200 protein-coding genes, 7 tRNA genes and 1 other RNA gene (2 of these 208 only partly in view) are annotated in these 230686 nt (G+C 62.8%); 87 read left to right on the top strand and 121 right to left on the bottom strand.

The features are described from left to right. Positions 1 to 2756 carry the 5' portion of a phosphoribosylformylglycinamidine synthase gene (gene purL, locus P3T25_RS08830; RefSeq protein WP_429357906.1) on the bottom strand. The gene continues 1324 nt to the left of window position 1, outside the view, so the window shows 2756 of its 4080 coding nt (coding positions 1–2756); it begins with the start codon at positions 2754 to 2756; the stop codon falls past the left edge of the window. A gap of 280 nt (positions 2757 to 3036) precedes the next feature. Between purL and P3T25_RS08825 the strand changes: the two genes are divergently transcribed. From P3T25_RS08825 to pgi, 3 genes are all read left to right on the top strand, one after another. After that, on the top strand, positions 3037 to 4335 hold the full coding sequence (locus tag P3T25_RS08825; RefSeq protein WP_429357905.1) for an FAD-dependent oxidoreductase: 1299 nt from the start codon (positions 3037 to 3039) through the stop codon (positions 4333 to 4335). An 84-nt stretch (positions 4336 to 4419) separates the two neighbouring features. Next, positions 4420 to 6045, top strand: a complete 1626-nt coding sequence (locus P3T25_RS08820) for an NAD(P)H-hydrate dehydratase (protein ID WP_429357904.1) — start codon at positions 4420 to 4422, stop codon at positions 6043 to 6045. A gap of 328 nt (positions 6046 to 6373) precedes the next feature. Continuing rightward, positions 6374 to 7996: a glucose-6-phosphate isomerase gene (gene pgi, locus P3T25_RS08815; protein WP_429357903.1), complete on the top strand. Its 1623-nt coding sequence runs from the start codon at positions 6374 to 6376 to the stop codon at positions 7994 to 7996. Positions 7997 to 8153: 157 nt separating this feature from the next. On the opposite strand, the gene P3T25_RS08810 is transcribed toward pgi, so the two are convergent. Then, positions 8154 to 8840 carry an ABC transporter ATP-binding protein gene (locus P3T25_RS08810; RefSeq protein WP_154559238.1) on the bottom strand — a complete coding sequence of 229 codons (687 nt, stop codon included), beginning with the start codon at positions 8838 to 8840 and terminating at the stop codon, positions 8154 to 8156. On the opposite strand from P3T25_RS08810, the gene P3T25_RS08805 reads away from it, so the two are divergent. Both P3T25_RS08805 and P3T25_RS08800 read left to right on the top strand, forming a co-directional pair. Beyond that, entirely contained in the window at positions 8839 to 9534 is a 696-nt protein-coding gene (locus P3T25_RS08805) for an arylesterase (RefSeq protein WP_154559237.1), read from the top strand. The genes P3T25_RS08810 and P3T25_RS08805 overlap by 2 nt on opposite strands. Positions 9535 to 9650: 116 nt before the next feature. After that, positions 9651 to 9992 carry a hypothetical protein gene (locus tag P3T25_RS08800; RefSeq protein ID WP_168435613.1) on the top strand — a complete coding sequence of 114 codons (342 nt, stop codon included), beginning with the start codon at positions 9651 to 9653 and terminating at the stop codon, positions 9990 to 9992. 136 nt (positions 9993 to 10128) lie between these two features. Here the strand turns inward: P3T25_RS08800 and P3T25_RS08795 are convergent, their stop codons facing one another. The 8 genes from P3T25_RS08795 to tig form a co-directional block, all read right to left on the bottom strand. Then, positions 10129 to 12066: a SurA N-terminal domain-containing protein gene (locus P3T25_RS08795; RefSeq protein WP_429357902.1), complete on the bottom strand. Its 1938-nt coding sequence runs from the start codon at positions 12064 to 12066 to the stop codon at positions 10129 to 10131. An 87-nt stretch (positions 12067 to 12153) separates the two neighbouring features. Continuing rightward, positions 12154 to 12230: transfer RNA gene (locus P3T25_RS08790), tRNA-Asp, on the bottom strand. Positions 12231 to 12276: 46 nt separating this feature from the next. After that, positions 12277 to 12352, bottom strand: a tRNA-Val gene (locus P3T25_RS08785). A gap of 144 nt (positions 12353 to 12496) precedes the next feature. Next, positions 12497 to 12859 (bottom strand): HU family DNA-binding protein, encoded by a 363-nt coding sequence (locus P3T25_RS08780; protein WP_266257862.1) that lies wholly within the window; start codon positions 12857 to 12859, stop codon positions 12497 to 12499. A 252-nt stretch (positions 12860 to 13111) separates the two neighbouring features. Continuing rightward, positions 13112 to 15538, bottom strand: a complete 2427-nt coding sequence (gene lon, locus P3T25_RS08775) for an endopeptidase La (protein WP_429357901.1) — start codon at positions 15536 to 15538, stop codon at positions 13112 to 13114. A gap of 202 nt (positions 15539 to 15740) precedes the next feature. After that, positions 15741 to 17012, bottom strand: coding sequence for an ATP-dependent Clp protease ATP-binding subunit ClpX (gene clpX, locus P3T25_RS08770; protein ID WP_007182009.1), 1272 nt, complete (start codon positions 17010 to 17012; stop codon positions 15741 to 15743). A gap of 197 nt (positions 17013 to 17209) precedes the next feature. Then, positions 17210 to 17863 (bottom strand): ATP-dependent Clp endopeptidase proteolytic subunit ClpP, encoded by a 654-nt coding sequence (gene clpP / locus P3T25_RS08765; RefSeq protein ID WP_007182010.1) that lies wholly within the window; start codon positions 17861 to 17863, stop codon positions 17210 to 17212. Between the two features lie 206 nt (positions 17864 to 18069). Then, entirely contained in the window at positions 18070 to 19416 is a 1347-nt protein-coding gene (gene tig, locus P3T25_RS08760) for a trigger factor (protein ID WP_054039527.1), read from the bottom strand. Between the two features lie 566 nt (positions 19417 to 19982). Here tig and P3T25_RS08755 point away from each other — a divergent pair. Continuing rightward, the gene (locus P3T25_RS08755; RefSeq protein WP_171925723.1) at positions 19983 to 21128 is read left to right on the top strand and encodes a glycerate kinase; all 1146 of its coding nucleotides are present in this window, start codon (positions 19983 to 19985) and stop codon (positions 21126 to 21128) included. A gap of 63 nt (positions 21129 to 21191) precedes the next feature. Beyond that, positions 21192 to 21644, top strand: coding sequence for a MarR family winged helix-turn-helix transcriptional regulator (locus P3T25_RS08750; protein WP_154563151.1), 453 nt, complete (start codon positions 21192 to 21194; stop codon positions 21642 to 21644). A 162-nt stretch (positions 21645 to 21806) separates the two neighbouring features. On the opposite strand, the gene P3T25_RS08745 is transcribed toward P3T25_RS08750, so the two are convergent. After that, on the bottom strand, positions 21807 to 23330 hold the full coding sequence (locus P3T25_RS08745; RefSeq protein WP_429357900.1) for a DUF3999 domain-containing protein: 1524 nt from the start codon (positions 23328 to 23330) through the stop codon (positions 21807 to 21809). Then, a complete protein-coding gene (locus P3T25_RS08740; RefSeq protein WP_429357899.1) occupies positions 23327 to 26752 on the bottom strand; it encodes a DUF2339 domain-containing protein in 3426 nt (1141 codons plus the stop codon). Before P3T25_RS08740 ends, P3T25_RS08745 begins: the two co-directional genes overlap by 4 nt. A gap of 514 nt (positions 26753 to 27266) precedes the next feature. On the opposite strand from P3T25_RS08740, the gene P3T25_RS08735 reads away from it, so the two are divergent. Then, positions 27267 to 27560, top strand: coding sequence for a hypothetical protein (locus P3T25_RS08735; RefSeq protein ID WP_429357898.1), 294 nt, complete (start codon positions 27267 to 27269; stop codon positions 27558 to 27560). A 112-nt stretch (positions 27561 to 27672) separates the two neighbouring features. Here the strand turns inward: P3T25_RS08735 and P3T25_RS08730 are convergent. After that, a tRNA-Leu gene (locus tag P3T25_RS08730) sits at positions 27673 to 27759 on the bottom strand. A gap of 219 nt (positions 27760 to 27978) precedes the next feature. On the opposite strand from P3T25_RS08730, the gene P3T25_RS08725 reads away from it, so the two are divergent. Next, the gene (locus P3T25_RS08725; protein WP_168435810.1) at positions 27979 to 28803 is read left to right on the top strand and encodes a squalene/phytoene synthase family protein; all 825 of its coding nucleotides are present in this window, start codon (positions 27979 to 27981) and stop codon (positions 28801 to 28803) included. A 53-nt stretch (positions 28804 to 28856) separates the two neighbouring features. Here P3T25_RS08725 and P3T25_RS08720 read toward each other — a convergent pair whose 3' ends face one another. The 3 genes from P3T25_RS08720 to P3T25_RS08710 all read right to left on the bottom strand — a co-directional run bounded on the left by P3T25_RS08720 (position 28857) and on the right by P3T25_RS08710 (position 32357). Further along, positions 28857 to 30074: a DUF1501 domain-containing protein gene (locus tag P3T25_RS08720; protein WP_266238937.1), complete on the bottom strand. Its 1218-nt coding sequence runs from the start codon at positions 30072 to 30074 to the stop codon at positions 28857 to 28859. Between the two features lie 127 nt (positions 30075 to 30201). Then, positions 30202 to 31842, bottom strand: a complete 1641-nt coding sequence (locus tag P3T25_RS08715; RefSeq protein ID WP_429357897.1) for a DUF1800 domain-containing protein — start codon at positions 31840 to 31842, stop codon at positions 30202 to 30204. Between the two features lie 182 nt (positions 31843 to 32024). Next, positions 32025 to 32357, bottom strand: a complete 333-nt coding sequence (locus P3T25_RS08710; RefSeq protein ID WP_154563167.1) for a hypothetical protein — start codon at positions 32355 to 32357, stop codon at positions 32025 to 32027. Between the two features lie 229 nt (positions 32358 to 32586). Here P3T25_RS08710 and ompR point away from each other — a divergent pair, with 229 nt between their 5' ends. The 3 genes from ompR (at position 32587) to P3T25_RS08695 (ending at position 35599) form a co-directional block, all read left to right on the top strand. Continuing rightward, a complete protein-coding gene (ompR, locus tag P3T25_RS08705) occupies positions 32587 to 33321 on the top strand; it encodes a two-component system response regulator OmpR (RefSeq protein ID WP_006048917.1) in 735 nt (244 codons plus the stop codon). Positions 33322 to 33511: 190 nt separating this feature from the next. Further along, positions 33512 to 34861, top strand: a complete 1350-nt coding sequence (locus P3T25_RS08700; protein ID WP_054039512.1) for an ATP-binding protein — start codon at positions 33512 to 33514, stop codon at positions 34859 to 34861. 189 nt (positions 34862 to 35050) lie between these two features. Further along, the gene (locus P3T25_RS08695) at positions 35051 to 35599 is read left to right on the top strand and encodes a peroxiredoxin (RefSeq protein ID WP_154563139.1); all 549 of its coding nucleotides are present in this window, start codon (positions 35051 to 35053) and stop codon (positions 35597 to 35599) included. Between the two features lie 114 nt (positions 35600 to 35713). Here the strand turns inward: P3T25_RS08695 and ispF are convergent, their stop codons facing one another. Together ispF and ispD are read right to left on the bottom strand one after the other, a co-directional pair. Beyond that, positions 35714 to 36193, bottom strand: coding sequence for a 2-C-methyl-D-erythritol 2,4-cyclodiphosphate synthase (gene ispF / locus P3T25_RS08690; RefSeq protein WP_074285992.1), 480 nt, complete (start codon positions 36191 to 36193; stop codon positions 35714 to 35716). 46 nt (positions 36194 to 36239) lie between these two features. Next, positions 36240 to 36956: a 2-C-methyl-D-erythritol 4-phosphate cytidylyltransferase gene (gene ispD / locus P3T25_RS08685; protein WP_429357896.1), complete on the bottom strand. Its 717-nt coding sequence runs from the start codon at positions 36954 to 36956 to the stop codon at positions 36240 to 36242. A gap of 121 nt (positions 36957 to 37077) precedes the next feature. On the opposite strand from ispD, the gene mfd reads away from it, so the two are divergent. The 4 genes from mfd (at position 37078) to mscL (ending at position 43530) form a co-directional block, all read left to right on the top strand. Next, entirely contained in the window at positions 37078 to 40560 is a 3483-nt protein-coding gene (gene mfd / locus P3T25_RS08680) for a transcription-repair coupling factor (protein ID WP_200564528.1), read from the top strand. 92 nt (positions 40561 to 40652) lie between these two features. Next, positions 40653 to 41903 carry an acetylornithine deacetylase gene (gene argE / locus P3T25_RS08675; protein WP_429357895.1) on the top strand — a complete coding sequence of 417 codons (1251 nt, stop codon included), beginning with the start codon at positions 40653 to 40655 and terminating at the stop codon, positions 41901 to 41903. A 55-nt stretch (positions 41904 to 41958) separates the two neighbouring features. Continuing rightward, a complete protein-coding gene (locus P3T25_RS08670) occupies positions 41959 to 42993 on the top strand; it encodes a pyridoxal-phosphate dependent enzyme (RefSeq protein WP_154563131.1) in 1035 nt (344 codons plus the stop codon). Positions 42994 to 43080: 87 nt separating this feature from the next. Beyond that, positions 43081 to 43530: a large conductance mechanosensitive channel protein MscL gene (mscL, locus tag P3T25_RS08665; RefSeq protein ID WP_266257850.1), complete on the top strand. Its 450-nt coding sequence runs from the start codon at positions 43081 to 43083 to the stop codon at positions 43528 to 43530. Between the two features lie 166 nt (positions 43531 to 43696). On the opposite strand, the gene P3T25_RS08660 is transcribed toward mscL, so the two are convergent. From P3T25_RS08660 to P3T25_RS08650, 3 genes are all read right to left on the bottom strand, one after another. Continuing rightward, on the bottom strand, positions 43697 to 45688 hold the full coding sequence (locus tag P3T25_RS08660; protein ID WP_429357894.1) for a response regulator: 1992 nt from the start codon (positions 45686 to 45688) through the stop codon (positions 43697 to 43699). A gap of 79 nt (positions 45689 to 45767) precedes the next feature. Beyond that, positions 45768 to 46247, bottom strand: a complete 480-nt coding sequence (locus P3T25_RS08655; RefSeq protein WP_154563125.1) for a response regulator — start codon at positions 46245 to 46247, stop codon at positions 45768 to 45770. 78 nt (positions 46248 to 46325) lie between these two features. Then, positions 46326 to 47936 carry a sensor histidine kinase gene (locus P3T25_RS08650; RefSeq protein ID WP_154563123.1) on the bottom strand — a complete coding sequence of 537 codons (1611 nt, stop codon included), beginning with the start codon at positions 47934 to 47936 and terminating at the stop codon, positions 46326 to 46328. A 396-nt stretch (positions 47937 to 48332) separates the two neighbouring features. Here P3T25_RS08650 and P3T25_RS08645 point away from each other — a divergent pair, with 396 nt between their 5' ends. Beyond that, the gene (locus P3T25_RS08645) at positions 48333 to 48827 is read left to right on the top strand and encodes a hypothetical protein (protein WP_216752063.1); all 495 of its coding nucleotides are present in this window, start codon (positions 48333 to 48335) and stop codon (positions 48825 to 48827) included. Between the two features lie 109 nt (positions 48828 to 48936). Here P3T25_RS08645 and P3T25_RS08640 read toward each other — a convergent pair whose 3' ends face one another. Continuing rightward, entirely contained in the window at positions 48937 to 51408 is a 2472-nt protein-coding gene (locus tag P3T25_RS08640) for an AsmA family protein (RefSeq protein ID WP_429357893.1), read from the bottom strand. A 186-nt stretch (positions 51409 to 51594) separates the two neighbouring features. Here P3T25_RS08640 and P3T25_RS08635 point away from each other — a divergent pair, with 186 nt between their 5' ends. Beyond that, entirely contained in the window at positions 51595 to 52305 is a 711-nt protein-coding gene (locus tag P3T25_RS08635; protein WP_429357940.1) for an ABC transporter ATP-binding protein, read from the top strand. After that, complete coding sequence (locus tag P3T25_RS08630) at positions 52302 to 53108, top strand: ABC transporter permease (protein ID WP_429357892.1); 807 nt, start codon at positions 52302 to 52304, stop codon at positions 53106 to 53108. The genes P3T25_RS08635 and P3T25_RS08630 overlap by 4 nt, the downstream gene beginning before the upstream one ends. A 113-nt stretch (positions 53109 to 53221) precedes the next feature. Here P3T25_RS08630 and P3T25_RS08625 read toward each other — a convergent pair whose 3' ends face one another. Continuing rightward, entirely contained in the window at positions 53222 to 53785 is a 564-nt protein-coding gene (locus P3T25_RS08625) for a DUF6013 family protein (protein ID WP_154563117.1), read from the bottom strand. A gap of 300 nt (positions 53786 to 54085) precedes the next feature. Then, positions 54086 to 55102 carry a zinc-binding alcohol dehydrogenase family protein gene (locus P3T25_RS08620; RefSeq protein WP_429357891.1) on the bottom strand — a complete coding sequence of 339 codons (1017 nt, stop codon included), beginning with the start codon at positions 55100 to 55102 and terminating at the stop codon, positions 54086 to 54088. 162 nt (positions 55103 to 55264) lie between these two features. On the opposite strand from P3T25_RS08620, the gene P3T25_RS08615 reads away from it, so the two are divergent. Further along, positions 55265 to 56230, top strand: a complete 966-nt coding sequence (locus tag P3T25_RS08615) for a LysR family transcriptional regulator (protein ID WP_429357890.1) — start codon at positions 55265 to 55267, stop codon at positions 56228 to 56230. Between the two features lie 57 nt (positions 56231 to 56287). Here P3T25_RS08615 and P3T25_RS08610 read toward each other — a convergent pair whose 3' ends face one another. From P3T25_RS08610 to P3T25_RS08595, 4 genes are all read right to left on the bottom strand, one after another. Beyond that, positions 56288 to 56590 carry a hypothetical protein gene (locus P3T25_RS08610; RefSeq protein ID WP_266257842.1) on the bottom strand — a complete coding sequence of 101 codons (303 nt, stop codon included), beginning with the start codon at positions 56588 to 56590 and terminating at the stop codon, positions 56288 to 56290. Positions 56591 to 56634: 44 nt separating this feature from the next. Then, on the bottom strand, positions 56635 to 59640 hold the full coding sequence (ligD, locus tag P3T25_RS08605; RefSeq protein ID WP_429357889.1) for a DNA ligase D: 3006 nt from the start codon (positions 59638 to 59640) through the stop codon (positions 56635 to 56637). A 55-nt stretch (positions 59641 to 59695) separates the two neighbouring features. Further along, positions 59696 to 60694 carry a Ku protein gene (locus P3T25_RS08600; protein WP_266238935.1) on the bottom strand — a complete coding sequence of 333 codons (999 nt, stop codon included), beginning with the start codon at positions 60692 to 60694 and terminating at the stop codon, positions 59696 to 59698. A gap of 224 nt (positions 60695 to 60918) precedes the next feature. Next, positions 60919 to 62175, bottom strand: a complete 1257-nt coding sequence (locus P3T25_RS08595; RefSeq protein ID WP_429357888.1) for a cytochrome P450 — start codon at positions 62173 to 62175, stop codon at positions 60919 to 60921. 386 nt (positions 62176 to 62561) lie between these two features. On the opposite strand from P3T25_RS08595, the gene serB reads away from it, so the two are divergent. After that, positions 62562 to 63401, top strand: a complete 840-nt coding sequence (gene serB / locus P3T25_RS08590) for a phosphoserine phosphatase SerB (RefSeq protein WP_429357887.1) — start codon at positions 62562 to 62564, stop codon at positions 63399 to 63401. A 232-nt stretch (positions 63402 to 63633) separates the two neighbouring features. Here serB and P3T25_RS08585 read toward each other — a convergent pair whose 3' ends face one another. From P3T25_RS08585 to P3T25_RS08525, 13 genes are all read right to left on the bottom strand, one after another. Next, entirely contained in the window at positions 63634 to 64083 is a 450-nt protein-coding gene (locus tag P3T25_RS08585) for a hypothetical protein (protein ID WP_429357886.1), read from the bottom strand. A gap of 185 nt (positions 64084 to 64268) precedes the next feature. Continuing rightward, positions 64269 to 65453: a cystathionine beta-lyase gene (locus tag P3T25_RS08580; protein ID WP_154563101.1), complete on the bottom strand. Its 1185-nt coding sequence runs from the start codon at positions 65451 to 65453 to the stop codon at positions 64269 to 64271. Positions 65454 to 65467: 14 nt separating this feature from the next. Then, positions 65468 to 66142, bottom strand: a complete 675-nt coding sequence (locus tag P3T25_RS08575; protein ID WP_154563099.1) for a hypothetical protein — start codon at positions 66140 to 66142, stop codon at positions 65468 to 65470. Positions 66143 to 66251: 109 nt separating this feature from the next. Beyond that, positions 66252 to 67436 carry a beta-ketothiolase BktB gene (gene bktB / locus P3T25_RS08570; RefSeq protein WP_154563097.1) on the bottom strand — a complete coding sequence of 395 codons (1185 nt, stop codon included), beginning with the start codon at positions 67434 to 67436 and terminating at the stop codon, positions 66252 to 66254. Positions 67437 to 67511: 75 nt separating this feature from the next. Then, positions 67512 to 68507 carry a sugar kinase gene (locus P3T25_RS08565; RefSeq protein WP_429357885.1) on the bottom strand — a complete coding sequence of 332 codons (996 nt, stop codon included), beginning with the start codon at positions 68505 to 68507 and terminating at the stop codon, positions 67512 to 67514. A 3-nt stretch (positions 68508 to 68510) separates the two neighbouring features. Continuing rightward, positions 68511 to 69902 (bottom strand): 30S ribosomal protein S12 methylthiotransferase RimO, encoded by a 1392-nt coding sequence (gene rimO, locus P3T25_RS08560; RefSeq protein ID WP_429357884.1) that lies wholly within the window; start codon positions 69900 to 69902, stop codon positions 68511 to 68513. 117 nt (positions 69903 to 70019) lie between these two features. Beyond that, entirely contained in the window at positions 70020 to 71078 is a 1059-nt protein-coding gene (locus P3T25_RS08555) for a tRNA dihydrouridine synthase (RefSeq protein ID WP_429357883.1), read from the bottom strand. 386 nt (positions 71079 to 71464) lie between these two features. Next, the gene (gene phaR, locus P3T25_RS08550; RefSeq protein WP_266257832.1) at positions 71465 to 72082 is read right to left on the bottom strand and encodes a polyhydroxyalkanoate synthesis repressor PhaR; all 618 of its coding nucleotides are present in this window, start codon (positions 72080 to 72082) and stop codon (positions 71465 to 71467) included. 133 nt (positions 72083 to 72215) lie between these two features. Continuing rightward, positions 72216 to 72956, bottom strand: coding sequence for a 3-ketoacyl-ACP reductase (locus tag P3T25_RS08545; protein ID WP_054039485.1), 741 nt, complete (start codon positions 72954 to 72956; stop codon positions 72216 to 72218). A 229-nt stretch (positions 72957 to 73185) separates the two neighbouring features. Then, entirely contained in the window at positions 73186 to 74367 is a 1182-nt protein-coding gene (locus tag P3T25_RS08540; RefSeq protein ID WP_429357882.1) for an acetyl-CoA C-acetyltransferase, read from the bottom strand. 135 nt (positions 74368 to 74502) lie between these two features. Further along, complete coding sequence (gene phaC / locus P3T25_RS08535) at positions 74503 to 76317, bottom strand: class I poly(R)-hydroxyalkanoic acid synthase (RefSeq protein WP_429357881.1); 1815 nt, start codon at positions 76315 to 76317, stop codon at positions 74503 to 74505. Positions 76318 to 76938: 621 nt separating this feature from the next. Continuing rightward, positions 76939 to 77787, bottom strand: a complete 849-nt coding sequence (pgeF, locus tag P3T25_RS08530; protein WP_429357880.1) for a peptidoglycan editing factor PgeF — start codon at positions 77785 to 77787, stop codon at positions 76939 to 76941. After that, entirely contained in the window at positions 77784 to 79070 is a 1287-nt protein-coding gene (locus P3T25_RS08525) for an RluA family pseudouridine synthase (RefSeq protein ID WP_429357879.1), read from the bottom strand. The genes pgeF and P3T25_RS08525 overlap by 4 nt, the downstream gene beginning before the upstream one ends. 95 nt (positions 79071 to 79165) lie before the next feature. Between P3T25_RS08525 and P3T25_RS08520 the strand changes: the two genes are divergently transcribed. Beyond that, positions 79166 to 79969, top strand: coding sequence for an outer membrane protein assembly factor BamD (locus P3T25_RS08520; protein WP_166618237.1), 804 nt, complete (start codon positions 79166 to 79168; stop codon positions 79967 to 79969). Positions 79970 to 80078: 109 nt separating this feature from the next. On the opposite strand, the gene rlmD is transcribed toward P3T25_RS08520, so the two are convergent. The 6 genes from rlmD to surE form a co-directional block, all read right to left on the bottom strand. Beyond that, positions 80079 to 81497: a 23S rRNA (uracil(1939)-C(5))-methyltransferase RlmD gene (gene rlmD, locus P3T25_RS08515; RefSeq protein ID WP_429357878.1), complete on the bottom strand. Its 1419-nt coding sequence runs from the start codon at positions 81495 to 81497 to the stop codon at positions 80079 to 80081. Between the two features lie 201 nt (positions 81498 to 81698). Beyond that, positions 81699 to 82475 (bottom strand): 3'-5' exonuclease, encoded by a 777-nt coding sequence (locus tag P3T25_RS08510; protein WP_154563079.1) that lies wholly within the window; start codon positions 82473 to 82475, stop codon positions 81699 to 81701. Positions 82476 to 82479: 4 nt separating this feature from the next. Then, a complete protein-coding gene (gene rpoS, locus P3T25_RS08505) occupies positions 82480 to 83550 on the bottom strand; it encodes an RNA polymerase sigma factor RpoS (protein WP_054039479.1) in 1071 nt (356 codons plus the stop codon). 11 nt (positions 83551 to 83561) lie between these two features. Beyond that, the gene (locus P3T25_RS08500; protein ID WP_154563077.1) at positions 83562 to 84488 is read right to left on the bottom strand and encodes a peptidoglycan DD-metalloendopeptidase family protein; all 927 of its coding nucleotides are present in this window, start codon (positions 84486 to 84488) and stop codon (positions 83562 to 83564) included. Positions 84489 to 84493: 5 nt separating this feature from the next. Further along, entirely contained in the window at positions 84494 to 85597 is a 1104-nt protein-coding gene (locus tag P3T25_RS08495) for a protein-L-isoaspartate(D-aspartate) O-methyltransferase (protein WP_429357877.1), read from the bottom strand. Further along, complete coding sequence (gene surE / locus P3T25_RS08490; protein WP_266238930.1) at positions 85594 to 86352, bottom strand: 5'/3'-nucleotidase SurE; 759 nt, start codon at positions 86350 to 86352, stop codon at positions 85594 to 85596. Before surE ends, P3T25_RS08495 begins: the two co-directional genes overlap by 4 nt. Before the next feature lie 201 nt (positions 86353 to 86553). Between surE and P3T25_RS08485 the strand changes: the two genes are divergently transcribed. Further along, the gene (locus tag P3T25_RS08485; protein WP_154567868.1) at positions 86554 to 87528 is read left to right on the top strand and encodes an NADPH:quinone oxidoreductase family protein; all 975 of its coding nucleotides are present in this window, start codon (positions 86554 to 86556) and stop codon (positions 87526 to 87528) included. 99 nt (positions 87529 to 87627) lie between these two features. Here P3T25_RS08485 and P3T25_RS08480 read toward each other — a convergent pair whose 3' ends face one another. The 8 genes from P3T25_RS08480 to ffs form a co-directional block, all read right to left on the bottom strand. Beyond that, positions 87628 to 88452, bottom strand: coding sequence for an ABC transporter permease (locus P3T25_RS08480; RefSeq protein ID WP_093632649.1), 825 nt, complete (start codon positions 88450 to 88452; stop codon positions 87628 to 87630). 136 nt (positions 88453 to 88588) lie between these two features. Continuing rightward, positions 88589 to 89401 (bottom strand): ABC transporter ATP-binding protein, encoded by an 813-nt coding sequence (locus tag P3T25_RS08475; protein ID WP_429357876.1) that lies wholly within the window; start codon positions 89399 to 89401, stop codon positions 88589 to 88591. A gap of 105 nt (positions 89402 to 89506) precedes the next feature. Then, entirely contained in the window at positions 89507 to 90544 is a 1038-nt protein-coding gene (locus tag P3T25_RS08470; protein WP_429357875.1) for an ABC transporter substrate-binding protein, read from the bottom strand. Between the two features lie 47 nt (positions 90545 to 90591). Next, positions 90592 to 91830 carry a CaiB/BaiF CoA transferase family protein gene (locus tag P3T25_RS08465; protein ID WP_429357874.1) on the bottom strand — a complete coding sequence of 413 codons (1239 nt, stop codon included), beginning with the start codon at positions 91828 to 91830 and terminating at the stop codon, positions 90592 to 90594. Between the two features lie 122 nt (positions 91831 to 91952). Then, positions 91953 to 92549, bottom strand: a complete 597-nt coding sequence (gene recR, locus P3T25_RS08460) for a recombination mediator RecR (protein WP_063496327.1) — start codon at positions 92547 to 92549, stop codon at positions 91953 to 91955. 269 nt (positions 92550 to 92818) lie between these two features. After that, entirely contained in the window at positions 92819 to 93145 is a 327-nt protein-coding gene (locus tag P3T25_RS08455) for a YbaB/EbfC family nucleoid-associated protein (protein ID WP_007182071.1), read from the bottom strand. A 63-nt stretch (positions 93146 to 93208) separates the two neighbouring features. Next, the gene (gene dnaX, locus P3T25_RS08450; RefSeq protein ID WP_429357873.1) at positions 93209 to 95983 is read right to left on the bottom strand and encodes a DNA polymerase III subunit gamma/tau; all 2775 of its coding nucleotides are present in this window, start codon (positions 95981 to 95983) and stop codon (positions 93209 to 93211) included. Between the two features lie 206 nt (positions 95984 to 96189). Next, positions 96190 to 96288, bottom strand: an RNA gene (gene ffs / locus P3T25_RS08445) — signal recognition particle sRNA small type. Between the two features lie 444 nt (positions 96289 to 96732). On the opposite strand from ffs, the gene trxA reads away from it, so the two are divergent. The 8 genes from trxA to P3T25_RS08405 all read left to right on the top strand — a co-directional run bounded on the left by trxA (position 96733) and on the right by P3T25_RS08405 (position 105711). Next, positions 96733 to 97059, top strand: coding sequence for a thioredoxin TrxA (trxA, locus tag P3T25_RS08440; RefSeq protein ID WP_054039468.1), 327 nt, complete (start codon positions 96733 to 96735; stop codon positions 97057 to 97059). A gap of 236 nt (positions 97060 to 97295) precedes the next feature. After that, a complete protein-coding gene (gene rho / locus P3T25_RS08435; RefSeq protein ID WP_006048863.1) occupies positions 97296 to 98564 on the top strand; it encodes a transcription termination factor Rho in 1269 nt (422 codons plus the stop codon). A 208-nt stretch (positions 98565 to 98772) separates the two neighbouring features. Continuing rightward, positions 98773 to 99324, top strand: a complete 552-nt coding sequence (locus P3T25_RS08430) for a MerR family transcriptional regulator (RefSeq protein ID WP_429357872.1) — start codon at positions 98773 to 98775, stop codon at positions 99322 to 99324. Beyond that, positions 99321 to 100877 (top strand): MFS transporter, encoded by a 1557-nt coding sequence (locus tag P3T25_RS08425; protein ID WP_429357871.1) that lies wholly within the window; start codon positions 99321 to 99323, stop codon positions 100875 to 100877. Before P3T25_RS08430 ends, P3T25_RS08425 begins: the two co-directional genes overlap by 4 nt. 15 nt (positions 100878 to 100892) lie before the next feature. Further along, entirely contained in the window at positions 100893 to 101726 is an 834-nt protein-coding gene (locus tag P3T25_RS08420) for a zinc-dependent peptidase (protein ID WP_429357870.1), read from the top strand. Positions 101727 to 101987: 261 nt separating this feature from the next. After that, a complete protein-coding gene (locus P3T25_RS08415; RefSeq protein ID WP_154564764.1) occupies positions 101988 to 102254 on the top strand; it encodes a type B 50S ribosomal protein L31 in 267 nt (88 codons plus the stop codon). Between the two features lie 317 nt (positions 102255 to 102571). Then, positions 102572 to 104329, top strand: a complete 1758-nt coding sequence (locus tag P3T25_RS08410) for an ArnT family glycosyltransferase (protein WP_154564766.1) — start codon at positions 102572 to 102574, stop codon at positions 104327 to 104329. 2 nt (positions 104330 to 104331) lie between these two features. Next, entirely contained in the window at positions 104332 to 105711 is a 1380-nt protein-coding gene (locus P3T25_RS08405; protein ID WP_171929180.1) for an MATE family efflux transporter, read from the top strand. Positions 105712 to 105966: 255 nt separating this feature from the next. Here P3T25_RS08405 and P3T25_RS08400 read toward each other — a convergent pair whose 3' ends face one another. Beyond that, a complete protein-coding gene (locus P3T25_RS08400; RefSeq protein ID WP_154564770.1) occupies positions 105967 to 106395 on the bottom strand; it encodes a carboxymuconolactone decarboxylase family protein in 429 nt (142 codons plus the stop codon). Then, positions 106347 to 106856, bottom strand: coding sequence for a MerR family transcriptional regulator (locus P3T25_RS08395; protein WP_154564772.1), 510 nt, complete (start codon positions 106854 to 106856; stop codon positions 106347 to 106349). Before P3T25_RS08395 ends, P3T25_RS08400 begins: the two co-directional genes overlap by 49 nt. A gap of 303 nt (positions 106857 to 107159) precedes the next feature. Between P3T25_RS08395 and P3T25_RS08390 the strand changes: the two genes are divergently transcribed. Next, on the top strand, positions 107160 to 107756 hold the full coding sequence (locus P3T25_RS08390) for a ComEA family DNA-binding protein (protein ID WP_154564774.1): 597 nt from the start codon (positions 107160 to 107162) through the stop codon (positions 107754 to 107756). Beyond that, positions 107678 to 108361 (top strand): YidB family protein, encoded by a 684-nt coding sequence (locus P3T25_RS08385; protein WP_429357939.1) that lies wholly within the window; start codon positions 107678 to 107680, stop codon positions 108359 to 108361. Before P3T25_RS08390 ends, P3T25_RS08385 begins: the two co-directional genes overlap by 79 nt. Before the next feature lie 168 nt (positions 108362 to 108529). Here P3T25_RS08385 and clpB read toward each other — a convergent pair whose 3' ends face one another. Both clpB and P3T25_RS08375 read right to left on the bottom strand, forming a co-directional pair. Further along, the gene (gene clpB, locus P3T25_RS08380) at positions 108530 to 111127 is read right to left on the bottom strand and encodes an ATP-dependent chaperone ClpB (RefSeq protein ID WP_093632636.1); all 2598 of its coding nucleotides are present in this window, start codon (positions 111125 to 111127) and stop codon (positions 108530 to 108532) included. 119 nt (positions 111128 to 111246) lie between these two features. Beyond that, positions 111247 to 111744, bottom strand: a complete 498-nt coding sequence (locus P3T25_RS08375) for an RrF2 family transcriptional regulator (protein ID WP_154564778.1) — start codon at positions 111742 to 111744, stop codon at positions 111247 to 111249. Positions 111745 to 112048: 304 nt separating this feature from the next. Here P3T25_RS08375 and P3T25_RS08370 point away from each other — a divergent pair, with 304 nt between their 5' ends. Next, positions 112049 to 112606 (top strand): group III truncated hemoglobin, encoded by a 558-nt coding sequence (locus tag P3T25_RS08370; RefSeq protein ID WP_154564780.1) that lies wholly within the window; start codon positions 112049 to 112051, stop codon positions 112604 to 112606. Between the two features lie 134 nt (positions 112607 to 112740). Here P3T25_RS08370 and moaE read toward each other — a convergent pair whose 3' ends face one another. The 6 genes from moaE to P3T25_RS08340 all read right to left on the bottom strand — a co-directional run bounded on the left by moaE (position 112741) and on the right by P3T25_RS08340 (position 119379). After that, positions 112741 to 113217, bottom strand: coding sequence for a molybdopterin synthase catalytic subunit MoaE (gene moaE / locus P3T25_RS08365; RefSeq protein WP_054039446.1), 477 nt, complete (start codon positions 113215 to 113217; stop codon positions 112741 to 112743). A gap of 71 nt (positions 113218 to 113288) precedes the next feature. Beyond that, positions 113289 to 113546 carry a molybdopterin converting factor subunit 1 gene (gene moaD / locus P3T25_RS08360; RefSeq protein WP_154564782.1) on the bottom strand — a complete coding sequence of 86 codons (258 nt, stop codon included), beginning with the start codon at positions 113544 to 113546 and terminating at the stop codon, positions 113289 to 113291. Between the two features lie 25 nt (positions 113547 to 113571). Then, on the bottom strand, positions 113572 to 114804 hold the full coding sequence (locus P3T25_RS08355; protein ID WP_154564844.1) for a molybdopterin molybdotransferase MoeA: 1233 nt from the start codon (positions 114802 to 114804) through the stop codon (positions 113572 to 113574). A gap of 460 nt (positions 114805 to 115264) precedes the next feature. Next, on the bottom strand, positions 115265 to 116716 hold the full coding sequence (gene thrC, locus P3T25_RS08350; protein ID WP_154564784.1) for a threonine synthase: 1452 nt from the start codon (positions 116714 to 116716) through the stop codon (positions 115265 to 115267). 7 nt (positions 116717 to 116723) lie between these two features. Beyond that, positions 116724 to 118055, bottom strand: a complete 1332-nt coding sequence (locus P3T25_RS08345) for a homoserine dehydrogenase (protein ID WP_074284306.1) — start codon at positions 118053 to 118055, stop codon at positions 116724 to 116726. A gap of 76 nt (positions 118056 to 118131) precedes the next feature. Next, positions 118132 to 119379 carry a pyridoxal phosphate-dependent aminotransferase gene (locus P3T25_RS08340; RefSeq protein WP_168435878.1) on the bottom strand — a complete coding sequence of 416 codons (1248 nt, stop codon included), beginning with the start codon at positions 119377 to 119379 and terminating at the stop codon, positions 118132 to 118134. Between the two features lie 422 nt (positions 119380 to 119801). Here P3T25_RS08340 and P3T25_RS08335 point away from each other — a divergent pair, with 422 nt between their 5' ends. The 12 genes from P3T25_RS08335 (at position 119802) to P3T25_RS08280 (ending at position 133198) form a co-directional block, all read left to right on the top strand. Further along, positions 119802 to 120176 (top strand): Mth938-like domain-containing protein, encoded by a 375-nt coding sequence (locus P3T25_RS08335; protein WP_154564788.1) that lies wholly within the window; start codon positions 119802 to 119804, stop codon positions 120174 to 120176. A gap of 211 nt (positions 120177 to 120387) precedes the next feature. Then, a complete protein-coding gene (locus tag P3T25_RS08330) occupies positions 120388 to 122145 on the top strand; it encodes a glycosyltransferase family 39 protein (protein WP_171928705.1) in 1758 nt (585 codons plus the stop codon). A gap of 25 nt (positions 122146 to 122170) precedes the next feature. After that, positions 122171 to 122542 (top strand): SMR family transporter, encoded by a 372-nt coding sequence (locus tag P3T25_RS08325; protein WP_054034531.1) that lies wholly within the window; start codon positions 122171 to 122173, stop codon positions 122540 to 122542. A 259-nt stretch (positions 122543 to 122801) separates the two neighbouring features. Further along, positions 122802 to 123953 (top strand): DegT/DnrJ/EryC1/StrS family aminotransferase, encoded by a 1152-nt coding sequence (locus P3T25_RS08320; protein WP_429357869.1) that lies wholly within the window; start codon positions 122802 to 122804, stop codon positions 123951 to 123953. Positions 123954 to 123959: 6 nt separating this feature from the next. After that, positions 123960 to 125003 carry a glycosyltransferase gene (locus P3T25_RS08315; protein WP_154564794.1) on the top strand — a complete coding sequence of 348 codons (1044 nt, stop codon included), beginning with the start codon at positions 123960 to 123962 and terminating at the stop codon, positions 125001 to 125003. Beyond that, the gene (locus P3T25_RS08310) at positions 125000 to 125947 is read left to right on the top strand and encodes a formyltransferase (RefSeq protein WP_429357868.1); all 948 of its coding nucleotides are present in this window, start codon (positions 125000 to 125002) and stop codon (positions 125945 to 125947) included. Before P3T25_RS08315 ends, P3T25_RS08310 begins: the two co-directional genes overlap by 4 nt. Further along, positions 125944 to 126990, top strand: a complete 1047-nt coding sequence (locus P3T25_RS08305; protein WP_429357867.1) for a bifunctional UDP-4-keto-pentose/UDP-xylose synthase — start codon at positions 125944 to 125946, stop codon at positions 126988 to 126990. The genes P3T25_RS08310 and P3T25_RS08305 overlap by 4 nt, the downstream gene beginning before the upstream one ends. A 10-nt stretch (positions 126991 to 127000) precedes the next feature. Further along, on the top strand, positions 127001 to 127894 hold the full coding sequence (locus P3T25_RS08300; RefSeq protein ID WP_266238918.1) for a polysaccharide deacetylase family protein: 894 nt from the start codon (positions 127001 to 127003) through the stop codon (positions 127892 to 127894). A 156-nt stretch (positions 127895 to 128050) separates the two neighbouring features. After that, positions 128051 to 128512, top strand: coding sequence for a peroxiredoxin (locus P3T25_RS08295; protein ID WP_168435879.1), 462 nt, complete (start codon positions 128051 to 128053; stop codon positions 128510 to 128512). A 347-nt stretch (positions 128513 to 128859) separates the two neighbouring features. Continuing rightward, positions 128860 to 130749, top strand: a complete 1890-nt coding sequence (locus P3T25_RS08290; RefSeq protein ID WP_266238917.1) for a PhoH family protein — start codon at positions 128860 to 128862, stop codon at positions 130747 to 130749. A gap of 205 nt (positions 130750 to 130954) precedes the next feature. Then, entirely contained in the window at positions 130955 to 132235 is a 1281-nt protein-coding gene (locus P3T25_RS08285; protein ID WP_429357866.1) for an NlpC/P60 family protein, read from the top strand. Positions 132236 to 132391: 156 nt separating this feature from the next. Next, positions 132392 to 133198: an SDR family oxidoreductase gene (locus P3T25_RS08280; protein ID WP_154564806.1), complete on the top strand. Its 807-nt coding sequence runs from the start codon at positions 132392 to 132394 to the stop codon at positions 133196 to 133198. Between the two features lie 108 nt (positions 133199 to 133306). Here the strand turns inward: P3T25_RS08280 and P3T25_RS08275 are convergent, their stop codons facing one another. From P3T25_RS08275 to P3T25_RS08230, 10 genes are all read right to left on the bottom strand, one after another. Then, positions 133307 to 134317, bottom strand: coding sequence for an inorganic phosphate transporter (locus P3T25_RS08275; protein WP_154564808.1), 1011 nt, complete (start codon positions 134315 to 134317; stop codon positions 133307 to 133309). Continuing rightward, complete coding sequence (locus tag P3T25_RS08270) at positions 134317 to 134943, bottom strand: DUF47 domain-containing protein (protein WP_028196679.1); 627 nt, start codon at positions 134941 to 134943, stop codon at positions 134317 to 134319. Before P3T25_RS08270 ends, P3T25_RS08275 begins: the two co-directional genes overlap by 1 nt. Positions 134944 to 135071: 128 nt before the next feature. Continuing rightward, entirely contained in the window at positions 135072 to 136457 is a 1386-nt protein-coding gene (locus P3T25_RS08265; protein WP_063495982.1) for a replicative DNA helicase, read from the bottom strand. Positions 136458 to 136604: 147 nt separating this feature from the next. Next, complete coding sequence (gene rplI, locus P3T25_RS08260; RefSeq protein ID WP_266238914.1) at positions 136605 to 137057, bottom strand: 50S ribosomal protein L9; 453 nt, start codon at positions 137055 to 137057, stop codon at positions 136605 to 136607. 27 nt (positions 137058 to 137084) lie between these two features. Next, positions 137085 to 137360 (bottom strand): 30S ribosomal protein S18, encoded by a 276-nt coding sequence (gene rpsR / locus P3T25_RS08255; RefSeq protein WP_012432802.1) that lies wholly within the window; start codon positions 137358 to 137360, stop codon positions 137085 to 137087. Between the two features lie 2 nt (positions 137361 to 137362). After that, positions 137363 to 137662: a primosomal replication protein N gene (gene priB / locus P3T25_RS08250; RefSeq protein ID WP_028196682.1), complete on the bottom strand. Its 300-nt coding sequence runs from the start codon at positions 137660 to 137662 to the stop codon at positions 137363 to 137365. Positions 137663 to 137713: 51 nt separating this feature from the next. Beyond that, positions 137714 to 138088 carry a 30S ribosomal protein S6 gene (gene rpsF / locus P3T25_RS08245; RefSeq protein WP_006048823.1) on the bottom strand — a complete coding sequence of 125 codons (375 nt, stop codon included), beginning with the start codon at positions 138086 to 138088 and terminating at the stop codon, positions 137714 to 137716. A 235-nt stretch (positions 138089 to 138323) separates the two neighbouring features. Then, complete coding sequence (locus tag P3T25_RS08240; protein WP_429357865.1) at positions 138324 to 139265, bottom strand: anti-sigma factor family protein; 942 nt, start codon at positions 139263 to 139265, stop codon at positions 138324 to 138326. Next, positions 139255 to 139974, bottom strand: coding sequence for an RNA polymerase sigma factor (locus P3T25_RS08235; protein WP_233465010.1), 720 nt, complete (start codon positions 139972 to 139974; stop codon positions 139255 to 139257). The genes P3T25_RS08240 and P3T25_RS08235 overlap by 11 nt, the downstream gene beginning before the upstream one ends. A gap of 119 nt (positions 139975 to 140093) precedes the next feature. Further along, a complete protein-coding gene (locus P3T25_RS08230) occupies positions 140094 to 141008 on the bottom strand; it encodes a LysR family transcriptional regulator (RefSeq protein WP_154564816.1) in 915 nt (304 codons plus the stop codon). Between the two features lie 312 nt (positions 141009 to 141320). On the opposite strand from P3T25_RS08230, the gene gcl reads away from it, so the two are divergent. The 4 genes from gcl to P3T25_RS08210 all read left to right on the top strand — a co-directional run bounded on the left by gcl (position 141321) and on the right by P3T25_RS08210 (position 145922). Continuing rightward, positions 141321 to 143096: a glyoxylate carboligase gene (gene gcl / locus P3T25_RS08225; protein ID WP_154564818.1), complete on the top strand. Its 1776-nt coding sequence runs from the start codon at positions 141321 to 141323 to the stop codon at positions 143094 to 143096. Positions 143097 to 143206: 110 nt separating this feature from the next. After that, entirely contained in the window at positions 143207 to 144016 is an 810-nt protein-coding gene (gene hyi, locus P3T25_RS08220) for a hydroxypyruvate isomerase (protein ID WP_266243181.1), read from the top strand. A gap of 57 nt (positions 144017 to 144073) precedes the next feature. Beyond that, the gene (locus P3T25_RS08215; protein WP_054034569.1) at positions 144074 to 144982 is read left to right on the top strand and encodes a 2-hydroxy-3-oxopropionate reductase; all 909 of its coding nucleotides are present in this window, start codon (positions 144074 to 144076) and stop codon (positions 144980 to 144982) included. Between the two features lie 538 nt (positions 144983 to 145520). Further along, complete coding sequence (locus tag P3T25_RS08210; RefSeq protein ID WP_154564822.1) at positions 145521 to 145922, top strand: DUF3597 domain-containing protein; 402 nt, start codon at positions 145521 to 145523, stop codon at positions 145920 to 145922. Positions 145923 to 146080: 158 nt separating this feature from the next. Here the strand turns inward: P3T25_RS08210 and P3T25_RS08205 are convergent, their stop codons facing one another. The 6 genes from P3T25_RS08205 to P3T25_RS08180 all read right to left on the bottom strand — a co-directional run bounded on the left by P3T25_RS08205 (position 146081) and on the right by P3T25_RS08180 (position 152549). Next, positions 146081 to 147124 (bottom strand): asparaginase, encoded by a 1044-nt coding sequence (locus P3T25_RS08205; RefSeq protein WP_266243184.1) that lies wholly within the window; start codon positions 147122 to 147124, stop codon positions 146081 to 146083. A gap of 224 nt (positions 147125 to 147348) precedes the next feature. Next, complete coding sequence (locus P3T25_RS08200; protein ID WP_074284329.1) at positions 147349 to 148275, bottom strand: CysB family HTH-type transcriptional regulator; 927 nt, start codon at positions 148273 to 148275, stop codon at positions 147349 to 147351. 95 nt (positions 148276 to 148370) lie between these two features. Then, positions 148371 to 149429, bottom strand: a complete 1059-nt coding sequence (locus P3T25_RS08195; RefSeq protein ID WP_154564826.1) for a sulfate/molybdate ABC transporter ATP-binding protein — start codon at positions 149427 to 149429, stop codon at positions 148371 to 148373. Next, the gene (gene cysW / locus P3T25_RS08190) at positions 149429 to 150442 is read right to left on the bottom strand and encodes a sulfate ABC transporter permease subunit CysW (RefSeq protein WP_154564828.1); all 1014 of its coding nucleotides are present in this window, start codon (positions 150440 to 150442) and stop codon (positions 149429 to 149431) included. Before cysW ends, P3T25_RS08195 begins: the two co-directional genes overlap by 1 nt. Further along, on the bottom strand, positions 150439 to 151347 hold the full coding sequence (gene cysT, locus P3T25_RS08185) for a sulfate ABC transporter permease subunit CysT (RefSeq protein ID WP_266261919.1): 909 nt from the start codon (positions 151345 to 151347) through the stop codon (positions 150439 to 150441). Before cysT ends, cysW begins: the two co-directional genes overlap by 4 nt. A gap of 152 nt (positions 151348 to 151499) precedes the next feature. Beyond that, positions 151500 to 152549, bottom strand: coding sequence for a sulfate ABC transporter substrate-binding protein (locus P3T25_RS08180; protein ID WP_266243192.1), 1050 nt, complete (start codon positions 152547 to 152549; stop codon positions 151500 to 151502). A gap of 315 nt (positions 152550 to 152864) precedes the next feature. On the opposite strand from P3T25_RS08180, the gene lexA reads away from it, so the two are divergent. From lexA to P3T25_RS08165, 3 genes are all read left to right on the top strand, one after another. Continuing rightward, the gene (gene lexA, locus P3T25_RS08175) at positions 152865 to 153515 is read left to right on the top strand and encodes a transcriptional repressor LexA (protein ID WP_054034573.1); all 651 of its coding nucleotides are present in this window, start codon (positions 152865 to 152867) and stop codon (positions 153513 to 153515) included. Between the two features lie 58 nt (positions 153516 to 153573). After that, a complete protein-coding gene (locus tag P3T25_RS08170) occupies positions 153574 to 153918 on the top strand; it encodes a hypothetical protein (protein WP_154564834.1) in 345 nt (114 codons plus the stop codon). A gap of 163 nt (positions 153919 to 154081) precedes the next feature. Next, positions 154082 to 154723: a DUF2939 domain-containing protein gene (locus P3T25_RS08165; RefSeq protein ID WP_266243196.1), complete on the top strand. Its 642-nt coding sequence runs from the start codon at positions 154082 to 154084 to the stop codon at positions 154721 to 154723. 132 nt (positions 154724 to 154855) lie between these two features. On the opposite strand, the gene P3T25_RS08160 is transcribed toward P3T25_RS08165, so the two are convergent. After that, a complete protein-coding gene (locus P3T25_RS08160; RefSeq protein ID WP_054034575.1) occupies positions 154856 to 155323 on the bottom strand; it encodes a universal stress protein in 468 nt (155 codons plus the stop codon). 275 nt (positions 155324 to 155598) lie between these two features. Between P3T25_RS08160 and nodI the strand changes: the two genes are divergently transcribed. Beyond that, entirely contained in the window at positions 155599 to 156513 is a 915-nt protein-coding gene (gene nodI, locus P3T25_RS08155) for a nodulation factor ABC transporter ATP-binding protein NodI (protein ID WP_154564838.1), read from the top strand. A 65-nt stretch (positions 156514 to 156578) separates the two neighbouring features. Continuing rightward, positions 156579 to 157406, top strand: a complete 828-nt coding sequence (locus P3T25_RS08150) for an ABC transporter permease (RefSeq protein WP_154564840.1) — start codon at positions 156579 to 156581, stop codon at positions 157404 to 157406. A gap of 724 nt (positions 157407 to 158130) precedes the next feature. On the opposite strand, the gene P3T25_RS08145 is transcribed toward P3T25_RS08150, so the two are convergent. Both P3T25_RS08145 and P3T25_RS08140 read right to left on the bottom strand, forming a co-directional pair. Next, entirely contained in the window at positions 158131 to 158553 is a 423-nt protein-coding gene (locus tag P3T25_RS08145; protein WP_054034577.1) for a hypothetical protein, read from the bottom strand. Between the two features lie 192 nt (positions 158554 to 158745). Continuing rightward, complete coding sequence (locus P3T25_RS08140; protein ID WP_266238880.1) at positions 158746 to 159705, bottom strand: LysR family transcriptional regulator; 960 nt, start codon at positions 159703 to 159705, stop codon at positions 158746 to 158748. 202 nt (positions 159706 to 159907) lie between these two features. On the opposite strand from P3T25_RS08140, the gene P3T25_RS08135 reads away from it, so the two are divergent. Further along, positions 159908 to 161320: a M20 family metallopeptidase gene (locus P3T25_RS08135; protein WP_429357864.1), complete on the top strand. Its 1413-nt coding sequence runs from the start codon at positions 159908 to 159910 to the stop codon at positions 161318 to 161320. A gap of 72 nt (positions 161321 to 161392) precedes the next feature. Next, the gene (locus P3T25_RS08130; protein ID WP_429357863.1) at positions 161393 to 162676 is read left to right on the top strand and encodes an MFS transporter; all 1284 of its coding nucleotides are present in this window, start codon (positions 161393 to 161395) and stop codon (positions 162674 to 162676) included. A gap of 75 nt (positions 162677 to 162751) precedes the next feature. Here the strand turns inward: P3T25_RS08130 and P3T25_RS08125 are convergent, their stop codons facing one another. After that, positions 162752 to 163804, bottom strand: a complete 1053-nt coding sequence (locus P3T25_RS08125) for an NADP(H)-dependent aldo-keto reductase (RefSeq protein WP_266238883.1) — start codon at positions 163802 to 163804, stop codon at positions 162752 to 162754. Positions 163805 to 163941: 137 nt separating this feature from the next. On the opposite strand from P3T25_RS08125, the gene P3T25_RS08120 reads away from it, so the two are divergent. Beyond that, entirely contained in the window at positions 163942 to 164154 is a 213-nt protein-coding gene (locus P3T25_RS08120) for a DUF3820 family protein (RefSeq protein WP_006048800.1), read from the top strand. On the opposite strand, the gene P3T25_RS08115 is transcribed toward P3T25_RS08120, so the two are convergent. The 3 genes from P3T25_RS08115 to P3T25_RS08105 form a co-directional block, all read right to left on the bottom strand. After that, a complete protein-coding gene (locus P3T25_RS08115) occupies positions 164140 to 164799 on the bottom strand; it encodes a trimeric intracellular cation channel family protein (RefSeq protein ID WP_429357862.1) in 660 nt (219 codons plus the stop codon). The genes P3T25_RS08120 and P3T25_RS08115 overlap by 15 nt on opposite strands. 107 nt (positions 164800 to 164906) lie before the next feature. After that, the gene (cysC, locus tag P3T25_RS08110; RefSeq protein WP_266238885.1) at positions 164907 to 165482 is read right to left on the bottom strand and encodes an adenylyl-sulfate kinase; all 576 of its coding nucleotides are present in this window, start codon (positions 165480 to 165482) and stop codon (positions 164907 to 164909) included. Continuing rightward, positions 165479 to 167071 (bottom strand): sulfotransferase, encoded by a 1593-nt coding sequence (locus P3T25_RS08105; protein ID WP_429357861.1) that lies wholly within the window; start codon positions 167069 to 167071, stop codon positions 165479 to 165481. Before P3T25_RS08105 ends, cysC begins: the two co-directional genes overlap by 4 nt. Positions 167072 to 167421: 350 nt before the next feature. On the opposite strand from P3T25_RS08105, the gene P3T25_RS08100 reads away from it, so the two are divergent. Then, the gene (locus P3T25_RS08100; RefSeq protein WP_166618381.1) at positions 167422 to 167808 is read left to right on the top strand and encodes a hypothetical protein; all 387 of its coding nucleotides are present in this window, start codon (positions 167422 to 167424) and stop codon (positions 167806 to 167808) included. A gap of 131 nt (positions 167809 to 167939) precedes the next feature. On the opposite strand, the gene P3T25_RS08095 is transcribed toward P3T25_RS08100, so the two are convergent. Both P3T25_RS08095 and dusA read right to left on the bottom strand, forming a co-directional pair. Beyond that, positions 167940 to 168015 (bottom strand) — tRNA-His (locus P3T25_RS08095). A 102-nt stretch (positions 168016 to 168117) separates the two neighbouring features. Further along, the gene (dusA, locus tag P3T25_RS08090; RefSeq protein ID WP_154567506.1) at positions 168118 to 169119 is read right to left on the bottom strand and encodes a tRNA dihydrouridine(20/20a) synthase DusA; all 1002 of its coding nucleotides are present in this window, start codon (positions 169117 to 169119) and stop codon (positions 168118 to 168120) included. A gap of 349 nt (positions 169120 to 169468) precedes the next feature. Between dusA and P3T25_RS08085 the strand changes: the two genes are divergently transcribed. Next, positions 169469 to 169738, top strand: a complete 270-nt coding sequence (locus tag P3T25_RS08085) for a hypothetical protein (protein ID WP_120291432.1) — start codon at positions 169469 to 169471, stop codon at positions 169736 to 169738. A gap of 263 nt (positions 169739 to 170001) precedes the next feature. Here P3T25_RS08085 and P3T25_RS08080 read toward each other — a convergent pair whose 3' ends face one another. The 6 genes from P3T25_RS08080 to ssuD form a co-directional block, all read right to left on the bottom strand. Further along, the gene (locus P3T25_RS08080; RefSeq protein WP_154561321.1) at positions 170002 to 170244 is read right to left on the bottom strand and encodes a DUF6566 family protein; all 243 of its coding nucleotides are present in this window, start codon (positions 170242 to 170244) and stop codon (positions 170002 to 170004) included. Between the two features lie 107 nt (positions 170245 to 170351). Continuing rightward, positions 170352 to 170549 carry a hypothetical protein gene (locus P3T25_RS08075; protein ID WP_054034588.1) on the bottom strand — a complete coding sequence of 66 codons (198 nt, stop codon included), beginning with the start codon at positions 170547 to 170549 and terminating at the stop codon, positions 170352 to 170354. A gap of 222 nt (positions 170550 to 170771) precedes the next feature. Beyond that, positions 170772 to 170987 (bottom strand): TOBE domain-containing protein, encoded by a 216-nt coding sequence (locus P3T25_RS08070; protein WP_011488137.1) that lies wholly within the window; start codon positions 170985 to 170987, stop codon positions 170772 to 170774. Between the two features lie 47 nt (positions 170988 to 171034). Further along, positions 171035 to 172036, bottom strand: coding sequence for an ATP-binding cassette domain-containing protein (locus P3T25_RS08065; RefSeq protein ID WP_429357860.1), 1002 nt, complete (start codon positions 172034 to 172036; stop codon positions 171035 to 171037). After that, entirely contained in the window at positions 172033 to 172890 is an 858-nt protein-coding gene (gene ssuC / locus P3T25_RS08060; RefSeq protein WP_154561325.1) for an aliphatic sulfonate ABC transporter permease SsuC, read from the bottom strand. Before ssuC ends, P3T25_RS08065 begins: the two co-directional genes overlap by 4 nt. A gap of 56 nt (positions 172891 to 172946) precedes the next feature. Further along, a complete protein-coding gene (ssuD, locus tag P3T25_RS08055; protein WP_429357859.1) occupies positions 172947 to 174107 on the bottom strand; it encodes an FMNH2-dependent alkanesulfonate monooxygenase in 1161 nt (386 codons plus the stop codon). 521 nt (positions 174108 to 174628) lie between these two features. Here ssuD and P3T25_RS08050 point away from each other — a divergent pair. Continuing rightward, on the top strand, positions 174629 to 175054 hold the full coding sequence (locus tag P3T25_RS08050) for a hypothetical protein (RefSeq protein WP_154561329.1): 426 nt from the start codon (positions 174629 to 174631) through the stop codon (positions 175052 to 175054). Between the two features lie 19 nt (positions 175055 to 175073). Here P3T25_RS08050 and P3T25_RS08045 read toward each other — a convergent pair whose 3' ends face one another. Together P3T25_RS08045 and P3T25_RS08040 are read right to left on the bottom strand one after the other, a co-directional pair. Beyond that, positions 175074 to 176210, bottom strand: a complete 1137-nt coding sequence (locus tag P3T25_RS08045; RefSeq protein ID WP_429357858.1) for an enoyl-CoA hydratase/isomerase family protein — start codon at positions 176208 to 176210, stop codon at positions 175074 to 175076. Positions 176211 to 176256: 46 nt separating this feature from the next. Further along, positions 176257 to 177195 (bottom strand): TetR/AcrR family transcriptional regulator, encoded by a 939-nt coding sequence (locus tag P3T25_RS08040; RefSeq protein ID WP_429357857.1) that lies wholly within the window; start codon positions 177193 to 177195, stop codon positions 176257 to 176259. A 135-nt stretch (positions 177196 to 177330) separates the two neighbouring features. Between P3T25_RS08040 and P3T25_RS08035 the strand changes: the two genes are divergently transcribed. Beyond that, the gene (locus tag P3T25_RS08035; protein WP_429357856.1) at positions 177331 to 178341 is read left to right on the top strand and encodes an NAD-dependent epimerase/dehydratase family protein; all 1011 of its coding nucleotides are present in this window, start codon (positions 177331 to 177333) and stop codon (positions 178339 to 178341) included. 73 nt (positions 178342 to 178414) lie between these two features. Here the strand turns inward: P3T25_RS08035 and P3T25_RS08030 are convergent, their stop codons facing one another. Continuing rightward, positions 178415 to 178699, bottom strand: coding sequence for a DUF1488 domain-containing protein (locus P3T25_RS08030; protein WP_154561337.1), 285 nt, complete (start codon positions 178697 to 178699; stop codon positions 178415 to 178417). A 266-nt stretch (positions 178700 to 178965) separates the two neighbouring features. Between P3T25_RS08030 and P3T25_RS08025 the strand changes: the two genes are divergently transcribed. Both P3T25_RS08025 and P3T25_RS08020 read left to right on the top strand, forming a co-directional pair. Next, a complete protein-coding gene (locus P3T25_RS08025; protein WP_429357855.1) occupies positions 178966 to 179157 on the top strand; it encodes a hypothetical protein in 192 nt (63 codons plus the stop codon). A gap of 64 nt (positions 179158 to 179221) precedes the next feature. Beyond that, a complete protein-coding gene (locus tag P3T25_RS08020) occupies positions 179222 to 179605 on the top strand; it encodes a hypothetical protein (RefSeq protein ID WP_429357854.1) in 384 nt (127 codons plus the stop codon). A 25-nt stretch (positions 179606 to 179630) separates the two neighbouring features. Here P3T25_RS08020 and P3T25_RS08015 read toward each other — a convergent pair whose 3' ends face one another. Both P3T25_RS08015 and P3T25_RS08010 read right to left on the bottom strand, forming a co-directional pair. Further along, positions 179631 to 179963, bottom strand: coding sequence for a DMT family transporter (locus tag P3T25_RS08015; RefSeq protein ID WP_372342008.1), 333 nt, complete (start codon positions 179961 to 179963; stop codon positions 179631 to 179633). Between the two features lie 10 nt (positions 179964 to 179973). Next, entirely contained in the window at positions 179974 to 180471 is a 498-nt protein-coding gene (locus tag P3T25_RS08010; RefSeq protein ID WP_154561343.1) for a heme-degrading domain-containing protein, read from the bottom strand. Between the two features lie 259 nt (positions 180472 to 180730). Here P3T25_RS08010 and P3T25_RS08005 point away from each other — a divergent pair. From P3T25_RS08005 to P3T25_RS07975, 7 genes are all read left to right on the top strand, one after another. Then, a tRNA-Met gene (locus tag P3T25_RS08005) sits at positions 180731 to 180807 on the top strand. A gap of 319 nt (positions 180808 to 181126) precedes the next feature. Then, complete coding sequence (locus P3T25_RS08000) at positions 181127 to 181672, top strand: NUDIX hydrolase (RefSeq protein ID WP_097392281.1); 546 nt, start codon at positions 181127 to 181129, stop codon at positions 181670 to 181672. Positions 181673 to 181681: 9 nt separating this feature from the next. Beyond that, positions 181682 to 182419, top strand: coding sequence for a leucyl/phenylalanyl-tRNA--protein transferase (aat, locus tag P3T25_RS07995; RefSeq protein WP_154561345.1), 738 nt, complete (start codon positions 181682 to 181684; stop codon positions 182417 to 182419). Positions 182420 to 182523: 104 nt separating this feature from the next. Then, positions 182524 to 183345 carry an arginyltransferase gene (locus tag P3T25_RS07990; protein WP_429357853.1) on the top strand — a complete coding sequence of 274 codons (822 nt, stop codon included), beginning with the start codon at positions 182524 to 182526 and terminating at the stop codon, positions 183343 to 183345. 172 nt (positions 183346 to 183517) lie between these two features. Further along, positions 183518 to 184495 carry a quinone-dependent dihydroorotate dehydrogenase gene (locus P3T25_RS07985; RefSeq protein WP_233464910.1) on the top strand — a complete coding sequence of 326 codons (978 nt, stop codon included), beginning with the start codon at positions 183518 to 183520 and terminating at the stop codon, positions 184493 to 184495. A gap of 114 nt (positions 184496 to 184609) precedes the next feature. Next, the gene (locus P3T25_RS07980) at positions 184610 to 185404 is read left to right on the top strand and encodes a cystine ABC transporter substrate-binding protein (RefSeq protein WP_093632562.1); all 795 of its coding nucleotides are present in this window, start codon (positions 184610 to 184612) and stop codon (positions 185402 to 185404) included. Between the two features lie 107 nt (positions 185405 to 185511). Beyond that, positions 185512 to 186171, top strand: coding sequence for an amino acid ABC transporter permease (locus P3T25_RS07975; RefSeq protein ID WP_154561349.1), 660 nt, complete (start codon positions 185512 to 185514; stop codon positions 186169 to 186171). Between the two features lie 25 nt (positions 186172 to 186196). Here P3T25_RS07975 and lepB read toward each other — a convergent pair whose 3' ends face one another. The 8 genes from lepB to P3T25_RS07935 form a co-directional block, all read right to left on the bottom strand. Continuing rightward, positions 186197 to 186895 (bottom strand): signal peptidase I, encoded by a 699-nt coding sequence (gene lepB / locus P3T25_RS07970; protein WP_429357852.1) that lies wholly within the window; start codon positions 186893 to 186895, stop codon positions 186197 to 186199. A 118-nt stretch (positions 186896 to 187013) separates the two neighbouring features. After that, complete coding sequence (locus P3T25_RS07965) at positions 187014 to 188012, bottom strand: Gfo/Idh/MocA family protein (RefSeq protein WP_429357851.1); 999 nt, start codon at positions 188010 to 188012, stop codon at positions 187014 to 187016. A 141-nt stretch (positions 188013 to 188153) separates the two neighbouring features. Further along, the gene (locus P3T25_RS07960; protein WP_154561355.1) at positions 188154 to 188870 is read right to left on the bottom strand and encodes a FadR/GntR family transcriptional regulator; all 717 of its coding nucleotides are present in this window, start codon (positions 188868 to 188870) and stop codon (positions 188154 to 188156) included. 414 nt (positions 188871 to 189284) lie between these two features. Further along, positions 189285 to 189992 carry a flavin reductase family protein gene (locus P3T25_RS07955; protein WP_429357850.1) on the bottom strand — a complete coding sequence of 236 codons (708 nt, stop codon included), beginning with the start codon at positions 189990 to 189992 and terminating at the stop codon, positions 189285 to 189287. Next, positions 189967 to 191577, bottom strand: a complete 1611-nt coding sequence (locus P3T25_RS07950) for a mannose-1-phosphate guanylyltransferase/mannose-6-phosphate isomerase (protein ID WP_154561357.1) — start codon at positions 191575 to 191577, stop codon at positions 189967 to 189969. The genes P3T25_RS07955 and P3T25_RS07950 overlap by 26 nt, the downstream gene beginning before the upstream one ends. 90 nt (positions 191578 to 191667) lie before the next feature. Next, complete coding sequence (locus P3T25_RS07945; RefSeq protein ID WP_429357849.1) at positions 191668 to 192501, bottom strand: class I SAM-dependent methyltransferase; 834 nt, start codon at positions 192499 to 192501, stop codon at positions 191668 to 191670. A gap of 98 nt (positions 192502 to 192599) precedes the next feature. After that, positions 192600 to 194543, bottom strand: a complete 1944-nt coding sequence (locus P3T25_RS07940) for an alpha/beta fold hydrolase (protein WP_429357848.1) — start codon at positions 194541 to 194543, stop codon at positions 192600 to 192602. Positions 194544 to 194701: 158 nt separating this feature from the next. Continuing rightward, entirely contained in the window at positions 194702 to 195700 is a 999-nt protein-coding gene (locus tag P3T25_RS07935) for a glycosyltransferase family 2 protein (RefSeq protein WP_429357847.1), read from the bottom strand. A gap of 218 nt (positions 195701 to 195918) precedes the next feature. Between P3T25_RS07935 and P3T25_RS07930 the strand changes: the two genes are divergently transcribed. Continuing rightward, a complete protein-coding gene (locus P3T25_RS07930) occupies positions 195919 to 197376 on the top strand; it encodes an oligosaccharide flippase family protein (RefSeq protein WP_266257995.1) in 1458 nt (485 codons plus the stop codon). Positions 197377 to 197496: 120 nt separating this feature from the next. Here P3T25_RS07930 and P3T25_RS07925 read toward each other — a convergent pair whose 3' ends face one another. The 6 genes from P3T25_RS07925 to P3T25_RS07900 are packed head-to-tail and all read right to left on the bottom strand — an operon-like array spanning position 197497 to position 205501. Then, entirely contained in the window at positions 197497 to 198657 is a 1161-nt protein-coding gene (locus P3T25_RS07925; protein WP_429357846.1) for a glycosyltransferase, read from the bottom strand. Continuing rightward, the gene (locus P3T25_RS07920) at positions 198654 to 201050 is read right to left on the bottom strand and encodes a hypothetical protein (RefSeq protein WP_429357845.1); all 2397 of its coding nucleotides are present in this window, start codon (positions 201048 to 201050) and stop codon (positions 198654 to 198656) included. The genes P3T25_RS07925 and P3T25_RS07920 overlap by 4 nt, the downstream gene beginning before the upstream one ends. Before the next feature lie 13 nt (positions 201051 to 201063). After that, the gene (locus P3T25_RS07915; protein WP_154561367.1) at positions 201064 to 202218 is read right to left on the bottom strand and encodes a glycosyltransferase family 4 protein; all 1155 of its coding nucleotides are present in this window, start codon (positions 202216 to 202218) and stop codon (positions 201064 to 201066) included. Continuing rightward, positions 202215 to 203393, bottom strand: a complete 1179-nt coding sequence (locus P3T25_RS07910; RefSeq protein WP_429357844.1) for a glycosyltransferase family 4 protein — start codon at positions 203391 to 203393, stop codon at positions 202215 to 202217. Before P3T25_RS07910 ends, P3T25_RS07915 begins: the two co-directional genes overlap by 4 nt. A gap of 30 nt (positions 203394 to 203423) precedes the next feature. Further along, a complete protein-coding gene (locus P3T25_RS07905; RefSeq protein ID WP_429357843.1) occupies positions 203424 to 204968 on the bottom strand; it encodes an O-antigen ligase family protein in 1545 nt (514 codons plus the stop codon). Further along, positions 204968 to 205501, bottom strand: coding sequence for a GNAT family N-acetyltransferase (locus P3T25_RS07900; RefSeq protein ID WP_154561373.1), 534 nt, complete (start codon positions 205499 to 205501; stop codon positions 204968 to 204970). The genes P3T25_RS07905 and P3T25_RS07900 overlap by 1 nt, the downstream gene beginning before the upstream one ends. A gap of 345 nt (positions 205502 to 205846) precedes the next feature. On the opposite strand from P3T25_RS07900, the gene P3T25_RS07895 reads away from it, so the two are divergent. The 10 genes from P3T25_RS07895 to P3T25_RS07850 all read left to right on the top strand — a co-directional run bounded on the left by P3T25_RS07895 (position 205847) and on the right by P3T25_RS07850 (position 219561). Next, positions 205847 to 206098 (top strand): acyl carrier protein, encoded by a 252-nt coding sequence (locus P3T25_RS07895; RefSeq protein WP_154561375.1) that lies wholly within the window; start codon positions 205847 to 205849, stop codon positions 206096 to 206098. Next, positions 206095 to 207393, top strand: coding sequence for an acyl-CoA dehydrogenase family protein (locus P3T25_RS07890; RefSeq protein WP_154561377.1), 1299 nt, complete (start codon positions 206095 to 206097; stop codon positions 207391 to 207393). The genes P3T25_RS07895 and P3T25_RS07890 overlap by 4 nt, the downstream gene beginning before the upstream one ends. Before the next feature lies 1 nt (position 207394). Then, positions 207395 to 208450 (top strand): amino acid--[acyl-carrier-protein] ligase, encoded by a 1056-nt coding sequence (locus P3T25_RS07885; RefSeq protein WP_154561379.1) that lies wholly within the window; start codon positions 207395 to 207397, stop codon positions 208448 to 208450. Next, the gene (locus tag P3T25_RS07880; RefSeq protein WP_154561381.1) at positions 208447 to 209508 is read left to right on the top strand and encodes a DUF1839 family protein; all 1062 of its coding nucleotides are present in this window, start codon (positions 208447 to 208449) and stop codon (positions 209506 to 209508) included. Before P3T25_RS07885 ends, P3T25_RS07880 begins: the two co-directional genes overlap by 4 nt. Before the next feature lie 30 nt (positions 209509 to 209538). Further along, entirely contained in the window at positions 209539 to 212163 is a 2625-nt protein-coding gene (locus tag P3T25_RS07875; RefSeq protein ID WP_429357842.1) for a glycosyl hydrolase 2 galactose-binding domain-containing protein, read from the top strand. Between the two features lie 629 nt (positions 212164 to 212792). Next, a complete protein-coding gene (locus tag P3T25_RS07870; RefSeq protein ID WP_154561383.1) occupies positions 212793 to 213527 on the top strand; it encodes a Crp/Fnr family transcriptional regulator in 735 nt (244 codons plus the stop codon). 45 nt (positions 213528 to 213572) lie between these two features. Next, positions 213573 to 214958 carry an undecaprenyl-phosphate glucose phosphotransferase gene (locus P3T25_RS07865; protein ID WP_154561385.1) on the top strand — a complete coding sequence of 462 codons (1386 nt, stop codon included), beginning with the start codon at positions 213573 to 213575 and terminating at the stop codon, positions 214956 to 214958. Between the two features lie 2 nt (positions 214959 to 214960). Then, complete coding sequence (locus P3T25_RS07860) at positions 214961 to 215914, top strand: glycosyltransferase family 2 protein (protein WP_154561387.1); 954 nt, start codon at positions 214961 to 214963, stop codon at positions 215912 to 215914. 37 nt (positions 215915 to 215951) lie between these two features. Continuing rightward, a complete protein-coding gene (locus P3T25_RS07855) occupies positions 215952 to 217145 on the top strand; it encodes a polysaccharide biosynthesis/export family protein (protein WP_429357841.1) in 1194 nt (397 codons plus the stop codon). Positions 217146 to 217170: 25 nt separating this feature from the next. Further along, on the top strand, positions 217171 to 219561 hold the full coding sequence (locus P3T25_RS07850; RefSeq protein ID WP_429357840.1) for a polysaccharide biosynthesis tyrosine autokinase: 2391 nt from the start codon (positions 217171 to 217173) through the stop codon (positions 219559 to 219561). A 94-nt stretch (positions 219562 to 219655) separates the two neighbouring features. On the opposite strand, the gene P3T25_RS07845 is transcribed toward P3T25_RS07850, so the two are convergent. The 3 genes from P3T25_RS07845 to P3T25_RS07835 all read right to left on the bottom strand — a co-directional run bounded on the left by P3T25_RS07845 (position 219656) and on the right by P3T25_RS07835 (position 221812). Then, complete coding sequence (locus P3T25_RS07845; protein ID WP_429357839.1) at positions 219656 to 220078, bottom strand: helix-turn-helix domain-containing protein; 423 nt, start codon at positions 220076 to 220078, stop codon at positions 219656 to 219658. Beyond that, positions 220075 to 220374 (bottom strand): type II toxin-antitoxin system HigB family toxin, encoded by a 300-nt coding sequence (locus P3T25_RS07840; RefSeq protein WP_154561395.1) that lies wholly within the window; start codon positions 220372 to 220374, stop codon positions 220075 to 220077. Before P3T25_RS07840 ends, P3T25_RS07845 begins: the two co-directional genes overlap by 4 nt. A gap of 220 nt (positions 220375 to 220594) precedes the next feature. Then, the gene (locus P3T25_RS07835) at positions 220595 to 221812 is read right to left on the bottom strand and encodes a glycosyltransferase family 4 protein (RefSeq protein WP_429357838.1); all 1218 of its coding nucleotides are present in this window, start codon (positions 221810 to 221812) and stop codon (positions 220595 to 220597) included. A gap of 176 nt (positions 221813 to 221988) precedes the next feature. Here P3T25_RS07835 and P3T25_RS07830 point away from each other — a divergent pair, with 176 nt between their 5' ends. Then, a complete protein-coding gene (locus tag P3T25_RS07830; RefSeq protein ID WP_429357837.1) occupies positions 221989 to 223272 on the top strand; it encodes a glycosyltransferase family 4 protein in 1284 nt (427 codons plus the stop codon). A 77-nt stretch (positions 223273 to 223349) separates the two neighbouring features. Here the strand turns inward: P3T25_RS07830 and rpiA are convergent, their stop codons facing one another. The 3 genes from rpiA to rnr form a co-directional block, all read right to left on the bottom strand. Further along, the gene (gene rpiA, locus P3T25_RS07825; RefSeq protein WP_154561401.1) at positions 223350 to 224045 is read right to left on the bottom strand and encodes a ribose-5-phosphate isomerase RpiA; all 696 of its coding nucleotides are present in this window, start codon (positions 224043 to 224045) and stop codon (positions 223350 to 223352) included. Between the two features lie 43 nt (positions 224046 to 224088). Next, positions 224089 to 224832, bottom strand: coding sequence for a 23S rRNA (guanosine(2251)-2'-O)-methyltransferase RlmB (rlmB, locus tag P3T25_RS07820; RefSeq protein WP_063496380.1), 744 nt, complete (start codon positions 224830 to 224832; stop codon positions 224089 to 224091). Between the two features lie 182 nt (positions 224833 to 225014). Continuing rightward, entirely contained in the window at positions 225015 to 227531 is a 2517-nt protein-coding gene (rnr, locus tag P3T25_RS07815; RefSeq protein WP_171926430.1) for a ribonuclease R, read from the bottom strand. Positions 227532 to 227835: 304 nt separating this feature from the next. Between rnr and P3T25_RS07810 the strand changes: the two genes are divergently transcribed. From P3T25_RS07810 to P3T25_RS07795, 4 genes are all read left to right on the top strand, one after another. After that, positions 227836 to 227922 (top strand) — tRNA-Leu (locus P3T25_RS07810). 261 nt (positions 227923 to 228183) lie between these two features. Beyond that, a tRNA-Leu gene (locus P3T25_RS07805) sits at positions 228184 to 228270 on the top strand. A gap of 281 nt (positions 228271 to 228551) precedes the next feature. Further along, positions 228552 to 229664 carry a phage integrase central domain-containing protein gene (locus P3T25_RS07800; protein WP_429357938.1) on the top strand — a complete coding sequence of 371 codons (1113 nt, stop codon included), beginning with the start codon at positions 228552 to 228554 and terminating at the stop codon, positions 229662 to 229664. A 526-nt stretch (positions 229665 to 230190) separates the two neighbouring features. Next, positions 230191 to 230686 carry the 5' portion of a DUF4239 domain-containing protein gene (locus P3T25_RS07795; RefSeq protein WP_168435744.1) on the top strand. Its footprint extends 266 nt past the window's final position, so 496 of the gene's 762 nt are visible here — the first part of the coding sequence; its start codon is at positions 230191 to 230193; its stop codon lies beyond the right edge, outside the window.

Genomic DNA, 230686 nt, shown 5'->3' with positions numbered 1-230686 from the left:
AGCTTGCCGTCGCTATTGAGCGACTGGATCGCGGTGAAGAAACGCTTCAGATCTTCTGGATCGTCGACGTCCGGCACCGTGTCGCCGACCTGCTGCGTGACTTGCGCGAGAATACTGCCACCCAGACGATGCTTGGCGCGGCCAAGGTCGATCGCGATCAGCACGGAGTCGCCCACGTCGCCCGCGCTGCGCAGTTGCGGCGTGAGGTGCTTACGTACATCTTCGACCGGCGCGAATGCCGAGATGATCAGCGAGACCGGCGCGACGACTTCCTTCGCCACGCCACGGTCTTCCCACTTGGTGCGCATGGACAGCGAATCCTTGCCCACCGGGATGCTGATACCGAGTGCCGGACACAGCTCCATGCCAATGGCCTTGACCGTGTCGTACAGCGCGGCGTCTTCGCCCGCTGCGCCGCATGCGGCCATCCAGTTGGCCGACAGCTTGAGCTTATCGAGCGACGTGATCGGCGCCGCCGCGATGTTGGTGACCGCCTCGCCGACCGCCATGCGGCCTGACGCCGGTGCGTTGATCACGGCGAGCGGCGTACGCTCGGCCATGGTCATCGCTTCGCCGCGGAAGCCCGCGTAGTCCATCGTCGTAATCGCGACGTCGGCCACCGGCACTTGCCACGGGCCGACCATCTGGTCGCGCGCGGTCGTGCCGCCCACCGAGCGGTCGCCGATAGTGATCAGGAACGACTTGCTGGCCACCGTAGGGTGACGCAGTACGCTGACCGCGACTTCCGACAACGCGATGCCCGTAACATCCACCGGCTCGAGTTTCTGCTCGACGCGTTTGACGTCGCGATGCATGCGCGGCGCCTTGCCAAGCAGCACTTCCATCGGCATGTCGACCGGCTCGTGTGCGGCGTCCTCGTTCGATTCGGAATCGAGCACCTTCAACTGACGTTCAGCCGTAGCCGTGCCGACCACCGCGAACGGGCAACGCTCGCGCTCGCACATGGCTTCGAAGGCCGGCAGATCGGCCGGCGCAATCGCGAGCACGTAGCGCTCCTGCGCCTCGTTCGACCAGATTTCGCGCGGCGACAAACCGCTCTCTTCCAGCTGGATCTTGCGCAGATCGAAGATCGCGCCCTTGCTGGCGCCGTCCACGACTTCCGGAAACGCGTTCGACAGACCGCCCGCACCCACGTCGTGAATGCTAAGAATCGGGTTCTTCTCGCCGAGCTGCCAGCACGCATTAATCACTTCCTGCGCACGGCGCTCGATTTCCGGATTGCCGCGCTGGACCGAGTCGAAGTCGAGTTCGGCCGTGTTGGTGCCCGTCGCCATCGAACTGGCGGCGCCGCCGCCCATGCCGATGCGCATACCCGGGCCGCCGATCTGGATCAGGAGCGACCCTTCCGGCAGATCGTGCTTGTGCGTGTGTTGATCCGAAATATTGCCGATGCCGCCGGCGATCATGATCGGCTTGTGATAGCCGCGCACCAGACCCGCGACGTTCTGCTCGTAAGCGCGGAAATAGCCACCCAGATTCGGCCGGCCGAATTCGTTGTTGAACGCGGCGCCGCCAAGCGGGCCGTCGATCATGATTTGCAGCGGCGATGCGATGCGGTCAGGACGGCCGTAAGCTTCGTGTTTGTCGTCCGGGTTCCGGTGGGCCAGCGGCTGCGCGGCGTCAAGGGCGTTTTCCCAGGCTTCGACGCCGTCCGGCAATTCCAGATTCGACACCGTGAAGCCCGCCAGACCCGCCTTCGGACGCGCGCCGCGGCCGGTCGCGCCTTCGTCGCGGATTTCGCCGCCCGCGCCGGTCGAAGCGCCCGGGAACGGCGAGATCGCGGTCGGGTGGTTGTGCGTTTCCACCTTCATCAAGGTGTGCGTCAGTTCGACGTTGCGGCGATAGTGCTCGGGCATCGCGCCGGGTTCAGCCGGCGTGCGCGGGAACCAGCGCTCAGCCACGCCGCCCGCCATGATCGCCGAGTTGTCCGAATAGGCAACGATGGTGCCTTGCGGGTTCAGCTTCTCCGTGTTGCGGATCATGTTGAACAGCGAGATGTCCTGCTTCTCGCCGTCGATCGTCCAGTCCGCGTTGAAGATCTTGTGACGGCAGTGTTCGCTGTTGGCCTGCGCGAACATCATCAACTCGACGTCGGTCGGGTTGCGGCCGAGTTTCGTGAAGGCGTCGACGAGGTAGTCGATTTCGTCGTCGGCGAGCGCGAGGCCCAGTTCCGTGTTCGCCGCTTCCAGCGCGCCACGGCCGTTGCTCAACACGTCGACGGTTTGCAGCGGCTTGGCCGGCAGTTCGTCGAACAGGTGCAGCGCGTGATCGCGCGAGGGCGCCACGCTCTCAGTCATGCGGTCGTGCAGCGCCGCGGCAACGGCCGCGCGGGCTTCGTCGGAGAGCGCCTTCTTGCCGCCCAGCAAACCGCTTTTCAGCGTGACCGTGTATTCGACACCGCGCTCGATACGGCGCACCTGCGTGAGACCACAGAGGTGAGCAATATCGGTTGCCTTGCTGGCCCACGGCGACACCGTGCCGAAGCGCGGCACCACGAGGAAGGTTTCGGCCGCGCCGCGCTCTTTGGTTTCTTCGAGCGGATCGCCGTAGTGCATCAGCGCTTCGATCTTCGCGTTGTCTTCCGCGGACAGCGGGGTTTGCGCGTTGACGAAGTGCAGATATTGCCCGCGCACGCCGATGATGTTGGCGTCGATGCGCGTAAGCGTGTCGAGCAGGCGGGTTTGACGGAAATCGGAAAGGGCCGAAGCGCCGGGGAAACACGAGAAGTGGGCCATGGACTTGACGTTGCGTCGCTAATGATGCCGATGAGTCGCGCGTGAAGGCGACGTGAGGCGGAAAGGAAGTCCGAGATTATACCCCGGGAACGGCCCTCCAACGGGCGTCGCACCAGGGTTTTGGCGGGGTTTGCGTGGCCGGTCTGTCGTTTTGACTGCTATCATTCGCCCTTTCACCAGATCGGCGCGAGCAGCCTGAGCAATCCCGGGCAGCGCGCCGCATGCCACGCTTAACGGGAACGCGGCGTTTCGGCGTCCCGCCGGCAAATCGAATCAGATCATGGATGTCATCGTCATTGGCGGCGGGATTGTGGGCGTCGCCACCGCTTATCAACTGCGCGCGGCCGGTCACCGGGTATGCGTCGTCGAGCGCCACGCAACGGTCGCGCAAGGCGCGACCTATGGGCACGGCGGCACCGTGCTGCCGACCCCGCTCGACGTCTGGTTCGGCCCGACTTTCATGGCGAGCCGTCAGGGCGCCAAAAACGGCGTGATCAGCAAGACCGGCTTCAACGGGCCGGCGCGCCAGTTCATCAAGCAACTGGCCGCTTTGCAGGAGCCGGAGGCGTTCAGCCGCCAGTACGCGCGGCTGCGTCCGTTGATCGAAGCATCGCGCGAGGCGATGGCCGACGTCGAAGCGCGCTTCGGGCTGGAATTCGAGCAGGCGAGCGGCCTGCTCTATCTGGTGCGTTCCGAGCAGGAATGGCAACAGACCCAGACCGCGCTCGAGCTGCTGCGCCAATACGAAGTCCCGCACCATGTGCTCACGCCGGCCGAATGCGCCGCGTTCGAGCATTCCGTGCGGACCGAGCCGGAATTCGCCGGCGGCGTGCTGTTCGACCACGAGCGCACGGCCAACTGCCCGCTTTTCGCGAAACTGATCAAGCAAACCCTCGATACCCAGGGCGGCGTGCAATTCATGCTGGGCTGCGAAGTCTCGGCGATTCGCCTCGAAGGTCAGCGTGCCGCGGTGGAACTCGCGCCACGGCCCGGCACGACATCGCGTTCGCGCGAAGTCGACGTGATCAATGCCGATGCGATCGTCGTCGCTGCAGGTTACGGCAGTCTGCCGCTGCTCGAACGGCTGGGGCTGCGGCTGCCGTTGCATCCGCTGCGCCTGCATAACCTGGTGGCGCCGATCGCTCATGAGGAATGCGCACCGCACGTCGCGATTGTCGACGCGGTCAAGCGGATTACGGTCAGCCGCATGAATCATCGCCTGCGGGTTGCGGGCGGCGCGGTTTTGCAAAGTGCTGGGCAGATCGACAAGCCGCTCGGCGAAGCATTGACGAAGGAAGCGCTGGCGCTGCTGGGCCAGGCGACTCACGACTGGATTCCGGGCGCTGCCCGGATCTCTGCGGCCTTGCCGTGGGAAGGCGTAAAGCTGCTGTCGCCGGACGGAATGCCTGTGATCGGCAATGCGCTTCATCCGCGTCTGTTCGTGAACGCCGGCCACGGGCCGGCCGGTTGGGGTCTGGCATGCGGGGCAGGCAAGCTGATCGCCGACCTGATCTCGGACAAGACCCCCGACGTCCCCGCGGACACGCTGGCTGCGCTGCGCGCGGACCGATTCCAGTAAATGGCGCGGCGGGAGCATATCGGCACTACCATAGTGGCTCCCAACGCTTCCTCACCTTGCCCAAGGTGAACTCCAAGCCTCGCCATGACAGTGCCCGAATCCACGCTCCCGACATTAATCAGCCCGCACAACCGCGCGTTGCCGCTGCTCACGCTAACCGACCTGCGAATCCTTGAAACCCAGGCCGCGGCGGCACTGCCTCAGCACACCCTGATGTCTCGCGCCGGCAAAGCAGCCGCGAGCTACCTGCAAGAGCTGATCACCCGCGACACATCGATCGAAAAATCGAAGCACAAGGTATGGGTCGTAGCAGGCCCGGGCAACAACGGCGGCGACGCATTGATCGTGGCCGCGGAGCTACGCCGCGCAAGTATCGCCGTAGATCTTTGCATGCCGCTTGAAGTCAAGCCGGACGACGCCCGCTGGGCGCTCGACACCGCCCGGGCCGCAGGCGTAGCCATTACATCGACACCGCCGGCTTCGCTGGAAAGCTATACATGGCTGGTGGACGGCATGTTCGGCATCGGTCTGACCCGCCCTCTGGAGGGCGTCTTTGCTGCCATCGCCCGCCAGCTCTCACAACGCACGAAAGCAAAGTCCAGAAAAGGCGGCGTCCTGGCGCTCGATACGCCAAGCGGCCTCGACAGCGACACCGGCACGGTCGTCGGCGAAAAACAGGGGCAAGGCGGGGGGCAAGGCGAAAGCCAGAACGACAGCACCGCAGTCCACGCCACCCACACGATCACCTTCATCGGCGCAAAGCCCGGCCTCTTCACGGCGCAGGGCCGCGATCTTGCCGGCACGGTAACCGTGGCGCCGATCGGCATTGACAGCACCACCCGCACGGCCGTGCAACTCAACGCGCCGGCGCTGTTCGCCGACTTTCTTCCGCCGCGCGACTTTGCCACCAACAAGGGCACCTTCGGCAGCCTCGCCGTGGTCGGCGGCGACACCGGCATGTGCGGCGCGCCGATCCTCGCCTCGCGCGCGGCGCTCTACACCGGTGCGGGCAAAGTGCACGTTGCCTTGCTCGGCGACGGCGCCCCGCCCTACGATCCGCCGCATCCCGAACTGATGCTGCATGCGATCGACGATCTGCCGCTCGACAAAATGGACGCGCTCGCCGTCGGTTGCGGCATGGGTCTGCGCGACATCGCCACGCGTGTCATGCACGACGTGCTGACGCTCGACGTACCCAAACTGTTCGACGCCGACGCGCTCAATCTGATTTCGGCAGACTCATCGCTCGCGGCCGAAGTCACCGCGCGCGGCGTACAAGGTGATCCCTGCGTGCTCACGCCGCATCCGTTGGAAGCCGCGCGCCTGCTCGGCACCAATGCGCGAAGCGTGCAACGCGACCGCCTCGCCGCAGCGCGGGCACTAGCCGCGCGTTTTGCCGCGGTAGTCGTGCTGAAAGGCACGGGCACGGTTATCGCCGCGCCGGACGGCCGCGTCGCGATCAATCCGACCGGCAATGCCGCACTCGCGACAGGCGGCACCGGCGACGTGCTCGGCGGCATCATCGGCGCACTGCTTGCCCAGCATCTGCCGCGTTACGAAGCCGCGCTGGCAGGCGTCTACCTGCACGGCCTCGCCGCCGACACGCTCAGCGCGCAAGGCCACGGCCCAGCCGGTTTGACGGCGGGTGAACTCGCCCCGATGGTGCGAACTTTGCTCAACCGTATGTTCTATCCGGCAACGGGTGGATGATTCAGCGGGTGAATGAAGCGCCCCATGCAGCGCCTCAAACGGGGTGTCCTGAACGTGGCGCCCCATCCCACAGTTTGCATGGGACTCCCAAACCGCTGCCACCCGTCACACAACGCCGTTATACTGATTGACTGCGCCGCGCGTCGGGTTCATCGCGGGTTACGGCGAAATTTCGGTGAGCCGTTCGATTCCGGGCGGACTCGCGAAGTTTCCCCGTAACCCACCGCGAACCCCACCGCGCGGCATCGCTCTAACAGCATCGTTGCATCATCCTCGGCAGCGCTTCACGCGCGCGCCTTTCTTCGTGCCCCTTCGTTAGACGGACGCTATGACGCAGAACTCGCTCCCCTCCTGGTCCTCGCTGCAAACGCATTACGAGAAGATTCGCGATGCGCACATGCGCGACTGGTTCGCCCCCGAGAACGATCCCGCCCCTACCCGTGCTGAGCGCTTTGCGTTCGCGGGCGGCGGTCTCGCGGCCGATTTTTCGAAGAACCGCATCACCGACGAAACCCTGAAACTGCTGGTGCAACTCGCGCGCGAAGCCGGCGTCGAGAAGCGCCGCGACGCGATGTTCGCGGGCGAAGTCGTCAACCCGACCGAAGGCCGCGCCGCCTTGCACACCGCGCTGCGCGCCACTGATCCGAAAGCACCGTTCCATGCGGAAATCCTGGCCGAACGCGCCAGGATGGCCGCGTTCGCCGACAAGGTCCGCAGCGGCGAGTGGACCGGCTACACCGGCAAGCGGATTCGCTACGTCGTGAACATCGGCATCGGCGGCTCGGACCTCGGGCCGAAGATGGTCGTGCACGCGCTGCATCATCTGGCTACGCCCGAGATCACCACGCACTTCGTGTCGAACGTGGACGGCGCGGATCTGTACAACGTGATGCAGATGATCGATCCCGAAGAGACGCTTGCGATCATCGTCTCCAAGACCTTCACGACGCTCGAAACGATGACCAATGCGCGCTCGCTGCGCGACTGGTTCATCGAGAAAGGCTGCCCGGAGAGTGCGCTCGCGAAACACTTCGTCGGCGTGTCGGCGAACCCGGCCGAGGTGGTCAGGTTCGGCATCGCGAAAGAGAATGTGTTCGAGATGTGGGACTGGGTCGGTGGGCGTTATTCGCTGTGGTCGGCAGTGGGTCTGTCGATCATGATCGCGATCGGGCCGAAACAGTTCGACGAACTGCTGGCCGGCGCCAACGGGATGGACCAGCATTTCCGCGACGCACCGCTCGAAAAGAATCTGCCGGTGCTGCTCGGCATGATCGGCATCTGGTATCGCAACTTCTTCGGCTCGCAAAGCTATCTGGTCGCGCCATATTCGGAAGCGCTGCATTTCCTGCCGTCGTATCTGCAACAGCTCGAAATGGAGAGCAACGGCAAGTCGGCGCGCCTGGATGGCGTGATGGTCGACTATCCGACCGCTGCCGTGACCTGGGGCGAACCGGGCACGAACGGTCAGCATGCGTTTTTCCAGATGCTGCACCAAGGTCCGACGATCGTGCCGATCGACTTCATCGCCGTGTTGACGCCGGAGCATCCGCTCGTCAGTCATCATCCGAAGCTGCTGGCGAACTGCTTCGCGCAAAGCGAAGCGTTGATGCTGGGTCGCACGCTCGAAGAAGCGAAGAAGGTTGCCGGTGCGGACAAGCCGGAACTGGCACCGCATCTGGTGTTTCCGGGCAACCGCCCGACGAGCACACTGCTGGTCGATGCACTCACCGCGCGTTCGCTCGGCGCATTGATCGCGCTGTACGAGCATAAGGTGCTGGTGCAGGCATCGGTATGGGACATCAACCCGTTCGATCAATGGGGCGTCGAATTGGGCAAGATCCTCGGCAAGGTGGTCGAGGCGGATTTGACGTCGGCAAGCGTCGATGAAAAGAAGCATGACTCGTCGACGTCAGCGTTGATCGCGCGGGCGCGTGCTGCCTTGAAGCGATGAGCGTAAGCGGCGCGCTTGCCCGTGCCGCATGCGCTGATTGCTCACGCGCGCGTGGTTAGCGGCGTTGCGTTATCAAGTTGCAGAGATGAAAAGCAAAGCGGGCCCCTGTGGCCCGCTTTGCTTTGTACGAACGAGTGACGCGCGGCTGGCACGCTTCTCAGGCCAGACGTCCCGCTTCGATGGTCACCGTCGTATCGCAGCGGCGCGCCAGCTCGATGTCGTGCGTGACGAGGATCAACGTGGCGCCGTTCGCGCGGTTCATCTCGAACATCAAATCGATCACCGCGTGACCGGTGGCGGCATCGAGACTGCCGGTCGGCTCGTCGGCGAACAGGATCGCCGGATGGGTGACAAAGGCCCGCGCGAGCGCGACCCGTTGCTGTTCGCCGCCCGACAGCAGCTTCGGATAGTGCCCGGTGCGCTTGGCGAGCCCCACCTGCTCCAGCAATCCGCGCGCACGCGCCGCGGCCTCGCGCGTACCGATGCCGCCTTGCAGTTCGAGCGGAAGGGTGACGTTTTCGAGCGCCGTCAAATGCGGCATCAGTTGAAACGACTGGAACACGAAACCGACCGAACCGCTGCGCAACGCAGCGCGCTCGTCTTCGTCCAGTTCGGTGAGTTCGCGGCCGAGCAGCCGAACCGAGCCCGAGCTCGCACTGTCCAATCCTGCGAGCAAGCCGAGCAGCGTAGACTTGCCCGACCCGGATGCACCGACGATCGCCACACTGCTGCCGGCATCGATAGCAAGATCGATGTCCTCGAGAATCGTCAGTTCGCCTGTTGCATCCTTAACCTTCTTGCACAAACCCCGCACTTCAATGACTGGATCAGTTTTGTTTAGCATGGTGAAGCGTAGGTTGAAAGTGCGCGCCGTAGCGACGGCGCTGACTACTGCATTCGGCCCGGCCGTGCTGGCCGCAACCCTGTTTTCATTGCCCTTCCCAGCCCATGCGGCCAACCCGCCCGAACAGGCCAAGCCGGTGATCGTCGTGCTCGGCGACAGCATCTCCGCCGAATACGGCTTGCCCCGCGACACTGGCTGGGTTGCCTTGATGCGCCAGCGCCTCACCGATGAGCGAATCGATTATAGCGTCGCCAATGCGAGCATCAGCGGCGACACCACGAGCGGTGGCCGGGCCCGCCTGCCGGCGCTCCTGCAACGGCTCAAGCCGAGTATCGTGATCGTCGAGCTCGGCGCCAACGATGCATTGCGCGGCGTGCCGCTCGCCACAACCGAAGACAACCTGCGCACGATCATCGAGCAGGCTCAACAAGGCCACGCGAAGGTCGTGCTGGTCGGCATGTATGTACCACCCAATTACGGCCCCGACTACACGCAAAAGTTCCACGGCCTGTACGGCGAACTCTCGAAGCAATTGCGCGTGCCGTTGGTGCCCTTCCTGCTGGCCGGCATCGCCGACAAACCGGAGATGTTTCAGGCGGATCAGATCCATCCCACGCAGCAGGCACAGCCGGTGCTACTCAACAACGTGTGGCCGGCTATCAAGCCACTCCTTCGCGCAAGTTCGCCGCACTGAAAAGCTCGCTAACAACTTGTTTCCGGTAATTGGGGAGCGCGGATCGGCAAGATCGCTCCGACTTTCGTAATCCCGCGCAACCCGGCTCGATTCTGAGCGACTTCTGAGGAGATAACGTGAAATATTTACCGTTAATCGCTTTGACCGTGGCAATTTCTGCATCCGCCGCTCAACCGCCTGTCGGCGTCCAATCCGTGGGCCAAAGCCAGCAGCCGCCGAAGGCCGTCGCTACGTGCATCGCGCACAAGTGGGCCGATAGCTCGCAACAGCAAGTCGTGTCGCAAGACATCATGGCTAACGACCAGGCAATGGATGTCTATATGCCGGGTCAGCAGCCGCCTAACGGCGCAGCAGCCGTCGTGCGGCCCTCCTACACCGGCCCGGGTTCATGGGTCGGCTTCCGCGCCAATGGCGCTGCGGGCAGCGATGCCACCAGTTCGATCAGCGCTTGCCTCTAGGCGGCTGACGGCATAACAAGCCGCGCTCCCAAGCAGAACGTTTGACGCGCTTGCACTCGTCAAATAAAAATGCCCCGCAATTGCGGGGCATTTTTGTAGCTGCGCGCTTTACCTGTTTGCGCGCTCGCGCGAGTGCTTATTCGCCGCTCGCCTGCGCATTGCTGCTGTCGAGCGAGCCGTAGAACTTCACCTTCGAACGGGTACGCAGCGCCTCGACGTAAGCCTCGGCGTCGGATTGCGCATCGACTTGCGCAATCTGCTGCTGCGCAGCAGCCAGACGCTGCGGATCGATCGGGGCGCTTGCAACGACCGCGTTCACGCGATAGATCGCATAGCCGTCATCGCCGAGGTCCACACCGACGTACGCAGGTAACTTTTGCGCGTCTGCTTTGTAGATTGCACTCAATGCAACCGGCGGCACGCCTTGTGCGTCGTTGCGCGAAACCTTCAGCGGCGACGAGAAGCCCGTTGTGGCCTTCGACTTGTCGAACTCCGCCAGCTTCGCGATACCTTCCTTGTGAGCGGCCTCGTTCGACTGAACCGCGATCACTTTCTGACGCACTGCGTCCTTGACCGCGTCGAGCGCCGGCACGGCTGCAGCCTTGTAATCGGTCACGTGCGCCGCGATCAGCGTGTTACCGCCAACGTCGATCGCTTGCGTGTTGTTACGCGCAGTGACCGCATCGCTCGCGAACACGGCAGCCAGGAACTTCGCGTTTTTCAGCGGGCTGTCAGGCGGCAGCTTCGGATCCGGCTGCGGCGTGACGGTGGCCGTTTGCAATTGCAGCTTGTACTTGTCAACGGCGGGCTGCAGGCTCTTCGCCTTCTCGTAAACGATTGACGTGAAGCCTTCCGAGTCGTCGCCGAATGCCTTGCTGGCCAGTTGCGTTTTCAGGTCTTTCGCGATCTGATCTTTCACTTCGTCGAACGGCTTGGTGACGGCTGGCTTCACGTCCGTGACCTTGACGATGTGATAGCCGAAGTCGGTCTGCACGATGCCGCTAACTTCGTCTTTCTTGAGACCGAACACGGCGTCGTCGAACGCCTGGCCGCCAGCGATCATGCCGCGACCGAAGTAACCCAGATCACCGCCCTTCGACGCCGAACCCGGATCCTGCGAATTCTGCTGCGCGATCTGCGCGAACTGGTCCGGATGTGCCTTGACCTGTGCGAGCACCTCGTCGGCCTTCTGCTTTGCCTTGGCCCTGTCAGCCGCGCTTGCATCTTTCGGCGCGGCGATCAGGATGTGGCTCGCGCGCACCTGGCCGTCCGTGCGGTAATGCGCGACGTTGTCGTCGTAGTACTTTTTCAGATCAGCGTCGCTCGGCTGCACGGCAGCAGACAACGTTGCCGTCGACATCACAAGGTACTGGATCGTTGCCGTGGCGGGCGTGGCGAAATCGTTGCGATGCGCATCGTAATAGGCCTGCAGTTGCGCATCCGTGGGCTGCACCTTCGCTGCATAGTCGCGCGGATGGAACGCAATACCCTGCACTTCGCGCTGCTGTTCGGCGAGCTCGGTGAGATGCTGTGCGAGAGTCTTCGACGTGAAGGCGCTGCCTTGAATGCTTGCCGGCAACTGCTGCGTAGCAATGCTGTAACGCACACGTTCGTCGTATTGATCGGGCGTCATGCCTTGCATCGCGAGCAACTGCTTGTAGCGGTCGACGTCGATCGAGCCGTCAGGATTCTTCAGCGACGAGATCACCGGATCGTTCAGCAGCACACGGCGCACGGCGTCGTCAGACGCGGTCAGATGCAGGCGCTGTGTTTCGTCAGCCAGCACGCGCTGCTCGATCAGACCGTCGAGCATTTCGCTACGGCGCGCAGGTGTATCGAACGACTTCATGTCGAACTGCGCACCGAGCATTTGACGGGCGCGGTCAAGCTGCTGACGCATCGCGTTGTCATACTCTGCGCGAGTAATCTTGTGGCCGTTGACGCTGGCGACGTTTGCACTTTCGTCAAAGAAGCCGCGGAAGCCTTGGATACCCACAAAACCCAACCCCGGCACAATGACGAGGATGAGCATGAACATCATCAGGCGTTTGTGATTGCGGAAAAAATCGAGCATGCGTGAAGGAGTGCCAAAAACAGAACGCCCGATCTTACAACAGCGGGCAATAAAAAAGGCGAACCGGAGTTCGCCTTTCGTGGATACTGGCGGAGTGGACGGGACTCGAACCCGCGACCCCCGGCGTGACAGGCCGGTATTCTAACCGACTGAACTACCACTCCTTATACTGCACTGCACTAAACAGAACCACTGAGCCGAATCTGAAACTGGTGGGTGCTGAGAGGCTCGAACTCCCGACCTACGCCTTGTAAGGGCGCCGCTCTACCAACTGAGCTAAGCACCCGTTTCGCGATTCAGCGTGCTCCTGCTTTTGCTGCCTGATTGATCAACTTGCGCATCAACTAGTGCGACGCAAAGTCACACTAGTCACACAGAATTCGTCGCACTTCTTTCTAACGAACCTGCAATTCCTCAAGCAGCAAGCCCATTAGTTTAGCGCATCCTTCAGAGCTTTGCCAGGCCTAAATTTAGGGACCTTCGCTGCCTTGATCTTGATGGCGGCGCCGGTGCGCGGATTGCGGCCCGTACGCGCGGTACGCTTGCCCACGGCAAAGGTACCGAAACCCACCAGCGTCACCGAACCACCTTTCTTCAACGTACCTTTGACCCCACCGATCACCGCGTCGAGTGCACGGCCTGCCGCGGCCTTCGAAATATCGGCTTGCTGCGCAATGTGATCGATCAATTCCGTTTTATTCATTCCAACCCCCGAGAATGTTTGTGGCAATCGTGACGGCGCTCTGTAGCGCCTGGCATCACGCGACCGGCGGGTAACGCCGGGCCGACTCATTAGAATTGGCCGAAACCCTTGTGTCAAGCGGGGTTGAGCCTGATTTAAGCGGTTCTGGAGGGCGCCCTCTGTCACCGAATCTTGCTATAGATGGATGCGCGCACAACCAGTCAGCGGCTGAAAGCGTCCTTTACTCAAAAGGTGGGATTACGTGCGTTCCAGACGTAACTTCCGGCATCTCGCAGGCAATAAAAAACCCGCGACCGAGGCCGCGGGTTTTTATACAGCAAACAGCTTTCGTCGCCGACTAGCTTAGTGTTTCACGACTTCCGTTGCACTGGCGTCTTTGCCCGGCTCAGCCGCCGCGACAGGCGCAGCAGGCTTGGGCTCTTCGTCCGGCAACGCCTGCGGCACACGTTCGAGCGCCAGTTCGAGCACCCTGTCGATCCAACGGACCGGCATGATTTCGATGGCGTTCTTCACGTTGTCCGGAATCTCCGTCAAGTCCTTGACGTTTTCTTCCGGAACCAGCACCAGCTTGATACCGCCGCGATGCGCTGCCAGCAATTTTTCCTTCAGGCCGCCGATCGGCAGGACTTCGCCACGCAACGTGATTTCGCCCGTCATCGCGACATCGGCACGAACCGGAATACCGGTCAACACCGACACCAGCGCGGTCGTCATCGCGATACCGGCCGAAGGACCGTCCTTCGGCGTCGCGCCTTCCGGCACGTGAATGTGAATATCCTGCTTCTCGAACGCTTCATCCTTGATACCCAGACGGCGCGAACGCGAGCGGACCACCGAGCGCGCAGCTTCGACTGATTCCTTCATCACGTCGCCGAGCGAACCCGTGCGAATCACATTGCCCTTACCCGGCATCACCGCGGCTTCGATGGTCAGCAGATCGCCGCCCACTTCCGTCCACGCAAGACCCGTGACCTGGCCAACCTGATTTTCCTTCGCGGCCAGACCGAAGTCGTACTTGCGCACGCCGAGGAAGGTGTCGATATTGCTGCCGTCGACCGTCACCGCGCCTTCCGCCTTCTTCAGCAGAAGCATCTTCACGACCTTGCGGCAGATCTTCGAAATTTCACGCTCGAGCGAACGCACGCCCGCTTCACGCGTGTAGTAACGAATAATGTCGCGGATCGCGGTTTCCGTCACATCGACCTCGCCATCCTTGAGGCCGTTGTTCTTCTTCTGCTTGGGCAAGAGATAACGTTGCGCGATGCTGACCTTCTCGTCTTCCGTATAACCCGACAGACGGATCACTTCCATCCGGTCGAGCAGCGGCGGCGGAATGTTCAACGAGTTCGACGTTGCCACGAACATCACGTCCGACAGATCGAAGTCGACTTCGACATAGTGATCGGCGAACGTATGGTTCTGTTCCGGATCAAGCACTTCCAGCAGAGCCGAGGACGGATCGCCACGGAAATCCTGGCCCATCTTGTCGACTTCGTCGAGCAGGAAGAGCGGATTGCGCACGCCGACCTTGGTCAGGCTTTGCAGAATCTTGCCGGGCATCGAACCGATGTACGTACGACGGTGACCGCGAATCTCGGCTTCGTCGCGCACGCCGCCGAGCGCCATACGCACGAACTTGCGGTTCGTAGCGCGAGCGATCGACTGACCCAGCGACGTCTTACCGACACCCGGAGGCCCAACGAGGCACAGGATCGGCGCTTTCACCTTGTCGACACGTTGCTGGACCGCGAGATACTCGAGAATGCGTTCCTTCACTTTCTCGAGACCGAAGTGGTCTTCGTCGAGCACGCGTTCCGCATTCGAGAGGTCGTTGTTGACCTTGCTCTTCTTGCGCCACGGCAAGCCGATCAGCGTATCGATGTAGTTACGCACGACGGTCGCTTCAGCCGACATCGGCGACATCAGCTTGAGCTTCTTCAGCTCGGCGTCGGCCTTCTTCTTGGCTTCCTTCGGCATGCGCGCGGCCGTGATGCGCTTCTCGAGTTCCTCGAGATCCGCACCTTCTTCGCCTTCGCCCAGTTCCTTCTGGATCGCCTTGACCTGTTCGTTCAGGTAGTACTCGCGCTGGCTCTTCTCCATCTGGCGCTTCACACGCCCACGGATGCGCTTTTCGACCTGCAGGATGTCGATCTCGGCTTCGAGTTGCGCGAGCAGATGCTCGAGGCGCTCGATGACCGGGAACATTTCGAGGATGTGCTGCTTCTGGTCGAGCTTGAGCGGCAGATGCGCCGCGATCGTGTCGGCCAGCCGGCCAGCCTCGTCGATGCCCGACAGCGACGTCAGGATCTCCGGCGGGATCTTCTTGTTCAGCTTTACATATTGGTCGAACTGCGACACGATCGCGCGGCGCAGCGCTTCAGTTTCAGCGCTGTCGGCGTGGTCGGGTTCGAGCGGCATGACTTCGCACGAGAACTGCGTTTCCTGTTCTTCGATGGAAAGCGTTTTCGCGCGCTGCAAGCCCTCGACGAGCACCTTAACGGTGCCATCGGGCAGCTTCAGCATTTGCAGGATGTTGGCGATACACCCTACTTCGTACATGTCCTTTTCGGTCGGCTCATCTTTCGCAGCCGTTTTCTGGGCGACGAGCATGATGTGCTTGCCGCCTTCCATCGCTGCTTCAAGAGCCTTGATCGACTTCGGGCGGCCTACGAAGAGCGGAATCACCATGTGCGGGAAGACGACTACGTCACGCAGCGGGAGCAGCGGGAGCGTAATGCGTTCCGGCGGAAGGAGTTGGGTTCCTGACATTTCATTTCCCCATGAGTGGAATCAGTTCGTTCGATAGGTGAGGCCAGCAGAAAAGATTGCAAGCCTCCGCGTGTGGGAAAAGTTCAGTGACTCCGAAGGTTCAGTGACTCCATAGTGAAAACAACCATCCTGACCACACGATAAACGAAAAAAGCCGTTCACGTTGCCATGAACGGCTTTTTTTGCAGAACCCGAAAGCCGATCAGTTCGAACCCGCCACTTTGGGCGCGTCTTCGTAGATCAGTAGGGGTTTACCGTCGCCGTCAATCACGTTGTCGTCGATGATGACCTTGCTAACACCTTTCATCTGCGGCAGGTCGTACATGACATCAAGCAACGCCTGTTCCAGGATGGAGCGCAGGCCGCGAGCGCCCGTCTTGCGACGGATCGCTTTACGTGCGACAGCCTGCAACGCAGCCGGGCGAATTTCGAGCTCGACGCGTTCCATATTGAACAGCTTGTGGTATTGCTTCACCAGAGCATTCTTCGGTTCGACGAGGATCTTCATCAACGCGACTTCGTCGAGTTTGCCGAGCGTAGCCACCACCGGCAGACGGCCGATCAGTTCAGGAATCAGGCCGAACTTGATCAGATCTTCCGGCTCCACTTCGCGCAGCACTTCGCCGGCATCGCGGTCCTGCTTGCTCTTCACGCTTGCGCCGAAGCCGATACCGGTTTTCTCGGTACGGTCGACGATGACTTTCTCGAGGCCGTCGAATGCGCCACCGCAAATGAACAGAATATTGGTGGTGTCGACCTGGATGAAGTCCTGATTCGGATGCTTACGGCCACCTTGCGGCGGCACCGACGCCATCGTGCCTTCAACCAGTTTCAGCAAAGCCTGTTGCACGCCTTCGCCCGACACATCGCGGGTGATCGACGGGTTGTCGGACTTGCGGCTGATCTTGTCGATTTCGTCGATGTAGACAATGCCGCGCTGGGCCTTGTCGACTTCGTAATTGCAATTCTGCAGCAGCTTCTGAATGATGTTCTCGACGTCTTCGCCGACGTAGCCGGCTTCCGTCAGCGTCGTTGCATCGGCAATGACGAACGGGACGTTCAGAAGGCGTGCGAGCGTCTGCGCGAGCAAGGTCTTGCCGGAACCGGTCGGGCCGATCAGCAGAATGTTGCTCTTGGACAGCTCGATCTCATCCTTCTTGTCGAGGTGCTTGAGGCGCTTGTAGTGGTTGTACACCGCGACCGCGAGAATCTTCTTCGCGCGTTCCTGACCGATCACGTACTGGTCGAGGATTTCACGGATTTCCTGCGGACTCGGCAGATCGGACTTGGACAAGCCCGCCTCGATGCCCGCACCTGCAGCCTCATCGCGGATGATTTCGTTGCACAGGTCGATACATTCATCACAGATGAACACCGACGGGCCGGCAATCAGTTTTTTGACTTCATGCTGGCTCTTGCCACAGAACGAGCAATACAACAGCTTTTCGCTGTTAGAACCTTTCTTGTCCGCCATAGATGTGTGAGCCTCCGGACACTCGATTACATGATACGCCGTTTGCCCCGGCCTCGCAGTTTGGGCGCGGCAGGGCTTGAGCCAAGGTGACGGCGTTTGCCGCAGGCACTCGGACGAGTCTTGATTATTTCACAACCGATCCGACGACGGCCTCGCCCCGTTTTGGGGCAAGACCGCACCGGCGTTTCAAGGACACTTCAAGGACGCTTGTGCGCCACCTGGTCAACCAGACCGTAAGCTTGCGCGTCATCGCCGGACATGAAATTGTCGCGGTCGGTGTCGCGTGCAATACGCTCGACCGGCTGGCCGGTGTGGTGCGCGAGCAGATGATTCAGACGTTCCTTCAGGTACAGGATTTCACGCGCCTGGATTTCTATGTCCGACGCCTGGCCGCGCGCCCCGCCCAGCGGCTGGTGAATCATCACACGTGAATTCGGCAGCGCAAAGCGCTTGCCCTTCGCGCCCGCCGCCAGCAGGAACGCGCCCATACTGGCCGCGAGACCCATGCACAGCGTCGACACGTCCGGCTTGATGAACTGCATCGTGTCGTAGATCGCCATCCCGGCCGAAACCGAACCGCCCGGGCTGTTGATGTAGAAGCTGATGTCCTTGTCCGGGTTTTCACTTTCAAGGAACAACATCTGCGCGACGACGAGGTTGGCCGTCTGGTCGTTCACTTCGCCGACCAGGAACACGATGCGTTCCTTCAGCAGACGCGAATAGATGTCATACGAGCGCTCGCCCCGGCCGCTCGTTTCCACGACGATCGGCACCAGTCCGAGCGCCTGCGCTTCGAGATCCCGGGACGACTGGGAGGTCAACGTGTCCAGCATTTGGGCGCGAAAGGTCATGCAATGGATCCTTGTCTGGAAATATTCTAAATATTAGATGCTAGACAGGTGTGGCCGACGAGCCCGTATTCAAGTGCGCGATCAGTGCGAGCGCGGCGTGCGACGCAGTGTGAAACGCGCCATGCAAAACGCACCGTACTTTCACAGCACAAAAAAACGGCGTGCGGGCCGTCGCTCCGACAGCCGGCACGCCGTTGCAGCGACGCTTACGCTTGCGCCGTTGCGCTTGCCAGTTCTTCGAAGCTTACTTCCTTGTCCGTCACCTTGGCCTTGCTGAGGACGAAATCGACGACGTTGGCTTCAACGACGTACGCTTCCATTTCTGCAAGACGTTGCTGATTGGAATAATACCAGCGGACGACTTCCTTCGGGTCTTCGTAGCTTTTCGCGAATTCGTCGACTTCGGCACGAATCTGCTCCGGCTTGGCTTGCAGTTCGTTGGCCTTGACCAGCTCGGCCAGCACGAGGCCCAGCTTGACGCGACGCTCAGCCTGTTCCTTGAACATTTCAGCCGGGATCGGTGCGTCAGCGGCGTTCGGCACGCCACGTTGCTCGAGGTCCTGACGGGCCATGCCGACGAGGCGCTCCTGATCTTGTGCGATCAAGGCGCTCGGCACGTCGAGTTCCGAAATCTTCAGCAACGCGTCCATCACCTGATTCTTGACGATGGCTTGCGTGCGGCGCTTCGCTTCGCGTTCGAGATTGTCTTTGATCTCAGCGCGCATCTTGACCAGATCGCCGTCTTCGATACCGAGCGACTTTGCGAATTCAGCGTCGATTTCCGGCAGATGCGGCCACTCGATCTTCTTCATCGTGATCGTGAATTGCGCGGTCTTACCGGCGACATCCTTGCCGTGATAGTCAGCCGGGAAAGCCAGGTCGAATTCCTTCGATGCGCCGACCGCGAGGCCCAGCGCTGCCTTTTCGAATTCCGGCAGCATGCGGCCTTCGCCCAGCACGAATGCGAAGTCTTCAGCGCTGCCGCCCTGGAACACTTCACCGTCGATCTTGCCGACGAAGTCGACCGTCACGCGGTCGCCGTCTTTAGCCGCCGTGTCCGCGCCGCCGTCGCCATGCTCGCCGGCTTCGCCACGAGCGTGGAAGTGCACGCGCTGCTTGCGCAGGATGTCCAGCGTGCGGTCGATTTCCGCTTCGCTGATGGTGGTCGTGGTGCGTTCGATTTCGGCCGTGGCGACGTCGCCCAGCTTCACTTCCGGATACACCTCGAACGTCGCGTCGAACGCGTAATCGCCTTCAGCAGCGTCGGCCTTCGGCGCGAAGCTCGGCTGACCGGCAACGCGCAGGTTTTCGGCGCGGCTGATATCGAAAAATTCCTTGCCGACCTTGTCGCTCAGCACTTCAGCTTCAACCTGGCCCGAATACTGTTGCGTCACCATCTTGAGCGGCACCTTGCCCGGGCGGAAACCCGGCATGCGCACGTTCTTTGCCAGTTGGCGGATACGCGAGTCCACTTCCTTCTGCACGGCGTCCTTCGGCAGGGAAATCGTTACGCGGCGTTCGAGCTTGCCGAGGTTTTCAACAACGTTAGCCATGGCTTCAATCGTCCTAAAATTATTCGAGCGAATCAGTTATCTTCTCCGTGCCGCTTTTCGATGCCGCGTTCAAGTCGCTCAGCATCGATTGCGCGCCTGCGCCGCGGGCTTGCAGGCCGCCGGCAGCACGGTTGGGTCCAAAGAGCCGAATATTTTAGCAAACTATTTGCGCGCTTAGCCGGGATTCGATGATTGCGCGCGCTTTTATCGGTGTTCGGGCCGCTTTCCGCGCTGTTTTTCATCTGTTTGCGGGTTGTCTGGTGGCTGTTCGCTGCCTGCTTCACGCCCACCCACTATCAGTTTTCAGCCCGCTTGCGGCGGCTTGACGATCCCTTTCGCCTTCCACGCTTCCTCCGGAAGCGCCTGCGCGACCGATAGCGTCGCGCCTGCCGCCCGCGTTCGCACGGATGGATCCCGCACGCCCCTTCACGGACAATCCCGGCTATGCCATTCGACATATTCAGTCGGCGCGCCCATGCTGATAAGCTTACGGACGCGCTCGGGGCTGCGCCCGCATCTGTTCAATTCACCCGCCCTCGCAACGACTCCAACCATTCAGAGACATCATGCCGAATTTGCCGTCCTCGCCTGTCGTCGTCATTGCTCCCGATTCCTTCAAAGGTTCGCTCAGCGCGGAACAGGTCGCACAGGCGATTGCGTCCGGCATCCAGCGCGCCCGGCCGGACGCCAGCGTGCGCATCTGTCCGATGGCCGACGGCGGGGAAGGCACGCTCGACGCCATGCTCACGAGCGGCGGCGAACGCCGCAAGCTGAGCGTGCGCGGCGCGGCCGGTCCGGTGCGTGAAGCACTCACCGGCCTGCTTGCGGATGGCAGCGCGATCATCGAAACGGCGGAAATCGTCGGCATTACCGATCCGGTCGGCATGGGCCTACCGGTCGAGGCGCGCAGCACGCGCGGTATGGGCGAAGCGATTCGCGCGCTGCTCGATGCAGGCGTGCGGCGCTTTTTCGTCGCGCTCGGCGGCAGCAGCACGAACGACGGTGGCGCCGGCTTGCTGGCCGGCCTCGGGCTGAAACTTTTCGACGCGCAAGACAAGGAACTCGACGCTACACCTGAACAACTCGCGCGCGTGGCGCGCCTCGACGTGTCGCAACTTGATGCGCGCCTCGCGGACACACAATTCGTCGGCATGTCGGACGTGGATAATCCCCTGACCGGCGATCACGGCGCAACTGCGGTGTTCGGTCCGCAAAAGGGTGTGAAGCCGGAACAGGTTGCCCCGATCGACGCCGCCCTCGCCCGCTTCGCCGATCTGCTCGAGGCCGCGCTAGGGCGCTCGGCACGCGACCAACCCGGCGCGGGTGCGGCCGGTGGCCTCGGCTTTGCGCTGCACATGCTCGGTGCGCAGTTCGAGCCGGGCGCGGAAACCGTCGCGCGCCAGATCGGCCTGGACGCAGCGCTTGAGGGCGCGAACTGGCTGATCACCGGCGAAGGCCGCTCGGACGTGCAAACGCTGCACGGCAAGGCGCCGTTCATTGCTTGCCGTCATGCGCAGGCCGCGGGCGTACCGGCGACGCTGCTCTCCGGCGCGGTCGACTCCGCGGCGCTACCGCGCCTCGCCGAATACTTCAGTGGCTGCTTCTCTCCGGCTCCGGGGCCGATCACGCTCGAGGTTGCGATTCGCGACGCGGCGCGTTTGCTGGCGGACGCGGCCGAACAGTTGACGCGCCTGAAATACGGCGCGCGTTGACCGACGGAACGGTTGCGGCAACAATCACAGCGCCACGACCGCGCCACTCATCACGGGAAGACAATGAAGGCCTCCGCCAGAACCGGACTCGAACAGTTGCTTACGTACCGTCTGCATGTCCTGAACAAACTCGCCGAGCGTGGCATCAGCGAGCGCTATCAGGACAAACTGGGCGTGACATTGCCTGAAGCAAGGGTGGTTGCGTCGGTGGGCTCGTTTGGACCGTTTTCGATCATGGAACTGGCGCGGCACGCCAACCTCGACAAGAGTCAGGCGAGCCGTGCGGCTGAGGCGTTGATCAAACAAGGACTCGTCAAGCGCGAACCGAGCGCCGAAGACGGGCGCGTCGTGCTGGTGTCGCTAACCCCTGAAGGCCGCGCGCTCTATCGCAAGGTGATGCCGATCGCGCGTAAGTGGAACGGGGATATGTTCGACTGCCTCGACGAACAGGAAAAACTCGCGTTCGGCGGGGCGCTGGACAAGATCATCAACACGATGTCGGAGCGCGAGGAGTAAGTAACGGCGCGCGCAGCCGCGGCGTGCCCGCGCCATGCAATCCTCTGGCGCCGCGCGATCGCTCTGTGCGGCGCGATTCCGCGACTGCAGTGCAGCCCCTCGGCACGTTCCAATTGCTCGGCTTCTTGCAATCCTCTACGCCGAAATACGCCCGCACCGAAGTCACTTCTTTTCGGTGCTTTGACCGTCAGCGCTGGCGGTGCCTGCGTCCTTGGCTGTAGCGCTCGCCGCGCCTGACCCGCCGAGCGCATCGCCTGCCAATCCGCCGGCGCCGGCCGCGCCACCCACTCCACCGCCGCCATCGGCCACTCCCCCAGCCTGAGCCCCGGCCTGCCCCTGAGCGCCACGCGCAAGCCGCCAGGCGATCGCGCCGAGCGAGCCGACGGCCAGCAACAAAGCGGCCCACAACATATAGCGCCGCATCGCATCGGGGTCTTTGCCCGATGACTGCGCATCAGCCTCCTGCCCAACGGGCAGTTCCTCACCCAGCCGCGCCGCCACGGCAACCGACGAAGCGCCCATCAGCAGATCCGCCCGGCTCACCGCCGACGACACCGCAGCAGCACTCCCCACCGCCAGCGTGAACGGCTCAGCGCCGCGCGCGACGAACGTGAGCGTCGCCGGACGCCAGCCCGCGGCGACGGTCAACGCGCCGCTTCCCAAACCGCCATTGCGGGTGTCGACCACCACGCGCCATTGACGATCCGTGTCGGGCGCCATTTCAAGCGATGGATTGCTTTGCTCCACCGTGCCATTGTGCAAGCGGAACAGCGTCGCGCTCGATACCTCTCGCCACGCTGTCTCCAGACCCGAGCGCGAATAGACGACGGCCGGCGCCACGGTATTCGGCTGTGGGAGATTCAGGCGCAAACGATCGACGGGATAAGGCCCGCCGGTCTCGAAGAAATATTCGCCGGTTTTCGGCCCCGGGCGAGCAACGATACCTTCGCGCCATTGCCGTTGCATGTCTGCGCGCTGCGCCGCGCCGGCGCTGGCCACCTGCGCCTGAGCGTCGATCGATTCGACATACGGCGCGCCGTCGAGCCAGTGCAAGCGCAGATAACGCGCGCGCATCCCGTTGAGTTCGATGCGATCCTGGCTCAGCGTGCTGCCGTTGTAGCTGACCTTGAGCAGTTGCGCCTCGCCCGCGGGTTGCCAGTTGCGCAGATCGTCACTCGACTCGACGCTGACGCGCCCCTGGTAATTGTCGTCACGCACATGCACGACCAATGCCTCGACCCGAGCTTCGCCCCGCGCCTCGCGCGTGACGTCGATCAGGTCGGTGTCATGTTGTGCGCGATCGGGCGGCGCTGACGTTGCCCGCAGCGATCCGTCGGCGGCAATCGTCACGCCGAGTGGCGCACCGGTGCTGCCGGAAGCGGCGGGCGGCAAGGGAAACCAGTGCACCGGCCGCAATGTGGCCGGTGCGCGGGCCGACTCACGTGGCGCGTCGAGCGAATAAGGCACAGGTTCGCTGGCGCCATTGAATACGCGCACATCACCGAGATCGTTGCGCTGGCTGGCAGCGTAGACGGCAGCCGGGAGCGTCACGCTGTAATAAGCGGCGCCGCTTTCGAGTTCGAGCGCAAAACGCTGTGCAAAACGATCGGCCGCAACGGACGCCGTCGATACCCACACAGACGAGATCGCAAGACACCACCCCGCCGCTATCAAGACACGCTTCATTGCTCAGTTTCCAGAACTGCCGCTTTGGGCGGCAACGGCGAGAAGTAGCCGATCAGCAGCAGCATCAGGCCGATACCGATGAACGACACGATCCGTTCGATACCCGTCACGTGCGACAAATCGAACAGGAACAGCTTGACGACGGTCACCGCCAGCAGGCCGCCGCCGATGAACCAGAATATCCGGCTGGCCCGGCGAGTTGCCCAGATCATCATAGCCAATGCGCAGACTGTCCAGAACACCGATATCGAAGCCTGCACGAGCATCGAGCGTGACATCTCGTCGAGCTGATACGGCACGCCGATCCAATGATGCAGCGTGCGCAGCAGCATCGCGTTGAGCCAGATGAATCCGGTCACGCCGACCGCCACCTGCAACGGCACACGGTATTCGCCGACCGGCACACCCAGGCGGCTGATGCGCACGAGCCACAACGCCGCCAGCGCAAAAATCACCGCCTGCACCAGGTCGAGCGGATTGAGCAGCGGCAGCCGCGCCCACGCGCCGCCGTCCTGAGTCAGGTTGGCATAGAACGTCCACATCCACATCACCTGCACGAGCGGCGTCGATGCGATCGCGCACAAGCGCACAATACTGTCGCGACGCGCGAGCCACAGCCCGGCAAATGCAAACGCGCTCCAGCCGACCAGAAACACCTGCTGGAAATTGAACGACGCCAGCACCGCATCGACATCGTACGCCGCATGGAAATGATGATGCAGCGTGCGCAGCAGCAATGCGTTGAACCATAGGAACAGCGTCGCGAGCACTGCGTAGTCGAACGCTCGCGGATGCCAGTGCACCCCGAGTGCGCGCAGCCGCCGCAGCCACACGGCGCAGGCGACGAACGCGAGGATCTGTGCGACATCCAGCGGATTGAGAATCGGTAGCCAGAAGAGCGGCGCGGCGCTACCGTCGCTCGTCACGCTTGCGATGCTCCACACCCACAGCAAGGCGGCGAGCGGCGCCGCTGCCCACACCTGATAAGCCGTTACGAAACGCGCGACCGGCCAGCGCAAACGATGCCCGACGCCCGCCACCAACAGCAGCAGAATGCCGAAGCCATAAGCCCACGCACTCCAGCTCCATGCGCCTTCCGGCACGTAGGCGCGCAAGCCCCAATAGCCTTTGAGCGCGATGAGCGCGCCGGCTGTCCAGAACATCAGTGTATGAAGCGGCGCAAGCACACGATCGCCGACGTCGCGCTGCTGACGCCACAGCAGCGAGTAGGCGGACGCGGCGACGACCGCGCAAACCAGCCAACCGTAACCACTGACCGGCGCCATGCTCAACATGAACAGACTCAACATCAGCAGAGCGAGAACCGGTACGAGCGCCAGCGCCGGCAGTTCGGCGAGCGGCCAACGAAGCTTGCGGCGCGCGCCGTGCGCGAGCCACGCTGTCAGAACGGCGAACAGCGCGACGACGGCAGTCTCGAAACGATCGCGATCATATGCAAGATGCGCCTGCGCGTACGCGTCGATTTCGTGGAGACCGCCAGAGACCCACCACAACAACCCCCACACGCCGGCGACAAGACCGATCTGCGGCATCCATGCATGCCACGCGCCCGCCTCGCTGCGCCCATGCAACCGCCATCCCGTGAAGATGCCCGCGACCGCGATCAGCACGCTCGCGATGTACGCGCCGTTGAGCACCGGCCAGGCATGCGCTGCATCGATCTGCGCGAGCGTGCCGACCACATACGCGCCCGCCGCGGCCAGTTGCATCAGCAAGCCGAAGCCGAACGCGATCAGGCGCCGCTGACGCACAGCGAGCCAGGTGATCGCGGCGCCTTCGATTGCCCAGGTCGCGCTCGTGGTCGGTCCGGTGAAAGCAAGCGGGACAGCGAGCGTGGCGAAGATCACGGCCAGCGCGAGCATGGCTTCGAACATCATGCCGAGGTGCGCGCGCCGCCGCGCCAGCCAGCCCGCGATCGCGAGGTAGAACGCGGCCAGCGCCACCGCGCTCCACGCGAGACCGAATTCGGTGCCTTTCATCATCGCCGCTTGCAGACCGATCGCGACGAGCGGCGTGCCGAACACCAGCGTGCCGTCGACGTAATGCTTGAGCGCGACCTCGCGGCGCACCGCATAGAGCAACGCGATGCCGACATACATCAGGAAGAACAGGATCAGGAACGGTTCGGTGCTGGCAAGCAGCTCGGGCCGGTAAGCCGTCGCGCCCCATGCGGCGCCGATCGAAAACGTGAACACGAAGCCAAGCAGGTTCAGAGGCCGCCACGTCTTGAACCACGCGATTGCGAAAATGCCCGCGTTGAGCAGCGCGTAGTAGCTGAACAGCATCACGTGACTGCCGCCGCCCGTCGAGAGGAGTACCGGTGCGAGGAAACCGCCTGCGCTGCCCATGAAGGCCAGCGACGACGCGTTCTGCCGCACCGCCAGAAACGCGCTCAAGCCGCAGATCGCGATCATCAACGGCAAGGCTGCGCCCGCCGGCAGCAGATGGTAGAGCCTGGTTGCGGCGAACACGGTCATATAGAGCACGCCGACGCCACCGCCCTGCAGGATCAGCCCGTAGGCGCCGCGGCGCTCGCCGATGCGCCAGCCGAGTCCGATCAGCACGGTTGCCGCAAGCGCAACGCCGGCGAGGCGGAATTCGATCGGCAGCAGGCTGTTGTCGGCCGCGTATTTGAGCAGGAACGCAATGCCGAAGAACAGCACGATGATGCCGACCCGCACAACCGTGTTGCCGCCAAATAGCCAGTCACGGCCACTTTTGAAGAGGCGTTCAGCGAGACCGGGACCGCGCGGTGGTGCTGGCGGGGTTTGCGCTGGCAGAGGGTCGGTGGAAAGCGCTGGCCCGGCAGGAGGCGACAACGGCAGAGGCGATCCGGCGGACGGCGGCAACGCCATTGGGCTGAGTGACTCAGCATTCAGCGTGCTCGATGCGCTCGGTTCGCTTGACGCGGGCATACCGGCCATCGCGGGCGGCGTAACCGCGCTGGCGCTCACCGTCGAGCGTACGGCTGCCGGCTGCGTAGGCGTTGCCTGAAACTCGCGATGCGGCTTCTGCCCCGCCGCGGGCGGCATCGCGTACGAACGCGGCACGACATTGGCCGGACGCAGTTTGAACGTCGCGGGCTCACCATCCGCGCTTTCAGTCACCGATGCGCCGGTGACGCTGGCCCGCAATTCGTGGATCTCGCCGCGCAGAGCGACGATCTCGCGCTCAAGTTGCTCGACGCGCGCGGCCAGTTCGCCGGATGGGCTCAGGATATCGGCCGTAACAGGCTTGGACGCTGGTTCGTTCGCGATGCCCGGGCGCTTCTTTTGCAGCAGACGTGCGAGCGCAACCCCGGCCACTCCGCCCATCAACGCACCGAAGCCGATCGAGAAATCGTTCGACACGGCGGCGATTATCCCGACCACCACGCCGATCACGGCAAATATCACGCTCATCGCATCCCTCTTTTATTGTCTTCTGTTGCGAGATCCATTTGTCGCCCGGATTAATCCGAGAATATCGCGTCAGCAATACGGCGAAAATCGGCGCGCAGAATACCACGCAAAGCGCGCTTTCGAGCCATCGAGCGAGCGCAGTCGAATCGTCACGCTTATTTGCTGATGCATATCGGTTTTTCCCAACTTTGCGCGCTTGTTTCCCCAGATTAATCCGCCGGCGGGTAGGCACGAGCGTATAGCGTGCATTAACAATCTACGCAATATGGGTGACAACGGATAGCACCCGATCTCAGGCGCAACTCGATGGGCACACCGATTACATGGACAAATCCGGCAGCGGTGCCCAACTCCATATTGCTTAATAGCCTGACCGCGCTGAAAACCATCGTCACACTTCGAACACGGCAGACCCGGCGAGGCAGCCGCGTTCGCGGCAACCCGCCAACCATGTCAAAATTCGGGATCGGCCACCAGGCCTTCAGTCACCCCCATTTCATCCAGGGAAGCTTCAGTGGACATCAACAAACAGGTAGCGGCCCTCACCGCCTCGGAACTTCAAACCGCCGGCGCGAGCCAGGCGACGGCGATCGCCGTCAGTGTGCTGCTGCGTCATCTGCGCTCGCCTGAGCTGGCAAAACTGTTGTCATCGTCGTTCGAAAACCACCAGGCGGTCATGCTGCAAACGCCGTGGCCCGATCAGATGCTGCAGGCGTTCGAATCGACCCGCCGCTTTCTCGAAGGCGCCGTGCAAGCCGAGTTGCCAGGCACGCAAGCCGAAGCGCAACCGCCAGCACCGGACGCTTGAGCGCAGCCGGGCACGCAAGGCCTGGCGCGAAGTCACACGAAAAACAAAAAACCCCGCCAGTCCAAAGACTTAACGGGGTTCTCTGCTTAACGGGTTCTCTACTACACAGGGATGGTGCGAGGGAGGGGACTCGAACCCCTACACCCTTGCGGGCGTCAGGACCTAAACCTGGTGCGTCTACCAATTTCGCCACCCTCGCAGCCGGGCAAAGCGCTGTGCGTTCTACCCGATGTCCTGCATGCTCACGGCCGCGTTAAAACCCGCGCCCGAAAGCGTAAGCGCGAGATTCTAACCGATTGATTCGCACTTGTCTGCATTTGCTCGTGCATCGCCCCGCGGGGCGTCGATGCTACAATTTTTGGCTAAACGCACGCACACCGTGCCCCTGTTCGCCTGCCCTTCCCCACATTCCTATCCCGTGAATTTCGACGAATACTGCCACCAGAAAGCGGCGCCGCCCGGATCGAGCACTTACTATGCGCTTCGGCAGGCGTCCGCGGCAAGCCAACCGCTCCTGACCGCGCTGTTCGCGCTGCGTCGCGAGTTCGAGGAAACCGTTAAGGAAACCAGTGATCCGGCCATCGGCCGCACCAAACTCGCGTGGTGGCAAAACGAGCTCGCCGCACTGGCTTCGGGTTCACCGTCACATCCGGTTTCCAAGGCGCTGGCGGCTTATCTGCCTAACGTCGAGGCCGAATATCCCGAGTTGCAGGCCTTGCTCGCCGGTTTCGAAATGGACCTCGACCAGGCGCGCTATCTCGACTACCCGAATCTGCGGCGCTATGTGCAAGGCGTCGGCGGCACCTTCGCGTCGCTGGTCGCGCGTGCTACGGCGAAAGACACCGCGCAGGCGTCGAACTGGTCCGCGCCGCTCGGCGAGGCACTGCAGCTTGCGCAGTTCGTCGCCGAAACCGGCAATGATGCGCGCCACGGCCGCATCTATATTCCGATCGATGAAATGCAGCGCTTTAACGTCACCGCTGCGGATCTGATCAATCGGAAATACTCCGATGCGTTTACCGAGCTGATGCGCTTCGAGACCAAGCGGGCGCGCGACGCGTTGCAAGCAGCGCTCGCTGCCATGCCCGCGAATGAGCGCCGCTCGCAGCGCACGCTCGTGGCGCAGGCGGCACTTGCCTTGGCGCTGCTGGATGAAATCGAACGTGACGGCTATCACGTGCTGCATCAGCGCATTGCGTTGACGCCGATCCGCAAACTCTGGATCGCGTGGCGCGCGAGGTAAGCGGCGGACGCAACGGCCGCCAGCTCATGCTGATGAGCCAACGCCGTCCATCATCAGACGCGCAGTAACGGCAGCGGCTCGAACCGCTGCTGCAGGATCGCAGACGCGTCGAGTCCCCACCACGGCCCGAGCACGGTCGCGTAGAGTTGCTGAAAATCGACGCCGACCGGCAAGTTGCCATTGCCATCGAGCCGCGCGAGCACCGGCGGCACGCCGTACAAACCGCCCCGCACTCGCCCGCCCATGACGAAATGCGGCGCCACGGTGCCATGGTCGGTGCCGTTGCTCTGATTCTCACGCGGGCGCCGGCCAAACTCGGCGTACGTCATCACCAGCGTCTCGTTCCAGCGGCCGAGTTCCATCAGCGCCGACTTCATCGACGCAAACCCATCGGCCAGTTGCTTGAGCAACGCCGCCTGTTGACCCGGCTGGTTCTGGTGCGTATCGAAGCCGTTCAGCGTCAAACGGATCACCGCGACGCCCTGCCCGCTCTTCGGCTGGCCTTGCGGGGTATTTCCAGCCGCGAGCACCTGCATCGCCGTCTTGATCGAACCGCCGAATGCGCCACCGGGAAACACCGTCTTCAATTGCGCCTGACCTTGCGTGGGACGCAGACGATCGGCGGCTTTCACGATGTCGTTCTCGACGTCGAGAATGTGCGCCAACTCCGGATTGCGCTCGTGCAGCGACACCGGCGTGACGAGGCGCGAAGCCTTGACGAACTGCGCCGGATTGACCAGCGCAATCGCGCGTGCGCCGTTGGCGAGCGGTCCCATTTCGGCACTGCCGATCACCACGCCGTCGGCTGCAAAACCCGCGGGCACCGGCGCCTGCGCGAACGCACGTGTGAGCCAGCCCTCGCGCAGATATTGATCCGAACGCGACGCGGTGTCCCAGATCTCGATCGAGCGGAAATGCGACAGGTTCGGCTGCGCGTAGCTGACGCCCTGTACGATCGCCAGTTGCTGGCTCTGCCAAAGCGGCATCAGCGGCTGCAACGACGGATGCAGCGCGGTACGCTCGTCGAGCTGGATTGCCTGCTCGCGTTTGATGCCGATGTTTTTACGCAGCTGATAGTAAGTGGGATCGGCAAACGGAATCACGGTATTCAAACCGTCGTTGCCGCCCTTCAGTTCGACGAGGATCAGCAGGTTGCCGTAACCTCGATTCGTTGAGCCGCCCACTTCTGCCGCCAGCGCACCGAACGCGTGTGGCAACCACAGCGTCGCGCCGGCGGCTGCGCCCATCGAGAGAAAGCTGCGCCGTTTCATCCTGCACCTCGTTCGATTGTCATGGCGCGTGTCGTGCCGCCGTCGACGGATCGTTTATTTGCGCTGCTCATCGGCGTTACACGGATGAGCAGCTCAATTCCGTCGCCGGTCCGCGCTGCTCACTTCCTCACTTCAATTGATAAGCCGGGTCCATCAGCAACGCCTCCAGATAAGCGCTGGCGGTCGAATCGGTTTCGATCGCGTCGACCGGTGTGAGCGGCAAGACCGCGTGCTGCAACTGAAGCTCCGCCGACAGCCCCGGCTTCGCCGTCGGCGCTGTGTTGTAATGCGCAAGCCACGTGTCGATGTCAAAGCGTACGCCACCCTGGCCGACCGGGCCGACACGCGCCATCGCGTGCTGCATCGGCGGACTCGCCTGCATGTTGCCTGGTGCGCCACTCGCCGCGATCTTTGCCCCTACCGGATTGTTCATGCGCTGCGGACGGGCGGTTTCAGTCGCGCGAAACAGTTGCTCGACGAATTGCTTGCGCGCCAGCAGCGTCGAGCTATTGATCCATATCGTACCGCCCGGCCATCCTTTGACGTTCGGCGGGTAGAACAGGTTCTCGCCGAGCGTTCGGATCTGCGCGGCGAACGGTGCCGTGTTGTCGTAGCCGATGTCGAACGCACGCAGTGTCCCAACCACGAATTCAACCGGCGATTTCACGAGGACGCCGCGATCGCCGTCGTCCCAGAACGCGTCGCTCATGAAAAGGCCGCGCAGCACGACCTTGATATCGTAGTGACTCGCGCGGAACTGCGCGGCGATCGGCGCGATGCGAGCGGGGTCCGGTGTATCGGAGACGAACTCGCGCCACAGCTTGGTCGTGACAAAAGTCGCGGTCTCCGGTCGCGCAAGCAGGATGTCGAGCACCTGATCGCCGTCGAACGGCCCGGTTTGACCGAGCACGGTCTTGTCGCCATCGTCGTGCTGGTTGGCGCGCCACACGTACGCCTGGGTGTCGGGATCGAGGCTCCACCCGGTGTAGGCACGCGCGGCTTCCGATACGTCGCGTTGTGTGTAGTGCCCTTCGCCCAGCGTGAACAGCTCCATCACTTCACGCGCGAAGTTTTCATTGGGCTTGCCCTTGCGATTGCTCGCGCCATCGAGGTATTGCAGCATCGCCGGATCTTTCGCGACGTCGTGCAACAGTTCGCCGAAGTTGCCGAGCGCGTCACGGCGCAACAGCATGTTTTGCTGCGCCATCTGCTGCGGATACTGGACCTTGTCCTGGCCGGACGTGAAGTGGTTGTGCCAGAAGAGCGTCATGCGTTCGGTCAGCGGCGACGGCGTGCCCAGCATCTCGCGCACCCACCACGCGCGTAATAGTTCGTAACGCTGGCCGCGCAGCCGCTGCTCGTCGCGACGTTGATCGTCCGTCCATGTCTTGCGAATGTCGCGCGTCGGGACCGGTTCGAGCACCCACTCCGGCAGCGGTGTGACAGCTTCGGTTCGGGCTGTCGCGAGCACCTTGTCCACTGCCTGCTCGCGTGTGAGGCCAACGTATTGCGCGACCTCGCCACTATCGGGCGCAAAGCCGACGCGCGTCAGGAAGAAGCGGGCGTCGTCGGCGTCGAGGATGTCCTCGTCGGCCACGGAAACGGCAGACGCGGCAGACGGCGCGCGATGCTTGTTATGGGGAGCATGAGAGGTAGGGGCGCCCTGCTGCACGGCCGGCGCCGGTGCACACCACGTCACGGCCACTAACGCCGTGGCCATGACTGCCAGCCAGCGCGCATCTTTACCGCCTGTCAGCACTTTCATCATCGGTCATCCGGTTGCGGGGCATCACGGAAAGGCATTCGCGCATGCGAAACGCGCTGTGCTCTGGCAACTCAACGGCAGATGGAACGGGAAAGTTGACGGGGGAAGTGCAACGAAATCTTTCACGCGCGGAGAAACAGCGACCGGCGGGCGACCGGCATGCCCGGGAGCAGGCACGAAAATAGCTACCGTTTATAGAGCTCGCGGACAGCGTCTTCGATGTGCTGCCGTAACAGACGCCGTTCGTCGGGCGTCATATGACCATCACGACGGCGTTGATCGAGATCGGGGGGAACTGCGGTGCGCAACATCACGTCTGACGCAGGGCGGTCGTTAGTGACGCTGGGGTTGCGGCGACTCGCTTTGGAATTAGGCAGTTTTGGCGTACGTTCGCTTGCAGCTCTGTCGGCCGAAGGCTGGGCGTGGGCGAGCGTTGGTCCTAGTGTGCCTGCAAGCGTACCGGCAATCGCCAGTGCAATTACGCTCAGGCGCACATTCGGCCAAACCCCTCCCTTCATGTTGTTCCCTTCGTGGCGCGGCAACCGGCTACCTCAAATGCGTATACAAACCCCGGTAGCGAGCCGGGTGCGAGAGTTTTAGTCGAGTGAAGTATCCACCGAACAGCCGCATTCAGTAAAGGAGTCTACCTGCCCGTGCTTTACGTCGTGCCACAGTGCGGGTAAATTTTGTAACTGACTGTAACCCGATAAATGATGCAACCGCGCGCTACTTTCTAATCGCGCTAAGATGCCGACCATGGAAACCAAAAACCCTTCGAAAATCCTCGTCGTCGACGACGATCCGCGCCTGCGCGATCTGCTGCGCCGCTACCTCGGTGAACAGGGCTTCAATGTCTACGTTGCCGAGAACGCGCCGTCCATGAACAAGCTCTGGGTGCGTGAGCGCTTCGACTTGCTGGTGCTCGATCTGATGCTGCCCGGCGAGGACGGCCTGTCGATCTGCCGCCGCCTGCGCGGCAGCAACGACCGCACGCCGATCATCATGCTGACGGCCAAGGGTGAAGACGTCGACCGTATCGTCGGCCTCGAAATGGGCGCCGACGACTATCTGCCCAAGCCGTTCAACCCGCGCGAACTGGTCGCGCGGATTCACGCAGTGCTGCGCCGGCAATCGCCGTCGGAGTTGCCAGGGGCGCCGTCCGAAACCACCGAGGTGTTCGAGTTCGGCGAGTTCGCGCTGAATCTGGCCACCCGCACGCTCACCAAGGCCGGCCAGGAAATCCCGCTGACCACGGGTGAGTTCTCGGTGCTAAAGGTATTTGCGCGTCACCCGCGTCAGCCGCTGTCGCGTGAAAAACTGATGGAACTGGCGCGCGGCCGTGAATATGAAGTGTTCGACCGCAGTCTCGACGTGCAGATTTCGCGTCTGCGCAAGCTGATCGAACCGGATCCGGGCAGCCCGCGTTTCATTCAAACCGTCTGGGGCCTCGGCTACGTGTTCATTCCTGACGGTGCAGCCTGAGTTTGCGCTCACCTCCTGTCGACCAGAGTTGGCGCTTTAGCGCCTTACCTCTGGTCCCATGCAAAGCGGTCGACCAGAGTTGGCGCTTTAGCGCCTTATCTCTGGTCCCATGCAAAGCGGTCGACCAGAGTTGGCGCTTTAGCGCCTTATCTCTGGTCCCCTACAAGATAGTTCCAGATAAGAAGGGCCCATGCGGATCGACCGGCGCCTCCTGACGCTCGCGTTCGGCGGCCTTTTCTGGCGGACCTTTCTGTTGATCGCGCTGTTGATCGCAGTCAGTCTCGCCGCGTGGTTCCAGAGCTTTCGGGTGATCGAACGCGAGCCGCGCGCGCAGCGCGTGGCGTTGCAACTGGTCGCCATCGTCAAGCTCACGCGCACCGCACTCCTCTATTCCGATCCCGATCTGCGGCGCGCCCTGCTGCAGGATCTGGAGAGCAATGAAGGGGTGCGCGTATACCCGCGCGAAACCACCGACAAGTACAAACTCCAGCCCGACGAGTCGCTGAACCGGCTGATCGAACACGACATTCGTGGCCGTCTCGGCGACGACACGGTCATTGCACAGAGCGTGAACGACATCCCCGGCGTCTGGATCAGCTTCAAGATCGACGACGACGATTACTGGGTGGCGCTCGACCGCGATCAACTGGACAACGCGACGGGCCTGCAATGGGCCGGCTGGGGCGTATTTGCGCTGGCGCTGTCACTTTTCGGCGCGGCGTTCATCACCAGTCTCGTGAACCGTCCGTTCGCCCGGCTCGCCATGGCCGCGCGCAAGGTCGGCTCAGGCCAGTCGCCAGAGCCCTTGCCCGAGCGCGGCATGGGCGTGGCCGCCGAGACCAATCGCAGTTTCAACCAGATGGTGCAGGACCTCGAACAGCTCGAGGCCGACCGCGCATTGATGCTCGCCGGTATTTCGCACGATCTGCGCACCCCGCTCGCGCGGCTGCGGCTCGAAACCGAAATGAGCCCGTCCGACCAGGCCACTAAAGACGCGATGGTTGACGACATCGAGCAGATGGACATGATCATCGGCCGGTTCCTCGACTACGCCCGCCCGGTGCAGCGGGTGCCGGAGCCCGTCGACCTGTCGGTGATCGCAGGCGAGCTTGCCGCGCGGATGCAAAGCGAGGACAGCATGCGGCTGATTACGCGCCTCGCGCCATCGGCGGTGATCGAGGCGGATGAGACCGACATGCGGCGCGTGGTCGGCAATCTGCTGGAGAACGCGCGCAAGTACGGTTTGAGCGACGGCGACGGCATACCGCACGTGATTCTGGAAACGCGGGTATCGCACTCGCGGGTCGAATTGTCCGTGGTCGACGAGGGGCCCGGAATTCCTGAAGACCAATTGGCGCTTGTCACGCGACCGTTCTATCGCGTGAATTCCGCGCGTACCCAGGCGAACGGCACGGGCCTCGGCATGGCCATCGTGCAGCGGCTGGTAGGCCGCTATCGCGGCGCGCTGCGTCTGCGCAATCGCACACCAGGCCCGGGCCTCGAGGTCACGATTGAGTTTCCGCTCGCAAAAGGCGCCTGAACCGGCAGGGGCGTTGCGTCGCCCGTGCACCCCCCGGCCGCGTTGAGTAACAACTCCCCCAAGGCGTTAGATGGATACTATTGAACGGATACCTTCATAGGGCCATACTCGGAAACGTGCAACGTAGTTGTTCCGACGAGCTGATAGCGTCAAACATGCTGTTTTTCCATCTCACGAAGGAGCCCCTGCATGAAAACCGTTGGCGATAAAGTCGAAGCGTTCACCGTCACTGCGGCCAAGCCGGGCTTCAACAACCATGAAGAAAACGGCGTGTCCGCGTTCGAAGAGATCACGGAGCAGTCGTTTCCGGACAAGTGGAAGATCATCTATTTCTATCCGAAGGACTTCACGTTCGTGTGCCCGACCGAAATCGTCGAGTTCGACAAGCTGGTCAAGGATTTCGACGAGCGCGACGCGGTGTTGCTCGGTGGCAGTGTGGACAACGAATTCGTCAAGCTGGCCTGGCGCCGCGAGCAAAAGGACCTGAGCCGGCTAAACCACTATTCGTTTGGTGATGTGAAGGGCGAGTTGATCGACCAGCTCGGCGTGCGCGACAAGGAAGCTGGTGTGGCGCTGCGCGCAACGTTCATCGTCGATCCGGACAATACGATTCAACACGTTTCGGTGAACAATCTGAACGTCGGCCGCAACCCGACAGAAGTGCTGCGTATTCTCGACGCTCTGCAAACGGACGAAGAGTGCCCTTGCAACCGCCCGATCGGCGGCGCAACGCTGTAATCCGCATATTGCTGCTGAAGGTGAACAGGTTTTTTTCGCGCGCAGCGGGATTAAGATTTTTTCGCTGCGCGCTCATGGTTTTTGTGAAAGAACCGCAAACACCAAAACCCAACATTAATTCTTGATCAACAAAACCGCTGCCTGCGCTTCAATGCCCTCGCCTCGCCCGAGGTAGCCCAGCTTCTCGTTAGTTTTGGCTTTAACATTAACCCGTTCAACCGGCAGGTTAAGATCCGCAGCGATATTAGCCCGCATCCCTTCGATATGCGGCGCCAGCTTGGGCGCCTGAGCCACCACGCTGCTATCCACGTTAGCGATAGAAAACCCCGCCGCTGTCACGCGAGCAAAACACTCCCGCAATAAAACCCGGCTATCCGCGCCGGCGAACTTTGCATCCGTATCGGAGAAATGCCGCCCAATATCGCCCATCGCGGCCGCGCCAAAAATAGCATCGGTAATCGCATGCAACAGCACGTCCGCATCCGAATGCCCGAGCAGCCCGCGCTCATAAGGAATCGTCACGCCGCCGATAATCAACGGACGTCCCGGCACCAGCGCATGCACGTCATAACCCTGCCCAATTCTGAAATCCATATGCGTCAAGTCCTCAAGCCCATTGATTAAAATCTGATTTATCCATTCAGGAAGCCGAAGACGGCCGGCACAAAATCGCCTCGGCCAGATCGAAGTCTTCCGGATAAGTGACCTTGAAGTTACGCAAACTCCCCTGCACCAGCCTGGGCGCGTGTCCCAGCCACTCGATCGCGCTCGCTTCGTCGGTCAAATCGTGGCCGTCCGCCTGCGCGCGCAAAATCGCCTCGCGCAACATGCCGATGCGGAACATCTGCGGCGTCTGCGCTTGCCACAGACCATCTCGTGCCTCCGTGCGGGCAATCCGCCCGTCAGACGAGCCCGGGTCGATCCGCTTCAAGGTATCCGCCACCGGCAAGGCCATGATGCCGCCCACCGCGTCGTCCTTCAGCGCGCCGATCAGCGTGCGGATCAAGCCAGGCGTAATGCCCGGCCGCGCTGCGTCGTGCACCAGCACCCAGTCGTCGTCGTGCGCGCCGAACTCGGCCAGCGCGTGCAGCCCGTTCAGCACCGACGCCTGGCGCGACGCCCCGCCGGCGCGGCGCACGGCGAAACGCAGGCCGCTGAAGCGGCGGGCGTCGAAGTGCTGGTCGTCGGGGGCAATCACGACAAGGGTTTGCGCAAACTCGCTGCAGGCGTCGAAAGCCGCCAGCGAATAATGCAACATGTCGCGACCGGCGACAGTGCGATATTGTTTGGGCATCGCGGCGCCGGAACGGCTGCCGGTGCCAGCGCACGGAATCAGGGCAAATAGACGGGAAGTCACGAGTGCGGATGCCGCGAGGTCAAAGTAAAGGACGGATTTTATAATAGGTCCTTCGCATCTACGCCCCGACACGCGTAAACTTGCCGATCACGTGTGAGCCCGAGGCCGCTTTTTCTCTTCTATGCCAGACATCGCCGCATCATCGCAGTACTCCCCGCCCGTCGCGCTCGTCAAGGCCGGCCAGCGTTTCGCCTTCGACGGCACGCACGGCTCGTCCGACGCGCTGCTGATCGCCCGCTACCATCTCGCCTACCGCGAGAAGGTGCCGTTGCTGGCGGTCGTCTGCGAAAGCGCCGTCGACGCGCAGCGGCTGGCGCAGGAAATCAGCTTTTTCGCGCCCGAGGCTCGCGTGCGTTTGCTGCCCGACTGGGAAACGCTGCCTTACGATACCTTTTCGCCCCACCAGGATCTGGTCTCCGAGCGCCTCGCCACGCTGCACGATCTGGGCGAAGGCCGCTGCGACATCCTGCTGGTGCCGGCCACCACCGCTTTGTACCGGATGCCGCCCGCCTCGTTCATGGCGGGCTACACCTTCTCCTTCTCGCAAGGTGAACGCCTCGACGAGGCCAAGCTTAAAGCGCAGTTGACGCTCGCCGGCTACGAGCACGTGAGCCAGGTGGTGCGTCCCGGCGAATACTGCGTGCGCGGCTCGCTGCTCGACCTCTACCCGATGGGCTCGCCCCTGCCGTACCGGATCGACCTGTTCGACGACCAGGTCGACTCGATCCGTGCATTCGACCCGGACACCCAGCGCAGCCTCTATCCGGTGAAGGACGTGCGTCTCTTGCCCGGCCGCGAATTCCCCTTCGACGAAGCGGCGCGCACGGCTTTCCGCAGCCGCTGGCGCGAGACCTTCGAGGGCGATCCGAGCCGTGCGTCGATTTACAAGGACATCGGCAACGGCGTGCCGTCGGCGGGCATCGAATACTATTTGCCGCTCTTCTTCGAAGAAACGGCGACGCTGTTCCATTACCTGCCCGAAGGCGCGCAACTGGCGTTCGTCGGCGATCTGGACGCGGCGATCCGGCGCTTCACCAACGACACCAAACAGCGCTACAACTTCCTGTCGCACGATCGCGACCGGCCGATTCTGGAGCCGCAGCGTCTGTTCCTCTCGGACGAGGATTTCTTTGCGTTCGCCAAGCCGTTCGCGCGGCTCGCCTTGCCCGCCAACGCGGGCGGCGGCTGGTCGACCCCGCTGCCGGATCTTGCGATCGACCGTCACGCGGAAGACCCGGTCTCGGCCTTGCGCACCTATCTCGAGACCACGCCGAACCGCGTGCTGTTCGCCACGGAATCGGCAGGCCGTCGTGAAACGCTATTGCAACTGCTGGCCGACAATCACCTCCGGCCTGTATCGAGCGACAGCTTCCAGGACTGGCTCACGAGCGACGAACGTTTTTCGCTAGGCGTCGCGCCTTTGGCGAACGGCTTTGCGGTGCCCGTCGACGGCATCGCGATCATCACAGAAACCGAGCTTTACGGCCCACTCGCGCGCCGCACGGGACGGCGCCGCCAGGAGCAGGCGAGCAATGTCGATTCGATGGTGCGGGATCTGTCCGAGCTGAAGCTCGGCGATCCGGTCGTGCATTCGCAGCACGGCATCGGCCGCTATATGGGCCTCGTCACGATGGATCTCGGCGAAGGCGAAACCGAGTTCCTGCACCTCGAATACGCGGGCGACAGCAAGCTTTACGTGCCGGTCGCGCAATTGCACGTGATCTCACGTTACAGCGGTGCGGATCCGGAAAGCGCGCCCTTGCATTCGCTCGGCTCGGGTCAATGGGAAAAGGCCAAGCGAAGAGCCGCGCAGCAGATCCGCGACACCGCGGCCGAGTTGCTGAACCTGTACGCCCGGCGCGCCCTGCGCGAAGGCCATGCATTCGCGCTCGAACCGAGAGACTATGTGAAGTTCGCCGAGAGCTTCGGCTTCGAAGAAACACCGGACCAGGCCGCGGCGATTGCTGCGGTGATCGGCGACATGACGAGCGGCAAACCGATGGATCGCCTCGTGTGCGGCGACGTCGGCTTCGGCAAGACCGAGGTGGCGTTGCGTGCGGCATTCATCGCGGTGATGGGCGGCAAGCAGGTTGCGCTGCTCTCGCCCACCACGCTGCTCGCCGAACAGCACACGCAAACCTTTAGCGATCGATTCTCCGACTGGCCGGTACGCATCGCCGAATTGTCGCGTTTCAAGTCGACCAAGGAAGTCAACGCGGCGATCCAGCAGATCAACGAAGGCACGGTCGATATCGTGATCGGCACGCACAAGCTGCTGTCGTCGGATGTGCAGTTCAAGCGGCTGGGGCTCGTGATCATCGACGAGGAACACCGTTTCGGCGTGCGTCAGAAAGAGGCATTGAAAGCGTTGCGCGCCGAAGTCGACGTACTCACGCTCACTGCGACGCCAATCCCGCGTACGCTCGGCATGGCGCTCGAAGGCCTGCGCGATTTCTCCGTGATTGCCACCGCGCCGCAAAAGCGCCTCGCGATCAAAACCTTCGTGCGCCGCGAAGAAGACAGCGTGATTCGCGAAGCAATGTTGCGCGAGTTGAAACGTGGCGGCCAGGTGTACTTCCTGCATAACGAAGTCGAAACGATCGAGAATCGCCGGCAGATGCTGGAAGCACTGGTGCCCGAAGCACGTATCGCCGTCGCGCATGGACAGATGCATGAACGCGAACTCGAGCGCGTGATGCGCGACTTCGTTGCCCAACGCGCGAACGTTCTGCTGTGCACGACGATTATCGAAACCGGCATCGACGTGCCGAGCGCCAACACGATTCTGATTCACCGCTCCGACAAGTTCGGCCTCGCGCAATTGCATCAGTTGCGTGGCCGCGTGGGCCGCTCGCATCACCAGGCGTATTCGTATCTGCTGGTGCATGACCCGCAAGGTCTGACCAAGCAGGCGCAGCGCCGTCTCGAAGCGATCCAGCAGATGGAGGAACTCGGCTCGGGCTTCTATCTCGCGATGCACGACCTCGAAATCCGCGGTACGGGTGAAGTGCTCGGCGACAAGCAATCGGGCGAGATTCAGGAGATCGGATTCCAGCTTTACACCGACATGTTGAACGACGCCGTGAAGGCGCTCAAGGAAGGCAAGGAGCCGGACCTCACCGCACCGCTCGCGGCGACCACCGAGATCAATCTGCACGCACCGGCGATTCTGCCGGCGGACTATTGCGGCGACGTGCAGGAACGCCTGTCGCTCTACAAGCGCCTCGCGAATTGCGAACACAACGATTCAATCGACAGCATTCAGGAAGAGTTGATCGACCGCTTCGGCAAGTTGCCGCCGCAAGCGCATGCGCTTGTCGAGACGCATCGCCTGCGGTTGGCGGCGAAGCCCTTGGGCATTTCGAAGATCGATGCGGGCGAAACGGTGATCGGCTTGCAGTTCATCCCCAATCCGCCAATCGACGCGATGCGGATCATCGAGATGGTGCAGAAACACAAGCACATCAAGCTCGCGGGCCAGGACAAGCTGCGCATTGAAACGCGCAGTCCGGATCTGGCCGTGCGTGTGGCGACGGTGAAAGAGACCTTGCGTGCACTCGGCACACCCAGCCGCGGCACGGCGGCCACGGCTGCCGCGCGCTAACGCCGTATGTTGCGGTGCGCAAACGCGCGCCGCAGCATACGGGTGCGTTTTTTTTGGGTATGATCGAAAGACTCAAATGCCGGAGTCTTGTCATGTCTCACGTCGCTGAAACAGCGCAGTCCTCGCAAAGCCCCGCCTCTGAATCGAATTCTTCTTCGCCTGCCTCGCTGCCAGCCTCGCTTCCGTGGGTGACCCGTCTCGTGTCGATGGACACGGTAAGCCGCAATCCGAATCTCGGTCTGATCGAAATCGTACGCGACGAATTGCGCGCAGTCGGCATCGAAGCCACACTCACCCACGACGAAAGCGGCAAATGGGCGAATCTCTTCGCAACGATTCCCGCACACGACGGTGAGACAAATGGCGGCGTGGTGCTGTCGGGCCATACGGATGTCGTGCCCGTAGACGGTCAGCAATGGGACAGCGATCCGTTCAAGCCGGAAATTCGCGGCGACAAGCTGTACGGCCGCGGCACCTGCGACATGAAAGGCTTCATTGGCGCGGCGCTTGCACTCGTGCCCGAGATGCAGCGCACCAGACTCGCGAGGCCAATTCACTTCGCGTTGTCGTTCGACGAGGAGGTGGGGTGTGCCGGCGCACCGCTCCTGATTGCCGATCTGATGAAGCGTGGTGTGAAGCCGGACGGCTGCATCGTCGGCGAGCCGACCAGCATGCGCCCGATCGTGGCACACAAAGGCATCAACGCATATCAGTGCTGCGTGCGCGGCCAGGCGGCGCATTCGTCGCTCACACCGAAGGGCTTGAATGCGATCGAATACGCCGCGCGCCTGATCTGCTACATCCGCGATATGGCCGATCAATTCCGCGCGCAGGGCCCCTTCGACGAACTGTACGACGTGCCCTTCACCACGGCGCAAACTAGCACGATCATCGGCGGCAACGCGATCAATACCGTGCCCGCCGAATGCAAGTTCCAGTTCGAATTCCGCAATCTGCCCACGCTCGATCCCGAACCGATCTTCGAACGCATCGATCAATACGCACGCGAAACGCTGCTGCCGAAAATGTTGCGCGAGCATCCATCCGCGGCCATCGAGATCACGAAGATCGCCGCGGCGCCCGGCCTCGATTCGTCTGAACAAGCTGCAATCACGCAACTCGTGCGTGCGCTGACCGCGGACCAGGACAAGCGTAAGGTCGCGTACGGCACTGAAGCGGGGCTGTTCTCGCTGGCGGGCATTCCGAGCATTGTGTGCGGTCCCGGCGACATCCAGCAGGCGCACAAAGCCAACGAATTCGTCGCGCTGGATCAGCTCGTGGCATGCGAGCGCTTCCTGCAAAAATTCATCCACAGCATGTCGGTCGAGGCGCACGCGCACTGAAACTGAGCCCGGTAAAAACGGTCTTAGCCATATCGAGGAAAAACACGCCCACGCCATGTCAACCGCCACACCGCAGCACACCGACCATACGATCAACGGCGAGCCGATCCCTACTCTCGACGACATCGCCACACAGCACTTTGCGTTGACGCCATGGGTCACGCGAACGCCGGTGTTCGACCGGCTCGACTTTCCGTCGCTGGAAGGCACGGTGGTGAACTTCAAGTTCGAGTTGCTGCAAGCGGGTGGCAGCTTCAAGGCGCGCGGCGCGTTCACTAACCTGCTCGCGCTCGACGAAGCGCAACGCAGCGCAGGCGTCACCTGTGTGTCGGGCGGCAATCATGCGGTGGCGGTCGCGTACGCCGCCATGCGTCTTGGCGTCAGTGCGAAGGTCGTGCTGTTTCGCGCGGCCAATCCGGCACGCGTCGCCTTGTGCCGGCAATATCACGCCGACATCGTCTTCGCGGAAAACCTTGCCGAAGCCTTCGAGCTCGTGCGCCGTATCGAGGCGGAGGAAGGCCGTTATTTCGTGCATCCGTTCAACGGCTATCGCACCGTGCTCGGCTCAGCCACGCTCGGCTATGAATGGGCTACGCAAACGCCCGACCTCGAAGCGGTGATTGTGCCGGTCGGCGGCGGCGGTCTCGCTGCCGGTGTGGCCACCGCCATGCGGCTCGCGAATCCGCGGGTGCACATGTACGGCGTCGAACCGGAAGGATCGGATGTGATGGGCAAAAGCTTTGCCGCCAATCACACGGTCAAGATGGGTCATATGCACACCATCGCCGATTCATTGGCATCGCCGCATACCGAGGAATACAGCTACGAGTTGTGCCGTCGCCATATCGACCAGCTCGTCACGGTATCCGACGACCAGTTGCGCGCCGCCATGCTGACCTTGTTCGGACAACTGAAGCTAGCTGTCGAACCGGCCTGCGCCGCCGCTACGGCAGCCCTGCTCGGACCGCTGCGCGAAACGCTGCAAGGCAAACGCGTGGGCGTGCTGCTGTGCGGCACCAATACCGATCCGGTCAGTTTCGCCGCGCATATCGAACGGGCGCGCCATAGCCAGTCACAGTTTCCAGAATAAACCCAATCCTTCCTTTCCGTGCCAAAAGACTAGCCTATCCTTCTCAGATTGGTATGATTCGATAATCGACTTCTGGGAGGAACGTATATGAGCATGATCAAGGAATTCAAGGAATTTGCCCTCAAAGGCAACGTAATGGATCTCGCCGTCGGGGTGATTATCGGCGGCGCATTTTCCACCATCGTCAATTCAATTGTTAAAGACCTGATCATGCCGGTTGTCGGCGTTGCCACCGGCGGCCTCGATTTCTCCAACAAGTTCGTTCGCCTCGGCGATATTCCCGCCAGCTTCAAAGGCAGTCCTGAGTCGTATAAAGACTTGCAGACAGCAGGCGTGGCAGTGTTCGGTTATGGCTCGTTTATCACCGTGGCCATCAACTTCGTGATCCTCGCGTTCATCATTTTCCTGATGGTCAAGTTCATCAATAATCTGCGCAAGCCGGCTGATGCCGCGGCGGCAGAACCGCCGCCAACGCCGGAAGAAGTCGTGCTGCTGCGTGAAATCCGTGATTCGCTGAAGAGCTCGCCGCAGCGCTGAGCCGCCTGGGTTAAGTCACCCGGGTTGGGTCAACCTGAATCGCGTTAAACATTCGCGTCGGTACATTAACCGGTGCAAATAAATAAGGCCTGTCGCGAGAAAATCGCCACAGGCCTTTTTCATTCCGCGTGCAGATTGCGTCGTCCGAGTCGACGTGGCGAACACACTAAGCGTTCCTGTCGTCCCCCTCGTCCTTCTCTGCCTTCAGATTCACCGCGCTTTCGATCATCGTCTCGAGCTGTCCGAAATTGACAGGCTTGGTCAGATGCGAAGTAAAGCCGGCGCTCAGGCAACGGCGCACATCATCATCGGTACCGAAGCCGGTCAACGCGACCGCCGGTGCATCCGAACGCTCGCGGAACGCTTTGACGAAATCGAGGCCTGTGCCATCGGGCAAGCCCACGTCGCTGATCACCAGATCGAACGTCTGTGCCTGGGTGGCGGCGAGAGCATCGTCCACACGGCCCACCATGGTCACGTCGTGACCCAGGCTGCGAATCAACTGCGCCATCACCTCGGCGGTATCCACGTGGTCTTCGATCAGCAGAATGGTCAGCAGCCCGTGATGACGAACCTCATCAGGCGCTGCAACGGGTGTTAGCTCCTCCGGCGCGGCGGCGGTCGGCAGCGTGATCGTGAAAGTCGCGCCGCAGTGCGCGCCCGGGCTCTGTGCGACCACCGTGCCGCCGTGCACATCGGTCAGGGCCTTCGTGATCGCGAGACCCAGGCCCAGGCCGCCGAATTGCCGCGTCATGTTCTGGTTGCCTTGCTCGAACGCGTTGAACAGTTTGCCGATCTGTTCGGGCTCGATGCCGATGCCCGTATCCTCGACCGATATCTGCACATGCATGCGTTCGTCGTGCGTGCGCACGTAGATATGGCCGCCGTCCGGCGTGAACTTGGCGGCGTTGCGAATCAGGTTCCACAGCATCTGTTGCAGCCGTGCACGGTCGGCGAGCACGTAATGGTGCTGCGCATTCGTGCAGACGTGCACGTCCTGCTGCTTGACCTGGATCTCACTGCGAAAGAGTTCGAGCACGCTGTCTATCACCTCGTGCACGTCGACGGTTTCGAGCGACAAACGCAGCTTGCCGTTCGCCACGCGCGTGAGATCGAGCAGGTCGTCGATCAGGCGCGCTTCGAGCTCGACGTTGCGGCGAATCATGCGCACGCTCGCACGCGCCTGATCGGGCAGCCCCGGGATCATCTCCAGCACGCTAGCCCCCGCCAGAACGGGCGTGAGCGGCGTGCGCAATTCGTGCGACAGCATGGCGAGGAAGCGGTCTTTCGCGCGATTGGCTTCTTCAGCGATCTGGCGGGCAGCCTGCTCCGAGGCGAGCAGCCGTTCGCGCTCCTCGATCGCCTCGCGCTGCGGATGAATGTCCGTGCAACTGCCGAACCATTTGCTGACGTTGCCTTCGGCGTCGCGCATGGCGACCGCGCGGATGTCGAACCAGCGATAGGCGCCATCGTGGCGGCGAATTCGCAGTTCGTGCCGGTAGTCACCGGCGCCGCCCGTCACTGCCTTGAGCCAGGTACGGCGAATCTCTTCGCGATCGTCGGGATGCACCGCTTCGAGCCACGCGAGACCGTACGAACTGCTTTCCGCCAACCCGGTGTAGTCGAACCACTGCTTCGAGAGGAAATCGCAATCGCCCGCGGCGTTGCAGGTCAGCACGAGGTGCGGCAACGCCTCTGACAAGGTGCGGTAATGCTGTTCGCGATCGCGCAGCAGCAAGGCTTCGTCCGAGGCCTTCTGCAAACGCACCTGGGAGAGCACCCGCTCCACCGCCTCGGGCAGGTAATCGAGGTAGTCGCCGGATTTCGGCACCACGTCGGATACGCCCGCGCGCAAGGCTTCGATCACACGGGATTCGTCAGTAAAACCGGTCACGAGGATGGCGGGAATCCGCACGCCTTCCGCGCGCAAGCGGCGAAAGAAGTCGAGGCCGGTCTCCGGCCCGCTGAGCTGGTAATCGAGCACAAGCAGGTCGGGTGCGCCCGCGGCGAGGCGCGCGCGGGCCGCTTCGACCTGCGAGCAGATTGCAACCCGGCAGCCGGCGCGTTCGAGCGACTTGCGCGCGAGCCGCAGGATGCCTTCGTCGTCATCGACGACCACCACAAACGCGGCAGGCTGCGTGGACACGTCTTCGGTCATGCGGAGTCTTCTCTGGCTAGGTCTGGTGTGACTATCTTGTCATGGGGCGCTTGCGGAGCGCCTTCATATAAACCTTCCGTCACGGCGCGGCCAGCCGGTGGCCCGACGGCAGTTTGACCACCTGCAGGAAGAAGCCGAGGCGGCGCACCGCTTCGATGAACGCGTCGTACTCGACTGGCTTGGTGATGTAGACGTTGCAGCCGAGTTCGTAACAGCGCGCAATTTCGCGCGGATCGTCCGTCGTGGTCAGCACGATCACGGGCACCGCGGCTGTCTGCGGCGAATCCTTCAGACGCCGCAGCACCTCGAAGCCATCCACGCGCGGCATTTTCAGATCGAGCAGCACGACGAAATTCGTCAGATCTTCGCGAGGTGGGTAAGGACTGGCAGCGGCGTCCGCCGGCGCCGGGCCGAAGAAATAATCGAGGGCCTGCTGGCCGTCGCGAAAGCGCACGAAACCGTTCGAAATACCGGCGCGGCGCAGATTGCGCTCGACCAGCGTAGCGTGGCCGTCGTCATCTTCGATCAGCACGATACTGACCGTTTCCCCGTGACTCATATGCCCTCCGTACCGACAATCCACTTTTGCATGGTGCTTTTAACTATCCCCACCGTTTCCCCTGGTGCCTGTCGCGGTTCAATAGCGCGCAGGCTGTTCTGGTAACACGACAAAAAAGGTCGATCCCGCGCCTTCCGCCGACTCGACCCAAACGCGGCCGCCATGCCGTTCTACCATACGCCGCACCACCGCGAGGCCGATGCCGTCTCCGTTCGCGACGTCGCCGTGCAGGCGCTGAAACGCCCGGAACACTTTCGACATATACGCCGCCGGAATCCCGAGTCCGTTGTCGCGCACATAATAGGTGCGCGTGCGCAACGCGCGCGGCTCCGTCTCGTCGACCGGTTCCGGCTCCAGCGCGCCGATCTCGATGCGCCCGTTGCGCGCCGGGTCGAGATAATTGAGCGCGTTACCGATCAGGTTGCCGAAAATCTGCTCGATCGCACCCGGGTCGCCCCATGCAGGCGGCAACTCGCGCACGGTCACCACCGTCCCGCGCTGACTGATGACGCCTTGCAGCGCATCGACCACCTTGCCCACCACCCGCCCGACGCTCACCCGCTGCCACTGATATTCGAGCCGCCCGGCGCGTGAAATCCGCAACAGCGCGTCGATGATCGCCGCCGCCCGCGTCACCGCGGTGCGTAGATATTGCAGAGACTCGCGCACGTCGCCGTCAAGAATATGCGCCATACGCCGATGTTCGGCCTCCGGCAGTTTCGCCGCCTCGACGAGGCTGTCCAGTTCGTCGCACGACACCTGCAATTCTTTCGAAAAGCCTTGCAGATTCACCAGCGGCGAGCGCAGATCGTGCGACACGCTGTAGATGAACATTTCGTTGTCTTGCGTCTCCTGGCGCAGCTCCTCGTTGACGCCAGCCAGTTCCCGCGCGCGCGCTTCGAGCCGCACTTTCAGCCTGGCTTGCTCGCCTTCGGCCTCGCTTAGGCGTTCGCCCGTCTGATGCAGCACCGCGTCGAGCGCGGCAATTTCGTCGTTGCCGGACAGCGGCGCCGCAAGCTGCCGCCCGCTGCCGAGGCGCTCGGCATTGCCGGTCAACACCTCCAACCGCCGGCCGATGCTGCGCGCAAACACGACGGCAGTGGCCGCCCAGATCAGCATCGAGCCCAACACCGCGGCGATCAGCGCGTATTGCTGGCGTTCGCGGCGCCGTGCCAAGGCCGCGCCGCGCTCGGCGTCGAGCCGCGAGGCCTCATTGCTGAACTCGGTGAGCTGATCGCGAAACAGTGCGATCTGCTGGGGAAGCGCGCCCGTGTCCAGCGCGGCAAACGAATTCAGGTTGCGTCCTGCGCGCAGCGCCTGCGAGATCGCGGCGGCCTGCACGCGATAGGCGTCGATCGCCTGTTGCATCTTGCGCACGCGCACCACCTGCTGCGGCGTATCGGCCACCAACGTTTCCAGATTCGAAAGCCGGTCGCCGAGATCGACCCATACGGTGTGGCGGTCGACAAACGACGGATCGCCGACGACCATGCCCGTGCGGACCCGCACTGCCTGACGCAGCAGCGGATCGACAATGGCCGACGACTGATAGAGGATCTGCTTGCTGTTGCTGACCCACCGCGCGGCCTGCGCTGTTTGCTCCTGGGTATCGAAGACGACGCCCAGAAGCGCCAGCTCGACCACGCTCGGCACTGCAATCAGCAGCAGACCCTTGGTGAATAGTTTCATGTTCGCCCGAAGGGTCGTTCAAGCCGCGGCGGTGCGCACGGACCATGCGCCTCGCCTCGGCATGCGGGCGGGCCGTTGCGGTGCAGGACTGGCCAGCACGCCGCGGTGCAGCCGGACGGGCCATTATCGACGTGAATGTGAGATATTTCAACGTAGCGGCAAGATGCGCTCACCCACATAAAAATGACTTTTTTATTGATACGAGTTGTTTTTTCGGCGGCGTGGGCGTCTATGATGGAGACAGATGTGCTGGGAAGCGAAAGCGCGCGGCGAGGCGGTTCGGCATGATTCGTGCGGGAGGCGGTGGGACGGCGTAGATGCCGAATCATCGTGAATCCGGCCTTGTCGTATGCTATAAAAGATCGACGTGCGGCGCGCGAAGCCGGGAGTTGTCGCATGAGGACGCTGCGTTTCTTGCAATTCTTTTTCAGGCGAATTTTTATGTCCTTCCCGAAAAAGCGTAGACGCGCGAAGGTGGACGGCGATGAGTCGTTCCTCGCGGTACTACGGCATTTCAAGCCGTTCGGTCAGCTCGACACCAAAATTGCGCGCGCCCGCGCGCAGGACGAGCCGGTACTCTATGCACATGTGCTGCCCGGGCTCGACGTTCTTCTGTGCAGCGTGCGCGGCGCCCAGCCGCCCTATCCCGCGCCAGCCGAATTGCGGCGGCGTTGTATCGAATCCATTACCAATGCATTGGAACAGCCGCTCGATGGACTCGAGAACGGCGGGTATTGGTATGAAGCCGACGGGTTTGGGTTTCTGGTCTTTGCCAGCCGGGCCAGAGGCAAGATCCTGACGGAGTTTGGCGCCACTCGCGTTGGCGGCGCCCGGCGAGGGGTTCGCAGGCACGATGCGGCGGGGGATGCCGCTCCGCGCTCGCTAAGGTAGTTATTTCCTTTTCTTTATCGGCGCCGATGTCTTCGAGCACGCGGCGCCGATTCCCGTTTTTTCTTTCGCCCGCGCGGCGCCTGTTGGTCTGCAGACAAAGCAGAAAACATTAACTCCCCTTATATTCGGCCCCCGTGGCCGGCGCCGTGACCGCAGGCTTCCTGTCGGCCGCACCCGGTGAGGCAGCGCCAGCGGAAGACTTGTTCACTGGCGCACCGTCGAGGGAAATGGCCGGCTTGGGCTGTTGCTTCATACCCGGCGGCGGCGCGGTCGGCGCCTGACGAACCTGCGACAGCAACTGCCCGCACGGCAGCGGTTTGTTATTGCTAGGCGCAAGCAGTGGAATCAGCGCCGCAAACGGATTGATCAATCCGAGCCCGATAACAGCCCCCCCTCGCAGCGCCAGCGCGGTCGCGTTCACCCCAACGTGCGGATCCTTGAACGTCCCCTTCACATACAGCGGCGAGCGCAGCGAAAACACCCGGAAGCCCTTGGTGTGCGGATGCACGCCAAGATCCATCGATTCGTCGCGCAGATTCACGTTGCCGTCGATGTTGATGACCGCGTCGTCCGTGTCGAGCGCGAACACACGCGAATCCAGCACACCGTTCGTCGCGACAAAATCCGCCGCCGCGCAGTTGATCTTCACGTCGCGATTGCCGAACAGCTTTTCATAGACCACGTTCGCCACATTCAGGCCCGCGGCTTCCATCAGCAGGCGGCTTACCGTCCCGTCGGTGATCAATGCCTTCACCTCGCCGTTCGACGTCGCTGCAAGCGCTGCCGGCGAGTTGCCGGTTGCGGTCAGCGCGGCGTCACCGTTGATTTCGCCGAGCGCATTCTGCATCGTCTTGAAGTTCGGAAACAACTGCTTGAGCTTCAGATGCCGCGCCGACATCGCGAAGCGGCCCTTCAGCGGCGTCGCGCTGCCGTCCAGATGAATATCCGATGACAACGAGCCGCCTGCCACGCCGAACTTCAGCGGCTCGAACGACAGCACGCCGTCGGTCATCACGACGTGCGTGTACAGGTCCGTGATCGGCAGATTGGCGTCCTTGACGATGCGGCGCCCCGTGAACTTCACGTCGGCGTCGATCGCCTTCCAGCGGTCGGTGCGGAATTCTTCGACCGGCAGAACCTTGTTGCCCGGCTGCACCGTCGCGTCGCCCCGTTTGGCCTTGCTGGCGTTCGAGTCCGCGCCGATGACCGGCGCCAGATCGGCGAATTGCAGCAGATGCGACACCAGTTCGCCCTGCAACAGCGGACGCGGCTCACGTGCCGTGTAGGTCAGCGAGCCATTCAGATCGCTGCCGCCCACCCGGCCTGTAAAATTTTCATAACTGAAGACGTTGCCGCCGGACTTGAACTGGCCGACAAGACGCCCCTCGGTCGCATACGGCGGCGTGTCGGGCAAGGTCACGCCTGTCAGCGAATACAGCCGCGCCAGACTGTTGCCTTGCAGCCAAAGTCGCAGATCGACCGCGGCAAGATGCGCCGGATCGGTGATCGTGCCCACGAGGCCGACGCGCAGATCGCCGGCCTTCACATCGGCCTGCACCGGGAACGGCCGGTTCGCGTCCTGCAACGCCAGCACGCCGCCCACCTTGCCGCTGCCGGATACCGGCGTCTTATTGTAGGTACCCTTGACGGTCCAACCGATCGCGTACGGCGGGATCGCCGGCTTTGCGCCGTTCGCCGTGCCTGCCTCGCTGGCGTTCGACGCCGAGGCTACTGCGGCGCCGCTTGCACCCTCGCTTGCACCGTTCACCCCGCTGGCAACCAGCGCACCCGAAGCGCCATTCGCCGCCGTCGCGCCCGACGCGGCGATATCCGTCGACGAGGCGCCGGAAGCCGCCGCCGCGGACGCCGCCGCTTCCGATGCAGCCTGCGCGTTGGCCTGTGCCGTCAGCTTGCTCGCCCCCGCTTTACCGACCGCCTCCGCCGATGCGCTGCGCGATGCCGTCTCCTGCTGCTTCATCACCTCGCCGATCGGAATCGGCTGGCCGAGCGTATCGATGGCCATCTGCATCTCGACCTTCTTCTGCTGATCCGACAGCCCGATATTGCCTTTGGCAAACGCGATGTCGTGCAGATCGAGCTTCCATTCGGAAGGCCCGCTGGAAGACGCCAGTTTGAAGGTCCAGTTGTCGCGCCCGTCGAGCAGTCGTTCGAGGTCGACCGAAGGATTCACGAGGTTGATCGCGGGAATCACGAAGTCGTGCGCGAGCAGCGGCAGCACCTTGACCTGGAAGTCGATTTCGTCCAGCGTCGCGAAGTGCGGCTGTTTGGCCCAGTCGGGATTACCTACCGTGATATTGGCCGCCGAAAACCGCGGCCAGGGCACCCAGCCACGCCAGCCGGTTTCGCCGACCGGATGCTGCCAGCCTACTTTCAGATCGCCGTTGATCGCGAACGGCCGGCCGATCGCCTGCGTAACCTTGTCGTCGATGTAGGGACGGGCCCGGTTCCAGTCAAAAGTCAGAATGAAGATGGTCAGGGCGACAATCAGAATGACGATGATCGCCAGCAACCATGCGATGATTTTTCCTATCCGTCTTCCAGTCGTGCTCGACACTGCCATTGAGAAGCTCCGCCTTTGTTCTTCGTTGTACATGAGGGACAGCACGTATCGTGCCTGGTGTTATTGTCTAATAGGGGTCGTTTTATCATGCCGCACAGTTCGGGCACAGGTTTCCCTGCCACGGAAACGTAAGGAAATGTCATGGCGGCCTCCGAATCCACGCAAAAATCCACCACCACCCAACTCATGACAGATGTTCCCTTCGTCCTTGCGGACGGCATCGCCCGGCGCGATGCATTGCGCGGGCAAACGCTGCTGCAGCCGACGACCTTCGCCCTCTGCGCGGGCGACCGCGTCGCGGTCACCGGCCCGTCGGGCTCGGGCAAGAGCGTGTTTCTGCGCGCCCTCGCCCTGCTTGATCCGCTCGATGCCGGACGCATCATGTGGCACGGCGCGGCGGTCGAGCGCGCCGCCATTCCGCGTTACCGGCGCAACGTCGCGTATATCCGGCAGCGGCCCGCGCTGCTCGACGGCAGCGTCGAGGACAACCTGCGTTACCCGTTCGAATTGCGGACCTATCGCGACGTGCGCTTCGATCGCGCACGCGCGGCAAGCCTCGCCGCTCAGGCCGGCCGCGGCGACGATTTTCTCGACAAGCGCGCGAGCGAATTGTCCGGTGGAGAAGCGCAGATCACCGCGCTGATTCGCGTTCTGCAACTCGCGCCCGAAGTGCTGCTGCTGGATGAACCCACCGCGTCGCTCGACCCGGAGTCGTCGCGCGCGATCGAGGCTTTGGTGCACGCGTGGTTCGCGGCTGAACCCGGCCGGCATGCGTCGATGTGGGTGTCGCACGATCCGGCGCAAGCCGCGCGCATGAGCGAGCGGCACCTCACGATGCGCGCCGGCGTGCTCGACGAATTCTCAGTGATGCCCGCGCATCAGGAGCTCGGCCAATGACATTGCAAAACCTGAGTCTCTGGGACGTCGCGATTGCCGCGTTGCTGATCGTGGTGAACGGTGTCGCGTCGGTGGCGCTCAAGCTCGATCTCGAACGCAAGCTCGCGTGGGCGGCGGTACGCACCGTCGTGCAATTGCTGGCGATCGGCTATGTGCTCGGCTGGGTGTTTCGCTATGACCACTGGTTCGTGGTGCTGCCCTTGATGGTCGTGATGACGCTGATCGCCGGCTTCGCGGGTGCGCAGCGCGGCAGCCGCACTTACGCCGGGCAGCGTGCGGACAGTGTGCTGTCGATCTGGGTCAGTTCGTGGCTGGTGGCCGCGGTCGGACTCTTCGTCGTGATCCGCATTCACCCATGGTACGAGCCGCAGTACGCGATTCCGATTCTCGGCATGATCCTCGGCAATACGCTCACCGGCGTGTCGCTCGGCATCGAACGGATGACCGAGGAACTGACCGCGCGGCGCGACCGAGTGGATATGGCGCTCGCGCTCGGCGCGACCCGTTGGGAAGCAGCGCAGGCGCCGGCGCGCCAGGCGGTGCGCGCGGGCATGATGCCCACATTGAATCAGATGGCCGTGGTCGGCGTGGTGAGTTTGCCCGGCATGATGACCGGGCAGGTGCTGGCCGGTCAGTCGCCGTTGCAAGCCGTGCGTTATCAGATCGTGATCATGTTCCTGATCGCGGCGGCCTCAGCCCTGGGGACGGTGGGCGCGGTGCTGCTCACATATCGGCGGCTCTTCTCGGCGGAGCACCGGTTTCTGTCGGCGCGGCTGGTGGAGCGGGCCGCGGCGCAGCGTTGATGGGGCAAACAGTATGCACTGGGCGACGCGGCTGGCGTCGCCCGTTCGCCGTTTGTCTCATCGGCCGCGCGCCGTGGGCGCGGCACTCATCGCCCAGGCTTCACCCGTAACCGTCAGCGTTTCGCGGTGACCGCCACTTCGGTGCCGTCATTGAGCGTCAGCGTTTTTGTGGTGCCGTTGGTCGGCATCGTAAAACGCAGAATCTGGCTGACTGCCACGCTGTTCGGACACTTGAGCGTTTTGCCGCCGCTCGTCACCGTCTTGACGCCATGCGGCGTCTGCGCCTGGAAGCTCAATTGCACTGACGCGGTGCCGTCACTGCCGACGACCGGCGCAAAACGGATCTGCGTCTGGCGAATCATCGCGCCGTTGGTATCGGTTGGCAGCGACGAGTAATTCGGGCAGCTATCCGTCGCGGGCACGGGGCCGCCTGGCGGCACCGTCTTCCACGTGAAGTCGTCCGATTCGCCGGAGCGGATCGTACGCGTTTCCTGTGAATTACCGAACTGTTTCGACGTGACGCGGACCGTATAGCGAATCGGACCGTCGAGGGCGGACTGCGACGTCACCGTGATCGGCGTGGCTGCGTGAGCTGCCGTCACGAGCATGCCGGACGCGAGCGCGCATGCGAGAGAAGCAACAACTGAAACGGCGGAGAGTTTGAAGCTGGAGCTCATACTGTCACCTCGTTGTTGTGCCGCTGCGCGCCCGCTCGAGCGCTACTGCCAATGCACCGCCTGACTGGAGCCTGATTCACACCTGGTGAATACCTGGTTAGCACCTGGTAGCACCTGGTTAAACCCGGCTGAGGCCCTGCCAGACGAGCTGCGAGACGCGCAACTGTTTTAGCATGATGCCCCACCAGTCTACCGCCAAGCGGCGCTGCGCGCGCTTCATACGAATCGGGTGTTACCCCGCTTGCGTTGAGGCGTTTTCTGCGCGTGGCGACGTGACAGGAACGCCAAACCTCGCGCAGTCTAGAAGCCAGTCAGCACCAGCTTGCCGATCGCGCGCCCCTCTTCGAGCAGCCCATGCGCACGGCGCAGATTGTCGGCGTTGATCGTGCCGAGATTCTGGCCGACCGTCGTGCGCAACGTGCCCGCATCGACGAGACGCGCCACCTCGGTTAGCAGCTTATGCTGCTCGATCATGTCCGGCGTGCCGAACATCGAACGCGTGAACATGAACTCCCAGTGGAACGCGGCGCTTTTCGCCTTCAATAGTTCGACAGGCAGCGGCTGGCTGTTTTCGACGATCGTGCAGATGCCGCCCTGCGGCTTGATCACTTCAGCGGCTGCCGGGAAATGCTTGTCGGTATCGTTGAAGATCAGCACGTAATCGACCTGGTCGATGCCAAGCTTTTTCAACTGCGCGGGCATATCGCCGAAGTGATCGACGATATGATCCGCGCCCAACTCCGTCGCCCACTTCGCCGATTCAGGGCGCGAGGCGGTCGCGATCACTTTGAGTTTCGCGAGTTGCTTGGCCAGCTGAATGCCGATCGAACCGACCCCGCCCGCCCCGCCGATGATCAGCACCGTGCGGCCTTCATCCGCGCCTTGCGGCGACACGCCGAGGCGGTCGAAGAGTGCTTCCCAGGCGGTGATCGCGGTCAACGGCAAAGCGGCCGCGTGCGTGAAATCGAGCGATGCCGGCTTGCGCCCGGCAATGCGTTCGTCGACCAGATGGAACTCGCTATTCGCGCCCGGCCGGGTAATGCTGCCCGCATAGAAAACCGGGTCGCCGACCTTGAACAGCGTGACGTCTGGGCCAACCGCCACCACCGTGCCGGCGGCGTCCCAGCCGAGCACCCGCGGCGCTTTCTCGACGGTGTCTTTCGGGGCGCGCACCTTGGTGTCGACCGGATTGACGGAGATGGCTTCGACCTTCACCAGCAGGTCGCGGCCGGCGGCTTCGGGTTTGGCAATCTCGACGTCGACTAGGGACTCGGCTTGATCGATCGGCAAATAACGATAGAGACCTACAGCTTTCATCACAGCTCCTGCTCTTTCAGATGAGGTTAAGAAACCGGCGATCGATGCCCACGGCGCCTGGCGCCACGCAGGGCAATCGATCGCATTGACGTCATCGTAAGGCGGTTCTTATTCTCATAAAAGCATCATAATGACTGAAACATCTTTTTGAATTTCAGAATAATGGACCAGCCTGCCGACCCCGTGGAACCCGCCGCAAAGCCCTCGTCCGGCGAACGGGAACGACTCGATCTACTCGACGTCGCCCTGTTCGTGCGGGCCGCCCTGCTCGCCAACGTGTCGGCGGCCGGCCGCGAATTCGGCCTGTCGGCGGCGGTGGCGAGTTCGCGCATCGCACAGCTCGAAAGGCTCCTTGGCGCGCGACTGCTGCATCGGACCACCCGTCGCATCAGTCTCACGCAGGACGGCGAAGTGTTCATGACACGCGCCCAGTCCTTGCTCGACGCAGCCGATGCCGCACGCGCCTCGGTCGGCCGCGCGCAGGCCGAGCCGCAGGGGCGCCTACGGGTGTCGATGCCGTCGTCGTTCGGGCGGCAGCACATATCGCCGGTGATCAGCGAATTTCTGCGCCGATATCCCGGCGTGAGCGTCGACCTGCGTCTGACGGATCAGATGGTCGATCTGGTCGATGCGGGTATCGACGTGGCGATCCGGGTCGGCGTGCTCAAGGATTCGTCGTTGGTGGCGCGGCGCCTGGCCGTCAACCGCCGTGTGCTATGCGCCGCGCCCGCTTATCTCGCCGCGCGTGGGGCGCCGCACCATCCTTCGGACCTCGCACAGCACGAATGCATCATCCTGTCAGACCAACGCGACTGGGCATTCGTGACGCCCGCCGGACCGCTTACGGTGCGCGTGAGCGGACGCCTCGTCGTCGACAACGGCGAAGTCATTCGCGACGCCTTGCTGGCCGGTTTCGGCATCGCGCTCAAGTCGACGTGGGACGTGGCGCCGTATCTGCGCAGCGGCGAACTGGTCAGCGTGCTCGACACCTATCCGCTCGCGGAGCAAGTGGCGATCTGGGCGGTCTATCCCAGCCGTGCGTTCGTGCCGCCGAGGACGCTCGCGTTCATCGAGTTCCTTGCCGCGCATTTCGGCGATCCGCCTTATTGGGATGTGGAGCCGGTGTGAGCCGAACGCCGGATCGGCACGACGCGACGTTTTCCGCGGATCAGCGCACAGGCAGCATCAGCGCTTGCTGGGCCTGCCAACACCTGCTTTGCCATCGGAGTTGATGTCCGTGTGCGCATCGTTCTGCGTCTTTTGCTGATACTCGTCACCGCCGCGGCGGTCCGTGTCCTTCAGTCCGCGCTCGATGTCGCGATGCGCCTGCTTGCCGACACGACGCGGAGCGTCTTCGTGTTGCGATTCCGGGTCCTGATCGGTTTCATGCGGCAGCGGCGCCGACGCCTCCTCGCGCGAACGCGGAGACTTCTTTGCGTGCGGGTCGGCCTGCTTCTCGCCGTCGGACGATTGCGCTGAGGTCTTCATGGTTTGCTCCTTGTTCAGGTTGAATCAGGCTGACTGGATCGCGGTCACTTCGCTTCATCCAGACGTTTTCTCATGGCTGCGGTGATGCGCTGACGTGTCTTTGCGTAGTCCGCCCACGGGTCGCGCTTGAGGTCTGCGAGACGCTCGTGCACGTTTTCGACGGTCCATTGATCTCCGCTCGTGGTGGTGGCGACTTCGTCCCACGAGAGCGGCACTGAAACGCCCAGGCCCGGCCGGGCGCGCGCAGAGAATGCGGCCACCGTACTCGAGCCGCGGTTGTTGCGCAGGTAGTCGACAAAGATTTTCTGCTTGCGATTCTGGGCCCCCATCTTCGCGCTGAAGTACTTCGGCAACGTCGTCGCCATGTGCTGCGCGACGGCCTGCGAAAACGCCTTCACTTCGTCCCAGCCGGCGTGCTTCGCGAGCGGCACCACGACATGGAACCCCTTGCCGCCGCTCGTCTTGCAGAACGAGGTCAGACCGAGTTCTTCGAGCAGCGAGCGCGCCAGTTGCGCGGCCTCAATCATCCGCTCCCAACCGAGCGATGCGTCCGGGTCGAGATCGAACACCATGCGGTTGGGTTTTTCGATGTTCGACACCACGGCATTCCACGTGTGAAATTCGATCGTGCCCATCTGGGCGGCGCCGACCAGCGCTTTGAGCGTATCGACGGTTATCAGCGGTGGATGACCGGGGTCGAGTCCGGGATGCTGCGTGACGTTGGGGATCGACATCTTCTGGCTGTGCTTCTGGAAAAACAGCTCGCCGCCGATGTCCTCGGGTGCGCGCACCAGCGACACCGGCCTGTCCTGAAGATGCGGCAGCATCCAGTCGGCGACCGATTCGTAGTAGCGCACGAGATCGATTTTGCGGGTGCCGGTGCTTTTGTCGATGACGCGGTCGGGATGGGATACGCGAACGCCGGCGACTTCGGCTGGCGTTGTAGCGGGTTTTGATTTCGCCGCCGTGGTTTTTGCTGCGGGCGTTCTGGTTGTTGTTGCTTTCGCTGCTGGTGTGCTTTTGGCCTGCGTCTTCGCTGCGGTGGCTTTGGTCGCTGTGGCTTTGGTCCCAGACGTCTTCGCTGCGCCTTTTTTAACGGGCTTGGGTGCGGCACTCGCAGCGCTCGTTTTCGTCGTGCGTTTCTTCGCCACGGTGTCGGATGCGGTACCGGTCTGCTCCTGCACATCGGCTCCTTTACGGGATGCTTCCCTGACGATCTGCCGCGCCGGTTTGTCATTGCGCAGACTCACGAACGACGCCTGCCGCACGATGCCCTCGCTCGTCCATTCAGCGAAATTGCATTCGCAGACAAGCACCGGTTCGACCCAATGCACCGGCGTGCGGCTGCGCTCGTGTGGCGTGCTGGCGAACGGCATGCGGCTGGTTGCGTGCGCCTCGAGTTCCTTCTTGAGCGAGCGCAGCAACGCAGCGTCGAAACCCGTGCCGACACGGCCGGCGTATTGCAGTTTGCCTTTGCCGTCGTAGACGCCAAGCAACAGCGCACCGAACGCCGCACGGCTACCCGCCGGCTCCGAATAGCCGCCGATCACGAACTCCTGGCGGCGTCGGCATTTCAATTTGATCCATCCGGACGAACGCCCCGAGGTGTAGCCGCTATCGCGCCGTTTGCCGATGATGCCTTCGAGCGCCATGTCGCACGCGCTCTTCAGCAGATCGTCGGGGCTGAACGAGAAGTCGTTCGAGAAGCGCAGTACGCTGTCATCGTGCCCATCTACCCCTTCCAATAACGCACGCAGAATCGCGCGGCGTTGTTCGAGTGGCACGTCTCGCAAGTCGTAGCCGTTCAGGAATGGCACGTCGAACAGATAGATGACGATGTCCTGCGGGCGGTCAGCATCGAACGCGTTTTGCAGCGCCTGAAAACTCGGTACGCCGTTGTCATCGAGCACCACCGCTTCGCCGTCGAGCCACGCGCTTTCGATGTCGAGTTGTTCGAATGCCTCCACCTGCCTGCCGAACTTCGCGGTCCAATCATTGCCCGCGCGCGTGAACACCTTGACCGCACGCGTCTTTGCGTTTCGATCGATGCGGGCTAGCACGCGATAGCCGTCGAACTTGATTTCGTATGTCCATTCATCGCCGGGTGGCGCGGCGTCGACGAGCGTCGCCAGTTGCGGCTTGAAGGTGGCGGGCAACGCGGCCTTGACCGCGCCTTCAATCGAGGGCGATGCGGCAAACTCGCGCAGTGACTGCGTGCTGCGGGTCGATACGATGTCGGTTTTTTTCGGGTCCGCACGGCTTAATGAAGTGGCTTTTGCACCGTTACTGCCGGTGGTGTTCGATCTCGATGCTGTCTCTTTGGCCCTGGCGGCGTTTGCAGTCCTGGCGGCCTTGATTGCAGTCTTCGCTCCGGTGCTGCTTGCGCTCTGGCGTGCGGACTCGTTTGCGGCCGTTTTTGTCGCGGTCCTCGTGGACTTTGCGCGCTTGCCCACCGATGCACTACCCTCCAGTACGCTGCCAGGGCACTGCTTCAGAACGTCGTAGTCGCTTTGATCGCGTGCTTCCTCGTCGCGCTCCTTGATCAGCAGCCACTGCTCCTTGTCGCCACTGCCGCGCATATGACTGCGCACCAGCGTCCAGCCACCGTGCAGCTTTTCGCCAAAGAGCCGGAACTTGAGCTTGCCCGCCTTATACGATCTGGCAGCCTCCGCCGCGCCGCCGACCGGCTCCCACGTCCCGCGATCCCACACGATCACGGTCCCCGCGCCATAGTTGCCAGGCGGGATCTCGCCTTCGAAAGAACCATACTCGACAGGGTGATCTTCGACATGCACCGCGAGCCGTTTCACCGACGGGTCGAGGCTCGGCCCCTTTGGCACCGCCCACGACAGTAACGTGCCGTTCAGTTCGAGGCGGAAGTCGTAATGCAAGCGCCGCGCGTCGTGCTCCTGAATCACATACGACAGCGCCTCGTTCAATACGCGCGTAGCGCTCTTGCGACCGGCTTTCTTCCGCGCAGCCGTGCCCGATGGCTCCGGCGTTTCGTCGAAGCGGCGCTTGCGGCTGTAGAGATCGAGCCTGTCGTTCATGGAGATGAACTCGTCGTGGATCGAGCTGGTGCGGTGTTATAGATCAAGCGAGCGATCAGGCGGCCGCACGCCGTTTGCGAGCAGCCGGGGCCGACTTGGCGCTGCCGCCACTGCTCTTGCCGCCATTGCGACTCGTACCCGCCGAGCGCGCCGCACGCGGCTTCTTGCGGGCTGGCGCAGCTGCTTCGGCTTCGGCATTGTCGCCCTCCTCATCATCGTCCACGGCATGCTTGCGCGCGCCCGTCGCCGGCTTGCCTTTGCCGCGGCCGAGGCTGCGCTTGAGCAGGTCGGACAGATCGAGGATGTCGGCGGATTGGCGCGATTCGCGCGGCGCCTCGACCTCGGTGATTTCCTTGGTCTTGCCCGCGCGAATCTTTCGATCGACCAGCGCCATGATGTCGTCGTGGAACGTGTCGTGATACTGCGATGGATCCCACTTGTCGCTCATGTCGTTGATCAGTTTTTTCGCCATGTCGAGTTCACGCGTCGTCACGCCGGCCGCTTTCATCCCTTCCGGCGGCAGTTTGAATTCGTCGAAGTCGCGTACCTCGGCGGCCCAGCGCAAGGTGTTCAACGCCAGCATCGGCCCAACTGGAATCAGCGCCGCGAGATGTTGCTTATTGTGCAGCACGACACTCGCCACGCCGATCTTGCCCGACGCTTTCATCGCTTCGCGCAGCAGCGCGTACACCTTTTCCCCCTTGCGGTCAGGTGTCAGAAAGTACGGCGTGTCGAGATAAAGAAACGAGATGTCGGGTGCGTCAATGAAGGCGAGGATATCGACCGTCTGCGTCGACTCAGGATTGGCCGCGCGAATCTCGTCGTCCGAGAGAACAACGTACTTGTCCTTTTCGTACTCGAAGCCGCGCACGATGTTCTCGCGCGCCACTTCCTTGCCGGTGCGCTTGTTAATCTGCTTGTAGCCGATCGGATCGATCGTGCGCTTGTCCAGCAAATTGAAGCCGACTTTCTCCGACTGCGTGGCCGGATACAACTGCACCGGAACGTGGACGAGGCCAAAGCTGATTGCGCCCTTCCAGATCATGTGTGCCATCGTGCGCTCCCCAAGGCCTGAGACCTTCGGTGAAGCAGCAAGCGTGCCACGGTTTTGCGCGCTATTCCCGGTTCGGCACGGCGGTGGCTGCCACGGTTTTGGCCATTATTGCCGCCGTGGCGCCGGGCCGGTTGCCACAGGCATCGGCTGTAAGTCTTGCGCCATGTCGGCAAAAGATACGGCGCTTGTTGGCTCGTCCAATGGTGTTCGGCAAGCGCCTATCTTCACCCGCCGCTCGTCGGTTCGAGTTCGATCGGCACCGCAGCGAAGCCGCGAAACCGCACCCGTCCGCCGCGCGTTGGCTCGTCGTCGAGCCGATACGCCGGAAAGCGCTGTACGAAGCGTCCGATGGCGATCCGCGCCTCGAGTCGCGCGAGCGACAACCCTGCGCACTGGTGGATGCCGAAGCCGAACGCCAGATGCCGGTTCGGATCGCGGCGGATGTCGAAGCGGTCCGGTTCCGCGAACTGCTCGGGGTCGCGATTGGCCGCGCCGATGCACAGCGTGACGGGCGTACCACGCGCCACCGCGACGCCGCCGATCTCCGTGTCGACCGTGACCATCCGGTTGCCTAGCTGGTTCGAGCTCTCGAACCGCAAACACTCTTCGACCGCCGACTCGATCAGCGACGGTTCGCGCAGCAACGCGGCGCGCTGTTCCGGCCAGGCGGTGAGCGTAACGAGACCGTTGCCGATCAGATTCGTGGTGGTCTCATGACCGGCGTTCAGGATGAAGATACAGTTTTGCAGCAGTTCCGCTTCCGACAACTGCTCACCGCCCGGTTCTCCTTGTTCGCCCTGGATCAGGCGCGTCAGCACGTCGCGCTGCGGATCGCCGGGTTCGCGCCGGCGCCGTGCCACCAGATCGCGCAGATAGTCGACAAACTCTGTGACCGCCCGGTTGCCCCGCTCGAGCTGCGCCTCGTTCAGCGACGGCTCCAGCGCGCCGAGGATTGCCAGCGACCAGTCACGCAACGGCTCGCGCTCAGCGTGCGGCACATCTAGCAGATTGCCGATGATCTCCACCGGAATCGCCGACGCGAACTCGCCGATCAGATCGATACAGCCACGCGCAACGGCGGCATCGAGCAAACCGTCGACGAGGCGGATCAGCCCCGGCTCCATGGCCGCGATCGCGCGCGCCGTCAGCGCGCCGGCGATCAGTTTGCGCACCCGCGTGTGACGCGGCGGATCGTTGAAGACGAGACTGGTGGTGTGGTGGGTGTAGAGCGGCGAGTCGCCGTACTTCGGTTTGAATTCGACGGTCTTGTCGGAACTGAACGTTTTCGGGTCGCGGTAGACCGCCTGCACATCGCGAAAACGCGTCAGAAACAGCGAGCCGTCCGGCATGCGTTTGACCGGTTCATGGGTGCGCAGCGCGTGATAGACCGGATACGGGTCGGCATAGAACGCGGGGCTCAGCTGGCGCAGATCAAAATCACGCGCGAGGGTGGGCGCGTCGCTGGCTGTCGCGGGGGGCATTGTTTGTCTCCGTGGTAATGCGCCTCGTCATGGGTGCCGATGCGTACCGATGCGTGCCACGGCGATGTGCTGCGCGTCTTTTGGGCGCGACGGGCTTGGCGCGTTCGATAGGCTGCGTGGCGTCGTTCGAAGCGCCAGTATGACGCGGGCGCCTGATGATTGCACGGTGGATTGCCTGGATGGTTACGCGATGCTCCGGCTGATGGGCTTCTGGCGGGTCGTTTGTTTGTCTATTGGCCAATTGCCGCTCCCCGCTTGACTGCCATCCGGTTAGCGGTTGCCCCTTGTCGGTCGCCCCAACGGGCCACACACCGCCGAACCGTTACAATGACGGAATTTTCCCCGCGCGTCGCGCGGCCGCCCTTTTCCGCGTCAATGCGTCGTCCATGAACCTCGTCATCCAAAGCACCGAGCCTCTTTCCGCCGACCACCACAAAACGCTCGTCGCGCTTGCGCGCGGCTCACACGCCGCTGTCATCGACGCAAACGCGATTCGTATCGCCGACGCGAACGTTGCGCAGCGCGCCGACCTTGAGGTCTATTGCAGCACGCATCAGCTGGATTACGCGTTTGTCGAACCCGGCCGCCAGTTGCGTGACTTCGGCCTCGTCGCGATGGACATGGATTCGACGCTGATCACGATCGAATGCATCGACGAAATCGCCGACTTCTGCGGCTTGAAAGCAGAAGTCGCCGCGATTACCGAAGCGTCGATGCGCGGCGAAATCAAGGACTTCAACGAGAGCCTGACGCGCCGCGTGGCACTGCTCAAGGGGCTCGACGCCGGCGCGCTCGAACGCGTTTATGAAGAGCGGCTGCAACTTTCGCCGGGCGCCGAACGAATGCTGGCCGGCGCGAAGGCGGCGGGATTGAAAACGCTGTTGGTGTCCGGCGGATTCACGTTCTTCACCGAAAAACTGAAAGCCCGGCTCGGCCTCGATTTCACGCACGCGAACACGCTCGAAATCGTGGATGGAAAGTTGACCGGCAACGTAATCGGCGAGATCGTCAACGCCGACGTGAAGGCCCGCACGCTGCGCGAGACATGCGCCCAACTGGGCATCGAACCGACGCGCGCGATTGCGATGGGCGATGGGTCGAACGATCTGAAAATGATGGCGACGGCGGGACTTTCTGTGGCGTTCCGTGCGAAGCCGGTGGTGCGCGAAGCAGCCAGTGTGGCATTCAACCACGTTGGGCTGGATGGCTTGCTGCGCCTGTTCTGAAACCTGGTTTGCGCTGGCCGATGCAATGGCGGCCAGCGCCGGTGCGAGAATTATTTGTTGAGATGGGCGATCAGGAACATGCCCAACATGGAGATCCCAGTGACTCCGATTACGACGCCATGCCACTTCAGAACAAGGGCGTAGTTTTCGTCAGATTCCAGAAACGTGAATAGTTTATGCATGAGTGCCTCCTAAAAGGAGATCAGTATAAGAGCTGCGTTATCTAAAAAATCTAAATCATATGCACGTGTAGGATTGCAAACAGAGTAGCTGCAAGAGATGTTGCAAGAATCGAAATCGCAATGGGCACACGCGACAAGGCCTCCGTAGCAAACCGTTTCTGCCCGTCACGAATGCATGTAGCCGTCTGATCACCACGTGTATTGACCAAAGACAACATCACGATATTCGAACAGACGAATGCCAGGATGCAGAATCCAGCAATGGCGCCCTCCAGCACAGGCACCGCGCCACGCCCAAGCTCCAGCGCAGTCACCGCCTCATAGACCGCCGCCGCGCACAGACCGATCGCACACCAGAACAGTTGGCCGTCTTTCACTGATGCGGCGATCAACGCCTTCGCGACGCGCCAGCCGTGCGTGGGTGCGACGAGCGCTAGCGTAAAGATCGGGCCGACAATCGGCACGCCAAGATTCAGTAACATCCAGAAAAATAGATTCATCGGAACTCACCATAGTGCGGCTACCGTTAGTTAAGTGCGCACCATCGTAGCGTCGAGATCCATCGCCGACCATTCGGCCGAATGGTTAGGCTTACTGGCTATCTTGACAAACCAAAAAGCCCATCGTGAACGCGTCACAATGGGCTTTCTCAACCTTCAGCAATCGGCAATCAGCGCTCAGGCGCTTAACCCAGCGCCGCCAGACACTGTTCGATATCCGCGCGCAAATCGGCCTCTTCTTCCAGGCCGATATAGAACCGTACCAGCGTGCCGCGATACGGCCATTGACCTTCCGTGCGCATCGAGGCGACGTCGTACGGCATCGCGAGACTGTGCGCTCCGCCCCAGCTCCAGCCGAGCGAAAACAGATCGAGCGACTCGCAGAACGTGTCGATTTGCGCCGCGCTGTAACGTGCGTCGAACACCACTGAGAACAGTCCGCCCGCGCCCGTAAAGTCGCGCTTGAAAAACTCATGCCCTGGACAGTCGGACAACGCCGGGTGCAGGACCGCGGCAATTTCCGGACGCGTCTTCAGCCAGGTGGCGAGGCCGAGCGCTGCACGGTCATGCTGTTCGAAACGCAAGCGCATGCTCGGCAGACTGCGCAGAATCAGCGAACAGTCATCCACCGACACACCGATACCCGTGCGCATGCGCGCTGCCTTCAGCTTCAGATGCAACTCGCGATCGACGGTGATCGTCGCGCCCATCAACACGTCGCCGCCGCCCGACTGGTACTTGGTCAACGCCTGCACCGAGATATCGACACCGTGATCGAACGGCCGGAAACCGAGCCCGGCCGACCAGGTATTGTCGATCGCCGTAACGACGTTGCGCGCACGCGCCACCGCGGTAATGGCGGGCACGTCGGGCACTTCCATCGTGACCGAACCGGGCGCTTCGAGCCAGATCAAACGCGTATTCGGCTGGATCAGATCCGCGATGCCCGCGCCGATCATCGGATCGTAGTAGCGTGCGGTGATGCCGAAATCGCGCGCCAGCCAGTCGCCGTGATCGCGGTTCGGCGAGTAGACGTTATCGGGAATCAGCACGTCGTCGCCGGCCTTCACGAGGCCGAAGTACACGTTCGAAATCGACGACAAGCCCGACGGCTGCAGCAACGCGTGATTACCGCCTTCGATGGTGGCAAGCCGCTGCGCCAGCGCGAGCGAAGTCGGCGTGGCGTGCAGGCCATAGCGCCATTGCGCGTCGTTTTTCCAGTCGAGCGCGCGCATCGTCGCGAGATCAGGGAAAACGACAGTCGAGGCGCGCGTCACCGGCATCGAGAAAGATTCGAAACCCGGCGTGAGTTGGTCTTCGGCGCGCACGACGCGGGTTTGCAGACCGCGTTTGAGTTTGGATTGGGTCATGGTGTAGGTAGACTTTATTCGCCGGTTTGCAGGTTGCTCACCCCGCCAACGGCGTGACCACCGCCTGTCGCCGAGGCGGGCGCTGCTGCGCTGCCGGCGGACGGCTGCGGCGCCACCGCAGTCTTGTTAGCGGCCTGACCGGCACTCGCTGATGCAGCCGGCACAGCCTGCCCCGCTGCCAGTGGTTTCAGATCGAACGGCTGCGGGCTGGAATCGTCGACGTTCATCCGGTCGCCCGCCACCGAACCGTCGGCGGCAAACTTGCCCACCCAGTTGCCGGTGATATGCGTGCCGTCGTTCGATTCCTCGACTTCGAGCGTATCGCCGTCGCGGTCACCCGCGATCAGGATCACCTCGCCGGTGTCTGTGTACTGATACTCGCCGTGCACGCCGGCCGGATCGTCGGTTTTCGCGCCAAGTCGCAGCACGATCTGCCGCGAGCCCAGCATGCCGGCGTAACGCGGAAACTTCGCGAATTCGGGGCTCGGCTTGAGCGGCAACTGAATCGGCGGGGGCGCCGCCAGCTCCTTCACCGCGTCGCTTTCCGCCCATGCCTGCGCGGGCAGCACAGCCCCGGCGCCGGCACACAGCAATGCGGCCGCGCTCACTACGCCCCGAAGGACGTGCCTCTGGAGGACTGCCCAAGCGCGCCGACGCGTCGCACCCTTCATCGCTTTGGATTCCTGCATCCGTTCTTTCCTTGTTGCCTGATACTGCTCGATACTGGTTTGCTACCCGGCTTCGTTCGACGGGGACAACGTGACGCCTCGCGTGGCGTCACGTTGTCCCGCCTCGGCTTCAGATCCGTTCGAAGATCGCCGCGATGCCCTGCCCGCCACCGATACACATCGTCACCAGCGCATAGCGGCCGCCAACCCGCTGCAACTCATACAAGGCCTTGACCGTGATCAGTGCGCCGGTTGCGCCGATCGGGTGGCCGAGCGAAATGCCCGAACCGTTCGGATTGACCTTGGCCGGATCAAGACCGAGTTCCTTGCTGACCGCGCACGCCTGAGCGGCAAACGCTTCGTTCGCTTCGATCACATCCAGATCGGCGACCGTCAGACCGGCGCGTTCGAGCGCCTTGCGGGTTGCCGGCACCGGGCCGATACCCATGTAGGCCGGATCGACGCCCGCATGCGCGTACGAAACCAGCCGTGCCAACGGCTTGATCCCGCGCTTTTCAGCGACGCTGCGTTCCATCAGCACGACCGCCGCGGCGGCGTCATTGATGCCCGAGGCGTTGCCGGCCGTCACCGTGCCGTTTTCCTTTGCGAACACCGGTTTCAACTTGGAGAAGTCTTCGGCCGTCGCGTTCATGCGCGTGTGCTCATCCGTATCGAATACGACATCGCCCTTCTTCGACGGGATCGTGATCGGCAGGATCTGGTCCTTGAAGTAGCCGCTCGTAATCGCATTGGCCGCGCGGCGATGCGATTCGAGCGCGAGTGCATCCTGCGTCTCGCGCGAGATGTCGTATTTGCGGGCGACGTTCTCGGCGGTCACGCCCATATGGATCGACTGGAACGGGTCGCTCAACGCGCCGACCATCATGTCGACGAGGCGCGCATCGCCCATGCGCTGACCGAAGCGCGCAGCCGGCATGGAGTACGGCGCGCGGCTCATGTTTTCCGCGCCGCCGCCGATCGCGATGTCGGCGTCGCCGAGCAGCACGCTTTGCGCGGCTGAGACGATGGCCTGCAAGCCCGAGCCGCACAGACGGTTGACGGTCAACGCAGGCGCATGTTGCGCGACGCCGCCGTTGATCGCGGCCACCCGGGCCAGATACATGTCTTTCGGTTCGGTATGCACGACGTTGCCGAACACCACGTGACCGACTTCGTCGCCCGACACGTTCGCGCGCGCCAGCGCTTCACGCACGACGCGTGCGCCCAGATCGGTCGGCGGAAAATCCTTCAGACTGCCCCCAAAACCGCCGATTGCCGTACGTACACCGCTTACCACCACTACGTCTCGTTGCATCGCTCGCTCCTGTTTAGTGTCTCAAGATGATCTTGTCCTGACCGGCTGCGGGGCGCGCCTCGCAGCGCGTTACTGTCAGCCGGCCAGGATGTGTTCGACCGTCGCGCGCGAAGGGATCGGCGCGACCGCGCCGTAACCTTGCGTGGACAGTGCCGCGGCGCAGTTCGCATAACGCGCCGCTTGAAACGGATCGTCACCCGCCACGATGCGCGCGATAAACGCGCCGCCGAAGCAGTCCCCCGCGCCGGTCGCATCGACCGCGTTGACGACGTGGCCCGGCACGACGCGCCGCTCATCCGGCGTGGCGATATACGAACCTTCCTTGCCGAGCTTGAGCGCCACGACACGCGGACCATGCGACAGCAGAAAGTCGACGATCTCGTCGCGGCCAGTCAAGCCGGTCAGTTCGCTGACGTCGTCCCAGCTCGGTAGGCAAATGTCGGTGTGACGAATGGCTTCGAGCATCACCGCACGCGCTCTTGCGAGCGGCCACAGCTTCAAACGAAGATTGGTGTCGAAACTCACGCGCACACCGTTCGCTCGTGCATGCTCGATCGCCGCCAACGCGGCGTCGCAGGCGCTCAGGCTGATCGCGAGGCTGATGCCGGACAAATGGATGACTTTGGCCGCGGCGATCGCATCGAGCGGCAAATTGTGCGGCGCGTAGCGGCTCGCGGCCGAACCCGCGCGCAGATAGTCGAACGCGTGACCTGCGGGACCGTGCGAGACGAAATAGACGCCGGTGGGCGCGTGCGGATCGACGCGCACGAGCGACGTCTCGACCTGCTCGCGTTCCCACAGATCGATCAGGAGACGCCCGAAATGGTCGCTGCCCACGGCCGACGCGAAACCCGTCTTCGCGCCCTGCCGTGCTGCCGCAATGCAGAAGTTCGACGTATCGCCGCCGAAGCCTTGCAGATAGTTCGGCTGATCTTTAGCCGACTGGTTGAACTCGATCATCGCCTCGCCAAACGCGAGGATCTCCGGAGGCCGGCTCTCCGGGTGCTGGGCTGCCGGGGACCAGGTTGCCGGGGTCCGGCCTTCCGGCGTGCCGGCTGTGCTCACCGTCATCGCTTAGACCTCGCCCCACAGATCGTGACCGTCGGCGCCGGTGATCTTCACCGAGACAAAATCGCCGACCTTATAACGCTTCGACGCCTTGGTGGCCGGCGCGATATACACGACGCCGTCGATCTCGGGCGCATCCGCCGCGGTGCGGCCGATGCCGCCGTCGGCATTGATCTCGTCGACCAGCACTTTCAGCGTTTTGCCGACCTTCTTCGCAATCCGTTTGGCCGACACTTCTTCGGCCACTTCCATGAAACGCGCACGGCGCTCTTCACGCACTTCGTCGGGCAACGCACCGTCGAGTTCATTGGCGCTCGCGCCTTCGACCGGCGAATAAGCAAAGCAGCCGACCCGATCCAGTTCCGCCTCGCGGATGAAATCGAGCAGCGTCTGGAATTGCTCTTCGGTCTCGCCCGGAAAGCCGGCGATGAACGTGCTGCGGATCGTCAGATCGGGGCAGATTTCGCGCCACGCCTTCACGCGCTCCATCACCTTCTCGGCATTGGCCGGACGCTTCATGCGCTTCAACACTTCCGGATGCGCGTGCTGGAACGGCACATCCAGATACGGCAGCACGTGGCCCTTGAACGGACCTTCTGCCATCATCGGGATGACCTCGTCGACGCTCGGATACGGATACACGTAATGCAAACGTACCCATGCGCCGTATTGCGCCGCGAGTTCGCCAAGCGCGCCGACCAGATCGGTCATGCGCGTCTTGATCGGCTTGCCGTTCCAGAAACCGGTGCGGTATTTCACGTCGACGCCGTATGCGCTCGTGTCCTGCGAAATCACGAGCAGTTCCTTCACGCCGGACTTGAACAGGTTCTCCGCCTCGAGCATCACGTCCGCGACCGGGCGCGACACGAGGTCGCCGCGCATTGACGGGATGATGCAGAACGTGCAGCGGTGGTTGCAGCCTTCGGAAATCTTGAGGTAAGCGTAGTGACGCGGCGTGAGCTTCACGCCGGCAGCCGGCACCAGATCGATAAACGGATCGTGCGGCTTCGGCAGATGATTGTGCACCGCCTGCATCACTTCGCCCAGCGCGTGCGGGCCGGTCACGGCCAGCACCTTCGGATGCACTTCTTCGATCAGATTCGAACCGCTCGCGCTCTGCTTGGCACCGAGGCAGCCCGTGACGATCACCTTGCCGTTTTCGCTGAGCGCTTCGCCGATCGCGTCGAGGCTTTCCTGCACCGCTTCGTCGATGAAGCCGCACGTGTTGACGACGACGAGGTCCGCGCCGTCGTACGTGCCGGAGATCTCGTAGCCCTCGGCGCGCAACTGCGTGATGATCTGCTCGGAATCGACAAGCGCTTTAGGACAGCCGAGGCTGACGAAACCGACCTTCGGAGTCGAAGGGGGCGGCACGGCGGGGGAAATGGTCTGCGACATAGGATGGATCCGGCGTATAGCGGTGACGATGGCGACAAATGGGGACGGTGCGGCAAGGCCAAGGGCCCGATGGTCAGACAGACCACAGCCCGGACAACGTCCCGCGCACGCAACCCTTTATTGTACCGCGCCGGCGACCGTGCAGTCGGCCAGGTAGCGGGGCGTTGCCGGATCGGCGAGGCCAAGGGCCGCGTGTTGTTGTGCCGGCATCGGGATCAAGCCACCGAGTGCCTGGGCGCGCTCGATCACGTCAAGAATGTCACGCGAATCATGGAGGCGCCGGATGGCTGCATGCAGCTCGGCAGCCTGCGGCCACGTCCGTTTCAGATAACTGAGCCACATTTTGACGCGTCCGTGCTCATGGCGGGCAGCAACACGAGCTTGCAATTTTCTCAGGTAGTCGGCAAGCAAACCCAGCACGGCAGGCCATTCCTCGCCGGAAGGCGTCCGCTCCATCAGTCCACGTATGCGCAAGGCCAGGAAAGGATCCGACACGGCGCCCCGCCCGATCATTACGTCCGCACAGCCGCTGACCGCCCGGCACCGCTCCCAGTCGGCCACCGTCCAGACTTCTCCGTTGGCCGTGACCGGCACGTCCACGGCGTCGTCGATTCGCGCGATCCACTCCCAGTGGGCCGGCGGCCGGTAGCCATGGTCGCGCGTTCTGGCATGCACGACGAGCGAGGCCGCGCCGCCTTCCGCCAGTGCCGTGGCACAGTCGATCGCAAGCGATGTATCTGACACGCCGAGCCGCATTTTTGCTGTCACAGCGATGCCGGCAGGCACCGCGGCGCGAACGGAAGAAACAATCCGGTTCAGTTGTTCAGGGTGCGCGAGCAGCATCGCGCCGCCACCGTGCCGGTTGACGACTTTGGCAGGACAGCCGAAGTTCAGATCGAGTCCATGCGGCGACAAACTGGCCGCCTGGGCCGCATTCAGCGCCATCCATTCAGGATCGCTACCCAGAAGTTGGATCACCATCGGCGTGCCGCCGGGTGTGCGTCCTCCGTGGAGGACTTCGGGTGTATCCCTCTCGTAGACACGCTCGGGAAGCACGGAGCCCGTCACCCGGACGAATTCGGACACGCACCCGTCGAATCCGCCCGTGCTGGTCAGCACGTCGCGCAACACGTAGTCCGCAAGCCCTTCCATGGGCGCAAGAAACAGCCGGCTCATGTGGGAACGGCGCCCAAGCTGCTTCTGCAAATCTTGCGGTCAGCCAAAGCTGACAAATCCGGCCTTCGGAATCGAAAGCGTGGGGGCGGTAGGGAAAACAGTCTGCGACATAGATGGGGCTGGGATACAGCGGTGGCGACGGTGACAAATGGGACGCTGCGACACGGCCTGAGGGGTAACGGGATCAAAAGGATCTCGAGGACCACACCCCGCAACAGCGCCGGCGCACGCAACCTGTGATTGTACCGCGCCCATCCGCCTGCGCCCGGCGCGCAGGCCGCCGTGGTCCACCCGCCGCCTCATCGTGCGACGGGCACACCACCCCTGCGCCGTTTGGCCATGGGGCCGACGCGTAAGGACGCGCCCACCGCGTCAGCGTCGCGCCGTTACTTCTTCTCCGGCTCCGGATTGGTTTGCGGAGTAGCCGGCGTGACCGGTCCTCCGGCCGCATTCACCGGACCACCTGGCGTGAACGGGAAGGTGGCGAACATCGATTTCGCCTGGTTCTGCATCTGCTCCTGCATCTGCACGAACATGTTCTTCGACTGTTCGATGTAGCTGGTCATCATGCCCTGCATCATGGGCGCCTGCATGTTCATGAATTGCGACCAGACTTCGGGGTTCATCGCCTTGCCTTCGTACAGATTCTTCGACTGGTCGGCGAGCTTCGCCTGAATGTCGATGAAGGCCTGGATGTTCTTCTCCAGATACGTTCCCATCATGCCCTGCATGGCATGGCCGTAGAAACGGATGATCTGCGACAGCATCGACGACGAGAACATCGGCAAGCCGCCGCTCTCCTCTTCGAGAATGATCTGCAACAGGATGGCGCGCGTCAGATCCTCGTTGCTCTTCGCATCGATGACCTTGAAATCCTCCTGATCCAGCACGAGCTGCTTAACGTCCGTCAGCGTGATGTACGTGCTTGTCTCGGTATCGTAGAGCCGGCGATTCGGGTACTTCTTGATCAATCGTTCGGCTGTTTTCTTTGTAGTAGTGGTCATGTAACGCCTTTGAGCGCGAGTTGAGCGCGGAAACGGCGTCATGCCGGCGCACAATCGGGCAATTGTGCAGCCGGGACGCCGCCGGAACCATCTGAGCCGAAGCACGCTGCCTTGTGAGCGGCGTGCCGGTGACTCAGCCCATATGCAAACCACCGTTCAGCGAAAAATCCGCGCCCGTGGAGAAACCCGATTCGTCCGAGGCGAGCCATGCCACGATCGAGCCGATTTCCTGCGGCTGACCGAGACGGCGCACCGGGATCGTTGCAACGATCTTTTCCAGCACGTCCGGGCGGATCGACTTGACCATATCGGTGCCGATGTAGCCAGGCGATACGGTGTTGACCGTCACGCCCTTGGTGGCCACTTCCTGCGCCAGCGACATCGTGAAGCCGTGAATGCCGGCCTTCGCGGTCGAGTAGTTGGTCTGGCCGAACTGCCCCTTCTGGCCGTTCACCGACGAAATGTTGATGACCCGCCCGAAGCCGCGCTCGACCATCCCGTCGATCACCTGCTTCGTGACGTTGAAGAGGCTGGTCAGGTTGGTGTCGATCACCGCCGTCCAGTCTTCGTGCGTCATCTTGCGGAACACGACGTCGCGCGTGATGCCTGCGTTGTTCACCAGCACGTCGATCTCACCGACTTCGGCCTTGACCTTGTCGAACGCCGCCTTGGTCGATTCCCAATCGCCGACATTGCCTTCGGACGCAATGAAATCGTAGCCGAGTGCCTTCTGCTCTTCGAGCCACTTCACGCGGCGCGGCGAGTTCGGGCCGCAGCCGGCGACCACCTTGAAGCCCTCTTTGTGCAGACGCTGGCAAATGCTTGTGCCGATGCCACCCATCCCGCCCGTTACGTACGCAATTCGCTGTGTCATAAACTACACTCCGTTTTTCGTTTTCGAGGTGCCGACCGGCTACCTCTTCCCTCGCCTGTGCTTCATCTCCGCTGCCGCCGGGCGACCGGCCGACGAGGCCATTGCTCACCGCGCGCTACCTGCTGCAATGTGGCGCGCGGCAACCCTGCTTACCGCCTGCTAAAACCTGTCTAAGCCTGTTAGACCCAACCTGAGGCCCCGAGCTTGGTGCCACAGGACTTGAGGTCTATCAAGCGCGCTCGAGCGCCAGCGCCACGCCCATGCCGCCGCCGATACACAACGACGCCAGACCCTTCTTCGCATCGCGCTTCTGCATTTCATGCAGCAGCGTGACGAGAATCCGGGCGCCGGACGCACCGATCGGATGGCCGATCGCAATCGCGCCGCCGTTCACGTTGATCTTCGACGTGTCCCAGCCCATTTGCTGATTCACGGCGCACGCCTGTGCGGCAAACGCTTCGTTGATTTCCATCAGGTCCAGATCGGCCGGCGTCCAGCCCGCGCGTTCGAGACAACGGCGCGATGCGGGCACCGGACCCATGCCCATCACCTTCGGGTCCAGACCCGAGGTGGCGTACGCCTTGATGCGCGCGAGCGGCGTGAGGCCGAGCGCTTCAGCCTTCTTCGCCGACATCACCAGCACCGCCGCCGCGCCGTCGTTCAGACCCGACGCATTGGCCGCCGTCACCGAGCCTTCCTTCGAGAATGCCGGCTTCAGACCCGCCAGCGATTCAGCCGTCACGCCGTGACGCACGAACTCGTCCGTTGCGAAACGCAGCGGCTCACCCTTACGTTGCGGAATTTCGACCGGCACGATTTCGTCGTTAAAACGGCCCGACTTCTGCGCGGCTTCCGCCTTGTTCTGCGACAGCGCCGCGAACGCATCCTGCTGCTCGCGCGTGATGCCGTATTCCTTGGCGACGTTTTCTGCCGTCACGCCCATGTGGTACTGGTTGTAGACGTCCCACAGGCCGTCGACGATCATCGAATCGATCAGCTTGGCGTCGCCCATGCGGAAACCGTCGCGCGAGCCAGGCAGCACGTGCGGCGCGGCGCTCATGTTTTCCTGACCGCCGGCGATCACGATGTCCGCGTCGCCCGCGATGATCGCGTTGGCCGCCAGCATCACGGCCTTCAGGCCCGAGCCGCACACCACGTTGATCGTCATGCCGGGCACCGCCGTGGGCAGCCCCGCCTTGATCAGCGACTGACGCGCCGGGTTCTGACCCGAGCCTGCCGTCAGCACCTGCCCCAGAATGACTTCGCTGACCTGCTCAGGCTTCAGACCAGACCGTTCGAGCACGGCACGAATCACGGTAGCGCCGAGTTCAGGCGCAGCGATCTTCGCCAGCGACCCACCGAATTTGCCAACTGCCGTACGGGCGGCCGATACGATCACAACATCAGTCATTTCCATATCCTCCGGGACATCGGCTAAATACGCCGCAGCCCGTCAAGTTAAAAATCTTGTTGCCAATGCGCCCTTGCATATATCAGGACGCGCACTCATACCGCCACACCACCGCGCCCTCAGGCGCGCTGAAGCCTACTCCCGTTGCCGCACATAACGCCCTGGCGCCGGTTCGATCACCGGGAATTCGGCGGAGCCGGCCGTGGCGCGTGGCTTCACTTTCTTGCCGCCATACTGGTCAAGCCACGTGGTCCATTCGGGCCACCAGCTACCGGGCACTTCGGTCGCCTGGTCGAGCCATTCGTCCGGGCTTTCCGGCAGCGTCTTGACGTCACCTTCCAGCGCCCAGTAGTTACGCTTTTTCTTTGCCGGCGGATTGATCACGCCAGCGATATGACCCGACGCGCCGAGCACGAACTTCAACGGTCCGGAGAGCAGCGGCACCGACGCATAGGCGGTTTGCCACGGCACGATATGGTCTTCGCGTGAACCGTAGATGAAGGTGGGCACGTCGATCTTCGAGAGATCGACCGGCTCGCCGCAGGTGGTCACCGCGCCCGGCTCGCGCAGACGATTCTCGAGATACGTGTTGCGCAGATACCAGACATACATCGGGCCCGGCAGACTCGTCGAATCGCTGTTCCAGTACAGCAGATCGAACGGCACCGGCGTGCGCCCTTTGAGGTAATTGTCGACGACGTAGTTCCACACCAGATCGTTCGGCCGCAGGAACGAGAAGGTGTTGGCGAATTCGATGCCGCGCATCAAGCCAGGCTTGCCGCCGTTCTTTCCGCCGATGGTCTGCTCGCGCATCTGCACATGCGCCTCGTCGACGAATACGTCGAGCACGCCCGTGTCCGAGAAATCGAGCATCGCGGTGAGCAAGGTCATCGACGCAGCCGGATGCTCGCCGCGCGCGGCCGCCACCGCCAGCGCCGTGGCGAGCATGGTGCCGCCCACGCAGAAACCCAGCGTGTTGATCTGCTCGCGGCCGCTGATCTTGCTAACCGTTTCGATCGCCTTGAGCACGCCTTCGCTGACGTAGTCGTCCCACGTCTTGCCTGCGATCGATGCATCCGCGTTGCGCCACGAAATCAGAAACACCTGATGACCCGAATCGAGTCCGTGCGCGACCAGCGAATTCTCCGGCTGCAGATCGAGAATGTAGAACTTGTTGATGCAAGGCGGCACGATCAGCAACGGCCGCTCACGCACGGTGGCCGTGCGCGGCTTGTACTGGATCAACTGAATGAGGTCGTTCTCGAACACCACTGAGCCTTCGGTGTTCGCGAGATTTTCGCCGACCACGAAACGCGATTCGTCCGTCTGCGAAATCTTGCCGCGCTGCATGTCGCCCAGCAGATTCATCACGCCCTGGCGCAAGCTCTCGCCCTTGCTATCGAGCAAGGTCTTTTGCGCTTCCGGATTCAACGCGAAGAAGTTGCTCGGCGATGCGGCTGCGGTCCATTGCTGAACCGCGAACCGAACGCGCTCGCGCATCTTCGGTTCAGTTTCGAGCGCGTCGACCATTTCCTGCAGATAGCGCGCGTTCAACAAATACCACGCAGCGGTAAATGCATAGGCCGGGGTCGCGCTCCACGCGTCGGAACTGAAGCGGCGGTCCTTGAGTTCGGGGGCTTTCGTCGTGGAGGTGGTTGCCTGCTGGATCAGTTCCATCGCCTCGCGCGAATAATCGGCTTGCAGCTTTTGCAGGCGCTCCGATGGAATCGCGGCGCTCGGAATGTTGAGTCCGGCGAATGACGGCATTGACGGCAGGGATCCCGCAGCCAGTTTGCTGAAATCAGGCATGCCGGGGAACGACGGCATCTGCGGCAAGCCCATTTGCGGCATCTGGGGCACTTGCGGCACCTGGAAAGGCATGTCACTGCCGCCGGGCGGCGTGCCCAGCGACCGCCATGCGTTCATCCAGGCGTCCAATAACTGCTGCATGCCTGCGGCTGGTGATGCGCCGCTCGTACCGGCCTGCTGCGTGTGCTCCGTCGAGGAGTCCGTGCTGGGAGAAGCTGAGGAATGTGATGCTGCCATACCTGCTTTTGACCGGTAAGTCCTTGCGGACGGGTTGAGAGGCAGGTTCATGCGCACGTGGGCGATTGCTCGCGACCTCGTCACGCCCTGTCCCATGTACGAGGAGCTGTGAGGAACATTCTTGCTCCCCATCGCAAGGCATGTCAATGCTTGTTCCCGATTTTGCCGCAGTGCGATAGTTTTTTAATTATCGTTTTCCCTGTATAGCAGATCGCGCTTTTGGAACATGGGTTGATAAGTGCCCGCATAAGCAAAAAAAGCTCCCGTATTGCATGGGCTTATGTGTATTTACGCGCATTTATCCGTTCACCCGCGGGCACTTTTAGCGGCAGATTAACGCATGCGCGGCAAAATCCGGCAGCGCAGCAAAAACACGCAACGCGCCTCCGAATAAACCCTCATACGGATGCTCGCAGGAAGACGTCGCGCCGGTCGAGGCAACGGCGAGAAGCGCCACGGCCGCATGATTGCGCTGACAAAACAACGCGCCATCATGCGGCCGTGCGTGGATGATTGAGTGCCGGACTAATGCGTAGCCTGATCGTCCAGCCAGATCAGCGCGGCCATGCGCCCTGTCTCGCGATCACGGCGATAGGAATAGAAACGATCACGTTGCGTGACCGTACACAGATCGCCGCCAATAACGCGCGTCACGCCGAGCCGTTGCAAGCGCAAACGCGCCAGCGCCGTGAGATCGGCGAGATATTTGCCGGGGTTTTGCGGATGCGTAATGAATGCATTTGCGGTGGCGTCGCGTTGCGCGCCGCCCACGCCGTTCATGAAGGCGTCACGCACATCTGCACCCACCTCGAATGCGTCCGGTCCGATCGCCGGACCCAGGTAGGCATGCAACGATGCGGCCTCCACGCCGGCGAGAGCGGCGACGCGCTGCGCGGTCTGCTCGACGATACCCGCGGCCAAACCACGCCAGCCGGCATGGGCCGCGCCGACCGCGCGTCCCGCTTCGTCGCACAACAGCACCGGCATGCAATCGGCGATCATCACGACACACACCGTGCCGGGCCGATCGGTGACGCTAGCGTCCGCTCGGGTCGGCGTACCGCTTGCATGAGTCTGCGCGATCGCATCTTCCGCGCGCACGATGCCCGCGCCGTGAATCTGTTCGAGCCACGCGGCCTCGCCTACGCCTGCCAGACTCAGCAAGCGTGCGCGATTGGTTGCGACCGCGGCGGGATCGTCACCGCTTTTCATCCCCAGATTCAGGCCGCCAGGCTGGTCAGCGCCATCCTGCCAACGGCCGAACGGCGGCTCGCTCACGCCCCCGTTGCGCGTGGTGACGAGCGCGCGCACACGCGGCGACACGTTCCATGCGGGTTGCACAACATCGGCAAAGCTCAGCGCGGGCAAGCTCATGCGTGACCGTCCGCGTCGTGTTCGTCGTCGTGATCCTGGTCTTCGTCGTGATCGTCGTCGCTGTGTGCGCCGTCTTCATCGATGTCGTCGTCCAGCGAAGCGTCGTAGTCGTCTTCCTCGTAGTACGTCTCGTCGAACTCGCCTGCATCGTCACGCCCCAAGCCAAGCGCCGCCGACAGCACCTGCATGTCTTCCGGTGCATCGGCGCGCCATTGCATGGTCCGGCCGGTTTTCGGGTGGATCAGACCGAGGCGCCATGCATGCAACGCCTGACGCGCGAAACCGTCCGGCAACGGCGTCACCGAGCGCTTGCCGCGCGCGCGCCCATAAATCGGATCGCCGAGCAGCGGATGGCCGATATGCGCACAATGCACGCGAATCTGATGGGTGCGACCGGTTTCCAGATCGCAATGAATCGCGGTGACTGGCTGACGCTGCCAGATCGCCGTGTCCACGCGCCGGAAATGCGTGCGCGCCGCTTTGCCCGATGCGCTCGTCACCACCGCCATGCGCGTGCGTTCGCGCGGATCGCGGCCAATCGGCGCGTCGATCGTGCCTTCTTCGGGCATGTTGCCCCACACCAGCGCGAGATAACGGCGCTTCACCGTGCGTGCCTGGAGCTGGCGCACCAGATCCGTCTGCGCCTCGAGCGTGCGCGCCACCACCATCAGTCCGGACGTTTCCTTGTCGAGCCGATGCACGATACCGGCGCGCGGCAGGCCTGCCGCGGCGTCGCCGTAGCGGTACAGCAGGCCGTTAAGAACGGTGCCGCTCCAGTTGCCGGCCGCCGGATGCACGACCATGCCGGCCGGCTTGTTGATGACCACCAGCGTGTCGTCCTCGTAGACGATCTCGAGCGGCACCGGCTCAGGCGTGAACGCGAGTTGTTCAGGCAGCAGATCGGGCACGAGCTCTATGGTGGCCCCAAGCGGTACCGGCTGACGGATTTTGGCCGGCTTGCCGTCGATGCGCACCCGCTCCGATTCGATCCAGCTTTGCAGCCGGTTACGTGAAAACTCCGGAAAGATTCGGGCGAGCACCTTGTCGAGGCGTTCGCCGGCCAGTTCGTCGGGCACGACGACGCTGCGCGGCGACTCGTCCGCCACGGGGCTCGCCACCGTCGGCACCCTGCTTTGCGGGCCGGCAGCGGCAAGCGCGTCGCTGCCGAGATCGTCGTCGAGTGAATCGACGCCCAACGCGTCGGAGGGGTCAGCGCTTACGCTATAATCTTTGTTGCTATTCCCGGCACCGGTTGCGGCGCCTGGAGTATTTGAGCGGGTCATTGAGTCTGGGTCACCTGGACGTAAAGCTAGACTGGAAAATGCGAGCCTTGAACACCATCACTAAAGCGGCGATCAATTTGGCGGTCATCAAGAAGATGGCCCGGAAAGTGGCCGGATACATTGCGTGCGCCGCAGCCGTCGCCGTTGTTGCGGCTTGCCACGGCCTGCCGGAAAAGACCGACGAGACGGCTACGTGGAACAACAACAAATTATATACGGAGGCGAACGACGCTCTGACCGGTGGTGATTTCGGCAAGTGCGCCAAGTATTTCGAGATGCTCGAAGGCCGTGATCCGTTCGGCCACTTTGCCCAGCAAGCGCAGATCAACGTCGCGTATTGCAACTGGAAAGATAACGAAAACGCCGCCGCCGACCAGGCGATCGACCGCTTCATCCAGTTGCACCCGGATCACCCGGACATCGCGTACGCGTACTACCTGAAGGGCATGATCCACTTCAACGACGACCTCGGTCTGTTCGGCCGCTTCTCCGGCCAGGACATGAGCGAGCGCGATCCGAAGTCGCTGCGCGAGTCGTATGACGCGTTCAAGATCGTGGTCGACAAGTACCCGAACAGCAAGTATGCACCGGACGCCGCGCAACGCATGCGCTATATCGTGAACGCGCTGGCGTCGCACGAAGTTCATGCGGCGGATTATTACTACCGCCGTGGCGCGTATGTCGCCGCGATCAACCGCGCGCAACTGGCGCTGAAGGAATACAAGAACGCGCCGGCTATCGAAGACGCACTGCACATCATGATGCTGTCGTATGAGAAGCTGAACCAGCCGCAAATGGCCGACGACACGAAGCGCATTCTGGCCGGCACCTTCCCCGACAGCCCGTACATCACGGGCCATGCAAGGCCGGGTAAGGAAAAGTCGTGGTGGCAGTTCTAAGCCTCGACTAGCTGCTGCACAAACAGAAACGCCACGACTTCGGTCGTGGCGTTTCTGTTTGTGCAGCGCCGTCAGCCTATGCAGCACCAGCCGGCAACCGGGCGCCCTCTCAGTCCCGTTCGAACAACGCAATCGACTCCACGTGCGAGGTGTGCGGGAACATGTTCACCACACCGGCACCCACCAGCCGGTAGCCGGCCTCATGCACCAGCAGGCCCGCATCACGAGCGAGCGTGGCTGGCGCGCACGACACGTAGACGATACGCTTGGGCAACGGCCCATTGCCGCTCTGCGCAATCTCCGCGAGCGCCTTGGCGACAGCCAGCGCACCTTCGCGCGGCGGGTCGATAAGGAATTTGTCGAAATGGCCGAGCGCGCGCATATCGTCGGCGGTCACTTCGAACAGGTTGCGGCAGGCGAACGAGGTATGCCCCGCCACACCGTTCAGTTCGGCATTGGCAAGCGCGCGCGAAGTCAGCACGTCACTGCCTTCGATACCCATCACTTCCTTCGAAATCCGGGCAAGCGGCAGCGTGAAATTGCCAATTCCGCAAAACAGGTCGAGCACCCGGTCCGTTCTGGCCGGGGCCAGCAGACGCAGCGCACGGCTCACCAGCACGCGATTGATCGCGTGATTCACCTGGGTGAAGTCGGTCGGCTTGAACGGCATCCGGATGTTGTATTCCGGCAGCGTGTAGTCGAGTTGCATGTCGAGCGGATAGAACGGCGTCACCGTGTCAGGACCGCCCGGCTGCAACCACCACTGAATCTTGTGTTCGTCGGCGAAATCGCGCAGCACCTGCTCGTCGGCGGAGGTGATCGGCGCGAGATTGCGCAGCACCAGCGCAGTGACGGATGAGCCGACCGCCAGCTCGATCTGCGGCATACGATCGTAAATCGACAGCTTGCGGACCATGAAGCGCAGCGGCATCAGCATCGCCGACACATGCGGCGGCAGTATCTCGCAGGTCTTCATGTCGGCGATATAGCTGCTCTTCTTCTCGTAGAAGCCGATGCGCATGCCGCCCTTTTCCGGCAGATAGCGCACCGCCAGACGCGCGCGGTAGCGGTATCCCCAGGCCGGCCCGTGAATCGGCCGGAACACGGTCTCCGGACGCAACTTCGCCAGATGCTGGAAATTGTCTTCGAGCACACGCTGCTTGACGGCAATCTGGGCGCGGATGTCGAGATGCTGCATCGAACAGCCGCCGCAGATATCGAAGTACGTGCACTTCGGCTTGGTGCGAAGCACGCTTTCGCGGAATACCTGGACGACCTCAGCCTGCTCGAATTTCGGCTTGCTGCGATGCGTCGAGTAGCTGACACGCTCGCCGGGCAACGCGCCTTCGACAAAAATCACCTTGCCGGGCGTGCCGTCTTCGCTCTCGATGCGGCCCACGCCGCGCGCTTCCATGTCGAGCGACACGATTTCGATGATCGGCTCAGTGCCGGTAATGACGTGCGCTTTCGCCGGAGCGGGCGCCTTCTGGCGCTTCGGCGAGCGACGTTGGGGGGCAGTTCGGGACACCTGCGACTTCCTGACAAACTTGGGGGAAAGGCGAGATTGTAGACGAAGCGCCGCGCCCACCGATCGCTTCGATCACGATTAGCATAAGGCGAACCCTGGCGCTGGCGCACGACTTCGCACCACGGCGGCCGCAGTCAGGCGCTCAACCGCGTTAGTGCGCGGCGAACGGTTTCGTTACAGCAAGACTGATGAGCAAGCCGCTTACTGATCGAATGCGGCCAGATACTCGGCCCATTGCGGCGCCGCTTCCAGCGCCAGCGCATTTTTGACCAGGTTGATCTCGTCAGCATACTCTTCGGCCGAAAACGCGCCGCGGATGAGCTGGAAGCGGCAATACAGCAGGTACGTATTGACGACGTCGGTCTCGCAATAATTGCGGATTTCCTCGATACGGCCTTCCTGGTAAGCGTGCCACACCTGGCTGCCGTCCATCCCCATCTTGCCTGGGAAGCCGCACATCTTCGCGAGCGCGTCGAGCGGCGCATTGGCGCGCGCCTGATACATCGCCAGCACGTCCATCAGATCGGTGTGACGCGAGTGATAGCGGCTGATGTAGTTGTTCCACTTGAACTCGCGGTCGTCCTCGCCGAGATCCCAGAAACGGGAGGCCGGAATGCCGTTGACCAGCGCGCGGTAGTTCAGCACCGGCAGGTCGAACCCGCCGCCATTCCACGACACGAGTTGCGGCGTGTACTTTTCGATCACACGATAAAACGACTGCACGAGCGCCGCCTCGCCGTCTTCCAGCGTGCCGAGCGAGCGGACACGGAAACCGTTGTTGTCGCGGAACACGCAGGAAATAGCCGCGATCCGTTGCAGGTGGTGCGGAAGGAAATCGCTCCCGGTCTTTTCGCGGCGCGCCGCAAAAGCATGCTCGGCGACTTCAGCGTCGCTCAGCGTGGCGGGCAGATCTTCGAGGCGGCGAATGCCGGCGACATCGGGAATCGTCTCGATGTCGAAAACAAGAATCGGTGTCATCAGGTTATAGAACGGCGTCTTTCCGAACACCGTTGGAGGCAAAGAAGCGCTTCAGCCGCACCAGCGCTTCCTGTTGGATCTGGCGCACACGCTCGCGCGTGAGGCCCATTTCGTCGGCCAGCTCTTCGAGCGTGGCGGGCTCGATATGGTTCAGCCCAAAGCGGCGCTCGATCACATGACGATGCTTGTCCGACAGGCGCGCGAGCCACGCGCGTGTAAGCGTTTCCAGCTCGCGATGCTGCACTTCGGCGTCCGGCGACTGGCTTTGGTCGTCGGATAGCAGATCGAGCAGGCTGCTCGCCGGGTCGAGATCGAGCGGCGCATCGAGCGATGCGGTGTGTTCGTTCAGCGCGAGAATGTCGGTGACTTCGTCGGTGGTCTTGCCGGTCAGATACGCGATGTCGTCGATACTGGCGTCGCGACGCTCGGCTGCTTCGCCGGAATTCATCGAATTCTTTTCCAGATGGCGCTTCGCGCGCAGCACCTGGTTGAGCTCACGGATCACGTGCACCGGCAAACGCACCGTGCGCGCCTGGTTCATGATCGCGCGCTCGATGCTTTGGCGAATCCACCAGGTGGCATACGTCGAGAAACGGAAGCCGCGCGTCGGATCGAATTTCTCGATGGCGTGCATGAGGCCGAGATTGCCCTCTTCGATCAGATCGAGCAGCGGCACACCGCGGTTCAGGTAACCCTTTGCGATGCTGACGACGAGCCGCAGATTGCGCTCGATCATCACTTGCCGCGCTTCGAACTCGCCCGCCTTCGCCAGACGCGAATACTTCTGCTCTTCCTCGACAGTCAGGAGCGGCTTGACGCTGATGCGGTTCAGGTAGTGCTGAATCGTGTCGGCCGTCAGCTCGGCTTGCAGAAGCGCGCGGAAGTCGTCTGCGTCGGCAGGAACTTCGCGGGCCTCGCTGGGCTCTTCCGCGCCACCCTGACGTTCGTCGAGATCGCGCTCCTCTGCGATCTCTTCTTCAACTTCCGAAGCGCCGCTTTCCTCCACCGAAGCGGGCGTGACGCGGCTAATCGTCTCAGACTCGGCTTGCGGCAGGCGGCGCTTCGATTTCGGCATGGTCGTATCGCTTATTGCGGCGGCAAATACTTCAGTGGGTCGACAGGTTTACCCTGACGGCGAACTTCGAAATGCAACATCACGCGGTCGGAATCGCTATTGCCCATCTCGGCGATCTTCTGCCCTTTGGTCACCGCATCTCCCTCTTTTACCATCAAAGCGCGGTTGTGTGCATACGCCGTGAGATAAGTTGCATCATGCTTGATGATAATGAGATTGCCGTAACCACGCAGCCCATTTCCGGCATAAACCACGCGCCCATCCGCAGAAGCCTTAACCGGATCGCCAGCCGCGCCGCCGATATTAATACCCTTGTTGGTCGAATCGTTGAACGTGCCGAGCATCGGTCCACGCACAGGCCATGAGAACGCGACGTTGCCGGATGCGCCGGCGCTCGAATCGCTCGCAGCACCCGGGTTGGCCGGCGGCGTTAGCGAGGCGTTGTTCGCACCCGAACCATAAATCGGCGGCGCCGCGACGCCCGCTGCGGCACCCGTGCTGCCAAGCGGCGCGCTCTGCACCGTGCCACCGTTGCCGATCGGCGCCGTCGACACGCCCGGCGTCAGCGCGGCGGTGTTCGCGCCTGGCGGCACGACGCGCAGCAACTGATCGACTTCGATCTGATTCGGGTTAGTGAGATTGTTCCACGTCGAAATATCGCGATAGTTCTGGCCGTTCTCCAACGCGATCCGATACAGCGTATCGCCCGGCTTCACGCGGTAGTAGCCCGGCGGCGGCGGTCCGAGCGGCACGGCCGGCTGCTGCGCAGCCTGCGTGCCGAGCGCACCGCTGCCGGAACGGTCGACGACCGGCGCCTGATCGAGGCGGGTCGCACAGGCCGACATCAACAGGGACAAGGCGAGCACGCACACGCTACGCTGGGTTACGGTCATGGGGGTAGTCAGTCTGGTTCTTTGCATCGCGCGCAACATACTCATCGGTGTCAAATCACTCCGGATTTTAAGGGTACAAAGAAAACGCGATCAAGCCGCGACTCGCGCCACTGCGCGGGTCCGAGGCGTTCGACCAGAGTCAGCACCTGGTTCTGGCCTTCCTGCGAGCCGACCGGCGCGACCAGACGGCCGCCGATCGCGAGTTGTTCAAGTAATGCTTGCGGTACGTCGAGTCCGGCTGCGGCGATCACGATCGCGTCGAACGGCGCCGCCGACGGCAACCCGAGGCGACCGTCGCCGTAGTGCAGCCGGATGTTCGGAATGCGCAGCGGACGCAAGTTTGTCTTCGCGCGTTCGGACAGCGGCTTGATGCGTTCGATCGAGTAAACATCGCGCGCGACCTGGCTCAGTACCGCCGCCTGATAGCCGCAACCGGTGCCGATTTCGAGCACGTTGTTCAACGCGCGCCCGGCGGCCGCCAGTTCGATCATCCGCGCGACCACAGAGGGCTTGGAAATTGTCTGGTGATGGCCGATCGGTAACGCGGCATCTTCGTAGGCCTGGGCCGCGAGGCCCGGGTCGACGAACATGTGGCGCGGCACCACCGACATCGCATTCAACACGCGCTGATCGGTTACGCCGTTCGCACGCAGGCGTTCGACCATCCGTTCGCGAACCCGTTCCGAAGTCAGTGCCAAAGCGCCGTTCAACGCGACATTCGGCACAGCGGCGCGCTCGTTGAGTTTGGCGGCGGGCTTGTTCACCGGCGCCGGTTTTGGCGCGGCGCGCGCAGCCGAACCTTGCCCGACGGTTGTTGCGTGTGGTTTGGCCTGCAGTTTGGCTTGCGGCTTGGCCTGAGCGCTGACAGGCGAGTTCAGCGTCGAGTTCACCGGCGCCTTGATAGGCGCCTTCGCCTGCGGCTTTGCTTGCGATGTCGCTTGCGGTTGGGCCTGTGCCCTCGCCGGCGACTTCGCCTGGGTCTTCCCCGCAGAGCCGAGCGTCGAGTTCTTCGCCGGTTGCTGGCGTGCGTTCAGCGCCGCGCTCGCGGCAAGTGCCGCCGCGCGCACTTCGCCTGGACGCCCTTCGGGTCGGCGCGGCTCGCGCACCAGGTCCTCGAGGCCGAGCGGAAAGCGCTTTGCGCGCTCGCTCGTCATGAAGCGCCGCTGCCGGCGCGCGCCCAGTCGCGCGCTGCAGGCAGCATTTGCGTGTGGGTCAGGTCGAGCTGCAACGGCGTGATCGACACCTGACCGTTGGCGACAGCATGGAAATCGGTGCCTTCGCTCGCGTCACGCGCGCTGCCCGACGGGCCGATCCAGTAGATCGGCTCGCCGCGCGGGTTGGTCTGGCGGATCACCGGCTGCGATGGATGCCGCTTGCCGAGACGCGTGATATGCCAACCGCCGAGTTGCTCATACGGCAGGTTCGGTATATTGACGTTCAGGAGCGGATACCCCGGCAACGGCTGCTTGAGGTAGTGCGCGACGATCTCGGCGGCAACACGCGCAGCATCTTCGAGATGCACCCAGTCTTTGTCGACCAGCGAGAAAGCGATGGCCGGCACGCCGAACATGATGCCTTCGGTAGCGGCGGCGACGGTGCCCGAATAGAGCGTGTCCTCGCCCATGTTCTGGCCGTTGTTGATGCCCGACACAACAAGGTCTGGCGTGTGGTCCAGCATGCCCGTCAGCGCGATGTGCACCGAGTCGGTTGGCGTGCCGTTGACGTAGTAGAAACCGTTCGCCGAGCGCAGCACCGAAAGCGGACGCGACAGCGTCAAGGAATTGGACGCGCCGCTGCAGTTCTGCTCGGGGGCCATCACGGTGACGTCCGCGATCGGCTTGAGCGCTTCGTAAAGCGCGGCAAGGCCGGGCGCCAGATAACCGTCGTCATTGCTGAGTAGGATTCGCATGCGGCGATTGTAACCGAGGAAAGAAGGCACGCGAACGACACGGCAGGCCGTGCGTGCATCCCATGCAAAGCGCACGCGCCGAGCCCCGCGCCGATGAGTATCGACCGCTCACGAACTGGCTTCGAACAATAAAAACGCACGGTCGTGCGGATTGTTTTACACTCAGAATGGTTGCGAACCCCTGATCGATATGGAGACACGATGCGCGCGATTCGCTGTAATCAATATGGACCGCCGGAAAGCCTGGTCGTCGAAAATCTGCCTGACCTCGAGCCGCCGCCCGGCCACGTCGTGATCGACGTCAAGGCCGCGGCCGTCAACTTTCCCGATGTGCTGATCATCGAGAACAAATACCAGTTCAAACCGCCCCTGCCCTTTACGCCCGGCTCGGAAGTCGCGGGCGTCGTGCGTGCGGTCGGCGCCGGTGTGACGCAGTTCAAGCCGGGCTCTCGGGTGGTCGCGTTTACCGGCTCGGGTGGCTTTGCCGAGCAGGCGCTGGCGCCGGTCACGGCGTGCGTGCCGCTGGCGGACGGCGTCGACTTCGAACTGGCCGCCGCGTTTACGCTCGCCTATGGCACATCGCATCATGCGGTGGTCGATCGCGGCCAGTTGAAGGCCGGCGAGACGATGCTGGTGTTGGGCGCGGCGGGCGGCGTCGGACTCGCCGCGGTCGAAATCGGCAAGGCGCTCGGGGCACGCGTGATCGCGGCGGCGTCGACCGACGAAAAGCTCGCCACCTGCGTGAAGCACGGCGCGGACGCTACCATCAACTACAGCACCGAAGACCTGCGCGAACGCATCAAGGCGTTGACCGACGGCAAGGGTCCGGACGTGATCTACGATCCGGTCGGCGGTGTGTATGCGGAACCGGCGTTTCGCAGCATCGGCTGGCGCGGGCGTTATCTGGTGGTCGGCTTTGCGAACGGCGAGATCCCGAAGTTGCCGCTCAACCTGACGCTGCTCAAAGGCGCGAGTCTGGTCGGCGTGTTCTGGGGCGACTTTGCAAAGCGCGAGCCGCAACACAATCACGCTGCGTTCGAGCAGATGACCGGCTGGATCGGTGAGGGCAAGCTCAAGCCCTATGTGTCGGAACGTTATTCGCTCGAAGACACCGGCCGCGCGTTGCGCGATATGGCGGAGCGTCGGGTGATCGGGAAGGTGGTGATTACGCCTTAAGCGCAATGCGCTGGCGCTCCTTTGAGCGGCAAGAAAACCAAAAACGGCGTGCGGTTTAAAACCGCACGCCGTTTTTGTTAAGCCTTTGGGAATGTGGCGCTACAGCTTTTCCGTATCACCCGACTTCGGCTGCCACTTCATCAGCCGCCGCTCGCCAATCCCGACAATGGCATCGAGAATCAGCGCGAACGCCGTTAACACCAGAATCCCGGCAAACACTGTGTTGATATCGAAGGTGCCTTCGGCTTGCAGAATCAGATAGCCGACGCCGCGCGCCGAGCCGAGATATTCCCCCACCACCGAGCCGACGAACGCCAGGCCCACCGACGTGTGCAGGCTCGAAAACACCCAGCTCATCGCACTTGGCAGGTAGACAAAGCGCAGCAATTGCTTGCGATTCGCGCCGAGCATGCGCGCGTTGGCAAGCACGACCGGGCTCACTTCCTTCACGCCCTGGTAGACGTTGAAGAACACGATAAAGAACACCAGCGTGACGCCCAGCGCCACCTTCGACCAGATGCCGAGGCCAAACCACACGCCGAAGATCGGAGCGAGAATCACGCGCGGCATCGAGTTGGCGGCTTTGATGTACGGATCGAACAGCGCGCTCGCGAGCGGCGACAGCGCAAGCCACAGACCGACGCCGAGCCCGAGCGCGGTGCCTAGCACAAACGCGAGCACCGTTTCGACCAGTGTGATCCACAGATGCAGATAGATTTCGCCGCCCGTGAACCACTCCCAGATGCGCTGCAGCACCTTCTGCGGCTCGCCGAAGAAGAACGCGGCCTTGTTTGGGTCGTCGAAATAGAACGCCGGCAGCAAGGTCGGGCTGGTCAGCACGTACCACAGTACGAAGCACAACACGAGCAGCAGCCACTGCCAGATCACCAGGTTCGCCCGGTTCGGGCGCAACGTCTTCCACATGACTCGGTTTGCCTTAGACGATTGATCGACGCCAATACGGGACGCAACAAACAGGACTTAACTACGGATATCCGTACGTGCCGCCACTTCGCAGCAACTACACAACGCAACGACACGACGCAACTACGCGCCCCGCTTAAACAGCCGTGAGTTGCTGCTGATAACCCTTGAGCACCTCATCGCGCAGCACGCTCCAGATCTGTGCATGCAACTCGACGAAACGCGGATGCGCGCGGATTTCGGCGACATCGCGCGGGCGCGGCAGATCGATTGTGAATTCGCCGATCGGATGCGTGCCCGGCCCCGCCGACAGCACCACCACGCGGTCGGACATCGAGATCGCTTCGTCGAGATCGTGCGTGATGAACAGCACCGCTTTGCGTTTCGCCGCCCACAGGTCGAGCAACTCATTTTCCATCAGCTGACGCGTCTGGATATCGAGCGCGGAAAACGGCTCGTCCATCAGGATGATGTCCGGATCGAGGATCAGCGTCTGCGCCATCGCGACGCGCTTGCGCATGCCGCCCGACAGTTGATGCGGATAACGGTCGCCGAAACCGCCGAGGCCCACGCGCTTCAACCACTCGTCGGCTTTGCTGCGCGCTTCGGCCGGCGGCACGCCGTGAAATGCGAGCCCGGCCATCACGTTGTCGATAGCCGAGCGCCACGGCATCAGCGCGTCGGCCTGGAACATATAGCCGGCGCGCCGGTTGATGCCCTTGAGCGGTTCGCCGAACACACTGATCGTTCCCGACGACGGTTCCAGCAACCCCGCGCCGACGTTCAACAAAGTGGATTTGCCGCAACCGGTCGGGCCGACCACCGAGACGAATTCGCCCGGCGCGATGCGCAAGGTCGTGTCCTTGACCGCTGTATAGCGCTGCGCGCGGTTGTCCCGCGCTGCGAAGGTGCAGGTGATGTTGTCGAGCGCCAGGGCGGCAACGGTCATCGTTCGACTCGCTTCGAAGATCGATTTCGGTTTGTCATGTCGTCATGACAACGGTGGTCGAGGCGAATGCGGCACGTGCCGTCCTTCGCCCCCTGCTGACGGTACTCAGGCCTTGACCGTGGCCAGTGCTTTCTTGACGAAGTCGTTGGTCCACGTCTTCGACAAATCGATCGGCTTGCCCTGCACGTTCGGGTCGAACGCCTGCAGGGTTTTCAGCGACGTGGCCGGGCCGTCGGCAGGCATCAGACCGTCCGGCGACATGGCCTCCTTCACGTGCTGCCACGCGTCCAGATACACCGCGCGGTCGCCGAGCAGATAGCCTTCCGGCACGGTATTGATCAGCTCGCTGCCGGTTGCCGTTTGCAGCCACTTGAGTGCGCGCACCATCGCATTGGTCAGCGCCTGAGTGGTGTTCGGATTCTTCGTGATGAAACTCTGCGACGCGTACAGACACCCCGCCGGCATGTCGCCGCCGAACACGCTGCGCGTATCGGCCAACGTACGCGTGTCCGACACGACGCGAATCTCGCCGGTGCGTTCGAGCTTGGTCATCACCGGGTCGAGATTGGCGATGGCGTCGATCTGCCCCGACTGCAGCGCCGCGATGGCACCCGCCCCTGCGCCCACCCCGATGAACGAGACGTCTTTCGCGGTCAGTCCGGCTTTCGCCAGCACGAAACTCGCCATGATCGAAGTCGACGAACCGGGCGCGGTCACGCCGATTTTCTTGCCTTTCAGATCGGCGATCGACTTGTAGTTCGGCATCGCCTTCTTCGACACCGCAAGCACGATCTGCGGGGCACGACCTTGCAGCACGAATTCGCGGAACGACTGCTTTTGCGCCTGCAACAGCAAGGTGTGCTCGAACGCGCCGGAAACCACATCCGCGCTGCCGCCCACTGCCGCCTTCAGCGCTTGCGAGCCGCCGGCGAAATCCGAAATTTCGACGTCGAGTCCTTCGTCCTTGAAGTAATTGCGACGCTCGGCAATCGTCAGCGGCAAGTAATAAAACAGGTTCTTGCCGCCGACGGCGATCGCCACCTTGGTGGTTTCGGGCTTGCCCTGTGCGAAAGCGAACGGCGTGGCAGCGAACGTGGCGCCCGCGAGCGCCGCGCTACCGGCGAGGAAGGTTCTGCGTTGCATGGTCTCTAGTCTCCGAACTTTTGTTGTCTTTTTTGCCGCGCGCTCACTTACACAATCTGTTGCGCATGCAACCTTGCAATGTGGTCAGAATCATAACCCAGTGATTGAAGGACTTCATCGGTATGTTCACCCAGTTCCGGGCCTAGCCAGCGCGTCTCGCCGGGGGTTTCCGAGAGTTTCGGCGTCACCGACGGCAGCGTGATCTCCTGACCGTCCTGCCATTTGAAGCGCTGGATCATCTGGCGCGCCATGTATTGCGGATCGGTGAACATGTCCGCGACGCTGTAAATCCTGCCGACCGGCACGTCGGCGGCGTTCAGCACGGCGAGCGCTTCGTCGATGGTGCGCGTGGCGAGCCACGCGGCGATCGCGCCGTCGATTTCCTGGGTACGCGGCACGCGGCCGTCGTTGTGCGCGAGCGCTGGATCGTTCGCCAGATCTTCGCGTTCGATAGCGATCATGAGGCGCTTGAAGATCGGGTCGCTATTGCCGCCGATGACGATGCTGCCATCGCGGCACGGATAGGTGTTCGACGGTACGATCCCCGGCAGCGACGCGCCGGTGCGCTCGCGCACCATCCCGTACACGCCGTACTCCGGCACCACGCTCTCCATCATGTTGAAAACCGCTTCGTACAGCGCGACGTCGACGACCTGCCCTTTACCGCCATTCACCTGCTTGTGATGCAGCGCCATCAACGCCCCGATCACGCCGTGCAGCGCAGCAATCGAATCGCCGATCGAAATGCCGATGCGCGGCGGCGGCAAATCCGGATAGCCGGTGATGTGGCGCAAGCCGCCCATCGATTCGGCGATCGCGCCGAATCCAGGCCGGTCGCGATACGGCCCGGTCTGGCCGTAGCCGGACAGACGCACCATCACGAGCCCGGGGTTCTCCGCCGACAGGACGTCATAACCGAGCCCGAGCTTCTCCAGCAAGCCCGGCCGGAAATTTTCGACGACGATGTCAGCTTCTTTCGCCAGACGCCGCACGATCTCCTTACCCTCTTCGGCTTTCAGATTGATCGTGACGGATTTCTTGTTGCGCGCCTGAACGGCCCACCAAAGCGACGTGCCGCCGACCTCCGGATAAAGCTTGCGCCATTTGCGCAACGGGTCGCCGCCTTTGGGATCTTCGATCTTGATGACATCGGCGCCGAACTCGCCGAGAAAGCGCGCGGCGAACGGGCCGGCGATCAGCGTGCCGAGTTCGAGCACCTTGACGCCGGCGAGCGGGCCTTTCGGTGTGGCGATGACGTTGGCGCTGTGATCGGGATTGACGCTCATGTGTCTCCTCTGTGTTCTGTGCTTGCCTCGGCGCGGCGCGGCTGGACGTGTTGCGGAGCGGTCCTGCCCGGCGCGCTCGGGTATTGCAGGCGCCGCGACATGGCGCTGCCGGTTACGTCGCGCTACATCGAGCGCCGGTCGAGCATTGCGCGGGCGATCGTGCCGGCGTCGACATACTCGAGTTCGCCGCCCACCGGTACGCCGCGCGCGAGGCGCGTCACGGCAAGACCGCGCGCCTTGAGCGTCTGCCCGAGGTAATGTGCGGTGGCCTCGCCTTCGTTCGTGAAATTGGTTGCGAGCACGACTTCCTTGACGATGCCATCCGACGCACGCTTGACCAGGCGGTCGAAATGGATCTCCTTCGGGCCGATGCCGTCGAGCGGACTGAGCCGCCCCATCAGCACGAAATAGAGGCCGCGATAGGTCATCGTCTGTTCGAGCATGATCTGGTCGGCAGGCGTCTCGACGACGCACAACAACGCAGGATCGCGCTCCTCATCGAGGCAGACCTCGCAGATCTGCGCTTCGGTAAAGGTGTTGCACTTCTCGCAGTGCTGCAGATGTTCAGTCGCGAACAGTAGCGAACGGCCGAGCTTCTCGGCGCCGTCGCGATCGTGCTGCATCAGGTGGTACGCCATGCGTTGCGCGGATTTAGGCCCGACACCGGGGAGCACGCGCAGCGCTTCGACGAGCGCCGACAAGGCGGAAGGTTGTTTCATGCGGATCGGCGGTGTCGAAGTGGGTGTTGCCCGGTATGGCCCGGTATGCGGGTGGCGATGCGGTTATTTCTGGTTGTTGCTATCAGCTCGACAACAGATCGGGCAGGCGTGCCCGACGATCGAACTGAACTGAACTGAACTGCACCGATGCAAACTTGCGCGCACCGGGAACTGCGAACTGAGCAGGTATTTGAACGAGCCCGGCTCGCGTACTCAACTCATGCCGCGGTCAAAGCCGCGGCATGAGCCCCTTCCTGCAGCGACGTCGCTCAGAACGGCAGCTTGAAGCCCGGCGGCAGCGGCAGACCCGAGGTCATACCGCCCATCTTTTCCTGAGCGGTGGCTTCGGCCTTGCGCACGGCGTCGTTGAACGCAGCGGCGACCAGGTCTTCCAGCATGTCCTTGTCGTCGGCGAGCAGGCTCGGATCGATCGATACGCGGCGCACGTCGTTCTTGCAGGTCATCGTCACCTTGACGAGACCGGCGCCCGACTGTCCTTCGACTTCGATCAATGCAAGCTGCTCCTGCATCTTCTTCATGTTTTCCTGCATCTGCTGGGCCTGCTTCATCAGCCCGGCGAGTTGGCCTTTCATCATGGACATGCTCCTTCTTGATAGCGTGAAATCCGGAAAATCGGGTGCGCCGCAAGGCGCGGCGAATCAGTGAGCGGACGGCGCGCCATTCGGGCCGGCGTCCTGCGTAATCGGGCGGATCGAACCGGGCACGATGCTCGCGCCAAACTCGCGAATCAGCGACTGCACGAACGGATCAGCGCCGATTTCGCGCTCCGCTTCCTGCTGGCGCTGGGCGCGCATGGCGGCGTCGTGCGCGGCCGCCGTGCGGCGCGCCGGGCCGACTTCGACCAGGACGTCGACGTTCCGGCCGAGCTTTTCCGCGAGCGCGGCTTTCAGTTTAGCGACCTGCGAGGCTTCCGCGTACTGCGGCACCGGCACGTTCAGCTTCAGCGTGTTGCCTTCGAGTGCCATCAGTTCGCTGTTGAACGCGAGCTGATACGAAATGCCCTTGAGCGGCAGGTCGACTGCGAGCGCGGGCCAGTCGCCCTGGAAACCCAGCGAATCGAGCGGCACGGCGGGCGGCAACGGCCGCTTGTCGACCACCGGTGCGGGGGCCGACGCAGGCGTGGCGTTCACGCGGACGTCGTCGGGTCCGCTGTCGAACACCGGCGTGTAGTTGTCGTCCGGCAGGCCGTAATAGCCTTCGTCCGCCGCCGTGAGCGGCATGTATTCGTCGGGCGGCATGTCATCCCACGGCGCGCTCGACGAGCCGTTCTGCTCCGAGGCTTGCGGCGACGGCGCACGTGCCGCCGGAGCGGCGTCCTGTTGCGGCGCGCGGCGCGGGGCGCCCGGTGTCGGCACATTGACGACCACGCGGGGGGCGGCAGGCTTCGGCGTGGCCGGGGCTGCTGCGGGCTTGGCGGTGGAGGCTGCTGCCGTAGCGCGGCCACGGTCCGACGACACTTTCAGGCCGGCGCTGCGCAATACATTGAGCGCGTCGCTCGCACCGCCTGCTCGGCGCGGCGGGATGTCGGCTGCGGGCGGCGATTCTTGCGATGCTCTCGCGGGCGCGGCCTCTTCTGCCCGTGCGGACGCGGCTGCGGCTGGAGCAGCGAGTGGAGACGCGGGAGGCGATTCCTGAGGCGCGGCGGCAGCCGGTGCTTCGTTCCAGGCTGACTCGGTGGGCGCGTCGTCCCACGGTGCCAAGACCGGTGCAGCCGCTATTTTCGTTGCTGCGATCGATTCGGCCGTCGATGCCAAGGCCGGCGCTACCGCTATTTTTGTCGCCTCGATCGATTCGCTCGCTTCGGCCGCCGGTGCCAAGGCCGGTACAGTCGTTACTTTTGTTGCTTCGGTCGCCGGTGCCGAGGACATCGCTTCGGGCATCGGGGCCGCTTGGGGCGCGCTCGTGTCCGTAGGTGCAGGCGCCGGATCGCTCAGAACCGGTTCGGCGGACGCTTCTTCCTGCCACGGCGCTAAAGCCGGTGCGGCAATGACGTCAGCCGCAGCGGGCGCAGGCGTCGCGCTCACTTCGCCAGAAGCGCGCGCGGATGCAGACTTGGAAACAATCGACCCTTCACCAATAGCTGGCTTCGGCGCGTCCGCATTTCCAGCAGGTTCCGACGACGCCACGTGCTGCGAATCCGGCATCGTCGTCTTCGCTTCTACCACGTGATTTGCGGAGCGCACCGGCACGGCAGCGGCTGCTTCAACAGCACGCGACGACACCACCGCCTGTTGCGCAGCGACCGCCGGCGAGCCGGCGCGTTTAGCTCCACCCGCCCCCGCCGGCCCTGCCGCTCGCGCCGAAGCCGCGCCACCACCACCTCCGGTGGGCGCCGGCTCGAACGCCAGCATGCGCAACAGCGTCATCGTGAAACCAGCGTATTCGTCAGGCGCGAGACCCAGTTCGCTTCGGCCGATAGTCGCAATCTGATAGAACAACTGCACCTGCTCGGCGCTCAACGCTTCAGCAAAACGACGTAGATCACCCGCTTCCGGCCACTCGTCCAACACCGACGACGGCGCGAACTGCGCCCACGCGATTCGGTGCAACAGACTCGCCAGATCCTGCAACGCCGTCGAAAACGACAGGCTGCGCAGCGCCATCTCGTCCGCGACCGACAGCACGGCGGCGCCGTCACCATCGGCAAGCGCGTCGAGCAGGCGAATCAGATAGCTTTGATCGAGCGCGCCGAGCATGCCGCGCACCGCTTCTTCATTCACCTGATTGGCCGAATAGGCGATCGCCTGATCGGTCAGCGAAAGCGCGTCGCGCATCGAGCCGTCGGCCGCGCGCGCGAGCAGGCGCAATGCCTGGGCGTCGAACGGCACCTTCTCTTCGCCGAGAATGTGCTCGAGATGCGACACGATATGCCCGGCCGGCATCTGCTTCAGATTGAACTGCAGACAGCGCGACAGCACCGTGACCGGAATCTTCTGCGGATCGGTGGTAGCAAGAATGAATTTGACGTGCGAAGGCGGCTCTTCCAGCGTCTTCAACATCGCGTTGAAGGCGTGGTTGGTCAGCATGTGCACTTCGTCGATCATGTAGACCTTGAAGCGCGCATCGACCGGCGCGTAAACCGCACGCTCCAGCAGCGCCGCCATTTCGTCGACACCGCGATTACTCGCCGCGTCCATCTCGACATAATCGACAAAGCGGCCTTCATCGATCTCGCGGCACGCGCGGCACACGCCACACGGCGTGGAGGTCACACCGGTTTCGCAATTCAGCGCCTTGGCGAAGATGCGCGACAGCGTGGTTTTGCCGACGCCGCGGGTGCCCGTAAACAGATAGGCATGATGCAGACGGCCACCGTCGAGTGCGTGCGTGAGCGCGCGCACCACGTGCTCCTGTCCGACGAGCGAAGCGAAATCCTTCGGCCGCCATTTGCGTGCGAGAACTTGATAGGTCATCCGGAAATTGTATCAGTAACGATGGCGCGCAAAACCGAATCGAGACGGCGCGCGAACGCGTGTTGCCGCTTCATTGAAACAGGCTAACGGACCGATAGAAAAAAATAGATGAAGCGCGCGAGAAATGCCACTGCGGCGTCTGTGTGACAGCGCTTGGGGTAAACAGGAGATGGGACGTACGGCAGAGGAAAAACAGAAAAAAGGAAGGTGACGAGCCTGACCCTCGGCACTGGTGGAAAACGGCTGTGGCTGCTTCGTTCCCGACCTGACCAGGTTGACCATCCCTCCATGCGAGGAGGCCCGTCACGAAACATTCTATCACCGCTTGGCCCGTCGCGCGACTGTTAATACGACCAAACTGACATCGACGCGCCGAATCAGGCGCCTCGTACCATATAGACAATCCCCTCGAATGACGCGTCCGGGTCACTTGAGTTTGCGCTGCCTGCCACCAGATAAGCTGCGTCGCGGTTACCAGAACGTAGCGGTACCTCACCGGCAGCCGTTGGCCCCACTGCCCTTGATGAGTACTATCACCACCGGCAACGCATAGCGAATTAAGCTAAACTGCCGTACGGATGACCCGCAGACGCGAGCTTTCCGCGCATTCCGGAATGGGTCTTTCGACCATTTCAAGCGTGCGCAGGTAAGGCTCCGATTGCGGCAAAGCGAACGGAAGTTTCCCTAGATTTTGACGTATCGTGGCGAGCAATTCAGGCGGGCCTCGAACCGATAGAGGTATTCATACAATGAGCGAATCAATCAAGCATATTAGCGACGCATCGTTCGAACAGGACGTCGTGAAATCCGATAAACCCGTGCTGCTCGATTTCTGGGCTGAATGGTGCGGTCCGTGCAAGATGATCGCGCCGATCCTCGACGAAGTCGCGAAGGATTACGCCGATCGCCTGCAAATCGCCAAGATCAACGTCGACGAACATCAATCGACGCCGGTCAAGTTCGGCGTGCGTGGCATCCCCACGCTGATCCTCTTCAAGAACGGCGCTGTCGCCGCGCAGAAGGTCGGCGCATTGTCGAAGTCGCAACTCACCGCGTTCCTCGACGGCAACCTGTAAAACGGTCGCATCGGCGCGCTCCAGATCCTCAGGACCTTCAGGCGCGCTGCGATAGGCGTGTTGTCCGGCGACAACACGCTTAATAAGAAAGATGCCATGCCGCCGCACTGGCGGAAATTGGCGTGTGCTATGCTAGAATCCGCAAAACGTCGAAAAGACGTGTAAGTCCTTGAGCGGTTCCGCTCACTCTCCTCCCAGATTTCATTTCGTCGCACCTTCTCCTGCGGGTTCTCCGTATGCATTTATCCGAGCTTAAGACTCTGCACGTGTCCGAATTGATCGAGATGGCCAATGGCCTCGAGATCGAAAGTGCAAACCGCCTGCGCAAGCAGGAATTGATGTTTGCCATTCTAAAAAAACGAGCCAAAACGGGCGACACGATCTTCGGCGACGGCACGCTCGAAGTGCTGCCGGACGGCTTCGGCTTCCTGCGCTCGCCGGAAACCTCGTACCTCGCCAGCACGGACGATATTTACATCAGCCCGTCGCAAATCCGCCGCTTCAACCTGCACACGGGCGATACGATCGAAGGCGAAGTGCGCACGCCGAAAGACGGCGAAAGGTATTTCGCGCTGGTCAAGGTGGACAAGGTCAACGGCCAGCCGCCGGAAGCCTCGAAGCACAAGATCATGTTCGAAAACCTGACGCCGCTGCACCCGAACAAGGTGCTGCTGCTCGAACGTGAAATGCGTGGCGAAGAAAACGTCACGGGCCGCATCATCGACATGATCGCGCCGATCGGTAAGGGCCAGCGCGGCCTGCTGGTTGCGTCGCCGAAGTCCGGTAAGACCGTGATGCTGCAGCACATCGCGCACGCCATCAAGCAGAACCACCCGGATGTCGTGCTGTTCGTGCTGCTGATCGACGAACGCCCGGAAGAAGTGACCGAAATGCAGCGTTCGGTGGCCGGCGAAGTGATCGCCTCCACGTTCGACGAACCGGCTGCACGTCACGTGCAAGTCGCCGAAATGGTGATCGAAAAAGCCAAGCGCCTCGTCGAAATGAAGAACGACGTGGTGATTCTGCTCGACTCGATCACGCGTCTCGCGCGTGCGTACAACACCGTCGTGCCGGCCTCGGGCAAGGTGCTGACGGGTGGTGTCGACGCAAACGCGCTGCAACGTCCGAAGCGCTTCTTCGGCGCGGCGCGCAATATCGAGGAAGGCGGATCGCTGACCATCATCGGTACGGCGCTGATCGAAACCGGCAGCCGCATGGACGACGTGATCTACGAAGAGTTCAAGGGCACCGGCAACATGGAAGTGCACCTGGAGCGTCGCCTTGCTGAAAAGCGCGTCTATCCGTCGATCAACCTGAACAAGTCCGGCACGCGCCGTGAAGAACTGCTGATCAAACCCGAAGTCCTGCAAAAGATCTGGGTGCTGCGCAAGTTCATTCACGACATGGACGAAGTCGAGTCGATGGAATTCCTGCTCGACAAGATTCGCCAGACGAAGAGCAATTCCGAGTTCTTCGACATGATGCGTCGTGGCGGCGGCAGCTAAGGCTTAAGCCGCTAGGCTGCGCCAGAAGTAACCAACCGCTCCGCATAAGAAAACCGCTCGCTGCAAACGAGCGGTTTTTTTTCGCCCGCGGCATCTGCAACCATACACAGGCACCGCGCTCATCCAAATGCAGACGATTCTGCCAACCTGAACGTGAACGTACACGTTGTACTATAATGCGGTTAGTCCATCCAGCCCGCAAACTCTTATGTCAAAGGACTCGCCCACGCTGCTGACCGTGCGAGACGCCGCGGAGCGCCTTGGCGTCACACCACGCACGCTGAAATACTACGAGGAGCGCGGCCTCGTTTCGCCGAGTCGGAGCGAGGGCCGTTATCGTCTGTACGACGAAGAAGACCTCAAACGCTTCGGCCGCATTTTGCGTTTGCGCTCACTCGGTTTCTCGCTGCATGGCGTCACCGAGATGCTCAAACGCCCGCTCGAAGCAGTCGAGGGCGGCCACCGTTACTCGCAGGAATCGCTGCAGCAGATTCATGACGCCCTCGCGCAACAGGTCAGCGCCCTCGACACGCGCATTGAAGCGATGCGCCGCGAACTCAAGGAAGCACAGAAGCTGCGGACCGAGTTGGCGCCCGACCTCGAATATCTCGAGCGCCGCCTCGCAGGAGAAAACGCCGACGTTCTGCTCGAGCAACGGCGCAACGCGCGCGCCGCGGCGGCGGCGGGTCCGTCCGCGAAACGCCGGAAGACGCAGGATGAAGCAGCACCCGATGCCGCAGAGCCTGACAAATCCGCATGAGCGCCACGTCTTCTCGCGTACCGTTGTTTAGCGCCGCAAAACTGCGCGGCGATTTTTTCCCGTGGGTACTGGCCGTCGTCACCGGCCTCGACTATTTCGACAACGCGATCTTTTCGTTTTTCACCAGCTACATCGCGGGCGGCATCAACGCGTCGCCGGATGAACTGGTATGGGCGTCGAGCGCATATGCGGTGGCGGCCGTGCTCGGCATCCTGCAGCAACAATGGTGGGTCGAGCGTTTCGGTTACCGGCATTACGTCGCCGGCTGCATGCTGCTCTATTCAGTGGGCGCGATCGCCGCCACATTGTGCGAGTCATCGATCGAACTCGCATTCGCTCGCGGATTTCAGGGCTACTTCATTGGCCCGATGATGGGCACCTGCCGCATCCTGATCCAGATGAGCTTTACGCCGCGCCAGCGACCCTCGGCAACCCGCGCTTTTCTGGTGCTGATCGTGTTGAGCAGTGCGCTTGCGCCGCTGGTCGGCGGTCAACTGGTCGCGCATTTCGACTGGCGTGCGCTGTTCGCCTGCACCGCGCCGGTGGGTGTACTGTTTGCCATCCTTGCCCTGCTCGCACTGCCCGACACCGGCAACCGTCTGCCAAAAGAGCGCGGCGCGGCACACTTCTGGCCTTACCTGATCTTCGCGTTCGCGCAAGGCGCGCTGCAAATCGTCATGCAACAAGTGCGGTTCCAGATGTTCAGCGCCTCGCCGGGGCTGATTCTGCTGACGGTCGCGGGCATCGTCGCGCTTGGCTGGTTCGCGTATCAGCAATGGCATCATCCGGCGCCGCTGATGCGCCTGCACGCGCTGCGCGAAAAGGTGTTTCAGGTCGGGCTCGTGCTGTACATGTTCTACTACTACATCTCGACGGTGTTCAGCTATCTGACGTCGCGGTTTCTCGAGAGCGGCCTCGGCTATCCGGTCGAGAATGCCGGGCGACTGGTTGGCGTGACGTCGCTGATTTCGGCGAGCGCGCTGTTCGTCTACCTGCGCTACGCGAAGCTCCTGCCCCGCAAGAAGTGGATCATCGTGCCGGGCTTCGCGGTGGCCGCATTCGCCGCGGCATGGATGACGCGTATGTCGCCAGGCGTGGGCGAAGCCGCGCTGATCGTGCCGATGCTGCTGCGCGGCTTGCTGTTATTGTTCATCGTGCTGCCGGTCGCGAATCTGACGTTTAGAATCTTCGCCATTGAAGAATTCACGCACGGCTACCGGCTGAAAAACATCGTGCGGCAACTGACGATCTCGTTCGCGACGGCCTCCGTGATCATCGTCGAACAACATCGGCAGGCGCTGCATCAAGCTCGCCTCGCGGAATTCGTGAATCCGTACAATCCGTTGTTCCAGAATTCGCTCGCTGCGCTGACCAGCGGCTTCAGCGCAGCCGGCCGCTCGGCGTCCGAGGCGCATTCGCTTGCGATAGTGGAAATCAGCCGGACGGTTGCGCAGCAGGCGAGTTTTCTGGCGTCGCTGGACGGCTTCTACTTCCTGATTGGTATTGCGATATGCGGCGGCCTGTTCGCCGCGTGGCAAAAACAGATCGACTAAGGGTTTCATCAGGCCATGCTCTCGAAACTCACCCAATGGTTCGGCACGCGCCGCCGCGACCGCGCGCTGCGCAACTACGCGATCGAAGACGCGCTTTGGCAGGCCACGCTCGACGACCTGCCGTTCCTCGCTCACCTCGAGGCGCCGGATCGCGTGCGTCTGCGCCAGCTGACCAGCCTGTTCATCGCGCAAAAAGAATTTTCGACCGCGCACGAACTCGAACTGACCGACGCCATGACCGTGGCGATCGCCGCGCAAGCGTGTTTGCCGGTGCTGAACCTGAGCCTCGATCTGTATCGTGGATGGGTCGGCGTGATCGTCTATCCGGGCGAGTTCGTGATCCGCAAGACGGTCGAGGACGAAGACGGCGTGGTGCACGAGGTCGAGCAGGACGCGAGCGGCGAAGCGTGGGAAGGCGGCCCCGTCATCCTCTCGTGGGAAGACGCGCAGATGACGGACGGCTCGGACGCCTACAACGTCGTGATTCACGAATTCGCGCACAAGATCGATATGCTGACCGGCGAGGCGGACGGCCATCCACCGCTCATGCGCCGCTGGCATGCGCCGCTCGACTCGCAGGCGTGGGCCGACGTTTTCGATCATGCTTACGACCACTTCTGCGCCAAAGTCGACGCTGTGCCGGAGCGCCGCTGGGCACGTTTCGAGCGCGATTCGCTGATCGATCCGTATGCGGCAGACCATCCATCGGAATTTTTTGCCGTTTGCAGCGAGGCGCTGTTCGTCCAGCCCCAGGCCTTCGAGGCGGAGTATCCCGAGCTATACCGCTTGCTGGCTCGGTATTACCGCCAGGATCCGGCGCGCGTCGGGCTGGCATTCGCTCCGACCTGACGCCCGCCGCCGCGCAAGCGCCCGCCAGACAAGGGCTTCCGCCCCGCCTGCCCACCCGATACGAATCGGCGCGGCGGCACCAAAAACGTGGCGAAAACGAGGCAAACGGCTGCCAAAAAGCTAGCAGAAAGGTCGTCAAGCGACTGATTTTCTGGCATAATCGCCGTTTTTCGACCATAGGCAAGTGGCTCGCGCCTAGATGCTGTCCGCATTCGTAGCGGCTGCTCGCGGGTTGGCTACCGCCAGATTAAAGGAAAGACCATGAAAGAAGGCATTCACCCGGATTACCGCGAAGTCCTGTTCGTCGACATGTCGATCGACTTCAAGTTTGTCACGCGCTCGACCATCCAGACGCGTGAAACCGCCGAATTTAACGGCAAGACCTACCCGCTCGCCAAGATCGAAATATCGTCGGAATCGCATCCGTTCTACACCGGCCAGCAAAAGATCATGGACACGGCAGGCCGCGTCGAGAAGTTCAACAAGAAGTTCGGCTCGCGCGCTACCGGCAAGGCAGCAGCGAAGTAATACGCGCCTCGTCGCCGGCCTTGGCCCGCAACGAAGCAGCAGCAAAAAAGGGCAGCGCGAGCTGCCCTTTTTTGTCTCCGCTTCTTCGTCGCGCTTGTTTGTCTCGCTTCTTTGTCCCCTTACCCCGGACGCCTGGTCGCACCCCGCCGCCCATTGCGACGCCGTGTTACAGGCACCCCAATGACGTTGCGAGCCATTACCAGCCGTGACGCGCATCGCACGGCACGACTACAATGCCGGATGCTCCAAATTGGCCATTCCCGCCGGACCATTCGTCCAGTCCCGGCTGCACCGCTTATCCGATATCCACACACCGCATGAGACCTGCCGTTCGCCTCACTGCCTCCGCGACCAGTGCGTTGCCGCGCTGGCTGCTGCTGACCATCTGTATCGTCTACGCATTTTTCGGCCTGTTCGGCCGGGATCCGTGGAAGAACGAGGACGCAGCCGGCTTCGGCGTCATGTGGACGATGGCCAACGGCAGCGCGCACGACTGGCTGCTGCCGAACCTGGTCGGCAAATACATGACGGAAGACGGCCCGCTCGGGTACTGGCTCGGTGCCAGCGCGATCCGCGCGCTCGCGCCATGGGTCGACGCGAGCAACGCGTCCCGCGTCTTCACGGGCCTGCTGTTTTGCGCCGGCTGTGCGTTCGTCTGGTATGCGGCCTACCTGCTCGGCCGGCGCGCCGAAGTGCAGCCGTTCAAGTATGCATTCGGCGGCGAACCGGAGCCGCGCGACTACGGCCGCACCCTCGCCGACGGCGCACTGCTGATCCTGCTCGCCTGCTTCGGCCTTGCCGAACGCGGCCACGAAACCACGCCGCAGCTCGTGCAGTTCTTCGGCATCGCCATGCTCGTGTACGGGCTCGTGCGGATGATCGACAAGCCCATTCAGGGCGCGCTGATCTGGGGCTTGGCGCTCGGCCTCGTGACCCTGTCAAGCAGCCCGGTGCTGGTCGGCGCGCTATTGCTCGGAACCCTGGCGATGGCGCTGATCGTGCGTGAAGCGCGCACGCGCTGGCTGCTGCTGGCCGGTTTGCCGGTGGCGCTCGTGCTCTCGGTCGCGTGGCCAATCGCCGCGCTCGCCGCCTTTCCCGACGACGCGGTCTGGTACCTGAACCAGTGGGTGCACGTCAGCCTGTCGTCGTTCGCCGGGCCGCCCGGCTCGGTGGCAGCCTACGCGCTCAAGAATCTGCCGCTCTTTACCTGGCCGGCCTGGCCACTGGCCCTCTGGGCGTGGTTCAGTTGGTCGGGCCTACGGCGCGCGCCGCACGTCGCGATTCCGCTGTCGGTGATCGGGCCGCTGCTCGTGCTGGTCGTGTTGCAGAGCCATCAGTCGAACCGCCTTTACATGCTGTTGCTGCCGCCGCTCGCGGTGCTGGCCGCCTTCGCGCTGCCCACGCTCAAGCGCGGCGCGATCAACGCGATCGACTGGTTCGCACTGTTGAGCTTCACGATCCTCGGCAGCTTCGTCTGGCTGGTGTACATAGCCGGACTGACCGGCTTCCCGCATCCGCTCGCACGCAACCTGGCGCGTCTCGCCCCGGGTTTTGCGCCGCAGTTCAAAGTCCTGTCGTTCGTGTGCGCGGTCGCCGTGACGATCTGCTGGTTCGTCCTCGTGCAATGGCGTCTCGCCCGTCATCCGAAAGTCCTGTGGCGCAGCGTGGTGCTCTCGAGCGCCGGCACGACGCTGATGTGGGTGCTGCTGATGACGCTGTGGCTGCCGGTGGTCAACTACAGCCGGACCTATAAGGACGTCGCCGAGCAGATCGCGAGCCATCTGCCGGAGGACTACACCTGCATCTCGCCGGTGCGCCTCGGTAACGCGCAGATCGCGACCTTCGCCTATTTCGGCGATATGCATTTCTCGTTCAATCAGGATTGCGACGTGATCCTGCGTCAGGACACCCAGGACTTCGGCGATCCGAGCGCCATGTCGGACTTCATGTGGAAGCTGGTGTGGGAAGGCCGCCGCGTAGCCGACCGCGACGAACGCTTCCGCCTGTACGTGCGGATCGACCGTCCGAAGCCGCCGGTCGTCAAACGCCGCAACTGGCATAAGAAGCCGGACTGAGCATGTTCGCCGACGTACGGAAAATCGCTGGACTCGCATGGCCCGTGCTGATCGGCCAACTGGCGATCATCGCGTTCGGCGTGATCGACACGGCGATGGTCGGCCGCTATTCGGCCGTCGATCTCGCCGCGCTCGGCCTCGGCTCGTCGATCTACATTTCCGTCTACATCGGTCTGACCGGCATCCTCACCGCGCTGCAACCGATCACCGCGCAACTGTATGGCGCGCGCCGCTACACGGAGATCGGCGAGGAAGTGCGCCAGGCCTTGTGGCTCGCGCTCGCATTGACCGTGATCGGCTTTCTGATTCTCTATTTTCCGGGGCGCGTGCTGCAGCTCGCGCGCGTGCCCGAGACGCTGCATGAGCGCACGGTCGCCTACCTGCAGATTCTGGCGTTTGGCTTGCCGGCCGGCCTTGCCTTTCGCGTCTATAGCTCGATCACCAATGCCGTCGGCAAACCGCGGCTCGTGATGATCCTGCAGATCGGCGCACTGCTGCTCAAGGTTCCGCTCAACACATGGTTCATCTTTGGCGGACTCGGTGTGCCGGCGCTCGGCGGACCGGGTTGCGCGCTTGCCAGCACCACGATCAACTGGGGGCTGGCCGTAGTGGGGATGCTGCTGTTAACGCGCGTCGACGTGTTCAAGCCGTTCGCGATCTTTGCCCACTTCTGCTGGCCCGTCTGGCGCCGGCAGGCGGCGCAACTGCGCCTCGGCATTCCGATGGGTCTGTCGTACCTGATCGAAGTCACCTCCTACACGTTCATGGCGCTCTTCATTGCGCGCTTCGGCACGACGACGCTCGCCGGCCACCAGATCGCCGGCAACATCGGTGCGGTGCTCTATATGACGCCGCTGGCGATCGGGATTGCCTCGTCGACGCTGGTCGCCCAGGCATTAGGTGCGCATCGCCCGGAAGCGGCGCGCACGCTGTCGCGGCACGGCATCATGATGGCTGTGGCGATTGCCTGCTGTTACGGCGTGATCGTGCTGGTGCTGCGGCCGTACGTGATCGAAGGCTATACGCCGAACGCGCAGGTCGCGGCGGCGGCGATGCCGCTGGTGCTGATCGTCGTGTGCTATCACCTGTTCGATGCGTTGCAGATCACCACCGCGTTCGTGCTGCGTGCGTACAAGGTGGCGGTCGTACCGACCGTTATCTATGCGGTTGCGCTGTGGGGCGTGGGGCTCGGCGGCGGGTATCTGCTCGGATTTAATGTCACGGGTTTTACGCCGGAATGGCTGACCGGCGCGCGCGGCTTCTGGGTCGCCAATACGGCGAGCCTGGCGATTGCCGGCATCGGTTTGCTGTTGTACTGGCGTGGTGTGAGCAAGCGGTATTTGGGTGCCGAGGCGGTGGTCAGGGTGGATTCGGCGGCTTGAGGAGGCTTGTTGGGCTCAATCGGCTTGCTGCCCTTGCCGGGCTTGCCGGGCTTGCCGGGCTTGCCGGGAGCATTCGACCGGATCGTGGGAGTTGGCTTGCAAGACCGCCGGAAAAGCCCCACCCATGCTAGCTGGGTTTTCCGGCCATATCCGCAGCGCGACGTCGAAGTGGCATGCGATAGCGGACCGTTAGTTGCATGTTGGACGCTGTAAAAAACGGCCGCACCCGGCAGCCGCCCGCCCTTCTCTCTTGTCTCAAGCCGCCTGCGCCTCTTTCGGTGCCTGCCGCTCCTCCAACGCCAGATCGCGCCGCTCGAAAATCTCCCGCGCCGCGAACAGCGCGTTCAGCGCCGCCGGGAAGCCCGCATAGAGCGCCATCTGCATGAACACCTCGACGATCTCCTCGCGCGTGCAGCCGACGTTCAACGCTGCCTCGATATGCACCTTCAACTGCGGTTGCGCACAACCGAGCGTCGCCAGCGATGCAATCGTCGCGATCTCGCGGGCGCGCAGGTCGAGTTGCGGCCGGCTGTAGATATCGCCGAAGCCGAATTCGATCACCAGGCGTCCGAAATCCGGCGCGATCGGCGCAAGCGCGGCGATCACCTGCTCGCCGGTCGAGCCGTCGATTTCCTTCAGTTTGTCCCAGCCTCGGGTGTAGCGATCGTTTTGTGCGTGTTCCATGGTGAGTCCTTGTCCGAATGCGAAAGTGATTGGGTTTCGTCGATCTGTCGTGTCGGATTGCTCGCGGCGGGCGTCCGCTCAACGGTTTGCTGCGCAGATGCTTCGTAGTAAGCGATTTTGTCGATGATCGCGCCGAGATTGCTTTGCAACTCGGCGATCCGCGCCAAAACGGCATCCCGATGCGCCACCAGCAAGTCGCGGCGCTCACCCACCGTAGACTGACCTTCTGTCCGCAGTGCCGCGAACGCCTGCATCCCAGCGATCGGCATACCGGTCGCCTTCAGGCGCATCACGATCTGCAGCCAGTCGAGATCGGCCGGCGAATACAGGCGATGCCCCGCCTGCGTGCGCCCGACCGCCCGAATCAGGCCGGCCTGCTCGTAATAACGCAGCGTATGGGTGGAGACGCCGATCGTTCCGGCGACCTCGCCGATGGTGAGTGCTTTTGACATTTTCGACATGACGGAACTCAGGTTAGGACTTCGAGTGCACTCTAAGTCAAGTGGAAGGCGCTGTCATTTATCCGCCTTGTCATTATTTACGGTGGATCGATAAACTCATAACTGCTTAATCACCAGGCAAAAGCTTCAAATATTGTCCAGCCTGATTTACTTGTCATGAATCGATCGGTATAAATCGTCGGCGTTCGCAAATAAGGGCGCGCAATTTGTTCTATGCTTAAGCGCAGCGCCTGCTGACAAGGTGCGTCGTCCCGAGTTTTCCCTTTGCGGCTAACTTTTTTTGCCCTCAATGGAGTGCTTGCCATGCTGAAGAAGCTTTTGATGCTTTGCGTTGCTTTGGCTTTGTCGCTGTCGGCCGGATTTGCGGCAGCCGTCGAAGTAAATTCCGCCGATCAGGCGGCGCTCGAATCGGTCAAGGGTATCGGGCCGGTGCATGCGAAAGCGATCATCGACGAACGCAGCAAGAACGGCCCGTTTAAGGATGCCGATGATCTCGCCACCCGCGTCAAAGGCATCGGCACCAAATCGGTGACCAATCTCGAAGCAGCCGGTCTGACGATCAACGGCTCGTCCACGCCGCCTACGGGCGCCAAGGCTGCCTCGAAATCCAGTAGCACCGCCAGCACCAAGGCGGCGCCTGCGGCCGCTCCTGCGGCGACTACCGCGGCCGCGACAACAACACCAGCGGCACCGGCTGCGCCTACCGAGGCATCCGGCACCAAAGCGTCGAAGTCGAAGAAGAAGAGCAAGGCCGCGGCGTCCGACGCGGCGGCTGCTTCCGCGCCGGCCACAGCGGCCGCTGCCAGCGCGCCGGCCGACGCATCCGGCACCAAGGCTTCGAAGAAGAAGGCGAAGAAGAGCAAGGCTGCATCGGCTGCGGCAGCCTCTGGCGGGGCGTAAATCGAGTTGAGTACCGGCCGCATGGCGGCCTCGCCGGTCACGCGCGATGCGCGCGTGATGCACACATAAGCGCGGCCCCGCTTCCGTCTACCTTCCTTCCACCGGCGCCGCGCGACCGCGCGGCGTTTTCACCCGCTGACTCGTCAAACACGGGTCGGCATTCAAGAGAGACCGTCATGAGCCTACTCGACACTATCGGTTCCCTGGTTGGCAAATCGCCTGAAGGCGGTGGCCAGCAAGCCCTCGTTTCAGCCGCGCTGGAATTCGTCAACAACCAGCCGGGCGGCCTGAACGGCCTGATCAGCAGCTTCAAGGAAAAGGGCCTCGGCGACGTCGTGTCGTCGTGGGTCGGTAACGGCGAGAACCAGGCGATCTCGCCCGACGCCCTGCACAGCGTGCTTGGGTCGGACGTCGTCACCAACCTCGCGGCGAAGGCCGGCGTGCAACCGGATCAGGTCACCGGTCTGCTGTCGCAGATTCTGCCGCACGTCGTCAACGCGGCGACGCCCAATGGTGAAGTGCCCGCCGAGGGCCAGGTGAACGCGAGCAGCGTGCTCGGCGCGCTCGGCAGTCTGTCGTCGCTGTTCGGGAAGGGCAACGCGTAACGCCGAACGTATCGGCCGCCGCCGCGCTGATCCGGGCGCACCGCGGCAAATAAAAAGGGCAACGAATCTTGATTCGTTGCCCTTTTTTCATTCGTCCGTCAGGGGCAGTTCACCACGTCCGCCCTGTCGGAGCTGCGATACGCGCCGCAGGGGTGACTAGAACACCACTTAATGCACGACGCGGTCGAACACCAGCTTGCCGTCTTCCACTTCGACCGGAATCACATCCTTCGGACCGAACTTGCCGGCGAGTATCAGCTTGGCGACCGGGTTCTCGATCTCCTGCTGGATTGCGCGCTTCAGCGGCCGCGCCCCGAACAGCGGATCGTAGCCGACCTTGCCGACGTGCTCGAGCGCCGCGTCCGACACCACCAGTTGCATGTCGAGCTTGGCAAGCCGTTCATGCAGACGCTGCAACTGAATCCGCGCGATCGACTGGATGTTCGAACGGTCGAGCGCATGGAACACCACGACGTCGTCGATCCGGTTCAGGAACTCGGGCCGGAAGTGCAGCTTCACTTCTTCCCAGACCGCGTCCTTCACCGCTTCCTGCGGCTCGCCGACCATCGCCTGGATCACCTGCGAACCGAGGTTCGACGTCATCACGATCACCGTGTTCTTGAAGTCCACGGTACGGCCCTGGCCGTCGGTCATGCGGCCGTCGTCGAGCACTTGCAGCAGGACATTGAACACGTCCGGATGCGCCTTCTCGATTTCGTCGAGCAGGATCACGCTGTACGGCTTGCGGCGCACGGCTTCGGTCAGGTAACCGCCTTCCTCGTAGCCGACGTAGCCCGGCGGCGCGCCGATCAAACGCGCGACGCTATGCTTCTCCATGAACTCGCTCATGTCGATGCGGATCAGATGATCTTCCGAATCGAACAGGAACGACGCCAGCGCTTTGCACAGCTCGGTCTTGCCCACGCCGGTCGGCCCAAGGAACAGGAACGAGCCATACGGCCGGTTCGGATCCGCGAGACCCGCGCGTGAACGGCGAATCGCATCCGCCACCGCGGTGATCGCTTCGTCCTGACCGACCACGCGGTCGTGCAGTTTCTCTTCGATCTGCAGCAGCTTTTCGCGCTCGCCCTGCATCATGCGCGAAACCGGAATGCCGGTGGAACGCGAGACGACTTCAGCGATTTCTTCCGCACCGACCTGAGTGCGCAACAGACGCGGACGCGTCGGGTTGTTCTGCTCCTTCGCTTCGGCCTGGGTCACTTCCTTCAACTGCGCTTCAAGACCCGGCAGCTTGCCGTACTGCAACTCGGCGACCTTCTCCAGCTTGCCTTCACGCTGCAAGCGAACGATTTCCGCACGCGTTTTTTCGATGTCTTCCTTCAACTGCGCGCTGCCCTGCACCGCCGCTTTTTCCGCGGTCCAGATTTCTTCGAGGTCCGAATATTCGCGATCCAGCCGCTCGATTTCTTCTTCGATCAGTTGCAGACGCTTTTGCGACGCTTCGTCCTTTTCCTTCTTGACGGCTTCGCGCTCGATCTTCAACTGGATCAAACGACGGTCGAGCCGATCCATCTCTTCCGGCTTCGAGTCGATTTCCATCTTGATCTTCGAAGCGGCTTCGTCGATCAGGTCGATGGCCTTGTCCGGCAAAAAACGATCCGTGATGTAGCGATGCGACAGTTCGGCTGCCGCGACGATCGCCGGGTCGGTAATGTCGACGCCGTGATGCAGCTCGTACTTTTCCTGCAAACCGCGCAGGATCGCGATGGTCGCTTCGACCGACGGTTCGTCGACCAGCACCTTCTGGAAGCGGCGCTCGAGCGCGGCGTCTTTTTCGATGTACTTGCGATATTCATCGAGCGTGGTGGCGCCGACGCAATGCAGTTCGCCGCGCGAAAGCGCCGGCTTGAGCATGTTGCCGGCGTCCATTGCGCCTTCGGCCTTGCCCGCACCGACCATCGTGTGAATTTCGTCGATGAAGACGATGGTCTGGCCTTCGTCTTTCGCGATGTCGCTCAGTACGGCCTTCAGGCGTTCTTCGAACTCGCCGCGGTACTTCGCGCCGGCCAGCAACGCCGCCATGTCCAATGACAGCACGCGCTTGCCCTTGAGCGTTTCCGGCACTTCGCCGTTGACGATACGCTGCGCGAGGCCTTCGACGATCGCGGTCTTGCCCACGCCCGGCTCGCCGATCAGCACCGGATTGTTCTTGGTGCGGCGTTGCAGGATCTGGATCGAACGGCGAATTTCGTCGTCGCGGCCGATCACGGGGTCGAGCTTGCCGGCCCGCGCACGCTCGGTCAGGTCAACGGTGTACTTTTTCAGCGCTTCACGCTGGCTTTCGGCGTCCTGGCTATGCACTTGCGAACCGCCGCGCACCGCCGCGATCGCGCTTTCCAGCGACTTGCGCGACAGGCCATGCTGGCGCGCCAGACGCCCGGCCTCGCCTTTGTCGTCGGCAACCGCGAGCAGGAACATCTCGCTCGCGATGAACGTGTCGTTGAGTTTTTGTGCTTCCTTGTCCGCCTGGTTCAGCAAGCCGGTCAGTTCGCGGCCGATCTGCACGTTGCCGTCGGTGCCCTGTACCTGCGGCAGGCGCGTGATGGCATCGTTCAGCGCGGTTTGCAGCGCCTGGACATGCACGCCGGCACGCGAGAGCAGCGAACGCGCCGACCCGTCCTGCTGGGCGACGAGCGCCGAGAGGACATGAACCGGTTCGATGTATTGATTGTCGTGACCAACGGCCAGACTCTGCGCGTCGGCCAGTGCTTCCTGGAATTTAGTAGTAAGTTTGTCGATTCTCATCAAGAGACCTCCAATTTCAATTACCACCAAATTGAGGCGTTTTACGCAGGTTTCAAGCGCTTTTTTGCAATCAGCAACAACTATTTAACATTTGACGCGCGAGAACTTGCCCGCAGGTTTCAGGAAGCCGGCGTGGCGCCGCCAGCAGAAGCGACCGGCACGATCGGGATGACGGTGCTCAAACCCAGCAGCGCAGCCAGCGGGCCGTGCGGCTCTGCAACCTCGCCGATGGTGTGACGATCGAGTTCGGCGAGGAAGGCGTTGCGCGCCGCCTCGAGCACGCCACGCAGTCCGCAGTGCGATGTAATGACACAGGCCCGGCGCTCGTTTTGCTGGTCCGGGAAGCAGCCGACCAGCGCAAAGTCGCTTTCCGTGGCCCGCACGATCTCACCCACGGTCAGCGCACTGGTCTGTTCAGCGAGCCGCAGCCCGCCGTTACGCCCGCGCACCGTCTCGACCCAGCCGAGTTCACCGAGTTGCTGCACCACCTTCATCAAATGGTTCTTGGATATCCCGTACGCGTCCGAGATGTCCTGAATGGTCGATAACCCTTCACCGCGGACGGTGAGGTACAGCAGGACGCGTAGTGAGTAATCCGTATAGTCGGTCAGTCTCATAAGTGCAGGTGCCACGATGAGCGCAAGCCGCGATCCGGGGGATAACCGCGTCGATGCAAGGGTTGCCGGGAGCCGTCGCTTCGCCATAAGATGCTGGCGCTACGCATGTTTTCTTATTTTGCGCTGACGGTCGGTGTTTGTCTTTCGGCAGTAATGGTAACGTTTCCCGCACGGGCCATTCATACGAAAAGCGGGGCATTCGTGGCCTACTTCCTTTTGTTTGGACACAGTTTGAGGTCATTCCTGACGGTCTGTGGCGCCATGTGGCGATTCATAATGAATAACGGCATTATCTGGAATTTGCATGAATCCCTCTTTTCCCGCCGCACCGGTTGTCGAGCGCGCCGCCGAACCTACTGAGGCGAATATTCGCGAGCTCGTCTACGGCTTTTACGACCGCGTGCGCGCCGATCCGCTGCTGGGCCCCGTGTTCGAGGCGACGCTGGCGGGCCGTTGGGACGACCACTTGCCCAAGATGTGCACGTTCTGGGGCAGTCTTGTGCTGGGCGCGAAGCAATACCGCGGCAATGTGCAGCAGGCGCATCAGCCGCTCGAGGGCGTCGAGCCGCAGCATTTCAGCCGCTGGCTGTATCTGTTTCTGGATACGGTGGAGTCGCGCTATCAGCCGGCTGCCGCGGTGCGCTTCATGGAGCCGGCGCTGCGTATCGCGCAGAGTTTGCAGTTGAGCCGCTTTGGCTGGGATTACCAGATTCCGGCGGAGCAGCAGGCGTTGCTGGAGCGCGTCGCGCCGAAGCGTCCGCGCGACGATGACCCGCACGAACCGCATGCGCCGGGAGCCTCGACGCGGCGACGGGGTGAGCCGTTCCCGACGAGGATCATCGGCAAGGCGAAGACTGACTGACGGAGGTGCCCAAGCGGTGTCTCAGGGCCGCACGTAGGCCATGACGCGCAGGTACCCGAACTTGCACTGAAGATGCGCTGAAGCGTTCTGGGCGCGCCGCCCGGTCAGCTTCGGGACCTAAAACCGGCGCCCTCCTAATCCTCTTCCTGGTTACCCGACTCGATACCCCACCGGGCCAGCGCCGCGTCATCGGCGACGCGGGCATCCACCCAGCGCTCGCCCTCTTCGGTTTTCTCTTTCTTCCAGAACGGCGCCTGGGTCTTCAGGTAGTCCATCACGAACTCACACGACGCGAAGGCATCGCCCCGATGCGCGGCGGTGGTCGCCACCAGCACGATCTGGTCGAGTGGATACAGCTTGCCGACCCGGTGCACGATCAGCACCTCGATTCCCGGCCAACGCTCGCGCGCGCTCACGACGATCGCTTCCAGCGACTTCTCCGTCATGCCCGGATAGTGTTCGAGCTCCATGGTTTCGACCGTGCTGCCGTCGTTCAGGTCGCGCACGGTGCCGACAAAACAGGCCACCGCGCCGATCTTCGGATTGCGCGCGCGCAACGCGGCGACCTCGGCAGTGAGGTCGAAGTCTTCCGTCTGGACGCGAACGGGCATCTCTGGCTCCTAGGCGGCTTGGCGAGGTTTAGCGTGATCTGGCGGGTTTTTTAGCGACGATTCGACGCGTCTCAACCGCCGGTGACGGGTGGAAAGAACGCGACCTCGCAACCTTCGGTGACGCGTGCGCCGGCATCAGTCATCACGTGATTGCAGGCCATGCGCAGCGCGCGGCCTTCGGCAAGGGTGTCAGCCCAGGTGCCGCCGCGCACGCGCAACCAGGCGCGCACGTCGCCGACGGTCGAGATGCCGTCCGGCAGATCGACCGTTTCGTCGGCGGTGTCGAGCGCTTCGCGCACGCTTGCAAAATATCGGAGTTGAATCTTCATCGGGAAACCGCCGGCTTTGCCGGCCTCAGTTCAGCAATTCGGAAAAGGGGATGAAACGCACGGTCTCACCGGCGCTGATCGCGTGGTTCGGCGGATTGTCGATCAGGCCGTCACCCCACACGGTCGATGTCAGCACGGCCGAGCTCTGATTAGGAAACAGATCGAGGCCGCCGGCCGCATTGATACGCGCGCGCAGAAATTCGTTGCGCCGGTCGGCCTTCTTCTGCGTGAAATCCGCGCGCAACGACAGCGCGCGCGGCGCCACCGTCTGCATGCCGGCCAGAAGCAGGACGAACGGGCGAACGAACAGCAAAAAGGTCGCGAAGCTGGAAACCGGATTGCCCGGCAGGCCGATGAAGAAGGTTTCGGCTGACGCAGCCGCATCGGTCTGCTGCGCGGCACGGCGCACCGCGCCGAAGGCGAGTGGCTTGCCGGGTTTCATCGCGATCTGCCACATCGACAGGCGCCCCTCCGCCTCGACTGCCGGCTTGACGTGATCCTCCTCGCCGACCGACACGCCGCCGCAGGTGAGGATCAGATCGTGCGCTTGCGCGGCTTCGCGCAACGTCGCGCGGGTCGCGTCGAGTTTATCGGGGACGATGCCGTAGTCGGTGACTTCACAGCCTAGTTTTTCCAGCAGCCCGCGCAGCGTGAAACGGTTCGAGTTGTAGATCGCGCCGGGTTTCAGCGGTTCGCCAGGCATGGTCAATTCGTCGCCGGTGAAGAATACGGCGACTTTTACTCGGCGGCGCACCTGGAGTTCGGCGCAGCCGACCGACGCGGCGAGTCCCAATGCCTGCGGCGTCAGGCGCGTGCCCGCTGGAAGGATGGTCGAACCGTTACGGATGTCGGCGCCTTGGGCGGTGATCCATTCGCCGGGTGCTGGGTTGTGGAGGATCGTGACCTCGTTGCCGGCGGCCTCGGTTTGCTCCTGCATCACGATGGCGTCGGCGCCCGGCGGCACCGTAGCGCCGGTGAAGATGCGGGCTGCCGTGCCGGGTTTTAACGGCTCGGGCGCGTGGCCGGCTGGAATGCGTTGCGAGACCGGCAGGCGGCGGTTGCCATCGGTTGCCAGATCTTCTGCGCGGATCGCGTAGCCGTCCATTGAACTGGTGTTCATGGGGGGGACGTCGAGCGGCGACGTAACGTCTGCTGATAGCACGCGGTTGAGCGCGTCTAACGTGGGGATCGATTCCGTGCCGGTGATCGGGCTCGCTGCGCTGAGCAGGGTCGCCAACGCTTCGGCAGTGGAGAGCATCGGGGCGCGGGGCGTTGGGGTGGACATCTTCTGGTCTCGAAGCCGCTGGTTAAAAGAATATTGTAGCGGTCGAACTTGGTGGACGGTGGTGGGTGGGTGTTATGGTGGTTTTTTTGCCTTCGGCGCTGGCCGTTCCTTGATCTGGTTTTTGTGCCTTTCCTTGTTTTGTTAGTGGTCTATTAGCGTTGCCCCTGTGCGGGGCGGCACCTACTTTTTTTTGCATGCCGCAAAGAAAAGTAGGCAAAAGAAAGCGGCTCAAACCACTCCTGCTAAGCGGGGCCCGTAGTTTACACAGGGTAGTGGTGCATCTGGAATCTGTGTTCGTGCCCCTGCATGCGCCAGTGACAAGGGCGTCATTCTTCCGGCGGCGCTGCGCGCGCCGAAGAGCACTTCTTCAAACCAATCTCACCCGTCGCCCGTCGTATCGAGCGCGACGCTGTCGCGCTCGATACTCACGGTGTTACTCGCCCGTGTTCGCGACGATGAAGTCCTTTACGCGCTGTACGTCCGCCGGTAGCACTTCGAATCGCTGCGGCAGCGATTCCAGGCCCGAGAATGCGGCTGGGCGCTCCGGTTCGCGTAGCAGCGCTTCGCGGATCGTTTCGCCGAACTTGATCGGTTGCGCCGTCTCCAGCACGATCATCGGAATGCCCGCTTGCAAATGCTCGCGCGCTACCTTCAGGCCGTCTGCCGTGTGCGTGTCGATCATCGTGTCGTAACGCTCGAAGACGTCGCGGATCGCATCCACACGGTCCTCGTGGCTGCTGCGGCCCGACACGAAACCGAATTCCTTCACGCGCGCAAAATCACCGCTCGCCGCCAGGTCGAAACCGCCCTTCTCTTCGACGTCGCGGAACAGTTGAAGCACGCGCGCCGGGTCGCGGCCCAGCAGGTCGAACACGAAACGCTCGAAGTTCGAAGCCTTCGAAATGTCCATGCTCGGGCTGCTCGTGTGGTATGTCTCTGCCGCCTTGCGCACGCGGTAAATGCCGGTGCGGAAGAATTCGTCGAGCACGTCATTTTCGTTCGTCGCGACCACCAGCTTCTCGATCGGCAAACCCATCATGCGCGCGATGTGGCCCGCGCACACATTGCCGAAATTGCCCGACGGCACCGTGAACGAGACGCGCTCGTCGTTCGACTTCGTCGCGGCAAAGTAGCCCTTGAAGTAGTACACGACTTGCGCCACCACGCGCGCCCAGTTGATCGAGTTGACTGTGCCGATCTTGTACTTCGCCTTGAACGCGTGGTCGTTCGAAACCGCCTTCACGATGTCCTGGGCGTCGTCGAACACACCCTCGACCGCGATGTTGAAAATATTCGGGTCCTGCAGGCTGTACATCTGCGCGGTCTGGAACGCGCTCATCTTCTTGTGCGGCGAGAGCATGAACACGCTGATGCCCTTTTTGCCGCGCATCGCGTATTCCGCTGCGCTGCCGGTGTCGCCCGACGTTGCGCCCAGAATGTTCAGCGTCTCGCCGTGTCTGGCCAGCGCGTACTCGAACAGGTTGCCGATCAACTGCATCGCCATGTCCTTGAACGCGAGTGTCGGACCGTTCGACAGTTCCAGCAGCGACAGCGGCGCGCCGTTCTCGACGCCCAGCGTCTTCAGCGGTGTGATCTGCGCGGCGCTTTCGTCGTCGCGCACGTGGCAATACGTCTTAGCCGTATAAGTCTTGCGCGTCAGCGCGCGCAGGTCTTCGGCGGGGATGTCGTCGCTGAATTTCGACAGGATTTCGAACGCGAGATCCGCGTACGGCAGCGTGCGCCAGCGCGCCAGTTCGTCAGCCGTGACGCGCGGATATTCCGCCGGCAGGTACAGGCCGCCGTCTTTCGCAAGACCGCCCAGCAGAATGTCGGAAAACGTATGGCGCTCGCCGGCTCCGGCGCCGCGCGTAGAGAGGTAGTTCATATTCGGCCTAGTTCAGCGCTTCCATGCGCAGCTTCGTGACTTGCGAGACAACGGTCTTCAGCGCTTCGATCGTCTTGATCGCGGCGTTGACGTTCTTTTCAACCGTTTCGTGCGTAATCAGGATGATGTCGGTTTCGCCCTTGCCGTTCGCGTCGACCTGCTCCGATTCCTTCTGCAGCAGCGCGTCGATCGAGATGCCCCGATCCGCCAGGATGCGCGTGATGTCGGCCAGCACGCCCGTCACATCGGCCACGCGCAGGCGCAGGTAGTAGCCGCTCGTCACTTCGTCGATCGGCAGGATAGGTGTGCTCGACAGGCTGTCCGGCTGGAACGCCAGATGCGGCACGCGATGCTCCGGGTCCGCCGTATGCAGACGCGTCACATCGACCAGATCGGCCACCACGGCGGATGCCGTCGGCTCCGCACCCGCGCCCTTGCCGTAGTACAGCGTGGAGCCAACCGCGTCGCCGTGCACGACAACCGCGTTCATCGCGCCTTCCACGTTCGCCAGCAGGCGTTTTTCCGGAATCAGCGTGGGATGCACGCGCAATTCGATGCCCTTGTCCGTACGGCGCGAGATGCCAAGCAGCTTGATGCGGTAGCCAAGTTCTTCAGCGTATTTGATGTCGATTGCCGCCAGTTTGCTGATGCCTTCGACGTACGCCTTGTCGAATTGCACCGGCACGCCGAACGCGATCGCGCTCATGATCGTCGCCTTGTGAGCGGCGTCCACGCCTTCAATGTCGAAGGTCGGATCAGCTTCGGCGTAACCCAGTTCCTGCGCGGCTTTCAGCGCGGTCGCGAAATCGAGCCCGCGGTCGCGCATCTCCGAGAGGATGTAGTTCGTCGTGCCGTTGATGATGCCGGCGATGTACTGGATGCGATTGGCCGTGAGCCCTTCGCGCAGCGCCTTGATGATCGGAATGCCACCCGCCACCGCCGCCTCGAACGCCACCATCACGCCGTTGGCGCGCGCCGCTTCGAAAATCTCCGTGCCGTGCACGGCGAGCAGCGCCTTGTTGGCCGTCACCACATGCTTGCGGTTCTTGATCGCGCGCAAGACGAGGTCGCGGGCCACGCCCGTGCCGCCGATCATTTCCGCGATGATATCGATCGACGGATCGTCGACCACCGCGTTGAAGTCATCGGTCAGCGCCACAGTGCCGGCTTCACTGCCGAGCGCCGCGGTCGCCTTGGCGGGATTGCGCACGGCAATGCGCGCAATCTCAATGCCGCGGCCCGCGCGGCGTTTGATTTCTTCCTGATTGCGGCGCAGTACCGTGAAGGTGCCGCTGCCTACCGTGCCGAAGCCCAGCAGTCCAACTTTGATCGGTTCCATGCAGCGTGTGTTTTCGAGTAAGGGATTAAAAGGAAACTGGGGCTGGCAGCGGCGCGCGCCGGGCGCGCCGTCCATCTCAAGCCGTGTGGCGTTTGCGGTAGCCGTCGAGGAAGCGCGCGATCCGGTTGATCGAATCCGCGAGGTCGTCCACGTTCGGCAGGAACACGACGCGGAAGTGATCCGGCGTCTTCCAGTTGAAACCGGTGCCTTGAACCAGCAGCACGCGCTCTTCCAGCAGAAGGTCGAGGATGAACTGCTGATCGTCCTTGATCGGATAAATCTTCGGGTCGAGGCGCGGGAACATATACAGCGCCGCCTCGGGCTTCACGCAACTCACGCCGGGGATGGCCGTCAGCATGTCATACGCGAGTTCGCGCTGTTTGTACAGGCGCCCGCTCGGCACGATCAGGTCGTTGATGCTCTGATAGCCGCCGAGCGCGGTCTGGATCGCGTACTGGCCGGGCACGTTCGGGCACAGGCGCATCGAGGCCAGAATGCCGAGCCCTTCGAAGTAGTCTTTGCCATTGCGGCGGTTCTCGCCGGTCAGGCCCGAGATGAACATCCAGCCGGCGCGGTAGCCGCACGAGCGGTAGCTCTTCGAGAGGCTGTTGAACGTGACGGTGAGCACGTCCTCGGAGAGCGCGGCCATCGACGTGTGCTTCTTGCCGTCATAGACGATCTTGTCGTAGACCTCGTCGGCAAAGATCACGAGGCCGTGCTGGCGGGCGATCTCGATCAGGCCGAGCAGCAGTTCGTCCGAGTAGAGCGCGCCGGTGGGGTTGTTCGGATTGATGACGACGAGCGCACGAGTATTCGGCGTGATTTTCGCGCGAATGTCGTCCAGATCGGGCATCCATCTATTCGATTCGTCGCAGATGTAATGCACCGGCGTGCCGCCCGACAGGCTTACGCCGGCGGTCCACAGCGGGTAGTCAGGCGCGGGCAGCAACACTTCATCGCCGTCGTTCAGCAGGCCCTGCAGCGCCATCACGATCAGCTCGGAGGCGCCATTGCCGATGTAGATGTCGTCCAGTTCGACGCCATGCACACCCTTTTGCTGCGTGTAATGCATGATCGCCTTGCGCGCGGCGAACACCCCCTTGGAATCCGAGTAGCCGGACGAGCCCGGCAGATTCAGGATCATGTCCTGGATGATTTCATCCGGCGCGTCGAAGCCGAACGGCGCGAGATTGCCGATGTTCAGCTTGATGATGCGGTGGCCCTCTTCTTCGAGCCGTTTCGCATGTTCGAGGACAGGCCCGCGAATGTCGTAGCAGACATTCAACAACTTGTTGGATTTGAGAATCGGTTTCACGGCGGGCACTTCATCCTGTTGATGGGCTTGGGCGAACAAGCGGGGGCGGAAAAACCGGGACCCGGGCAAGTCCGCCGATACGGGGAATTATGACGCGGCACGTCCGCCAGAGACGAGAAAAGCAGACGAAATGCGGGCAGAACCAGGGCAGGTAGCCGATGGGCCGCGCCCGTGCCCTCAGGGCGGCTTATGACAGCACATGAGGTGGCACTTGAGCGAGGGGCGCCGCAAGGCGGCTAAAAAGTTATAATTTAGCGGATTTTGGCCGACTTCCGCAATGCACCAACCGCATCGGCAAGCCTTTTCGGCCGCTTCTGTGTCACTCGCTGTGCCACTCGCGTGTCCCGCTCGCGTCAAACCGCCCTGCTTCCGTTCTGCCAGGTCAGGCCGCCAACACGCATGATGTCTCACGACGACTTCGGAAAACGAATTTGAAATTACATCAGGATTCCAGCGGCGCCCTCAACACCGTCACCGGTTACGGCGCCGGCTATGTCGAAATCAATCTGGTGCGCCACGTCGGCAGCATTCTCCTGCTGCCGGAAGCCCCCGTCATCCCTTGGCCTGTCTCCTCGTTCGAAGACCTGAGCGCCGAGCACTTCGCCATGCTGGTGGACGCCGCGCCCGAAGTGGTCATATTCGGCAGCGGTGAGAGGCTGCGCTTCCCCCATCCGCGCCTGACCGCCGCGCTCACCGCCAAACGCATCGGCGTCGAAACGATGGACTTCAAGGCCGCCTGCCGCACCTACAACATTCTGATGGCCGAGGGCCGCAAGGTCGCGGCCGCGTTGCTGATCGAAGCCTAGTGGCGCCGAGCAGCGGGTGTTTGCCTGACGTGCCGGCACCGGCCGTCGGGCATGGCAGCCGCCGCGTGCGCATCGCCGGACCGGCCGCGCGCCCTGGCCGCGCCACGGCCGATAACGTACACTGCGCGCCATTGGCGCCATGCTGGCGATCGCCATTTTCAAATAACACTGCCTCGCTGCCCACGCGGCGTCGCCAAAAAGGTTGAAATTCATGAACGATACGCCGACGAGGCTACCGCTCAACCGCACCACGATCCTGCTGCTGGTGCTGGCCCTCGCCGTAATCTGGTTCGTGCCGCTCGGCTGGCGGCATCTGCTGCCGAGCGACGAAGGCCGCTACGCCGAAATGGCGCGCGAAATGTTCGTCACCGGCGACTGGATCACGCCGCGCTACAACGGCTACAAGTATTTTGAGAAGCCACCGCTGCAAACCTGGCTCAACGCGCTCACGTTCGCGTGGTTCGGCATCGGCGAATGGCAGGCGCGGCTCTACACCGCGCTGACGGGCTTTGCCGGCGTGCTGTTGATCGGCTTCACCGGGGCGCGCGTGTTCAATGCGGCGACCGGCGTGTTCGCGGCGATCGCGCTGGCCACGTCGCCGTACTGGAACCTGATGGGCCACTTCAACACGCTCGACATGGGCCTGTCGTTCTGGATGGAGCTGACGCTCTGCGCGCTGCTGCTGGCGCAGCGCCCCAACCTGCCGACGGCCAACGTGCGGGCATGGATGTGGGTGTGCTGGGGGGCGATGGCGCTGGCGGTGCTGTCCAAGGGCCTCGTCGGCGTGATCCTGCCGGGTGCGGTGCTGGTGCTGTACACCCTCGTCGCACGCGACTGGGCCGTATGGAAGCGTCTGCATCTGATCGGCGGCCTGATCGTGTTCTTCGCGATCGTCACGCCGTGGTTCGTACTCGTGCAGCAGCGCAACCCGGAATTCCTGAACTTCTTCTTCATCGTTCAACAGTTCAAGCGCTATCTGACGCCTGAACAGAACCGCCCCGGGCCGTTCTACTATTTCGTGCCGGTGCTGCTGGTCGGCTTCCTGCCGTGGTTGTCGGTGACCTTCCAGAGCGTGCGCCATGCGTGGCGCTTGCCGCGCCAGCCGAACGGCTTCGCGCCGGTCACGCTGATGCTGGTATGGACCGCGTTCATCTTTCTGTTCTTCAGCGCTTCTCACTCCAAGCTGCTTTCGTACACGCTGCCGATCGCGCCGCCGATCGCCCTGCTTATCGGCATGTACCTGCCGCTCGTCACACGTGACCAGTTGCGCCGCCATCTGGCCGGCTATGCGTTGTTTCTCGTCGTGGCCGCGTTTGCCGCGATGTTCATGGGGCGCTTCGGCAACGCGCGCAACCCGACCGAGCTGTACGTCGAATACCGCACCTGGGTGCTGGCGGCGCTCGGCGTCGCCTTCGTGGTCACGCTGTTCGCGCTGTGGCTGAACCGCCGCAGCCGCGTCGGCACCCTTGGCGCCGTCGCGAGCTTTGGCGCGGCGTGGCTGCTGCTCGGCACGATCGCCGGCACGGGTCACGACGTGTTCGGTCGCCTGAGTTCCGGCGCGCCGCTCGCGCCCGCGATCAAAGCCGAAATCGCGAAGTTGCCGGCCGATACGCCGTTCTACTCGGTCGGCGTGCTCGACCATACGATGCCGTTCTACGTCGACCACACGATGATCATGGTCGAACATCCGGACGAACTGGCGTTCGGCATATCCGTCGAACCGCAGAAATGGGTGCCGACGGTCGACGCGTGGATCGAGCGCTGGAAGGCCGATCGCTATGCGCTCGCGCTGATCCCGCCGTCCACTTACGACAGGCTGCTCAAAGAGGGGCTGCCGATGCAGGTGATCGCGCGCGACTCGCGCCGGGTGGTGGTGACGAAGCCCGTGGCGGTGCCCGCATCCGACGCTGCGGCGCAGAACGCACCGGCGCCCGACGCACCCGCACCAGTGGAAAAACCACAACAATGACCCCATCTCAGGAACTGACCGTTCGATGAACCCGATTTCGCTCTTTTGTATCCTCGCAGGCGTCACGTTGAACGCCGGTGCGCAGTTGCTGCTCAAAGCCGGAACGAATGCCGTTGGACACTTCGAATTCACCCGTGCGAACATCCTGCCCATCGCCTTTCGCCTCGCGACCCAACCGCCGATCATCGGCGGGCTGGCCTGTTATGTGATCAGCGTGGGCGTATGGGTGATCGGACTCTCGCGGGTGGACGTGTCGATCGCCTATCCGATGTTGTCGCTCGGATACGTCGTCAACGCGTTCGCGGCGTGGTATCTATTCGGCGAAGTGATGTCGGTACAGAAGCTGGTGGGGATCGGCGTCATCCTGATCGGCGTGGTCGTCCTGGCGCGCAGCTAGGCGGGCACGGCCCCGGCAGCACGGCGCCGGGCACGATTTATTACCGTTTATTGCGCGGCACTGATGCGCGCGCCGCGAAAATGCCGGCGGAAAAAGATGCGGAAAACCGGGCATCGTCGCCGGATAAGTAAAACGTAAGCTTGGCCGCGGTAAGCTTGGCGGTTGCGCCCTTTTTTAGTCGTGGCCTTGGGTTTGCGCGTAGTTTGTGATCTACTTCGCGCCCTTCGGGTTGCGCCCCTTTCAATCGAGCGAAGCATTCATGAGCCAGTCAACAGTCCCGTTTTTGCCGTTTGTCAAACCTGAGATCGATGAAGAGACGATTCAGGGCGTCGCCGACGTGCTCCGCTCCGGTTGGATCACGACCGGCCCGCAGAACCAGAAGTTCGAAGCGGCGTTGTCCGAGTTCTGCGGCGGCCGTCCGGTGCGCACGTTCAATTCCGGCACCGCGACGCTTGAAATCGGGCTGCGTATCGCCGGTGTGGGCGAAGGCGACGAGGTCATCACCACGCCCGCCTCGTGGGTCGCGACCAGCAATGTGGTCTACGAAGTCGGCGCGACGCCGGTGTTCGTCGACATCGATCCGGTCACCCGCAACATCGACCTCGATCTGCTGGAAAAGGCCATCACGCCGCGCACCAAGGCGATCATTCCGGTGTATCTGTCGGGCCTGCCGGTCGACATGGACCGGCTGTATGAAATCGCCCGCGCCCACAAGCTGCGCGTGATCGAAGACGCCGCGCAGGCGTTCGGCTCGACGTGGAAAGGCGAACGCATCGGCAAACTCGGCGATATGGTCTCGTTCAGCTTCCACGCGAACAAGAATCTGACCTCGATCGAAGGCGGCGCACTGGTGCTGAACAACGAGGAAGAAGCGATCCTTGCGCAGAAGTACCGCCTGCAAGGCATCACTCGCACCGGCTTCGACGGCATGGACTGCGACGTGCTGGGCGGCAAGTACAACCTGACGGACGTCGCCGCGCGCGTCGGCCTCGGTCAGTTGCCGCATCTGGAGCGTTTCCTCGTACAGCGCAAAAAGCTCGTGCGCGCCTATTTCGCCGGGCTCGAAGGCGGCGCGGCGGTCAAGCTGGGCATCGGCCTGCCGTTTGCCGACTTCGAAAACAGCAACTGGCACATGTTCCAGATCACGCTGCCGCTCGAAAAACTGTCGATCGACCGTGCGGGCTTCATGGGCCAGTTGAAGGAACGCGGCATCGGTTCGGGCGTGCACTACCCGGCGATTCACCTGTTCTCGCTGTACCGTGCGCGCGGCTTCAAGGAAGGCATGTTCCCGCATGCGGAGCGCTACGGCGCCACCACCGTCACGTTGCCGCTGTTCACGCTGATGAACGATGGCGACGTGGAGCGGGTCTGCCGCGCGGTCAATGAAATTTGCGAACAATACGGAAAATAAGCGGAAATGATTTATTCGGAACATCGCGCCGTCGCACCGGAAGTGTCGATCATCATCCCGGTGTACAACGAGGAAGCCGGGCTGGCCGCGCTGTTCGCGCGCCTCTACCCGGCGCTCGACGCGCTCGGCACCGGTTATGAAGTGATCTTCATCAACGACGGCAGCCGCGACAAATCCGCCGCCCTGCTCGCCGAGCAGTTCCGCGCGCGGCCCGACACGACCCGCGTGATCCTGCTGAACGGGAATTACGGCCAGCATATGGCGATTCTGGCGGGCTTCGAGCAGTCGCGCGGCGAGATCGTGATCACGCTCGACGCCGACCTGCAGAATCCGCCGGAGGAAATCGCCAAGCTGGTCAACAAGATGCGCGAAGGCTACGACTACGTCGGCACGATCCGTCTGCAACGCCAGGACAGCTTGTGGCGCCGCAAGGCGTCGCGCGCGATGAACCGTCTGCGCGAGCGCATTACGCGCATCAAGATGACCGACCAGGGCTGCATGCTGCGCGCGTACAGCCGGCACATCATCGACACGATCAATCGCTGCGGTGAAATCAACACCTTCATTCCGGCGCTCGCGTACACCTTCGCGCAGAACCCGGTCGAGATCGAAGTCGCGCACGAAGAGCGTTTTGCCGGCGAATCGAAGTACTCGCTGTATTCGCTGATCCGTTTGAATTTCGACCTCGTCACCGGCTTCTCGGTGGTGCCGCTGCAATGGCTGTCGTTCATCGGCGTGATCCTGTCGCTCGGATCCGCGGCACTGTTCGTGCTGCTGCTGATTCGCCGCTTCATCATCGGCGCGGAAGTGCAAGGTGTGTTCACGCTGTTCGCTGTCATCTTCTTCCTGCTCGGCGTGATCATCTTCGCGTTGGGCCTGCTGGGTGAATACATCGGCCGGATTTATCAGCAGGTGCGCGCGCGTCCGCGTTATCTGGTGCAGACGATTCTCGAGCAGCGCGACGGCACCACCGTGACCGAAGCGCCGCGTCAGGCGGTCGTGCAGGCCGTGCAGGCCGCGCCGCTGATCGATCAGGGCCCGAATCCATGAAGCCGCGCGCCGTCGTATTCGCGTATCACAACGTCGGCGTGCGCTGCCTGCAGGTGCTGCTCGCGCGTGGCGTCGACGTGGCACTGGTCGTCACGCATGAGGACAGTCCGACCGAAAACATCTGGTTCGGCAGCGTCGCCTCGGTTGCGGCCGAGCACGGCATTCCGGTCGTCACGCCGGCCGATCCGAAGAGCCCGGAACTGCGCGCCGCGGTCAGCGCCGCGCGCCCGGACTTCGTTTTCTCGTTCTACTACCGCCACATGTTGCCGGTCGACCTGCTGGCGCTCGCCGCACGGGGCGCTTACAACATGCACGGCTCGCTTCTGCCGAAGTACCGCGGCCGCGTGCCGACCAACTGGGCGGTGATCCACGGCGAAACCGAAACCGGCGCGACGCTGCACGAAATGGCTGCCAAGCCCGACGCGGGCGCGATCATCGCGCAAACGCCGGTGCCGATCCTGCCCGACGACACCGCCGCGCAAGTGTTCGACAAAGTCACGGTGGCCGCGGAACAGACCCTGTGGCGCGTGCTGCCGGCCTTGCTGGCGGGCGAAGCGCCGCATCTGCCGAACGATCTGTCGCACGGCAGCTACTACGGCGGGCGCAAGCCGGAAGACGGCCGGATCGATTGGAACCAACCCGCGCAACAGGTCTACAACCTGATCCGCGCGGTCGCGCCGCCCTATCCCGGCGCATTCACCGATATCGCAGGCCACCGCTTCATCGTCGCCCGCGCGCGTCTGGCTACGCCCGGCGCGCTTCGCTCGGATTTGCCCCCGGGCCTGCACGTAAGCGATAATGCCGTTTTTGCGATATGCGGCGACGGTCGCTCGATCGCCATCCACGAATTGCGGCACCAGCATGACGGCAACGAAACCGTTGTCACCGCGGCCGAATTCGCCCGGCTCATCCAAACTCCCCTCGAAACTCCCCGTTACTCATGAAAAAAGTCCTGATTCTGGGTGTGAACGGCTTTATCGGCCATCACCTGTCCAAACGCATTCTCGAAACGACCGATTGGGAAGTCTTCGGGATGGACATGCAGACCGAACGTCTGGGTGACCTGGTCAACCATGAGCGGATGCACTTCTTCGAAGGCGACATCACGATCAACAAGGAGTGGGTCGAGTATCACGTCAAGAAGTGCGATGTGATCCTGCCGCTGGTCGCGATCGCCACGCCCGCCACGTACGTGAAGCAGCCGCTGCGCGTGTTCGAACTCGACTTCGAAGCGAACCTGCCGATCGTGCGTTCGGCCGTCAAGTACGGGAAGCACCTCGTGTTCCCGTCGACCTCCGAGGTCTACGGCATGTGCACGGACGAGCAGTTCGATCCGGAAGAGTCGCAACTGTCGTATGGCCCGATCAACAAGCCGCGCTGGATCTACGCGTGCTCCAAGCAGTTGATGGACCGCGTGATCTGGGGTTACGGCATGGAAGGCCTGAACTTCACGCTGTTCCGTCCGTTCAACTGGATCGGCCCGGGCCTCGACTCGATCTATACGCCGAAGGAAGGCAGCTCGCGCGTGGTCACGCAGTTCCTCGGCCACATTGTGCGCGGCGAGAACATCAGCCTGGTGGACGGCGGCGCACAAAAGCGCGCGTTCACGGATATCGACGACGGCATCGGCGCGCTGATGAAGATCATCGAAAACAAGGACGGCGTCGCCACGGGCAAGATCTACAACATCGGCAACCCGACCAACAACTTCTCGGTGCGCGAGCTCGCGCACAAGATGCTGACGCTGGCCGCCGAATTCCCGGAATACGCCGAGCTGGCCAAGAAGGTGCAACTGGTCGAAACGTCCTCGGGCGCGTACTACGGTGCGGGCTACCAGGACGTGCAGAACCGCGTGCCGAAGATAGACAACACGATGCAGGAACTCGGCTGGGCGCCGAAGTCGACCTTCGACGAAGCGCTGCGCAAGATCTTCGAAGCGTATCGCGGCCACGTCGCCGAAGCTCGCGCCCTCGTCGAACAACAATAAGGCCTGATCCTTGGCTCGTATCGTCCTGAAGATCGACGTCGACACGCTGCGCGGCACCCGCGAAGGCGTGCCGAATCTCGCGCGCATCTTCGACCGCTTCAAGGCGCGCGCCACTTTCCTCTTCAGCCTCGGGCCCGACCACACCGGTTGGGCGATGCGCCGCGTGTTGCGGCCGGGCTTTCTGAAGAAGGTGTCGCGCACCTCGGTGGTCGAACATTACGGCATCAAGCAATTGATGTACGGCGTGCTGCTGCCGGGCCCGGATATCGGCGTGAAGACCGCCGCGGAAATGCGCGCGATTCACGAGGCCGGTTTCGAATGCGGCATCCACACCTGGGACCACGTGTACTGGCAGGACAACGTGCGTTCGCAAGATCAGGAGTGGACCGAGAAGCAGATGCAGAAGAGCTTCAACCGCTTCGTCGCGATCTTCGGCGCGCCGCCCGTCACGCACGGTGCGGCGGGCTGGCAGATGAACGGACATGCGTTCGAGCAGATCGACGCGTGGGGCATGCACTACGCGTCCGACGGGCGCGGCCACTCGCCGTATCTGCCGGTGGTCGACGGCCGGCAACTGTCGCACGTGCAGATGCCCACCACGCTGCCCACGCTCGACGAAGTGCTCGGCGTGGATGGGGTCGATGAGCACAACGTCGCCGCATGGATGTTGAAGCACACCGCAAACAATCCGCACGATCAGGTGTTCACGCTGCACGCGGAGCTCGAAGGACAAAAGCTCGCGCCGATTTTCGAACAGCTGCTGGAAGGCTGGCGCGCGCAAGGCCACACCTTCGCGACCATGGGTGATTACTACGCCACGCTAGACCGCAGCACGCTGCCATCGTACCCTGTTACGTGGGGCGAAATTCCAGGCCGCTCCGGCGAGCTGATTGTCCAGCCCTGACTGGCCAATTTCTCGCCGGCACTGACGACCAGGCCGCCGCGCGAGCAACCACCACACGCGCCAGTCGCCCGCCCCGAAAGCCTCGATGCCAGGCCGACGCCGCAGCAGTTGCAAGTGCAAGTGCTGCGGCGTCGGCCATAACAACCGGAGAACCTCGTGCCCATCGCAGTCGACCAACCCATCCCCGACTTTACCGCCCCCGCTACCGGTGGCGAGATCACGCTGTCCAAGCTGCGGGGCAAGAAGGTGGTGCTGTATTTCTACCCGAAGGACAACACGCCGGGCTGCACGACCGAAGGTCTGCAATTCCGCGATCTGTATCCGAAGTTCAGGAAAGCCGGCGCGGAAATTCTCGGCGTGTCACGCGACAGCCTGCGCTCCCATGACAATTTCAAGGCAAAGCTCGAACTGCCGTTTCCGTTGATCTCGGACCCGGAAGAAACCTTGTGTGCGCTCTTCGGCGTCATGAAATTGAAGAAAATGTATGGCAAAGAAGTGCGTGGGATCGAACGCTCCACGTTCCTGATCGACGCCGAAGGCGTGCTGCGCCAGGAGTGGCGCGGCGTGAAAGTGCCAGGGCATGTCGATGACATTCTGGAGGCTGTACAAGCGCTTTGAGGCGCGTTATATTGGGTTCCAATGAGTGCCTGTCCACCCCACACTTTTCGTCGCTGCGCCAGACTTGACGGCCGTTTTGTCGGCTCCGTCGAAGTCATGAGGCGCAACGCGATAACCGAAGGCGAGCCGCTTGTCCCGTACGCCGGGGCGGCGGCTTTTTTAATTGCGCGCGGCCGTGCGTTCACTCGGCCACGCGCTTCCGTTAAGGAGCCGATCGAAAACCAGGCGAACCGGCATCTCTAGACCGAATGCGCGCCTCCGGGCGCAAACTGCGTGCGCACTCACTGGCACCGGCAGAATGCGACAGGCGGCGCACGAAATGTGACCCGATTAATTCGAGGGAAACCATGCCTTTGCCTACCCCCCCCAGCAAGCTCGGCAATCTCCTGCCGCCTGACGAATACAAGGCCAAAGCCGCCACGCCGGCGCGCTCCGCCGCGAAGAAACAGGCAGTCGGAGGGGAATCAGCAGAGTCGGCCGATTACGGCCGCGCGAACGTCGCCACACCGATGGCGCACGCCGCCAATGCCGCGACCACGTTGCGGCCCGTGCCGGCATCGTCGGCCTCCCCTGCTGCGTCTGCATCCGCCGAGCAAGCCGCACCGGCGCGCGACGCAGGCGCGCGCGGTCGCAAATCGAAGCAGACCGCCGCCTTGCTGCAACCGGTTCCCGCTACCCGTCCGCAAGCCGAACCAGCGGTCGTTCCTACGCCTGCGGCCAAATCGCAGCCGGTCGTCGCGCGCGCGCCAAGCGCGAAAGACCCGACCGCCAGCACGCCCGCAGCCGCAGCACCCAGCACGCGCGGCACCAGCAAGAAGCGCGGCGCAGCCGCAGACCCGCTCGAAATGCAGAAGCTTTTCGTGCTCGACACGAACGTGCTGATGCACGATCCAAGCTGCCTGTTCCGTTTCGAGGAACACGACGTCTATCTGCCGATGATGACGTTGGAAGAACTCGACAACCACAAGAAGGGCATGTCGGAAGTCGCGCGCAACGCGCGGCAGGTGAGCCGCACGCTGGACGCGTTGGTGGCGAACGCCGGCAACATCTCGGACGGCATTTCACTTGCGCGTCTCGGCAGCCGTGAGGCGTCCGGGCGCCTGTACTTCCAGACCAAGCTCAACGCCATCGAGCCGGTCGAAGGTCTGCCGGAAGGCAAGGCCGACAACCAGATTCTCGGCGTGGTGCGGGCGTTGCAGCGCGACCGGATGGATCGCCAGGTCGTGCTGGTGTCGAAAGACATCAACATGCGCATCAAGGCGCATGCACTCGGCCTGCCCGCGGAAGACTACTTCAACGACCAGGTACTCGAAGACAGCGATCTGCTGTACTCGGGCATCCGCGCGCTGCCCCAGGATTTCTGGACCAAGCACGCGAAGGGCATGGAAAGCTGGCAGGACACCAAAACCGGCACCACGTATTACCGCGTGACGGGTCCGCTCTGCGCTTCGATGCTGGTCAACGAATTCGTCTATCTGGAACCGCAGAACGGCGAGCCGACGTTTCATGCGCTGGTGCGCGAGCTGAACGGCAAGACGGCGCTGCTGCAAACCTTGCGCGACTACGGCCACCACAAGAACAACGTGTGGGGCATCACGGCGCGCAATCGCGAGCAGAACTTCGCGCTGAACCTGCTGATGAATCCGGAGATCGACTTCGTCACGCTGCTGGGTCAGGCTGGCACCGGCAAAACGCTGGTCGCGCTCGCGGCCGGTCTTGCCCAGGTGCTCGACGACAAGCGCTACAACGAGATCATCGTGACGCGCGCCACGGTGCCGGTCGGTGAAGACATCGGCTTTCTGCCGGGTACGGAAGAGGAAAAAATGCAGCCGTGGATGGGTGCATTCGACGACAACCTCGAAGTCCTGCAGAAAACCGACGACGCCGCCGGCGAATGGGGCCGCGCCGCGACTCAGGAACTGATCCGCTCGCGCCTGAAGGTCAAGAGCATGAACTTCATGCGCGGCCGTACGTTCGTGGACAAGTATCTGATCATCGACGAGGCGCAAAACCTGACGCCGAAGCAGATGAAGACGCTGGTCACGCGCGCGGGTCCAGGCACGAAGATCATCTGTCTCGGCAATATCGCGCAGATCGATACGCCTTACCTGACGGAAGGCAGTTCGGGCCTGACGTACGTGGTCGACCGCTTCAAAGGCTGGGCGCACAGCGGGCATGTGACGCTGGCGCGTGGCGAGCGCTCGCGCCTGGCGGATTACGCGTCGGAGATTCTTTAAGTTTCAATGCTTTAGCTTCGGCTAGAAGCCGCGTCCGGGTCAGCCCGGACGTGGCTTTTTTATTGGGCACACGTTCCCGCTGGGCAACACTTAGCGCACAAACTTCAAGTGAGTTATCAAGAATTCTTGCCTGAGCCAGGTTCGACGGGCTACCATCCCGAAATCGTCCGCCATTAAACGAGCGTTTACCGCTCCCTTCGTCTTCATGCGCCGACTCGCCTTTTCGCTGCTGACCGTTTTGCTGCTCGCCGCTTGCGCCGGCGCGCCGCAAAACACGTCGCGCGGGCCGGGTTCATCGGTCGTGGTCACGAACGGCGCCTATCATGCGCCGCCGCCGGGTTTCCCGAATTTCGTCGATCACAGCATCGGTCGCGAGGAAATCTCAATCCAGGCGATGAGTCTGGTCGGCATTCCATACCGCTGGGGTGGTAATACGCCCGATAGCGGCTTCGATTGCAGTGGATTGGTTCGCTATGTGGTGTCACGCGCTGCATCCGTCAATCTGCCGCGGACTACCGCGGATATGAGCGGCCGCGGCGAATCGATCGAACCGGATGAAATTGCGCCGGGCGATCTGATTTTCTTCAACACCACCGGACGCGCGCATTCGCATGTCGGCATTTATGTGGGCAAGCTGCGCTTTGTTAACGCGCCGTCGACGGGCGGCACCGTGCGGCTCGACTACCTGACCAATCCGTATTGGGCCAAGCGCTTCGACGGTATTCGTCGGGTGGCGGCTCCGGCTGCGACACCGGCGCCGTTCGATACGCCGAGCTATCAGGCGGCGGCGCCTCAACCCGAGCGTGTCGCGCCGGTGGCTCAGGCTCAGTCGGCACCGGCTTATGCGGGTGCCGCGGTGACAGCGCAAGCTTGGGGCTACTCGGCAAGTTCTGCGGCGACGCGGCCTTCGGGCTATGCAGCAGCCTCTGTTGCGCCGCAAGCGTCGGGCTATGCGGGAGTCCCTGCTGCTGCGGAAGCTTCGGGCTATGCCGCGAACCCTGTGACGCCACAGCAAACGGCGCGTGTCGCGGCGACCACTCGTCCGCCGTTGACCGCAACCGGCCAACCTACGGTAGCCGCGACTGCGGCACCGCAAGCTGATCCGTTCGAGCCCCCACCGCCTGGTATGAGCGCCGCGCAGATGCAAGCGCGCGCGGCAGGTGCGGTGTCTCCGGGGTCCGTGCCGACCACTCAGGCGAGTACGTATGACGCTGTTGCCGGCTCGGCGAATCAGCAGACAGCGGCTGCGCGTGCTGAACCGCCAACGGTTACGGCTCGTGCGCCTGATCCGATCGACGCGGCTGCCGATGCGTTCGAGCCGCCGCCACCCGCTTCCGTCGCCGTGCGCCAGGCCCAACAAGCTCGTCAAGCCGAGGGGAACGCGGGCGTGCAGATCATGCGCGCCTCGACCGCATCGCGTGGCACCCCTGCCCCCACGCAAACCACCGACGACCCAATCGCGCGCTTTGCCAACGGCAGTTTCTAACGGCTCAGGCCGTGGCTCATTGCTCGTAGCGACGGCCGTGCCGCTCGAATTCAGTCTCCCGGTAGCGCCCACACTCCGCACCTGGAACCTGCCCATCCCCGCTGCGCTGCCGATCTGCTATCGTCATCGATATTCTTCCGACAGCGGGTGATAACGATGGATCTCGGGCTGAATGACAAGGTGGTATTAATCACGGGCGGCAGCAAAGGGATCGGGTTCGCCTGCGCCCGGGCGTTCGCCCTCGAGGGCGCAAAGGTCGCGATCGTTTCGCGCGACCCCGCCAATCTCGCACGCGCTTACGAACAGTTGAAGCAGGAGGGTCTGCACGTGCATCGCACTCGCGCCGACCTGCACGAACCGCACAGTGCTGCGGACATCGTCGAGGAAGTCAGCACCGCCGTCGGCCCCATCGACGTGTTGATCAACAGCGCCGGCGCAGCCCGCCGCTATGACCCGGAAACGCTGGACGCCGACGCGTTCCGCGCCACCATGGAAGCCAAATATTTCCCTTACATCTACCCGCAGCAGGAAGTGCTGCGGCGCATGGCCGAGCGCGTCAAGGCCGGCGACGGCGCCGCACCCGGCACGATCGTCAACATCATCGGCATGGGCGGCAAAATCGCTAGCGACATCCATATCGCCGGTGGTGCCGCCAATGCCGCGCTGATGCTCGCCACCGTCGGCCTCGCCCACTACTACGCGCGCTACGGCATCCGCATCAACGCAATCAATCCGGGGGCGACGCTGACCGAGCGCGTCGAGGAAGCAGTCAAGCTGGAAGCGTCGCGGCAAGGCATCGAAAACGCGGACGCGCTGGCGCGCGGGCAGGCCAAGGTGCCGCTCGGACGCTATGCAAAACCGGAGGAAATCGCTGACGTCGCGCTGTTTCTGGCGAGCCGCCGCGCGAGCTATGTGACGGGCGCAATCGTCCCGATGGATGGAGGCAGCACGCCGCTGATTTGAGTGGCGCGCTTTATTTGCAGCTTTTAGGGGTGTGCGGCCCGGTGCTTTTGGCTCCGGGCTCCATGGCAGAGCATTGTGCGGACTGCCTTCGCCGTCCGCACTTGCCGTTTACAGGAAGCGGTGGCCGAGCCACCAGGCAGCCGCGGAGAGCGCTGCGGAGGCCGGAATCGTCAGAATCCACGCCCAGACGATGTTGCCCGCTACCCCCCAACGCACCGCACTCAACTTCTGCGTCGCGCCGACACCGACGATCGCGCCGGTAATCGTATGCGTGGTGGACACTGGAATGCCGAGCCACGACGCGGTGAACAGCGTGATCGCCCCGCCCGTCTCGGCGCAAAAACCGCCTACCGGCTTCAGCTTGGTGATCTTCTGGCCCATCGTGCGGACAATCCGCCAACCGCCGAACAACGTGCCGATACCCATCGACAGATAGCAGCCACCGATCACCCACAGCGGCGGTGCGTCCGCGATCGACGAGGCATAGCCGGTCGCGATCAGCAGCATCCAGATGATGCCGATGGTCTTCTGCGCATCGTTACCGCCGTGGCCGAGGCTATACAAACCTGCGGAGACAAGTTGCAGACGCCGGAAACGCCGGTCGACCTTGCTCGGTGGCGTGCGGAAATAGATCCACGAGACCGCCAGCATGAAGAACGAGCCGAGTACGAAACCGAGCAGCGGCGAGATGAAAATGAAGGTAACCGTCTTCATCAACCCGTCGAAATTGAGTGAACCCCAGCCCGACTTGGCAAGCGCCGCGCCCACCAGCCCACCGATCAGCGCATGCGACGAGCTGGACGGAATACCGTAATGCCACGTGATGATGTTCCAGCCGATCGCGCCGACCAGCGCGCCAAAAATGACGTAGTGGTCAACGATATTCGGATCGATCGTGCCTTTGCCGACCGTTTGCGCCACTTTCAGGTGGAACACAAAATACGCGATAACGTTGAATGCCGCCGCAAAGGCCACGGCCTGCTGTGGTTTCAGCACGCCGGTCGACACGACCGTGGCGATCGAATTCGCCGCGTCGTGGAAACCGTTCATGAAGTCGAAAATCAGCGCGACGGCAACCAGGCCGGCGACGACCCAGATAGCGAGTTGTATCGATTGCATTATGCGTTTTCCAGCACGATGCCTTCGATGATGTTCGCCACGTCCTCACACTTGTCGGTGATCGTTTCGAGCAGTTCGTAAATGGCCTTCAGCTTGATCAGCGTCTTGACGTTGTCTTCTTCGCGGAAAAGCTTCGACATCGCCGAGCGCAGCACGCGGTCGGCTTCCGATTCCAGACGGTCGATGTCCTCGCACGCCTTCAGGATCTGGCTCGCCTGCTTCATGTCCGACAGCAGGCTGACGGCGAACTGCACACGCTCGGAGGTGGCCGTGCAGATATGCGCCAACTGGCTCGCTTCGGAGGTTACCGCCTGCACGTCGTACAGCGAGATAGCGGTAGCGACGTCCTCCATCAGATCGAGGATGTCGTCCATCGTGGTGATCAGCTTGTGGATCTCGTCGCGGTCGAGCGGCGTGATGAAGGTCTTGTGCAGCAGGTCGATGGCTTCGTGGGTGAGCTTGTCAGCGGCCTTTTCGGCCTTCTGCACGTTTTGCTTGTGGGTCTCGGCGTCCTGCAGGTTGTCGATCAGCAGCTCGAGTTCGCGGCTTGCAGAGACGATGCACGTTGCGTGCGCATTGAAAATTTCAAAGAACTTGCCCTCGGTGGGCATGAAACGACCGAACATTGGGATCCCGAAAATTGGTCACATTATGGCTGACATAAAACCGCCACATTGTACCGTTCCGGGATCGACGCCGCACTTTTGAAAGCACCGTTACAACAGGCGCTTCACTTATCTCTTCACTTATCTCTTCACTCGCTGTAGAAATTCTGCGCACCGGCAAAATTGTCGAACTTCGTGAATTGGCCGTGGAACGTAAGGCGAACAGGGCCGATCGGACCATTCCGCTGTTTACCGATGATAATCTCCGCCGTGCCCTTGTCCGGGCTGTCCGGGTTGTACACCTCATCGCGGTAAATGAACAGAATGACGTCCGCATCCTGCTCGATAGCGCCGGATTCGCGCAAGTCGGACATGATCGGCCGCTTGTTCGGGCGCTGCTCAAGACCCCGGTTGAGCTGCGACAACGCGATCACGGGTACGTCGAGTTCTTTGGCGAGACTCTTCAGCGAACGCGAGATTTCCGAGATTTCGGTCGCACGGTTTTCACCCGACGACGAACCGCTCATCAGTTGCAAATAGTCGATGATGATCAGGCCGAGCTTGCCGCACTGGCGCGACAGCCGACGCGCGCGGGAGCGCAATTCCATCGGGTTCAGGCCGCCGGTTTCGTCGATGAAAATCTGCGCCTCGCTCATTTTCTGCACCGCGTGCGTGAGCTTCGGCCAATCCTCGTCAGTCAGACGCCCGGTCCGCATGCGGTGCTGGTCGAGCCGGCCGACCGAGCCCAGCATACGCATGGTGAGCTGCGAGCCCGGCATTTCCATGGAGAACACGGCGACCGGCAGGCCGTACTCGACCGCCACATATTCGCCGACGTTCATCGAAAACGCCGTCTTACCCATCGACGGGCGCCCTGCCACGATGATCAGCTCACCACCGTGCATGCCCGAAGTCATGCGATCCAGATCGACGAAGCCAGTCGGCGTGCCGGTCACATCGCTCGGATTGGCGGTGTGATACAGCGTGTCGATCCGCTCGACCACCTCGGTCAGGAGCGGCCCGATCTCCAGGAAGCCCTGCGTGCCACGCGCGCCGTCTTCAGCGATCGAAAACACCTTCGATTCGGCCTCGTCCAGCAACTGGCGGACTTCCTTGCCCTGCGGATTGAAAGCGTCGGCGGAAATTTCGTCGGCCACGGATACGAGGCGGCGCAGCACCGCACGATCGCGCACGATTTCCGCGTAGCGGCGGATATTGGCCGCGCTTGGCGTGTTCTGCGCCAGCGCGTTCAGGTACGCCAGACCGCCGACCTCTTCCGCCTTGCCCGAGGTGCCGAGCGCCTCATACACGGTAATCACGTCGGCCGGACGCGTCGCCGCGATCAGCTTGCCGATGTGCTCGAAAATGATGCGGTGGTCGTATCGGTAAAAATCGCTCTGTGACAGGAAGTCGGCGATGCGGTCCCATGCCGCGTTGTCGAGCAGCAGGCCGCCCAGCACCGACTGCTCGGCTTCGATCGAATGCGGCGGGACTTTCAGCGACTCGATTTGGGGATCTTTGGACGGTGCGTTCATGGAGAGGAATTATCGGGGTAAATGCGCGCGGAGGGAAATCAAAAACCGATACTTCGGTGCATCGAAAACGGGCAATAAAAAAGGCAGGGGCCGGTCACCCGGCCCCTGCCTTTTGCCAGCAACAACCTGGCAGATGCTACTACATGCTTAGACGTGTTCGCCGATCACAGCCACGTTGACATCGACGAGAACGTCGGTGTGCAGCGAGACCTGAACAGCGTGGTCGCCAACCAGCTTCAGCGGGCCTTCCGGCAGACGCACTTGCGCCTTTTCCACTGCGAAGCCTTGCTTAACCAGTGCGTCAGCGATGTCCGCGTTCGTCACCGAACCGAACAGACGGCCGTCGACGCCAGCCTTCTGATTGATCTGAACCGTCGAGCCTGCCAGCTTTTCGCCTTGAGCTTGAGCGGCAGCCAGCTTTTCAGCGGCGATCTTTTCGAGTTCTGCGCGGCGAACTTCGAATTCAGCCAGGGCTTCCTTCGTTGCACGGCGAGCTTGCTTGTTCGGGATCAGGAAGTTACGTGCGTAACCGTCCTTGACCTTCACGATATCGCCCAGGTTGCCCAGATTGACGACTTTTTCCAGAAGAATAATTTGCATTCGGATACTCCTTATCGCGTCGTCGGGTTAGGCCTTGTGCTGGTCGGTGTACGGCACCAGCGCGAGGAAACGTGCGCGCTTGATTGCCGTATCCAGCTGGCGTTGATAGTGCGACTTCGTACCCGTGAGACGCGCCGGCGTGATCTTGCCGTTTTCGCCGATGAAGTCCTTCAGCGTTTCGAGGTCCTTGTAGTCGATGTGATCGACGTTAGCGGCCGTGAAACGGCAGAACTTCTTGCGCTTGAAGAGCGGATTTTGTTGCTGACGACGCTTGTCGAATTTCTTACCAGTCGGGCGGGGCATGTTCAGTCCTTTCCAATGTCCTGCAATTCTGTGATGTGAAATACCAGAGTTCTTGCGTTGCGGTGCTTTTTCGCCAGAAAGCCTGTGAAGAGCGTTTCTACGCCCATCTGACAGCCTTCCAGCTTACCGCTCGCCTCACCTGCGGCTACCGCCTGCATGGTCAGTTCGACTTGCCGGGCAATGCCGGCTTCGACGACTTCCGTGCGGTGGTGCAACGTGCAGCCTGCAATCGGAACGCCGGCGGGGGTATACCGCACCGGTTCGCGTTCGACGACGCTGGCCGTAAGTTGCAGCCGATTCATGTAGCCTTTGGCGAGAGCGACGCTTTCGTCTGGTAGCTTAAATAGTGTGTCTTAAGCCTGCGCTTCGGACGGTTGCGTAGCAGCCGACTTCTTGGCTTCTTCGCGCTGCACTTCCTTCATCATCGGCGACGGGCCGGTTTCGGCCTTCTTCATCTTGACGATCAGGTGACGCAGAACCGCGTCATTGAACTTGAATGCGTGTTCCAGCTCGTCGAGCGTGGTTTGGTCGCATTCGATGTTCATGCAGACGTAGTGAGCCTTCGCGAGTTTCTCGATCATGTAGGCCAGTTGGCGACGGCCCCAGTCTTCGATACGGTGGATCTGGCCACCGTGCGAGGTGATCGTGCTCTTGTAACGCTCGATCATGGCGGGCACTTGCTCGCTCTGATCGGGGTGCACAATAAAGACGATTTCATAATGACGCATACACACTCCTTGTGGACTTGTGGATTAGAGCCACCCGGGCGTCTGAACCGGTGTGGCAAGTGAGAAGCCGAAGAGTGTAACGCGATTAGGGCCGGGTTGCAAGATATCCCGTTAATCCGGCACGCGAATCGGTTGTGTTTTCAAGGGTTTAGGACGAAGCGGATAAACGGGGACAAACGGCCGCCGCGCGTGCGCGCCCGGAAAAATCCCCCCGGATCGCGCACGCTGAGCCCGCTCAGCCCCCCTCAGTCTGCTCGCTGCCGCCCGCCAGACGGGCTTTCAGCGCCGTTTCGAGCCCGCGGAGCGCGTCCGGCGCGGCGTCGGTGACGGCCCACCAGGTCATCCCCTGCGCGTTCCAGTGCGCAAGCGAGTAACCCTCGCGGGTCTGCGCCATCGAAAGTCCAGCGGCGGCTTCTCGTCCAGCATCGGCGGAGCGCGCTTCCGGAAACACGTAGACGTCGATGATGTGCTTCTGATAGCGGTACACCAGCACCGCCACCCGCTGATGCGCGATGTAATCCAGGCGGCCGCCTTCAAGCGGAAAACCGTTCGCCGCGAGGTCCTCGACCGGCGGCGAATAGTCGATCCGGCCGTTGAACCACGGCTTCACCGTGTGCCGATCAGTCGAAATGACGTCGATGTCGTGGCCGGACATTTGCGCCCGCACATGGCTTTCGACCAGTTCATCGGAAAACCCGCCGCCTTGCGTCGGACGATGCTGGTTCATTGTCACGCCCACCGCCACCGCACCTAGCGCGACCACCAGCGCGACGAGCCAGCCCTGCCCGATCGTTGCGCCTGAGCCTGAGCCTGAGCCTGAGCCTACGCCGCCGCCCGGCCGCCCCATCGCACCTTGCGGACGCAGCCAGCCATTCAGCCAGTTACCCAGCCAGTTTCGCTTCGGCCTCGGCTGTGCAGCGGCCCGCGGAGCTTCTACGGGCTCGTCGACGACGGTGTCGCCCGCCGGGAGGGCAGCAAGAATCCGCGCCCGCAGGGCATCCGGTGCCCGGTAATAAGGCTGTGCGCGCAGCGAAGCGCTCAACGTATGCAGATTTTCGCTTTCGCGCCGACAGGCGTCGCAGCTCTCGATATGCTGCTGGACGCGCTGAGCATCCGGCGCGGGCAATTCATGGTCGGCGTTCGCATCGAGGAGCGGCCGCGCTTCGTTACAGTCCATCTGGCGTCTCCTGAGTTAAGCCGGCAGCGCTCGCGCCGGGGTTGTTGGATGGACGGCCGTTGGAAGCCGCCCGGAGTGGCGTGACAGAAGCCGTGGGTGCCGCGCAGGCACCCGGCGCCGTGGCTCGCGGCGGACTTCCACCGCCCTGCTTCGCCATCAGCAGCGCGGCCAGCTTGCGCCTGCCCCGTGCGAGCCGCGACATCACCGTGCCGATCGGCACATCGGCGACCATCGCGATCTCGCGATAACCCATTTCTTCGAGCTCCCGCAGGATCAGCACCTCCCGATACTCGACCGGCAACTGCGCCAGCGCCTCGTGCACGAGCTTCGTGTCTTCATCGCGGATCAGGAGCGTCTGCGGATCGGCGCCGCCCGCGCTCCAGCCTTCGAAGGTCGCCTCGTCCATGGTGTCGTCGAACTCGACCACCTCGTGCGACGACGCGCGCCGCCGCCATTCCGTGTACCAGGTGCGGCGCACGATCGCCAGCAGCCACGGCCGCGCGGAGTCGCCACGGAACGTGTCGAAGAAACGAAACGCGCGCATGAATGCTTCCTGCACGACGTCGTCGGCATCGTTGGCGTTGCCGCACAGCCAGCGTGCAAGGTTGTACGCGGCGTCGAGATGCGGGAGCGCCAGTTCCTGAAAACGGCGGTTCCTCGCTACATCGGCGTCGTGCGCGCGGGCGGCATTTGAATCGGGTTGACCCACCTCGGCCCTCCGGGGCATTGCGGCTAAGCTGTTGACTCGTCATCCAACATGACCGGCTGCATACCGAGTTTATTCCCGCCTTCGCGTGAAATCCGCGAAAAATTACCTTACCCCCGCACTCAGTAGGTCGGACGACTCCAGTAATCCTCGCTGGCATACACCTCTTTCAGATAGTCGATGAAGTAGCGCACCTTGGCCGGCACGTAACGCTGCTGCGGATAGACCGCCAGAATGTCGTAGTCGGGCAGCGCGAATTCATCCAGCACCGTTTCCAGCTCGCCGCGCGCCAGTTGCTGCTGGATTTCCCACGTGGAGCGCCAGCCGAGACCGAGCCCTTCGGACACCCAGCGATGCAGCAGTTCGCCGTCGTTACAGTCGAGCGTGCCGCCTACCCGCACCGTCGCCAGCTTGCCATTGCGGCGGAAGTACCAGCCGCGGTTCTGCCCGCCTTGCAGGTTGAACGCGAGGCAATTGTGCTGCGGCAGATCTTCGAGCGTTTTCGGCTTGCCGTATTTGCGGAAATATTCCGGTGTGCCGCACACCACGCGCCGGTTCGACGCCAGCTTCACCGCGACGAAATTCGGATCGACCGCGCCGCCGATCCGGATCGACAGGTCGTACCCCTCGCGCACCAGGTCCACGACCCGGTCGGTCAGGTTGAAAGACACCTGCAATTCCGGCTTGTCGGCGAGAAAAGCCGGCGCAAGCGGCGCGACGTGCTTGCGCCCGAAGGCGGCCGGCGCCGACACGATCAGATGGCCGTTCACCGCGCGCCGTCCGGCGCTCAGTTCGTTTTCCGCCTGGTCCCATTCGGTCAGCAAGCCGCGGCAGCGCTCGAGAAACGCCGCGCCGTCTTCGCTCACCACGAGGCGCCGCGTCGAGCGGTACATCAGCTTCACGCCGAGGCGCTTTTCCAGCGCGTCAATACGGCGCCCGAGAATCACCGGCGACACCCCCTCTTCCAGCGCGGCCGCCGCGAGACTGCCCGCGTCGGCGACCCGCACGAAAGTTTCGATTTGTTTGAAGCGGTCCATTTTTTGTCTCCTGTGTCGACCGGAGTTAGCGCTTTAGCTGTCGACCGGAGTTAGCGCTTTAGCGCGCTACTCGGGTCCCATGCAGAGCACTTACTCCGGTCCCATGCAAGCGGGTTGCAACCGCCTTGCGCGCCGCCCCTGCCCCGAGGCTAACGCATTCCATACTTTTTGTTTCGAAATAAGCGACCTCGACTGATCTTATCAAACCTTTAGGTGAAGCCTACAGTTCGATCAACACCTTGTGGTTTGCACATCCGTGAGCGAATTCGTTACCCCACTTATTCGCCAACCCCAGACATTCAGGAGACATTCATGGCCAAAATGAGAGCCGTCGACGCAGCCGTGCTGGTGCTCGAAAAAGAAGGCATCAACACCGCATTCGGCGTTCCGGGCGCTGCAATCAACCCGTTCTACTCGGCCATGCGCAAGGCAGGCAGCATCAGCCACGTGCTGGCGCGTCACGTCGAAGGTGCGTCGCACATGGCCGAAGGCTATACGCGCGCCCAGCCGGGCAATATCGGCGTGTGTATCGGCACCTCGGGCCCTGCCGGCACCGACATGATCACCGGTTTGTACTCGGCTCAGGCTGACTCGATTCCTATTCTGGCTATCACGGGCCAGGCGCCGCGTGCGCGTCTGTACAAGGAAGACTTCCAGGCCGTCGATATCGAATCGATCGCCAAGCCGGTCACCAAGTGGGCCGTCACCGTGCGCGAACCGGCGCTGGTGCCGCGCGTGTTCCAACAGGCCTTCCACCTGATGCGCTCGGGCCGTCCGGGTCCGGTGCTGGTCGACTTGCCGATCGACGTGCAACTCGCGGAAATCGAATTCGACATCGACACGTACGAGCCGCTGCCGGTCTACAAGCCGAAAGCGACCCGCAAACAAATCGAAGCCGCGTTGAAGCTTTTGAATGACGCTGAAAAGCCGTTGATCGTCTCGGGTGGCGGCGTGCTGAACGCAGCCGCTGAAGACCTGCTGGTCGAATTCGCCGAAACCGTCGGCGTGCCGGTGATCCCGACGTTGATGTCGTGGGGCGCGATTCCCGACGACCATCCGCTGATGGCCGGCATGGTCGGCTTGCAAACGTCGCACCGCTACGGCAACGCGACGATGCTCGCCTCCGACTTCGTGCTCGGCATCGGCAACCGCTGGGCGAACCGTCACACGGGCAGCGTCGAGGTTTACACCAAGGGCCGTAAGTTCGTGCATGTGGACATCGAGCCGACGCAGATCGGCCGCGTGTTCGGCCCGGATCTCGGCATCGTGTCGGACGCGAAAGCCGCGCTCGAACTGTTCGTTGAAATAGCGAAGGAATGGAAGGCCGCCGGCAAGCTGAAGGACCGCAGCGCATGGGTCGTCGATTGCCAGCAACGCAAGAAGACGATGCTGCGCAAGACGCACTTCGACAACGTGCCGATGAAGCCGCAGCGCGTGTACGAAGAAATGAACCAGGTGTTCGGCCGCGATACGTGCTACGTGAGCACGATCGGTTTGTCGCAGATCGCCGGCGCGCAATTCCTGCACGTCTACAAGGCGCGCAACTGGATCAACTGCGGCCAGGCAGGCCCGCTCGGCTGGACGATTCCGGCAGCGCTCGGCGTGCGTGCAGCAGACCCGCAACGTCCGATCGTCGCACTCTCGGGCGACTACGACTTCCAGTTCATGATCGAAGAACTGGCAGCCGGTGCGCAATTCAAGCTGCCGTACGTGCACGTGGTGGTAAACAACTCGTACCTTGGCCTGATCCGCCAGGCACAGCGCGCGTTCGATATGGACTTCTGCGTGCAGCTCGGCTTCGAGAACATCAACTCGCCGGAGACGAACGGCTACGGCGTGGACCACGTTGCGGTTGCCGAAGGCCTGGGTTGCAAGGCGATCCGCGTGTTCAAACCGGAAGAACTTAAGCCGGCCCTGCTGAAAGCGCAATCGATGCTCTCCGAGTTCAACGTGCCGGTGATCGTCGAAGTGATCCTCGAACGTGTGACCAACATTTCGATGGGCACCGAAATCGACGCGATCAACGAGTTCGAAGAACTGGCCGAGAAGCGCGAAGACGCGCCGACGGCAATCAGCATGCTCGACTGAGCTTTCCGACTTTGCAGTAGATGAGCGCGATTCAGCCGCGTAGCAATTCAACGCAACTGAATCGCCTCATGAAGTTATTCCACTGACCGACCAGCGAGACAAAAAGCACCATGCCGAAATTTGCAGCGAATCTCACCATGCTGTTCAACGAAGTCCCGTTCCTCGACCGCTTTACGGCAGCAGCGGACGCGGGCTTCAGCGCCGTCGAATTCCTGTTTCCGTATCCGTATCAGATCGCTGAATTGAGCGAACGTCTGCAGCAGAACCGTTTGAAACTCGTGTTGCACAATCTGCCCGCGGGCAACTGGGAGGCGGGTGAGCGCGGCATCGCGTGCCTGCCGGATCGCGTGGGCGAGTTTCAGGAAGGTGTCGGCCGCGCGATCGAATACGCGAAAGCCCTGAAGGTGCCGCAACTGAACTGCCTCGTCGGCATTCCGACTGCGGGCGTCGATGCGGACAAGGCACGCTCGACGATCGTCGACAATCTGCGCTTCGCCGCCGGCGAACTGAAAAAAGCCGGCATCAAGCTGCTGGTCGAGCCGTGCAATTCGTACGACATCCCCGGCTTCGCGCTGAACCGTTCGGGCGAAGGCCTCGACGTGATTCGCGCGGTGGGGTCGGACAATCTGTTCCTGCAATACGACATCTATCACATGCAACGGATGGAAGGCGAACTCGCGGCAACGATCAAAAAGAATCTGCCGCAGATCGCGCACATCCAGCTCGCCGACAACCCCGGCCGTAACGAACCGGGCACCGGCGAAATCAACTACCCGTTCCTGTTCGACCTGCTCGACTCGCTCGGCTACGAAGGCTACGTCGGTTGCGAATACAAACCGCGCACGACCACCGCCGCCGGCCTCGGCTGGGTGCAGAGCGTGGCCGGGCAAACCCGCGGCGCAGCCCACGCCGCTGCCTGATCGAATCATTGATCGGCTTAGGCATATCACCCCAAACAACACTGGAGATTTAGACACATGGCAAAGATCGGTTTCATCGGCCTCGGCATCATGGGCGCGCACATGGCGCGCAACCTCATCAAGGGCGGTCATTCGCTGTTCGTGAATGGCGCTTATCCGGTGCCGGAAGATCTGAGCAAGACGACCACCGTGGTCGCCAATTCGACCGCAGTCGCACAAGCCGCCGACATCGTCATCATCATGGTGCCGGACACGCCTGACGTCGCCAACGTGCTGTTCGCGGACGACGGCGTCGCTGCCGGCCTCACGCAGGGCAAGCTGGTGATCGACATGAGCTCGATCTCGCCGCTCGACACGCAAGCCTTTGCGAAGAAGATCAACGCCCTCGGCGTCGACTACCTGGATGCACCGGTCTCGGGCGGCGAAGTCGGCGCGCGCGAAGCGTCGCTGACGATCATGGTCGGCGGTCCGGAAAAAGCGTTCGCGCTGGCCAAGCCGCTGTTCGAACTGATGGGCAAGAACATCTCGCTGATCGGCGACAACGGCGCGGGTCAAACCTGCAAGGTCGCGAACCAGATCATCGTCGCGCTGAACATCGAAGCGGTTGCTGAAGCGCTGCTGTTCGCGTCGCGCTCGGGCGCCGATCCGGAACGTGTGCGCAAGGCATTGATGGGCGGCTTCGCTTCGTCGCGCATTCTCGAAGTGCATGGCGAGCGTATGACCAAGCGTAAGTTCGATCCGGGTTTCCGCATCGAATTGCACCAGAAGGATCTGAACCTCGCACTCGACGGCGCACGCAAGCTGGGTATCGCCCTGCCGCATACGGCAAGCGCGCAGCAACTGTTCAGCGTATGCGCAGCGAATGGCGGCAAGGCATGGGATCACTCAGCAATGGTGCGCGCGCTCGAAATCATGGCGAACTACGAAGTCGCGCAAGCGCCGGGTAGCGAAGCCAAGGCAGCTTAAGCAACAACAAGGTTGCAGTGACGGTTGCGATTTCAACGTGACCGTCGTGGCGACCGCAGGTGGGGCGCCCGGTTCGTCGTGCGGCATGCATGGCGGAACGGGCAAATCGTGCCGCTCTGGGCTGAGAGCGGCAAGTGGGGTCCGCAGCGGCACCCGGCGGCGCCGGGGAAGCCTTGGTCGGTCAGACGTCGTCGTCGGGTGTCCGGCTGTCGGATTTCAAATTTATGCGTTTTCCGCCAATCTCTCGCAGCGGCTGCATCATGCACGCCGCCTGCCCGCACCTCTCCTTGCAGGTGTGCTCGCAAGTCTGCTTGCATTTGCTTGCAACTCCGCGCCCGCAGCACGACCTTTTTTGACACATCCCTCCACGCTTTTCTCCTACACTCGTTGAGTCTGGTTGCTGGCGTATCAGCGTTCACGTGTGGCTTGCCGATCATTGCAGCGCATGTGCTCTGTTTCATTCGCCCGATTCGCAACCAGAGTTCAACCCGTGAGCGGAATGTGCTTGCGCCGGTAACCCCTCTGCAAAGGATTCAGCATGAGTATCTTTGGTGACATCGTAAACAAGCTCTTCGGCAAAGCGAAGCCCGACCAGCCTGCGCCTGCGGTTGAGCCGACACCGGATCCGGCAGCGGCACAAGCTGCCGCACCGGACGCTGCACCGGCACCGCCGCCGCTGACTGACGTCGACGTCGCTGTCGTCATGGACCAGTTCGTGAGTGAGAGCGGGCAAACGTTGAACTGGCGCACGTCGATCGTCGACACGCTGAAAGCGCTCGGCGTCGACAGCAGCCTCGAGCATCGCAAGCAACTCGCACAGGAACTGAAGTACAGCGGCGACACGAACGATTCGGCGAGCATGAACATCTGGCTGCACAAACAGGTGATGCAAGCGCTGGCGGCGAACGGCGGGAAGCTGCCTCCGGATCTGGCGGGCTAACTGCTTGCCGGCGTCGCCTGTTTCCGGCGACAGCCATAAACCTTGAGCTGAAACGACAACGCGGCGCTCGGGTCGATGACCTGGCGCCGCGTTGTCATTCAAGCTTCATGTGCGGGACACGGTTCTGACTTTGAACCGGGATGCCCGTGCTCAATCAATCAGTACGTATCGAAAGTCTTCTGCAACGCAACCGGCCCTGTGCCGCCCGCGGCCAATGCCAGCATCAGCAGCACGCGCGCCTTGTACGGATTCAGCGAACCTGCGCTGACGAAACCGAGTGCGTCGTCGGCGGCCGCGCCGTTGCGCATCACATGCCCTGAACCCACGCGCGACGCACGCACCACCACGACGCCTTGCGAAGCGGCATCGGCCAGCGCCTGCTGCACCGAAGCGTGAATCGAGCCGTTACCCGTGCCCGCCACGACGATACCGCGCACACCAGCAGCAACCAACGCATCCACGGCAATGCGCGAGACGCCCGCATAACTCGCGACGATCTCCACGTGCGGCCACTTCGCGCCGATCACGAATTCGGTCGCGAGCGTATGCGGACGGACCACGCCGCGCTGGAATTCGACGCGACCGTCCTGCACCCAGCCGAGCGCGCCAATATCCGGAGACTGGAAGGCATCGACCGCATACGTGCTCGTCTTGATCACGTCGCGTGCGCTGTGAATCTTGTTGTTGAACGCCACCAGCACGCCCTGCCCGCGCGAACCGGCATTCGCCGCGACCGTCACGGCGTTCAGCAGATTCAGCGGACCATCGGCGGACAGCGCCGACGCCGGGCGCATGGCGGCGGTCAGCACGACCGGCTTATCCGACTTGATCGTCAGATGCAGCAGATAGGCGGTTTCTTCGAGCGTATCGGTGCCATGTGTAACCACCACGCCGTCGACGTCATCGTCGGCGAGCAGCGTGTTGATGCGTTGCGCGAGCGTGGTCCACAGCGACATTTCCATGTCTTTACTGTCGACGCTGGCAATCTGCTCGGGCGCGATGCGCGCCACCGTGGACAAGGCCGGCACCTCGGCCAGCAATTGCTCGACGCCGACCACACCGGCCTGATAGCCCGATGTGTTGGTCGCGTCCGCGGCCGCGCCGGCGATCGTGCCGCCGGTCGCCAGCACGGCGATGCGTGGCAGCAGCGGCGTGGCGCCTTCGTCTGAAGGCGTGGTGGAGGAAGAAGTCAAAGTGTTCATGGCGGCGATTGTAAGCGATGCGCCGCGCGCTGCCATGCATGAAAAAACGGATACCCGTTCGTTTCGGAGCTGGATGAGGCCGGCGCTCCGTGCGCCACCAGTTTGCGCAGCGTCTACATCAAGGCCGGCCGCAGCTCGCTTGAAGATCGCACTTTTGGCGCCGCAATGAATTCACGCGGCGCCTTGCGTGCCCTGCGCCGAACCGCGACGATCCGGCGCAACCCTCAAACCGCTTCGCGCAACTGTGCGGCGATTTCCGCTTCATTCAACTGCGGCGCGAACATTTCGATCAGCCGGTACGCATACGCGCGCAGGAACGCACCCTTGCGCAAGCCGACCCGTGTCGTGCTCGCTTCGAACAGATGCTGCGTGTCCAGCGCGACCAGTTCCGTGTCGCGCTTCGGATCGTAGGCCATCGCGGCAACCACGCCAATGCCCATGCCGAGTTCGACGTACGTCTTGATCACGTCGGCATCGATGGCAGTCAACACGACATCAGGCAACGCACCCGCTTTCGCGAACGCCTGGTCGATGTGCGAGCGGCCCGTGAAGTCCTGGTCGTACGTGACGATCGGGAATTCGGCAATCTCGTCGAGCGTCAGATTCTCGCGGCCAACCAGCGGATGCCCCTTCGGCACCACCACGATGTGATGCCACGAATAGCACGGGAACGTGACGATATCGGGAAAGCGGTCGAGCGCTTCCGTCGAAATGCCGATGTCCGCTTCGCCGTTGATGATCATCTGCGCAATCTGTTGCGGGCTGCCCTGGCGCAACGCCAGATGCACCTTCGGGAACACCTCGGTGAATTGCCGAATCACCTTCGGCAGCGCGTAACGCGCCTGCGTGTGAGTCGTCGCCACGACGAGGTGGCCGCTGTCCTGATCGGCATACTGACGCGCGACGCGGCGCAGATTCTCCGCATCGAGCAACATCCGCTCGATCAACTGATGCACCGCCTTGCCCGGCTCGGTGAGGCCCGTCAGACGCTTGCCGCGCCGGATGAAAATATCGACGCCGAGCTCGTCCTCCAGATCCTTGATCTGTTTCGATACGCCCGACTGCGACGTGTACAACACGTTCGCCACCTCAGTCAGATTCATGTTCTGACGCACGGCCTCGCGCACAAAGCGCAATTGCTGAAAGTTCATCTGTATGTCTCCGGTTGAGCCAGAGTTGAGTTATTAGAGTTTGATTGAAACGCCGAGTGGTGTTGCGCTGCCTGTGTTGCTGCTCGTGGCGCCGCCTATTGCGCCGGAAATACGCGCAACGCGCGCGGCACAGCCGTCACGCCGTCGCCGATCGACAGTTGCAGATCGCGCCACGATTCGCGATCGAGTTCAGCCTCGAGCACATTGCCTTCGCGGCCCGCCAGTTCCACACGCACCGAGCCGCCGAGCGTGACCACGCGCCGCACGTCGACCACAATGCCTTCGCGATGGCCGGATGCTTGCGGATACAACTGCAGATCGTGCGGACGTACATAGGCGAACGCCGGCCCCTTGAAGTCAGCCTTGATCGCGACCGGCAACGCCGCGCCGTCGACCACGAAGCCGCTCGCATCCACGTTGCCATGCAGACGGTTCGCCGCGCCGAGAAACTCGTAGACGAACGAGGTTTGCGGATGGTCGTACACGTCCTGCGGACTGCCCACCTGCTCCACATGCCCACGATTCAACACGACAATACGGTCTGCCACTTCAAGCGCTTCTTCCTGATCGTGCGTGACAAAGATCGTCGAGATATGCAGATCGTCATGCAAACGACGCAGCCAGCTACGCAGTTCCTTGCGCACCTTCGCATCAAGCGCGCCAAACGGTTCGTCGAGCAGCAGGACCTTCGGTTCGACAGCGAGCGCACGCGCCAACGCAATCCGCTGGCGCTGACCACCCGACAATTCCGACGGGTAACGTTGCGCGAGCCAGTCGAGTTGCACGAGCTTCAGCAGTTCATGCACCTTCTCGCGAATCACCGCTTCCGAAGGCCGCTCCTTGCGGGGTTTCACACGCAAGCCGAACGCCACGTTCTCGAACACCGTCATATGACGGAACAGCGCGTAATGCTGGAACACGAAGCCGACTTCACGCTCGCGCGCGCCGACCGTCGCCACGTCCTGGCCTTGCAGCACGACCTGGCCGGCATCCGCGTATTCGAGGCCCGCAATCACACGCAGCAAGGTGGTCTTGCCACAACCCGACGGCCCGAGCAGCGCAACCAGCTCGCCCGGCGGAAAATCGAGCGAAACGTTGTCGAGCGCGACGAAATCGCCGAAGCGCTTTTGCAGGTTACGAACGGTGATACCCATTACAGCTCTCCTTGCTTGAGCGCGTGTTGATGCGATGCATGCGTTGCATTGACGGACTGTGAGGCGGATGGCGGCGTGACCGGCCCTGCATACGCCGGCACATCACGCGCGGCCGACAGTTCCGCCGACATATGGCGCTCGGCGAGCAGCTTCAGGCCGAGCGTTACGAGTGCGAGCAAGGCCAGCACCGACGCCACGGCGAACGCCGCCGAGAAGTTGTATTCGTTATAGAGAATTTCGACGTGCAGCGGCATCGTGTCGGTCTGGCCGCGAATGTGGCCGGACACCACCGACACCGCGCCGAACTCACCCATCGCCCGCGCGTTACACAGGATCACGCCGTACAGCAGGCCCCATTTCACGTTCGGCAGCGTGACGCGCCGAAAGATCTGCCAGCCCGATGCGCCGAGTACATGCGCGGCCTCTTCTTCGTCGTTGCCTTGCGCCTGCATCAGCGGAATCAATTCACGCGCGACGAACGGGAATGTGACGAAGATCGTCGCCAGCACGATGCCCGGCACCGCGAAGATGATCTGCACGTTATGGTCCTGCAGCCACGGGCCGAACCAGCCCTGCGCGCCGAACATCAGCACGTAGATCAAACCGGAGATCACCGGCGAGACCGAGAACGGCAGATCGATCAACGTGGTCAGCAATGCCTTGCCACGGAACTCGAACTTGGCGATACACCATGACGCCGCGAGGCCGAACACAAGATTCAGCGGCACAGCGATCGCAGCCGTGATCACGGTGAGCTTGATGGCCGACAACGCATCCGGATCGGCCAGCGATTCCAGATAGAAGCCGATGCCCTTGCTCAAGGCCTGATAGAACACGGCGACGAGCGGCACGACGAGAAACAACGCGAGAAACAGCAACGCGATGCCCGTCAGAATCCAGCGCACGACGGGTGGTTCGGTAACCGGATCGGGCCGGCGTGCAATATTGAGCGGCGCGCGCGGCGCCACGGCAACAGTCGTAGCATCCGCGCTATTCAAGGAGTTGCGGCTCATTGCACACCTCCGCCGACACCGACACCGATCGCCGCCACACTCGCTGCGGCAGGCGCCGGGCCTGCGCCGCCACGTCCCGTCCGGCGCTGCAGATACCACTGCAGCGTATTGATCAACAACAGCATCAGGAACGACACCACCAGCATTACGACCGCAATCGCGGTGGCGCCGGCGTAATCGTATTGTTCGAGCTTGGTAATGATCAGCAGCGACGTGATTTCCGATTTCATCGGCACGTTACCGGCGATGAAAATCACCGAGCCGTATTCGCCGAGCGCCCGCGCGAACGCCAGCGCGAAACCCGTGAGCAAGGCCGGGAACACCGCAGGCAGCACCACGCGCCGAAACGTCAGCCAACGCGACGCGCCGAGGCACGCAGCCGCCTCTTCCTGTTCGCGCTCGAACTCTTCGAGCACCGGCTGCACGGTTCGTACGACGAACGGCAAACCGATAAAGGTCAGCGCGATCAGCACGCCGGCCGGCGTGAAAGCGATCTTGATGCCGAGCGGTTCGAGAAACTGTCCGATCCAGCCGTTGCCCGCATACACCGCCGCAAGCGATATACCGGCCACAGAGGTCGGCAAAGCAAACGGCAGATCGACCACCGCGTCGACGATACGCTTGAAGGGAAAGGTATAACGCACCAGCACCCACGCAACCAGAAAGCCAAACACCGCGTTGATCAGCGCGCCACCGAGCGCAGAGAAAAACGTCAGGCGATACGACGCGAGCACGCGCGGCGAGCTGACCGCGCGCACGAACTGAGGCCAGTCAAGCGTCGCGGTCTTGAGAAAGGTCGCCGCAAGCGGAATCAGCACCACGAGGCTCAGATAAGCCACCGTGATGCCGAGTGTCAGGCCAAAACCGGGCAAGGCGCTCGGTTTTCGGAAGGTCAACGTCGTCATGCTCAGTACTCTTTCAGGGTTGAGGCCGGCGGCTCTTTTTTCGGCCGCCTGGCTGGCCAAAAAGCGCGCCTCGCCGGCACGCTTTCTGGCGAAGTGTGACTACGCGTTCAACTGCGGCGTCTAACTGCGCATCTCGTCTGGCTGACTACCCGTTACTGCGGCGAGTAGATCGAATCGAACACGCCGCCGTCGGCAAAGTGGGTCTTCTGCGCGTTCGCCCAGCCGCCGAACGAATCGTCCACCGTGTACAACTTCAGCTTCGGAAATTTCGAGGTCAGCTCGGCCGGCACCTTGTTCGAACGCGGACGGTAGAAGTTCTTCGCCGCGATTTCCTGACCTTCCTCGCTGTACAGAAAGTTCAGATACGCTTCCGCCACTTTGCGCGTGCCGTGCTTGTCGACCACCTTGTCCACCACCGCAACCGGCGGTTCAGCCAGAATGCTCACCGACGGCACCACGATTTCAAACTTGTCCGGACCGAACTCCTTCAGCGACAGGAACGCTTCGTTTTCCCACGCAATCAGCACGTCGCCGATACCGCGCTGCACGAAGCTGGTGGTCGCGCCACGCGCGCCCGAATCCAGCACGCCGGCATTCTTATAGAGCTTGCCGACGAACTCCTTCGCCTTCTGGTCGTTGCCACCCGGCTGATGTTCAGCATAGGCCCACGCGGCCAGGTAGTTCCAGCGCGCGCCACCCGAGGTCTTCGGATTCGGCGTGACGATCGACACACCCGGCTTGATCAGATCGTCCCAATCCTTGATGTGCTTCGGGTTGCCCTTGCGCACCAGAAACACGATCGTCGACGTGTACGGCGAGGCGTTGTCCGGCAAACGCTTTTGCCAGCCCTTGTCGAGCAAACCTTTGTTAGCCAGCGCGTCGATGTCATAGGCAAGCGCCAGCGTCACGACGTCCGCCTGCAAACCGTCCAGCACCGAGCGGGCTTGCGCACCCGAGCCGCCGTGCGACTGCTTGAAGGTGATCGTCTCGCCCGTTTTCGCCTTCCATTCCTTGCCGAATGCCTGGTTGACATCCTGGTACAGCTCGCGGGTCGGGTCGTACGACACGTTCAGCAGCGTCATGTCGGCTGCATGTGCCTGCACCGTGACGCCGACCGCGGCGATCGTACCGACTGCGCCGAATGCGAGCGCCGCGATAAGTTTTCTGGTCCTGCCTGCCAGCCCCGTGCCTTGATGGTTCATGCCAACTTTCTCCGCGTTGTGGTCCGCTGAAACAGCGTGTGGTGTTGTTCTACGTCGCGGTCACGTGCACATGAGCGCCAACTCGAAGGGCAGTCTATCGAAGAGCTTTCATCATTAAAAATAATGTTTCTTCATTCTTTAATACGCAAAAGTGGTAATGACGGCCGGATAAGGCGTTGCGACACGAAAACGGGTGTTGAAGCGTCCATTTACGACGCTGGAACGCCACCCCAGGACACGAACTTAAAGTAAAGCTTGAATTGCGCGGAATACTGTATAAAAATACAGGCACCTGTTCATACATACAGTGGCGCCATGACCAAACTCACCGCACGACAGCAGCAGGTTTTCGATCTGATCCGCCGGGCCATCGAACGCACCGGCTTTCCGCCCACCCGCGCGGAGATCGCCGCCGAGCTGGGTTTCAGCTCGGCCAACTCGGCAGAGGAGCATCTGCGCGCCCTCGCCCGCAAGGGCGTGATCGAACTGGCGGCCGGCGCATCGCGCGGCATTCGCCTGCTGGGCGGGTCGGAAGATTCGCCGTACCAGTTCACACTGCCGCACGCCAGCATCATGCAACTGTCGTTGCCGCTGATCGGCCGGGTTGCCGCGGGTAGCCCGATCCTCGCGCAGGAACATATCTCGCAGCACTATGCGTGCGACCCGGCGCTGTTCTCGAGCAAGCCGGACTACCTGCTGAAGGTGCGTGGGCTGTCCATGCGCGACGCGGGCATCTTCGACGGCGACCTGCTCGCGGTGCAGAAGAAAAGCGAAGCTAAAGATGGCCAGATCATCATCGCGCGGCTTGGCGACGATGTGACGGTCAAGCGCCTGAAGCGCCGGCCGAACGGCATCGAGCTGATCGCCGAGAACCCCGATTACGACAACATCTTCGTTGAAACCGGCAGCGCGGAGTTTGCGCTCGAGGGCATCGCCGTCGGGCTGATCCGCCCGGGCGAGTTCTAACTGCCCACGTGTTAGCCAACCCAAAGCTGCCCCAACGTTGAATCGCCTGGAGAGACTCATGGAACGCCTTGCCCGCCTGCTGCCTTTTCGCCAGTTTGGTCGTTTGCGTCATCTGCGCAAGCTGGTGCCGTGTTCGCTGATCGAGGCGTCCTCCGCCAGTACTCCATCGCTGTTTGATGCACCCGTCGGCGTACCGGGCTTGCCGTCGTCGTTGCCGGCTTTTGCTCGCGTGTCGTTGAACTCGGGGCTGAATACGGCTGAACCCGCGCGCCGCGCGCCGGTGCGCGTGTATCACGGGCCGTCGCGGCTGATCATGGTCGGCACGGTAGACGCGGTGTGCCGCATGATCGATCGTTGCATCGCAGATGAAGCCAACGTGCACGGCGCGGTGTTCGAGTCATAAACCGCACTGCGCGTGCACCGCATCCCATTGCGGCTTTACTACGCGCGACACCCGGCGTACGGTCGTTCACCCGCCCGCGCCTTTTCGGATATCGCATCGCCTGGGATCGTTTTTGCGTGGCCGCGGTCCACGTTAGATCACACCTGATGGAGAGTCCCACTCGATGGCAGTTTCAACACGCACGAAACGCAATGCCGCCCGACCACTGATCGTCACCTTGATTGTGATTGTGGTGATTGCCGCGTTGGGGTTCAGTTACGCGTCGCCTTACATGGCGCTGAATAAGCTCAAACGCGCAGCGGATGCGCGTGATGCGCAAACCGTCAATGAATACGTCGACTTTCCCGCGTTGCGCGAGAGCCTGAAGCAGCAAGTCACCGGCTTGTTGACGCGTCGGCTCGACGTGCAAGGCAACGGCAATCCGTTCGCGGCGATTGGCGCGATGATCGGCGTGGCCTTGATCGGCCCGCTGGTCGACGCTTATGCAACACCCGACGGCGTCGCGGCATTGCTGAACGGCATGCCACCGCGCGGCAACCCGGGCGAGCGCCCTCCTGTTCCGGCTGGCACCGACAATCCGCCGGCCGCAACGGCTCCTGCACAGGAACCAGCGCACCCTGCTACAGGTAACAACGCGAACAGCACCACGCCACCCCAACCGCCGCAAACCACGGCGGGCTATCGCGGCCTTAACGAGTTCGTCGTCAGCTATCAGCATGGCGCTGGTGACGCGCGTTACTCGGCGATTTTGCGGCGCGAAGGTTTGTTCACATGGAAGCTGGCGGCGGTCAATCTGAACGAGTGATCGCCCGGCGCTCGCTATCGACTTGAGCGTATGAGCGAATCACGGTTTGGCCGAAGCGAACGCGGCGACCGTTCGGCCACGTGGCTCATTCAACTCATTCAATCCAGTCCACGCGCTTCGCCCCGCCGTGCATCAGGCCGCCGCCGCTTGCTGCTGCTCCTGCGCGGAAGAGCACGCCACCAGAATGCTGCATGAGACCCGATCGAGCAGCGGGGTATTGCCCGCGCCCATCCACCATCGTGATAGCCCGGTGCGGCAACGATGGCCGACCACCACGAGGTCGACATGCAATTCGTTAGCAAGATTGGCGATCTCGTCGATCGGATGGCCAAACGCAAAATGTCCTTGCGCGGTCACGCCGCGTTCGGTGAGCCAGTCCACCCCTTCCTGCAGGATGTCGCGGGCTGTTTTTTCGAAGCTGCCGCAGGCCACATCAGTCAGCAGGCCCGCGCTTTGCGCAATGCTCGAGCGCATGTCAACCACTGATAGTAGGTGCGTTTCCGCCTTCAGATCCAACGCCAGGTCGGCGCCGCAACGTAACGCTTTGCGGCCTTCGCGCGAGCCGTCGTAGCACAGCAGGATTTTCTGGTAGCTCGCCATGATTTTTCTCCCATCCGCGAGGAACGCGGTCTGAATGAATCATGGTGCGCCGCAATTCAGGTTGCAAGGGATGGAAAACGCTAAGTGCGCCCTAAACCGGTGCGCGCTGGATTTGTGGCGGGTTTGGGCTGGGTTTGAGTCACCCACGAGCCTTTGCCGCAGCGCAAGAAACGCCGTCCGGCGCATCCAGTGACGATCAACACCTCACTACCGATGCCATAGAATGAGCGGCCTTACCGGCCATTTGCGTCTTTTCGCGGAGCCTCGATCGATCCATGTCTGAAGCCGCCATTGAATTCCACCAGGTTAAAAAAAGCTACGGCGAAAAGACGGTCGTCGACGGACTGTCGTTTCATGTCAACGCCGGCGAATGTTTCGGCCTGCTCGGCCCGAACGGCGCAGGCAAGACCACCACGTTGCGCATGCTGCTCGGCATCGCCGCACCGGATGCCGGCACGATCCGCCTGTGCGGCGAGCCGATTCCCGGCCGCGCGCGCGTGGCCCGGGCGCGTGTCGGCGTCGTGCCTCAGTTCGACAATCTCGATCCCGATTTCACGGTCCGCGAAAACCTGCAGGTGTTCGGCCGCTACTTCGGTCTGAGCGCCGCGCAATGCCGCGAGATGGTGCCGTCGCTGCTCGAATTCGCGCGTCTCGAGAGCAAGGCGGATGCACGTGTGAGCGAACTGTCGGGCGGCATGAAACGGCGCCTTACGCTGGCTCGCGCGCTCGTCAACGACCCCGACGTGCTGATCATGGACGAGCCGACCACCGGCCTCGATCCGCAAGCGCGCCACCTGATCTGGGAACGGCTGCGCTCGCTGCTCGCACGCGGCAAGACCATTCTGCTGACCACGCACTTCATGGAAGAGGCCGAACGGCTGTGCCACCGCCTCTGCGTAATCGAGGAAGGCCGCAAGATCGCCGAAGGCGCGCCGCGTGCATTGATTGCATCGGAGATCGGCTGTGATGTGATCGAAATCTTCGGACCCGATCCGGTTGCGTTGCGCGACGAACTGGCGCCGCTTGTCGAGCGCACCGAGATCAGTGGCGAGACGCTCTTCTGCTATGTGAACGACGCCCAGCCTGTGCATGCCCGGCTCAAGCAGCGCGCCGATCTGCGCTACCTGCATCGCCCGGCGAATCTCGAAGATGTGTTCCTGCGTCTGACCGGGCGCGAGATGCAGGACTGACGCGAATCGACATCGGCTCAGCTCGCAATCCTCTACAGCTATAACGACACGGCAAGAGACACGCAATGGACGCACGCACTTACGAACCGCACGGCGAGACACCGCCGAAGCAGGAAACCTTCGCCGCTTTCCCTGCCAACGCCGTCAACTGGATTGCGGTGTGGCGCCGCAACTATCTGGTCTGGCGGAAGCTCGCAATTGCTTCGATGTTTGGCAATCTTGCTGACCCGATGATCTACCTGTTCGGCCTGGGTTTCGGACTTGGGCTGATGGTCGGGCATGTCGACGGCGTGTCGTATATCGCGTTTCTCGCTGCCGGCACGGTGGCATCGAGCGTGATGATGTCGGCGAGTTTCGAGTCGATGTACTCGGGGTTTTCGCGCATGCACGTACAGCGCACGTGGGAGGCGATCATGCATACGCCGCTCACGCTCGGCGACATCGTGCTTGGCGAGGTGATCTGGGCGGGCAGCAAGTCGATGCTATCGGGCGCGGCGATCATGCTGGTCGCGGGGGGGCTCGGTTACGCGAGTTTTCCGTCGATGTTGCTGGCGTTGCCGGTGATCGTGTTAACAGGGCTCGCGTTCGCGAGTGTCGCGATGGTGGTGACGGCGCTTGCTCCGTCGTATGACTTTTTTATGTTTTATCAGACGTTGGTGTTGACGCCGATGTTGCTGTTGTCTGGGGTGTTCTTTCCTGTTTCACAGTTGCCTGCTGCGGCGCGGGTTGTGACTGAGCTTTTGCCTTTGGCGCATGCTGTCGATCTGATTCGGCCGGCTATGCTTGGGCGGCCTGTTGATGGTGCTGTTTTGCATGTTGCCGTGCTGGTGGCTTATGCGGTGGGTGGGTTTGTTGTTTCGGCGGTTTTGTTTCGGCGCAGGATGATGAAATAAAGATTTAGGCCTGCGGCCGGTTTTTTGCCTGCGCGGCGCTTTTTGTCGGTGTTCTTAGGGCTTTGGCCTTTCCTTGATCTAGTGCCTGCGCGGCGCTTGTTGTCAGTGTTCTTAGGGCTTTGGCCTTTCCTTGAATTGCTAGTGGTCTATTAGCGTTGCCCCTGTGCGGGGCGGCACCTACTTCTCTTTGCCGGCTGCAAAGAGAAGTAGGCAAGAGAAAGCAGCTCAAACCGCTCATGCTAAGTGGGCGCCGTGGTCTGCCGCGGGTAGTGGTACATCTGGAATCCGTGTCCTCGCACACTCCGCGTTAGTGACAAAGGTGTCATCAGCTCCCACTCCGCACTGCGTGCGTCGCGGACGGGTCTGCATGGGAAACCACGGGCTTCGGTTGAGGTCCATGAACGCCGAAGCGTAGCGGGTGGTTTCAAGAAGTACTCTTCGGCGCGCGCAGCGCCGCCGGAAGTATGACGCCCTTGTCACAAGCGCATGCAGGTGCACGAACACAGATTCCAGATGCACCACTACCCGTGGCAGACCACGGGCCCCACTTAGCAGTAGCGGTTTGAGCTGCTTTCTCTTGCCTACTTCTCTTTGCAGCCGGCAAAGAGAAGTAGGTGCCGCCCCGCACAGGGGCAACGCTAATAGACCACTAACAATTCAAGGAAAGGCCAACACCCTAAGAACACGGACAAACAAGCGCCGCGCAGGCAAAAAACCCCAAACCTCAATCCTCATCATCCGTCCAAGGAATATCCACATCAGAAATAAAAGCCACCGTTGCAAACGGCCCCCCATCCTGACGCCCGATCTTCCCGTCGGCGCGTTGCCATTCAACCCTGAACACCGTCGCCGGATCATCGGCAATCAACCGCACCGTCCGAACCTCATCCGGGTCCTGCTCCTCGACAGGACCATCAAGCGAAACCTGCAGTTCCTGCGGCCACAGCCCATCAGTCGGATCGTAAATCTTGTCGCCGTCCGGAATCAGCGTGAATGCCTCCACGCCAATCGTCGCCGATGCCTCGACGATCATCTTGCCCAACGCACGCAGCAACGCCGTCGCCCGTGCCGAGTTGGCCTGGCGAATTGCAAGATCCCCGCGCGTCAGCGCCTGCTCAAGTTTTGGGTTTGTTTTTTGTTGCGCCATTCGATGTCCTGAGTCCTATCGCTCTGTTGTGGACGGCACGCCCATTCATCGCGCACCGTGCTCCATTTTTCGGGCTGAATCCTACCACTGGTATGGGCCACAGCACCGCCAGCCGTGCAGTAGAGGCTGACCAGCCCGCCCCGTCCCCACAGTTTAGGTCGTGATTCGACGTCCGGCAGGGAGATTTGCCTTTCAACGCGCCTCGCCGCGCTTTCGAGCCGGCTTCGGCACTGCAGCATTGGTAGGCTTGGCGCCGCCGATTTCTGCGATCAGGTGGTCGCGGAACGCCTTCACCGACGGCGGCAACTCCCGTCCGGCCATCGTCTGCACCTGGATGCTGCGCTGGCGCATCTGCGGATGCGTCAGCGGCATCGCGACGAAGCCGTCGCCGGCGTAACGGTCGCGTACCGACAGCAGCCCCGTGAACATGATCGCGCCGGACTTCTGCGCGTAACGGTACATCGCGCCGCTATTGTTGCAGGTGAGATCGGGCTCGAGCAGCACGCCTTCAAGCGCGCAAGTGATGTCGATCAATTGCCGGATCGTGGTGCCGGGCTCCGGCAGCACCAGTGGATAGCGCTGCAGGTCGGCGAGCGACACCTTCGCGCGCCCGGCCAGCGGATGATCGGCGCGCAGCAACGCCAGCACCGGCGCCCGCTCGGTGTGTTCGACCTTGACGCCCTTTTCCGGCGCGAGACTGAAGGTCAGCGCGAGATCGGCGTCGCCATCACGTACCCGGCGGGTGGCCTCGCCCGGCGGCATCACGGAAAGCGTGAAGTCGATCCCGGGGTAGTGGCAACGGAACGCCGCCATCGCGCTGGGCAGGAAATCCGCGGCGAAGCCCTCCGAACTGGCGACCTTGATCATGCTGCCGTGCAACGCCTCGAGGCCGCCGATCTCCTTCATCACGTGCTCCGCCTCGAGCAGGCTGCGCTGCGCGTAGGCGAGCAGACGCTCGCCCGCCTCGGAGAGCGACATGCCGCGCGGCCGCCGTTCGAACAGCGCGACGCCGAGGTCGCTTTCGAGCCGCGCGATCTGCCGGCTGATCGCCGACACGGCCACATGCAGCCGCGCGGACGCGTCACTAATCGAACCGGTGCGCGCCACTTCGACGAAATAGCGCAATGCGATGCCGTGTAATGAAAGTGCCATGAGCGATGCCTTTTGCAAGCGGATGTGGCCGTGTGTCAGTGTATCGAGCTTTGCCTTTTCGGCAACACAAGCTTCGAAAGACGATCATTGTGACAAAAATAACGGCCTCCTAGAATCGTTTCGAAGTTGATGGCCGCGAACCAGACGTGCCACGCACGGCGCCGCGTCGCCGCCATCCCCGCACCCCGCATCGGAGACAAACATGAGCCGCAATCAGGCCATCGAACACGCAACGCATCATTTCGAATCAGGCGCCTTCCTCGAGAACCTCAACCGGCGCGTCGGATTTCGCACGGAGAGTCAGGAAAACGATCGTGCAGTTACGTTGCTGTCGTATCTGACCGACGAGATCGCGCCCGAAGTCGAAGGGCTTGGCTTCAGCGCACGCATCGTCGATAACCCGGCGCAAGGGTTCGGGCCGTTCCTGATCGCCAATCGTCACGAAGACGACCGTCTGCCCACCGTACTGATCTACGGCCATGGCGACGTCGTGCGCGGCTACGACAGTCAATGGCGCGCGCCGCTGACGCCGTGGGCCGTGACAATCGAAGGCGAACGCTGGTATGGCCGCGGCACCGCCGACAACAAAGGCCAGCACACCATCAATCTTGCCGCGCTAGCGAGCGTGCTGGCCGCGCGCGACGGCAAGCTCGGCTTCAACGCAAAACTGCTGATCGAGATGGGCGAGGAAACCGGCTCGCCAGGGCTCGACGCGATTTGCCACACACACAAACAGGAACTGGCCGCGGACGTGCTGATCGCCTCCGATGGTCCGCGCCTCGCCGCGCGCCGCCCCACCGTCTTCCTCGGTTCGCGCGGCTCGGTGAACTTCAAGCTCTCGCTGAATCTGCGCGACGGCGCGCATCACTCAGGCAACTGGGGCGGTCTGCTGCGCAACCCGGCCACCGTGCTGGCGAACGCACTTGCAAGCCTCGTAGATGCGCGTGGCGTAATCGCTGTCGACGGCTTGCGTCCGCCGCCGATTCCGGAAGCGGTGCGTCGCGCGTTGGCGGATATCACGGTAGGCGGCGGTCCGAACGACCCGGCCGTCGACGATAACTGGGGCGAGCCCGGTCTCACGCCGCCAGAACGTGTGTTCGGCTGGAACAGCTTCGAAGTGCTCGCTTTCAAGGCCGGCAATCCCGAGAACCCGGTCAATGCCATCCCGGCGTCAGCGTTCGCGCATTGCCAGTTGCGTTTCGTGGTCGGCACCGACTGGGAAAGCCTGGAACAGCACCTGCGCAAGCATCTGGACGCGCATGGCTTTTCGCTGGTCGAGATCAACGTCGAGCGCGGTGCGCCGGCGACACGTCTGAATCCCGACGATCCGTGGGTCACGTGGGCCATCGCTTCACTCGAACAGACCACCGGAAAGAAAACGGCTGTACTGCCGAATCTCGGCGGCACGCTGCCCAACGAAGTCTTCGCCGACACGCTCGGTCTGCCGACCATCTGGGTGCCGCATTCGTACCCGGCCTGCTCCCAGCACGCGCCGAACGAGCATCTGCTCGGACCGGTGGTGCGCGAGGGTTTGCAGATCATGGCGGGGCTCTTCTGGGATCTCGGCGAGAACTCGCCGCACTCAACCCCGACGACATCAAAAGCCGCGGCCTGAGCGATCGACGCAGTACGCCTGCCGCACACCCGCAGTTAACTGTTAGCCGCATCCGCCACGAGGCACGCCACGATGAGCACGTCCACCTTGCAAGCCAGCGCCGCGCGGCCGTCCGCCGCAAAGGTCCATCGCATCATTCTCGCGGCGTCGATCGGCAATGCGCTTGAATGGTTCGACCTCGTCGTCTATGGATTTTTCGCGGTGACGATCGCGAAGCTGTTTTTCCCGGCACGTACCGAAGCGATTTCGTTGATGCTCACGCTCGGCACCTTCGGCATCTCGTACATGATCCGGCCGCTCGGCGGACTCGTACTCGGTTCACTCGCGGATCGCGCGGGGCGCAAGGTGTCGCTGCTGTTGTCGATCGGCTTGATGATGATCGGCACGTTGACGATCGCCGTGATGCCGCCGTATGCCGTGATCGGTTTGTGGGCGCCGGCCGGCATCATGCTGTCGCGGCTCGTTCAGGGCTTCTCGGCGGGCGGCGAGTTCGGCGCTTCCACCGCGTTTCTGGTCGAGCATGCACCCGAGCGGCGCGGCTTCATGGGTAGCTGGCAGTTCGCCAGCCAGGGCCTCTCGACACTGCTCGCCTCCGGCTTCGGCGCGTTGCTGACAAGCCAGCTCACGACGGCGCAACTCGAATCGTGGGGCTGGCGTATTCCGTTTCTGTTCGGCCTCGCGATCGGCCCGGTCGGCTTCTATATTCGCCGTTACGTGGACGAAGGCGCCGAATTCAACACGGAGCCGAAAACCCGCACGCCGCTGCGCGATCTGTTCGGCACGCAGAAAGTCCGCATGCTGCTCGCGGTCGGCTCGCTGGTCATTTCGACCGCGGCCAACTACATGATCCTGTACATGCCGACCTATGCGATCAAGCAACTGCATCTGCCCGCTTCGACCGGCTTCTCGGCGACGCTTGCAACGGGAATCGTGCTGACGGTGCTGACGCCGTTCGCCGGCCACCTGTCCGATAGCATGGGACGCATCCGCATCATGGCAGTCGCCGCGACGTTGATGCTGCTGACGGTCTATCCGGCCTTCGTGTATATGAATGCGCATCCGTCGTTCGCCACGATGCTGCTGGCGTTGATCTGGATCGGCGTATTGAAGGCGACGTACTTCGGCGCACTGCCCGCGCTGATGTCGGAGATTTTCCCGACGCAGACGCGCGCGACCGGTCTCGCGGTCAGCTACAACATCGGCGTGACGGTGTTCGGCGGCTTCGCGCCCTTTGTGATCACCTGGCTGATTGACGCGAGCGGCAATAAACTTGCGCCCGGGTTCTATCTGATGTTCTGCGCGGTGGTGAGTTTGCTGGCGCTCAATGCGGTGCGCTCGAAATTGAAGATTCGCTGAGCGAGCCTGGGCGACGTTGATTGAGTTCGAGGCAAGCAAGGCGGATCAACTCGCCTTGCCGCCCCGGCAGCTACCTCAAGGCGCCGGATTCGGCTGCAACTCATGCAGCTTATCAATCTCCGCGAGCACTTCCGGCGAGAGTTTCACCTCAGCACTGCCGATGTTTTCCTTCAACTGATCGAGCGACGTGGCGCCGATCAGATTGCTCGTCAGGAACGGCCGGCTATTGACGAAGGCCAGCGCGAACTGCGCGGGCGACAAACCGTGACGCTTCGCCAGTTCCACATAGCGCGTGGTCGCCTGAATCGCTTGCGGCTTGCTGTAGCGTTGAAAGCGCTCGAACAGCGTGATGCGGGCACCATCCGGACGCGCGCCGCCTTCATACTTACCCGACAACCAGCCGAAGGCCAGCGGCGAATACGCAAGCAGACCAATGTTGTCGCGATGCGCATACTCGGACAGACCCACTTCGTACGTGCGGTTCAACAGGCTATACGGATTCTGGATACTGACGATGCGCGGCAAGCCGAGCTTTTCCGCCGCGCGCAGAAACTGCGCGACACCCCAGGGCGTTTCGTTCGACACGCCGATATGGCGAATCTTGCCCGCCTTGACGAATTCAGCGAGCACCGACAGCGTTTCTTCGATCGGCACCGTATACGCGTCATCGACCCACGGATAGGCGGGACGGCCGAACGTCATCGTGCTGCGATCCGGCCAGTGCAACTGATACAGATCGACGTAGTCCGTTTGCAGGCGCTTCAGGCTATCGTTGAGCGCTTCGGTCAGGTTCTTGCGGTCGAACTGGTTGCCCTCCCCGCGAATATGACGCGGGTTGTGCGGTTGACGCGCCGGGCCGGCGATTTTGGTGGCCAGCACGATCTTCTCGCGCGCGCTGCGATGTTGCGCGATCCACGTGCCGATATAGCGCTCGGTCGAGCCTTGCGTCTCGGGACGGGGCGGCACCGGGTACATTTCCGCGGCGTCGATCAGATTGACACCATGATCGAGCGCGTAATCGATCTGCGCGTGCGCTTCCTGCTCGGTATTCTGCTCGCCCCACGTCATGGTGCCGAGACCGATCAGGCTAACCTTCACATCCGAGTCGCCGAGTCTGCGGTATTCCATCGAACCTGTCCTGTTGTGTGTAAAGGGAAAGCGCTGACGTTACCATGCCGGCGCGATGCCTGCAGCGCAGCTAAAATGCTGCTTCAGCGGGTGCTCGCACCGCCTCGCTCAATGAACTTTCCGTCGACCCACTTGCGATGAACCCCGAACACCTCGAACTGCTGGTCACGCGCGTGATGCCGTACGGAAAATACAAAGGCCGGCTGATCGCGGATCTGCCCGGCCACTATCTGAACTGGTTTGCGAGCCAGGGCTTTCCGCCGGGCGAAATCGGCCGTCTGCTGGCGTTGATGCACGAGATCGATCACAACGGTTTGTCGTCGCTGATCGAGCCGTTACGCAAGCGCTGAGAGCGACGCCTTCGGCAGATGCCAACCATAGGTGACGGCCAGCACGCGCAAGACGAAGCACACCGCACCGCCTGCTAAAGCCGCGACGCCCGGCGGCCAGCCGGTACGCCGCGCAACCACCACAATGAATGCGCCAGCGAAAGCAGCCGTCGCATAGATGTCGGCATGCAGCACCAGCGGCACGCGCGCCATCAGCACATCGCGGATCACCCCGCCGCCCACACCGGTGATGGTGCCCATCAGCATCGCGATAAACGGACGGATCCCGAACAGCAGCGCTTTCTCGACGCCCGCAACAGCGAACAGCGCGAGACCAGCGGCGTCAAGCACGGTAATCAGCGCGACAGGAAACTGCTGCGCTGTCGAATGGAAAATAAACGTGAGCAGACCGGTGACGAACGTCAACGCCGGATAACGCCAGTCGCGTATCGCGTTAGGCGGTGAATCGCCGATCAACAGATCGCGGATCACCCCACCGCCGAGCGCCGCGACAAACGAGATCACCATCACACCCAGCAGATCGAGACCGCCGCGCATCGCGCTCACCGCGCCCTCGATCGCGAAAACAACCGTGCCGGTCAGATCGGCCGCCAGAACGAGCGTTTCGAAGTTCGGCTTTATTTTTCGTATCGACAATGTCGGCATCGACGCATCACCCCTTCTGTCCACAAGTAGGCGAAAAGGTATAGCGAAATGCGCCGCGCCGGGTGGAAAATTTGCGCGGCCGAATACAGGCACACACCTCGCGGCGACTATTTCGCGAGACGAGGCCTGCCGAGCCCGCTTTCTTCCCTCGACAGGCAACCCATGGCGCTCAGATGCATAAGCAGGCGGCCTACGGCCTCTTCGATCGACACGCGATCGGTTTCGATCATGACATCGGGGTCGAGCGGCACATCGTACGGCCCCGAAACACCCGTGAAATTGGGTATTTCACCGCGCCGCGCACGCACGTAGAGGCCTTTGACATCACGCGCTTCGCACACCGTCAGCGGCGCATTCACGAACACTTCGACGAAACCGGCGCCGACGATCTCGCGAGCCATGCGCCGATGTTCATGCTCGGGCGAGATCACCGCGGCAATCGCGATGAAGCCCTGTTGCATGAACAACGCCGCGACGTGCGCGATCCGCCGCAGATTTTCGGCGCGATCCTCGGGCGTGAAGCCGAGGCCCGCGGTCAGGCCGCGCCGCAGCACGTCGCCGTCGAGCACGATCGAGGCATGTCCGGCTTCTTTCAGACGCTGATGCAACGCCTCGGCTACGGTCGATTTACCGGCGCCGGACAAACCGGTCATCCAGATGACGGCTCCACGCGTTGCGCTCACGATTTCCGCTCCATCCCGTTGGCCGCTGTCCCGGCATCTGCCCGAGGCGCCCGCTCGCGCCCGCTGACGCTGCCAGCGGGCGCCAACTCCGGTCCCAGACCGTCGAACAAGGGTTGCAGCAACGCCTGCTGCGGTTGCCAGCGCTGCAGCGATGTCTTGTAGAGCGGGCGGCGCACCTGTGCCGCGCTTGCCGTGTTCACCTGCCGCGTGGTCTGGTGAAACGCCAGACAGCGCTCATCCCAGTCGAGTCCGCAATGCGCGAGCAGGCGTCGGACATTCCCTTCGAAATCTTCAATCAGCTCTTCGTATTTCACTTCGATCATCGTGCCCTCGGGTAACACGCGTTGCCAATGGACCATCAACGCGTCGTACGCGCGATAGTAGCGGCCCAGTTCACCGAGATCGTAGCTGAACGGCACGTCATGAAAAATTCGCGCAAAAATCGACAGACAACTTTGCAACGGCGAGCGGCTGCTATGAATGAAGCGCGCATTCGGCAACGCCAGATGAATCAGCCCGACGTTGATGAAATTGAATGGGTATTTGTCGGTGAAACGTGCGTAGCCTGGCGTTGCGGTTTGCATTGCCGGCAGCGACGTCCGTATGCGGTGCAAATAGTCGGCGCCGAGCGTGCGCAATTGCGCGGGGCCGATGCCATGCAAGGCTTCGATATCGATGCGCAAGGGATCGTCGAGATCGCGGCCGATGCAGTTCACCAGCGCCGCGCCGAACTCCGTGCGTTCCCCCGCGCCGAAAACCTGCGGATGACTCGCGAGAATCTGTTCGATCAGTGTCGAACCGGAGCGTGGCATGCCGACGATAAAAATCGGTGCGTCCGACGCATCGCCCAGACCATGCTTGGCCGCCAGCACCTCTGAAGTCAGGAGCTCAGGCAAATGCGCGAACAGGCCGAGCGACGCGGCTTCGTCATAGCGCACGCCGGCACGGTGCAGTGCATTGCCCTTCAGGAAGTGATCGAACGACGCATCGTTGCGGCCCACATCGGACAGCGCCTGGCCATACGCGAAATGAATCTCCGCCTGATTGGCGGGTGTCAGCGAGGCGGCATCGCCGACGAGTTGCTCCAGCGCGGCAAACACCGGATCATCGGCGCCAAGGCGCTTGGACTGCACGAAGTTGCGGTAGTACAGCGGCACCTGCGGAGCGGCCTCGATCGCGCGGCGATAGGCTTCGTGAGACTCGTCGAAACGACCGAGTGCCTGCAGGCAGTTGCCCATGTTGTTGTATGAGCCGTCGGCTTTTGGATTCAGCCGGACTGCTTCACGATACGCGTCTACCGCCTGCTCGAGTCGATGCATCTGTTCGAGCGACCAGCCGAGGCCATGACGCAAATCGGTGTTCCGCGAATCGAGCCCGATCCCTTCGTGATAGCGGATGACGGCTTCGGGAAAACGGTTCAGCGCGGCGACCGTCGCGGCGAGACGCTCAAGGGCGACGGCGTCGACAGGATCGTGCGCGCGCGCTGTTTCGAAACATTGGAGTGCGGCCTGGAGGTCGCCGCGAGCGGCACAGGCGTCGCCTTCGGCGCTCCATGCCGATGCGGTCGCAGGCTGTGTATCGTGCTTCATTGACGACCAGGTTTTTGCAGGCTTTGCATCAGGCGGCCCGGCAAAGTGGGATGCGTTCTTCTTCGTCCAGCGTCAGCACAAGCATGGATCTGGATTCAAAGGGAAATTGTCTGACGGGAAAGTATCAGGCGCGCCCTACAGTTACGTTGCGAAAATTTAACCAACTGTTACAGCGCGATGAATCCGTCATAGTTTGGAAGGCTGGCGTAACGGGCGGCCGCTATGGCGTTGGGTTGCGGTGCAGGCGTAACGGAAGCCGGGTGGTAAATCCGGGCCGTAATTTGCGGACACAAATCCTGCTGAACTCCCGGGTGCGCCGTTTTTCTCATTCACATACGAGGGAGAAAATCGTGAGCAGGCTCATTGCATCAATCGCGATGTTGGTCGTGGCGGGAAGTCTCGCCGGGTGCGTGGTCGCGCCAGGATACGACTATGCCTACGCGCAGCCCTATTACCCCGGCTACGGATATGCCTATGGACCGGTGTATGGACCGGCTTACGGCACGGTGGACATCTGGGGCGGTTGGGGTGGGCCGTGCTGTTACTACCATGGAGGTGGCGGGTACTGGCACGGCGGCGGGTGGCATGGCGGAGGTTGGCACGGAGGCGGCGGAGGTTGGCATGGCGGAGGTTGGCACGGAGGAGGAGGCGGCTGGCATGGCGGCGGCGGTGGCTCCCACGGAGGCGGCGGGGGTAGTTCGTGGAGCAGCGGCGGCAATGGGGGGCATGGGCATTGATGCCAATCGGACCACGTATCGAATGACGAGACCATCCTGTATCGCGCGACGTTTTGCAAAGGCACAAACAAAAACGGCGTTGTGATTTCTCACAACGCCGTTTGGTCAAACTTTTTACTGCTTGAATTCTTTGGGGTGGCTGATGGGGCTCGAACCCACGACAACAGGAATCACAATCCTGGACTCTACCAACTGAGCTACAGCCACCACTGACATCTGCTTGACTTGCTAGCAACTCATTGCTGAGAAACTTGGCTCGCCGATGAAGAAACGAGATTATACGAACAAGAATCCCGTTTGCCTAGTCCTTTATTCAAAAATTTCGACGGGCTCACGCAGATGCTGTCTTGCCTCGTCGAAGATGGTCAGATCGCGCGCGGCAAGACGCTTGCTATCGGACAACACGCGACGCCATCCACGTGCACCGGCTTCACCGCGATAGAGACCAAGCGCGTGACGCGTGATCGAACCAAGGTACGTGCCGCGTGCCATTTCAGCCGCGCAATATTCAATCAGCTTCGCCTCGACCTGCTCGCGCGTAAGCGGCGCTTCTGTCGAGCCATAGAAGCGTGCATCGACATCGGCGAGCACATAGGGATTGTGATAAGCCTCGCGCCCAAGCATCACGCCATCGATATGCTGAAGATGCGTTTCGACCTCATCAAGCGTCTTGATACCACCATTGATGATGATCTCCAAATGCGGGAAGTCGCGCTTCAACTGATACGCGTAGTCGTACTTGAGCGGCGGAATCTCGCGGTTCTCTTTCGGGCTCAAGCCCTTGAGAATTGCATTGCGCGCGTGCACGACGAACACGTTGCAACCAGCATCCGCTATCGTGCCAACGAAGTCGCGCACAAAGCCATATTCCTCAACTGCATCGACACCGATCCGGTGCTTGACAGTTACCGGTACTGACACGGCATCGCGCATCGCCTTCACGCAATCGGCGACGAGTTGCGGCTCGTTCATCAGGCAGGCGCCGAACGCACCACGCTGCACACGCTCGGACGGACAACCGCAGTTCAGATTGATCTCGTCATAGCCCCATTGCTCACCGAGCTTAGCCGAGCGCGCAAGGTCGTCAGGCTCACTGCCACCGAGTTGCAAAGCGACCGGCGCCTCTTCGGGCGTAAACGCCAGATGGCGCGGCACATCGCCGTGCAGCAACGCGCCGGTGGTAACCATTTCGGTGTAAAGCCACGTGTGACGCGATATCACGCGATGAAGCGAGCGGCAGTGGCGATCGGTCCAGTCCATCATCGGCGCGACAGAAACGCGGCGTGCACTGGGAGTTTGAGCTGAAGACATGGGGCGGGGGGACGGCTTGAATCAAACCGCAATTTTACCGCAAGTGGCCCGATGCCCCGGAAACGCTCGTGACGAGCCGCGAATTCCGGAAAACGCCACCGATAACCCACCCTCCCAACCCGGTCTTTGACCGCCAAAACCGCTTGACAGACGGGGGCAGACCACCGCTGACGCCTGTCGCATAACCCTCCGACCGATTATTTCAATACCGAGAATAGTAATTTCAGATTATCGGTACAAATTTTCAATAGTAGGGGTATACACTGCCTTCCATCGACGTTGCAGACACACCTCACCGGCCCCTGCGACGCCTTCCTGAAATGAAATCGAAACTTATCGGAGTCACACCATGAAGACCAAGCTCATCGCCGCCCTGTTGGTTGCTGTTTCTGCCTCGATCGCCGCTCCCGCATTCGCTAGCGGCTACGGCCCGGCACCGTTCTACCGTCCGTCGGTCGGCGCACCGGCTTCGCAACAAGGCCAGAGCGCACAAACCGTCGCGGCTGAACGCGCTAATGCCGAGTCGAACGCATACGGTGGCGTGAACAACGTGTCGTCGCAATCGGGTACGCGTGCACCGGCTTCGTCGGGCCCGCAATCGGTTTTCTTCGGCCACTAATCTGTCGCCGTTGAAGGTTGCCGTTCACAAGACGGCAGCCGAACTGGGCGCCGCGAATGCAATGCATGCCGGCGCCCGGTTCCGTTTACACGACGGCCGCGACCGCGGCGTCAAGCCCCTGCCACTGGCTCATCACGCCCCACGCATATCCTTGTTCGGCGATTCGCAAAAACGAATCCGGTTGCCGAACGGATCGACCGTCTCCAGCAAGTCGAAAGATCGTCAGCTTAATTGAATGCGCTCGCCGGCTCGCGCGCTTGTGGCTACGTGGTGAGGCCAGCATCGATCGTTTCCCGCGCCGCCTTGAAGCCCGCCAGGGCCGCGGCATGCTCAGTGGACCATAGCGTGTCGATATGCACGAGCCGCCAGTCGACCACCACCGCGTCGTTGCGCAACACCCGAAAATGCGCTTTGACACCGGTGAGCACCTGTTCGACCGCGACTTCAATCTCGTAGTCCTGATAGCGCTCCTGGTAGTCGCCCATGTCGAGGCCTTTCGGCTCCATGATCGCCTCCTTGGTGTCTTGCGTGCCCTTGAATGTCGGCGGCCGCGCCTTTCCACCGGGCCGTCGTTGCGGCTCGGAGCATGCACCGGCCCGCCCTCGCCTGACGATCAGTCGCAATCGCCAGAAAGGTACTGCCGGCCGCTACAGGTGATTTCGACTTCGCCGCCGCTTGCTTCGGCGGCAAGCCCGTTCGTCAGCAACTCCGCCGTGACGGATTGCTCAAACTTCGGCATGGGCTGTCCGACGCCGACATCGTTCAGGCGCCGCAACGCTTCAACCGCTTCCGGACTTAATGACTTCGACATGGCCGTCTCCGTCGTGGTGCTCAATTCATCGTAGCAAGTTTTGCGGGGGCACGCAGGGGCGCGTTGAGGCATGCGGGTTGCGTGGTGCCGTATGGATGCGTGGCGGCAACAAACCGGCAAGTGGTATCGGCAAGGAGGATGAGATCAAGCGAAGCGGCGCCAACGCAAAATAGCGTCGGCGCGTGTGAAGATGCGATCAATGCGACTAGTGCCCTCGCGCGCTTACAGACGAGCGATCGACACCTCCGTCGACTTCACCAGCGCAACCACTTCCGAGCCGACCTTCAGGTCGAGTTCGTCGACCGAACGTGTGGTGATCACCGAGGTGACGATACCGAACGGCGTGTCCACATCGACCTCGGACACCACCGGCCCGCGGATGATTTCCTTGACCTTGCCTTTGAACTGATTGCGTACGTTGATTGCGGAAATGCTCATGTCGAGTGACTCCAGAAAAGCGATTGAAAACAGTCAGTCAAGGGATGTCAGACGGCCCAGCGGACGTCTGTCGGCCGCGTGAGGCGGCCCTCGTCACGTGCGTCGTAAGCGCGATAGGACAGCGCGTCGTCGTTCGGCGCCGTCTTCAGTACGCGTTGCAACACATGTTCTTCCAGCGCGGCAAAACCGGCCGACGCACGCGCCCGTGGGCGCGCCAGCGGCACCGGCTGATCGAGCGCGATGCGCCCTTCTTCGATCAGCAGAATCCGGTCGCCGAGCGCGACGGCCTCATGCACGTCGTGCGTCACCAGCAGCGCGGTAAATTGATGTTCGCGCCACAGCCGTTCGATCAGCGCGTGCATTTCGATGCGCGTCAACGCGTCGAGCGCGCCGAGCGGTTCGTCCAGCAGCAGCAATTGCGGCCGATGCACCAGCGCCCGCGCCAGTGCCACACGCTGACGCTGACCACCGGAGAGCTGCGCGGGCCAGTCGTTGGCGCGCTCCAGCAAGCCAACTTCGTCGAGCACGGCGCGCGCATCTTCACGGGCGCTGCGGCCGAGGCCGAGCATCACGTTTTGCAGCACGCTCTTCCAGGGCAGGAGCCGCGCGTCCTGGAACATGATGCGCGTGTCGAGCGGCTGGCCGTCTTCGGCGCGCTTTTCGAGCACGCCCGAGGTGGCCTTCTCCAGACCCGCCACCAGGCGCAGCAAAGTCGATTTCCCGCAGCCGCTGCGGCCAACGATCGCCACGAAACTGCCGCGCTCGATCGACAGATCAAAATCGGACAGCACCGTGCGCTCGCCGTACTGCTTGCCGACGCCGCGCAATTCGACCGAAAAATCGCCAGAGCGGCGTGCGTCGTTGCGCGCCGATGCACCGGTCGCCGAAGGCACGACGCCCACGCGCTGGCGATCGTGCGCCGAATCCGCACGGTCGAAGCCGGCAGCCTCATCCGCGTCATGATCGACAGTGCGCGGTTGCGCCAGTTCGGCTTCGAGATCGCTGCCCGCGATGCCGCCGAACGAGGTCGACAATGTCGTTGCGCTCATGTTTTCGCTCCTCGTTGATAGGCAGGATGCCAACGCAGCGATACACGCTCGAGACTCTTGGCCAGCACGTCGGCAAGTTTGCCGAGTGCCGCGTACAGCAGGATGCCCACTACCACCACATCGGTTTGCAGGAATTCGCGTGCGTTCATCGTCATGTAGCCGATGCCCGACTGCGCGGAAATGGTTTCAGCGACGATCAGCGTGACCCACATCAGCCCGAACGCGAACCGCACGCCGACCAGAATCGACGGCAACGCCCCCGGCAAAATCACATGCCGGTACAGCGAAAAACCCTTCACGCCATAACTGCGCGCCATCTCGATCAGGTTGGCATCCACCGAACGGATACCGTGAAACGTGTTCACATAGACCGGGAAAAACACACCCAGTGCGACGAGAAACACCTTCGCCTCTTCCTCGATACCGAACCACAGGATCACGAGCGGAATCATCGCCAGCGCGGGAATGTTGCGGACCATCTGCACAGTCGAATCGAGCGCGATTTCAGCGGGTTTGAAGAGACCCGTGGCAAGGCCGAGCACGAGTCCGATGCCGCCGCCGATCGTAAAGCCCGACACCGCGCGCCACGTGCTGACCTTCACGTCCGCCCACATTTCGCCGGACTGGATCAGCGACCACGCGGCCTTCACGACCGCGAGCGGTTCGGGCAGCACACGCGTCGAGAGAATGCCGCTGCGCGCGGCGAATTCCCACGCCAGCAGAATCGCCAGCGGCACGAGCCACGGCGCCAGAGGCGCGCCGATGCGGCGCAATGCGCCGACGAGGCCCGCGCTGAAAGCCGCGCCCGAGCCTGCCTGTGTGCCTCGTTCCTCACTCACAGTGGATTGAGCCATGATGATTGTCCTCGTTGCTTATCGATGGGCGTCATTGCCGAACCGGGCGCAAGCGCTCAGCTCGAACTTGCCGCCTTCGGCAGATAGTTGTTGCCGACGATCTCGCCGAACGGCCCCGACAGCGGACCGCCCGCGACCTTGCTTTGATGGCCCGGCAGCAACGGGAACACCAATTCGGCGAAGCGATACGACTCTTCGAGATGCGGATAGCCGGACAGGATGAACGTGTCGATACCGAGCGCCGCGTACTCGTTCATCAGCGCGGCCACCTGCTCGGGATTGCCGACCAGCACCGTCCCAGCACCGCCGCGCACGAGACCGACGCCCGCCCACAGATGCGGATACACCTCGAGTTCCGCGCGCCCGCCGCGCTTGCCGCCGTGCAACGCGGCCATGCGGCGCTGTCCTTCGGAATCCATCTTCGAGAACGAAGCCTGCGCACGGGAAATGGTTTCGTCGTCGAGCTTGCTGATCAGCTTGTCGGCGGCGGCCCATGCTTCTACTTCGGTTTCGCGCACGATGACGTGAAAGCGAATGCCGAACTTGATCTTGCGGCCACGCGCTTCAGCGCGAGCGCGAATGTCGGTGATCTTCTTCGCGACGGCTGCGGGCGGTTCGCCCCACGTTAGATACGTGTCGATGTGATCGCCCGCGATGTCGTGCGCAGCCGCCGACGAACCGCCGAACCACAGCGGCGGATGCGGGTTCTGCACCGGCGGATACAGCGCCTTGCCGCCCTTCGAGATCAGATGCTTGCCGTTGAAATCGATCGCGTCGTTGGTATGTGCGGCAGTCAGCAACTTGCGCCAGATATGCAGGAATTCGTCGGTGATTTCATAGCGCGTGTCGTGATCGACGAATACGCCGTCGCCTTCCAGTTCAGCCGAATCGCCGCCGGTCACGACGTTGATCAGGAGACGCCCATTCGACAGACGGTCGAAGGTCGCCGCCATGCGCGCCGCCAGACCCGGCGATGAGATGCCCGGACGGATCGCCACCAGAAACTTCAGACGTTTGGTCGCGGCGATCAGGCTGGACGCGACGACCCATGCGTCTTCGCACGAACGGCCGGTCGGCAGCAGCACGCCCTCGTAGCCGAGCGTATCGGCGGCGACGGCGATCTGCTGGAAGTAGTCGTAATCCGCTGCGCGTGCGCCTTGGGACGTACCGAGATAGCGGCTGTCGCCGTGAGTCGGAATGAACCAGAACACATTCATTTGCTGCTCCTGCTTGTTCGAAACTGGATTGAATGGAAACGGTGCGTCGAGTGAAAGTGCACACGCCGGCCGCGCGCCGCTGGTCGCGCACATCCATCCGGTACGAAAGCCGGAGATGCAAGCGCAAAAAGGAACGGAAAAACTGCGGCGAAAAGCGGACTAGCTCCGACAGCGCATCCGCAAGCGCGTGTGTGCCATGGAGCGGCTGAAGATCGGCATCAGGCAGGACATCGCGACGGCTTCCCTCGACCAGACGTGCGCGTGATGCGCTCGATTAAATGGGCGACGGCGGCAAACACCGTCTGCATGGAGAAACAGTCTATGGATCGGGGCGCGGCTTTTGAACGATTTTTTTTAGCTTAGGTTTTCCACTTTCGTGATTAGCCCGACGCTAAAGCATACGGATGTTGCGCCTTACCTACGCTGGAAGCCGGGCACCCCTATATATAATGGCGCCACGTTTCCAATAATCCGGTGCAGGCCGCGTGAACCACGCCGCCTGATCTCTCGCGGTGCAATGCATGCAAAAACTCATCCTGCCGTTCATCGCCGGTTTTCTGGCTTCCCTGTTCTTTCATGAATCGACTCTGGCGCTGCTGCACGCAGCCGGTCTGATCGACCCTACCGGTTTTTCGACCGCGCCGTTTTTGCCGCTCGGGCTGCCGGAGTTTATTGCGAACGCGATCTGGAGCGCATTCTGGGCTGTGCTGATGGCGTGGCTGTTGCGCGTTGCGCCGGGGCGCCGCGCGCCGTGGGTGCCCGCCTTCGTGTTCGGCGGCCTTGCGTTGACGGCGGCGAGCGTGTTTGTGGTCGATCCGTTGCGCGGCATCTGGCCGAGCGGCAACATGCTGCCGCGCCTCGCGGTGGGTTTCGCGGCGAACGCGATGTGGGGCTGGGGCGCGCTGGTGTTCATGCGCGCATTCATGGCGAGCGAAGACGAAGACTGAGCGTCTTCCTGGTGTCTGCTTAACCTCGCAGATCTCGCAACGGGTGTTCGTTTGCCGGCCACGGGCTTTCGAACATCTTCGCCACGTCGGCGGCGCTCACGTCTTCGATACGCGCAAAACGCCAGCGTGGCGCGTTGTCCTTATCGATGATGCGCGCGCGAATCCCTTCGATTGTGTCGCCTTGCGCGAAGCACGTGCGCGTCAGATCGAGATCGCCGCGCAGCACGTCCGCCATCGAACCCTCCGCGCGCGTCACCACTTCCAGCGACACGGCCATCGACAACGGCGAACGTTCGCGCAACACGGCAATCGTCTGCTCAGCCCAATCGGCCGAATCGCCGCCGTGCTCCCGTTCCTGCTCCAGCGACGCGAGAATCTGCGTCATGTCAGGCAACGCGAAATGCCGGTCGATCAACGCTCGCGTGCTCGCTAGCGGTGAAGCGTCGGGTTCTGGTACGACCTGATGCTTAGCGGCCTCACGCTCGATGCTCGCCACCACGTCTGCACCACGTTCGAACGGCTCGCTGCGCAATGTATCGGCTAGCGCGGGCAATGCCGCGTCGTCGATATAGGCGTCGGCTAGACCTGCGTAGAGTGCGTCTGCTGCGCCGATCGTCTCGCCCGTGACCGCCAGATAGCGGCCGAGCGCGCCCGGCGTGCGCGCCAGAAACCAGCTCGCGCCGACATCGGGAAAGAGGCCAATGCGGGTCTCGGGCATCGCCATCTTCGTGGAGTTCGTCACCACCCGCAGGCCGCCGGTACGATGCGCGCCCTGCGAAATCCCCATGCCGCCGCCCATCACGACACCGTTCGTCAAGGCGATATACGGCTTCGGGTAAGTGAAAATCGCGTGATTGAGCCGGTATTCCTCAGTGAAAAAGATATCGCGCGCATCATGCTCGCCGCGCTGCGCCGACTCGTACAGAAAGCGGACATCGCCGCCCGCGCAGAACGCGCGCGGATGCTGGCTGCGCACCACCACGGCAAGCACGTCGGAATTTTCGCGCCACTGATCGAGCGCAGCGTGCATCGCGCGAATCATGCCGGTCGACAGCGCATTGAGCGCCTTCGGCCTCTCCAGTTCGATGAAACCGATGCGGTTGGCTACGTAAGTCGCGACTTCGTCGCTGACGGCGGGCGAGGCGGAAATAGACATGGAGAGCGAAGCGCGATGGCGCGAAATGAATCGGAACTGAACGTTATCACGCGCTCGCGGCTTTGGGCTTGGTGGCGGGTTTGACGCCCGTCTCAGCGGGCGATTCTGCGTGCGCTTCTGCGTGCGCTTCTGCGTGCAATTCCGCTGGCGCTTCAGCAGACTTTTTCTTGCCGGCACGCGTGGATTTTGCGGCGCCTTGCGACTGCCCGGCGGGTTGCATGCCCAGCCAGGTATCGAGCGCGACACCCACCACCGTATCCAGCGGCGCGCTCGGAAACACAGGGCATGTGAGGTTGAGCGCGACGATGCCGTGCAGGGTCGCCCAGAACGCCTCCGCCCACACGGCCACGTCCATCGATGCGGACAAGCGCCCTGCTGCTTTCAACTCTTCGAGCGCCCGGAGCATGATGTGTAACGCGGCGTCGCCGGGGTCGTCGTCCGCTTTCGCAGGCGCGAGGTCGGCTTTTCCGGAGACGGTGGGAGCCGCTGCAGTTGTTCCTGTTGCGGATACTCCTGCTGCCGTGGTTTCCACCGCTTCGCTCGCGGCGGTCACCCCTGCATCCGCCACGGCAGCCACCGCCCCACCCGCACCCTTACCAGCCGCGGCAGCCGCGCCGCCCAGCGCCGCGCCTGTGTAGCTCGGGTCTTCCATGAAGATCAGCCGATAGGTTTCCGGATGCGCAACACCGAATGCCACATAAGCACGCCCGAGCGCCTTCAAACGCTCCGCCGGATCGGCGATCTGCGCGAGCGGCACGAAGGTGGCCAGCAATTGCGCATAACCTTCCGCACACAAGGCCTGCGCAATTTCATCGCGGCTCGCGAAGTGAAGGTACAACGTGGCGGGTGAATACTCGATGGCGTCGGCAATCTTGCGCATTGACAGCGCAGCGAAGCCTTCGCGCATCACGATGCGCCGCGCTGCATCGAGGATGCGCTCGCGCAGCGCCTGTTTCTGGCGGCTTTTTCGTTCGACGATTCCCATGCCGGGCATTTTCGGCTTGACAAACTGAAATGTCAAATTAAACTGAACACTGTTTACTGAACGGTGTTCACTAAATTCTCATCGATCAGACAAGCTCACCCAGGCGCAATACGGCGCCGTCTTCAGGAGTCGTTCATGCAAGCTACAGGGAAAGTAGGTTTATTCGGCGCCGCGGGCGCCGCCGGTCAAATCATCGGGGCGGCGCTGAGCGCGGCGGGCCGTGATTACCGGGTAGTCGGCCGCTCGCGCGCGCCGCTAGAAGCGGCCTTCGGCCACGACCCGCATGCGGAAATCGTCACGTGGAATCCGGACGACCCGGCTTCGATCAGCGCCGCGGCGGCCGGTTTGCAGACGGTGATCTATCTGGTGGGCGTGCCCTACGATCAGTTCGCCTCGCATCCGCCACTCATGCAAAAAACCCTCGACGGCGTGACGGCGGCAGGCGTCGAACGCTTCATTCTGATCGGCACCGTGTATCCGTACGGCCGCGCGAACGGCAATCCGATTAGCGAAAATCATCCGCGTGAGCCCCATACGTTCAAAGGCAAGATGCGGCTCGAGCAGGAAAAACTGGTGCTGGCGGCACACGGGCGCGCGAGCGGGTCTACCAGTTTGTCGACGCTGGTGCTGCGCCTGCCGGATTTCTACGGTCACTGCATCGAACGCAGTCTGATCAACGGCATATTCGAGGGCGCGGCGCACGGCAAGCGCGCGCAGGTGATCGGGCCGGTGGATGTGCAGCACGAATTCATCTACCTGCCGGATATCGGACCAGTGGTCGAGAAACTCACACGTACGCCCGAAGCGTACGGCTGCTGGTGGCATCTGGCCGGTACGGGCACGATCACGCAGCGCGAAGTGGCGAGACAGGCTTATGCGCTAGCGGGCCGCGAGCCGAAGCTGATGGTGGCCGGCAAGACCATGCTGCGCGTGCTCGGCCTCTTCAATCCGCTGATGCGGGAACTGGTGGAGATGAACTACCTGATGACCGAGCCGGTTGTGCTTGACGACTCGGCACTGACACAACTGCTCGGTCCGATCGCCAAAACCTCGTACAAAGACGGTATCCGGCATGCGTTCGACGCCGCGCGCGCAGCGGCATCGGCGAATACGGACACGCAACGGGACGCCGCAAAAACCGCTTGATTGTCGCTGTGGACGGCTTTCGCAAGCGAGCGGATGTAAAGCGCGTTTTTTGTGCGTGTGCGAATGAACCGGATCAGCCCGCCATGTTGCCGGGCGGAAAGTGGCCGCTCTTGAGCAACACAGGCGTGCCATTGCTGATCTGCAAATGTTCGCGCGCAACCGCCTCGATGTGTGGACGTCCGGCGTCGAACGCGCGCATCCAGCCTTCGAGATCCTCGGTGTACGCGCCGAAGTGATCCTCGAGCGCCTCGACCGAGATCGCGCACGGCACCGGTTCGCCGTCCACGAGCGCGCGAAAGACCACCGTCAGATTGGAGTCGCGGTAAGCGGGCGCGTCCGCGGGAAACCGAATTTCCATGGTCGCCTCATCAGAAGGATCCGGCGGGAAACGGACACCGGGGAGTACCGGCCGCCCCCGGATATGCCCGCTATGGTACTCGCGCGACTGGACCGCGGTCCAGCCTCCAGCGCCCGCCTGATCAACGTCGTACGCCCCATGCCGATAAGCTTCGCAGGCAAATCGACACGCCGGATTGCACTTGTGCCGACTGCTTAGGTCGAACCGGTTCATCGGCACGATCCGTGCTGACGCAGTGACGCCTTTTCGAGGTCAGCGAACACAGTATGGGAAAATATTTCCTGCAGAACCACGAACTGCCTGAACCGGATGCCGCAAACACCTGGTTTGCTTACGCAGAAAGCCATGGCATCGACATTCCGAAAGCCATCAGCATCTGGGAAGACGCAGCGACCGAAAGCGGCGCGGAAAGCCGCCAGTTGGTCAGCGCGGCAGGCATCACGATCGAAGCGCCTTAACCTTGTGGGCACACGTTCGCTGTGCGTGGCGAGTCTCGATATCTATTTGAAAGGAAACATCACGATGCATTTCATGACGCAACTGCGCCGCTCCGCCCGCTTCCTACCCAGCAGCGCCGCGCTTGCTCTCGTCCGCAGGGGGTCCCTGTCTGCCGCGCTGCCCGCCGCTGTGCTGCTCGGCGCGGGTCTCACCGGCTGCGCATCGTCGAACACCACCTCGCTGATCAATCTGCCGAACGGCCAGACGGGTTTTGCGGTGAACTGCAGCGGCGCCGACGCCGCGTCCAGTTGGGCCTCCTGCTACGTGCAGGCCGGCAAGGCGTGTGGCGCAACCGGCTACGACATCGTGTCGAAAGACAACGACGAAGGCGGCGCCGCGGGCGGCAGCGTCACGAACGTCGTCTCGGCCAACGTGAAGAACCGTTCGATGATCGTGCGCTGCAAGTAACGCTCAGTGGACGCTCAATGAGCGCTCAGTGCGCCTGCATCTTCGAGAACATGTTCAGCACGGCGACCCCGGCAATGATCAGCCCGAGCCCGATGATGGCCGGCACGTCCGGCACTTGCCGGTACATCACGACCGCGACCAGCGTAATCAGCACGATGCCGGCGCCTGACCACACTGCGTAGACGATGCCCACCGGAATAGTCTTCAGCGTGAGCGACAGGCAATAGAACGCGATGCCGTAGCCGATCACCACGACCGCTGCGGGCAGCAGCCGCGAAAAACCTTCCGAGGCCCGCATGGCGGAGGTCGCGATGACTTCGGCAACGATCGCAATGGCGAGCAACGCATAAGGCGGCATCCGCATCGCCTCAGGCCTTTGCAAGCGCGAGCTTGCTGTAGTCGTGGCCGAGGTGCGCGCACAGCGCTTCCACCACCAGCTCATGATCGGCGCGTTGCGGCAAACCGGACACCGTGATCGAGCCGATCACGCCGGCGCCCGCCACCGTCAGTGGAAACGCGCCGCCATGGGACGCATATTCCGTGACCGGCAAGCCGTGCTTGTCGGCGAGCGTGCTGCCTGCCTGTTGCATCTTCAAACCGATCGCATACGAACTGCGCCGGAAATGCGCGACCGTGTTGCCCTTGCGACGCGCCCAGTCGACGTTGTCCGGCGTCGCGCCCTCGAGCAAGCTGAAGAACAGCGGCTGACCGAATGTGCGCACGTCGATAGCCGCGGCAATGCCGCGTGCTTTCGCGACTTCGTGCAGATAGGCGCCGATCTGCCATGCGCGGTCGGCATCGAATTGCGGGAACACCAGCGCTTGTTCCTGAGCGGCAATCACCTGTAGATCGTGAGCGATATCCATGGAGTTCTGAACAAGGTAAGAAGTGAAGCGCAGGCCGTTGCACATGCATCCCGGCGCGCGAAGAGAACCTGGATTCTAGCGCAGCGTGCAACGCAGGCCTTCCGGCATACGACGCCGGCAATGCACGCCGCGACTTTGGAGGCCACTGCGCTTTGGCGTTCCGCTTTGAAGTTCGCCCGCAGCGGCGCGCATTGAAGCCGGTTCTTAACAAGCTATTGCGCTGGTCGCCGCTTTGTTCTATAATCTTTTCTTCGACGGACGCGGGGTGGAGCAGTCTGGCAGCTCGTCGGGCTCATAACCCGAAGGTCGTAGGTTCAAATCCTACCCCCGCAACCAAGTAGCGCTTAAGTAGCTAAATCGGTTCGAAGACGTCGAAAAACTTCAAAGGCTTGCCCAACCGGCAGGCCTTTTTTGTTTTCTGTCTCCCGTTTTCCGCCTCGCGGCTGCGTGCGCTGACGCCCGCTCGTGCCCGTTGATCCGGACTCCAAACATATCCGCATTTTTCCTCCACAGTATTCGCAATGCCGTCGCATCGACGGGCGCCTGATCAGCGAAATTCCCCACCCCACACCGACTGGCCCACACCGTCATGGCCCGCTCCCGACAAAGCTCGCCCCAGTGATAAACTCCCATCACCCTTTCTCGTCCCCTTCCTATGAAATTCTGTTCTGTCTGCGGCCACGGCGTCAGCCTGAGCATTCCGCCGGGTGACAACCGCGAGCGCTTCGTGTGTGGAAGTTGCGGTACGGTGCATTATCAGAATCCGCGCAACGTGGTCGGCACCGTCCCGGTCTGGGACGACAAAGTGCTGCTGTGCCGTCGCGCGATCGAACCGCGCTACGGCTACTGGACGCTGCCGGCAGGCTTCATGGAAATGGGTGAAACCACCGCCGAAGCGGCTTCGCGCGAAACGCTGGAAGAAGCCGGCGCCCGCGTCGAGGTGCAGAGCCTGTTCTCGCTGTTGAACGTGCCGCACGTGCATCAGGTGCATCTGTTCTATATGGCGCGCCTGCTCGATCTCGACATCGCCGCCGGCGAAGAAAGCCTCGAAGTGAAACTCTTCGAGGAACACGACATTCCGTGGGACGAGATCGCCTTCCCCACCGTCGGCCAGACTTTGCGTTTCTTTTTCGCCGACCGTGCCGCCGGCAGCTTCGGGCTGCATACGGGCGACATCTTCCGCTCGCTGCGCGAAGGTTGAGCGGCGCGCATGGTTCCCTGGCTCGGACCTGACGATCCGTTTCCCTCCGTCGAGCGCGCGCTCGGCGCGGCAAGCGGCGCACCCGGCCTGCTCGCCGCCAGCGGCGACCTGCTGCCGTCGCGGCTGATCGACGCCTATCGGCGCGGCATCTTCCCCTGGTATTCGGACGGCCAGCCGGTGCTGTGGTGGAGTCCTGATCCGCGCATGATCCTGCGCCCCGCCGAGTTCAAACTATCGCCGTCACTGCGTAAAACGCTCAAGCGCGTGCTGCGCGAGGACGCGTGGGAAATCCGTGTCGACCATGATTTTGCAGCTGTTATGCGCGCCTGTGCGCAGGCGCCGCGGCGCGGCCAGCGCGGCACGTGGATCACCGCGGATGTCGTCGAAGCGTATTCGTCGCTGCACCGGGTCGGCGATGCACACAGCATCGAAACCTGGTTCGAAGGCAAACGCGTAGGCGGTTTGTACGGGGTGTCGTTCGGCCGGATGTTCTTCGGCGAATCGATGTTCGCGGAGGTCACCGATGCGTCGAAAATGGCGCTGGCCGCGCTTGTCGGACACTTGCGCTGTCACGAAATAGAAATGATAGACTGCCAGCAGAACACGTCGCATCTGGCGTCGCTGGGCGGTCGCGAGATAGCGCGCAAAGCGTTCATCGCGCATGTTCGCGCGTCTGTCGATGCACCGCCGATTCCCTGGCGTTTCGACAAGACCGTCTTGCACGATGTCGTAGCGCCGGCGGCGTAGGAAAAATCAGGCCGAATCCGGATCCGTCGCCAACCGAGCCGCGGGTCACGAGCCGCAAGGCACGCCGGGTTTGCAATACCAGAGACGCTTCGAGAGCTGCCAACGTGACTCATCCCAACGAGCTGCCTCTTTCTCCGCTTTCGGCGCTGCAATTTTATGCAACGGCGCCCTATCCCTGCAGTTATCTGGATGGACGCATCGCGCGTTCGCAAGTCGCCACGCCCAGTCACCTGATCAACTCCGACGTCTATACCGACCTCGTCAAAGCCGGCTTCCGTCGCTCGGGCGTGTTCACCTACCGCCCGTATTGCGATGGCTGCCGCGCCTGCGTGCCGGTGCGCGTGCCGGTCGATCATTTCGAGGCGAACCGCACGCAACGCCGGGTGTGGAAGAAGCACGGCGAGCTGATCGCAACGGTTGCCCCGCTGCATTACGACGAAGAGCACTACGCGCTCTATATGCGCTATCAGTCGGCGCGGCATGCCGGCGGCGGCATGGACCGCGACAGCCGCGACCAGTACGAACAGTTCCTGCTGCAGAGCCGGATCAACTCGCGGCTGGTCGAATTCCGCGAGCCGCTGCCGGACCATCCGTCAGCACCGGGCATTCTGCGCATGATCAGCATGATCGACATCCTCGGCGACGGGCTCTCGTCGGTGTACACGTTCTTCGAACCGGGACTGCCGCACACCAGCTTCGGCACCTACAACATCTATTGGCAGATCGAGCAGGCGAAAAGCCTCAAGCTGCCCTACGTGTACCTCGGCTACTGGATTCGCGAGAGCCCGAAGATGGCGTACAAGGCGAATTTCCGGCCGCTCGAAGGTTTGATCGACGGTGTCTGGAAGATGCTCGATCCAACCAGCATCGATCTGCCGCCGGTCGATCTGGCGATTCAGGGTCGGCGCGGGCCGCTGCGGCCTTAACCCTGCCATAAGGTAACCCGAAGGTGACCACAACGTGGCCATAACGGTCCCTACCAGTTAGTCTCATTAATGCCCCAAAGCCGGTAAAATGGCGGGTTCCCATTTTCCGGCCGCCCGGCTTCGTCCCGTGTTCAGTTCCCTCTACCCGCTCGTACGCGCCCAACTCTTTCGCATGGACGCGGAAGACGCTCACCACCTGACTTTGCGCATGCTCGGCGCCGCGGGCCGCACCGGCCTTGCCGGCGCGCTCGCGCCACGTGTGCCGGATTCGCCACGCACCGTGATGGGGCTGACGTTCCGTAACCCGGTCGGGCTCGCCGCGGGCCTCGACAAGGACGGCGCGTGCATCGACGGTCTGGCGGCGCTCGGCTTCGGCTTCATTGAAGTGGGCACGGTCACGCCGCGCGCGCAGCCGGGCAACCCGCGTCCGCGCATGTTCCGCCTGCCCGAGGCGAATGCCGTGATCAACCGGATGGGCTTCAACAATGCGGGTGTCGACCAGTTCGTCCAGAACGTGCAGGCCGCGCGCTATCGCGGCATTCTCGGGCTGAACATCGGCAAGAACGCCGACACGCCGATCGAGCGCGCCGCCGAAGACTATCTGTACTGCCTCGAACGCGTGTACCCGTTCGCGAGCTACGTGACGGTCAACATCTCGTCGCCGAATACGAAGAACCTGCGCCAGTTGCAAGGCGCGGGCGAACTCGACGCGCTGCTCGCGGCGCTTAAGGACAAGCAGCAGCGTCTGGCCGACATGCACGGCAAGCTGGTGCCGCTCGCCCTGAAGATCGCGCCGGATCTCGACGACGAGCAGATCAAATCGATCGCCGATACGCTGTTGCGCCACAAGTTCGAAGGCGTGATCGCCACCAACACCACGCTGTCGCGCACCGCCGTCACCGGTATGCAATACGGCGATGAAGCCGGCGGCCTGTCGGGCAAGCCCGTGTTCGACGCGTCGAACGAAGTGATCCGCAAGCTGCGCGCCGAAGTCGGCGAAACGGTGCCGATCATCGGCGTGGGCGGGATTTTCTCGGGCGAGGATGCGCGCGCCAAGCTCGCGGCGGGCGCTTCGCTCGTGCAGCTCTATACCGGCTTCATCTACCGCGGACCCGCGCTGGTGGCCGAGTGCGCGCAGGCGCTGCGCTAAGCCGCCTCAACTCGCACCCGTAATATAGACATAAACAAACGATATTTAGGTTTCGATAGTCTGCTTTGTTATGCTTTCGTCTGTTAAAACGCCAGACGAACAAAAAGGAACTCGATGAAATTTGGCTTGTTAAAAAAGATGCTCGTCGCCGGCCTGATCGGCGCGTCGTTCACTGCGGTCACCGCCCACGCGGACGACCTGCTCGACCAGGTCAAACAACGCGGCACGCTGCGCATCGGCCTGGAAGGCACCTTCCCCCCGTTCAATTCGAAAGCGCCGTCGGGCGAACTGGTCGGCTATGACGTCGACATCGCCAAGGCCGTTGCAGCCAAGCTCGGCGTGAAGCCGGAGTTCGTCACGACCGAGTGGAGCGGCATCATCGCCGGTCTGCAGGCGAACAAGTTTGACGTGATCGTCAACCAGGTCGGCATTACGGACGCACGCAAGCAGGCACTCGACTTCTCGCCGGCGTACACGTACTCGGCCGCGCAACTGATCCAGCGCAAGGACGACACGCGCCAGTTCAAATCGCTCGACGATCTGAAGGGCAAGAAGCTCGGCGTCGGTCTGGGCACCAACTACATGGACATGGCGAAGTCGGTGCCGGGCATCGACGTGAAGACGTACCCGGGCGCGCCTGAATACCTGCGCGATCTGGCCTCCGGCCGTCTGGATGCGGCGCTGAACGACCGCCTGATGCTCGCGTATCTGATGAAGAACTCGCAACTGCCGCTGCGCACGGGCGCGACGGTCGGCGCGGGCAACCCGTCTGGCATTCCGTTCAGGAAGGGCAACCCGAAGTTCGCCAAGGCGATCGACGACGCGATGACCCAGCTCGAAGCGGACGGCACGTTCTCGAAGATTTCGGACAAGTGGTTCGGCATCGACGTCAGCAAGCCGATCAAGTAACGCACGCCGGATGAAACGAGGGGCGGCATCGTCGACGATGCCGCCCTTCGCTTTTGTCCATGATGTGCCCCCATGTGCACTTTGCGCGTCAACCTTACCCACCGCTCATGTCCACCACTTCCCTGCTCGTCCAATCGCTTCCTGTGCTCGCACAGGGCGCCGTCCTGACGGTCAAGTTCGCGGTTCTGTCGATGATCTTCGGCCTGCTTGCCGGCGCCGTGCTCGCGGTGATGGGCGTCAGCCACAACCGCGCGTTGAACTGGATCGCGCGCGTTTATGTGAGCGTGTTCCGCGGCACGCCGCTGCTGGTGCAGATCTTCGTGATCTATTACGGCTTGCCGAGTCTCGGTATTTCGCTCGACCCCACGCCTGCGGGCGTGATCGCGTTGTCGGCGAACGTGGCGGCGTATCTGTCGGAGAGCATGCGCGGCGCGATTCTCGGCATTCCCAACGGCCAGTGGCTGGCCGCTTATAGCCTCGGGCTCTCGCGGCGTCAGACATTACGCTACGTGATCGCGCCGCAGGCCTTGCGCATCGCCGTGCCGAGTCTGTCGAACAGTTTGATCAGCCTGATCAAGGATACGTCGCTGGTGTCGGTGATTACCGTGACCGAGTTGCTGCGCAGCGCGCAGGAAATCATCGCGTCGACCTATCAGCCGCTGCCGCTGTACCTCGCGGCAGCCGCGGTCTACTGGGTGCTGTGCCAGGTGCTCGAGTGGGTGCAGCACTGGTACGAAAAGCGCCTGGCGCTGCCGTCGCGCCACTGAGGAGCCTCCACACCTCCCCGCCAACCTACCGGCTGGCAGCTAGCGCCGCTGCATCCAGCGGCGCTCCGAAGCGCTCGAAGCGCGGTTTGTAGAAGTGATCCGGGTCGAGCGAAAACGCGACGTGACGCGTGCGGCCCATCAGTTCCTTGCGCGGAAAGAAACCGAAGTAACGCGAGTCGGCGCTGTTGTCGCGATTGTCGCCGAGCATCAGATACTCGCCTTGCGACACGAGCACCGGACCGAACGAATTGCGCGGACTCGGCGCCTCAGGTGCAAGCCGCACCGTGTGCGTAACGCCGTCGAAGCGTTCGGTCAGATAGTCGCCGGGGGATGTCGCATCGCCCGGCAACGGCTTGAGTTTCAGCGGCTGATAACGTGCGCGCACGCCGTTCACATACAGCACGTTGTCGCGCATCGCGACGCTGTCGCCGGGCAAGCCGATCAGACGCTTGACGATCAATTCATGCGCGGCCGAAGAATCGATCGTGACGATGTCGCCGCGCTGCGGATCGTGCAGATGCGCGATCGTGATATGGGTGAGCGGCACGCGCAGATCGTAGGCCATCTTGTCGACGAAAATCCGGTCGCCTTCGCGAATCGTCGGCAACATCGAGCCGCTCGGCACGACGTTCCAGTCGGCCACGGCGCTGCGAAACAGCACCATCAGGAACAGAAAGGCGACGAGGCTCTTGTTGTCGCGCCACAGTTTTCCAAGCATGCGCATCGCAGGCGGCTCCAGTGGAAGGTGATCGAAAGCTGTGGGTACGCGGCCCTTTTTGTTCGAGTCCGCGCGCCCGCGCAAATCGTACCACCGCCGCGGGAAGCAACGCGGCGACGGACTCTCACTCCCCCGCGAACTTGAGCCCCAACGCAGCACGCGCCGCATCGGCCATCTCGATCATCTGCAACGACTTACTGTGCGGCATCAGCGGGCTCTCAATCTGCCCCGCTCGAATCAGCTCGCAGAAATGCGCGGTCTCGTAGTTCAGACCGCCGCCTTCGAACGGCTCGTCGAGCTCGACCACACGACCGTCGGCGTACCGGATCGTCGCGCGCGCCGGATTCCACCATGGTTCATGAATCGTGACATGGCCGCTCGTGGCCATCAGCAACGCGTCGCCCTTGCCGTGCAGGTCGAGTCCGCAGAACAACTGAGCGATGCCGCGCTCATGCTGGCTGTTCAGGCTCGCGAACGTATCGACGCCGGTCGAGCCGAGCCGTCCGAGCGTCTGTACCTCACGCGGCGCACCGAGCCAGTCGACCGCGAGAAACATCTCGTAGACGCCGATATCGAGCAGCGCGCCGCCCGCATGCTCGAACGACAGCGACGGATGATCGTCCGGCACGCCCGGCACCGAGCAGCCGGCGCGCACGAGACCTACCTCGCCGATCGGCTCGGCATCCAGATGCGCGCGCAACTTTCTGTACAGCGGATAGAACGGCGGCTTCATGGCTTCCATGAAAAGCCGTTGCTCGGCGCGCGCGACCTCGAGTACACGCTCGAGTTGCGGCTTGTTGATGGTGGCGGGTTTTTCGCACAGCACGTGCAGACCGGCTTTAAGCGCGGCGATCGCGTAATCGGCGTGACTGTCCTGGACGGTGGCGATATAAAGCGCGTCGATACCGCTCGCGAGCAGCGCGTCGAAACTCGCGCACACCTCGCCGCCGAATTCCCCGGCGAAGGCCATGGCCGGTTCGGCGCGGCGTGACCACAGCGCGCTCAGCGACGCCTGCGGCACATGATTGAGTCCAAGAGCGAAGCGACGGGCAATGCGGCCCGTCCCGACGATCCCCCAGCGAATCACGCCGCCCCCAGGGGCTTCTTGCAGTGCAATTGTCATCGTTCCTTCGAGTCCGTGCAGTTCAGAACAGGCGCTATTGTGACGCAAGCCACGCGCGCATGCGCAGGCATGCTGTCGCGCCGTTCGTTATGCAAGGTCCCGCAGGAAGGCACCCCCAGTTGCTACTGGTAGCGGCCGCGCTCAGCGCACCGGGGGCTCCGGCGTAAAGTTGCTGCCGAGCTCTTCCGTGGTGTAGTCGATCATCGCCAGCGAGGCGAGTTCCGCTTCCTTCGGATCGCGCCGTTCGATCGCTTCGACCACGCGCTGATGCGTGCTCACCGCCTTCTCCCACATCCCGTCCTTCTGATTGACGATCGGGTTGACGGTCGACAGCGCGCCGCGAATGATGGCCGCCATCTGCTTGAAGAACTGATTGCCGCTCGCCACCACGATGCGGGCATGGAACAGTTCGTCGGCGGCCTGATAGCCGGCCTCGCCCGGCCGGATCACGCGGAACGCGTCGAACGCCTCGCGAATCGCGGCGATGTCGGCCGCACTGCCCCGCGCGGCCGCCTGCGCCGAAGCACGCGGTTCGATCAGGATGCGAAACTCGATCACGTCGCGCAGAAACAGCGGATCGGGTTTCGCGCGAAAGCGCCAGTTCACGACGTCCTCGTCGATCATGCGCCAATCGCTCATCGGCCGGATGCGCGTGCCGATCTTGGGCCGCACGTCCAGCATGTCGCGCGCGAGCAGCATCGACAGCGCCTCGCGCATGACGGTGCGGCTGACGTCGAATTCCTTCGACAGCACGTCCTGCGGTGGCAGGATGGCGCCGTACTTCTCTTCGACAATGCCGGTCACGAGTCCATCCATGACTTTGCTGACCAGCGATCGATCCTTGTTTGCCTGTTCCATTTTGACACTCTCCCCGAAGCGGTGTTTGCCCCCGCGTAGCCTGTTGATCAAGCAGCCCTCATGTGTCGTTTTATCCAGGTGTCGTTGTTCTTTTACGATACGTTGCTAGCTTCGAAACGGTTGCGCCAGTTGGGAAACGTCCTGAGAGGGTTATCCCTCTGAAGAATTGTTTCGTTCATGTAACGCCGCATGTTTTGACGGGCCATAAGCTTGCGTCTCAAGCGTGCCTGCGTTGCGAAATTTGCATAGTGCGAAGACGCACGTAGCGAATCGATTTGTCTGATCCACACGCCCTGGACGGTTCCGGACAGGCGCGAAAGCACTTGCGCAACGATGCGGCGCTTCAGGGGCCGAGCATCGTCGGCAAAAGAATGCGAAAAAATCGCGGGCAAATTGAAAGGAAATCCGGCGCACTCACCGCTTCAGCAGCGGGCTGATCGTGACCGGCGTTCCGACCGGCATTGTCACCGGCGCCTCGAACGGCTTGGCCACCGATCCATAGCGCCCGCCAAAAAAGATCAGCGGCGCGTGTTCGTCGAGCGAGAACACCAGCACTTCACCGACGAAAAGCGTGTGGTCGCCGCACGGATGCCGGTCCACCATGCGCGCCGCGAAACGGGCGGCGGCGTGTTCGAGCAGCACCACGTCCGGCAAGCCGTCCACCGGCGCGAAGCGCGGCGCAAGCCGGCCCTGCGGCTCACCGGCGAAGTGGCGGCTATGGGGTTCCTGGGCGTCGGACAACACACTCACACCGAACCTCGCGCTGTTCATCAGACGCTCGTGCATGCGTGCGCGGTGCCCGACCGACACGACGATCAGCGGCGGCTTGAGCGAACCCGACATGAAGGCATTGGCGGTCATCGCATGCATCCCGTCGCCACTGCCGGTCGAAATCACCACGACGCCGGTGGCAAAACGCCCGAGCGCATGGCGGAAACGGCGCTCGTCGAAGCTCGCCACGTTCAGGTCTGCTGCGTTTGAGGCCGCCGCGCTCACAGCGGTCGTGCCCGCGCAGGCAGTACCTGAACCGGCCGCGCCGCCTGCGCTGCAGGCCACAGGGTCCTGCAACGTCGCGGCACGCACCGCCTGCTGTGCGTCAGCGTGAAGTACCCGCGCCTGCATGGCCGCTCTCCTGATCGCGGCCGTATTGATCGTCGAAGCGCACGATGTCGTCTTCGCCGAGATAGCCGCCTGATTGCACCTCGATCATTTCAAGCGGCGTCTTGCCCGGATTTTCGAGCCGGTGCGTGACGCCGAGCGGAATATACGTCGACTGATTCTCCGAGAGCAGGAAACACGCATCGCCGCGCGTGACGCGCGCGGTGCCGCGCACCACGATCCAATGTTCCGCGCGATGGTGATGCATCTGCAACGACAGACGCCCGCCCGGCTTGACGACGATGCGCTTCACCTGGAAGCGCTCCCCGCGCTCGAGCGAGTCGTAAAAGCCCCACGGCCGGCCGACCTTGCGATGCTCCTGCACCTCCGCGCCCTGCTCCGCCTTCAGGCGGCTGACGATCGCCTTGACGTCCTGTACGCGATCTTTCGCGGCGACCAGCACCGCGTCGGCGGTCTCGACCACCACCACGCCGCTCACGCCGACACACGCGACGAGGCGCCCCTCGGAATGCGCGAAGCTGTCGGTCGAGTCCTCGAACATCACGCGGCCACGCGCGACGTTGCCGCACGCGTCCTTATCGGACGCTTCCCATACCGAATCCCAGGCACCCACGTCCGACCAACCCGCGACCAGTGGCACCGCGACGCCGGCGAGGCGAGCGTCGATGGCGACGCGCTCCATCACCGCGTAGTCGATCGAGTCGGAAGGACACGCAGCGAACGCTTCACGCGCCAGATGCAGCGTGCCGTCGCCATCCACGGCGGCATGCTCGAAAGCCGCCGCGCAAGCCGCCGCGATCGCGGGCCGGCACAACTCGATGGCCGCGAGCCACACCGACGCGCGCACCACGAACATGCCGCTGTTCCACCAGTACTCGCCGGAGGCGACATAGCGTCCGGCGAGTTCCGCATCGGGCTTCTCGACGAAGCGTTCGATCGCACGCGCCCCGCGCGCGCCGAGCGCCATACCTGTGCGGATATAGCCGTAACCGGTTTCCGCGCGCTGCGGCGGCACGCCGAGCGTCACGATCGCCCCGCGCGCGGCGTGAGAGAGCGCTTCTGCAAGCGCCGCGCCGAAAGCCGCATGATCGGCAATCAGATGGTCCGCCGGCAACGCGACGAGGATCGGATCGTCGCCGGCCGCGGCTGCCGCGCGCGCGGCCAACGCCGCAACGGTCAGCGCCGGCGCGGTATTGCGCGGCACCGGTTCGAGCACCATCCGCACCGGCCGGGCGCACTGCTCGAGCCGTTCGAGCGTTTGCAGGCGCAGGTCCTCGCAGCACACCACGAGCGGCGTGCCCATGCTCAGCGTGGCCGCGGTTGGCCTCTCAGTCGGCCTCTCAGCCGCCGTCGCACTGTGCCCCGCAGTGGCGAACGCAAGGTCGATCCGGCGCAAGGTCGCTTCGAGCAGCGATTCACCGCCCATCAGGCCGATCAGTTGTTTCGGATTACGTTCGCGCGACAACGGCCATAGCCGCGTGCCGGATCCACCCGCGAGAATCACCGGCTGGACGCACAAACGCGTGGCCTTTCCGGTGACACCCGCAGCCGACACGATCGGATTGCCTGGTTCAACGATGCGATTCATGTACGATTCCCGTTATGTTCAATCTGGTCTGTTAGTGCTTTTATTGTGTGCAATGCGCGTGGCGCACCGCCTTCGCCCGATCAACGGCGGTCAATCGAAACAGCGCGCGGCAAGCGGTTTGCGCGCAATGAAGTGAAACCACCACGTGTCGCTGATTTCCACGTCGTCAGCAATACGGTTGCCTTCGCAACTGCCGAATACCGCGCTGCTCTCAAAGCCGATCTGCGCGAGTTGCCGGCGCTGCTCACGCAGCGTCGTATAGACGATCACAATGCCGAAGTTGTGCGCCGCCGCCGTCTTCACTGCGTAGTCGCCGTAGTCGTGATTCAGCTTTACGTTACGCATATAGTTCAGCGTGCCGAGCTGAAAGTGCCGCATCGAACGCAGCGTGCGCCAGCCGAGCTTGAGCGGATTAAAGGTGAAGTGCGGCAGCAATTGCCAGATGTTCTCGTGGTAACCCGGGCCGCCGCGGTTGTGCGAAGAAAACAGCACATAACCGCCGGGCCGCACCACGCGGTACATCTCTTCGAGAATCGTCACGCGATCGTCGTAGTCCACACAGTCGATGCCGTTCCAACTGAACTCCGCGAGCCCGTAATGCCCGGATGGCAGCGCCGACATATCGCGCGCATCCATATGCCGCAAGTCGAGCCCGGGATAGCGCGATTGCGCGATCTCCAGCAGCTTCAGCGTGTAGTCGACGCCGATGTAATCGTTCGAGATCGATGTCATCAGCGGAATCGTGCGGCCGGTGCCGATGCCGACATCGAGCAAGGGCTCGCCGACGCAGCGCGGCGCAAGCCACTCGAACGCGGCCTGTTCGCCAGGGTCCGAGAAGGTCTTCTCGATCGTGAATACGCGAGTGGCGTCCGGCGAATTCCATGCGACACGGTTGATGCGGTCCAGCTCGGATTGGCTGCTCATGGCTTACTCCATCTCAGTGGGGGTGCGTCGGATCGACAACCAGCGTGCTTGCGCACTGGTGCGCAAGCGGTTCGCTGCATCGACATGACGTCGCGTGTTCATTGCGCTTCCCCTGATAGACGAAGCGCACGCGCACGTTTTAGAAGCCACTGTGTGGCGCGCGCATGCCGCCAGCCGAGCCGCGCGTGGAGCGGTTCGACTGCAATGGATGGTTCGGGGTGATGGCCCTCGCCAAAGGTGTTTGCAAAGAAATCCTCGAAGTACGACATCACGTTTTCCTGCGCACGGGCCGAGAGAATCGCGTGGTCGGTGCGCTCGCAAAACGTCACCCCAATCCGGCCGAAGCGCCGCAGCCGTCCGCCGCGCGCACCGAAGTAACGTTCAAGCTCCTCGACGCCCTCGTCCAGCACACCGTAGAAAAGACGCGTATGGACGCCTCGCGCGTGCAACGCGGTGAAGAGGCGTTGCTCGTCCTTCGATCCCAGCTGCATTGCGCAGATGCGTTCGATCCGGTCGGCGAGCGTCGCGCCAAACCTGGCCGCGAAGCGCGCCGCCAACTCGCGCGCGACCGGCAATCCGCCCGTCTGCCCGCGCACGACGCGAAGCCATTTGCGCGGCTGGCACATCGAGCGCAAGTAGTTGCGCGTCGAGCCGAAAGCGGCGACGGGAACGGTCGGCTTGCCGTGTTCATCGCAGATGTTCTGCCACGTGAACTTCTGCAAATTGACCAGCACGGCGCCGATCACCGCCGGTTCACGCGATGCGGCATGCAGACCGACGAAGGCGCCCGCGCAGATGCCGAGCAGCACTGCGCCGCGATGTCCCTGCGCCGTCAGCCAGCGCGCCGCGCACGCGGCATCGTCGGCACCCGCTTGCGCATACAGCGCATCGAGACTTACCGCGTCGAGCGATGGCTGGCTGTCGCCCAGACCGCCAAGGTCGACACGCAGCGATGCGATACCCTGGCGCGCGAGGCGTCGGGCACAGCGCACGCTGAGTCGCGCATTGCCGATGCGCGACACGGCACCGGTATTCACCATCAGCACTGCGGGTGCTTCAGCGTCAGAACGCGATACAGGTACGCAATAGATGCCGGACATCCTGCCGCCCTCGAGCCACACCGGCGTTTCGATCACGCCCGGTTCGACGAGGTGTCCTATGGTGTGGTCATCGAGGCGCTCCACCACATGGCCCGACACCTGGTCAGCAAGGCAATCCGCCATACCGTCCGCGCCGCTCCCGGCAGTCAGGCGCTCACGCGCAACCGGGTCACCGGCAGCGCCAGCCAGCCAGTCTTCGATCGATTGAAACGCCGCCCGCGGAATCGCGCTATCGAGCGACTCCATCATGAACTTGCCGTATTCGTCGAACGACTGCCGCTCTACCTGCATGCCCTGTTCACGATAATGCGCAACCAGCGCGTCGACCCGCGCGGGGTCCAGGGAATCGAGCACCAGCACACGCTCGGCGGGCCGCGCGGCATCGCGCCGCAAATCGACTGCGCGCAAGCTCTCCAGGGTGTCGCTATAGAGACGAAAACCGTATGCTTCGACGAATGCGTCGGTATCGGGCTCGGCTTCGCAATCCATCGCGGCCGGCATCAGCAGCCACTTGCGGTAGTGCGCCCGCAACTCGCGCTGATAATTCTTGCCCGACAACACCGGCGCCAGCATCACCAGCCCATCCACGCCGCCGAGTTCCTGAGCGGCGAGCGCCGCGAGCGTGCCGCCGAGCCGCAGCCCGCACAGGGTCACGCGCTCGACACCGGTGGTCTCACGCAGCAGCGCCACCGCTTGCTTGATGCTGTCGATCCACGCGCGCCAGCGGCCGGGCTCGCTCGCCTCGCCCGCCGCATCGCCGGTGCCTGGATAGTCGAACCGCAGCACCGGCATGCCGCGCGCGGCAAGCCGCTCGGCCAGCCGCCGCATGCCGCGATAGGTGCACAGTGCGTCGTACCCGAACGGGGAACACAGCACCACGCCACCTGGCCCCTCCGCCGGATGCAACCATCCGAACCGGCCATCGAACAATACTGGCCTCACGCTAGGCTCCTCACCGGGGGAACTCCGCTTTCGATCACTACAACAAACGCCGTCTGGTTCATCTGTACGTCCGCCCACACTATGTCGGACTCCGATGCTTATGCGGCTTAACGTGTTACGCGCGATGACGTCTGGCTCGCGCCAGATCGACGGGCGGGTCAACTGCCGTGCGGCGCGCGCGCGGCAAAGGTGGAGCGGGTGGCAAGCAGCACGTGATAGAAAAACCGCGCGCGCAGCCGGTCGCGCATCGGGTAATGCCGCGACAGCAGCACACGCCATGCGGCGGCTGATTCGCCGGCGCGCGCATAGGCGGATGCGGCGCGCGGCGCCACGCGCCGCAGCGCGTCCTCGCGCGCGGCCTGCGCGGCGGCGGGCACGCTGCTCGCGCGCAATTGCGCGAACGCGTGCATCGCCGGCAACGCGTGAGTCGATATCGATAGCGCCGTTTCGCGCGACACCGACACGAACTCATTCACGAAACAGATCGCGACCGCATCGACGCTGAGCCGCAAGCCAAAATCGAAGTCACACGCTTCGCCGACCTCGGCCGCCGCGCGGTACGCGATCCGGCGCGCGGCCAGCGTATCCACCAGATAGCCGTTATTCGGAAACATCTGGTCGATCCCTGCCAGTGCCGGCACCGGCAGGCGGCCGGCGCGTTCAGGCACACGCAGATAATCGCGGTTCAGACGTTCAGTGGCTTGCGGCCGCGGCGTGCCGTCGTCGGCGATAACGTGCTGTTTGCCGAACGCCGCGGTCAACTCGGGATACGCGTGCCAGCACGCGTCGAGACAGGTCAGTGCGTCCGGCTCAAGCAGATCGTCGTCGTGCAGCAGCACGAGCCGCGCGCCTTGCGCGCGCGCGAACAGCCGGTTCACATTGGCCGCCTGTCCGAGGCGGGGCACATTGCGTTCATAACGAATCGGGATCGGCCGCGTGCTGCGCAAGCGGCACCGCTCCACCACCTGCTGCGCGCGGTCGTCGTTCGAGTCGTCACCGATGACGATTTCAAACTCGCCATACGTCTGCGCGTGGCAGCTCTCGATGGCCTGTTCGAGCAAGGCGGGCCGATTGCAGCTCGGAATGCAGATGGAGATCAGACGCACGGTCAATTCGCTGCCGCTACCCTGCCCGGCCTCGTTCGTGGTCTCAATCATGGGGGCTCCGAAAATCGTAACGGATTTCATTTAACCCTGCCGGACCCCAATTATCTGTACGGCCACCCACACATCCGCAAAGGGCGAAGGTGCACTATCGAGTGCATACGACAGGCCGGCGCCCTCGTTTCAAGCGCGCTGCTGGGTGCGGCTGCGCACCGACAGCATCGACGATCGACCACACCATCCAATGACTTCACCCGCCGGAAAAGCGCACCATGGAAAGAAGTATCGTCAAGAACATCTTCATCAATTTTGCAGGCGCGATCGCGCCGACCTTCGTCTCGCTCGTCACCGTGCCCGCCTATATCCACCTGATGGGTGTCGAGCGCTATGGGGTCATCAATCTGGTGTGGACGCTCATCGGCTACTTCAGCGTGCTCGATCTCGGCACGAGTCTCGCCACTGAAAATCAGATCTCCAAGGCACGCGCCGCCGAAGACGATTCGATCGAGTGCATCTTCTGGAGCGCGTGGTTCATGAATCTCGGGACCGGCATCGTGGGCGGCCTGCTGGTGTATCTCGGCGCGTTTCTCTACATCACGCACGGCGTGAAGATCGAACCCGTTTTTCAGCGCGAAGTGATGGCGAGCCTGCCGTGGATCGCGGTGGCCGTGCCGATCGCGAACGTCTCGTGGGTCTTTGCCGGGGCCATTAACGGGGTGGAACGCTTCACCAGCTTCAACATCAACCAGACCCTGGGCACGGCGCTGTTCCAGTTGCTGCCGCTCGCGGCGATCTTCTGCTTCTCGCCCTCGCTCGCGGTGGTGATTCCGGCCGCGGTAGTGGCCCGCCTGATAGCCGGCGTGCTGCTTGGCGCAGCCGCGTTCCGCGCGATAGGCATTCGCCGCGTGCGGATGCCGCAATGGCGCGTGATGGCCGAACTCTTTCGCTATGGCCGCTGGATGCTGATGTTCTCGGGCGCCAGCATGATCGCGTCGACACTGGACCGGGTGCTGGTCGGCGCGCTGCTGGGCGCGCGCTTCGTCACCTACTACGCGACCCCGCAGAACCTCATCACGCGCCTTAACCTGCTGCCGATTGCGATGGTGCGCACGCTCTTCCCGCGCCTGTCAGCCGTCTCGCGCGCCGACGCCGACGCCCTTGCGCATAGCGCCCTCGCCTTTCTGAACGGCGCCTTCACGCCGTGCGTGATCGTCGCGCTGTTCGCGCTCAAGCCTTTTCTGACGCTATGGCTGGGGCCGGCGGTCGCGGCCGCAGCGCCGGTTGCCAGCGTGCTCGTGCTGGGCGTGTGGCTGGGTGGCCAGTCGGGCATTCTGGGCATTCTGATTCAGGCGCAGACCAATCCGGCCTATATCGCGAGCGTGAACTGGCTCGAACTGCCGGTGTTCGCCGGCGCGCTGTGGTGCGGGATTCACTGGTTCGGGATCATGGGCGCGGGCGTCGTCGTCGTGACGAAGTCGCTGTTCGACTATGCCGTGCTGCTATGGTTTGCGCGACTGCATGTCTGGTCCATCGTGCGCAATATGGTGGTCCATCTCGCGTTCCTGGTCGTCGCGCTGGTGCTCTCCGAATCGATCACCGCGTTGCCGACGCTCATCGCTGCGGCACTTGTCATGGCGGCGGCGAATCTGGGCATGTCGCTGCATGGGTCCAGCGAACTCAGGAGTGTCGTCTACAAACTCTGGACGCGCGTGACGCTGTCGGCGAGTTAGTCGAGCGGTTGCAGCGGGAGGTGAAACAGGGAGTTGAAGCGGGCCACGAATTGAACTGCACGCCAAAGGTTGAATCGGTGTCCAACTTTTGGGGTGCATTTCAAATGGCGATCCGCTTTTTCAAGGCTTGTGTAAGGCATCCGGCACCGCGAGCGTGGCCGTGGCGATACCAGGCACACTGCCGCTGCGCGTCGCAATTGTCGCAAAGCGGCGCGGCTGGCAACGTGCCAACGTACGTTCGTAAATCGACAGATAGCCGTTACTCACCCGCTGCACGCTGAACGTGTCGAGGTTTTGCGCCGCCCGCGCAGCCAGCGCCGCATGCGCAACGCGATCGGTCAGGAGTAGCCCGAGCGTCTCTGACAGCGTGACCGGGTCGTGAGCCGGCACCAGCAGACCGGCCTCGCCGTCATCCAGCATTTCGGGAATGCCGCCCACCCGGGTCGCCACGATCACGCGTCCCATCTCGCGCGCCTCGCACAGCACCAGCCCGGCCGCTTCGTAGTGCGATGCCAGCGCAAACACGTCGGCCTGCGCGAGGTAAGCACGCGGGTCGGCAACAAAGCCTTCGAAGTGCGTCTGCCCGGCAATCCCGAGTTGCCCGGCGAGTGCTTCCATCGCGGCGCGGTCGGGACCATCGCCAACGAGATACAGCACCGCGTCCGGCACGCGCTTGCTCAGCAACGCGAAGGCGTGCAGCAAATCGCCGATGCCCTTGCGTTCATACATGCCCGACACCGTGACGACGCACGGATGCGCCAATTGCGGCGCCGCGGGAACCGGCATGCCGGCGAGGCGCGGCGTGCCGATCGTGCCGTTGCGCACCACGCTCAGGCGCGTCCTGGGTATACCTCGCCGCACCATCTCCACCCCTACGGCGTCGCTGACCGCCACCACGTGATCGCCGACGCGCATCAGCGTGGCGCTCCGCTGGAACGCGTTGTGCACTGTCGTGACGAGCACGAAACGCCGCCGCAGCGCGCTCAGGCGTGCAATCAGCGCGCCCGTCATCATGTGCGCGTGCACCACGTCGGGATCGACCTGCGCGACAAGGCGTCTGAAGCCCGCCACCATGCCCGGCACACGCGACGGCCTGGGCGACTGGGGAAGCAGCACGTGACGCACGCCGTGCCGCGCCAGCAGGTTTTCGAAGCCGCCGCCCGCCGACGCCACCGTGACGTCGTGGCCGGCGCGCGCCTGCAGGCAGGCAAGGTCGATCATCACGTTGACGATACCGTTGCCGACGCTTTGCGCGTGATTGGCGAGATGGATGATTTTCATGGAGTCTGCGCAACATCCGTTGAGTGAGGGGGCGCCGCGGCGAGCGGCGCCGTCTGTGGCGTGAAGCGATACATCAGCGCTTTGCCGTGTGCGTCTTCCTCGACCAGCACGAGGTACTCGCCCGACGCGAGGCGATGAGCGGTCAGCGGCATCGGCACATCGATCCAGCCGCTCGTCGAACCGACTTCCTTGCCCGGTTCGAGCCGGCCGACATCGCGTCCGGTATCCCGGTCGTAGACGCGCACGATCGCGGTGCGGGTTTCGATGGCGAAAACGTAGTCGCCCGCGACCGCGAAGCCGCTGATCGACGACCAGTCGGGCGCGCCACGGTCGGGCAAGCCGATGATGTAGCGCAGCACCGGCTTGCCGCTCTTCCAGTGGTCATAACGCGCCAGTTGCGAGCCCGCGCTATTCCAGTTGTCCTGAACAAATTGATGCGCCGGTGTCGACCCGGAGATGAACATCGTGTCGTCAGCGGGGAAATAATTCAGGCGCGCGATGCGGTAGAACGGCTCGGGCGGCGGATACTGCCGCATCGCGGCGTAGCGGTAGATCGGATTGCCGACCCGGTCGAAACCCTCTAAAGGAAACAGGCGGATGCCCTGCGACTCCGTGCCCTGCCAGATATCGCCATGGCTATCGACCCACCACGCGCGCATCTGCGGCGCATCGGTGCTGCCGGTGTTCTGGTCGAACGCGCCGGCGGAGAAATCGCCCTTGCCGGTCGCGTCGCGCCAGATCCATTCGCCTTGAGCCGGCTGGTTGGGCGGCCACGCGCCGTCGATGTGCGACTGCGCGAACAGACCCGAAGGAATCGCCGTCTCTCGATCGGCTGTAAAGCGATAGATGCGCAGATACGACGAATACATGTCCGTCGTATAGAGCAGCCGATGTCCGTGGACATCGCGCACGAGCGGCATGCCGCGCTGGCCGCCGAGGTAGAGATGGAAATACGGATCATAGGGATAGCGGAAACGGTCGGCGGTGTAGCCGGCGTACGACCACTCCTCGCCGACCGGGCGTGTCAGGTCGAGTGTGAAGCGCTTGCTGCCGCTATAGACCGAGGGCGGCTCGCCATCGACGAACTGCGCCCCATCGACGAACAGCAGCCCTTGCAGACTGAAGCGCTGCGTACCGTCGGGCGCATAGCTCTCGATCAGCGCACCGTCGTAGGTACTCGGCCCCGTGCCGATGGGACGCGGTCCCGCACCGTTCATCGACACGTAGAGGTTGCCGGCCCGGTCCACGCCGACGCCGGTTAATCCATTGAAACGCCGCGGCCCCGGCGCACCGGCGCGGCCGGCATAAATGCCGCCCTCTTCCCCAAAACTCGCCGACAGGTGCATGCCCGCGCCCGGCTGCGCGGCGGTGGATGCCGCTGTGTCAGGACTCGCCGTGAAAACCAGGATCTGCTGGCGCACGCCGTTGTCGGCGATCAGCAGCCGTCCGCGGGTGTCGACCGTCAGATCCGCTGGCACCACGCCTGGCGGCAAGGCGAGCTCGCCCAGGCGCGCGCCATTGCGCGCACGATGGACCACGCGCTCGGCGCCTGCGGTGCGGCTGTTCTCGACGATCCACAGCGAACCGTCGGGCGCGAGCGCGAGACGGCCCGGTTCGTGCACCGGAAAACTGCCGACCGCCTGCATGGTTTGGGCGTCGAAGATCTGAACGCGGTTGTCACGCTGATTCGACACGAATAGCCGCGCCTCGTCCGCGGCAAGCCCACGGATCGCGTAATCCTCTTTACTCGAGAAAGTCGAGACCAGCAGAAACGCCAGACGGTTGCCGCCCGGCCAACTCACCTGCCCGGCAAACGGCACGCCATCGCGGATATCGGCGCGGCTGCGGCGCGCCACGCCGGTCCACACTTCGCCCTCGTGCGGCATGCGCCGGTGTTGCGCCATCTCGTTGCCAAGACTGACGACGGTTTGCGCGACGAACACGTACTCGTCGTTCACGGCGATCGCGTCGCCGCCCATCATGCCCCAGCCGTGCGACTCGCCGCCGTAGCGAACCAGTTGACCGTTACGGTACTGGCCGATCTCACCGCCGCCTTCGTCCCACGGTGCGTTCGTGAAGACTTCGCCATCAGGCGTGACAGCAAGCGCCTGCACGTCGATCTGCACCCAGCGATGATCCGCGTAGCCCCAGGTATTGCCGATCCACGAAGTGCGGTACGACAGCGACGGATGCGCGGCGGCGGCGCGTACTTCGTCGGCGGGCTTGCTAGCGGAAGCCACGAAGTTTGCACCCGGCGCGGCCCCGGTTGTCTGCGCCGGCCCCAGTGTCGTGCCGCCCCCCGGGCCACTTGCCGCGATCAGCACGAGCACCGGCAACGCCAGCGCGGCGGCGCATACGAGCCGTTCGAAAGTTTTGCGTGTGATGCGTCGCATGATCTTTTACGCGTCAGAACGCGTCGATCGCTTCGCGGTAAATCCGGGCGACCTGCGCGGCGACCACCGGCCGGTCGAAATGGCGGCGGGCATAGGTGCGGCATGCCTGCGAGTCCGGCATCACGCGCCGGCCAAGCAGGACATCGGCAATACCTTCGCCGATCGCCTTGAATCCGCCCGAGGACAGCACCAGCTCAGCCGATAACGGCGCGACCGCTTCCGGCAGACCGCCCACCGGCGTCACCAGAACCGGCGTGCCGGCGGCGAGCGATTCGATTGTTGTGAGCCCGAAGCCCTCGAGCGACACGGTCGGCACTACCGTCAAATCCGCGGCGCGATACCAGAGCGGCACCTTGTCGTCGGGCACGTAGCCGGCGAGCCGCACGTGACGCTCGAGCCCGCGCGCGGCGATGCGCGCCTGCAACTCCGCCTCCAGCGGCCCTTTGCCGGCGATCGTCAGGAGTACGTCGGGAAGCATCGGCTTGACGATGGCCATCGCATCGATCAGGTCCTCGAGTCCCATGCGCGAGACGAGCCGCCGCATGCAGAACAGCAGCGGCCGGTCCATCGGCAAACCGAGACGCTCACGCGCCTGCCGCTGCGTCACGCGGGTATCGAATTGCCCGACGTCGACGCAACCGGGCACGATCCGGATGCGCGCTTCATCCACGCCGTAGGTCTCGCGCAGAATCTTCCCGAACGCCTGCGACAGCACGATGTGACGCGTGCCGCCCTGGTACACGAAGCGCTCGAGCGCAACCCGCATCGCACGCGACCAGCCGCCACCGCCGCCCGGGTACGACTCGGCCGCCCAGGGTCCATGAAAATGCACGACCTTCGGCACGTGTCTGAACAGGCCCGCGGTCGGCGCCGCGTAGAGCGCGAAATGCGTGGCGACGACGTCGGGCATCTTCGCCGCCCGCAGCGCGCGCGACTGCCTGCGCGAGCCCCACAGGCGCGTGCCGAGCGGCGCCTCTACGCCGGCGAAGGCCAGCACACTGCCACCCGACGCATTGAACACCCCGGGGCTGCCCGCCACCAGCCCACGGACATTGACGCCCTGCTCCGGCAACGTATCGATCAGCGCCTTGAACATGCGATCGAGGCCACCCGGCCGCTCGTTGAACCAGTGCATGCCGATCTGCAGCGAATCGATTGGCGCGCTCATAGGTCCACCGATGCAGTCGCACAGCCGGCCGGCAACGATTGCGCAGCGCGCCGCGCATGCACCTGCTCATAGAGCGACAAATAGCGCTCCGCCATGGCCTGCCAACTCAAGGTTCTGGCGACTTCACGCGCCGCCTGCCCCAACCGGTGGGCGTATTCGCGATCGCTCGCGAGGTGTTCGATCGCTGCGGCAAGCGCGGTCGCATCGTTGGGATCGTCGAGCACGATGCCGCTTCTGGCCGTAATCACTTCGGCGCCGCCCGCGGTCCGCACGGTAATGACCGGCAATCCCGCGGCCAGCGCTTCGAGCAGCACCAGTCCCATCGGTTCGTAACGCGAGGGGAACACGAACGCATCGACCGAACGCATCAACGCGGGCATGTCCATCACCATGTCCGTGAAGTGGACCCGTTCCGTCAACCCGAGCGACGCCACCAGCGCCGGATACGGACTATTGTGCAGAATCCCCGCGACTGCCAGATGCACGTCGGCCGAGGTGTGCACGAGTGCGTGCAGCACCGTGTCGAGATTCTTGCGCGACATGCGCAGGTCGCCTGCGAACAGCAGCATGAACGGCGCTGACGGCAGGCCGAAGCGGACCCGCTCAGGCGCACCGGGCGCGAATTCGTCGACATCGACACCGTTATGAATCACCAGCAGTTGCGCCGGGCCGATGTCCAGCGCGCGCACCTCGGCGGCGACCGCATGCGAGACCGGCACGATGACCTCCGCATGCCGGAAGGCCCATTTTTCGCAGCTGATATTCAGCAGCGTGTAGATCACCTGATACGCATCGTAGGCGCTGCGCCACAGACGGAACGGGTAAAAACCACAGCGATACCAGCCGTCATGAACGAAATGCGCCGCATTGACATCGGCGCGCGCCCACGCGATGAAGCCGTTCACGTGAATCACATCGAAGTCCTGACGATGTGCACGGATCCATGCGCCGCAACGCCACGCGAACATCTGGTACTGAGCCAGTTTGGTCGGCAGCCGGCTTTCTGCGATCTGCACGAAACGCACGCGCGGGTGCTGCACCAGCTCAGGCGCCGCCCCGGTGGCGAGCAGCGTCACCGAATGACCGGCCGCGAGCGCGGCCAGCACGATCTCGTAGTTGACGCGTCCCTGCCCATCGTTTTTGCGCACGACATGGGTGACAATCAAAATCCGCATCCTGTTGTCCTTCATCAGCCTGTCTTTTTTTTAGAATCGCGCCGGAGCCGCAGCGACCGCACCGTGGCGTTCACGTGCATAGCGCAGCGAAATCACCGGCAGGGTCACGCCGAGAAAGAAAAACATCCCCGACACCGAAGTCAGCGTGTTGATGAACACCATCATCGAGAAAATCGCCACCGCTACGCCGACGCCCGAGACCGCCAGCAGGTCGGTCGGATGCTGGCGGCTCGCGCGATACGCGCGCCACAGCAGCATGACGATGCCGGTGGTGTAAAGCAGCGTGCCCGGCCACCCCATCACGAAGGGCACCTCCATCAGACCGCTGTCGAAATTGAGCCTCGCCTGCGACGCCGTGTCGTCGGACAGCTTGCTGCCGAGGCCGGTCGTACCGAGCCCCTGGCCGGCGATATCGGTGAGCGCCGACGACATGAATGACTTGTAGAACTCCGCGCGCGCCTGATAGCTGTCGTCCTTGCCGAGGTCCTGAATCGTGCTCAAGCGCTGCAGCACCGGCTCCGCGACCTGATCGATCATCATCAGCGGCGCAGCCACCACGGCCAGTCCGAGCGCGCCGGCCATCAGCCGCCTACGGCTCTTGCCGTCGAGCATGACGAACGAGTACACCAGCGCGATCGCAAAGCCGCCCCATGTGCTGCGCGCACTGGTAAGCAGCAACACGGGAACCCCGACGCATCCGAGCACGATGCGCGCTTTACCCCGCGCGGCCAGCGACATCAGCAGGATCGTCATGAGCGTCACCGCGAAGGGGCCGCATGAATTCATCGTGCTGCTCACGCGCATGCCGAACGGCACCGGCTGCCCCTCGGACAGCATCTTCGAGGAGATCAGCCAGAACGCATCCCAGGGCATCGGCGAAACGAACTCGAGCAGGCCGTACAGGCTCATCAGGAGTCCGCCATAAACGAAGGTCTTCAGCAGAACCCGGTGATAGTCCGGGTAGTGGCGCCACGTCACGGTGAGGTAAAACGCCACCATCACGGGATACAGCCAGTTGATCAGCGTAAACGTCGCCGCCGCCGGACCGACCTGCGCCATGCCGACGACAAAGGCATAGAGCAACGCGATCACGATCAGCACCAGCGGCGCCGCGCGGCGTTGCCCAAGCAACGAAACATGCTTGAGCAAGGTCAGGCCGGTGAGTGAGACAGCGAGCAACGTCGCCACCATGATCGGGCTTTGCTGATTGAACGAACCGTTGACGAAGTCCGCGAGGCGCCGCACTTCGGGCGTCAGAAAGAACAGCCAGCAGACGAAGCCGATGTAATGCGCGGGCGAGCGCCAATACAACACCAACGCCACGCCGAACGCGCCGAGCGGAAAGAAATATTCGACCAGCCCGCCCTGATGCAGAAGGATCAGGCCCAAGGTCATGGCAAACAGGAGCACCGGCAAGCTCAGCGGATGACGCAAGCCTTTGCGTCGCGGGCGCGCTGCCGGCGCGCGAGGCGTGGCCCGCTCAGGCACAAACGCCTCACCAGGCAGCGCACGCGGTTTACCCGGCGATGTCGATAGTCCAACCTGGGTGGAAGGCGTGATCAGTGTTCGCACCATTACAGGAGCTCAAACGTATTGACGAGCGCCACGCCGTCACGCTCGCGGCGGCGCGTCCCGAAGAGCGGCTGGCTGCCGCGCACCTGGCGCGTCAAGCCGATGAACGCCACGCCATGTTCGAGGTACGGCCCTTCTGTCTTGCGAAAGCTGAATTGCTCGTAGAAGTCGCGCAAACCGAGCGGCGCGCTCACCCGCGCGGCGTGCCCCGGCCAACGCTCGGCGATCGCCTGCAATACCCGTTCGAGCAACACTTCGGCGGTGCCGTCGCCGCGCCGCAGCGGGCTCGTCAGCACCTTGTCGATGGTGATTTCCGGATCTTCGGCGTCGCCGGGTTGCAGGCGTGCGTAGGCCAGGATCGGCATCGGCCGCGCCATATCCTCAACCGCGAAGACATGCAGCGCGTTCTCGTCGCGACCGTCGGCGTCAAGAAAGACGTGCGATTGCTCGACCACGAAGACCGCGCTGCGCGCCCGCAAGATCAGATACAGCTCGCGTGCCGAAAGCTGCTCGAATTCCAGCGTTTTCCAGTTCATCACGTTCCCCAGCGGTAAATAAGTTCAGCGAGCACGGCATCGCACGCCGCCTCCGACGGCCTGGCTCGACACGCCGACCTGTTGTCATGGCTACAAGGTACGTCCCCGAAACGCGTGTTTCCGTGCGGCATCGCACCGACGCAGGCCTTTGACAATTCTTAAATACAAGGCGTTAGAACATGGTGTAGCTGGAAGCCGCCAAAGCGGCCCTCAGGGCACCGTGCAAGCGCGGCGAAGACGCGCGCCTGCGCCACGCGCTGCAATAAACACCAAAAGCGAAGAAGTCTGTTCGTTTTACGTCAGCAACATTCGAGAGACCGTTGACCAACAAGGGGGCACCTCAACATGAAAACCGCACTGCGACGCATCCTTTCCGAATCGGCCCGTCTCGACGTCGCGCCGGACACGCTGGCCGACGACGCCGATCTGTACGCCGCCGGCCTGTCCTCGCTCGCCACCGTGCATCTGATGCTGGCCATCGAAGATGAATTCGGCATCGAGATTCCGGATCGCATGCTGACGCGCCGGCTGTTCTCCAGCATCGATTCGATGGCCACCGCGGTCACCGAGCTGCAACAGGCGAAGGCGGCAGCATGAACGCCCCGCTGCTGGACACGGCCGCGGTGCCGGCGCCGCTCGCCGACCCCGCTGCGGTACAACCCGCCGGCGCAAGCGTCGTGCTGAGCGCGGTGGAAACCGAACCGGGCTGGCGCGCCGCGGCGCAGCGCTGCGCCGCCATAGCCGCGCAGTTCGCCGATCCGGTGGACCGCGAAGCGCGCTTTCCCCACGAAGCATTCGACGCGCTCAAGCGCGAACGGTTGTTGTCGGCGATGGTGCCGGCCGCGTTCGGCGGCGCGGGGCTCTCGCTCGCGGATGTCGCTGCGATCTGCGAAACGCTTGCGCAAGGCTGCGCTTCCACTGCGATGGTGTATGCAATGCATCAGATCCAGGTGGCCTGCATCGAGGCGTATGGCAGCGAGTCGGCATGGCACCGGCAGTTGCTCGCACAACTGGTTGAACATCAATGGCTGCTGGCTTCGGCGACCTCCGAAGAAACCATCGGCGGCAACATGCGCACCAGCGCCTGCTCGGTCGAACTCGACGGCGAGCCCGGCCAGCAGCGCTTTCGCATCGAAAAACTCGCGCCGACGATCTCGTACGGCGCGCACGCCGACGGCATCCTGGTCACCGCGCGCCGCACCGCCGAGTCGGCCGCGGCCGACCAGGTGCTGATCGTGGCGTTACGTGAAGAAACGCTGTTGGAAAAACGCGGCGGCTGGGATTCGATGGGCATGCGCGGCACCTGCAGCGAGGGCTTCCGGCTCGTCGCCACGGGTCTCGCCGAGCAGATCCTGCCGACACCGTTCGCCGATATCGCGGATCAGACCATGCTGCCGGTGTCGCACACGCTGTGGGCTTCGGTATGGACGGGCGTCGCCAGCGACGCGGTGAATCGCGCGAAAGCCTTCTTTCGCGCGCAGGCCCGCTCGAAACCCGGCTCGATTCCGCCGGCCGGCCTGCGCCTCGCCGAAGCGGTCGGCCTGCTGCAGATGATGCAGGCGCGCCTGTCGGTCGCGCTCGAAGCCGCGCGCACCGCCCACCACGCGAAACACGGCGGCTGCCAGGCCGACGCGCCGCTCTCGGCGATGCTCGGCTTCGCTTCCGACATGAACACGCTGAAGACCAGCATCTCGACCACCGCACTGCAAGTCGTGCAGGAAGTGCTGATGATCTGCGGCATGGCGGGCTACAAGAACGGCACGGAATACAGCGTGGGACGGCATCTGCGCGACCTCTACTCCGCGCCGCTGATGATCAATAACGACCGTATCGCGCAGAACACGGCAAGCCTGTTGCTCGCGCAACGTCCTGCCGCCCCGGGGAGAGCCTGACATGAACACGATGACCGATACCGCCGCGCTCGCCGCTGCCGCTCCGGAATCTTCGGCGCCGACTTTCCGCGACGAACTGCTGGCCACGGGCCTGCTGATCGATACCGGCGAAAACGGCCTGTACGGTCGCAGCCAGGTTTTCGAAGACGTGGTGGACCGTCTGAACGTGGCGATCACGCATCTCGGCGCGGACCAGCAGCCCGAAGTGCTGCGCTTTCCGCCCGCCATGCGCCGCACCGATTTCGAAGACAGCGAATATCTGAAGAGCTTTCCGAACCTCGCCGGCACGATCCACTCGTTCTGCGGCAACGACATGGGCCACCAGCGCCTGTTGCGCGCACTCGACGACGCGATGACCGAGCGCGACGATGAACGCAGCGAAGAATGGATGGCGCAGCAAAAACCGACCCGCGTGGTACTTACGCCGGCCGCCTGCTATCCGATCTATCCGGTGATGGCGCGGCGCGGCCCGCTGCCCGCAGACGGCCGCACCATCGACGTGCTGTCGTATTGCTTCCGCCACGAACCCTCGCTCGATCCGGGCCGCATGCAGATGTTCCGGCAGCGCGAATACGTGCGCCTCGGCAACGCCGAACAGGTAATGGCATTCCGGCAGATGTGGGTCGAACGCGGCTCGCTGCTGATTACGCTGCTGCAACTGCCGGTGGAAGTGGATCTCGCCAACGATCCGTTCTTCGGCCGCGGCGGCAAGATCGTCGCCGATAGCCAGCGTGCCCAGGCGCTCAAGTTCGAACTGCTGATTCCGGTGGCCGACCCGCGCGGCAAGACCGCGTGCCTCTCGTTCAACTATCACATGGACCACTTCGGCGCGATCTGGAAGATCGAGTGCGAAGACGGCGCGGTGGCGCACACGGGCTGCGTCGGCTTCGGCATGGAACGCATCACGCTGGCGCTATTCCGTCATCATGGGCTCGACGTCAACGCGTGGCCCGACGACGTGCGCGCGCTGCTGTGGGGCGACACCGAGGCACGCGTGGCGCAGGGCATGCAGTCGGCGTCCACGGTAGCTGAACAGGGTGCCGGAGATAGCGCATGAATCCATCCCTGATCCCCGTGCCGAAGGGCGTGCCGTCCGCCTTTGCGTTGCCCCGCCGGCTCGACCTGCCGGCTCAGGGCGGCGCGGCCGCGCCTGCCACGCCGCTGCGCCAGCACGCACCGCACGCGCTGCATCAAGGCGAGCGCGTCTGGCAGGAGACCAACTGCTACGTCGACCTGTGGATCGAACTGCTGCATGGCTTCGGGCTCGATCCGCGCGCGGCGTTCGGCTTTACCGTCACGCAGGACTTCGAAGGCGATCAGTTCACCTTCTTCAAATTTCCACTCGAAGACCTCGAGCGGCTGTACGGCACTCAGGTGCAGGAACTGGCGATCTACGACTCGCTCGAAGCCCGCGTGCTCGCGCAGACCTTGCGCGGCCATACCGTGCTGGTGGAAGTGGACGGCTATTACCTGCCGAATACGCGCGCCACGTCATATCGGCGCGAGCATCCGAAAACCACGGTGGGGATCGACTTTATCGATCCCCCGGCACACCGTCTCGGCTATTTCCACAACACCGGCTATCACCTGCTCGACGGCGAAGACTACGACGGCGTGTTCCGCAAGCTGCCGCAATTCGCGCAGCAGCCCGATCTGTTGTTTCCGTATGTTGAATTCGCCAAGCAGGCGCGGCCCGCGCTGGAAGGCACCGCGCTCGCCGAAGCCTCGGCGGAATTGTTGTGCGCGCATCTGAACCGGCGGCCGCTGACTAACCCCATCTCGCAGTGGCGCGCCGCGTTTCCCGCGCATCTCGATACGCTGCTCGAACGCGGCGAGGCGTTCTTCCACCCCTACTCGTTCAACCTGATGCGGCAGCTCGGCGCGAACTTCGAATTTCTCTCGAAGTATCTGTTGTGGCTCTCCGCGCAAGGCTTCGACATGCCGGCGGCGATCCCGGAGGCGGCGCAGCGTATCGCGTCGGAGTCGATGGTGATGCAGTTCAGGCTCGTGCGAGCGATCACGCGCGGACGCCGCGATTCGTGTGAAGACTGCTTCGACGTGCTCGAAAGCGCCTATGAAAAGACGCTGCCGCCACTCGCCGCGCTTGTGCTGTAACGAGCTCGTTTCGAGCTTCAGGAAATCGCCGTGGATGTGCTGACGAATGACCGGGTACCGGATGCAGGCGGCTCGCTTCCGGTGACCTTTGCCAAAACGCCGGAGGCGGCCGAAGTTGATGACGCTGTCGGCGCTATCACGGCGGTTGCCTCACCCCATGACCTCTGGCCGCAGCCACTCGACACAGGCTGGCAGTGCGTCAGCACGCCGGCCGGCGCATGCGCCTCCCCCGCCGACTTGCCCGCGCAGGGCTGGCTCGCCGCGCAAGTACCCGGTACGGTGGCAAGCGCGCGCCGTGCTGCGGGCCTGCTGGACGCCGCGAATCCGCCGCCGCTTGCCTTCGACGATCACTGGTACCGGCTCACGCTGACGGGCACAGGCAAACGCCGCCTGCGCCTGCACGGCCTCGCCACGCTCGCCGAAGTCTGGCTCGACGGCATCAGGCTTATCGAGTCGGATTCGATGTTCGTCGCGCACGATCTCGACATCGAACTGCACGGCAGTGCGACACTCGCGCTGTGCTTTCGCTCGCTGACCCCGGCGCTGGCGGCCAAACGCTCACGTGCCCGCTGGCGGCCACGGCTCGTCACGCCCCCCACCTTGCGCAACGTGCGCACCACCCTGCTCGGCCATATGCCGGGATGGTGTCCATCGGTGCAGGCCGTTGGCCCATGGCGGCCGATTGAAATGTTGAGCGACGCGCCGCACGCATTCGACACGATTGATCTGACAAGCCGCCTCGAAGACGACGACGGCGTTGTTTCGCTTACGCTACATTTCGTGCATCCGCATGACGTCGACACGTGCGCCGCAACGTTAAATTGCGGCGGTTGTGTTTCGTCTTTGCAATGGAACGATGCATATACACTGACCGGAAGCGTGCGTGTGCCGCATGCCGAACGCTGGTGGCCCCACACGCACGGCGAGCCCACTCTATATCCTCTGACGTTGCAGCTTGATGACGAACGCGCGATATCCCAGTCATTGGGATTCGTTGGCTTTCGCAGCATCGAAGTGGATCGCGGCGCGGACGGTACGGGCTTCGCATTGCGCGTAAATGACACACCGGTGTTCTGCCGTGGCGCCTGCTGGACCAGCGCGGATCTCGTTACTCTGACCGGCACAGAGGCACAACTGCGCCACACTTTCGCGCTCGCTCGCGATGCCGGCATGAACATGCTGCGGGTAGGCGGCACGATGGTGTACGAGTCCGACGCGTTCTACGCACTGGCTGACGAATACGGCCTCCTCATCTGGCAAGACTTCGCGCTGGCGAATTTCGACTACCCGACCGATGCCGCCTTCGGTGCTTCCATCGAGCGCGAAGCGACGCAATTTCTGACCCGCACAAGGCGCTTCGCATCGCTCGCGGTGTTGTGCGGCGGCAGTGAAGTCGACCAGCAGGCGGCCATGTTCGGCCTGCCCGCTTCAATGCGCGCGCAACCACTTTTTACCGAACAGCTACCCGCCATCGCCGCGCGCGAGCGCGCAGACGTACCGTATGTGAGCAACTCGCCCTCGGGCGGCGCGTGGCCGTTTTCGACTAACGAGGGCATCACGCATTACTACGGAGTCGGCGCCTATCAACGCCCACTCGACGACGTGCGCCGCGCGCAGGTCCGTTTCGCCGCCGAATGCCTCGCCTTCGCCAACGTGCCGGACGACGCCACCTTGCACGACGCGCTGGGCACGATTCATCTGCACGATCCGCGCTGGAAAAGAGCCGTGCCGCGCGACCCCGGCGCCGGCTGGGACTTCGACGACGTGCGCGACCACTATCTTCAGACGCTCTACGGCATCGAGCCGGCACAGTTGCGGTACGAAGACCCTGAGCGCTACCTGGATCTGTCGCGCGCGGTGGTCGCCGACCTGATGGGCGACGTATTCGCCGAATGGCGGCGCGCCGGCTCGGCGTGCGGCGGCGCGCTGGTCTGGCAGCTTCAGGATCTGCAGCCGGGCGCAGGCTGGGGCTTGATCGACGCCACAGGACGGCCTAAAAGCGCCCTGCACGGCCTCGCGCGGACGCTGCAACCCATCCAGGTGGTCATGATCGACGAAGGCCTCAACGGCCTCGATATCCATCTGCTGAACGAACGTGCCGAGCCGTTGCACGCTCAACTTGAGCTGGTCTGCCTGCGCGACGGCAGCGTCAAGGTCGCGTCGGCCAGCCGCGCGGTCGAACTGGCGCCGCACAGCGCGCAGCGTATCGGCGCGGCCGGGCACCTCGGCCAGTTCTTCGATTTCACGCACGCATACCGCTTCGGGCCGCGCGCCCACGACGTCACGATTGCAACACTGCGCGATCCGGCGAGCGGCAAGATCGTGTCAGAAGCGGTTCATCTGCCAGAGCGGCGCGCCCGCGAACGACACGACCTCGGTCTGACGGTCCGCGCCGAGCGTACCGCCGACGGCTGGCAGTTGATTATCGAAGCGAAGCGCTTTGCACGCTTCGTTCATATCATTGACACGCATTACCGCGCCGCGCACGACTGGTTCCATCTGCCGCCGAACCGCCCCTGCGCCGTACCGCTCATCCCCGTTGAGAAACTCGTTGCGCACGCATCTACCGCGGCGTTTAAAGCTGATGCAACATGCGGGGTGCCCGCCGGCGAAGTCCGCGCGATCAATGCGATATCCGCCATCATCTACGGATGAATGTCGCCCCTGACCTAGCTATCCCTTCGCAAGGCGCGCAAAACCTCGCGCTGCGCGAATCCAGCTGTCTGGTCTGCGGAGTCACTGTTGGTTTTTTCCCGACTTTCCGGTCTTCAAAAAAGGCGTTGCGTACGCCACCGTACGCAACGCATGGAACACATATGAATCAAATCCGGCACAACCCGGACGGCCCCCGATAACGCACACGCAAAGGCTGGTTCATCCGTGAGACAGCCCCCGCAAAGGGACGCTCATCAGCCGCTAACCCAATCCGAACAAGGACTTGACTCGAATAAAAATACCCCTCACCGGGGGCGCGCGTTAAGCAGGCGTTGTACAGAATTGAAACAAAAAGCCACTTTTGCCTTCCCGCGCTGCTCGGGCTTTGTTCGCTGCGCCGCACCAGCACTCGTTTTCCCCAGGGTTGGCACGCTCCTCGCTAAAGAAAGAGCGCAACACCGCGACGCCGCGACGAGATCTACAAGAACGGCGGTGGCGCACCAGGCCAATACGGGGCCGTTCCTGTTCATCCTCGCTGCTCGCCAGGTAGCACGTCGTTCATTCAAGGATGCAGGCATCGGATCAAAAACACGAGGTTGCGCTGTGCGCCGCTTCAGCAAGGACCGATCATGTTGACACTTCAATCAGATCTGCACGGCAACCATTTGCTCGGCGCATTGCCGTCCCACGAATGGCAAGCACTTGCCCCTCATCTCGAACTCGTTCATCTGCGCACCGAGCAACTGCTGTGCGACTCAGGTCAACGGATCCATCACGTCTACTTCCCGACCACCGCGATCATCTCGATGCTTTCGACGATGGAAGACGGCAGCTCGGTCGAAATCGCCGCGGTCGGCCGCGAAGGCATGACCGGCGTGCCGGTGCTCACGGGCGGCGAAACCATGCCGAACCGCGTGCAGGTGCAATGCGCCGGCTTCGCCTACCGGATGAACGCACAGGCGCTCAAGCAGCAATTCGCACGCTCAGACTTCCTGCGCCGCCTGATGCTGCTTTACATGCACGCCCTGCTCACGCAGGTCGCGCAGACCGCCGCCTGCAATCGCCACCACGCGTTGAACAAGCAACTGTGCCGCTGGCTGCTGATTGAAGTGGACCGCGTGGCGTCGAACGATCTGACGGTCACCCAGCAACTGATCGCCGACATGCTCGGCGTGCGCCGCGAAGGCATCACCGAAGCGGCCGGCAAGTTGCACGACGAAGGCCTGATTCATCACAGCCGCGGCCACATCAAGATACTCGATCGCAAGGGTCTCGAAGCGCGCGCCTGCGAATGCTACGGCCTCGTCAAGCGGGAATTCGACCGCCTGCTGCCGCGTCTTCGCCAGGCCGAGACCGTCGAATAAGCAGTCAACTCAAGGCTGCATCGTTCGATTACAGGGTAGATCATTATGTTCAGGAATACTGCGCGATGTCTCGACGCACTCTTTGTGATTGCGGGCGGGCTGCTCGCTCACGGGATGCGCTTTTCGACGCCGATTGCGTTGTCGGACACCGAGCGCCTCCTGATCGCCTTTAACTGCGTGCTCGTGCTGTTGATGTTTCCCGGCTTCGGCGTCTATGAAACGTGGCGTGGCAAGGCACTGCCCTCCATGCTGCTGAGAGTCGCCGCCGCATGGCTGGTGGTGGTCGCCACCGCCCTTGTTCTGGCGTTCACACTGCACCGCATGGATGCGCTTTCGCGCCTGTGGTTCGGTTACTCGACGCTGATCTCCGGCGCGCTGATCATCGCCACCAAGTGCCTCGTGCATGTGGCCTTGCGCAGCGTGCGCCGGCGCGGCATGAATTTCCGCACGGTCGCGATCGTCGGCGCGCCCGGCTTCTCGCGCACCTTGCTCGCGCATCTCGACCATGCTCCGCAAGCCGGCTTCAAGCCGGTCTGCGTCTTCGACACCAGCATCGAAGCGGCCGGCACCTATGGCGCGCGGCTCAGCCGCCTGCCGGTGCTGACCGATCTGAATGCGTTCGCCGCCAAGGTGCGCGACGAACACGTGAACGAAGTGTGGCTCGCGTTGCCGCTTTCGGAAGAACATACGATCTATCGCTTCACGCGCCTCTTTAGGCATGACTTCGTGAATCTGCGCTTCATACCCGACGTGCGCAGCCTCTCGCTGTTCAACCACGCGCTGGTCGACGTCGTCGGTTTACCGACGCTCAATCTGAGCGCCACGCCCATCCCGTCGCCGCAGATGTGGCCCAAGCTGATCTTCGACCGCCTGTTCGCGGCGGCCGCGCTGCTCGCGCTCGCGCCCGTGCTTATCGCGCTCGCGATCGGCATCAAGCTGAGCTCGCCCGGGCCGGTGTTCTTCCGCCAGACCCGCAAAGGCGTGGACGGCCAGCCGTTCGCGATCTACAAGTTCCGTTCGATGACCGTGCACCACGAAGCGCACGGCCAGGTCACGCAGGCCGCGCGCAACGACGCGCGCATCACGAAACTCGGCGGCTTCATGCGCCGCACCAGTCTCGACGAACTGCCGCAATTCCTGAACGTGCTGCTCGGCCAGATGTCGGTGGTCGGTCCGCGTCCGCATGCGGTCGAGCACGACGATCTCTACAAGGATCAGGTGTACGGCTATATGAACCGCTACCGGATCAAGCCGGGCATCACCGGCTGGGCGCAGGTGAACGGGTATCGCGGCGCCACCACCAAGGTCGAAAAGATGGAAACGCGCGTCAAATTCGATCTCTTCTACATCCACAACTGGTCGTTCTGGTTCGACATGAAGATCGTGTTCATCACGATTTTCAAGGGGTTCGTCGGCCGCAACGCATTCTGATCATGCCACTCCGGAAACCGTCCCTGAAAGTCTCCGTGATCGTGCCGACGTACCGGCGCACCGCCGATCTCGCGCGCTGCCTCGCGGCGCTCGATGCACAGGAGCGCCGCGCCGACGAAGTGATCGTGATCGCACGCCACGACGATTACGCGACGCTCGACTGGCTGCGCACGCGCGAAGCGAACCGGCCCGACCCGCGCCGCTGGATCGTGCTCGTGCACAAGCCGGGCGTGGTCGCCGCCTACAACCTCGGTATCGACAGCGCCAGTGGCGACGTGCTTTGCTTCACCGACGACGATGCCGCGCCGCATTCCGACTGGATCACGCGGATCGTCCGCGCGTTCGAAAGCGATCCGGCACTCGGCGGCCTCGGCGGACGCGACATCGTGCATGAACGCAATGGCATTCTGCAGGGGCAGAAGCTGCGCGTGGGCATCGTGCGCTGGTATGGCCGGACCATCGGCAATCACCATATCGGCCACGGCGCGGCACGCGAAGTCCAGGTGCTCAAGGGCGTCAACATGGCGTTTCGCCGCGAGGCGATCGGCACGCTGCGCTTCGACGCCCGCTTGCGCGGCACCGGCGCGCAGGTTCACTGCGAGATGGCCTTCAGTCTGGACGTAGAGCGGCGCGGCTGGACCCTGATTTACGACCCGACGCTGCTGGTGGAGCACTTCCCGGCCCAGCGCAGCGACGAAGACCAGCGCTTCACATTTAACGACGCCGCTTTCTATAACGCGTCATTCAATCTCCGACTCATCATGTGCGAATACCTGACGCCTCCCGGCCGATGGGCGTTCGTCGTTTACTCGACGCTGATCGGCGATCGCGCGGACCCGGGGTTCCTGCGCGCATTGTCGTTGGCATTCGAGCGCGGCGGCGTGGCACTCGCGCTTCGCAAATGGAGAGTTGGTTTACGCGCAATGCGCGGGGCATGGCAGGAGGCGGCGCGCTGACCGAACAGTGCGCGGCTTCACGCGAGGGACCACTAAAATGACTATCAGAACGATTGCCGCAGGGCTCGCGGCCACATCTCTATGCGCCTGTGCACTGGCGCCAGGACCCTATCTGGACACCAACCGGCTGGAGCCGCCCGCTCCGCCGGAGCAGACCGCCGAGAAGTTTCCGGTGCACACGATCGACGTCGGCTATTTTCGCCAGCAACGCGCAGCCGCGGTACCGGCCGCCTGCCCGTTGTCGTGCCTGACGCCGCAGACGCGCGGTGCTTACGACTACCGGCTCGGCATCGGCGACCAGTTGAGCATCATCGTCTGGGATCATCCGGAACTGACCGGCGGCACACTGGGCGGCGTGCCGCCGCTGCCGGGCGTCGGCAACGGCACAACACCAACGCCCGGACCCACGCAGACGCAAGGCGCGACACCGATCGCGCCGACGCTGACAGGCGGCGGCGAAGGCGGACTGACCGTGCGCGTCGCCAACAACGGCACGATCTTTTTCCCGCGCGTGGGCCGCGTCAAGGTGTTCGGCATGACCGCGCAGCAGGTTCAGGAATCGCTGACGAGGGGCCTCGCGAAGACGATTCGCAATCCTCAGCTCGATGTGCGCGTGTCGGGTTTCAACAGTCAGTCGGTGCAGGTGACCGGCAATCTGCGCACGCCCGCCTCCGAAGCGATCACCGATACGCCGCTGACCGTGCTCGACGCGATCAATCGCGCAGGCGGCGCATTGCCCGATGCGGATCTGCAGAACGTGGGCGTGACCCGCAGCGGCAAGCGCTATACGGTCGACGTCGCCTCGCTGCTCGAAACCGGCGATCCGCAACAGAACGTGCTGCTGAAGGACGGCGACATCATCGACGTGCCGGACCGCTCGAACAGCCGCGTCTTCGTGCTCGGCGAAGTGAACAAGCCGACTTCGCTGCCGATGAACCGCGGCCGCCTGACGCTCGCCGATGCGCTGACCGGCGCCGGCAGTCTCGACGTCAAGACCGGCGACCCGCGCTTCGTCTACGTGGTGCGCGGCGCCGACAAGACGCTCACGCCCGACGTCTATCAGCTCGACATGACCCAGGTCGACGCGTTGATGCTGATGACCAAGTTCGAACTCCAGCCGAAAGATGTGGTGTACGTGCAGGTCTCGAGCGCAGCACGCTTTAACCGCGCACTCGAACAGATCACGCCGACTCTGCAGTCCATCTTCTACACGGTGCAGTTGGGCCGGTGAACAACGCTCGCAACGGAGTATTCCTATGAGTACGTACGACATGCTGGATCACGGACCGGCGCCCAACAGCGACGAAGATGCGGTGATGCGCGACTTGCTGCGCATGATCATGGATCAGATCTGGTGGGTGCTCGCCATTGCCGGTTGCGTGATACTCGCCGCGGTGATCTATACGAAGCTCGCCACGCCGATCTACTCCGCCGACGCCCTGCTTCAGGTCGACACGCAGACCGGCAACAACGGTTCGCAGAGTCAGAACACGCCGTCACTCGTGCCTTCGGTGGCCCCGATGCGTACCGAAGCGGAAATCGAAATCATCAAGAGCCGCGCGGTGGTCGAGCCGGTGGTCGAGCAGTTCAAACTGAACTTCAGCACGGCGGCGAAGACCATGCCGGTGCTCGGCAAGATTTCGTCGTGGTTCGCGCATCCGGGCCGCCCGCTCGGCGCGGCCTTCGGAATGGACTCGTATGCGTGGGGCGGCGAGCAATTCGAAGTCGGGTCGATCACGGTGCCGAAATCGCTGGAAGGCGCGCGCCTGACACTGCACGTGCTCGATTACGGCCGCTATGAGCTGACGGACTCGTTCGGGCAGCAGATCCTCACCGGGGTGGCGGGTCAGGAAGCAAGCGGCAACGACGTCACACTGTTCGTCAAGACGCTGGTGGCCCGTCCCGGCACCGAGTTCTACGTGACGCGTTTCAATCAACTGGACGCGGTCGCCGCCCTGTCGTCCGGATTGCAGGTCGCCGAAAAAGGCCGTGACACCGGTGTCGTGCAACTGTCGTACATGGGCACCGATCCGCACGCGATCACCGCGATCACCAATGCGGTGGCGGCGTCGTATCTGGCGCAACGCACAGAACGCGCGCAGGAAGAAGCGAGCCACATGCTGAGCTTCCTGAACAGTGAATTGCCGCGTCTGCGTGCCGAGGTGAAAAAGACCGAGACCGCGTTGTCGGAGTACCAGTCGAAAGCCGGATCGTTCCAGCCGACCCAGGAGGCCGGCGTCTACCTCGCCGGTGGTCTGGACTACGAAAAGCAGATTGCGACGCTGCGCATCCAGCGCGCGCAACTGCTGCAGCGCTTCACGGAAGAAAGCCCGGAGGTGCAACAGGTGGACGCGCAACTGGCGGCGATGTCGCGCGAAAAAGCCCGTTTCGAGGATCACTTCAGCACGCTGCCGAGCTCCGAACGCAACGCCCTTTCCTTGCAGCGCGATGCGAAGGTTGCCGAGGAAATTTATGTGGCGCTGCTGAATAAAACCCAGGAGCTGTCGATTTCGCGTGCCGGCACGATCGGCAACGTGCATATCATCGACGCCGCCTTGCTGCCGTCCCAGCCGGTGCGGCCCAAATCGGCGCTGATCATTTCGGCGGGCACGCTGCTCGGCATCATCGGCGGGATTCTGTTCGCGTTTTGCCGGCACACGTTCTTTACCGGCGTGGCCGATCCCGAGTTCGTCGAGCGGCGCTTCCAGTTGCCGATCTTCGGCTCGATCGCCTTCAGCCCGGAACAGGCGCGCAGCGACCGGCAGTTGAGCGCCATGCGCGCCGCAGCGCTGCCCGGCCCCAGGTCGACACCGACCGAAGTGTCCGCGGGATCGTCGGGCGCCATGCGAGCGCTTCGGCCTGGTTCGGCGGCGGCCCGCCAGGGGCAGGTGCCCGTCGGTACGCAAACCGTCATTGCGTCGGGCAAAACGCCGATGCGGCCGCTGCTGGTGAAGACCCATCCGTACGACTCGACGGTGGAAGGCCTGCGTGGGCTGCGCGCCACGCTGCAATTCGGCCTGGTCGATGCGCCCAACCGCATCGTAGCGATCACGAGTCCCGCGCCTTCGGACGGCAAAAGCTTTCTGTGCGCGAACCTCGCTGCATTGATCGCGGAATCGGGCAAGCGCGTGCTGCTGATCGACGCCGATCTGCGGCGCGGCCGTCTCGCGCAGTATCTCGGCCGCTCGCCGAATGGCGGCTTGACCGAACTGCTGACGGGTCAGGTCGATCTCGAAGCCGCGGCTCGCGCCACAGGCGTGGATGGCTTGCACTTCATCGCGGCGGGCGCTTATCCGCCGAATCCGTCCGAGATTCTGACGTCGTCGCGCTTCGGAGAAATCCTCGCGCGCTTCGAGCAGGAGTTCGATCTGGTGATCGTCGATACGCCACCGCTGCTGGCGGTGGCCGATGCGGCGGTGATTGCGCATATCGCCGGTTCGACGGTGCTGGTCATGCGCTCCGGTGCTCACACAGAGGGTCACGTGGCCGACGCGCTGAAGAAACTGCGGCGCGCGCGGGCCCGGGTGGTGGGAGGCGTGATGAATGCAGTGCCGCTCAAGAGCCACAACAAGAACGGCACGTACGACTATGCCTACGCGTACACCTACTCCGCCGGCGATCCGCTCGATACGCACGGATCACGATAGATCGGGTTAAAAGCAGTAAAGCGAAAGGGCTGCGCCGGATCGAGGCGCAGCCCTTTTTTATTGACGCACAACTGGCGCTGTGCGCCGCGTTCGTTTACAGAAACGCGCTGACGTCGGTATGAAAACGCGCGGCCAGCGCCTTCGCCACCTTTTTGCTGATGGAGCGCCGGCCCGCGAGAATATCGCTCACCACGGTGGGCGATGCGATACCGATCAGGTCCTTCTGCTTGAGCCCGTGCGTTTCCAGCAGATGCCGCAACACCTCACGCGGCTCCGCTTTCGGGATCGTCACGTTGTTCACTTCCCAGCTTTCGATCAGGTCGGTGACGATCGCGAACAGATCGGCCAGCGGATCCTTCTCGTTACCGTTCAGATGATCGGCGAGCGCGTTGGCGAGCCGCACCATCTTCTGATAGTCCTGCTCATTACGAATGGGTGTGATCGGCAACTGGGTTTGCAGGGCAGCCCAGGTTTGAGCGATGTCGGGAAAGGCTCCCGGAAGGCGATCGGCATTCATAAGTTTAGATTCTTCCTCGTCCAAAGGTCGTATTCCGTATGCGTCAATACGTGACGAACGAACAACGACTGCCTGTTGTAGGGAATCGCCGCGATGATCCGGAACCGGTTGCCGCCTACATCGAAAACGGTGTATTGCGGCGGTACGTAGTCCACGCCCGCGAACGTCTGCTCCAGGTCGTTATAGCCATACGCGAGGCAAGCCTGCGCCAGTGAGTACCACGTCAACAGCGCACTGCGCGCCTCCGGATGTCTCTTTATGAAGTCCAGCAACGCTTTCTTTGAAATGACCCGCATCGTATTTCCTCGCATGTACACGCGCACTGGACAAGCACGCTCTACCTGCGAGGCTAAGGGACGGGTTCGACACCGATAGTCAACCGGACGGCATAGGCCGAACAGCCCACTATGGCTTACTGCGGTACGACGAAGTCATTTTATTCGCATATGGCGAAGTTCGCAATATGCGAATAAAGAGATAATCTGTCGCGCTTCATGACCTGCACGCGCGTCGGCGTCAGCGTCCCCAACTGCCTCCTTGCGCGCGTTCGCCAGGCCACGCGAGATCCCCGGTGGCCAGATCGGGTTCGACGCGCTCTGCTGCCGCGACCCGCAGACGCCAACCCGATGCCGCGATCGTGCGCGTCACCTCAGCCATGAAGGCGCGCCGGAAAACCGCCGCGGAAAAACGTTCCGCATTCGCGCGGCATGCCGCCGGCGTGATCTGTTCACTCTGCCGTTCGAAGCGATCGATCGCGTCGAGCATCGACACGACCGTTTGGCGTGCGAAATACACGCCGGTAGGACGTGCCTCGCCGATCGGCACCACCGTTTCGAGCGCCCCGCCCTTGCCGAACGCAATGACCGGCGTGCCGCACGCCTGCGCTTCGAGCGCGACGATGCCGAAGTCTTCCTCGGCGGCGAACACGAAGGCGCGCGCGCGTTGCAGATGATCCTTGAGAACCTTGAACGGCTGATACCCTAGGATCGTCACATTCGGACCGGCCTTGGCGCGAATCGCCGCCATCTCCGGTCCGTCGCCGATCACGATCAGCTTGCGGTGCGGTGTCGCGTTGAAGGTTTCGACGATCAGATCAATGCGCTTGTAAGGCACCATCCGCGAGGCGGTCAGATAGAAGTCTTCCTTGTGCGTGCACAGTTCGAACTTGTGCACGTCGACGGGCGGCGGAATCACTGCGGCATCGCGCCGGTAAGTTTTCATCACGCGCCGCGCGACGAATTGCGAATTCGCGATCAGACGATCGACGCTGTTCGCCGAGTGCGAATCCCAGCCGCGCAGATAATGAAGCAACGCACGCACGAGCCATGACTTCGGCCCGCGCGTCAAATTAGCTTCGCGCAAATACTGGTGCTGCAGATCCCACGCGTAGCGCATCGGCGAATGCACATAGCTCACGTGCGTCTGATCCGGGCCGACCAGCACACCCTTGGCGACCGCATAAGAACTCGTGATGATGAGGTCGTAACCCGAGAGATCGAACTGCTCGATCGCGAGCGGCATCAACGGCAGATACGCGCGATAGTGGCGCCGCGCAAACGGCAGCCCCTGGATGAACGACGTGGTGACGGGTTTGCCGCCTACCGGCCTGCGGTCTTCGAGGAAATCGACGAGGCTGAAGAGATCGGCATCGGGAAAACACTCGATGATCTGTTCGAGCACTTTCTCGGCGCCGCCAGGTGCGACGAGCCAGTCGTGCACGATCGCCACTTTCATGATCTCCCCGCCTATTGATTAACGACCCATGGCCATAGCAACGAGTGTAAGTGCCGCATCATTTGCCGTGCGTGCGTATGCCCACATTCGACGCGCGACAGTCCGCGAATAATGAAGACTCGCTATTCGCTTCTTGCGAATGGCGAGTCCAATCACTTCGCCCGACTTTGCACTTTATGCGCCCGACGATCGACGCTACGCCCCTCGCTCATTCCTTGCCGCTGGTTCAGCCGGCCCTGATCGATCCATCTGCCGCGCCCGCATCATCGGCATCGGCTGCAAGCTCGGCAACGCTCTCGCCGACCATGCCGAGCGTGCTATTCGTCGACCAGAGCGGCCAACTCGGCGGCGCTGAATTCGCGCTCTTGCAACTGGCCGGCAGTTGCATTGCGCGCAGCGAAGTCGTGCTGCTCTCCGACGGTCCATTTCGCGCGCGGCTCGAAACACTCGGCGCACGCGTGCAAGTGTTAAACGACGCGCGCGTATCGGGCATCGTTCGGCAAGCGTCGGGGTCGAACTGCCTGCGCGTTGTGCCCGGCATCCTGCGCCAGGTCCGCGCAATCGCGGCGCGCGCGCGAAAATTCGACGTGCTGTTTCTCAACACACAAAAGGCACTCGTGCTCGGCGCGCTCGGCAAACCGCTGCATCGCAAACCAGTGATCTGGTATCAGCACGACATCCTCACGCGCGAGCATTTCGGACGCGTGCAGTTAAGCGTCATCAAGTGGCTGGTGCGCCTCGCAGTTGACCACGTGGTTGCGAATTCGCAGGCATCGAAGCGCTCACTGATCGCGCTGACGGGCATCGCGGCCGACTCGGTGCCGGTCATCTACAACGGGGTCGACGCCGACGCGTTCAAACGCATCGACGACAGCGACATGGCCGCGCTGCGCCGGCGACTGGGTTTGCCCGAGCATGCGTGGCTTGCTGGTTTGTTCGGCCGTCTCGCGCCGTGGAAAGGTCAGCACATTGCGCTCGAAGCAATGGCGCGACTGCCCGGCGTGCACCTGGTGCTGGTCGGTGCACCGCTATTCGGCGAGGACGCGTACGCGCAACGGCTGCATGAGCAGGCCGAGGCATTGGGCGTCGCGGATCGCGTGCGTTTCGCGGGCTTTCAGGACGACGTGCCCGTGTGGATGAAAGCGATGGATGTGATCTTGCACACCTCGACCGAGCCGGAGCCGTTCGGGCGGGTGATCGTCGAAGGCATGGCGGCTGCGCGCCCGGTGATCGCAGCGGCCGCGGGCGGCGTGACCGAGATCGTGCGGCATCGGCGCAATGGCTGGCTCGTGAAACCGGGGGATGTGGCCGCGCTGGCCGATGCGATCGGCGCATTGCGCGACGATCCGGCGCTGGCGCAGCGCCTCGCGAATCAGGCGCTCGCCGATGCGCAAACCGAGTTCTCAGTGGATCAGTATTTGCAGCGAATGATGCAGGCGATTGGGCGCGCCGCGCGCTGATGCTGGTCGGAGCCTCGCCAATGCAGCAGAGCGAGCCCGCTAAAGCAGGCTCGCTCGCGGCCGCAAAAGCGCGGTGATCAGCTCTTGCTGTATTCGATCGTCTCGACGCCCGTATCCGTGCCGAGCATGCACAGATTCGCGCCGCGGCCCGCGAACAGGCCTACCGTCACCACGCCCGGCCATGCATTGATGTGCATTTCCAGCGCGCGCGGGTCGCTGATGCGCAGACCCTTGACGTCGATGATCTCGTTGCCGTTATCGGTAATGAACGGCACACCTTCCCTGGTCACGCGCACCACCGGCACGCCGCCGAGCGCTGTCACGCGACGGCCGATCGCCGTACGCGCCATCGGCACGACTTCGATCGGCAGCGGGAAGTTGCCGAGCGTGTCGACCAGCTTGCTCGCATCGGCGATGCAGACGAATACGTCCGACACCGACGCGACGATTTTCTCGCGCGTCAGCGCGCCGCCGCCGCCCTTGATCATCGCGCCGCTGTGGTCGATCTCGTCGGCGCCGTCCACGTACACCGGCAGCGAATCGATTTCGTTCAGGTCGAGCACTTTGAAACCGTGCGATTGCAGACGCGCGGTGGTGGCGAGCGAACTCGACACGGCGCCGCGATAACGGGTCTTGCTGGCGGCCAGCGCGTCGATGAAACAGTTCGCGGTGGAGCCGGTGCCGACGCCGATCACGGAGCCTTCCGGCACGTTGGCGTTCACATAGTCGGCGGCGGCCTGGCCGACCAGTTGCTTGAGTTCGTCTTGGGTCATGGGGAATGCAGGCGAGCAGTAAAAACGATGAGTTTACCGGAGTTTACTTCTTCACCGACCGCTGGCGCACGGCTTCAAACAGACACACGCCACTCGCCACGGACACATTCAGGCTTTCGACCGTACCCGCCATCGGAATCTGCATGACCACGTCGCAGGTATCGCGCGTGAGGCGGCGCATGCCCTCGCCTTCGGCACCCATCACCAGTGCGACCGGACCGTCGAGCTCGGTCTCGTAGAGGCTCTTGGTGGCCTCGCCGGCGGTACCGACTACCCACACGCCCGCGTCCTTCAACTCACGCAGCGCGCGCGCCAGATTCGTGACGGTGATGTACGGCACGGTGTCGGCTGCGCCGCTCGCCACCTTCGCTGCCGTCGCGTTCAAGCCCACCGCGCGGTCACGCGGCGCGATCACCGCATGCGCGCCGGCCGCATCGGCCACCCGCAGGCAGGCGCCAAGGTTGTGCGGATCCGTCACGCCGTCCAGCACGAGAATCAACGGCGAACCGTTGATGCCGTCGAGCAGTTCGGCCAGATTCTGCGCGAGCGGCATATCGCCCGCACGCGCCACCACGCCCTGGTGCCGCTCGGTATGCGAGAGGCCCCACAGACGCGTTTCGTCGGCGGCGATCAGACGCACGCCGGCTTCTTTCGCCGCGTGCAGGAACTCGGTCATGCGACGGTCTTTGCGCGTGGCGTCGTAGTAAACCTCTTCGACCGTCGACGCATCGTGCCGCATACGTGCGGTCACTGCGTGGAAACCGTATAGAACCTTGAGACGTGACATGACTGACAAACCTTTGATTGAGCGCGCTTTGAAAGCGCGCTGCTGTGATGAATGCGAACCTGCTTGCTGTGTTGCTTGAGTCGCTGCTTCGGTAACTGACTTCTTTGCGATGAAACGAAGACCGCGCGCAACCGGTACGTTTCAACGTACCCGATGCGCGCGGTTCAAGCCTTCATACGACTTCAGCGCTTCTTGCGGGCCTGCGGTTTCGAGGCCGACTTGGCCGGCGCGCCGCCGTGTTTCTTCGCCGCGCCGCGTGCCGCGCGCGCTTCCTTGACGGCCGCGGTTTGCGCGGGCGCGGCCTTCTTGCGTCGGCCGCCCGGCGCTGCCGCGCCACCCGCACCGCCATCCACCGGCGGCAACGAACGCACGCGTGCGCCGCCGCTTTCGCCGGATGTCTTGTCGGCGAGCGCCGGACGACTCGCCGGCGGCTTGATCGGCGTGTCGCGCACGAGGCGGAAGTCGATCTTGCGCGCATCGAGATCGACGCGGCTCACCTGCACCCGCACCCGATCCGACAGGCGATAACGAATCCCGGTACGCTCGCCGCGCAACTCGTTCTTGATCTCGTCGTACTGGAAGTAGTCCGAACCCAGTTCGGTGACGTGCACGAGGCCTTCGATAAAGAGCGAGTCGAGTTGCACGAAAATGCCGAACGACGTCACGCCGTTCACCATGCCGCCGTACTCTTCACCGAGCTTGTCACGCATGAAGTAGCACTTGAGCCAGGCTTCCACGTCGCGCGATGCTTCATCTGCACGGCGTTCGTTCGCCGAGCAATGCAGACCGAGTTCTTCCCAGATCGCCACGTCTTTCGACTTGTTGCGAGCGCCGTGTTTTTCCTCGTCGGCCTGCTGCATCGCGCGGGCGCGCGGCGACAGCGCCGTGTTCAACTCGACGCCTTGCGGCGGTTCCGGCTGATACTTGCGGCCTTGCAGAATCGCGTAGATCGCGCGGTGCGTGAGCAGGTCGGGATAGCGGCGAATCGGGCTCGTGAAGTGCGCATACGCCTCGTACGCGAGACCGAAGTGGCCGATGTTGTCGGGACTGTAGACAGCCTGTTGCATCGAGCGCAGCAGCATGGTCTGCAACATCTGCGCGTCCGGCCGCTCGCGGATCTGCGCCATCAGCGCGGCGTAATCACTGGCGTGCGGCTTGTCGCCGCCGGCAAGCGTGAGGCCCATGCCGCGCAGGAAGGTGCGCAGATTCTCGAGCTTCTCGGCGGTCGGCCCGGCGTGCACACGGAACAGACCCGGGTGTTTGTTGCGCTTGAGGAAGTCGGCCGCGCACACGTTCGCGGCCAGCATGCATTCCTCGATCAGCTTGTGTGCGTCGTTGCGGGTGCGCGGAATGATCTGTTCGATCTTGCCCTGCGCATTGCAAACGATGTACGTCTCGGTCGTATCGAAGTCGATCGCGCCGCGCTTCTGGCGTGCGGCGAACAGCGACTTGTAGACGCCATACAGATTCTGCAGTTGCGGCAGCAAGGCGGCGCGACGGGCGGCCTCCGGGCCCTTGGTGTTTTTCAGCACCGCGGCCACTTCCGTATAGGTCAGCCGCGCCGCCGAGTGCATCACGCCCGGATAGAACTGATACGCCTTCACTTCGCCGCGCGCGGTGACGATCATGTCGCACACCAGCACGCAACGGTCGACGTTCGGGTTCAGCGAGCACAAACCGTTCGACAGCTTCTCCGGCAGCATCGGAATCACGCGGCGCGGGAAGTACACCGAGGTGCTGCGTTCGAGCGCGTCGGCATCGAGCCCGCTCTTCGGATGCACATAGTGCGAGACGTCCGCGATCGCGACGATCAGGCGGAAGCCTTCGCCACGGCCGACCTGAACCGGCTCGCAATAGACCGCGTCGTCGAAGTCGCGGGCATCTTCACCGTCGATCGTGACGAGCGGCACGTCGCGCAGATCGATGCGATGACGTGCGTCAACCGGTCGGACTTCGTCGGGGAGTCTCGCGGCTTCGTCGAGCGCGGACTGGCTGAATTCGTGCGGCACACCGTACTTGCGCACCGCGATTTCGATTTCCATGCCGGGGTCGTCGATATCGCCCAGCACTTCCACCACGCGGCCGAGTGGCTGCGAATGACGGCTCGGGAAATCGGTGAGCTCGACCACCACCACCTGGCCGACCTTGGCCTTCTTGGTGTTCTGCGCGATCAGGATGTCATGGCCGATGCGCTTGTCTTCAGGCGCGACGATCAGCGCGCCGTTCTCGTTGAGCAGACGGCCGATCACGCGCTTGTTGGCGCGGTCCGTGACTTCGACGATATGCCCTTCCGGCCTGCCACGACGGTCATAGCCGACAATGCGCGCGAGCACGCGATCGTTGTGCATGACCTTCTGCATTTCGCCGGTGGGCAGGAACAGATCGTCCTGACCGTCGTCGCGAATGAGAAAACCGTAGCCGTCGCGATGGCCCTGCACGCGGCCCGCGACAAAGTTCGACGGATGGGTGAGCTGATAGAGATTGCGCTGATCGAGCCGGATCTGGCCGTCGCGCTCCATGGCGCCTAGGCGCTTGAAAAATCCTTCGCGCTCCTGGCGTTTGATCGACAGGGCTTCGGCGATGTCGTTCGCGGCAAGCGGCGCTTCACTCGTGCGCAGGACGCCCAGGATTTCTTCGCGGCTCGGGATCGGATACGGGAATTTGCTCAAGGGCTTGTCGATGATTTTTTCTCGTTGCATGGACGTCGGTCGGCGATGTGGCTGGGCTTAAGAGGCGCTTGGGTTGCGCTTAAGTTGCACTTGCGATTGCACTGGAATGACTGCTCGGGTCCGGCTCGTTCAAGTCTGAGTCCGACGGGCGTGTGCACCGTGCCAACGAACTACTGCGAGGCATTCTAACACCCGTCTTGTGCGCCAAGCGGCCCGTCAATAGTCGCTGTGAGGCGCATGCAGGCTCGCTGCGGCGATGTTTAAGCGACTTTTGAGAAACGCTTGACAGCCCTGAATCTGTCGCTATAATGGCGTTCTTTGCTGTTCATCACCTGCCCAGGTGGCGAAATTGGTAGACGCACTAGGTTCAGGTCCTAGCGGTGGCAACACTGTGGAGGTTCGAGTCCTCTCTTGGGCACCAGATTCAAAAGTAAAGCCGCCTGATGTTTCACATCGGCGGCTTTACTTTTTGTGTGAGGCTATGTGGTCCGATTCCGGTTTTTCGATCGGATCATGTGGTTAGCAGGACGGTTGCGTCAACGCGAGTTGGCAGTGATTGAGCAGCGAAGTTTTGCTTCGCTGCACGGCACAACCGAGCGGTTGATGAAGCGATGGCCAGTTTGTATGTAGGGATTGACACGCTGCATCATCGCGCTAAAATAGCGGTCTAGCTTGAAGACGTGCCCAGGTGGCGGAATTGGTAGACGCACTAGGTTCAGGTCCTAGCGGTGGCAACACCGTGGAGGTTCGAGTCCTCTCCTGGGCACCAACAGTTGTTCCGGCTTAGTTGCAACTCAAGCCGAAGAAGTTCGAGAAACCCCGTAAGATCAAAGTCTTACGGGGTTTTTTGTTGTCTGCAGATCCCTTGCGATCCACTGACATCGACGATTTTTGCGTATACACGGAGTCGAGATGTTAGGCCATGCCCAAACGCGTCGAACCGAACTCCGAAGTGGTATTTCGTTCGCCAATCCGCGCGAGCACCCCTATTTGCTCGCGGATGGGAATCGCTTGGCCTTGCGCATCTGGCCGGACGGGGGCAAAACCTGACTGCTCCGCTATCGACGGCTGAGTACGGGCAAGGAGAACTTCCTCAGCCTCGGTCCCTACCCCGATATCACACTCGCCGATGCGCGACGGTCGGCCACTGCCGCACGCAGTCTTGTACGCGAAGGCATCGATCCGGTCGAGCATCGCCGGGCCGAAGCCACCGGCCGCAAACGCGCGGCCGAAGGCGCCTTTCATCTCGTAGCTCAAAGCTGGCTCGACTTCAAACGTACGGAATGGGCCGACGAAGCGTACCGCAAGGCGGAGTTTGTCGTTCGCGAATACCTGACTCCCGCGCTCCGCAACAAGCCCATCTCCACGCTTGCCACGCCAGAGGTCAAGCCCGTACTCGAAGCGATCGCCTCCCACGCACCTAACCTCGCGACCAAAGCACGGCAGTATGTCGGTGGCATCGTGACGTACGCCATCCAGAACGGACTGCGCGAAGATGGCGCCGCGTTGACACTCCGCGGTGTTGTGCCACGCCACAAGAAAGGCCATATACCAGCGATCACCAAGCCGGCGGACATAGGCCCACTCGCTCTGGCTATCGATGCCTACAGGTCGCCCATTATCCGCGCCGCCCTCAAGCTCACCATGCTGACCGGCCTTCGCCCCGGTGTGGTTGCGGCAGTGCCGTGGGACGAGATGAACCTCAAGACAGCCGAATGGCATGTCGCAGCCGAGCGGATGAAAATGCGGCACGATCACATCGTGCCATTGCCAAAGCAGGCGATCGCCGTCAGTAAAGAGTTGCGCGCGGTGATGTCTAACAGCGAGCTGTTTCAGACGCCGGGTTTTGAGGTCATCAGGGACGTCGCGGTGCGACGCATCCGTGCGGGTATCAATCTGCGCGTGATCCGCTCGGGCCCCGGCAATACGCGCGATCTGTGGCGATCGTCGAAGCGCGATCTCCGTGAACTCCGTTTCTCGCCCGCCGATTTCGAAGTGGGTATCACGACCTATCTCTACGACGACACCGTGGCCTTCATTTCATCGCGGGCCGAGCACTACGCGCTGTCCATTCAAAGCGCGGAGTTCTTTGCGTTCGAGTGCATTCTGTTCGAAGTGCTATGGAACACGAGCATGCCCGATCAGTCCGACAAACCCGCGTGAACCGCTTTCATTCGCTCGTCCAACCTGGCCTTGGCCAACACCGCAGCGGCTTCATCGAACGTTTACTACCCCGGCTACGTGACTGGAGCGACAACAGCCGCCCCTGCGCCCGCCCACATCAGTACGGCGTTTGCGACGAGCGCGGTTTACGCTGCACTCCCGGCTGGCTGTATATCGCCCAGCGTTCGGGGCGGCACATACTACCTGTACGGCAGTACGTGGTTTCAACCGCCTACGGCGCGAATGGCGTTTACTATCGCGTGGTGCAAGTGCCTTGCGGAACGCCCAGAGTTGACTTGCTGCGCTCGCGTGGCGCAACCTTCGGAGTCAAATTGACGGCCGACTGGCGACGCTGCGCTTCGCACGGTATGGTGGGCGTTGCGGCCGGTAGCCTGTCCGCGTCGGGTCCAAGGTTCGCCTTCCAACACAACCGGAAAGAGTTAGGTTTGCTCGACCACCGCTGCCCTGCGTCCGTTTTGGATAACCATTGGCGCAGGGCTTACGACCAGAGACGGAGGATTGAACTGTGAGCGACTTCGTTATCGCGTTGATCGTGTTTGTATGTGTATTCGGCAGCGCGCTGCTTGGCTTGTACCTGCGTACCATGCTGCCGCAGCATCACCTTGGTGACGATTCAGTCGGTGTCGTAAAGCTGGCGACCGGCCTGATCGCGACGATGGCCGCGTTGGTGCTTGGCCTGCTGATCTCGTCGGCGAAAAGCTCATTCGATACAGTGAACAGTGAACTTGTGCACAATGCCGCCGGCGTCGTTCGCCTCGATCGCGTGCTGGCCCAATATGGACCTGAAACGCAGGAGGTCCGTGGCCTGATTAAGCAGAGCTACGGCACGTGGATCCAGACACTCGTTTCCCGCGACCCTGCGGAGGTGGCAGCGCTTGGCAGCGTCCAGGCGCTAAGAGGAATGGAGGGCCTTCAGCACAAGCTGAAAGAACTCTCGCCGCGTAATGCAGAGCAGCGTGAGCTGCAGACGAACGCCATCCAGATTGCCGATGAAGTGCTGG

It is taken from the genome of Paraburkholderia sp. GAS32 (genome assembly GCF_050434225.1).
GTDB lineage: Bacteria > Pseudomonadota > Gammaproteobacteria > Burkholderiales > Burkholderiaceae > Paraburkholderia > Paraburkholderia madseniana.
This window is presented reverse-complemented; position numbering and strand designations above follow the sequence as displayed.

Bases quoted from the DNA above. Each gene is read 5' to 3' on its own strand.
- P3T25_RS08825 (WP_429357905.1), top strand. From the start codon at position 3,037: ATGGATGTCATCGTCATTGGCGGCGGGATTGTGGGCGTCGCCACCGCT.
- P3T25_RS08820 (WP_429357904.1), top strand. From the start codon at position 4,420: ATGACAGTGCCCGAATCCACGCTCCCGACATTAATCAGCCCGCACAAC.
- pgi (WP_429357903.1), top strand. From the start codon at position 6,374: ATGACGCAGAACTCGCTCCCCTCCTGGTCCTCGCTGCAAACGCATTAC.
- P3T25_RS08805 (WP_154559237.1), top strand. From the start codon at position 8,839: ATGGTGAAGCGTAGGTTGAAAGTGCGCGCCGTAGCGACGGCGCTGACT.
- P3T25_RS08810 (WP_154559238.1), bottom strand. From the start codon at position 8,840: ATGCTAAACAAAACTGATCCAGTCATTGAAGTGCGGGGTTTGTGCAAG.
- P3T25_RS08795 (WP_429357902.1), bottom strand. From the start codon at position 12,066: ATGCTCGATTTTTTCCGCAATCACAAACGCCTGATGATGTTCATGCTC.
- P3T25_RS08780 (WP_266257862.1), bottom strand. From the start codon at position 12,859: ATGAGTCGGCCCGGCGTTACCCGCCGGTCGCGTGATGCCAGGCGCTAC.
- lon (WP_429357901.1), bottom strand. From the start codon at position 15,538: ATGTCAGGAACCCAACTCCTTCCGCCGGAACGCATTACGCTCCCGCTG.
- clpX (WP_007182009.1), bottom strand. From the start codon at position 17,012: ATGGCGGACAAGAAAGGTTCTAACAGCGAAAAGCTGTTGTATTGCTCG.
- clpP (WP_007182010.1), bottom strand. From the start codon at position 17,863: ATGACCTTTCGCGCCCAAATGCTGGACACGTTGACCTCCCAGTCGTCC.
- tig (WP_054039527.1), bottom strand. From the start codon at position 19,416: ATGGCTAACGTTGTTGAAAACCTCGGCAAGCTCGAACGCCGCGTAACG.
- P3T25_RS08755 (WP_171925723.1), top strand. From the start codon at position 19,983: ATGCCGAATTTGCCGTCCTCGCCTGTCGTCGTCATTGCTCCCGATTCC.
- P3T25_RS08750 (WP_154563151.1), top strand. From the start codon at position 21,192: ATGAAGGCCTCCGCCAGAACCGGACTCGAACAGTTGCTTACGTACCGT.
- P3T25_RS08745 (WP_429357900.1), bottom strand. From the start codon at position 23,330: ATGAAGCGTGTCTTGATAGCGGCGGGGTGGTGTCTTGCGATCTCGTCT.
- P3T25_RS08740 (WP_429357899.1), bottom strand. From the start codon at position 26,752: ATGAGCGTGATATTTGCCGTGATCGGCGTGGTGGTCGGGATAATCGCC.
- P3T25_RS08720 (WP_266238937.1), bottom strand. From the start codon at position 30,074: ATGAAACGGCGCAGCTTTCTCTCGATGGGCGCAGCCGCCGGCGCGACG.
- P3T25_RS08715 (WP_429357897.1), bottom strand. From the start codon at position 31,842: ATGATGAAAGTGCTGACAGGCGGTAAAGATGCGCGCTGGCTGGCAGTC.
- P3T25_RS08710 (WP_154563167.1), bottom strand. From the start codon at position 32,357: ATGAAGGGAGGGGTTTGGCCGAATGTGCGCCTGAGCGTAATTGCACTG.
- ompR (WP_006048917.1), top strand. From the start codon at position 32,587: ATGCCGACCATGGAAACCAAAAACCCTTCGAAAATCCTCGTCGTCGAC.
- P3T25_RS08700 (WP_054039512.1), top strand. From the start codon at position 33,512: ATGCGGATCGACCGGCGCCTCCTGACGCTCGCGTTCGGCGGCCTTTTC.
- P3T25_RS08695 (WP_154563139.1), top strand. From the start codon at position 35,051: ATGAAAACCGTTGGCGATAAAGTCGAAGCGTTCACCGTCACTGCGGCC.
- ispF (WP_074285992.1), bottom strand. From the start codon at position 36,193: ATGGATTTCAGAATTGGGCAGGGTTATGACGTGCATGCGCTGGTGCCG.
- mfd (WP_200564528.1), top strand. From the start codon at position 37,078: ATGCCAGACATCGCCGCATCATCGCAGTACTCCCCGCCCGTCGCGCTC.
- argE (WP_429357895.1), top strand. From the start codon at position 40,653: ATGTCTCACGTCGCTGAAACAGCGCAGTCCTCGCAAAGCCCCGCCTCT.
- P3T25_RS08670 (WP_154563131.1), top strand. From the start codon at position 41,959: ATGTCAACCGCCACACCGCAGCACACCGACCATACGATCAACGGCGAG.
- mscL (WP_266257850.1), top strand. From the start codon at position 43,081: ATGAGCATGATCAAGGAATTCAAGGAATTTGCCCTCAAAGGCAACGTA.
- P3T25_RS08660 (WP_429357894.1), bottom strand. From the start codon at position 45,688: ATGACCGAAGACGTGTCCACGCAGCCTGCCGCGTTTGTGGTGGTCGTC.
- P3T25_RS08655 (WP_154563125.1), bottom strand. From the start codon at position 46,247: ATGAGTCACGGGGAAACGGTCAGTATCGTGCTGATCGAAGATGACGAC.
- P3T25_RS08650 (WP_154563123.1), bottom strand. From the start codon at position 47,936: ATGAAACTATTCACCAAGGGTCTGCTGCTGATTGCAGTGCCGAGCGTG.
- P3T25_RS08645 (WP_216752063.1), top strand. From the start codon at position 48,333: ATGAGGACGCTGCGTTTCTTGCAATTCTTTTTCAGGCGAATTTTTATG.
- P3T25_RS08640 (WP_429357893.1), bottom strand. From the start codon at position 51,408: ATGGCAGTGTCGAGCACGACTGGAAGACGGATAGGAAAAATCATCGCA.
- P3T25_RS08635 (WP_429357940.1), top strand. From the start codon at position 51,595: ATGACAGATGTTCCCTTCGTCCTTGCGGACGGCATCGCCCGGCGCGAT.
- P3T25_RS08630 (WP_429357892.1), top strand. From the start codon at position 52,302: ATGACATTGCAAAACCTGAGTCTCTGGGACGTCGCGATTGCCGCGTTG.
- P3T25_RS08625 (WP_154563117.1), bottom strand. From the start codon at position 53,785: ATGAGCTCCAGCTTCAAACTCTCCGCCGTTTCAGTTGTTGCTTCTCTC.
- P3T25_RS08620 (WP_429357891.1), bottom strand. From the start codon at position 55,102: ATGAAAGCTGTAGGTCTCTATCGTTATTTGCCGATCGATCAAGCCGAG.
- P3T25_RS08615 (WP_429357890.1), top strand. From the start codon at position 55,265: ATGGACCAGCCTGCCGACCCCGTGGAACCCGCCGCAAAGCCCTCGTCC.
- P3T25_RS08610 (WP_266257842.1), bottom strand. From the start codon at position 56,590: ATGAAGACCTCAGCGCAATCGTCCGACGGCGAGAAGCAGGCCGACCCG.
- ligD (WP_429357889.1), bottom strand. From the start codon at position 59,640: ATGAACGACAGGCTCGATCTCTACAGCCGCAAGCGCCGCTTCGACGAA.
- P3T25_RS08600 (WP_266238935.1), bottom strand. From the start codon at position 60,694: ATGGCACACATGATCTGGAAGGGCGCAATCAGCTTTGGCCTCGTCCAC.
- P3T25_RS08595 (WP_429357888.1), bottom strand. From the start codon at position 62,175: ATGCCCCCCGCGACAGCCAGCGACGCGCCCACCCTCGCGCGTGATTTT.
- serB (WP_429357887.1), top strand. From the start codon at position 62,562: ATGAACCTCGTCATCCAAAGCACCGAGCCTCTTTCCGCCGACCACCAC.
- P3T25_RS08585 (WP_429357886.1), bottom strand. From the start codon at position 64,083: ATGAATCTATTTTTCTGGATGTTACTGAATCTTGGCGTGCCGATTGTC.
- P3T25_RS08580 (WP_154563101.1), bottom strand. From the start codon at position 65,453: ATGACCCAATCCAAACTCAAACGCGGTCTGCAAACCCGCGTCGTGCGC.
- P3T25_RS08575 (WP_154563099.1), bottom strand. From the start codon at position 66,142: ATGCAGGAATCCAAAGCGATGAAGGGTGCGACGCGTCGGCGCGCTTGG.
- bktB (WP_154563097.1), bottom strand. From the start codon at position 67,436: ATGCAACGAGACGTAGTGGTGGTAAGCGGTGTACGTACGGCAATCGGC.
- P3T25_RS08565 (WP_429357885.1), bottom strand. From the start codon at position 68,507: ATGACGGTGAGCACAGCCGGCACGCCGGAAGGCCGGACCCCGGCAACC.
- rimO (WP_429357884.1), bottom strand. From the start codon at position 69,902: ATGTCGCAGACCATTTCCCCCGCCGTGCCGCCCCCTTCGACTCCGAAG.
- P3T25_RS08555 (WP_429357883.1), bottom strand. From the start codon at position 71,078: ATGAGCCGGCTGTTTCTTGCGCCCATGGAAGGGCTTGCGGACTACGTG.
- phaR (WP_266257832.1), bottom strand. From the start codon at position 72,082: ATGACCACTACTACAAAGAAAACAGCCGAACGATTGATCAAGAAGTAC.
- P3T25_RS08545 (WP_054039485.1), bottom strand. From the start codon at position 72,956: ATGACACAGCGAATTGCGTACGTAACGGGCGGGATGGGTGGCATCGGC.
- P3T25_RS08540 (WP_429357882.1), bottom strand. From the start codon at position 74,367: ATGACTGATGTTGTGATCGTATCGGCCGCCCGTACGGCAGTTGGCAAA.
- phaC (WP_429357881.1), bottom strand. From the start codon at position 76,317: ATGCAGCAGTTATTGGACGCCTGGATGAACGCATGGCGGTCGCTGGGC.
- pgeF (WP_429357880.1), bottom strand. From the start codon at position 77,787: ATGAGCTTGCCCGCGCTGAGCTTTGCCGATGTTGTGCAACCCGCATGG.
- P3T25_RS08525 (WP_429357879.1), bottom strand. From the start codon at position 79,070: ATGACCCGCTCAAATACTCCAGGCGCCGCAACCGGTGCCGGGAATAGC.
- P3T25_RS08520 (WP_166618237.1), top strand. From the start codon at position 79,166: ATGGCCCGGAAAGTGGCCGGATACATTGCGTGCGCCGCAGCCGTCGCC.
- P3T25_RS08510 (WP_154563079.1), bottom strand. From the start codon at position 82,475: ATGACACCGATTCTTGTTTTCGACATCGAGACGATTCCCGATGTCGCC.
- rpoS (WP_054039479.1), bottom strand. From the start codon at position 83,550: ATGCCGAAATCGAAGCGCCGCCTGCCGCAAGCCGAGTCTGAGACGATT.
- P3T25_RS08500 (WP_154563077.1), bottom strand. From the start codon at position 84,488: ATGAGTATGTTGCGCGCGATGCAAAGAACCAGACTGACTACCCCCATG.
- P3T25_RS08495 (WP_429357877.1), bottom strand. From the start codon at position 85,597: ATGACGAGCGAGCGCGCAAAGCGCTTTCCGCTCGGCCTCGAGGACCTG.
- surE (WP_266238930.1), bottom strand. From the start codon at position 86,352: ATGCGAATCCTACTCAGCAATGACGACGGTTATCTGGCGCCCGGCCTT.
- P3T25_RS08485 (WP_154567868.1), top strand. From the start codon at position 86,554: ATGCGCGCGATTCGCTGTAATCAATATGGACCGCCGGAAAGCCTGGTC.
- P3T25_RS08480 (WP_093632649.1), bottom strand. From the start codon at position 88,452: ATGTGGAAGACGTTGCGCCCGAACCGGGCGAACCTGGTGATCTGGCAG.
- P3T25_RS08475 (WP_429357876.1), bottom strand. From the start codon at position 89,401: ATGACCGTTGCCGCCCTGGCGCTCGACAACATCACCTGCACCTTCGCA.
- P3T25_RS08470 (WP_429357875.1), bottom strand. From the start codon at position 90,544: ATGCAACGCAGAACCTTCCTCGCCGGTAGCGCGGCGCTCGCGGGCGCC.
- P3T25_RS08465 (WP_429357874.1), bottom strand. From the start codon at position 91,830: ATGAGCGTCAATCCCGATCACAGCGCCAACGTCATCGCCACACCGAAA.
- recR (WP_063496327.1), bottom strand. From the start codon at position 92,549: ATGAAACAACCTTCCGCCTTGTCGGCGCTCGTCGAAGCGCTGCGCGTG.
- P3T25_RS08455 (WP_007182071.1), bottom strand. From the start codon at position 93,145: ATGATGAAAGGCCAACTCGCCGGGCTGATGAAGCAGGCCCAGCAGATG.
- dnaX (WP_429357873.1), bottom strand. From the start codon at position 95,983: ATGACCTATCAAGTTCTCGCACGCAAATGGCGGCCGAAGGATTTCGCT.
- trxA (WP_054039468.1), top strand. From the start codon at position 96,733: ATGAGCGAATCAATCAAGCATATTAGCGACGCATCGTTCGAACAGGAC.
- rho (WP_006048863.1), top strand. From the start codon at position 97,296: ATGCATTTATCCGAGCTTAAGACTCTGCACGTGTCCGAATTGATCGAG.
- P3T25_RS08430 (WP_429357872.1), top strand. From the start codon at position 98,773: ATGTCAAAGGACTCGCCCACGCTGCTGACCGTGCGAGACGCCGCGGAG.
- P3T25_RS08425 (WP_429357871.1), top strand. From the start codon at position 99,321: ATGAGCGCCACGTCTTCTCGCGTACCGTTGTTTAGCGCCGCAAAACTG.
- P3T25_RS08420 (WP_429357870.1), top strand. From the start codon at position 100,893: ATGCTCTCGAAACTCACCCAATGGTTCGGCACGCGCCGCCGCGACCGC.
- P3T25_RS08415 (WP_154564764.1), top strand. From the start codon at position 101,988: ATGAAAGAAGGCATTCACCCGGATTACCGCGAAGTCCTGTTCGTCGAC.
- P3T25_RS08410 (WP_154564766.1), top strand. From the start codon at position 102,572: ATGAGACCTGCCGTTCGCCTCACTGCCTCCGCGACCAGTGCGTTGCCG.
- P3T25_RS08405 (WP_171929180.1), top strand. From the start codon at position 104,332: ATGTTCGCCGACGTACGGAAAATCGCTGGACTCGCATGGCCCGTGCTG.
- P3T25_RS08400 (WP_154564770.1), bottom strand. From the start codon at position 106,395: ATGGAACACGCACAAAACGATCGCTACACCCGAGGCTGGGACAAACTG.
- P3T25_RS08395 (WP_154564772.1), bottom strand. From the start codon at position 106,856: ATGTCGAAAATGTCAAAAGCACTCACCATCGGCGAGGTCGCCGGAACG.
- P3T25_RS08390 (WP_154564774.1), top strand. From the start codon at position 107,160: ATGCTGAAGAAGCTTTTGATGCTTTGCGTTGCTTTGGCTTTGTCGCTG.
- clpB (WP_093632636.1), bottom strand. From the start codon at position 111,127: ATGAGAATCGACAAACTTACTACTAAATTCCAGGAAGCACTGGCCGAC.
- P3T25_RS08375 (WP_154564778.1), bottom strand. From the start codon at position 111,744: ATGAGACTGACCGACTATACGGATTACTCACTACGCGTCCTGCTGTAC.
- P3T25_RS08370 (WP_154564780.1), top strand. From the start codon at position 112,049: ATGAATCCCTCTTTTCCCGCCGCACCGGTTGTCGAGCGCGCCGCCGAA.
- moaE (WP_054039446.1), bottom strand. From the start codon at position 113,217: ATGCCCGTTCGCGTCCAGACGGAAGACTTCGACCTCACTGCCGAGGTC.
- moaD (WP_154564782.1), bottom strand. From the start codon at position 113,546: ATGAAGATTCAACTCCGATATTTTGCAAGCGTGCGCGAAGCGCTCGAC.
- P3T25_RS08355 (WP_154564844.1), bottom strand. From the start codon at position 114,804: ATGCTCTCCACTGCCGAAGCGTTGGCGACCCTGCTCAGCGCAGCGAGC.
- thrC (WP_154564784.1), bottom strand. From the start codon at position 116,716: ATGAACTACCTCTCTACGCGCGGCGCCGGAGCCGGCGAGCGCCATACG.
- P3T25_RS08345 (WP_074284306.1), bottom strand. From the start codon at position 118,055: ATGGAACCGATCAAAGTTGGACTGCTGGGCTTCGGCACGGTAGGCAGC.
- P3T25_RS08330 (WP_171928705.1), top strand. From the start codon at position 120,388: ATGAACGATACGCCGACGAGGCTACCGCTCAACCGCACCACGATCCTG.
- P3T25_RS08325 (WP_054034531.1), top strand. From the start codon at position 122,171: ATGAACCCGATTTCGCTCTTTTGTATCCTCGCAGGCGTCACGTTGAAC.
- P3T25_RS08320 (WP_429357869.1), top strand. From the start codon at position 122,802: ATGAGCCAGTCAACAGTCCCGTTTTTGCCGTTTGTCAAACCTGAGATC.
- P3T25_RS08315 (WP_154564794.1), top strand. From the start codon at position 123,960: ATGATTTATTCGGAACATCGCGCCGTCGCACCGGAAGTGTCGATCATC.
- P3T25_RS08310 (WP_429357868.1), top strand. From the start codon at position 125,000: ATGAAGCCGCGCGCCGTCGTATTCGCGTATCACAACGTCGGCGTGCGC.
- P3T25_RS08305 (WP_429357867.1), top strand. From the start codon at position 125,944: ATGAAAAAAGTCCTGATTCTGGGTGTGAACGGCTTTATCGGCCATCAC.
- P3T25_RS08290 (WP_266238917.1), top strand. From the start codon at position 128,860: ATGCCTTTGCCTACCCCCCCCAGCAAGCTCGGCAATCTCCTGCCGCCT.
- P3T25_RS08285 (WP_429357866.1), top strand. From the start codon at position 130,955: ATGCGCCGACTCGCCTTTTCGCTGCTGACCGTTTTGCTGCTCGCCGCT.
- P3T25_RS08280 (WP_154564806.1), top strand. From the start codon at position 132,392: ATGGATCTCGGGCTGAATGACAAGGTGGTATTAATCACGGGCGGCAGC.
- P3T25_RS08275 (WP_154564808.1), bottom strand. From the start codon at position 134,317: ATGCAATCGATACAACTCGCTATCTGGGTCGTCGCCGGCCTGGTTGCC.
- P3T25_RS08270 (WP_028196679.1), bottom strand. From the start codon at position 134,943: ATGTTCGGTCGTTTCATGCCCACCGAGGGCAAGTTCTTTGAAATTTTC.
- P3T25_RS08265 (WP_063495982.1), bottom strand. From the start codon at position 136,457: ATGAACGCACCGTCCAAAGATCCCCAAATCGAGTCGCTGAAAGTCCCG.
- rplI (WP_266238914.1), bottom strand. From the start codon at position 137,057: ATGCAAATTATTCTTCTGGAAAAAGTCGTCAATCTGGGCAACCTGGGC.
- rpsR (WP_012432802.1), bottom strand. From the start codon at position 137,360: ATGCCCCGCCCGACTGGTAAGAAATTCGACAAGCGTCGTCAGCAACAA.
- priB (WP_028196682.1), bottom strand. From the start codon at position 137,662: ATGAATCGGCTGCAACTTACGGCCAGCGTCGTCGAACGCGAACCGGTG.
- rpsF (WP_006048823.1), bottom strand. From the start codon at position 138,088: ATGCGTCATTATGAAATCGTCTTTATTGTGCACCCCGATCAGAGCGAG.
- P3T25_RS08240 (WP_429357865.1), bottom strand. From the start codon at position 139,265: ATGGACTGTAACGAAGCGCGGCCGCTCCTCGATGCGAACGCCGACCAT.
- P3T25_RS08230 (WP_154564816.1), bottom strand. From the start codon at position 141,008: ATGGACCGCTTCAAACAAATCGAAACTTTCGTGCGGGTCGCCGACGCG.
- gcl (WP_154564818.1), top strand. From the start codon at position 141,321: ATGGCCAAAATGAGAGCCGTCGACGCAGCCGTGCTGGTGCTCGAAAAA.
- hyi (WP_266243181.1), top strand. From the start codon at position 143,207: ATGCCGAAATTTGCAGCGAATCTCACCATGCTGTTCAACGAAGTCCCG.
- P3T25_RS08215 (WP_054034569.1), top strand. From the start codon at position 144,074: ATGGCAAAGATCGGTTTCATCGGCCTCGGCATCATGGGCGCGCACATG.
- P3T25_RS08210 (WP_154564822.1), top strand. From the start codon at position 145,521: ATGAGTATCTTTGGTGACATCGTAAACAAGCTCTTCGGCAAAGCGAAG.
- P3T25_RS08205 (WP_266243184.1), bottom strand. From the start codon at position 147,124: ATGAACACTTTGACTTCTTCCTCCACCACGCCTTCAGACGAAGGCGCC.
- P3T25_RS08200 (WP_074284329.1), bottom strand. From the start codon at position 148,275: ATGAACTTTCAGCAATTGCGCTTTGTGCGCGAGGCCGTGCGTCAGAAC.
- P3T25_RS08195 (WP_154564826.1), bottom strand. From the start codon at position 149,429: ATGGGTATCACCGTTCGTAACCTGCAAAAGCGCTTCGGCGATTTCGTC.
- cysW (WP_154564828.1), bottom strand. From the start codon at position 150,442: ATGAGCCGCAACTCCTTGAATAGCGCGGATGCTACGACTGTTGCCGTG.
- cysT (WP_266261919.1), bottom strand. From the start codon at position 151,347: ATGACGACGTTGACCTTCCGAAAACCGAGCGCCTTGCCCGGTTTTGGC.
- P3T25_RS08180 (WP_266243192.1), bottom strand. From the start codon at position 152,549: ATGAACCATCAAGGCACGGGGCTGGCAGGCAGGACCAGAAAACTTATC.
- lexA (WP_054034573.1), top strand. From the start codon at position 152,865: ATGACCAAACTCACCGCACGACAGCAGCAGGTTTTCGATCTGATCCGC.
- P3T25_RS08170 (WP_154564834.1), top strand. From the start codon at position 153,574: ATGGAACGCCTTGCCCGCCTGCTGCCTTTTCGCCAGTTTGGTCGTTTG.
- P3T25_RS08165 (WP_266243196.1), top strand. From the start codon at position 154,082: ATGGCAGTTTCAACACGCACGAAACGCAATGCCGCCCGACCACTGATC.
- P3T25_RS08160 (WP_054034575.1), bottom strand. From the start codon at position 155,323: ATGGCGAGCTACCAGAAAATCCTGCTGTGCTACGACGGCTCGCGCGAA.
- nodI (WP_154564838.1), top strand. From the start codon at position 155,599: ATGTCTGAAGCCGCCATTGAATTCCACCAGGTTAAAAAAAGCTACGGC.
- P3T25_RS08150 (WP_154564840.1), top strand. From the start codon at position 156,579: ATGGACGCACGCACTTACGAACCGCACGGCGAGACACCGCCGAAGCAG.
- P3T25_RS08145 (WP_054034577.1), bottom strand. From the start codon at position 158,553: ATGGCGCAACAAAAAACAAACCCAAAACTTGAGCAGGCGCTGACGCGC.
- P3T25_RS08140 (WP_266238880.1), bottom strand. From the start codon at position 159,705: ATGGCACTTTCATTACACGGCATCGCATTGCGCTATTTCGTCGAAGTG.
- P3T25_RS08135 (WP_429357864.1), top strand. From the start codon at position 159,908: ATGAGCCGCAATCAGGCCATCGAACACGCAACGCATCATTTCGAATCA.
- P3T25_RS08130 (WP_429357863.1), top strand. From the start codon at position 161,393: ATGAGCACGTCCACCTTGCAAGCCAGCGCCGCGCGGCCGTCCGCCGCA.
- P3T25_RS08125 (WP_266238883.1), bottom strand. From the start codon at position 163,804: ATGGAATACCGCAGACTCGGCGACTCGGATGTGAAGGTTAGCCTGATC.
- P3T25_RS08120 (WP_006048800.1), top strand. From the start codon at position 163,942: ATGAACCCCGAACACCTCGAACTGCTGGTCACGCGCGTGATGCCGTAC.
- P3T25_RS08115 (WP_429357862.1), bottom strand. From the start codon at position 164,799: ATGCCGACATTGTCGATACGAAAAATAAAGCCGAACTTCGAAACGCTC.
- P3T25_RS08105 (WP_429357861.1), bottom strand. From the start codon at position 167,071: ATGAAGCACGATACACAGCCTGCGACCGCATCGGCATGGAGCGCCGAA.
- dusA (WP_154567506.1), bottom strand. From the start codon at position 169,119: ATGTCTTCAGCTCAAACTCCCAGTGCACGCCGCGTTTCTGTCGCGCCG.
- P3T25_RS08085 (WP_120291432.1), top strand. From the start codon at position 169,469: ATGAAGACCAAGCTCATCGCCGCCCTGTTGGTTGCTGTTTCTGCCTCG.
- P3T25_RS08080 (WP_154561321.1), bottom strand. From the start codon at position 170,244: ATGGAGCCGAAAGGCCTCGACATGGGCGACTACCAGGAGCGCTATCAG.
- P3T25_RS08075 (WP_054034588.1), bottom strand. From the start codon at position 170,549: ATGTCGAAGTCATTAAGTCCGGAAGCGGTTGAAGCGTTGCGGCGCCTG.
- P3T25_RS08070 (WP_011488137.1), bottom strand. From the start codon at position 170,987: ATGAGCATTTCCGCAATCAACGTACGCAATCAGTTCAAAGGCAAGGTC.
- P3T25_RS08065 (WP_429357860.1), bottom strand. From the start codon at position 172,036: ATGAGCGCAACGACATTGTCGACCTCGTTCGGCGGCATCGCGGGCAGC.
- ssuC (WP_154561325.1), bottom strand. From the start codon at position 172,890: ATGGCTCAATCCACTGTGAGTGAGGAACGAGGCACACAGGCAGGCTCG.
- ssuD (WP_429357859.1), bottom strand. From the start codon at position 174,107: ATGAATGTGTTCTGGTTCATTCCGACTCACGGCGACAGCCGCTATCTC.
- P3T25_RS08050 (WP_154561329.1), top strand. From the start codon at position 174,629: ATGCAAAAACTCATCCTGCCGTTCATCGCCGGTTTTCTGGCTTCCCTG.
- P3T25_RS08045 (WP_429357858.1), bottom strand. From the start codon at position 176,210: ATGTCTATTTCCGCCTCGCCCGCCGTCAGCGACGAAGTCGCGACTTAC.
- P3T25_RS08040 (WP_429357857.1), bottom strand. From the start codon at position 177,195: ATGGGAATCGTCGAACGAAAAAGCCGCCAGAAACAGGCGCTGCGCGAG.
- P3T25_RS08035 (WP_429357856.1), top strand. From the start codon at position 177,331: ATGCAAGCTACAGGGAAAGTAGGTTTATTCGGCGCCGCGGGCGCCGCC.
- P3T25_RS08030 (WP_154561337.1), bottom strand. From the start codon at position 178,699: ATGGAAATTCGGTTTCCCGCGGACGCGCCCGCTTACCGCGACTCCAAT.
- P3T25_RS08025 (WP_429357855.1), top strand. From the start codon at position 178,966: ATGGGAAAATATTTCCTGCAGAACCACGAACTGCCTGAACCGGATGCC.
- P3T25_RS08020 (WP_429357854.1), top strand. From the start codon at position 179,222: ATGCATTTCATGACGCAACTGCGCCGCTCCGCCCGCTTCCTACCCAGC.
- P3T25_RS08015 (WP_372342008.1), bottom strand. From the start codon at position 179,963: ATGCCGCCTTATGCGTTGCTCGCCATTGCGATCGTTGCCGAAGTCATC.
- P3T25_RS08010 (WP_154561343.1), bottom strand. From the start codon at position 180,471: ATGGATATCGCTCACGATCTACAGGTGATTGCCGCTCAGGAACAAGCG.
- P3T25_RS08000 (WP_097392281.1), top strand. From the start codon at position 181,127: ATGAAATTCTGTTCTGTCTGCGGCCACGGCGTCAGCCTGAGCATTCCG.
- aat (WP_154561345.1), top strand. From the start codon at position 181,682: ATGGTTCCCTGGCTCGGACCTGACGATCCGTTTCCCTCCGTCGAGCGC.
- P3T25_RS07985 (WP_233464910.1), top strand. From the start codon at position 183,518: ATGGACGCGGAAGACGCTCACCACCTGACTTTGCGCATGCTCGGCGCC.
- P3T25_RS07980 (WP_093632562.1), top strand. From the start codon at position 184,610: ATGAAATTTGGCTTGTTAAAAAAGATGCTCGTCGCCGGCCTGATCGGC.
- P3T25_RS07975 (WP_154561349.1), top strand. From the start codon at position 185,512: ATGTCCACCACTTCCCTGCTCGTCCAATCGCTTCCTGTGCTCGCACAG.
- lepB (WP_429357852.1), bottom strand. From the start codon at position 186,895: ATGCGCATGCTTGGAAAACTGTGGCGCGACAACAAGAGCCTCGTCGCC.
- P3T25_RS07965 (WP_429357851.1), bottom strand. From the start codon at position 188,012: ATGACAATTGCACTGCAAGAAGCCCCTGGGGGCGGCGTGATTCGCTGG.
- P3T25_RS07960 (WP_154561355.1), bottom strand. From the start codon at position 188,870: ATGGAACAGGCAAACAAGGATCGATCGCTGGTCAGCAAAGTCATGGAT.
- P3T25_RS07955 (WP_429357850.1), bottom strand. From the start codon at position 189,992: ATGCAGGCGCGGGTACTTCACGCTGACGCACAGCAGGCGGTGCGTGCC.
- P3T25_RS07950 (WP_154561357.1), bottom strand. From the start codon at position 191,577: ATGAATCGCATCGTTGAACCAGGCAATCCGATCGTGTCGGCTGCGGGT.
- P3T25_RS07945 (WP_429357849.1), bottom strand. From the start codon at position 192,501: ATGAGCAGCCAATCCGAGCTGGACCGCATCAACCGTGTCGCATGGAAT.
- P3T25_RS07935 (WP_429357847.1), bottom strand. From the start codon at position 195,700: ATGATTGAGACCACGAACGAGGCCGGGCAGGGTAGCGGCAGCGAATTG.
- P3T25_RS07930 (WP_266257995.1), top strand. From the start codon at position 195,919: ATGGAAAGAAGTATCGTCAAGAACATCTTCATCAATTTTGCAGGCGCG.
- P3T25_RS07925 (WP_429357846.1), bottom strand. From the start codon at position 198,657: ATGAAAATCATCCATCTCGCCAATCACGCGCAAAGCGTCGGCAACGGT.
- P3T25_RS07920 (WP_429357845.1), bottom strand. From the start codon at position 201,050: ATGCGACGCATCACACGCAAAACTTTCGAACGGCTCGTATGCGCCGCC.
- P3T25_RS07915 (WP_154561367.1), bottom strand. From the start codon at position 202,218: ATGAGCGCGCCAATCGATTCGCTGCAGATCGGCATGCACTGGTTCAAC.
- P3T25_RS07910 (WP_429357844.1), bottom strand. From the start codon at position 203,393: ATGCGGATTTTGATTGTCACCCATGTCGTGCGCAAAAACGATGGGCAG.
- P3T25_RS07905 (WP_429357843.1), bottom strand. From the start codon at position 204,968: ATGGTGCGAACACTGATCACGCCTTCCACCCAGGTTGGACTATCGACA.
- P3T25_RS07900 (WP_154561373.1), bottom strand. From the start codon at position 205,501: ATGAACTGGAAAACGCTGGAATTCGAGCAGCTTTCGGCACGCGAGCTG.
- P3T25_RS07895 (WP_154561375.1), top strand. From the start codon at position 205,847: ATGAAAACCGCACTGCGACGCATCCTTTCCGAATCGGCCCGTCTCGAC.
- P3T25_RS07890 (WP_154561377.1), top strand. From the start codon at position 206,095: ATGAACGCCCCGCTGCTGGACACGGCCGCGGTGCCGGCGCCGCTCGCC.
- P3T25_RS07885 (WP_154561379.1), top strand. From the start codon at position 207,395: ATGAACACGATGACCGATACCGCCGCGCTCGCCGCTGCCGCTCCGGAA.
- P3T25_RS07880 (WP_154561381.1), top strand. From the start codon at position 208,447: ATGAATCCATCCCTGATCCCCGTGCCGAAGGGCGTGCCGTCCGCCTTT.
- P3T25_RS07870 (WP_154561383.1), top strand. From the start codon at position 212,793: ATGTTGACACTTCAATCAGATCTGCACGGCAACCATTTGCTCGGCGCA.
- P3T25_RS07865 (WP_154561385.1), top strand. From the start codon at position 213,573: ATGTTCAGGAATACTGCGCGATGTCTCGACGCACTCTTTGTGATTGCG.
- P3T25_RS07860 (WP_154561387.1), top strand. From the start codon at position 214,961: ATGCCACTCCGGAAACCGTCCCTGAAAGTCTCCGTGATCGTGCCGACG.
- P3T25_RS07855 (WP_429357841.1), top strand. From the start codon at position 215,952: ATGACTATCAGAACGATTGCCGCAGGGCTCGCGGCCACATCTCTATGC.
- P3T25_RS07850 (WP_429357840.1), top strand. From the start codon at position 217,171: ATGAGTACGTACGACATGCTGGATCACGGACCGGCGCCCAACAGCGAC.
- P3T25_RS07845 (WP_429357839.1), bottom strand. From the start codon at position 220,078: ATGAATGCCGATCGCCTTCCGGGAGCCTTTCCCGACATCGCTCAAACC.
- P3T25_RS07840 (WP_154561395.1), bottom strand. From the start codon at position 220,374: ATGCGGGTCATTTCAAAGAAAGCGTTGCTGGACTTCATAAAGAGACAT.
- P3T25_RS07835 (WP_429357838.1), bottom strand. From the start codon at position 221,812: ATGAAAGTGGCGATCGTGCACGACTGGCTCGTCGCACCTGGCGGCGCC.
- P3T25_RS07830 (WP_429357837.1), top strand. From the start codon at position 221,989: ATGCGCCCGACGATCGACGCTACGCCCCTCGCTCATTCCTTGCCGCTG.
- rpiA (WP_154561401.1), bottom strand. From the start codon at position 224,045: ATGACCCAAGACGAACTCAAGCAACTGGTCGGCCAGGCCGCCGCCGAC.
- rlmB (WP_063496380.1), bottom strand. From the start codon at position 224,832: ATGTCACGTCTCAAGGTTCTATACGGTTTCCACGCAGTGACCGCACGT.
- rnr (WP_171926430.1), bottom strand. From the start codon at position 227,531: ATGCAACGAGAAAAAATCATCGACAAGCCCTTGAGCAAATTCCCGTAT.